The sequence below is a fragment of the Cyclobacterium salsum genome (genome assembly GCF_010119245.1).
Lineage (GTDB): Bacteria > Bacteroidota > Bacteroidia > Cytophagales > Cyclobacteriaceae > Cyclobacterium > Cyclobacterium salsum.
Genome location: NZ_WNKG01000006.1, coordinates 115,344 through 346,029, shown reverse-complemented (window position 1 = coordinate 346,029; position 230,686 = coordinate 115,344). Strand labels below are relative to the sequence as shown.

Genomic DNA, 230,686 nt, shown 5'->3' with positions numbered 1-230,686 from the left:
ATCTGGCCCCCTGCTTCTTTTCAAGATGCACGGCAGCCGTTCAAATATTCTTCTTTTTCATTCCAAAGAAGGAAATCCCGAAAAATTATTCCGGAAAGACCTCCGAGAGGATCAGAATATAACTATTCCAGAGCTGGAAAAACCCCTTTTACTCAACTGGGAACGATTTGTGGCAGTGGAAGGAAATGCTTCCCAGTTCCTTCCTACGCTCGGAAAACTCCCAAGAGCATGGTTGAAGGACCATGGATACTTGGAGGCAGATCTAGAAAGTCGTTTCCAGCTGATGTTGCAGGTGATCGACCTATTGGATAGTCCCCTTTTTTCCATTTTCCAAGAGCAGGATCAGTACCGGTTGACCTTGCTCCCTTGTGAACAGGCACTGGAAACCTCCACAGACCCGATAATCGCTGCCAACCTGTATTACCAGAAAGCGGTAGTCCGGCAGGCATTTGAGCTGCAAAAAAGCAGGCTCTTGCGTTCCCTGGCAGATCAGCAAAGAAAAACCGAAAACTACCTGCAAAAGACACGGGAAAAATTGGCCGCCATGGAGGCTGAGCCCGCCCCCAGTCAAATCGCCGATATTATCATGGCCAACCTGCATCAAATACCTCCTGGTGCTGAAAAGGTAAATTTGTATGATTTCTATGCGGATAAAACGATTGAAATAAATTTAAAACGAGGTCAAAGCCCCCAAAAACAGGCCGAGAATCTGTACCGGAAAAATAAAAATAAGAAAATAGAATTTGAACAGGTTCGCCAAAACCTTCTTGGAAAGGAACGCTTACTAAAAGCAGTGGAATCAGAAAAAGCGGAATTAGAATCCGTTCAGGATTTTCGCAGCTTAAAAAAGTTTATGAAGACCGGGAACCGGACTTCCGAGACTACTAAACCGGAATCCTTGCCCTTCAAAAAGTTTGAACTATTGGGGTTTGAGGTTTGGGTAGGCAAGTCTGCACGCTCTAACGATGAACTGCTACGCAGGTATGCCTGGAAAGAAGACCTCTGGCTACACGCAAAGGACGTGTCAGGATCCCATGTTATCATCAAGAATCAGTCCGGCAAAACACTGCCGGGTCCGGTATTGGAAAAGGCCGCTTCTCTGGCCGCCTACTATTCCAAAAGCAAAAATTCCAGTCTTGCGGCTGTCATGTACACGCCCTGCAAGTATGTTCGGAAAGTCAAGGGCTCTCCTCCGGGTGCAGTAGCGGTCGATCGGGAAAAGGTCCTGATGGTTCGTCCTGAAGGACCCGGGGACCTGTAACTCCTGCAAAAAAAAGAACTGTTTGCGCAGACACAAACAGTTCTCTTAACTTTATACAAGGTAATTTTTACTGGCAAGCCAGCCAACGAATTAATCCACTACATGGATTTTTAACATGTTGGTTCTTCCTTTGGCTTTCAGGGGCATGCTGGCCGTATTGATGATAATGTCTCCTTCGCTCACATGATTTTCCTCTTTTAATTTATCTTCGATATCCTGAAAGGTCGCATCGGTAGAAACACGATTATCATAGTAAAATGCTCTGACTCCCCACACCAGGCTCAGTTGTGTTAAAAGATTCTTGTTACGGGTAAAAACGAATATGTCCGCAGAGGGTCGGTGAGATGAAATTCGGAAGGCTGTAAATCCCGAAGTGGTAATGCCCACAATCGCTTTAGCTTTCACATTCCTGGATAAACGGCTGGCCATCAGCAGCAGGTTGTTACTCAAAAAGCTTTCGGTATCCTCCGGGATTTTATAGAGGTTGTGATAAATATCGGCGTTCACCTCAATATGATCGATAATGCTACTCATGGCCTTTACTGCTGCGACGGGGAATTTGCCGGAGGCGGTCTCGGCTGATAGCATCACGGCATCCGCACCGTCCAGTACGGCCGTGGCAACATCATTGGTCTCGGCACGGGTCGGTCTGGGATTGACGATCATGCTTTCCATCATCTGCGTGGCAATGATGACAGGTTTGCAGGCGATCTTGCATTTTTCAACCATTCTTTTCTGCCAGAGGGGTACAATCTCCATGGGCACCTCCACGCCCAGGTCTCCTCTTGCCACCATGATGGCATCGGTAGCCTGGATAATGGCATCTATATTTTCCAATGCTTCCGGCTTTTCAATTTTTGCAACGATCTTACAGCTTTTACCAGCCTTGGTAATCCGTTCGCGAAGATCGATAATATCATCCGCGGTACGTACAAACGAAAGAGCGATCCAATCCACTTCATTTTCCAGACCGAACTCCAGGTCCTCCAGGTCTTTTTCCGTCAATGAGGGGGCACTGATTTTAGTGCTGGGAAGATTAATTCCCTTTCTGGATTTTAAAATTCCGCCGTGTACTACGGTACAATCCACATTTTTGCCATCGGTCTTCAAAACCACCAGCTCCAGGTTTCCGTCGTCAATAAGAATGCGGTCACCCTGAACCACGTCGTTAGGGAGGTTCTGATAAACGGTGCTAACCAGGGAGGCGTTACCGACTACTGGCTCACTGGTAATAGTCAACTGGTCACCTTGTTTGATGAGTACCCCGTTATTTTCCACTTCTCCTACGCGAATTTTGGGGCCCTGAAGATCCTGCAATATCCCAATATTGAAACTCATTTCTGCATTTACCTCACGGATGGTTTTGACCACATCCGCATGGATGCTGTGATCCCCATGGGAGAAGTTCAACCGAAAGATATCAGCGCCCGCCATGACCAACTCGGTAACGGTTTCCTTGGTATTGCTGGCAGGTCCGATGGTAGCTAATATTTTGGTTTTATTAAAAATAGGTACTCTCATTTCTATATGTATTTAATATGTTAACAGGTTTTCCTTTGATTTTAACTTGTTGATATCAATTTTGACGATACTCTGTATACCGCTGACCCCGGAAAGGCCGTCAATATACGTATTTAAATCCACTTCATAGGTAAAGTCCTGGCAGACTAAAAAGTAATCCATACTCCGAAGTTCGGGCACCAGGTATCTAGAGTGACCGCCGACCGGATACGACTTATTTCTTAGCAATTGAATGTAGCCATGTTCTTTTTCCAATATAAATTGAGAAATAATTAAATCCGGCTGGCGAAGAAATTCCATCTGGTAATCACCGGTTTTTTTTAAATTTAATCCCAATGAACGATTGATCAACCAAGCCATTTTATAGTCCTTTAAAGGGGCTACAAGGCCTAAAAGCTCAAAATCAAACGTGGTTTCAACATGAAGTTTGCTTTTCTTCATTCAGGAAGAATTTAAAAAAACAAAGTTAAAAATTTTATTCCAACTTCTATCCTTGAAGGAAAGTTCTTAATTTAGTTTGTCTTTTTTTTTGACATTAAGGTATTAAATAATTTTCTTTGCGGAGTGTTTAAACTAAACTGATCACAAAATGTCTGAAATTGCACAAAAAGTAAAAGCTATTATCGTTGATAAGTTAGGCGTCGAAGAATCTGAAGTTACTCCGGAAGCGAGCTTTACCAATGACCTTGGAGCCGATTCGTTAGATACTGTAGAGCTTATCATGGAATTCGAAAAAGAATTCAACATTTCCATTCCGGATGACCAGGCTGAGCAGATCGGTACGGTTGGCCAGGCGGTTAGCTACTTGGAAGCTAACGTAAAATAACCCATACTTAAAATCATTTATGAATTTAAGAAGAGTTGTAGTAACAGGTTTAGGTGCCCTTACACCCATTGGCAATACCGTCGACGATTTCTGGAACGGATTGACAACTGGTGTAAGTGGTGCTGCGCCTATTACCCGTTTTGATGCCTCCAAATTCAAAACCCAATTTGCCTGCGAAATAAAAAATCTTGACATCGCGCAATTTATAGACAGAAAAGAAGCCAGAAAAATAGATCCTTACACGCAATACGCCATGATAGCGGTGGAAGAGGCCATGAACGATTCAGGAATAGACCTGGATCGTATCGACCTCACCCGATCAGGCGTGATATGGGGGTCCGGTATCGGAGGCCTGAAAACCTTTCAGGATGAAGTTACGGACTTTGTCAACGGAGATGGAACTCCCCGGTTCAATCCTTTCTTCATACCCAAAATGATTGCCGATATTGCGGCAGGATTTATATCCATAAAATATGGATTTCAGGGCCCCAATTTTGCCACGGTTTCGGCTTGCGCTTCTGCTACCAATGCGTTAATTGATGCTTTTAATTATATTCGACTGGGCAAGGCGGATGTTTTTATTTCTGGTGGCTCCGAATCAGCGGTTACAGAAGCTGGTGTCGGTGGATTCAATGCCCTTAAGGCATTATCTCAACGCAATGATGATCCGGCCACTGCCTCCCGACCCTTTGACAAGGACAGGGACGGTTTTGTGCTGGGAGAAGGTGCCGGGGCACTTATACTGGAAGAATACGAACATGCAAAAGCCCGTGGGGCAAAGATATACGCAGAACTCATCGGTGGTGGTATGACCGGTGATGCCTATCACATTACAGCCCCACACCCCGAAGGACGTGGAGCCGCTAATGTGATGAAATTCGCCCTTGAGGATGCCGGGATCAATGCAGATGCGGTAGATTATATCAATGTACACGGTACTTCTACTCCGCTCGGAGACTTAAGCGAAGTCAAAGCCATTCTAAAGGTATTTGGTGACCATGCCTACAAACTGAACATCAGCAGTACCAAGTCCATGACAGGACACTTGCTGGGGGCAGCCGGTGCGGTAGAAGCCATCGCCTCTATTTTGGCTATGAGAGATAACCTGATACCGCCCACCATCAATCATTTTACCGATGATGAGGAGGTAGATGGGAAATTGAACCTCACTTTCAATGAAGCTCAGGAGAAAGAAGTGACCATCGCCCTGAGCAACACTTTTGGATTTGGCGGGCATAACTGTTCGATCATATTCAAAAAAATTAAGGAATAAATTTGAAATTACTTCGGTTGCTCAGAGTACAAGAGCTAACTTACGATAAGAAAGAAAAAAGGCTTGCTTCCGCTATCAAAAATATAGTGGGTAGCAAGCCTTTAAATTTATCGCTCTACAGGTTGGCCTTCCGGCATGTTTCAGCCTCTAAGGAAATCAAGTCAGGAGTAAAAATAAGTAATGAACGCCTGGAATACCTGGGAGATGCCGTTTTGGGAACCGTAGTTGCCGAGTATCTTTTTCAAAAATTCCCTTATAGAGACGAGGGGTTCCTTACTGAAACCAGATCTCGTATCGTTAACCGCGAATCCTTAAACCAGGTTGGCCAAAAAATAGGACTGCCCAAGATCGTAGAGACGGAAATGGACGGAAAAGTACCCTATTCTTTCAAATCCCTCTATGGGGATACCCTGGAAGCGTTGATCGGAGCGATCTACCTGGACAGGGGGTATTATTTTTGTAGAAAATTTATCTACAAACGATTAATCGCTCCGTTCTTTGATTTGGATAATATCATCACCACCACCATCAATTTCAAAAGTAAAATTATCGAATGGTCTCAGAAAGATAACAAGGAGATCGATTTTGAGTTAAAATCAGTAGAAGGCAGCCAGCGGTTCAAGGAGTTTACCGTAGCACTTAATATTGACGGATCTTCTTTTTCGGAGGGCAAAGGAGCTACCAAGAAAAAAGCCGAGCAGGAAGCCGCAAAAATTGCCTGCGAAAAACTTCAGATCATCCTTTAATCATGCAACCCCTCTAAAAGGGGAGAAAAACCAACCCTATGTCTCAACTACATATAGCCGGTGCCACCCTGAATCAGACGCCATTGGACTGGGAAGGGAATTTTGACAATATTTTGCAGGCCGTCCAAAAGGCAAAAGAACAACAGGTAGCCTTGTTGTGCTTTCCGGAACTCAGCATCACCGGATATGGAAGCGAAGACCTTTTTTTAAGTTACTGGTACCCCAAAAAAGCCCTGTACTACCTACAAAAGATCCTTCCCTTCACCAAAGACATTACGATTTGTCTGGGTTTACCCTGCCGGGTAAAGGGAAAATTATACAATTGCATGGCCGTGGTAGAAGACCAGAAGGTCCTGGGGATGGTGCCCAAACAATTTTTGGCTATTGATGGGGTGCATTACGAGTGCCGGTGGTTTACACCCTGGAAAGCGGGCGAGGTGATCCGCTTCGATTTCTACGATTCAGCGGTTCCATTTGGCGATATGACCTTTGAAAAAAAAGGGGTCCGCTACGGGTTTGAAATATGTGAAGATGCCTGGAGAGGTGACTTACGTCCCGGATTCAGGCTAAAGGACCGAAATGCAGCATTGATTTTTAATCCCAGTGCCAGCCACTTTGCGATGGGCAAAAGTGAGCAACGGGAAATACTGGTAAGAGAAAGTTCCGAAGTGCTGGAAGCAGCTTATTTTTACGTTAATTTGCTTGGCAATGAAAGTGGTAGAATGATTTTCGACGGGGAAATACTCTTCGCAAACCGGGGGGAAATCCTGGTCAAAAATCCGCTGTTGTCTTTTCAAAACTACCAATTGGTACACTTCCATTTCCCTCTTGACCAACCCTTGACCGCGGAAAGCAAGTCCATTGAGCACGACAAAAACGAAGAATTTACGGCAGCTGCCACCCTTGCGCTATTTGATTACCTGCGAAAAAGCCGAAGCAAAGGATTTGTTCTTTCCCTGAGCGGCGGAGCAGATTCCTCCACCATTGCTGTGCTGGTAGCGGAAATGGTAAAAAGGGGAATCAGGGATCTGGGGATTCCCTTATTTCTGGAAAAAATTCACCGTAGCGAAGACATTGATCCCAAGAGTAGTATCAAAGATATAATCGGGAAGATTTTCATTACAGCTTACCAAAGCACCCGCAACTCGTCCACGGACACCTTGCAAAGTGCGAAGACGCTGGCTGGAAGTCTCGGTGCCACTTTTCACCACTGGTCTATTGATGAGGAGGTAGCTGGCTATACCCGAAAAATCGAAACCGCCCTGGGCAGAAACCTGGACTGGTCCGGCGATGATATTGCCTTGCAAAACATACAGGCACGTGCAAGATCTCCCATTATCTGGATGCTGGCAAATATTCATCAGGCTTTGCTCCTAAGCACATCGAACAGAAGCGAAGGGGACGTCGGCTACGCCACGATGGACGGAGATACAAGCGGAGGACTCTCTCCTATTGCTGCCGTGCCCAAAGATTTTATTCTGCAATGGCTGCGTTGGGCTGAAAAAGAACTGGGATACGAGGGACTAAAAGAGGTGAATGCACTTCAACCAACTGCAGAACTACGTCCGTTGGAATCCAGGCAGACGGATGAAGAAGACCTGATGCCCTATCCTGTCATCACAGCCATAGAAAAACTGGCCATTCGGGACAAACGATCTCCGGCTGACATCTACCTGATTTTGAAAGAAGAACTTTCTCTTGAATCGGCCCTATTAAAAACTTACATTAGAAAGTTCTTTGGACTGTGGTCCAGAAACCAATGGAAAAGGGAGCGGCTGGCACCCTCTTTTCACCTGGATGAATTCAATGTCGATCCGAAAACCTGGTACCGTTTTCCCATTTTATCCGGAGGGTATCAGAAGGAATTAGATGAAATGGATAGTTTAGAAGAATAAAGTAAGGCAACAGCGTAAAAAAAATAGAAAAATGATCAATAATGTGTTGTATTACGTGGTTTGGAGTCCAAACCCGGCGGTTTTTTCTGGATTCGACAGGTTGCGTTGGTACAGCCTGCTTTTTGCTCTTGGCTTTATCGTTTCTCAACAAATCATGATTCATTTTTTTAAAAAAGAAGGTCATGATGAACAACTGGTAGACCGGCTCACCATCTATATGGTATTGGCCACCATTTTAGGAGCACGTCTTGGGCATGTGTTGTTTTACGAGCCGGCACGCTACCTCAGTAATCCCATCGACATTCTCAAAGTTTGGGAAGGGGGACTTGCCAGCCATGGAGCCGCTATCGGTATTCTATTTGCGCTGTGGCTTTATGCCAAAAAAACACCCGGACAGTCTTACCTATGGGTAGTTGACCGGATTGTGATCGTCGTAGCACTCACCGGGGCACTCATCCGTGTGGGTAACCTGATGAACTCAGAAATCGGCGGAAAAGCTACTGGAACCGACCAGGGTATTGTTTTTGCACGTGATACCGAGGACATATTAGGCACCATGAACCTGCCGATAGAATCCATAGAAGCCTACAAACCGGAGGACCGGGAGGATGAATTGCAGGGAACCGGCAGGGTTCCCGTAAATTTTGATATACGCATCAGTAAGGGAGGGTTTGATGAAAGTAACTTAGCCTCGGTTTTGGAAAGGGATGTCAAATACGCCCTGACAAGATTCAGCAGCTCCCAAAAATACATGGCTGAAAACCCTGAAACACCCCTAAATATGACCATTACGGATGGAGGCGATCATTACCTGGCGGTGGTCAAAACCTTTGGTATCGCCAAACATCCCACTCAGATTTACGAAGCAGTCACCTATTTCCTGATCTTTATCTTCCTCTTCCTGGGTTGGAAACGGTACAAGTCCGACATCCCTGAAGGCTTATACCTGGGTTTATTCCTGATTTCTGTGTTTGGAATGCGCTTCGTGTGGGAATTTTTCAAAGAAAACCAGGTGGATTTTGAAGACAACCTGACTTACAATATGGGACAGGCATTGAGTATTCCGCTGGTGTTGGCGGGGATTGGATTGGTCATTTACGCCCTTAAAACCAAGAAAATAAATCGGTGATAAAGGAGGGGTTAAGGAACCGGATCGTGTCCTTGCCCTCCCCATGGATGGCACCTGCCAATCCTTTTCAACCCCAACCAGCCCCCTTTCAAGACGCCATGTTTCTGAATGGCCTCTTTCATATACTGGCTACAGGTGGGGTAATACCGGCAAGACCTTGGGAATAAGGGGGATAGTAAATATTGATAAATCAAAATGGGAAAAATGGCAATATTTTTAACTATTTGCTTCACTTATATCGTATTTACTTCTAGTAAGGTAAATATCATCATTTAAGTTCTGCGACCCTAGACAAAAAAACCGGCAATTTTGAAATATATTCCCACGTTTTTCTTTCAAATCCTGCTTTGCTGCTGCTTTAGCTTGAGCAGCCAGTCGCTATGTGCGCAGGAGGAATCCGCAGGGAGTGCCGGGGACCCGTCCAATCCCCCGGATCAGGTAACGGTCAATAATATCTTTGTGGTAGGGAATGAAAAAACCCGGAGGAATATCATTCTGAGGGAAATGGATATCAGAACAGAAATCACCTACGACTGGGAGGAATTTGTCGAACTGCTGCTGGCTGACCAGAAAAAAATATACAACCTGCAACTGTTTACGACGGTCACACTCACCCCCTTATTTGTCGACGACGAACAGGTAGAACTACTGGTGTCGCTAAAAGAACGATGGTACATACTACCCAGCCTCATTTTTAACCTGGCAGATAGAAACTTTTCAGAATGGTGGATCAACCAGGGCAGGGATTTTTCCCGGGTCAATTACGGTATCAAGCTTGATCATAATAATGTCGGAGGCAGGAATGAAAAACTCCGGGTGATCGGACAATTGGGTTTTACGCAGGCCGTCGACCTCAATTACAGCATTCCTTATCTAGACAAAAATCAGCTTCATGGGCTGGCCGCAAAATTCAATTATTATACCAATAAAAACATCCCCATCAAATCGGTGGAAAACAAACAGTTTTTTTACCGAAACCAGGCAGAAGAGGTGCTACGTAAGACGTTCAATGCTTTTCTAACGTATAGCTTCCGGGGCAGCTTTTACAATTTCCATTACCTCACCCTGGGCATCCACAACACCCGGATCCATGAGGATGTATTGGCCGAAAACCCAAACTACTTTACCCATGACGGCGAACGACTGAAATATTTTCAAGCGACTTACCGATACCGACACGACAATCGAGACAATGTGGCTTATGCCACTCAGGGCACCTTACTGGACTTAAGTTTGAGCCAATACGGGCTTTTTTCAGGGGATGACATTAGTGAAACGGAATTTTCCATAGTAGCCAGCAAGTATACGCGCCTGGGTGATAAATTACACTTCGCAACCGGTATTTCCGGATCTGCTTTTTTTAGTCCAAGGCAACCCTACACGCTGGTAAGAGGGATCGGATACAAACCCGATTTTATTCGCGGCTATGAAATCAATGTGATCGAAGGGCAGCAGACCATCGTTCATAAAAACAGCCTTCGCTATGAATTATTAAACATTGCGTTTGACATTTCAGATTTCATGCCTATCGAGGAATTTTCCGTCATTCCCTTCAAATTATACCTAAGTGCCAATTTTGATCAGGGATACGTCAGAGATGCCAACCGAATTCCTGAAAATGCACGTTTGACCAACCAATACCTGGCGGGATATGGTCTGGGCTTAGATCTTATTGGTATCTATGATGCCGTTTTCCGTTTCGAATATTCCGTAAATAATACCGGAACCGGTAATTTTTTCATCAACGTGAAGGCTCCTTTATAAATTACTTTTTTGTTTTTAAAATACATTTTTTTGTATTAAATTCATTTGTCGCTTGGAGTTTTCCCAACTTTTCGAATCATGGAGAAATGGATCTCGACCCTTCTGTTTTTTTCCTTTTTGGGTGTCCTTACCGGGCATTCGCAAAACAGCATGGATCATTTCCCGAAAGGTGCGCTTAGCATGGGCATGGGAAACGCCAGCGTCACCCTCAATGATCCCTGGGCCGTCTTTAACAACATCGGTGCACTGGGAAAGACCAAGCAGGAGCTGCGAGCCATAGCAGGCTATGACCACCGGCTGGGCTTATCAGAACTCACCACCCTTTCCACCGGCCTCCTCATTCCCACCCGTAACCTGGGGAATCTGGGTATCGGTATTTCCAGCTATGGCGGAAAGCTATTTAACCAACAGCAAGTCGGTCTTGGTATCGCCAGGCAGCTCGGTCTGGCAAGCCTCGGAGTCAAAATCAGCTATTTTCAAACCAATATTGAAGGATTTGGGCGCAGTGCCCAGCCAGTCATCGAATTTGGAGGTCTGGCTGAACTGCTTCCGGGCTTATTTTTTGGAGCCCATGCCTACAATATCACGCGGGCGGCTATTAGCAAATCCAGTAAGGACTACCTGCCCACCACTGTAAAAGCAGGAATTTCCTACCGACCCTCGGAAAATCTCCTATTGAATTTCGAGTCTGAAAAAGAATTGCTCACTCCTGCCAGGTTCAAAGCGGGATTAGCCTATGGTTTTGAGCAAAAACTATGGGCCAGAGCAGGTATCAATACCAATCCCAATCACCTGTTTTTCGGTATTGGTTTCATGCCCAGAAGGTTTCAAGTAGATTATGCCATGAGCCGGCATTTTCTTCTGGGCTATACCCACCATTTTTCCCTCAATTACAACCTTTCCGAACCTTGATACCTCGTTTCCTTCTAGTATTTTTGGTGCCGGGCTGTTTCCAAATCCTTTCTGCCCAATCCTTACCTACGAATGATCTGGACGTCGAACGGTTCATTGAAGAACGCTTTGGCTTTCAGGACGAGGACATTCCTTATGAAGACCTCTACGAAAGTCTCCTGCAGGTTCACCTAAACCCCCTGGACCTACAGGTAGTCTCTGCCGAAGAGCTGAGGTCGCTGCATATCCTTTCCCCCTTGCAGGTGGAAACGTTTATGGCCTATCGAAGGGATTTTGGCCCTTTGCTCTCTACATTCGAATTGCAAGCCATTCCCGAATGGGACCTGAAAACGATCGAAAATATCCTGCCCTTTGTGCAATTGAATTCCAGCCAAACGCTTTCAAGCGTTCCCGGTTTCAAACGAATCCGAACAGCGGAAAATGCCTATTTTATTCTTAGGCAACGAAGGGTCTGGCAAACCAGAAAGGGATTTAGCCCGCCGGATACCCTGCCTGATGGCGCACTGAGCAGCCGCTATCTCGGGGATCCCAATGACGTGTACGCCAGGCTGCGATTGCAACAACCGGGTGATTTCAGCCTGGGCCTGACCGCTGATAAAGATGCCGGTGAACCATTCGTCTGGGATGGAGAAACCCGAAGGTATGGAATGGATTTTTTGTCTTTTCATTATTCCCTCTACAACAAAGGAGCTATGAAGATGCTCACCTTGGGCGATTATCAGCTTCAATTCGGCCAGGGACTGGTATTTGGGGCAGGGTTTTCAGTAGGAAAAGGGTCGGAAACCGTGTCTACCGTTCGAAGAAGTTCTCTGGGTCTCCGACCCTATACCTCGGTTTTAGAAACCGGTTTTTTTCGGGGAGGAGCGGTTACCTACCAAACAGGAAACGTTCAATGGACGGGTATGTATTCCCTCGCTCCCAGAAACGCAAGTATCCAGGTTCTTCAGGACAGCCTGGAATCCTCCGATGGCCATTTATCTTCGCTTGTTCTTTCAGGATACCACCGTACAGCAAGTGAAATCCAAAAAAAAGCCCGGGCCAGGGAACAAAATATGGGGACCAACATTCACTACCAGCATCCAACGAATAACCTACAGGCGGGTGCCAATTTTCTTCACACCCGATACAGCCGCCCACTGTTGCCAAGAGCCCGGATATACAATCAGTTCGAATTTCGAGGAATATCCAATACCATTGGCAGCCTTTACCTTTCCTATAATGTTGCCAATCACTACTTTTTTGCCGAGTCCGCCCTTTCCCAAAGCATGGGAAAGGGACAGGTGGTGGGCATCATGAGTAGCTTGAGCCGGCAGGTAGATTTTTCCCTGGTATGGCGAAAATTTGACCGGAATTTTCATTCGTTCTATGGCAATGCATTTTCCGAAGGCTCCCGGCCCATAAACGAAGAGGGCTTCTACCTGGGGCTAAGCTATAAACCCTCCAGAAAAATCACCTGGTCTGCTTATTACGATCACTTTTCCTTTCCCTGGATGCGGTTCCGCATGTATGCACCCTCTTCGGGCAGCGAGTGGCTTAGCCGGTTTACCTACACACCGAATAAGCAATTGGTGTTTTTCTTTCAATGGCGGGAGGAAAGAAAAAGCAGAAACCTATTGTCGGATGAGCAGTCGGATAACCAATATTTACTGGCCGAAGGCAAGCGAAAAAACGTTGTCTGGAACATGAGCTACCAACCCAGTCAATGGTGGCAGGCAAAGACCAGAATCCAACACAGCTCTTATCAAATAAATGGAACCAAAACCAAAGGCTTTGCTATTTTTCAGGATTTAACGGGCAGTGTGGGCAATTGGAAATTCAGTGGAAGGGTTTCGTTATTTGATACAGATGATTTTGAAAACCGGCAATACCTTTTTGAAAAGAATGTGCTTTGGGCCTTTTCGGTACCCAATTTTTATGGACAAGGGATGAGGTGCTATTTGCTGGCACAATACAAAATCAACAATCAATTGACCTGTTGGGCCAGATGGGCAAAAACGACCTACACCAATAGGGAAGGAATCGGTTCAGGCCTGCAGGAAATCCCCGGAAACGAGGTAACAGAGACCACTTTTCAGCTCAGGTACCAGTTTAACCGGTAAAGAATGAGCAACCTTCCTTTACCGGTTAAATTCATCCGTTTTGCTTCTTTAATAGATCTCTGATTTCCTCCAGCAATACCTCGGTTTTGTTTACGGTAGGTGGCGGAGGAGTGGGTGCGGCTTCTTCTTTTCGCTTCAGCTTATTGATCAACTTCACCATCATAAAAACGGCAAGGGCTACCAGCGTAAAATCCACTACAAACTGAATGAAATTACCATACCGAATGCTCACTGCAGCCACTTCCACCCCTGTCGGATCCACGTATGCCTCTTTTAGGACAATCATTAGCTCTTTGAAATTTACCCCTCCCAGCAATAAGCCGATGGGGGGCATAATGATGTCATTCACCAGGGAAGACACTATCTTCCCGAATGCACCGCCCATGATCACTGCCACGGCAAGATCTACTACATTGCCCCTTACGGCAAAATCCTTAAATTCTTTAATCAATCCCATGCTTTTGTTAGTTAGAAATAGTAATTAGTAACTTGAAATAAATCGCAGTTTTTCTCAAAATTGATAGTTATTGGAATGGTTTTTGAAATTAGCAGCGGCAAAATAAAAAATTTTAGATTAAAAATATGGCAAATCAATCTCAATTAAAAGCTCCAAAAGCAAAATTATTACCAAAAACACTCGACTTTCATTCCTATTCCAGAAAAGACGATTATTATTGGATGAACGACCGGGAAAATCCGGAGGTCATCGCCTACCTTGATCAGGAAAATGACTATAAAGAACAATGCCTTGCTTCCGATAAAGCGCTGCAGGAGACCTTATTCGAGGAAATGAAAAGCCGGATAAAGGAAGACGATTCCAGCGTGCCCTATTTTAAAAATGGTTATTACTATTACCAAAGGTACGAAAAGGGGAAGGAGTACCCGATCTATTGCCGGAAAAAGGAACAATTGACCCATGAGGAGCAGGTGATTCTAAATGTGAACGAATTGGCTGAAGGAAAGGAGTACTTCCATGTCAATGCCCTGGCTATTTCTGAAAACGGGAATTTGCTGGCCTTTGCCTCCGATGAAGTGGGTCGCAGGATCTATACCATTCACTTCAAAGACCTGCTCACCGGGGAAATAATAGGTGAATCGATAGGTGCCATCACTGGAAACATGGCCTGGGCAAACGATAATAAAACCCTTTTTTACGCCCAGCAGGATCCAAAAACACTTCGGTCAAACAGGGTTTACAAGCATACATTGGGGCAAAAGCAATCAGATGATGAACTGGTTTTTGAGGAAAAAGACGAAAAATTCACCCTTCAGGTACAAAAATCCAAATCCAGAAAATACCTTTTCATGGCCAGCCAGAGCACCATCTCTTCCGAGTATCGATTTTTAGCTGCCGATAAGCCCACCGAAAAATGGAAGCTCATTCAGAAAAGAGAGAAGGACCTGGAATACGAAGTGGAACACTACGAGGAACATTTTGTAATCCTGACTAATGCAGACGGAGCAACAAACTTTAAATTGGTAAAGGCACCCATCAACCAACCGGACAAAATCCATTGGGAAGAAGTAATTCCTGTGCGGGAAAATGTATTGTTGGAAGAATTCGAAGTATTTAAGCATCATCTGGTGATTTCCAATCGCTTCAATGGCTTAAGCCGGCTGGAGATCCACCGCTGGGATGGGAGCCAAAAGCACACCATCCGAATGCAGGATCCTGCCTACACGGTGTGGCTGGGAAACAACCCGGAATTCTATACCGAGGTCCTACGCTACGGGTACAATTCCCTAACTACCCCGGCCTCCATATTTGACTATCACATGGACAGTCAGGAAAAGACCCTAATGAAGCAACAAGAAGTGGTGGGTGGCCACCATCCGGAAGACTACCAGTCGGAAAGAATTTGGGCAACCGCACCGGACGGACAGGAAATCCCAATTTCCTTGGTTTACAAAAAAGACTTGTTTTCCAAAACGGGGAAAAACCCCTTGCTTTTGTATGTTTATGGTGCTTATGGGTTAAGTACCGATCCCTATTTTAGTTCCAGCAGAATAAGCCTTTTAGACAGGGGGTTTGTATTCGCCATGGCGCATGTGCGGGGCGGGCAGGAAATGGGGCGACATTGGTATGAAGAGGGCAAAATGCTAAAAAAGAAAAATACCTTTTCGGATTTCATTGCCTGCGCTGAACATCTGGTTCTTGAAAAATACACGCATAAAAATAAGCTCTTTGCCATGGGAGGAAGTGCAGGCGGTTTGACCATGGGAGCGGTTATCAACGAACGTCCGGACCTCTTCTTTGGCGTCATTGCGGCGGTTCCCTTCGTGGATGTACTGACCACCATGCTGGACGAAAGCATCCCCTTAACAACCGGGGAGTTTGACGAGTGGGGAAATCCTAAGGACAAGGAGTACTATGAGTACATCCAATCTTATTCTCCTTATGACAACGTAAAAGCACAAGATTACCCGCACCTATTGGTCACCTCAGGGCTGCACGATAGCCAGGTACAGTACTGGGAGCCGACCAAATGGGTGGCTAAATTACGGGCCATGCGAACCAATGACAACTTGCTTCTATTACATACCAATATGGAAGCGGGCCATGGGGGTGCCAGCGGGCGGTTCAGGGCATTAAAAGAATTAGCCATGGAATATGCATTTTTGCTTCGGCTGGCCGAAATAAAGGCATAGCCTAATTATCGCCACTTATTCAAATTTTGCCTAAAAATCGCCTTTGTTATGTAAAAAATCAGGGTCTTTCCCTGAAATTCATTGTAATTTCAACAATATTTACTTAATTTATTGACTATAATTTAATAGGACGACCAAATCAACTGATTTTAACTACCCCCCATGAAGGTAATCCACAACAACCAACAAGGTTTTTACGATGAAATGTTCGAAGAGAATCAGCAACTGAGAGGACATTACGACCGGTTCGGCAAATTCATTCAAAGCACTTCAGCCAAAAAACTCAGTCACCTTCAGTATTCGGCTGACAAAGCACAAATGGCCATGGGTATGACTTTCAATGTCTATCATGACAAAGAAGGCATGGAAAAAATCCTTCACCTGGACATCATTCCCCGCATCATTCCGGGAGATGAGTGGAAGGTATTGGAAGATGGACTCAAGCAGCGAATTGATGCACTGAACCTCTTTCTTCAGGACATTTACAATGAGCAAAAAATATTTAAAGATGAGATCATTCCAAAGGAGCTGATTGTCGGGAGCAAAGACTTTCTCAAGCCTTGCATCGGCCTAACGCCGCCTAAAGGCATCTGGTGTCACATTACCGGTACCGATTTGGTCAGAGATAAGGATGGCGCTTTTTACGTTCTGGAAGACAATTTAAGATGCCCCTCCGGCGTATCCTACATGCTGGAAAGCCGGGAAATCATCAAAAGGGCCTTTCCGGAACTTTTCAATACGCTTGGGGTTCGTCCGGTATCCGACTACAGCACCAAACTCTTGGAAATGCTGCAGTTTCTCTCCGATAAACCGAAACCGGTGATTGGGGTCTTAACACCCGGGGTATACAATTCTGCCTATTTTGAACATTCCTACCTGGCCCAGCAAATGGGCGTAGAATTGGTATCAGGAATGGACCTTTTGGTAGAAAATAAAAAGGTATACATGCAAACCACCAAAGGGCTGCAACAGATTGATGTGCTGTACCGAAGGATTGACGATACCTTTTTGGATCCGCTTGCTTTTAACCCGGATTCGATGCTGGGAATCCCCGGTCTTTTCGATGCCTATAAGGCCGGTAACATTGCCCTGGCCAATGCTCCGGGAACAGGAGTTGCCGATGACAAAGCGGTTTATGCCTACGTTCCTAAAATCATCCGGTATTACCTTGATCAAGAGCCTATTTTAAAAAATGTCCCTACCTACCTCTGCCGGGAAGCGGAAGACCGGGAGTATGTATTGAAAAATATCGCCAACCTGGTCGTCAAAGAAACGAACGCGGCAGGAGGGTATGGCATGTTAATCGGTCCGAAGGCAGATGCTGAAGAGCACGAAAAATTCCGGAAACTAATTCAAAATAACCCGAAAAACTACATTGCACAACCAACGCTTTCCCTTTCAACCGTTCCCTCCATCATAGACAATAAGTCTATCGAAGGCCGGCATGTGGACCTGAGACCGTATGTCTTATACGGTAAAGAAATTGAGGTAATCCCGGGAGCTCTTACCCGCGTAGCCTTGAAGAAAGGGTCACTTGTCGTAAATAGCTCCCAGGGAGGGGGCAGTAAAGATACCTGGGTATTGTACTAACCAAGAAAAACCAATATGTTAAGTAGAGTAGCAAATTCCATTTACTGGCTGGGCAGATACCTTGAGAGGGCGGAAAATTACGCCCGTTTTATAGATGTTAATTTCAACCTGATGTTGGACCTCCCGGGAGACCTGAAGGAGCAATGGGAGCCCCTGGTACTGGCTACGGGAGACAAAGACCTCTACCAGGCAAAAAATCAGGGATACAACATGCAGGAGGTTATTTATTTCCTGGCCTTTGACACCAGCAATTCCAATTCGCTCATTTCATCCGTATCCAAAGCCAGGGAAAACGCCCGAATCGTGCGGGAAAACCTAACCAAAGAAACCTGGGAAAAGCTCAATGAAACCTATCATTTTGTCAAAAAAGCTTCGGAAAGTAAGGTTTGGAAAAACGAAGATCCCCGGCATTTCTTCGAAGCCGTCAAATCCCAGATCCTACTTCTTTACGGTATCGCCGACAGTACCGTTGCCCGCACGGAAGGCTGGTATTTTCGCCAATTGGGACAATACCTGGAACGAGCCGATAAGACTTCCCGTATTCTGGATGTGAAATACCATATTCTACTCCCCTCTCCGAAAGAGGTAGGCTCCCCACTTGACTTTCTTCATTGGATGGCCTTGCTAAAATCGGTGACGGCCTTTAATACCTACCGAAGGCTTTACGGCACCATAGATCCCTCTTGCGTGGTCGAATTTTTGGTCTTGAACAAATACTTTCCCCGATCTGTATTTTTCTGCCTCCGGGAAGCCGAGCAAAGCTTATTTAAAATTTCGGGCACCAATGGATCCGGATTCTCCAATTCGGCGGAAAAATCCATGGGAGAACTGCGGTCTAAACTTGAGTTTGATGATGTCAGCGATATCATCGCTACAGGACTTCACGAATACCTCGAACACCTTCAGGTAAAAATCAATTTTATATCCAATCAGATAAACGATAATTATTTCCAAATAAAAGATAACTTTGTAAGCCAAACTATGGAGCAAGGATGACATTTTGTATTGGAATTAAGACAAAACACGGGATTGTAGGGCTAGCGGATACCAGAATTACCTCAGGCAACGAAACGACTACATCTAAAAAACTATATACCGTCAATCGAAAAAAACACTCGTTCTTTATTATGACATCGGGCCTGCGCTCGGTCCGGGACAAGGCCATCACCTATTTTGGAGAGCTAATCGAAAGAGAAGATGCCTCCTTTGATCGGTTGTACAAAGCGGTCAACGGATTTGCCGACCAGGTAAAAAGAGTGGCTGAAGAAGACATGGATTCATTGGAAAAATCCGGTTTCACTTTCAACCTTTATTCCATCATCGGTGGACAGTTGGAAGAAGACAAAGAGCCCCGGCTTTTTTTATTGTATCCGCAGGGTAACTGGATAGAAATCCGGCAGGGAACCCCTTTTGTCATTATTGGTAATACTGGTTTCGGCAACCCAGTGCTGCGAAGGTCGTTAAAGTATGAAGAGCCGCTTTATTTTGCCTTAAAAAGTGCCTTCCTGGCTTTCGATGCCACTCGAATCAGCGCAAATGACGTAGACTATCCGATAGACACCGTCATACTTGAAAACAATAGTTATCAAATTATTGAAAACCGGTTTGAACAGCACGAATTGCATCATTTATCGGAATTTTGGAATAATTCGTTGAAAGAAGCCATTCATAAATTGCCAGCCGATATCTTAAAAAAAGCGTTCTTTCACGAAGAAATGGAAGAAAGCGAATAGATTTCCCTCCATTTGATGGCCACAGATGCCGGGTTTCCTTTCCCCTAAAATGAAAAACCATGCGTCTAAAAATTGAACACCATACCACTTATGACTACCACCAGCCTGTTGGGCTTAACCCCCATAGTCTTTTTTTGAAGCCGCTTCCGAGAAACTATTTTGAGGTCAGCAAATTTTCACTTCAAATACAGCCCGAACCGGATGGAATGAATGAGCGATACAGTATAGAGGGCAATCCCTATTTCCAGGTTTGGTTTTCAAAAGAATCAAGTAAGCTTAGCATCAGCACCTCTTTTGAATCCACACACAGTCCTTTCAATCCTTTTCTGTTTTTGGTAGACCAGGGTTTTGTTAATAAGCTGGATCGAAATGCAGCGACTCCGTTCCAGTATCCGGAAGACGACATGCCCTTGCTCCAGGCTTATCTTGGGCATAGTAATAACTCCCTACTGAAACAGTATGGTCTGGCGAAACTTACCAGCAAAGATCCCATTCAGTTTCTAACCGAGCTGAATGCCTCCATTCATGCCGATTGGAAGCACATCATCAGAGAGGAAGAAAACCTCTGGCCTGCCACTCAAACCTTTGCTGCCGGAAGGGGTTCCTGCCGGGACCTTTCCTGGATGTTGATCGAAATACTGCGGCATTTGGGGCTGGCCTCCCGGTTTGTCAGTGGCTATGCCTTTAATCCTGAACTGGATGAGGGGCATGAGCTCCACGCCTGGGTCGAAACCTTTTTGCCGGGCGCCGGATGGGTGGGCCTGGACCCCAGCCTGGGCCTGATGACCGATGAACATTACATTCCATTGGCCTGTAGTTTTCTCCCTAAAAACACCCTGCCGGTTCACGGAACCTTTGGAGGCGATCAGCTGCAAGAAGCCAGCCTAACGGCTTCCGTTCACATTCAGCCCCTATAGCCAACAACCGATTCAGTTATTGCCGCTTTTTCTTCAAATAAACAAACCTTTTCACCCGGTTTGCGATTAACTAGGATAGCATAAAAAACCATGACAAAAGTGGGAGGTATCGTTTTTATTTTAATTTTATTAGTTGTTCTATTTTTTTTGAATTGGTACGTGTATCAGGGAGTTAAAACCCTGTTGCCTGAAACGTTCTTTGCAAAAGGAAAAATAGCCTATTGGGTAGTGGCTGGCGGGATCAGCCTGTGGATCGGCCTGACCTTTTTTATCATCCTGCAGGAGGGCAAAATATCCACTACCTCTCAGAAATCGTTAAACTTGTTCCTGACGATAGCTGTTACCCAGCTTTCGATCATTGTATTCTTATTTGGAGAAGATATTTACCGAACGGTGAGTGCGGCCATCTCTTATTTTTCATCCGGATTTTCTTCGGGCCAGGCCGAAAGCCCGGCCGTTTACCCGGACCGGCGAAAGTTCGTCAGCCAAATGGCCTTTGCGGTGGCCGCCATTCCTTTTACGGCTTTCGTGTACGGGATTGTAAAAGGAAAATACGATTTCCGAACCCTCCGGAAGACCATTTATTTCAAAGACCTGCCGGAAGCCTTTGATGGGTTTACCATCACCCAGCTATCCGACATCCATGCGGGCAGCTTTACGGATATGGAGGCGGTAAAAAGAGGAGCTGAACTTGCTGCCTCTCAAAATTCCGATCTATTTGTATTTACAGGAGACCTTGTCAATCACAAGGCAGATGAAATCGAACCCATGCTGGAAGCTTTTTCACGAATCAAAGCTCCCTATGGACAGTATTCTATTTTAGGCAATCATGACTATGGGGATTATTCATCCTGGCCAAGTCCCGAGGCCAAAAAAGCGAATTTCGAGCACCTGAAACAGCAGCACCAAAAGCTGGGCTACGATCTGTTGCTGGATGAAAACAGGGTGATTGAGAAAGATGGCGAGAAAATCCGGCTGATGGGCGTGGAAAACTGGGGCGTGGGCTTTCAATCCAAAGGAGATCTGGAAAAATCCCTGCTGGGTGTGGGGGATGAGGAATTCAAAATTTTACTTTCACACGACCCGTCTCACTGGGACGAACAAGTCAAAAAGCATCCTAAAAAAATACACCTTACCTTAAGTGGTCATACCCATGGCATGCAATTTGGGATAGAGACTCCGCTGTTTCGATGGAGTCCGGCACAGTACCGGTACCCCAACTGGGCGGGTCTGGCTGAATATGCTGGAAATTACCTGTATGTCAACAGGGGATTTGGATTTCATGCCTTTTCGGGCCGGGTAGGCATCTGGCCGGAAATTACGGTGATTGAATTACGGAGAGGCTGAAATAAGGGGCCAACATTTCCAGAAAATTAAGGTGCAGGTTTTTGATTTTTCTGAAAAAGGTAGATAAGGCTGATCTGAGAATGGACGGAAAAAAGGTGTTGGCCTTTGGGGAATTCCGGGGTGCTATTGGGGCGATTTATCAGACAGGTTTAGAGAAATAAAAACATAAAAAAACTCCGGGAATTTCCGGAGTCTATTTATATTTTTAAAAAAATTCAGGTTTATTTTTAAAGGTATCAATGTCAATTACTTCATTTAATAGAAATTTTTGAATTGGATTTCCATTTTTTATAACCACGAAATTTAATCCAAGATAAGGAAGGTCAAATATTTATTCATTTAAAAGGAATATGATTTTTTTTACAAATAGTAGATTAAAATTTCTACGAAAACCTATTCATAGATCTTAAAGTCTAATTCAAGTTCATCACCTTCTACCACTACCCCAATTCCGAAATTACCCGACCAACCTGAATACTTGACACTATATCTAAGTATTTCCTGAGATCCTATTTCCAAAGGGATTTCTAGGCTTGGATTATCCATCGCATTCTTAACAAGCACTTGATCCAATGGATATGTCAGCCCTTTTCCTTTCATTTTGATAAATGCTTCTTTGATGCACCAGAGTCTAAAAAATGCTTCCGATTTCCTTTTTCCTTTTGAACTTCGGATTAGGCTAATTTCTTCATTGCAAAAAAAATGATTTGAGATTAGCTCTGCTTCAATCTCAGCATCTAAAAATTCAATGTCTACTCCCAATTCCGCTTCCCATGAAAAACCATAGAGTACATAATTCTTGGAGTGTGACGTGCTAATAAAGATTTTAGTCCCCTCGTTTTTTACATATGGTTTGCCAAGTTCAGTTTGCTGAATAATTATCTCATTTGGTTTTATAGAAAGATAACTGGATAGTAACCTCCGCAAAATACTTCGCCGCTTTATAAAATGTTTTTGATATTTTTCATGAACGAAGCGAGCAATACGGACTTGTTCTTCTTCAGAAAGATAACTTCCATCTTCATCAGGCAACTGATCCATATTGGCAAGCCATAGATCTACTTTCATTAGCTAACTAGTCTTTCTTTATTCATTTTCCCATCTTTTTAAATTTCGAGCAATAGCCTCATTCATCTGTCCTGTGTATGGTTCCCTCATCAATTTAAGATGTGGTCCCATTATTTCTTCTCTGTCCACAATATTCAGCAGTGGCTCCCACCCGTAGGTATGCTTGAACTCCCTCGGTGTGGTGATTAAAAGCGTATCGCAGTCAATTTTCTTGGGTTGGTACGCTAGAATATATTTCTTCAAAAGTCCTGTATCCTTAATCAAAACAGGTTGATTCTTAGCTTTATTTACCCTTTTTTTGAGTTTATTTACTAATTCAATGGGATTCTTAAGGTAATCCACGTAAGTGAAAAATTTCTTGTATCCACCCTTTCCAAAAGTCCGGGATTTGTCAAAAAACAATGGAGGATCTATCATGATTAACTTAACTTCTGACCCTTCTTCCCTAAGCTGCTTTGCAAGCTCAAATAAAACCACATTACCAATAGAATAAGATAAAATTCTATAAGGTCCAGAAGGCTGAATTATCTTGATCTCGGCCAAACAAAGGCTTGCTATCTCTGCCATGTTTTTGGGCACTGATTCCTTGACTAATTCCGGACTGACAGATAAAATTCCATAAACCGGATATTCAGAAGGCAAATGTCTCGTCAATTGGCTGTAAACCGTTTCATAGTAAAACTCACTATGAATACAAAAAACAGGGGACTTACTACCAATCGTTTGGATAGGAATCACCCGTTTGATAGACCCAACTTTTACTTTAATCCCATTTTTAAAGGTATTGACCTTTTCTGCAATATCTTTTATTGTGTCCGAAATCTGAATTTCTTTGGAGAAATCGTAAGTAGAATTAAGCTCCACCTTTACGCTTTTCCACTCAAAGTCTGAACCTCCATTTTTTTGAAAACTGTCTTTTACTCCAATTAGTTTCTGTTCAAGATTCTTCTCCCAGACTTTAAGAATGGCTAGTTCCAGCGTGTTTTCCGGCCGAGTGTAGGTTTCATGATTCAAAGATTTGACCAAGGACTCTACTGTGGAATAGCGAAGAAATTGAGCAGGAGTGACTTTGATTCCTATGTCTCTGCATCTGGCAATAATCTGTATGCTTTGTAGAGAATTTCCCCCCAATTCGTTAAAGTCCCTATTGACAGGAACTTCATCAACTCCCATCACGTCTGCCCAAATTCCTGCAACCTGTCTTTCAAGGTAGGTAGACGGAACTTTGAACTTCTCAGAAGCAGCTATAGGTTTTGATTTAGCAATCTTTTCCAAAGCCTTCAAATCTACTTTTCCATTGGGAAGGAGCGGGAAATCAGCAAGTCCTACAAGCTGATCTGGAACCATATATTTGGGTAGATTTTGCTGGAGGTATCCCATCAACTCCTCTTCGACCAAAGGTTTCCTGGTTTTATACGCCAGTATGATTTTTTGATCGGGGACTTCAGTTGCTAAAGCTACTGCAGTAACATTTAAAGAGAATCGCTGAGCTAGCTCTTGGATCTCATTCAATTCCACTCTATGCCCCCGTACTTTGACCTGATTATCTATTCTACCCAGAAATTCCATCAAACCATTTTCCTGAATTCTAACCAAATCCCCTGTTAGATAGATCTTACCCCGTTCTTTATGAAAGGGGTTTTTCAAGAATTTTGATTCATTTTCACTTCGAGACAAATAGCCATTTACTACACCTGAACCCGCAATACAAAGTTCACCTGAAATACCTGTGGGGCTCAAATCCTGATTTTCATCCAAGACATAGGCTAAAGTATTAGAAGTGGACAAACCTATCGGTACTCGGTGAAAGGAATCACTAACTCTAAGCTCCTGAACTGTACACCATACTGTCCCTTCAGTTGGACCATATTCATTAAAAAGACGTGCATCTGGGACTTTCTCAAAATGCGCTGCTATTATGTCATTTGGAAATTCTTCACCTGCTAGAATTACTCCTTTTAATCCATTCCAAGATTTATCTTTTCCTTGTAACAAAGCTTGATATAGGGAAGGAAGCATCAAGGCGTGACTAATTTCTTCCCGATCTAGAAGTGTAGACAGTGCGTTGGTATCTAGGGTCTCCTCTTTCTGAGTAATTACCAATTTACCACCCGTACATAGGGTCCAAAATATCCCTGCCACAGAGCTATCAAAAGAAAAAGATGAAAGCAACAAAAATGCAGAGGGTTCATCTTGATAATATGATTTTCTAGCCGCTATTGAGGAATACAAATTTTCGTGGCTCACCAAAACTCCTTTAGGTTTATTGGTGCTTCCAGAAGTAAAAATCAGATAAGCATTATCCCCTTTATTTTTACTTTCGCCTATTTTAAAATCAATTTCTTGATTGTAATCAAGTGAATCTATTTCTATTAAGTCAACAACTTCTCTGATCGGATCTTTCGATTGGATTAGCCGGCCATGTGTAAGAACATATTTTGCTCCGGATTCTTTGAGATACTGCAGAATTCTCTGATCGGGATATTCTGGATCAAGTGGCAAATATGCCCCACCAAATCTCAAAATCGCCAGAATAGAAACCAGAAAATCCACAGATCTTTCTAGGTAAATTCCTAATGGCTGGTTGGGATCCGCATTTTTTTTTCTTAATTCCTGAGCAATAAGCTGACTTCTTTGATTCAGTTCGCTGTAATTGAGACGTTCAGATCCGCAGACTACTGCGGTTTTATTTTTATTCTTAGATAAGTTTTCCAGAATTTGCTTTAAAACCGAGCCCTTTTTTTCAGGATGGAAACCATGACTAAGTCCTGAAGTCAAATATTGTTTCTCTTCTACTGAAATCAAAGAATAGCTTTCTAATGGTAAAGCTGGATTGTCGCAAATTTCACTCAGTAAGGTGGAAAAATGCTGAACAAGTCGCTCTGCAAAAACAGGACTAAACAAATCATCACTGATCTCAATCCCAATATGATATATCCCATTTTTCAATCCAAAATGATGAAGAGTTAGATCAAATTTGGCTACATCCAAATCCAAAACCTCAAAATCTACTGGAAGATTTAAACTATGGAAAGGATTTTCCCCAGCAGAATGCCCAACAAACATTGCCTGAAAGAGTGGATTGTAACTTTCATCCTTGAGTTCCGAAGATGCATTCACCAACTCTTCGTAGCTTTCTTTTTGTGAGGAGATGGCAGAAAGCACCTCATTTTTAACCTCTTGTAGAAACTCAGAGAATGGCTTTTGCCTAAACAATTCTCCTACTATTACTTGTGTATCCACAAAATAACCCACCATGGATTTGAATTCGTCCTTATCCCTATTCAACACAGGAATCCCCACGTTCACATGGTTACTTTTTGCATACCTTCCCAAAAGCAATTGAAAGCACGCAAGAAACAGGTTAAAATCAGTTGTATGATGGGATTTAAGTATTTCACTAACTTTTGGACTTAATTCCTTAGGAAGTGAAAAACGAATTAATTTCCCTTTGTAACTGGGAGTAGCTGGTCTTGGATAGTCCAGCGGAAGTTCAAGAAAAATATGGGAAAAGCTGCTATTTAGAGCATCTTTAGAAGGCTTAAGTGGAAGATTTTTTTGCCAGCTTGTATAATCTACATATTGTAAATCCGATTGGCCTAAATCGTATTCAGCCTTTTTGTCATCCGGTGAAATGGACTTATAAAAATTAGCAAAGTCCTGCCGCAGGATACCCATGGACCAAGCATCGATATTGATATGATGGAAAGTGATGCCTACATGGTATCCACCATTTTCCAACTGACAAATTCCTACCCGGATAAGTGGATCAGTTTCTAGTCTGAAGGATTTACTTGCGAGTTGCTTAAGCCAGATGCGTGCATTGCCTTTACTTAGCACTTCTGTAGAAGCATGAAGGCTATACTTTTCATCTCTCCGAAAAACCATTACTGGCTCTTCTTGAAAGATAATATAATTGCTAGCCAAAATGCGATGCTTTTCGACCAAATAATCCAAGGCTAGGCTGAAACTTTCCTGATCAAAAGATTGATTCTGAAAATCCCAAATCTCAGAATAATTATAAACAGCACTTTCAGGATTCTTTTGATATACAAACCAAAGTCTTTGCTGCGCTACAGAAAGGGGGTAGGTGATAGAAAAAGAAGCTTTTGGAATAGGTTCTCCAAATGTACTTTCTGCTTCTTTCTCTTCATCGCTGAAATTTAGCCACTGATCTAAAATATCATCTGAATTCCCATTCATATTCCTAGGTATTAAAGAATCCCTTGTTCTACTAACCAAGTATGAACTTTCAAGTCATACCCAAAAGCTCTTTCAACAATCCAATACATAGAAATCGAAATCAAAAGTAAGGAGAAACCTACCACTACTAAGTAATAATATTTCCATCTACTAAAGAGAAATAGAATCGGAAAAGTTAATAGAATAATTGTCAATTGGCCGATTTCTACTCCTAAATTAAATCCAACTAAAGAATAAACGAGGTAATCCCCTCCTCTCGATTGTTCAGCTAACACCGAGGCAAAACCAAAACCGTGAAAGAGACCAAAAACCAAGACGATTAGCCATTCTCTCTTATTTAGGAATGGGGCAATATTGTGGTAGGCAGCTAAAGCGATAGAAAAAGCGATGACCGATTCTACCAATCTTGAGGGTAAGTTGACTACTTCTAAAGCCGCTAAACTCAGAGTAACCGAATGTGCCAAAGTAAAAATGGTAATAATTTTTACTACAGTTATTAGTGCAGATTTAAAGCTACTTTCAGGTTTAAAGTCAGTATACCTAACACCTAACCATCTTTTTTTGAGATTAGTAGGTTGATATACAATTACCGAAGGGATTAATAAAGCGATCAAGAATAGAATATGATCCAGACCTATCCAAATATGATATATGCCAGATTTGATCATTGCAATAAAACCTGTTAAAATCGAACCCTCCTCTACATCAAGAGTTTGATTAGGTGAGGAAGGACCGAATATTAAGCTAGGAAGGGACTCGTTTCCCAAAACTCCAGTTTTCCAATTATTCTCAATGTGGAGCAGTGATTCATGTCCTCTGAATTCCCTTACAAAAATCTCATTGTAAACATCAAATTGGGAAGGAACGGAATCAATATTTTCGATCAAAAAATTAAAGAGAAGAAAATCGTTTCCATCTAATTCCAAAAGACCTAATTCTGTAAATGTCAACGCATGTTCACCCTTGTTAGAACTAAATTTAAGGTTGTTTAGGATATAATCGACTACAATTTTTACATTTGGGTCATTTTGATTTGGGACTTCGCCTGGACCATAATTAAAGTCAAAAACTTCATTCATATCACTTTTTCTCAATTCCACCCTACAATCAATTTTTCCCTCGTAGATACTCAGATATATGTAGTTCTGGTTAGGTCGATGTGCTTCTACGGTAAATATACCCGCCACAAAAAAAGTCAAGGCTAAAAAACATTTTTTGATTAATCCAGTTGACTTCATAATTTGGAAGATTAAGTGATACATTTAAGACAAAGAATTGGCAATAATGTTTAGCATTTTTAATTAAATTATGCGTAAGAAAATGAATTGCAATTTAATTTCCAAAATACAAAAATGCGGTATGATAAAATGAGGAAAAATCAAGAAAGTATCATTATCGACAGTCAGGCTGTTAATAAAATCATTACAACCGTCGGGTTGAACAATGTGATGGACGAGCTCATTGCTAATTTAGAATCTGCACTTTCAAGTTTTTCAAAAGACGAAACTGAAGTACCGATTCGATCTGGATTTAACTATAAGAAGCCCTTTTTGGGATTGGTAGAATGGATGCCAATTATGAAAAAAGGAGAAGAAGTGGTCATAAAAGTAGTAGGCTATCACCCAGAAAATCCTGATCTTTTTAAGATTCCAACTATCCTTTCAACTATTTCTTCTTATGATGCCCATACAGGTCACTTAAATTACTTGGTAGATGGTGTATTACTCACGGCACTTCGAACAGGAGCATCTAGTGCAGTAGCAAGTAGAATGATGGCAAAAAAGGACTCAAGGGTTTTGGGGATAATTGGTTGTGGAGCACAGTCTGTTCCACAAATTCATGCTATTTCAAGACTCTTTGACATCCAGGAGATTTTGATTTATGATGTAGATCAATCATCCATGGAAAGTTTGGAAGACCGAATTGCACCTATAAATCTTGGTATCAGTCCAAAAAATTGTAGTATCTCTGATATTTTAAAGCAATCCGATATTCTATGTACAGCCACTTCCATAGAGCCTGAGAAAGGACCTCTTTTTGAAGAGTTTACAACAAAATCGCATCTGCATATCAATGCTGTTGGAGCTGATTTTCCAGGAAAATTTGAACTCCCTATATCGCTTTTAAATCAAGCAAATGTATGTCCTGATTTTCTAGAGCAAGCAGTGGTGGAAGGCGAATGTCAACAATTAATGGCATCGGACATAGGTCCAACTTGGATTGAATTAATACATGATGAGCGATTAAAAAAGAATTATCAGTCCGGATTAAGCGTATTTGATTCCACAGGATGGGCTTTGGAGGATCAAGTGACCGCAAACTTATTTTTTAATTATGCCCAAAAACTCGGTATAGGGACAAAAATGACCATAGAGACATATTCTCCAGATGAAAAAAATCCTTATGGGGTATTTCACCAAATTCCGCACTTAAATCAATAATTCAATTAAATTTTTAAAGCGCTTCAAACAAAATAGGATCATTAAAAGTAACATTTAAGCTGAAATTCACTAAACGATTATTTTAAACTCATCTCAACTTGACTGATATGTCGAAAGATTTACTTGGAACAGCACTTCTATTAGTTGCTTTAGTTATTTCTACTGAAGCACAATCATTAAAGGGTAGAATCTTGGATCAATCCAGTTCGCCCATAATAGGCGCATACATTATTCACAATGAATCTGAGCATCATGCGCACACCAATGAATCAGGTTATTTTGTTTTGGTAGGTGTAAATTCTGGAGATTCACTTCAGATAAGTCATATTGGTTTTGAAACACAAATATTTGTTGTGGATAATTTGTCTAAAGAGGTGACATTCCGATTGAGAGAATCGGCAATTAATCTTGAGGAAGTGGTATTTAGTCAGGAAGTTAACCCCGTAAGCACGCTATCGAGAATTGACCTCAAGACTAATCCTGTAAATACGTCTCAAGATATACTAAGAAAAGTTCCAGGTCTATTTATCGGTCAGCATGCCGGTGGTGGAAAGGCTGAACAGATTTTCCTTCGTGGTTTTGACATCGATCACGGCACAGATATCAATATCACAGTAGATGGAATGCCTGTAAATATGGTTTCACATGCCCATGGACAGGGTTATTCTGATTTGCACTTTTTGATCCCTGAGACAGTAGAGCGCGTAGATTTCAACAAAGGTCCTTACAATGCAGATAAAGGTAATTTTGCAACCGCTGGATATGTAAATTTCCAGACAAAGAGAGGATTGGACAAAAGTACCGTTTCAGTTCAGAGAGGCAGCTTCAATACCACCCGTTCAGTTGGGCTTTTTAATTTGATCAATGATTCGAAAAGCAATGCTTACATCGCTACTGAATATTTAGCCAGTGATGGGCCTTTTGAAGCCAGTCAAAATTTTAACAGGTTAAATTTAATGGGTCGATATGGAATCACTACAGAAGATGGAAGTGATATCTGTATAATCGCATCCCACTTTACAAGTAAATGGGATGCATCAGGTCAGATTCCTGTAAGAGCAGTTGCAAGTGGACAAATCTCTAATTTCGGAGCACTAGATGATACAGAAGGTGGATATACTAGTAGAAGTAACCTTGCGCTAAATCATACCAAGCAAATCAATGACAGGCTTTTTATTAAAAATAATGCCTACTACACAACCTATGATTTCGAATTATATTCAAACTTCACCTTCTTCCTTGAAGATTCTGTAAATGGAGATCAAATCAGACAACGAGAAAATAGAGCAATTTTTGGAACGGAGAGTCAACTAACCTACAATGGAATATTGAGTGAAGGAGAATATGCACTTCAGTTTGGTGTAGGACTCAGAAATGATGATATCCGTGATAATGAGTTGGCAGGAACCAAAAACAGAGATAGCGTTAGATTTGTGACGCAGCGGGGTGATATTACAGAGTCAAACTACTATACTTACATAAATCTTGATCTTTACCTGAAAAAATTAAGAATCAACCCATCTTTGAGATTTGATTATTTCACCTATCTCTACCAAGATCAACTTACCCCTGCCTACGATCCAAATTCCTTGTCAGCTGCCGTAGTAAGTCCTAAATTGAATTTTATTTACACAGCAAATGAAAACACGCAAATCTTCTTGAAATCAGGGATAGGTTTTCACTCAAATGATACACGTTTAGTATTGGAAAGGCCAAATAACGAATCTATTCTTCCAAGAGCATTTGGGGTTGATTTAGGAGGTAATTTCAAAGTTTTGCCAAGGTTACTTATGAATGGAGCACTTTGGTATTTAGGGCTTGAACAAGAGTTTGTGTACGTCGGCGATGCAGGAATCGTGGAAGCTGGCGGAAGAACTGCTCGCCGAGGTGTAGATTTGGGATTACGTTGGCAAGCGAATAACTGGATCTATTTAGATGGAGACTTTACTTATTCTTATGCTAGGAGCATAGATGATGAGGAAGGAAATAATTTTATTCCTTTGGCTCCAAGAATTACTACTACTGGTGGATTAAGTTTTGATAAAAACGGTTTTGCAGGTGCGCTTAGAGCAAGATATCTGCAGGATAGACCCGCAAATGAAGACAATAGCGTTATTGCCGAAGGTTACACAATTATAGATTTAAATGGAAGTTATTCATTTAATGCCTTTAATGTAGGGTTCTTTATCCAAAACTTACTGGATTCAAATTGGAGAGAAGCCCAATTTGATACAGAATCTAGAATTCGTTTGGCCAACGGAAGTCTTGAATCGTCTCCTGTAAGTGAAATACATTTCACGCCTGGAACTCCTTTTAATTTCACAGGTTTTATAAAGTTCACCTTTTAATCAAATGGATTTTAGCTGGACAAAAGAGCAATTACAATTATTCGAGAAAGTCAAAGATTTTTCTCAAGAGAATCTCAATGAGCATGTTTCGAATAATGATCGTAACAATATCTTTCCCGCTAAAGAGTGGAAAAAATGCGCTAATTTTGGTGTACTAGGTTGGCCATTTGACAAACAATACGGTGGAGGGGGGTACGATTCCATCACCACAGTTTTGATGCTGGAGGGGTTGGGATATGGTTGTAAGGATAATGGGCTTCCATTCTCATTGAATTCTCAGCTTTGGAGTACTCAAGTAGCTATCAATGCATTTGGTACAGAAGAACAAAAAAAAAAATATCTTACAAAGTTAATTTCAGGTGCAATTGGAGCGTTCGGAATTACAGAAGAAGGATCAGGTTCTGACACTTATGCTTTAGAAATGACAGCTCAGAAAGTAGCTGGAGGTTATAAACTGAATGGGGAAAAGCATTACATTACGCTTGCTCCCAATTGTGAAATAGCAGTGGTATTTGCTACCACCAATGCCAAATTGGGTAGATGGGGAATTACCGCTTTCATTGTGGACAAGACAATGCAGGGATTTACTACGAGTGACGTTCGTGATAAAGTAGGCATGCGAACCACCCCTATGGGAAATCTTTATTTAAAAGATTGCTTTGTACCTGATGAGAATAGATTGGGTAAAGAAGGCTCTGGTCTAAGTTTATTTAGTTCAGCCATGGAATCAGAAAGAGGATATATTTTTGCCAGTCAAATCGGACGATTAGAAAAGCAACTTGAACTATCGATAGCGTATGCGAATAGTCGAAAATCTTTCGGCCAAAGTATTGGAAAAAATCAGTCTATTTCAAATCGTATCGCCAATATGAGACTTAGACTAGAAACTTCAAAAATGCACTTATATAAGGTCGCTTACCTTGACAAAAATAATTTGCCTCTTATGCAAGAGGCAGCAATGGCTAAATTGTATATCAGTGAAGCCTTTGTAGAGTCTAGCATGGACTTTATTAGAATTTTTGGTGCCAAAGGTGTAGTAACAGAATACGAAATAGAGCGAGATCTTCGTGATGGTTTGGGAGGTTTGATTTATTCAGGAACTTCTGATATTCAGCGGAATATTATTGCAAAATTAGATGGTGTACAATGAATTCCCAAGCTAAAATTTTAAGTGAACTTATACTTTCGGGAGCGATCAAAACTCCAGACAAAATAGCTTTTAAGAGCCTCGATGGCCAAATCACCTACCGTGAACTGGAAGAAAAAAGCAATAGGTTGGCAAATTGGCTTGTAGTGAATCATGTAAAAAAAGGAGATCGAATAGGAATTCTTATCGAAAAAAACATTTACACTGCCTATGCCATCTATGGTATTTTAAAAACTGGAGGCGTATTGGTAGCCTTAGATCCTAATCAAACAAGTGAAAATCTAAATGCTATTATCGCAGATTGTGATATACAAATAATTATCTCCGTTCCCGCCCATCAGCGTTTGTTAAATCAAATAAATCACCAAGAATTAAGAATATTAGGAACTGAACAAGGAATCACGTGGGAAGAGCTATTCGAAGTAGCGGGAGTTTCCAGCTTGGATCTTGACATTCAGCCATCGGATTTCGCTTACATCTTGTATACTTCAGGATCTACAGGGCAACCAAAAGGAATAGTACACACTCATGCCAGTGGATTGGCTTATGCAAGACAATCCGTAGAGTTATATGAAGTTTCAGGTGATGATGTTATAGGGAATGTCGCGTCATTGCACTTCGACCAGAGTACGTTCGGATATTTCTCAGCTATCTATGCAGGATGTACTACATATGTATTTTCAACCAGTGAATTGGTAATGTTGGGGAGTTTTTGCGAAGCTGTAAGATCAAATAGTATTTCCATTCTGTATTCTGTTCCTTCTCTGTTTGTTTCATTGGTTCAAGGTGATTTCGATTTAGATTTTCCATCAGTCAGGTGGATCAAATATGGGGGAGAGTCTTTCCCTGCAGCTAAACTAAATAAGTTAAAATTCAAGGCTCCAAAGGCCTATCTGTCCAATGTCTATGGTCCAGCCGAGGTAAATCAATGCACGTATTTTACAATCACGAAACCAGTAGAATTAGATAAGGAAGTTCCTATCGGGCAAGTCTGGGAAAATACAAATTATCTGATTTTAGATGCTGATAATCAACCAGTAGCTAAAGGAGAGCAAGGTGAATTATTGATTCATTCTACTACCATGATGTCAGGATATTGGAATAATGAAGAGCTGAATTCAAAATCATTCTACAGAAACTTTGAATCTGGAATCGAAGTCACGTACTATAGAACCGGGGATTTTGTCTATCTAAATGAAAATGATGAATTGGTCTTTGTAGGGAGAATGGATCGGCAAGTGAAGATTAGTGGTTATAGAATTGATCTTGGAGCCATTGAGCAGGTACTTTTAAAATGTTTAGAAGTAACTGATGTTGCCGTTTTTACTTCAAAGGCAGGTGATATGAAAGAGCTTTGCGCAGCGATAGTTCCGAAAAATGGTAAATTGGATCGTGATAATTTAAGAAAAAAGCTTTTGAAATTATTACCCAGAACAAGTGTCCCAAAGCATTTCTTTGAGGTACATTCTTTACCTCAATCTACCAATGGAAAAGTCCATTATCAAAAACTTGAAAAACAGTTTTCCACTGAAATATCGTAAGAAAATAAATCATGCTTAGTCAGGATCAAATCAAGTTATATGAACAGCAAGGCTATTTACATATAAGTAATTGGCTGGAAGGTGAGCCCTTGAATCAAGTTATTCGAGCCATCGATAAAATTGAGCAAATGGACGGCCCTGAATTCTTTAGAGAAAAGACATCAGGAAAAATCAGAACTGTTTTTGCTCCGGAAAAATTTGACTCTTCCATCCTTGCCTTACTTGAGAAATCAGACTTGCCTAAATTGGTAGTACAACTTTTAAAAACTGATTTCTACCTTTTTCAATCAAAATTGAACACCAAAAGCAGCCTAGAGTCAGGTGTTTGGAGTTGGCATCAAGATTTCAAGTTCTGGCAAGAAGACGGGATGCTAAAACCAGAAGCCTTAACGGCTGCCATCATGCTGACTGATGTAGAGGTAGCCAACGGGCCCTTATTGGCAATCCCATCTTCCCAGTCTGAAGGAGAAGTGGAATCTTATCTTAATAATCCTGATGGAGTTCATGATGAAAATTTGAAATACATGATTAGTCAAACCACTTTGGCCCAAATGATAAAAAAACATGGGCAGATCATTCCAATTACTGGCAAAGCGGGTGATATAACAATTTTCCACAGCAATCTCCTCCATAGTTCCTACCAAAACATGGGAGTGATTGATAGAAAACTCCTGATGTTTACCTTTAACCCTATCGAAAACATCCGAGAGGTCCCTAATCCTAGGCCTGATTACATGGTCAAAAGAAACCGAACTGTATTAAACCCGAAATGATGGTCGAAGAAATTACAAATTATATTAATGAGGAAATTGATGTCCTTGTCACCCAAGAAGAGGAGTTGCTAAGTAGCGGGTTGATCGATAGCATCACCATTATGAAGCTCATTGCACATTTGGAAGAAACATATGAAATCAAAGTTCCTCCGCAGGATATGGTCATTGAGAACTTTAATACCATTTCCTCCATTATTGAATACATAACGCAGCAACAAAATAAATAAGTTAAGATTGCAGAAAGCTAAAGATTCTATTTCCAGCCTAACTGGAAGTCAACAAAGTATATGGGCCAGTCAGAAAATTGCTCCTAACTCCATTTCAAATTATCTTCCGCATACATTTGAGTTTACCGGTAAAATCGACCCATATAAATTTAGTGAGGCTTTCGATTTACTTGTCAAACAGAACGATTGCCTTAGAACCATTTTTAGAGAAAATGAAGATTCTGAGATAATTCAACTAGTCTTAGCCGAATCAGACTTTATTCTTGAATGTGAAAAAGTGGCTGAACAAAACCTGCAGACGATCATCAATGACCGCGCAAAAACCCCATTGGAACTTAGCAATAGATGCTTCGATTCTATTCTGCTAGAGGTTAGTGAAAATCGTACTATTTGGTATCTGAACATCCATCATATTTTAGCAGATGCCAGCACATTCAAAGTGCTCTTTGAAGAGATGGAAAGGCTTTATTTTGCTGTTTTGAATCAAGAAAAGCTGGAATTTGAAAATAAAGCTAGTTTTGAGGCTTATAGAGAGTTCGAACAAAAAAAACGAGAAAACAAAAATACTGCTTCGACTGATTATTGGAAATCAAAAGGTCTGGTTCCATTTAAAGAATTATCACTTTATGGAAACAAAAAGTCAAACCATCGAACAAAAGCCAAAAGAATTAAAATTCCTATTGGTCAAGAACTAAAGACACTTCTTGAGGAAAAGCTTTCTAAGGAGACTTATCGGTCCTTCAATCAAGATCTAACAAAGTTCACAATTTGGTCAACTATTTTCGCAGCCTTTATTTCAAGAATAACCGGTGAATCTTTAATAAGAATAGGGAGCCCATTTCCAAACAGGAACTTAAGCAAGTTTAAAAATACCGCAGGTTTGTTGATTGAAGTTTTACCAATTGATATTCAGGTTGATTCGGAGGATTCATTTCAATCGCTTTTTGAGAAGGTAAGATTAGAACTATTCGACTTTTTCAAAAATGGTTTTGCTGGTGCCCAAACTACAGAAAATTCCAGAGGTATTCACCTTATTGTAAATTACATATCTCTCTATTTTGGAGATTTTGGAAATATACCTACGAAGACGAAATGGCTATTTCCAGATGAGCTAGATTCAGGACATCAGGTGCGCCTTCAAGCGTTTGATTTCAATAATAAAGATAACTTAGACTATTATTTCGATATAAATGAAGCTTATTTCACTGCTTCACAGGTCGATCTTCTTCCCCTCCATTTTGAGAAACTGGTTCAAGCATTTATCCATAATGACCAATCCAGAATAAATGCAGTAAATCTCATCACCGAAAATGAAAAGCAAGAGTTAATAGCTCATAAAGAGTATATTTCCAGTGATATTCCTTCTTTAACCGAGTTGTTGGAAGCTGTCTTAAAACAGCCCTCAAATGAGACTGCTTTGGTGTTGGGCAACCAATCCCTGAGCTATCTTGAACTTGATAGCTTAGTAAATAAAACCTGCAAGTTACTGCAAAAAAAAGGAGTCAATTCGAAAGATATTGTTGTAATCAACAAGGAGCGATCATTTGAATACATACTTTCAGTTCTTGCCCTTCTAAGATTGGGTGCCACATTCGTTCCTATTCCAATAGATCTGCCGAAAAAACGGATTTTAGGTATTTTAAAAGACTTAGAGCCAAAGTTAATCATTAGTGCTTCCTCGGAGTTTGATTCCAATTACTCGGTCATAGACTTAAAGTTGCATGATCTTCTTTCTCTGGAGGAATCAGATGAAAATTTTAAATTAACTACCGATTCGAATCAAACAGCTTACATTTTATTTACTTCCGGATCCACAGGCGTACCGAAAGGAGTTGAGGTTTCTTTAACTTCTCTAGCTAATTATTTATCAGAAGCAAAAAATTTATACAGCAGAGGTCAGAAAGTAAATATGCCGTTTTTTACTTCTCTCGGATTTGATTTAACCATTACCTCGATTTTTCTGCCATTAATTTCAGGAGGAGCTATTCACATTTATCCTGAAGGAAAAAGCGGTCCGGATGTTTCTGTATTGGAAGTGGTCAAAAATACACAGATAAATACCATTAAACTCACTCCATCTCATGCAAGAATAGTTGAAGAATCATCTCTAAAGAATTCAAATATTAGAACTGTGATTTTTGGGGGTGAAAACCTTGAAGGTAATCTTGCGAAAGCTTTCCAGACTAATCTTATGGAAGGCGTTGAGATCTTTAATGAATATGGACCTACTGAAGCTACAGTAGGTTGTATTGTTCATCAATATGAGCTGGGTGAGAATACTGCATCAGTTCCTATCGGAAAACCGATATCGGGTTGTTATTATTACATTTTAGATGATGGATTAAATCCTGTACCTCAAGGTGTACAGGGCCACTTATATCTGGGTGGAGCGGTGCTAGCCAAAGGCTATTTTAAAAACCCACAGCGTACTGATGAATCTTTTATCTCGAATCCATTTCAAGAAGGTCTTAAGATTTATAAAACAGGAGATTTGGTAAAGTTGAATGCTACCGGTCAACTTGAATATTTCGGAAGAATAGATGAGCAAATTAAACTTAACGGTGTTAGAATTGAATCTGCTGAGTTGGAAATTTTGCTAGGTAATTACCCTGGAATCGAGGAAGCACATATTTTAGTAGCAGACTCAAATGAGGATTTATATGAGGTCCCTGAGTTTCATTGTAAGAACTGTGGAATTCCTTCCAATTACCCTGATGCTGTTTTTAATGAGAAAGGTGTATGTAATCTCTGTGAATCTTTTGAAGAGTATCAACGAAACGTTTCATCCTACTTTAAGTCAATTGATAACCTAAAATCAGAGATATTAGATTTAGGAGAAAATGCAGAAAAGGAATACGATTGCCTAATGCTACTGAGTGGTGGAAAAGACAGCAGTTATGCATTAGCAAAATTAGTGGAACTTGGTCTGAATGTCCTAGCATGGACGCTTGACAATGGATACATTTCAGATAATGCCAAAGCGAATATTAAAAATACAGTAACCAAACTAGGCGTAGACCACATCTATGGAAGAACAGATGCCATGAATGCTATTTTTAGAGATAGTCTTGAAAGGTACCAAAACGTGTGTAACGGTTGTTTTAAAACTGTATATACATTGAGTACTAAGTTAGCACTTGACAAAAATATCCCAGTGATTGTCACTGGACTTTCGCGAGGGCAATTCTTTGAGACAAGGCTTACAGAAGAACTTTTCTTGAAGGATCACTTTGATCCTGTAGACATTGACAAAATCATCCTGGAAACAAGAAAATCATACCATAGAAGCAAGGACGCCGTAAGCGAGTATCTTGATGTTTCGATGTTTGAGACTGATGAAGTTTTTACCAAAGTTTCCTTTGTGGATTTTTACCGTTTCAGTGATGTCAGTCTTTCTGAGATGTATGAATACTTAGAAAATACGATCGGATGGCAAAGGCCAAAGGATACCGGACGAAGTACCAATTGTATCATTAATGACCTTGGAATATTTGTCCACAAACGTAAAAAAGGCTATCATAATTATGCTTTCCCTTACAGTTGGGATGTACGCGTTGGACATAAAAAGCGAGAAGAAACTATAAATGAGTTAAATGATGAGCTAGACACTAGAGATATCAAAAAACTTATGGAAGAAATTGGTATAGTAGACCAAATTCAACCTAAAGAGATAAGAGCCTATTTCAAAGCTTCATTTCAAGTGGATAAAAACGAGTTAGTGGAATATTTGAAATCGTTTCTTCCTACAAATATGATCCCCTCTACTTATATTCAAATAGATAAATTTCCTCTAACAGCTAACGGAAAAGTAGATAAACAAGCACTCCTAAGAAGTCAAACCAAAAGTGCTCCTCAAAAATCCAGAGCACTTGTTAAACCTAAAAATAAGATTGAAGAATTAGTTCATGGTATCTGGTGCAATGTGTTAAAGATGGATGCCATTGATGTAACCGACTCCTTTATTCCGTTGGGAGGAAATTCCCTGTCTGCTATTAGAATAGTTTCACTCTTAAGCAAAAGGCTAAATCTTGACATTGCTATACAAACCTTCTTTGAGGAGGATTCCATTCGAAAGCTTTCAATGGCTATAGAGACAGAGATAAAAAAGAGAATGGGCATAACCTGATAGACGAAATTAAAATTAACCTACATTACATCTAACCTCTCAGTGTCCCATTTTTCTTTTTAATTTTAACAGCCTTAAAAATTGCATCAATTCTCCAGAAGCTTGGGCGGGCACCAGCGATTATGGTGGGCTTAATCATTCTTTGATTTTGGCTGATTCCATACATAAATCAAACTCGTTTGAGCATGAACTGAAAATAAATTTTGTCCTTTTGGGAAATCAGGAGTACTGTTAGGGTGGAGTTGCCACTGGTAGTTCATCCCATTGATTAACTGAAGTTTAGAGCTGAGAAGGAGGTTGTTCCATTGCTTATCAAAGAGGAAACCAACACTAAGATCTATCCAAGGCTGATGTTCTTTTTGTTGACCAAAGGCACGGTAGTAAAAATCCTGATGATTTTCAAGTCTTTCAAAAAGTATCCCCATCTTATTTAATTTTTCAACTAAGGAGACCTCTAGCGTTTGGACGTTGGACCCCGTGCCTATACCTACTCCAAGGGGCTGCCCATAATTTGTAAAGCCCCTTACTTGATAATGTGTATGCCACGAATCTCCTCCACCCAATCCGGCATACCTAATATATCTATTTACAGATTCTTGTTGATGGGTGATTTCCCCTCGAACTTGAATTATTTGATTTTCCTTCGGAACATTAAAAAGTTTTTTAAATCCAAACAAATATGCTCTGGCATGTTCAGGATTGATGATGGCCTCTCTCCAATTGAAATTATGATCTCTCTTTCCGAATTCAAAATAAATCTCAGCTTTTGCCTTTGGAGCTACAAATCTTGCAAACACACTCAACTGTTGATCTCGAGCTTCAGCATCAAAATCTACTGAATTCTGATTATCAAAAACTCTTTCTTTTTGAAATGGATCAAAAATTGGAAAATAATCTCTTAATGAATTACCCCTATCTTCATTATATTGTTGGTAGGTTCTTGTAAAACCTAGAAAAAGAGCTGGAACCCATTTAGGATTATAAGAAATTGTAAGAGCATTCAAGTATCTCCAATCTCCTGTAAATGGTCTAAAAAATCTATTGTTAACATCTTCAAATTGTGTCGGACCTAACCCGGAATTTTCCAATCTTCCCATTATTAATTGACCCTCAAAATTCCCAATAAAGGTTTTAGCGAGTTTTGAAGTATTTAATGTTAAATGGGGAAATCCTTGTGCATTGTTAGAAAAAATTAATGCATTCCACTGACCAGGGCCCCACCATACATTCTGCGTACTGATCCCTGTTTCAAAAGCACCAAGTTGAAAGGTGATTTTCGATTGTCCCCACCAGATATTTCTGTAAGAGCCTTCTCCAAAACGCTCAGGAGCATCATCACGATTCAGAATTCTAAATCTATCAGAAATGATTCTGGGTGTAAATTCATTAGAAAAACCTGGGTAAGGGGAATTGGAGGCTACAACAACCTCTGGATTAAACTGAATATTGATAAACTTATATTTTGCATAAATTCCAAACGAAGCGTACTGTTGTATTCCTCTATTCGGAATCATCCCATAATTTCCCCAACCGTAAGGTCTATTTGAATTTAACTGAGAGGTAAATATCATAGGTAGTACTTTAAAAAATTTATTTGAATCTGAATTATCAAAATAAATTCTAGGACGTAAACTTAGATCGACCGAATCATTAAAAACATTTAATTGATTCCTTCTAACATTCTCTTCGAAAATCGGAAAACCTACCGGCAAAGTTTGACCGTTTGAATTAATGTAAAAGAAAATCAATAAAAAAAATATAATATATAACTTCATGATATATTTAAAAAAATTTATTAAAGGTTAAGTTTAATCTCTATTTTTATTCAATAAGTTTAAATATAAAGTAACCATTTATCTAAAATAAATATTAACTCGTACAAACATATTAATTTTAAACATTAAATCTAAAATCATGTTTATCAACTAATTTAATTTTTTACATAGTATTTAATAAATCCGTTGAGAGCCCAAATGAAAATTAAATAGGTAGAATGAAAAATATTTAACTTCGCAACATCCCTATATATTATCCAAACATATGGGATTAAAGCAAACTTATTTCTAGATACAGATTTTTTCCTGATTCTATATATAGCTAAAGGTTCTTGAATTCCATAGGCAAAATCAATTTTTTTTAGAAAAGCAAGCCAAAGTCCCCAATCTTGTCTCTTATCAATTGCAGGCATATATAATTTACCTATTTTTCTTAAATCAATAAATGCCGTTAGACAAGAAATAGGACATGATTTTAAAAGACTGCTATAATTTATTTTTTGGGGAACAATAAAATCACTTAATTTCGGATTTAAAGATTCATCCCTTCTTTCATAAGATGCGAAAACAAATTGATAATTATTTTCCAAACAGAAATTTAAAGAAGTTTCCAAAAAATTGGGAAACCAAATATCATCTCCATCAAGAAAAGTAATAAAACTTCCTTTTGCAACTCTGATTCCTTTATTTCGAGTTATTCCCGGTCCTAAATTTTCATTGTTCTTTAACAGAATTATTCTTTTATCTAATTTTAAATATTCTTCAATAATCTTAATGGAATTGTCGTTTGAACAATCATCAATTAAAATCATTTCCCAATTTGAAAAAGTTTGTTTCTGAACAGAAATAATTGTTTGCGCAATGAATTTTTCGCAATTATGAACCGGAGTAATAATTGATATTAAATGCTTATTATATTTCATTTATTCTAATGTTGCGATAAAATCTTTCATTTTACCATTTGCAGGAATAATTGATTGATTATAAATAATTTTGAATTTCACATCGTCTTTAAAGTATTTAACTAATTCAAATTTCAATAAAGATTCATATCCCAATTCAGGCTGTTCTATTTTCAAAATGACAAATCCCCTATGGTTTTGAATCGCTTGATAATTCAAAATAATATCCTTTTCCATTGGATATTCCGGACGATACTGACCCCTTTCTTTTTATCTACAATTTGAAATTTGAATCCCTTCCCTTGTAGCTTTTTACAAAACCTGGAACCTATAAAACCTGACCCTCCTATGACTGTTATAATTTTAATATTGATGTTTTTTGATAAATAGTAAGCGGAATTCCAAAGAGATAGCCCTCAACTTCCCGAAATAACTTCCAATTATATTGGATCAAATTTAATTTATTACTAGATACGGAAGAACTGCTCACCCTGTATTGAGCAATAGAGTTGTTTCTTGCAACTGCCGGCCCTGAATTCCTTTCTAGTTAAAAAATTTTAATACGGTAAGCTCTTTTTTTGTTTCCTGCAAATACTCCCATGCCCCGTCAGTGATTAACAATTCCCTATCTCCATAGGTTTGGGAAAGAATCGATGTGATAGTGCTTTCCAAAAACTCTAGGGAGTTATGCGTCGGGGTGATGATTGAAACCATTTTATTCATGCTCAAACTTAAAATTATATCCTCTAAAGAATGCGGAGAGATATGTGGGTATTTTATGTATTTTTTTTACTTTCCTAAACTGAGCCATCAAAAAGACCAAACTCAATCCCAAACCTTGTCGTCCATTGATTCTTCTCATGGCGGCCCCTTTGGTAAAAAAGAAATCTGAATCTATGGTTTTGTTGGAGCTTTCTTTGGGATGGATCACAATCGGCGCAGGATAGGAGTAGAGTTTCAGTCCTTTTCTGAGCGCATCTGCCAAAAATATATTCTCCTCCCCTCCTTTGATCTGGGAACCCAATCCAAATCTTTCGTCAAAAAAGAGCTGATGTTTTTCAATAGATTTCCTTTTAAAGGTTATTTCTATGGAAGAAACCCGCAGGATAGACAATTTGTCATGTAAAAAAATTCTATTTCTATATGATTTATAAGGTCCTTCCTTTGGAGTAATTATTTGAAATGAAATCAGATCAGCATCAGGAAGTGACTCGTATGCCTTGGCAATAGTTGTCTGAAAATCAACGGTGAAATCCACATCATCATCACAGACTACACATACTTCACCCGATGCTTGCTCCAAAGCTCTGTTTCTGCTTTTGGAAAGTCCGGTTTCTTGGAAACTTTTGACAGTAAACTGATCAGATTCGATTTGAATAGAATCTTTTGATTGATTGATCAGCGTCACTTTGAGCTCAGAATTTTTTTTATAAATCTCTTGGAAGTGCTCTATCCGATTGTTCATAGTTGCTACCAAAAGTTCTATTTTCATTTCAGACCGATTTTAAATTTCATTTGGGAAGCAAATATTGGGATCAACAAAAGAACCGCTGGGAGTCGGTGTCTTACCGCTCCGTAGAAATGGAACTCGAAGAAACTGTTGAGCAGAACAAAGGCAATAATGATTAAGAACCAGAGTCTGTATTTGAAAAACAGGTGTTTGAACTTCAGCAAAATGACAAACATAACTGTCAAAACAAAAAGCCCATCGATCAGATAGGCATATTTATTCCAAAAATCCACACTGACAATGATGGGAAGAGGTGACAATAGAAACTGAAAGAATAAGGCAGGAATATCCAAGATCACATCAAACCAATTTGTCCAATTGACAATCGGGTAGGTTGCCCCGGATTCTAAATATTCTTGCCTCTGATAATTTCTGAATGCCGCCAAGCTGATTGGAGAGATGGGGATATTTAAAATTGACCTCAACACGAAGTCCAAGGCAAAGAAGATCGGGAAAAACAGCAGTGCCATTTTCCACAATTTTTTATAATTCCCAGACTTATAAAAGTAAATCACGATAAACACAAACAGATAAAAAATAACCAACTGATATCTAAACATCAGGGTCATCAGAATAGAAATTACCAAGGCAAACTTTGCATTGCTTTTGGACATGGCGTAAATAAAGAGCCCAAAGCTCAGAATCATATATGCCTCTCTCAGTGGAGTTATTGTGAAGATGATCACAGTCGGAAAAAACGTGACAAAGACCATATAAAACTTCAATAATTTTGGATTTAGATCCTTGTAAAGATTGAACCAAGCCCTGATAATAAAAAGAAATCCTATTTGGAAAATCAGAAAGTTGAAGAGAAAAAAGTTAAAGATGGACTTAAAAGACAGCCAATAAATCGGTACAATCAAATACTTGAAGGCGATCTTGAAACCCAAAAATTCCTTATTGACCTCCCCTGTTTTTAGGATAGAATAGAAGAAATCCGTATCAGGGAAATAGGGAATCAGTCTGATTTTGACATCTACAAACATGATCAAGGAATACAACAAAAGCGAAGAAGTATAGAAGATCACAAAGAACTTTTTTTCTTCAGGGAAAAAGTAACTTGCTATAGCAACACAAAGAAATAATATTACAATAAAATGTAATGGAAAGGTAATAAAATCACTCAGTGCAATATCGAGATGATATTTTTTCAAACTGTAAACAGTATTTTAGAAATCACTTTATTTAAGAAAAGGCTGAATTGGGTAAACCTCACCAATCGAAGTTTGACAAAATCCGTATCGGAGATTTTAGGTTTTATAAAGTCATAATCAGCAGCTTCGAAAACAACATTATATCGCCTGATCAGGTATTTATAAAAACCTTTATCCAGAGTAAACAATTCCTGTTGATTATTTTTCTCAATGATATATTTTGCATTTGCAAAAATCACCTTTTTCTTTGCTATATTGATGGTTTTATGGTAATTGGATTTGCGGTAGTAGGTATCATAGAATCGATCTGGAAAAATCAAAACCTTGGATTCTTTTACAGAAAACAATGCTCTAAGATGGAGTTCATAGTCTTGCAATCTTTGTAAATTTTCATCGAAGCCCCCTATTTCGAAAAAATAGGCCTTGGACCACATGCAAGCAATCGTACTCCATAAGATATTGTAATTGGCAAATTGATCCTTCACATAGGAAAGGTCTACGGCCAAATCAGGCTGAGGTGTAGGTTTTACTTCATAATCGGGTATCCCATCGAATTTTAAAGTTCTAAAAATCAAAAGGTCAAAACTTTTCTCCTCAATCCATTTGACTCTGCTCGCAAGGCAATTTTTATCCAAAAGATCATCTGCATCCAGAAAAATCACATACTCAGCAGTAGAAAGAGTGGCTCCATAGTTTCTACAAGCATTTGCCCCCTTTGGCATATTTTCTGGTCTTCGATGGTAGCTGAATTGCTTTGATTTGTCCAACCAAGCATGTGCTATTTTGGAGGAATTGTCAGTACTGCCATCATCGATTATAAAGCATTCCCAGTTGGTGTAGGATTGGTCAAAAACGGACTGAAGCGTTTCGTTCAGATAATCTTCCGAATTGAAAATAGGAATGACTATGCTGATTTTAATACTCATTTATAGGTAATTAGAAATTTGGAATAGGAAGTTGGAAGGAGATCACTTAACAATTTCCTCAAAACAAATAAGGCTTCAGAGAATGATTTTTGAATGAATTTATATTTGATCAATCTGTAGGCTGATTTCACATATTGGTTGGCAGCATAGTCTGACTTTTCCCTTTCAAAAATTTCGCTAAAAGTAAGGTAAGCTTGATTGTACCGCTGCATAAAATTGGTATTGCTATGTACTCCACTTTCGTGAATCCTGTACACCCCCGTTGGCTGATACAAAAAGTATCCTTGCCCCTTCAAGAGCAGGTGATTCACAAGATGAACATCTCTAAAGTGCTTGTACGTCTTAATGATCTCAAAATTTATATGCTCCTTTCGAAACATCAATGTCAGCGTTTTTGCGATCCATTGTTTATACAAATCTGATGATTTAAATCTGAAATCCTTCGAATACTCAAGCTCACTTTCAAGGATTTGATTTTCGGAATTCTTGATTTTGAAATTGCTGCAGACCAAGGATAAATCCGGATTTTTCTCCAACAGATCAACTTGCTTTTGCAATTTGTTTGGATCCGTCCAATAATCGTCTCCTTCACACATTGCAATGTATTTTCCTTGGGCTCTGGGAAAATTATACACAAAATTAATTCCTCTTACTCCCTTTGAATATTGATTTTCCTGCTGAATAATCGGTTTTATCAAACTAGGATATTTTTCACAATAATCTTGAATGATTTCTATAGTCTCGTCAGTTGAAGCGTCATCATGAATTAGGATTTCGTATTCAAAATCGCACTGCTGCATTAAAAACCCGTCCAAACACTGTTTGATATATTTGGAATGATTGTAAGTAATGCAGAAGATTGAAACTATTGTCATATCATATCGATGTAATAATTTTTTCAAAAGCTCCTTTGGATGATTCATCCAGCTCTTTGTTGATCTTTTGATAATATTGCTTCAATTCATTTTTGTTCTTTTTCAACAAATCAATTTTTTCTCTGAGGTTTTGAAGGAAATTGGCATCATCAACTTTGACATTATAGTCCAAAAGATCAAGCTCTTCCATCAATCCACGATGCTTAGGGTGATTTTCCAAAGCTATTACAGGGGTATTGAAACCAATGGGTAAAATCTGGCCATGACCACGCATTGCGATAACGAATTCAGCATATTTATAATATCCTACAGCCTCGTCTGAGTGGTCAAAGGCAAAATAACCAAAATCCCAGACTTCAGTATTTGGAATTCCCTGAATAATATCTTTGGAAATTTGAACATCATCGATTACATGCGGAGCATAAATTATTTTGTAATCCTTCGCTAGCTCTTTTGTAACTTCTCTCATGCTTTGAATGAATTGTTCCTGCTTTTCGATTGATCCAAACCTATTGATAGGCTTATCATTGGCAATTTGAACCAATACAAAAGGCTTGTCAACGAAATTTTTATATTCTGTATTGAGATCAATGTGAAAACCTGGATCAGGAATTACATGTGCTTGAATACCTGTATCTCTAAGCAATCTCTTGGCACTGCCATCATTTCTTACAGAAAAATAAGAGGCATGTTTGAAAGTCTCCTCTAAATGTATCTTCCCTCTTTCAGGTATCCCTCCTTCTTCTTCCCAATAATTGTAACCAACTCCATATACAATAAAAGGGATCTTTATTTCCCTTATCAACTCCTTATCAATCAGCCAAAACCATCCGTTGGGCCAATGTGATCCATGAATTATACCTCCGCCTCCAATTACCAAGAGGTCATATCGTTTGTTTACAACTTCCTTGATATAGTATTCATTGTATTCTCTTCCCTGCAGGTTGGTATTTCCAATAAGATCCACATCCAAATATTCTCTCAACAAATTTTTGACACCAATACCAAGGGCATAATCCCCGATATTATAATTTAAGCAGTAACTGTGTAAAATTTTCACGATTTATTTTATTAAACATTCAACATTGTCCGGTGCAAATACAGGAATCCCAAGTTTATCAAAGACTTCCTTTCTTTCTAAATGAGAATCATCGATAAAAATAGAATTCAATTCTTTCAGGTATTCATATTTTTTATCTCCTGAAGTGATATGAATTATTTCATCAAAAGTTTGAGAAAGCCTCTTTTCTTTAAGTGTAAGATTGATATCCTTTTCGTGTTTGGTAATGAGTACTATTCTTTTACCATCATTGATACATTGATATAAAAATGAAAGAAGTTGCGTATTTATTTTTTCGTCCAAAAGAAGACAATCATCAAAATCACAATATACTGTCTGATATTGAATTGATAATTTATATTTGTTATCTAATGCCCTGTCTAATTCTATTTGATAAGTATTGGCAAACACCTCTACATCAAGGTCAAAAGCATTAAAAACACTGAGTAGCGCAAAGTTTACTCCCCTATTCCTATTGAGAGAGGATGAGCCTCCTAACCTAGCCGCTATTTCAAGCAAGGTTAATTCCCCATCTGAATTTTCTTTTAACTGAACAAACCAAGCTCCGGAAAATTTTATTTTCTTATTAATCAGCTTTACAATATTTGAAATTTCCAGGTCGTATTCCCCGTAAGGTTTCGTATTGACACTAATGCCATTTTGGATTCTTGACCTTTCTCGAACACCAAAGTAGTGAAGAATTCCTTTTCTATCTGTAAAACAATCTACTGTAAATTCCTTTCCCGGGAGATATTCCAAAACCAAACTATCAGGATAATTCAGCAAATGGTTTTTTACTTCAGTGAATGAATTTGCTTTTTTAGTCCCACGGGACCCATAGCCAATATCAGGTTTTAAAAATACGGGAAAACTATTAATCAAGTCAACATCAGGATACAAAGCTGGTACTCTAATGGTATCTTTTAGAATATTATAGGTTCTCAATTTAGACAGACAGACATTGGCTGTCTCTACTGAGGGAGCAATTACCTTACAGCCCAGCTTGTCTTCTATTTGCTTTAGGAAGGATATAACAGTATCCATTGCCGGATAAATCGCATCTATTTTATGATCATTTATGATTTGTTTCAGCTCATCTACAAAGCCTGGTTCATTATAAAATGGCAAACCGGATATATAATTCTCGTAAACAAATTTACCGTGATCATCTACGCTGTTTGCTCCAAACAAAGTAATGTGCCTAGAAAATTTCAGTGAACGATAAATCTCCAAGCCAATTTCGGATCCACAGGGAAAAACTAAGATATTAAAATGCATAAATCCTTAAACTCTGTTATATTCCTTTTTAGAAATTAAATCCAGGATCAAATGCATTTCCACTTTTTTCAAGTTCCAATACAAGGGCAAGCATAAAATCCTTTTGGCAATATCCTCGGCGAGTGGCATCGGTTCATAGGTCACAATATTATTTAAAGTATTTACCGCAGGATAGAAATAGCGTCTTGGATAAATCTTCTGCTTATTGAGTGTAGACTCTACCTCCAATAGTCTTGCTTCGGTATCGAAAATTATTGGAAAATAGGAATAATTGGGTTCTCCTAGTTTAAGTGTTTGAAATTGAAGGAAAGGAAGTTTTTCTAAGGCATTTTTGTAAAAGAAATATTTGTCTTTTCTATCCTGAAGGACTTCATCATAATATTTAAGATTTGCTATTCCCAAGGCTGCATGTACTTCGGTAAGTTTTCCATTGAATCCTTCTTCTACAATATTTTTGGCATCGTTATGCCCAAAAAATCGAATTCGCTTAAGTTTTTCATTCAATTCCGAGCTTGTCGTAATACAACCTCCACCTTCTGCTGTATTGAGAAGTTTTGTTGCATGCAAACTTGTGGCAGCTATATCACCGTATTCCAGCAAACTTTTATTCTTGTAAGTTGAGCCTATGGCATGTGCTGCATCATAGATCACCTTGAGCTGATGTTTCTTGGCAATTTTTTCAATTGCTTCTACATCACAAGGATTACCAAATACATGCACCGGCATAATAGCCACTGTTTTCTCTGTGATTTTCTCCTCGATTTTTAGGGGATCAATACTCAATGTATCAGGTTCAATATCACAAAAAACAGGAACACATCCCTCCCATTGAATTGCACTGAGCGTTGCAACCCAGGTAAAAGGGGTGGTGATGATTTCACCTTTCAACTCAAGCGCCTTGATGGCCATCTGAATAGCGATCGTTCCATTAGAGACTGCAATGAAATTCTCCATACCGAGCTTTTTGGAAATTTCTTTTTCCAATTGCTGAACAAGCGGCCCGTTATGGGTGAGAATTCCTCTATCCCACACGCCTTTTAGGAGATCAACATATTCTTCTAGCGGGGCCAAAGAAGGCTGGGTAACGTAAATAGGGTTATTTTCCATTTGCAATGATTTTGATACTTTCTAATAAACGGGCTTGATCTAAATTTTGCTCATTCTCCTCTTCCATTTTTTCTGAATCGAAGATACAATCATAAAAATAGCTGAGCATATTTGAAAAATGATCATCAGGGCCTAATGTTACCACATTTTTTCCTTCAGCAGTTTCAATCTCAAATTTGGGTTCATACTGAGCCGGAGCGGTAAATAGCCTGTTGGTACTGATCTTCCCTTTGCTAAACCACAATTCCACACCACATTGATAATAATGGTCAAAACCAAAAGCCAAGGATGCAAAAACTCCATTTTCAGGGTGCTCCAAATATGCACCACCCCAAATATCAACTTCTCTCGCAGGCGCTGAATTTAGGGAGGCTGCTTTGACTTGTAGTCCCAAGCCTAGCAAAATCTGGGAAACTTTTGTGGTATAAGCACCAGCATCCAAAAGAGCTCCACCACCAAGATTCTTTTGATAGCGAATATTGTCATCATCAGCAAAGGGTGGGAACCCAAAGACAGCTTTTAGCATGCGCAGTTCTCCCAATTTTCCATTTTTAATCTGATCTTTCAAAAATTTCAATTGGCTATGAAAACGAAACTGAAAATTTTCCAGCAACACTAGCTTATTTTTCTTTGCCAAACCAACCAATTCTTCAACCTCTAAAAGCGAACATGCCAATGACTTTTCAACAAGCACGTGGATACCGGACGCTAATGCCAACTTAGCATATCTATAGTGAAGGGAATTGGGAAGAGGAATATATACAGCATCAATTTTTCCTTTGTCGAGAAGCGCTTCATAAGATCCATGAGCTTCTGCATCAAACTCCCTGGCAAGCTCCTCAGCTTTAGAAAGGTCTCTACTGGCTATTCCCCTGAGTTCATACTGTTCCGGTAGACTTTTTATCGCTGGAATTAAAGACCTTTTGGAAATATTGGCACTGCTTAAAACACCTATTTTGACTTTTTTGATCATTACAGGATTAATATTTGAATGTTAATGCTGCCAATAAGCTTCGTGCTTGAATATTGACATAATTATTGAATTTGATAAACAACTGAAGTTGATTTGCAGTCATCCAGATGAAATTTTCCGGTAAATCCAAAGCAAGCTCCTCACCTGAAAAAACCAACATATTTCGGTTTTGTTCTTTAAAAAATCGTCCACCTTCTTCTGACTGGAGTGTATCAAATACGATCTGCTCTTTGGGGATATTTAGGATATAATCCAAAAAGGGCAAGGAACCGTTTTTTGAATTTCTGTAGTTACCCGTCAGACATTGTACAGTTGGAGCGAATTCAATGATGTCAAAATTCCCACATTCCAATTTTACCTGAACAGCAAAGTGAAGCACACCATCTATTTCTTTGCAGACAAAGGCACATAACCCTTCTTGGGCAGGCTCTACCATCGGCTGTGTCCAACTCATTACTTCTCTATTTTCAATGCTCACTTTGGTAGCGATGATTCTAAAGTATTTGTTCTCTTCGTGGCGGATACAATCTTTTTCGATGATCCAGTTCCTCACTTGATCTAAGGGGATAGTCTCCACCTCTAATTCGTAAAAGCTCTTTCTTTTGGTCACGAAACTGATGATTGAATCAAAACTATGGAGGGCTTTATCTTTCAATAAAGTGGAATTCAAAAGTTTCTTTTCTACAGTTTCCAGTTGGTTCTTGGAATCAAAAAAACTAAACAACTCTATCTCGTCGATTGTATAATTTCCAAACGGTATTCCTGAAATAACCGTTCTGGTATCCATATTGACAAGGTTATCATGGCTCATCAGGACTTTAATTTGGGCAAGCGTGAGCCAGATAAAATTATCTAAAAGCTCGATACCATCCTCCACTTTCAGGATAATATTCCTGTTTCTTTTCCTCAAAAACCTAGCGCCTTGCTCACTTTGAAGTTGATCTAAGATAATCTCCTCTGGTTTGGCATTGATAAAATAATCTAGGTATGCAGGCGATTTTCCTTTGTGTGCCCTGGTGTAATTACTTTTGGTTGCCTGAAGTGTTGGAGAAAGTTGCACAAAATTCACATTGCCAGGCTCAATCTTTGCCTGTACCAAAAAATGAAGAATTCCATTGATTTCTTTTGTCAAAAACCCTAGATAACCTATTTCTGGCTGATTGATGATAGGTTGATCCCAAGATTTGACTCCACCCCAATTCGTTTTAATTCTTATTCCTTCGATAGAAAAGAATTTTCCCGAGTCATGACTTATTTTTAATCCATCATTCTCAAAACTCCAAGCATTTAATTCATCAAAAGGTATTTTTTCAATATTCACATCAACTTTTCTATTTTGATCTTTGATCCACTCCAAGGCCTTTTCAGTTGAAATAAAGGTGTTTTCGAGCGAAAAGGAGCTTTTTAGAAATTTCTGTGAGATACCTTTTAAGTTCTGCATACTGTTCAAGAATTAGATTTTAAGATTTTACTTGAAACAAGTTCTTTGATTTTGACATAGGAGTAGGGTTTGATAGTTTCGGCTGCCCCTATCAAAATTGCCATACCCAATACTAGCTGTAAAGGAAGTAAAGCTATGGCGGGGAAACTCAAATAGCCAATAAAAAAAACCATAAAAGAGATGCACAGATTGAAGATAACCGATGGAACTATATCTAAAATCTGGTCTTTCACAGGGTAATTGATCAATTTCCCACCAAAAGATGCATTTATAAAATAACAGCCAATAGAATAAAAGATCAAATAGACCAACAGCTCTTCGATCCCAATATATATGGCGACCAAAACTCCAGGAATCATCAGTATTTTTTTGATTATTTCCACCCTGAAATACAAGTCAGATCTTCCTTTTACATTCAGGATATTTAAATTCAGCGCATGCACAGGATATAAAAATGCTGAAAAACAGAATAGCTGAACCATAGGAATAATAGGTAACCATTTGACACCAAAAAGTACGGGAACTAAAGATTTCGAGGTAGCGAACAAAAAGAATAACACAAAACTTGAAATGAAAACAGACAACCTGATTAATTTCCTATAATTTTCTTTCAGACTGACATCATTATCTTGAATGTTTGAAAGCAATGGAAAACTTACTCTCTGGATGACCGAGGTAAGGTTTTGCGAAGGAAGATTTTTGAGCATTTCAGCTCGGGTATAAAACCCCAATTTTTCGGCAGAATAATATTTCCCGATGATAAAAAAATACAAGTTATCAAAGGCTCTATTGAGTAAGGTGCTCATCAACAGGTTAGAACCAAAAGAAAATAATTTCCTAAGAGCCGTCACGCTGAAAATTAATTTTGGCTTCCACGAGTTAAATAAAAACAACAAAGAAACCGTTAAGATAGAGTTTATCAGTGTTTTGAAAACCAATGACCAAACCCCGTATCCCAAGTAAGCCAAACTGATGGCTAATGTTCCACTGATAATCTGAGAGGAAACGGATATTTTAGATAACAATTTGAAATTGAGATTTTTTGTTATTACAACTGATTGTACTGAACCGAATGATACAATAATAATATTTATGGATAGGATATTTAATACACTGGATAGCTCTTCAATTTCAAAAAATGACTGGATATACTCTGAAGATGATACAACCAAGACATAGAGGGCGATCGATATTAAAATATTAAAGTAAAAAACAGAATTAAAATCCTTTTCCGTACAATCTTTCTTTTGAATTAGAGCACTGCCAAATCCACCATCCGAAAATATAGGTAAAATAGCTAAAAATACCGCCGTTACCCCAATGATCCCAAAATCCTCCGGCATGAGAAGCCTAGCCAAAATTACTCCAATAATGAAGTTAATAAATGTAATGGCGACATTCTCAAAAAAACTCCAACCAAATGCACTTGTGTTTGATATGCTTTGTTTCAAGACTTCAATTTCTTCAAATAAATTTTGTAATCACTATTCTTAATCTGAGAAGTCCCCTGTGTCCTAGAGAAGCCAGGGAAGGGATATAGATAGGGACTAGTTCACCGTTCTTCAAGGACCGGGCAATTTTTTTGGCTTTCCCTGGCATCCTCCTTCTGTACTTTTTCCTTTGCCGATGTCGGGATGTAAGCCGGACTGACTACGATTAATTTGATACCGAGGGCGCACAGGTTGTGATGAGTCCAATATCCTGAGAATCCCGCTTCATAAGCGCTGAAATAATTTGCACCAAGAAAATTTTTGACAAGAAAATTGTAAAAAGTCTGTGGACAGGAATCCTGAGAGAATGTGACCTAAAATAGATTATCCATCATTACGGTCACTTTCCAGCTTTTGAGTTGGGCATCAATACCAACATAAATATTTTGGCTGGAAAAATCGTTTTTGTTATCTTGTGTTTGCATAAGTTTTGGAGGTTATAGCTTTGTTGTAGAAAACTTAAACTAGTGATTTCCCGAAACTTATGCTATTACTTATGCAAACATATGGCCTTCGAGGTTTTAAAAACCTCAAAGGTCAGACCTTCCATCCACCTTGCTCTTATCCAACACCGACTTCACATCAAAAACCACCTGATTCTCCGATTTCTGAGTTGGCCAGGATTTGAATTCTTGGTGGGCTACGGCGAGAATAATAGCCGCATAATCCTCGAGAACCGGCTTGGCCTCACCGTTGATAACGTAAATACCATATTCATGATTTACTTTTTCAGAATCTCCCCATGGTTCGACAAGCTCAGCATCCGGGTCACAGACAGCTACCTCCTTATCAAAAGACTTTAATTCATTGTAGCTAGCAATTATTTTGTATTTCTAACATCCGGACCATCTTCTCTGGAGGCAAAACCTAGAATACGTACTTTTTAGTCAATCACTTTCAAATCCTTACGCATCCTATAGTTGATAACTTCGGTGGCCAATTTTTTTTTGATTGCCGAGTGGGAAGTTACTACTGATTTGACGGGTTGGGGACTTGATACATTAACGTACTCCTTGTTTACCACAACTACCGCAGAAACTACCCGAGCGCATTCCACTGCTCCCGTACCCCTTTTAAAAATTCGGCACCTAAGACATATCCTACACCGACAATAGCTCCCACTATCAAGAAGATCGCCAGAATTAATGGCCGTTTGGGCCCTGATTTCTCATAGGGAACCGTTACCGGTTCGATGATGGAAAAAATCGGCGTATCCTTGGAAACCTGCAGCTTCGCTTGTTCCAACTGCTTCGCTAGTTCGCTGTAAATGGTAAACGCAAAATTGTATTCGGCCTCCAGGCGCTGCAATTCATTGTTTACCGAAGCAGAGATGATGTTCTGGTTTCTATCCCGAAACCTTGCCAACTCTGCCTGAACTTCCTCAAACTCGGCTTTTTTCACTGCAAACTGTTCCTCGGTAAACGTTAACTGTTCCCGGGCATTTTGGATTTTGTAGGCAATTACTTCTTTTTGCAGCAAGGCCTCCGCATACGAAGCCATCTGGGCTGCCATGACCGGATCCGGCATATCAAAGGCAATGGTAACCAACCCTTCTTTCTCATTTGGTGTGACCGTAAGCTGTCCTTTCAGGATAGAAAACAGCGTTCGCTCCTCTTTGCTGATACGTACCAATCCGCTGGCAGTTTCCGGCCCCTGCCCATCGCTCTCTTTGCCCCTTAGCAGCTGCACTATTTTTCCGGGTAATCCAAGCGTGTAATTCTTCAGCAGGGCCAACGGATGCGGGGAGTGAATCTTGGTATAGTATTCCCGATAAGTAACCTCTTCCCCTGTCCCCGGCAGCGCTATTTTTGCATCGAGTAAGGCTCGCCGGAAGTAAACCGAGGAAACAAACTTTGGATACAATGCCGGTGGAACTTCCGACCCACCCACGATACCCCCCAGGCTGATGCCGGCCAGCGAAGCCAGCCCACCAAGGCTTCCACTCGCTTTGCCGGAATCTGCGGTTTTGAGGATAAATGTTGAGGAGGCAGTAAAGGTTTTTGGCGTAAGAAAGGCAATGGAAAGCCCTAGGATGAAAAAAGCCAGGATAATCCCCAATACCTTTCGGCGATAGGACCATAGGGTCTTTGCAAGGGCCAGGAGATCTGTTTCATCATCTTCCTGATTAGAATTTGTAGGTGCTGTATCTGACATGTTGTTAAGGTGCGTAGTATAGTCGACTGTACCCATTTACCTGAGCGTAAAGGGGTAAGGACGGATTCTGTTACCGCGTAATGTTATTCACCAAGATGGCCAGCGTCGCCAAACTGGATGCCAGGCCAATCCAGCTTTGCACGGACATGGGCTGCCGTTCCGGCTTTTGTGGTACAATGATTTCTGCCCCAGGCTCGATTTTTGGAAAAAAGGAGAAAAACAAAAATCTATTGGTTCGTCTCACATCGCCATTGGCATACACGACATAGGACTTTGATTTTCTGGCATTTTCGCTGAATCCACCTGCTCTTGATACGTAGTTCCTAAAACTTGCCTGGGGGCGGTACCTGGCTGTGGTCGGATAAAGCAATTCCCCACGCATACGGACGGTCTGAAGCTCCTTTGGGATGGATAAGACATCGCCTTCCTTTAGAATCAAGTCCTCGGGCCCTCGTGGATTTCGAAGTATGGCCTCCAGGTCGATACCTACCATTTCTTGGGTCTTGATTTCAATTTCTACCGAATCTCTTTCGACAATCGATTCTATCGTTTGTTTTTTGAAGTCATCGGAAATCAAGTTACTTTCATTGGTTGGCTGATCATCCCCCTTTTCAGTAATTTCCTGGTCAACTCTCTCTAATAAAATCTTTTCAAACTCCGTTTGATCCAAACTGTCTCGTAAAATATTATTCTTAACGGAAACTAAATTTCTTGTTTTTATATCTTTCTCACTTGGAGCATTAAAAAACTCGTTCCTTCTAATTAACGTAGCTCCTTTAATATAAGCAAATTGGTTAAGGCCGCCAGCCCTTTCCAAAAGGTCCGAAATTCTTTCATTTGCGCTAGCGATGGCAAATTCACCCGGAAAGGTGACTTCTCCTTCTACCCTAACCAGTTCTTCTCTCTGGAATCCCGGGCTCCGCCGAACAATTACATGGTCAAACGGCTGCAACTCCAGATCCGAGTTTCCACCATTGATTTTCAGATTTTTATCAATATCAATTCGAATGATCTCTGCAAGCTTCCCAGAACCATCATCTTTCACCCTTCTTGCAATTTCTACCTGGGAGGAGGTTGCCGATTCCTTAAACCCCCCTGACCGAAGCACCAAATCTTCTACGGTCATATTCTCGCCAAATGTAAAGGCTCCCGGTCTATTTACTTCACCGGATATCTTTACAAAATACTCCTCTCTGATATCGTATATACTGGCTATATTGAGTACATCTTCACTTTGCAATGCCACATCTTCGGCTTCCCCATTTACGATGGCTTCAATATCCAATGGCAGGATTTCAAGGGAAAAATCCCGTTGGTTGCGATACAAGGTCGCCCGGTTTAGAAAGGCATCTCCCCTAAGGCCATCCGCCTTTTCAATAAGTTGGGTCACCGTCATGCCCGGCTCCAATGAAAAAGTACCCGGTCGCATCAGGGCACCGGAAATCTGTACCCTATTTGTAAATCGGTCAAGAATTTCACCCACTCTGTAAATATCTCCGTCCTGGGGTACAAAGACTTCAAAATTAGCCACATCCACATCTTCTACCTTCCGTTCCGTAGCGGTGTTGCGGGTAATCGTAATCCGCTCTTTATAGGCATCTCCTCTGAATCCTCCCGCAAATGCGATCAGATCAGCCAACTTTTCACCGGGCTCCATTTCAAAAAGTCCTTCTCTCCGAACCGGACCCATTATTTCTACCCTGTTTCGGACCGGGGGTACAATTATGACGTCGCTGTCCTTGAGCGTTATGCTACTGGTGTTTTTTCCGCTGACCAAAAAATCGTACACATCAATCTCTGTCAAAAGCTTGTTGTCTCTATATACCTGAATATGTCTAAATGAACCGTTCTCATTGGGCCCGCCTGCTACAAATAGGGCGTTAAAAGGGGAAGCAAAGGAGGGCAGCTGGTAGTTTCCCGGCTGATTAAGTTCTCCAACGAGCGCCACGGACACAGTTCTAATATTACCTAATCGCAACTCCATAAAAGTATTGGGATTAGCTCCTCCCAAGCCGGAGTAAATTTGCGTCAAGACTGATTTTATTCTCGCAGTGGCGGCGGCAATCGTCGATCCGCCTACCTGTATAGGCCCTATATTAGGAATCAAAATGTACCCTTCAGGATTCACCCTTAGATCATAGGATTGCTGCGAGGCTCCATACACATCGATCAACAATTGGTCTCCTCCACCGACGGTATAACCGGGAGGGGTGGGGATATTGAGGCTGGGATTAAAATTGAGTTCTTTGTTGTAAAACAGGGTATACCCGAATATCTTTTTTTGTTTGGGCGTTAATTGATAAAAAGGATCCTTTTCCCGAAGCTCTCTAAATAAACTGTCACTTACGATCCCTTCTACCTGCCGGCTCTGGTACCTCTGCTGGTTAGAATTCCCGGTAGATGATATTCCGCCACTTCTTAGTGAAGCTATTCGCTGTTGTAACTTTGATATTTCGCTTAAAGGTAAACCCCGCTCTCTAGCTACCGCAATGAGCTGTTGCTCGTTCATTCCCGAAGCTTCAGCTCGTTTGATCAATTGCTCTATCTGTGCATCCGATAGATCATCAGCCCGAACATTTTGAATGTCTTGAAGCGATTGAGCCATCAAAAACCCATGGATGGAGACGAAAAATAAAACGAATAGAAGTTTTATAAGGCAAAAACGATTGATTTGCATCCTTGACTTTTTTCTTTGGTACACAAGACAGTAATTTATAGACAAAGCTTCGCTTCCTCAGTCACATAATTGCGACAGAGTGAACCGCAAAATCCCTAATTAATTCTTAGATAAATATTCGCACAAAGGTAACGAATCCATTTGGAATAACACAAACAGACCTTTATTTATGAATACAAACGGATAGGCAGGTTGGGGTCTATTTTTTGAGCATAAAAAAAGGAGGAATAATAATCCCCCTACTTTCAATACATTGATTTATACTTTTTTATCGGAGTTACTCCGACTGATTCAGCACCTTATGGCCGCCCTTCATCAAATGGATATCCCGCTTGAATAAGTTCACATCTGACAAGACCATATCCTCTACAAGCATCTTTAGGTCATACTTTGGCTTCCAGTCTAGTTTGGTCATCGCTTTCGTCGGATCCCCAATTAACAAATCCACTTCGGTGGGTCTGAAATAGGCCGGATCAATCTTAACCAGCACGTCGCCCTTTTTTACTTTGAAATGGGAGGTACCCAGTATATCAAAGGCTTTTTCCTTATCGATTTCTACCAAAATCCCCTTCTCATTTATTCCTTCTCCTTCAAATGCCAGCTTAAATCCTACTTCATCAAAAGCCATTTTAATAAAATCCCTTACTTTGGTGGTCACACCAGTAGCGATGACGTAATCTTCCGCTTCATCCTGCTGCAAAATACGCCACATGGCATCCACATAATCTTTGGCATGCCCCCAATCCCTTTTGGCATCCAGGTTCCCCATGTACAGATCATGCTGCAAGCCCAAGGCAATCTTTGCTACCGCCCGCGTAATTTTTCGGGTTACGAAGGTCTCCCCTCGCAGTGGTGATTCGTGATTGAATAAGATTCCATTACAGGCATACATGCCGTAGGCTTCCCGGTAGTTAACCGTGATCCAGTAGCCGTACAACTTGGCTACGGCATAGGGAGATCGCGGATAAAAAGGCGTGGTCTCCGATTGGGGTACTTCCTGAACCAATCCGTAGAGCTCAGAGGTGGAAGCCTGATAGATCTTGGTTGATTTCTCCATCCCCAACAAGCGCACGGCCTCCAATATTCGTAAGGTTCCTACCCCATCTGCATTGGCCGTGTATTCCGGAGTATCAAAACTTACCTTTACATGGCTCATGGCGGCCAGATTGTAAATTTCATCCGGTTTGGTTTCCTGGATGATACGGGTGAGATTCATGGAGTCGGTGAGATCCCCATAGTGTAAAAACAATCGCTTATTGTCGTCATGCGGATCCTGATACAAATGGTCAATCCTATCCGTGTTGAAAAGTGAGGCCCTTCGTTTGATGCCGTGTACAATGTACCCCTTGGACAATAAAAGCTCGGCGAGATAAGCGCCGTCCTGGCCGGTAATTCCTGTAATTAACGCCGTTTTCATAGAGTGTATATTATAATTGCTATTAAAAATAATTGACTAGTTTAATTTGACCTGTTTAATGCGGTCGACATTTTCAAGAAACCAGGTATACGTTTCCTGAATCCCCTGCTCCAGGCCAATGGTAGCCTGCCAGCCTGCTTCTTTCATTTTACTGACATCCATTAACTTCCTGGGCGTTCCGTCCGGCTTGCTACTATCCCAGATGATTTCGCCCTGATGACCGGTGATTTTCTGAATCAATTCGGCAAGCGATTTGATCGTCAGGTCTTTTCCTGTACCCACATTGTACAGATTATCCGTAAACGTGTTTTCCAATGCAAAACACACCGCATCTGCCATGTCATTTACATGTAAAAACTCGCGAAGCGGAGCACCGGTTCCCCATAACGCCACCGGAATATTTCCATTGATCTTAGCCTCGTGGAACTTTCGAATCATTGCCGGTAGCACATGAGAGGTTTCCAGATCAAAATTATCATAGGGTCCGTACAAGTTGGTAGGCATCAGGCTTACGAAATCTTTTCCATACTGCTTTCTAATGGCCTCGCAAGCTTTGACTCCTGCAATTTTTGCCAGGGCATACCATTGATTGGTAGGCTCCAGCGAACCACTTAGTAGGACATCCTCCCGAAGCGGTTGGGGGGCTAGTTTGGGATAAATGCAAGAACTACCCAGAAAAATAAACTTTTCTACGCCATTTTGTAGGGAAGAATCAATCAGGTTATTTTGAATAATGAGATTGTCCATTAAGAATGGATAGGGATAATTGTTATTTGCCATGATGCCTCCTACCCTGGCTGCGGCATCAATGACAATGACCGGACGTTCATGCTTGAAAAATCGCTGGACCTCCAACTGATTTTTTAAGTCAAGTTCCTTGCTGCTAAGGCCTACTAATTGTTGGTAGCCCTTCTTCTCCAGGGCTCTCCAAATGGCTGAGCCTACCATGCCGTTATGTCCTGCGATGTATATTTTGGCTTGTTTATGCATTGGGTACTTAGTTTAATAGTCCGGGATTTTCTTTTTCCAATTTCTCGTACACCTTTTTAACGTCTTGCGCATTGGCCCGGTTCAATACCAAAATGGCATCTGCTGTTTCTACCAATACCAGATCCTGTACCCCTACGAATTCCACGTGTTTCTCTCCCGTTCCCAAAACCAGGTTATTCCCCTTTCTTTCCTTACTATCTTCCGGAAAATAATCAAACAATGCCTCAAATGAACCCATATCTGACCAGTTAAAAGTGGAGGGAACCACCCTGATTTTATCAGACCTTTCCATGACCGCATAATCCACACTAATAGAAGGAATTTCCATGCTTTGTTCTTTAGGTAGAAAGCCCTCCTTTGCCTGACCCAGCGCTTGCTTGGATTTTTCATAAACCTCGGGTTCATGCATTTGGAGCTGGTTGAGATAGGTTTCCGCCGTGAAACAAAACATCCCACTGTTCCACAAAAAATTACCTTTTTCCAAAAATTCCCTGGCAGTGGCCAAATCGGGTTTTTCTCTAAAACTTAACACCTCATTTTCCTGGTGTTCGATGTACCCGAAACCTGTTTCCGGACGGCTTGGCACCAAACCAAAAGTCACCAGAAACCCTTTTTGAGCCAAATTCACCGCCTGGGTCAGTGCGGCTTCGTATCTTTTTTGATCCCCTATCAGATGGTCCGAGGGGGTTACCAGCATGATGGAGTCTGCAGGTAAGGAAAATGCAGCAAATGCAATGGCCGCTGCTGTATTTCGGGGGCTTGCTTCTACCAATTCCTGGAAAGGGATGTTTTTCTCATTTAAAATTTGCCGGGACAGGTGGTAATTATCAACGCCTCCCACTACCATGACCTGATCACAGACGGTCGCATTCCGTAACACCGTTTTTTCAAAAAGAGACTGCTCTTCAAAAATGGGCAAATATTGTTTTGGTTTGCTTTTTCTGGAAAGGGGCCAAAGCCGGCTACCTACTCCCCCAGATAATACCACATTGACGATTTTCATGCGTTAAGTTTTTGCTGTTTCTATCCAACCCAATAGCCAATGACCAGGCTGAATTCTACGAAGTATAATATGAATAAAGTTTACAAAAGGTGTAACGACACCGTTCCTCCATTCGATTCAGAAAAATTGATATTTAAAATAATCACAATTAAAGTAACCACAACTATTAAGTTACATTTAATCCGTTGGTTTCCCAAAAGTAAATAAAAAAAACTCAAATCGGAAAATTTATTTAAAATACATTTTAAACATTTCAAAACACATTTATTTTAATTCAAAATTATTATTGAGTTTTTCGTTAGCATACCTTTGTAAAAATGTACTTCAATAATTTATGGTTGCCCCAATAATTCGGTAATTTCGACTTTTAACCCTCGAATATATGACTGAAAAGTTGCACTGGTACGTCATGTACACGGCTCCCAGAGCGGAGAAAAAGGTAGCACAGCGATTAAAAGAAAAGGAAATTGAAGTTTACTTGCCTATCATTGATGAGGTCCGGCAATGGAGCGATCGAAAAAAAAAGGTGCAAAAGCCACTATTTAACGGCTACCTTTTTGTACATACCAGCAAAGAAAGGCTTTGGGAATCCTTACAAGTGAGCGGTGCGGTAAAATTTATTAATTTTTCCGGTGAACATGCCGTGGTTCAGCAACATGAAATTGATGCCATCCAACGCGTAATAGAAACCGGTGTGGCCGTTGAAGTGGACACCGGAAACATCGAGCAGGGAGAAATGGTCCATATCCTGGGAGGCCCCCTACAGGGGTTAAAGGGTGAATGCATCCAAAAATCCAACCAGGATTATTTTATCATTCGCATTCCAAGTATCAACCAAAGCATGCTCGTGAAGGTGCCTCGCAAATTTCTGGAGGTGATCCGCGAATAATAATACCAAATCCTTAACAATCACCCTTGTTTTTTAATAACTTCGCCAAATTATAGGCCTGTTTCTTTTTATTATCTTAAATAAAGTGCAATGGGCATCTTATCGACACTTAACCAGCTTTCTGATGGAAAAACATACGTATGGCACTGGCCTGATAGGTAACTGCAGCTATATCGCCCACATTGAAAAAAACACCAACATTAGTTGGCTATGTTTGCCCCGGTTTGATAGCGATTTTCTTTTTGGTAGTATGTTGGATAAAGAAAAAGGGGGAGAATTTACCGTATTGCCCCAAAATGGGGGCTTTACCTCTCGCCAGGAATACCTGGAAAATACCAACATTCTGGAGACTTATGTGGAAACTTCTTCCGGAGAGGCCTACAAAATCACTGATTTTGCGCCAAGATTTTTTAATTTTGACCGGTATTTCAAACCTTTAATGCTGGTTAGAAAAATTGAGCCCCTGCACGGGGAACCCAAAATAAAAATCAATTGCCAGCCGGTAGGAAACTACGGGCGACAAAAACTGACCGCCACTCCTGGCAGTAACCACATTCAATTTGGTGGAAGGGATCAACCCGTGAGGCTGACCACCAATTGTTCCATTACCTATATCACGGAAGAACAAGAATTCAGACTTCAAAGAACAGTGTATCTGGTTCTCACCTATGGTTCCCCGCTGGAGGCTCCCATTGAAAGCACCATCGAAAAGTTCCTGAATGCCACTTGCCAGTATTGGAGAAATTGGGTGAAATCCACCAGTATCCCTAATTTTTATCAACGGCTGGTCGTCCGGTCTGCATTGGTGCTAAAAATCCACCAATATGAGGATACCGGAGGGATCATTGCTTCTTCTACTTCCAGCTTGCCCGAATCACCCGGGTCCACCCGAAATTGGGATTACCGATACTGCTGGATGCGGGATGCCTATTATACGCTTAATGTATTCAATCATTTAGGCCATTTTGAAGAATTAGAACGCTATTTTGAGTACATCCAAAACCTGCCAACCGATGATAAAGGCAGGTACCAGCCCCTTTATTCCATCTCCGGCTCGTCCAAGTTACCGGAAATTGTGGCAGACCTGGAAGGGTATATGGGAAACAAACCGGTTCGTTTCGGAAACCAGGCCTACACGCACATCCAAAATGACCTTTACGGGCAGGTGCTGGTTAGCCTTCTACCACTTTATGCTGACAAGCGCTTTATTGAATCTGAGAAAAGCCATTCCAAGCCTTTTATCAATAACCTGTTGCAAAAAATTGAAGAAACCATGGACGAGAAAGATGCCGGACTATGGGAATTCAGAAACTTAAAACAGGAGCATTGTTACACCTTCCTCTTTCATTGGGCAGGGGCCAGTGCAGCCATAAAAATCGCCGACCGGCTTTCGGATGACGAAATGCGGGCCAAGGCAATCGAACTGAAAAACAAGGCCATTAGAAAAATTGAAGCCTGTTACATTCCGGAGCGAAAAGCCTATGCACAGGCTATCGGTACCAAAAACATGGATGCCAGCACCTTGCAGCTAATCACCATGGGGTATTTCGGACAGGATATCGAAAGTGCCAATAACCACCTAAAAGCATTGGAAGAAGATTTATTGGCAAAGGATTACCTGTTTTACCGGTACAAGCATCAGGATGATTTTGGGGAGCCAGAGACTACGTTTTTAATTTGTGCCTTTTGGTACATCGAGGCGCTGGCTTGTGTAAACCGACTGGATGAAGCCATGGAAGGATTTGAAACGTTGAGTAAATACTGCAACCACCTGAAGTTGTTTTCCGAAGACGTGGACCAACACACCGGCAGTCAATGGGGGAATTTTCCGCAGACCTACAGTCACGTGGGCATGCTGAATGCGGCTTACCGGATCGATAAAAAACTTGACAAACCAAATTTCATTGTTTGACGGTTTGCTTATCAAGGGTCGGGTTCCGTGTACTAATTTCTTTGTTTCGGACCACCAGGATCCAGTCCTGTTCCAGTTTTAAGTATCCGTAATCGTAGCAATATCCATAAACATTCCCTTTTTTATTGGTATAGGTATGGGTGCGGTATTTGAAAAGAAAGCCCTTTTCCAATAATTTTTCCCGGGATATCTTGGCCGTGTCCTCCGTGTCAGGTAAGATACCAGCCAAGATATTCCGGTTCTTTTTTAACGCATTATTAATATTACGGATCAAGTTATTACTTCCTGACTTGATTTGATTATTGTAATGGTTTCTACAATAATCATCACAAAACTTCTTATCGACCCGCCCAGCCAATGGCTTTTCGCAACTTAGACATTTTTTTGGATGTATTGGCATAAAAAAGCTTTTTAAAGATGGAATTATGCATAATATATGTATAAAAAGTGATTTAACAAATATTAGTAGTCGTTTTAAAACGTTTACAAACGCTTACAAACGGTTTTAAACGAAAAACACCCGAATAAATTTAGGCCCTGTCTGCAACTTTGTCCTGTTCCAAATCGGAAAATTGTATTAATTCTCACTAAAACTTTACATGTCATGAACGCTATTAAAAACAAAGTCCAACTGATCGGACGACTGGGTGCAAAAGCAGATTTTAAAACCGTAAATGGTAACACGCCCATGGTCCGGTTGAATCTGGCCACCAACGAGTCTTACAAAAACAACAAAGGCGAAAAAATCGAGGAAACCTATTGGCATAACCTGGTCGCCTTTGGAAAAGCGGCGGAGATCATCCACAAGTATACCGATAAGGGCTCTGAGATTTGCATACAGGGAAAACTGGTCAGCAGGTCCTACGAAGACAAAGACGGAATCAAAAAGTACATTACGGAAGTGCAGGTCAATGATGTCCTGCTGATGGGCGAAAAAGTAAAAGCCTAAAGCCAGTAGCTTTTTCAACTTACTTTTTGGTATTCCATTTTTTATGGAACCCGGTGGAGTCTGGGCGGCTCCACCGGTTTCATGCATTTTACTTCGTCTTGAAGGTTGCCATTACACCCTAACCAACTTAAAAAAGGATTCTAAGATAATCAGCGCGGCGCATTTTTTTTTACAAGCTACTCTCCGAAAATGATCCCTACCATTGGGGGTGAATTTCCGCCTTGAAATATCTATCATAAAGGGCTTTTATAGCCTCCATTTCTTCTCTTTCAAATCCAGGTAATCCGGCTGCTGCCACGTTTGACCGAACCTGCTCCAATTTGGAGGCACCGGGAATAACCGTGGACACCGCATCAAACATCAATACCCAGCGGATGGCCAGGGAAGCCAGTGGTGCTTTTTCCCCTAACATTGCCTTCAACTCTTTCACCGCCTGAATCCCTTTTTCCAGGGGAATTCCTGAAAAGGTCTCTCCCTTATCAAAAGCCTCTCCATTTCGATTGAAATGACGGTGGTCCTCCGGATGAAAGAAGGTTTCCTCGGTGATTTTACCCGATAACAAACCACTGGCAAGGGGAACCCTTACGATGACCCCGCACTCATTAATTTTGGCTTGCTCGAAAAAGTGATCAGAAGGCTTTTGTCGGAACATATTAAAAATAATCTGGACCGTAGTTACATTGGAATAGCGCATCGCTTGAAGTGCCTCGTCCACCTTTTCTACACTTACCCCCATATTTCTTATCTTACCCTCTTTTCTAAGGTCTTCAAAAAGGCCAAAAATTTCATCTCTCTGATACACAGGCCCCGGGGGACAATGGAGTTGAATCAGATCGATGGTTTCCACTCCCAAATTTTTTAAACTTGCGTCTACATAGCCTCTCAGGCTTTCCGGGGTATAGCCCTCACTGACGTGGGGCTGTACCTGCCGACCGCATTTGGTGGCCACATACACTTCCTCTGTTCGTTCCCTAAGCACTTTTCCGACGGCAGCTTCACTTGCCCCTGCATCGTATACATCGGCCGTATCAATAAAGTTAACCCCTTGATCAATGGCCTCATGGATGATCCGGTTTGCTGCTTTGGAATCGAACGTGCCTCCCCAGCCGCCTCCAACCTGCCAGGTTCCTAAAGAGACTTCTGAGATCATTAAATTGGTTTTCCCTAATTTTCTGTATTTCATAATTTGCCGGTAACGTTAAAACTCTATCAATTAATCGTTATATTTCTGAACCAATATAAATCCATAGGAAAAGAATGCTCACGAGAAGAAAATTTATGGCAGCGCTTTCAGCGATTGGTCTGGGAGCAGGAATTCCGTTTCAATCCAAATCAAACCCCCAATCCACTATGATCGTACATCAAGTATTTTTCTGGTTGCACCATCCCGAGAAAGACATGCAAGCCGTTTGGGAGGGCTGCAAGAAAATTGCCAGCACCAAAAGTGTGAAAGATTACCAACTCGGAAAACCTGCAGGTACCACCCGCCGAGAGGTGGTGGATCACAGTTTTCACATTTCACTAACCGTCTATTTCGATAATCTGGAAGCACATGACCTATACCAGACGGATCCCATTCACCTGGCCTTTGTAGATGATCACAAAGATAAATGGTCACAGGTGAAAGTCTATGATTTTGAGGTATAATCGGTTTATGCTTTCAGGTCATGGTACCTGAAAGCGCCCCTTTTTTAATTTTCTACCTTTTCTAAGATCAGATTATGGTTGGTATAAATGCATATATCGGCCGCAATATTCAAGCTTTCCCTAACGATTTCCTCCGCGGTTAATTGGGGAGCGTATTTCTTCATTGCTCTGGCCGCTGCCTGTGCGTACATGCTTCCCGATCCAATGGTGGCGATGCCCAGGTCGGGTTCGATCACATCTCCGGTTCCTGAGAGGATAAGAATATCCGTAGCATCCGCTACAATCATCATGGCCTCCAGTTTACTTAGCATCCGGTCGGTTCGCCAGTCTTTCGCCAGCTCCACAGCTGCCCGCTTCATATTGTTACTGTAAGCTCCCAGCTTTTCTTCGAATTTTTCCAGCAAGGTGAAGGCATCTGCCGTAGACCCCGCAAATCCGGTAACTATTTTCCCTCCTTGTAATTTACGGATTTTATTAACACTGCTTTTAGCAATGGTATTCCCCAAAGTAGCTTGCCCGTCGGCTCCGATGGCTACCTGACCTTCATGCCGGATGGCTACTACGGTAGTGGATTTTAGTCGTTCCATTATTCGATTATCTAAAGTGTATGCATTTCGTTTTAAAAACAAAAAGCCCTATTCCTAGGACTTTTTGAACTTGCAATCTTTTCCGGCCTGTCATCAGATAAGCAACCGGACGGGATCTTCCAGGAGGTTCTTTATTGTTTGCAAAAAGGCGGAACCAATGGCACCGTCCACCACCCGATGGTCACAGGACAGGGTAACCTTCATCAGATTGCCCGGTACGATTTCACCATCCTTCACGATGGGTGTCTGCCGGATCCCTCCAATAGCAAGAATACAGGCATCAGGTGGGTTGATAATGGCGGTAAACTCGTCGATTCCAAACATTCCGAGGTTGGATACCGTGAAGGTATTTCCTTCCCAATCCTTCGGTTGCAGCTCTTTGTTCTTTGCCTTCCCGGCGAGTGTTTTGGCTTCCTTAGAAATTTGTGAAAGAGACTTACTATCAGCAAATCGAATAACCGGCACTAACAAGCCCTCATCTACCGCTACCGCCATTCCAATATGGACATGATCATTATACCTGATCTTATCTCCCATCCATGCTGAATTGACATTCGGATGCTGCTTTAAGGATGCCGCGACCGCTTTGATGACCATATCGTTAAAAGAAATTTTTACCGGAGCCACCTCATTCATACTTTTCCTGGCCTCAATGGCTTTATCCATGTTGATTTCCATGGTCAGGTAAAAGTGAGGTGCCGTAAACTTGCTCTCGGCAAGCCTCTTGGCAATCACTTTTCGCATTTGAGATACTTTCTCCTCACGGAAGGATTCCTGACCTATACCAGCAGAAGTACTGCCAGCGGCTGCAGCAGGAGCTTTGGCCGGATCGAAGTTTTCAATATCCTTTTTAATAATCCGTCCACCGTCTCCGGTGCCTTTTACCAACGAAATATCGATGCCCTTTTCTTTCGCCATCTTTTTGGCAAGCGGAGAGGCCTTTATTCTTCCATTGGAGCTGGAACTCCCCGTGTCTGCCGTCTTTTCCGGTTGGGATTCACTTTTCGGTGATGATTTTTCTTCCTCCTTTTCTGCTTTAGGAGCCGCTTTTTCTTCTCCGGCAGGCTTTTCCTTTTGTTGTTTGTGCGCTTTTAATAAGGTTTCGTAATCAGCGTCCTTCTCGCCGATGATGGCAATTACGCCATTCACCTCCACGGAATCCCCTTCCTCTACACCAATGTGAAGCAAAGTACCATCATCATAGGATTCCAACTCCATGGTGGCTTTATCCGTCTCCACTTCGGCAAGCACATCGCCGGATTTCACCTCATCCCCAACTTTCTTTAACCAGCTAGCGATGGTTCCTTCCTGCATGGTATCACTCATTTTGGGCATGGTGATTACCGTAGCATTAATTTCGGATGTATCGATCTTTTCAGCTCCTTTTTTGGAATCGCTTTCACTTTTAGTCGTCTCCTGCTCTTCTTCCGGCTCTTCTTTTGACTCTTTGGACGCCTCTCCATCTCCTCCGGATTTAATCTCTTTGAGGAGTTCGTCTATATTTTCGCCTTTTTCACCCAGTATGGCGATGACCCCATTTACAGGAACAGAATCCTTCTCCTCCACGCCTATGTGAAGTAAAATTCCCTCATCGTAAGATTCCAATTCCATGGTTGCCTTATCTGTCTCCACCTCTGCCAGAATATCACCTGGTTTTATCTCATCCCCCACTTTTTTTAACCATTGTGCGATCACCCCTTCTTCCATGGTGTCACTCATTTTGGGCATTCGTATTATTTCGGCCATAAGTTAAATTATTCGAATTCATGTTTTCAGCAATCCAAAAATAGTTCTTAAAATAGGTTTATCAAATTTAATAATAGTATTTTCACGTAAGAAATGTTAATGGAACGCCCCCAGCTACCGAATGTTTGTCCAGAAAGACTCTAAATACAATCCCCACCAATTTTTAGCCAACGGTCACCTGCAAACCCTAATTCCCGCCCTTTTTAGAAAAAAAATACCTTTACCATTTGAGAGAGAACGGATTAGTACCGAAGACGGTGATTTCCTGGACCTGGATTGGCTCAAACAGGGAAGTTCAGAGGTGGTCGTCATCAGCCATGGTCTGGAAGGAAATAGCCAGCGGCCCTACATGAGCGGCATGGCCGAAAACTTTTTCAACAAAGGGTATGATGTGCTAAACTGGAATTTTAGAGGCTGTAGTGGTTCGGTCAATCGAAAGCTGGTGTTTTATCACTCTGGGGCTAGCCCTGACCTGGAACAAGTGGTGCTTCATGCCGAAAAAAACTACCGATTCCTCTATTTAATCGGCTTTAGTTTGGGGGGTAACCTGACGTTAAAGTACTTGGGAGAAAAGGATTGGCCGGGCCATCAAAAAATAAAAAAAGCAGTGGCCATCTCCGTTCCCCTGGACCTGGATGGCTCTTGCAGGCAGATAGACAAAATCAATAATAAACTATATGCCTTTCATTTTCTTTATTCGTTGAAGCGAAAAATACGGCAAAAAGCAGTGCAATTCCCAGAAATCGTTATGGGAAAATCCCTGCATCGACTACGCACCCTACGAAACTTTGATGATGCTTTCACCGCTCCATTGCACGGTTTTAAGGATGCAGCGGATTATTACAGACAATGTTCTGCGCTTCAATTCCTGCCCGCAATACGCAAGCCAACTTTAGTATTGAATGCACGGAATGATCCTTTTTTGAGTGCTTCTTGTTATCCAGAAGAATGGGAGGCAAATCCGGCTTATATCTGCCTGCAATACCCCCGGCAGGGAGGACATGTAGGCTTCAGTCCGCGAGCAAAAAATGAGCGTTATTGGTCCGAAGTCCGGGCACTTGAGTTTATTCTGCGTGAAAACTATCTTTAAGCAATACAAAATCCCTCAGCTTTTAATCAATCCTTATGTGTGGTAGATATTCTTTAGCCAAAACCAAAATAGATCTGGAAAACAGGTTCGCCGCCGAAATGCTGGAACCTTTTGAACCCAGATACAATATTGCCCCTTCGCAATTAGTGCCCGTAATAACCAGCGATAGCCCCAAGGGGTTTTCTCACTTTTATTGGGGATTGACACCCGCCTTTGCCAAAAACAAACCAGTGGCCACCAAACTCATCAACGCAAGGGCAGAGACCATTACAGAAAAAGTAACGTTCAAATCGGCATTTAAAAAAAATCGTTGCCTGGTGCCTGCAGATGGGTTTTATGAATGGAAAAAAATCGGAAAAAAAACCAAAGTACCTTATCGGTTTGTCCGTCATGGTGAGGAGCTGTTTGCCTTCGCAGGTATTTGGGAAGAATTCGAAACAGAAAAAGGAGATATTGCACACACGTTTTTAATTCTGACAACCGCTCCCAATCAACTCACCTCAGAAATTCATGACCGGATGCCGGTGATTCTAAAAAAAGAACAAGAATCTAAATGGTTGGATCTTCAGACGCCGGAAGAAACCTTGCTGGAGATGCTTCAACCGTACCCCGACTCGGAAATGATGAAATACACGGTTTCGCCTATGGTCAATCAGGTAGCCAACGATACCCCTTATGTGATCCGAAAAACCCTCCCAATGGATCAATTTGGTAATTATACTTTATTCGGATAATGTACACGATAAAAACCCTGGACCTCCACTTTCAGAAAGAAGGTCATACCATTGCCAGTTTTTTGATTTCAGATCAGAATCACCATGTCTTGGTGGAAACAGGGCCCGAAAGCACCTGGCCCCAACTCGTATCTGAGCTTCGGAAACACCAGCTCACCCCAAACGATATCGATGCCGTTTTACTCACGCACATCCATTTTGACCACGCTGGAGCTGCATGGAAACTGGCTGAGGCAGGGGCAAAAATTTACGTACATCCCATCGGCCTTCCCCATTTGGCAAGCCCCGAAAAACTCTGGCAATCCGCCGCTCAAATTTACGGGGAAGCCAATATGGAAAAACTCTGGGGCAGCATGGAACCCATTGAAAAGGAAAAATTGATCCCAACAGCGGACTTTGAGACAATAGGCATTGGAAAGATGGCCTTCACGCCGCTTCACACGCCGGGTCACGCCATCCACCATGTCGCCTGGAAACTGGATCAATGCATTTTTACAGGAGATGTGGCAGGGGTAAAAATTAACGAAGGACCGATAGTCCCTCCCTGCCCACCGCCGGACATTCATCTGGAGGACTGGAAGGCATCCATGGATAAAATTCTGGCACAAAAACCAGATAAATTATACCTGACCCATTATGGGGTGGTAACAAATCCCAGGCTGCATTTTGACCAGCTGAAAGAGGTACTAGACGACTGGGCCGAATGGATAAAAATCCATTTCCAGGCAGGGACTGAAAAGAAATTAATTGAGAGGGAGTTTATGGAACATACAGAGAATCAAATGACTGCTGCCGGGGCAAGCCCAGCGGTGCAGCACCTGTATGAGTTAGCCAATCCGAGTTGGATGTCGGTAAGCGGGCTGCTTCGATACTGGAAGCTTAAAGAAGCGGGTAGGATTTGAATTTTTATTTCAATAGAAGCGATTACTATTCCTAAGTAAATAATGGGTGTTTTGCATTGGAATGCATCTTATAAAATAGTTCGTAATCGATGCCAAAATTGATTTTTAATAATAATTTACCCTACTTGCCAATCAAAAATGCCCCAATAACACCATGAAAAACTCCCTTATAGCCGGGGCCGGCCACTACCTGCCGGAACGAATCGTCACGAACGATGAACTTTCCACTCTTATGAATACCAATGATGCCTGGATCGTGGAGCGTACCGGAATCAAGGAAAGAAGGTGGTTTACCCCTGGAAAAGATACCGTTACCAGCATGGCCAAGCAGGCATCCGAAAAGGCTATCAAAAATGCCGGAGTAAAAACCTCCGAAATTGATTTTATCATTTTCGCTACCATCACCCCCGACTATTTTATTCCCGGCAATGGCGTCTTGCTTCAGCGGGAGTTGGGACTACAAGGAATTGGAGCACTCGATGTCCGAAACGCCTGCTCTGGATTCGTTTACGCGCTCTCCATCGCCGACCAATACATCAAAACCGGTATGTATCAAAACATCCTGGTGGTGGGGGCAGAAATACAGTCCTCAGCCCTGGACAAAAGCGACGAAGGCAGGTCCAGCGCCGTCATATTTGCCGATGGTGCCGGTGCCGTGGTACTCCAGGCAACTGAGGAGCCCGGCCGGGGCATTCTTTCAACCCACCTCCATGCCGATGGGGATTATGCCGAAGAACTATATGTAAAAGATCCCGGCAGCAGTAGAGAAGTCCGGATTTCAGAGGACTTAATCCATTCCGGTTCGTTCAACTTAAAAATGAATGGCAATACCGTGTTCAAACATGCCGTTGTCCGGTTTGATGAGGTAATCCGGGAAGCGCTCGCAGCCCATCAATTGGGTCCGAAAAATCTGGATCTGCTCATTCCTCACCAGGCCAATTTGCGGATCAGCCAGTTTGTTCAGGCCAAGCTCGGCTTGGAAGAGGAGCAGGTATTTAATAACATTATGCATTACGGAAATACGACCGCTGCCACCATACCAGTAGCAATTTCGGAAGCATTAGAACAACAAAGAATTAGCCCGAAGGACCTGGTCTGCCTCGCCGCCTTCGGCAGTGGCTTTTCCTGGGCTTCCGCATTGATCAGGTGGTAAAAAATAGCTTATGAACCCTACCCATACCGAATTACTTTCCATCACCCGGGACCGAACACTTTTCGAGAAAATAAGTGCTGCAAAAAGGCTCATCGTCAGCCTTTTTTCTGACGTTGGCAATCAACTCGCAAGCGTCAACCTTAGGGAAGTGCATGCCACGGAAAAAGGTATAAAAATTAGTAAGGGCAACGAATTGCGGCAGTGTCCCTATCAGGTTTTAGATATTGTCAGAGATTTTGACATGGATAAAGGTCTCAATATCCGAATTTTGCACTGGTGGGGTCGAGGGATGTTTCTGTTCCTGTTTTTTGGTAAAAACCATCCGGCCTTAAAAAACCTCTTTGCCAAAAAGAGAAACTGGGATGAATTTTCGGTTTGCCTGACGGACCGATGGGATTACAGCGAAATCATCGATCATCGAAAAAATAGAAATGTCAATTCGCTAAACCTTGATAATCACCTGCAATTTTTTGATCACCTGCAATTGGTAAAACCCATTCCCCTGGGGGAACCCGAAGCGCTAACCGACACCATTCTGGCAGAGATCATCACCTTACTTTCTCTCATTGAAAGCGCAAAAGAAAAGTAAATCCAACCTCCCCAGAAAATTTATTGAAAGAAAAAAAATAAAATAAACCAAACTTTTTCCAAGCTAAATAAAGTTTTTTAACTATATAATGTAAATTGGAACCAATATTGGGCGCAATCCGTAAGACCATATTAAATTAGTAAACAAACCCATGAAATCGAGCATGACGCAAGCGACCCGCAGAGGGATGATTATCAAACATGCGAGATTCCATTTGACCGTTAAGAAGCAAATTATAGACAAATGAAATACGTAATTGCCGGTCTCCTTACTTTCTTTTTTTTGGATTTTGCTTTTGGACAAGGCCAGGTTGTAAACCTGTACAACAAAGACTCCACCCTCATGGGAAACGGTGTAATGGTAAACAACAAGATGGATGGACTTTGGAAGTTTATCATTCCAAAAACTCAAACACTTCTCCAGCAGGGGACCTTCGATAATGGTGTAAAAGATGGCCAATGGATCAGCTATTATTCCAATCAACAAAAGCGCATTATCGCCGAATATAAAGACAACCGTCTAAATGGTGCTTATCAGGAATTTGATCTCGGAGGAGCTCTGGTAAAAGAAGCCGTATACCAGGACAGTGTGCTAATCGGCCCCTACAAGGAGTACTACGGCAATCAAACCCGATCAGAATATGTCGACCCGAAACAGATAAAAACCGAAGGAAACTACGTAGATGGAAAAAGATCCGGGAATTGGGTTTTTTATTATGAAAATGGTGAAAAGGCAGTAGAAATAGCTTACAGAGAGGGAATCAAAGATGGGAGTTATAAGGAATACTCCCCTTATGATGAGTTAATTGTCGAGGCAAACTACGAAAACGATCAACCTCAGGGTGATTTTAAAAGATACTCCCCGTCTGGAAGGATTCAGGAGGAAGGAAAATACAAGGACGGAAAGAAAGTTGGGGAATGGATCCAGTATTTTCCAGATACCAGAATAGTAGAATCTGAAAAAAACTATGACCAATCCGGAAATAAAACCGGAACCTGGACCTATTATTATGAAAACAGAAGGACCGCCCGGATCGAAAGGTATGAAAACGACATTCCGGTGGGACTTTGGGAAGAGTATTTTCCGGATAAATCAGTTTCCAAAAAAGTGACTTATGACCTGGGAGTACCGGTCGGCGACTATATCGAAAACCATAATAATGGAAGGCCATCGGTAAGAGGACAATATGAAAATGGTTTTCGCACCGGTATTTGGAAAAGTTACTACCCCGAAGGCAAATTGTATTCCATAGGCGCGTATAAAAATGATGTTAAGTCCGGATTATGGAAATACTTCAATAAAATCGGGATATTAATTGCGGAAGGTAACTATCAGCTTGGAAATGAAGCCGGGCAATGGTTTTACTATTATGATGGTGGTCAGCTGAAATCGGTAGGAAGCTATTTACTAGGCAAGGAAGACGGTATGTGGGGGCTTTTTTATGACAACAAACAACTCACACAGGAAGAGTCCTGGGAGTTTGGCCGACTAATGAATGTCACGGAGTACAATTCTTATGATGGCTCCCAAACGCTGGACGCAGGCACCCTTAAAGATGGAAATGGCACCCGTATAACCTATTATATCAATGGGCAGAAAGAGTCCGAGGGGAATTACCAGTCTGGAAAACCAGACGGCACCTGGAAATATTATCATGACAATGGGAGATTGGCCTCCGAAGGTCAAATGGTAGAGGGGCAGAAGGAAGGAGCCTGGAAATACTATACCCGGTCAGGTAACCTGGAGGATATACTAAACTTTAAGGAAGATGAAGTAGTCCCCGAAAACATGCCAGAAGAAAGTGATTTGTTCCAGGATTTTAATTAAATCCAAACAACCAGCTACCAATCCTGTTGTATAGTCAAAAAAAAGATATGTTTGGATTATTCAAAAAGAAAACAGAACTGGAAAAATTACAGGACAGCTACAAAAGCCTATTAGAAAAAGCGCACAAGGCTTCTCATCAAAATCGTAGCCTATCCGATAAATTAATGGCCGAGGCAGAGGAGGTAGCAAAGAAAATTGATATATTGAAAAAATAGCTGTTTTAAATACAGCTTAATATTCTTTAATTACTCATTTTACCAATTTATTTTTTATTTAATATTCAAAATTCGAATTATATTTTTGTTTTTTACCGATTTTGAAACATGGTACACTTATTGTCGTATGTAGGTATACAACCAATTGTTAGGTGCCATGAAAACATACAAATTGAATTCATCCCGGCTAGAGAAAATCTCCTGGTACGCCTTTCTGCCCCTGTTGCTATTTATACTTGGGGTTACTAATGTAAGCCAGGCGGCTCCCGTAGCCGTTTCTTTTCAGGTATTTTATGACGAACTCAGTCCCTATGGAGATTGGGTGGAAGATCCACATTACGGATTTATATGGATTCCTTACGCAGAAAGGAATTTCCAGCCCTACCGTACCAATGGCCATTGGGTGATGTCCACTTATGGCAACACCTGGGTCTCTAACTATGATTGGGGATGGGCACCTTTCCACTACGGCAGGTGGTTTTTCAGCGATTTTTATGGCTGGGCCTGGATCCCGGGCTATGAATGGGGTCCTGCATGGGTCAATTGGAGATCCGGTAGAGGCTATTATGGTTGGTTTCCATTGGGGCCCAGAACGCGATTCTATGCATCCGTCCATTATCCGGTTTATTCACACTGGGTATTCGTGCCTAGAAGAAGGTTACTTAGCAGGAATATCTATCGGTATTACCTTCCCGGAAGAAATGTAAATCTCATATACAATCAAACGACGATCATCAACAATACTTACGTCTATAATAACCACCGCTATGTGGCCGGACCTAGTAGAAGGGAATTGCAGCAGGTGACGAGAAGAAATGTACCTGTATTTGAAGTACGAGAAGAGCGAAGACCCGGTAGATCCGCTATTGCGAATAACAGCGTACGCCTTTATAGGCCTGACGTTCAAACACCACAGGCAAGCAATAGAAGGCAGGTTGCTTCCAGACCAAAGAATTATATACCCTCTAGAGAGTATACTGCCCGCAGCAATCAGCAGGTCAGTTCGGAAAGACGAGTTACGCAACCCAGCAGTACTACTGGAAATAGGGTAAGGTCAGAAGTGCTTCAGAATAACCCTATTCCGGATAGCCGCTCTGCCAATCGTTCCGTAAGACCAACTGGAAGATCGAGTGCGGCATTGGATCAAAGCAGAAGAACCGTTGCCCCAAATCGGTCAATGGACCGAAACAATCAGGTATCGGGGGCCAGTAAGGCAAACAGGAGTGTGCAAACAGCTCCGGAAAGCCGCAATGCGACCATCAATCGCCGAAATAACTCATCGGCTTCCCAAGCGGTGCGGCCCACGCCATCTTCGCCACGGGTGACGAACAGACCTTCCCCCGCCTCAGTGCAGCGACAGGCGAGACCCTCCACACAAAGGATGCAGTCGGGCAGCCCCTCCCAGGGAAGGGTAACTAAATCCACTCCCCGGTCCAATACATCCGTAAGGAGATCGGCTCCGGCCCCGGAAAGTAGGAACGTCAGGCGCAGCACGGCACCTAGTCCTACCAGAAGTTATCAAAATAATAGAAGGAGCGAATCGCCCTCACGGGTAGCACCCCAGACGCAAAGAACCCAACGAAGTGCCCCATCAAGCAGGAGTCAACGTTCCCGGAGGGATAATTGATAATACCTTTTTCAAAACAGAAAAGGCGGTTGGTAACCGCCTTTTCTGTTTCTAACTATTCCCTTCTAGATAGATACTTCCTCAACGGCACCTTTCATCTTCATTAGTCCCGTTTTCGCTACCTCGAGCGGATCTTTTTCCCAGTAAACCGGATTGAACAGCTCCAGAGAAAGTACTTTATCTCCCCCCATCCGCTTCAAGTCCGCAATAATTTCCGGTAGAGGAGCTACTCCGTCTCCTGGATAAACCCTATCTTTGTCTTGCTGCTGCTCTCTGGGTATATTAGCCGGGTAGTCATTCATGTGAAAAACCTCTATGGCATTTCCATGAATCAATTTCAACCCTTCGAAGCCCGAACCTCCACGAAATAAATGGTAGACATCGGGAAGCAGTCGGGTATCCGGGTCGTTGGCCACCGCCGCTACCATTAGCACCTGGCCCAAGTGGTGAAAAGGGGCAAATGCTCCCCAAAATTCCAATTGCGGCATCACTCCTGTCTTTCTTCCCAGGTTCAGCAAGGCCTTGTATTTTTTCCCAGCCATCATCAAATCAACAGGAGCCTCCGCACCAATACCCGGCGCAGCTACTCGGTTACAACCAATTTCAGCCAGCATATTCATCTCCGCTTCCATTTGCTCAAAGCCCTGCTGACTTGTAGCCTCGTCTGTTGCCATCCACGGAGCAAATCCAATTGCATTCTCTACCTTAAGCCCATTATCCTGAATTAGATGCCGAAGCTCCGCCGGAGGATGCCCCTCCGCGAGATATTGCTTTACATCTTCCACCCAAACTTCTATGCCATCGTAACCGGCTTCTCCGGCTAATTCTATGTATTTACGAAGTCCTGGCTTCTGCCCCCGGATGGTGCTGGTATTCAGACAATAACGGAATTTAGCTATTTTAGCTGATTGGGAGAATGAAGTGGATGGAGCTAAAGCCGCTACAGCACCAAGCCCCAACCCTTTTAACAAATTTCTTCTACTGGTTTTCATATGTACTCGATTGGCAATTGGTCTTGAATGGATTGGAAAGCTGCCTTTCAGGCCGTTAAAACTACAAAATATTTCCACCAATTCAGTCTGGGTGGTTCGTCTAAACTCAAAACTTTTTAAATTTAAACGTTTGTCCCCCTACCTTTACAAGGTAAATACCCTCCGATAAGGAGGCTATTTCAATCCGAACCGAACCGGGAACCGGGTTTTCGATGGACACCAGGTCCGTGCAGTCATTGCCGGAAAGGTCTACTATTCGAATTTCACTTTCACAGAACTGCAACCCATCTATCCTGATTTCAGTGGTAGCCGGGTTGGGATAGAGCACTGTCCTCTTTTCCCTCAGACTAAAAAGCTCTGCCGCCCAAATTTCAGAATAGCTTGATTGCCCGTCCCGATCTACCTGATGTAGCCTGAAATACATTCTGCCATCCCCCTGAACCGGAACAAAGTGGCTGTAGTTTACCTGAGTAGTCGCATATCCCACTCCATCCACTTGGTCCAGTACCTGCCATTTCTTTCCATCCATAGAAGATTGGATGTCGTAGTAAGAAGCGTTTATTTCACTTGCCGTTGCCCACTTTAAAGCGACTCCCCTATTTTCTATTACATGACCATAGAAACGAACCCATTTCACCGGCAGGGTTACCTGATTCACTTCGATCGTTACAAGTGCTTCATCACATTGCAAGCCACCATCTCCGCAAATTTCATAGGTAAACTGATCGGTTCCGAAAAATTCCGGGTCGGGCGTGTATTCGATCGCTCCGGTGTCTGAATTGATGGATAGCGTCCCGTTTTGGGGTCCTGCCAATATACTTAGATAGGCGGGATCAAGGATTTCGCCAGGCAAATCATTATCCAAAACAGTTAATACCACCGGTTCTTCCTGATTGGTGAATCCTTCGTCATTATTTGCCGCCACAATATCAAAAACGCCGACTTTGTAAGCTGCGAAAGCGAGGTCACTGCTGCCATTTAAGCGATAGCGCAAACTTTTAACATCCTGGTAGTTTCCCATATTAATGCCAAAGGATTCTAGTTCCGCTACCCATAGTCGGAGATCCCGGGAACTTTTGGTAAAGGCAGCAGAATTACCATCCAGTTCGTAAAAATCAGCTGACCATTGCCCTAAAATATCAATGGTCGTATGATTGATGCTTAACGAATTTCCTACTTGATTTCCATCTTCATCGGTAAGAAAAATTTCATCCAAAGCAGCACTTGGATCAGCAAACTGGGTCACCAGAATATCTGGAATACCATCGCTTATTTGAGTGGGATCAATGATGCCCGAAAAATCAAAAATCACATTGCCAGCGGCTAAATTTGCTACGCCTGTACCGTAATCCAGCCCTTGAAGCCCATCGGTAAGAAAGGCAGAGAGATTGGGAGGTACGGCAAATGGCGGGGGATCTGAAATGCCGCCATCTACCCCATCGTAAAGCTGCGCCAACCCAATATAAGTCCCGGAACTTTTTGGCTGAATATTTCTGACTGGAAAGGCCTGATAAATCTGTTCGGAATGGGGAACACCTTCAGACACCAATCGTCCATCATCCACACCGGTCGAATAGACCGTTCCCTGCCAGGTAAATCCCAACAAATGATGTGAATCATCCGGCTGCACCGGATTAATAGCTCCCACAGCGGAGGTCCAATACCCATCAAAATCAGTATAAATACGGGTCGCTCCCCCGTAGGTTTGGCCGAAATTATCCAGTGGACTTACAAAAATGAACAATAGGAGATACCCAAAACCCTTTATTACTGAAAGATTTCGTTGAATAAATAAATTTATTAACTTGATCACAAAGACCATCGGTACCTTTTTTTATCTTCCCTTCCAACCAATGCATACAAAGAAGTGAATTTCTTATAAAAGAAACTGCTGATAATACCTTTATAGTACAATAATTATTTGAATTAGGATATAAATTTACATAAAAAACAGGCAATATTCATAAATAAATTGTATAAATTACAATCTGATAAAAGAAGGTTTTTAGTGAGTAAATGCATTCAACCAGCAATTCCCAAATGGAAGAACGAGATACAAGAAAGCAAACGGCTCCCAAAAAAGAAAATAAATACCCTTTGACAGGACTTGCCATACTGGTTAGTTTGCTGATGGGAGCATCCATTGTTAGTTTTTGGAAATTCGGGTCCTACCTCAGCCCCGACACGCTAAGTTATTTGCGAATTATCCATGGCTTCCCAAACCTCCTAACCTCTTTATCTCCTTTTTATCCCTTCCTGCTGGATCAGCCCCCCTTATCGTTCCTGCCACTATTTGAAAAAATTCTGATCCTAAATGTGATCGCGATCGGTTTATCCCTTTGGATGATTTATAAAATCGCCTTGCATGCTGGGAAAAAATTCTATTGGGTACTTTTGAGCTTCGGGTTGAGTTTGTTGTCCTGGTGGTCCTTTCGGGTGCTAGGCAGTGCGCATGCAGACAGCGTATTTTACGTGTTTTTGTTGATTTGGCTCTACTGGTTCGTTTGGGGAGATCAGGAAGAAAAATACTATTTTCCAGCGATGGCTATTCTATCGGCATTATTGATCTGGGTGAAACTGAACGCCTTGTTTCTCATTCCTCTTTTGATCATCTGGACGCTTATTTCCCGAAAAAAAGGGTGGCTCCTGGTAGCATTCTCCTGTCTGATATCCTGGGTGGGTTACCAGTGGGCCATACCGGAAAACATTCTACATTTTCATGTAACCCAGCCAGAGGCGAAGGGGATCGGGGCATCTTTGTATCTCTTTTATGAAAACCTCGCCACCTGGATGCAGGTTACCCTGGGATTGTTTATTTCAGACACGCTGAGTCAATACATCCCCAGAGCACTGGCCTTCGCCCTGGGAATCTGTTGGGTAGGCTTTTTAGGGTTATTCCTGGTATTTCACCAGGGAAAAAGAGAAAACAAGCTCTACCCCCTGTTGCTTTTCGGAGGTGTTTATTCCCTGTTTTTTCTTGCCTTCCAGCAATGGACCGGATATAAGGAGGTCAATTCCCGGACCTTATTTCCGTATTTGTTAGTAATTTCCTGGGCTTTATGGATTGTTCTCATCCGGACCGAAAAGAAGCGACTATTGCTCGTACTGGCCCTTCTCATCGCTGGCCATACTTTCACCGGACACTTGCTACTTTGGAAAAGAGACAGCGTTTCCTCCCTGACAGAAGCAAAGTCTTTTCATCACAGTAACCTCAAAGACAAAATTGCCTCCATGCTTCCTCAGGAACATGCGATCATTCGGACGGATTATCCTGAAAAACTCATGCTCTCATTTATGGATCGGGAGGTAATACGCCTGGATCCTGCTTTCCGATTCGTTGATGGAAAAAATGAGCCGATAAGTGCTCCCGAAAGAAAAAAGGAAAAAGAAATGGCCCTGGCCTCTCTTATGGAAGGGAAAGAAGTGTTGGTAATTTTCAAACCGAATTCCTACTGGAAAAACGTTGCTGAAAACGACTCGGTATATGCTCTGGTTGAAAAAGACGTACTCATTTTGGTTGGGAGTACGTTACCGAAGTAAATACATTTTCCCATATCCCTTTTTAAAGGCTCTATCTCCGGCACTTTCCCGTAACTCCATAAACTGACCATTTTTTCGGACCAACACCCGGTAAATGTACACCCCGTTAGCCAACTGATCTCCAAACTCATCTTTTCCATCCCAGGCATAGGAGGAAATATTATTGCCAATGGTCACCGGTCCCAGCTCATCCTGAAAGATTTCCTTGACCACCTTTCCACTAATCGTCATGATCTGAATTTTTATTTCATCCGGAATTTCAGATCCGGTGAGCGTAAATACAAATCGTACACTGCTGCTAAAGGGGTTGGGGTACGGATAAAAATGGGTAATCCGACTTTCATTAATAACTTCAAAGTTTACCTCATAAGGCTCGGACCCGGCTGCATTACCCGATGCATCCGTCGCATTGATACGAAGGGTATACCTCCCATCTTCCAGCGGGCCCGGTTGATACTCAATTTTAAAATCCGAATTCTCGGTGGCTTCAAACCATTTTACCTTCGGATTACTAAAGGGTACCCGTTCAAAATCACAGGTTTCACAGGGTTTACGGATCCACAATTCCATGCCAACCGTATCCTGTTTCAAAGAAATCTTATTTTCATCCTTGACCAATGCGGAAACAATCACCGTTGGGGATACAATGTCCCCGTTCATGATATACCTGCCATCAAAACTAACGTCAAGTACAGGGTTTAAATCGTCCCCCTGAACCGTAAAAAAACCAGGTAAATCCAGCACATTATTTCTGTAAAACTGCTCGGAAAAAATCCTCGGGTTGGCAAATACATTCAAGGAATTTTTGCCCGCTTTGCCTTTGGAGTCAAAAGGTATGGTAAAGGTCGCTGCGGAATCAGCCTTTACGGCAGGAATTTTTTTACTGCCCGTAACAAGGGTGCGTTGATCCTGATTTTGATAGGCATAAGATACGGTAATGGAATCCGGGAAATCGTGTTTCGAAATATTTACAAAATCGAATTCCAGTTCGTCTTCTTCTCCCTCCCGAAGTAGCGATTCCGTTCGCCGATCTTTCAGAACCAACACTCCCTCCGGGACTCCGGTGTAATTCACCTGCCATTTGGACAGTTGCGGCAATTCATTCTCCTCCAGCTCCTCGAGTGCATACCTCAATCGGAGGAAAGGGTAATTTTCAGCATCAAAAACAGATAAATCCACCTCCTTTTCCTGAATATTTGAACGTAAGGACACTTCCCCACCATCCGGAGTAACTCCCACTACGTCCAAACTGCTAAATTCATTGGCTAGGAGAGCATTTTCGTTGATTTCATTGAAAAAACTGACCCAATCAGAAGCCGGCCCAATCCGTGGTGAAAGAATTCTTCCGGAAGGAAAATAACCGGTAATGTCAGTCTCGAAGGTAATCACCTGAGATTCCCGGGGAGAAATTGCTTCGGGATCCGGTACCACCTCAATGGCCTCCCCCGGGGCTATGCCCTTCCGGCCAAATAAAATGTATGGATCACCGGACTGTAAATTACGCAAGGTGGCTTCATTGGCCCCTAATTCTTTTAATTTAAGATAGGCCTCATCCGGCCAGTCCGAAAAAGTTACGTTCCCAACTGAAAAAATAATCACATAATCATCGGCCTTCATGCCATCCACAAAATCCAGCAGCATGGTCTGTCCCTCCCTGACGATATTCGCATTTCGAATACTTTGGATTACCTGAGGAACCCGACCGCAGGACCTTGGATCCAGCACATCTATGGTAACCAAAGGTACTGGCAAGTAGGGTTCTAGCGTTTGGTGGTCAAAAGCCATCAATCCCAGCGAACCATTCGGGCAAAAGCGATTGAAGGTATCCAAAATGTAGGAAACTCCGTTGAGCATAATTTGCGTATTTTCCACGCTATATCCCTCTGTTTCTCTTCCAAACGTAAATACATCTATATTCAATGCCGTTTCCTGAAACTGCCATTCTTTCTCAGACAAATTGAGACGGATACGGTCCAACTGATTTTGGGCAAATTGGGGGAGTTTTCGCTGTGTCCAGCCCTCCGGTCCCTTGTCTATATAGGAAAAACTACTTTCATTCCAGGCATCATTTTCACCCTCTCTTGGGTTTAGAAATCGTGTACGCCAATAAAAGGTAACCGAGTCCTGAAGGGGCAAATCAGAAAATAGGTCTACTTCCCAGCTGGCGAGATTATCGGTAGTAATCCTCACCTCCCTTCTTTTAGGGCTGCTAAAATTTGCAGCCGTATCCAATTGGATGACCATGTTCCGTTCTTCTCTGGCCAGACCCGGCATCTGGGCAATTAACTCCAAAGAGCGTTCGCTAACGATCCCATATTCTAGCGGAAATAAATTAAGCGTCCCACTCAAAGGAACAAAAAATGATACCGAAACCGAATTATTGGCATAGGTCAATTCCTCCAATTGGCGTTCCTTATTCACGGACAGGGTAAATACATTATCCCCGAATGAATTGATCCCCCTGTTAGGAATGGTCAGAAATAGACTATCCTGTCTGAAAACGGGCTTTAAATTCTCGGTTTCCATAACCACCACCGAACCATCCGGCAACCTCCTTTCGATATCCAAGGTCACCGAATCCAGGGATGCCCGCCCCAGATTTCGTACCAGCAGGGATAATTCCAGCGAATCAGAAAGGGAATTCAACGGATCCCCTCCTACACCCTGAAGCTGAACTTCGTCCTGATAGAGGACATAATCCGCTTTTTTTGCAGGAAACATCCGAACCGCAGGATCTCCCAGCATGATTATCTGGTTGGCATGTGACTGGTTCACCTCCGAATCACCGTATCGGGAATAAAGTAATTTTTCCGCCTCTATTTTTACCTTTCCCAAGCTTTGGTGGATCAGTGAAGAATCAGCGAAGGCTTTCGCATAAAAGGACTCGCTATACCTTCTCAAATACACATCAATCCCAATGTCGGCATGGGCGAGAAAATTAGAAGCGCCTCTTTCGGGTGTTACGATCCAGTCTTCGCCAAAAGTGTAAGCGTCCCCATAGGCATTCCCTGCATCACAGCCATTCAATAATAAAACGGGATATTTTCCCTGGTTTCGATACCCCATCTCATTGACGCTTACAAATCCAATGTCAATATCCGTAGTGGAAGGTGCCGCGTGACCAAAAAAGGTTACCAGTCCAACCCCCTCATTGATTTCATCCGAAATATTGATAAGCTCTGTGGTTGAATTGGACCGCTTCCGGACCGTTTCTACCTTTCCCCCAAGGTAAATATCTTCTGCCACTGCTTTAAACCCGTTTAGAAAATTAAAAAACCGCTCCAGTTCAAAGGCGGAGCGTCCCCCACTGAGATGAATGAGGTTTTTTTGCCAGGGTTCGCTGACACCTAGAGCATCCTTTACCTTGACCTTATCCAGATAGGCCGCCACATCGTCCGGGGTCTTTGCTGGAATCCGGCCAATACCAATTTGCTGTTCCAGCGGAGCTTCCGGGTCCAGCCCTACCGCGTACCGATTGTCGGAGTAGGGCAGACCAAAAGCAGGTATCAATTCCTGAAATCCAAAAAGGGAAGGATTATTGCGATAATAATACGTCTCTCCTCCTTGTCTTCGGGTATTGATCATTCCATAGGCTCTTCCTATTAACAGCAAGTATTCGGGATTAAAGCGGCTTTGGTAAACTTTCAAAAAATTACGAATACCTAAGGGCGTTTTTTCTCCATAAGAAAACTGATCGTATAACTCCTGAACGGTAACCGTCAAGGTATCAAAACCACCACCGGCTGGAGTTGCACGATAAGACGCATAAGCACTTACCGGATCACCATAATTGGTGGCAGGCCTCTTGAGAAGCTCGTGGGAGATGATCAGGTAATTGGCATTTTGATCCAAAAAATTCCGGAATCGCACCCGTTGTAAAACATTAGGCTCTATGACCTGCTCCATCCTTTGAACCAAGACTTTCCCCGACCTTCCGCTGACACCCGCTGGAAATTCCAACGTACTCCCCGATTGGGCCAATTCCAGTTTTATTGGGTTGTAAATATCCTCTATTTCAAACGCAACATAACTTTCGTTCACATCGGGTACACTTATCTTTTTTCCACCATCCTCATAGCCAAAGAATTCTTTATCAAAATCTCCCGGGCTTATCGCCGTCTGATAATTTACCCTGGCATAATTGATGGAAATGTTATCCACTGCATTATTTTCTCCCAAAGAAGTAATACGGATAAATACGTTTCCGTCCGGGGAAAAGTCTGAAACGCGCAAATCCTCTTCAATAATCCTACTTTGGAAATCCGAAAAGCTATATTGACCCAATTCCCTCAATGCGTTGACTGAAGGACCTACTTGTACCGACGATAAATGGGGCGTTTCGGATCTGCCCAGCAAGCTTAATTCCATCTTGGGAGTCCCCTGACCCACTACCCTGCCCAGGTCGGTAAACGCTATGGACCTACTCGAACCCCTTGACAGGATTGAAGATGTCCATCCCTGTCCCTGATCATACACTGACAACCTTACCCCAGGAAAATAGATTCTCCCCATCGCATACTGCTCGGAATACTGGATCAATTCGGATTTTTGGTAAGAAGCCGCTTCCTCCATACCGCCATCCATTGAAATCTCGCCCATCCGGCTACCCATTTCTCCGGGAGAAATGGTTAAAAAGTAGGCAGTAGTATCGTTATAGGTGTTGTAATATGGATTTGGAATCCAGTCCGGGTTTTCGTACAATCCTTCATCCAGACTGGCATCATTTCGCCTGCCGACAAATTCCAGGTAATCAACCTGATCAAAGCTTCCATCGGCTTCTCCCTGAATAGTTACCGCCACTTCTTTCCCTCTGTGGAACACCCGGATTTCTCTTGGGTCAATTGACGCTACCGGAATACCCGAAGCAGAAAGCGTGGTATAACTCAATCGGTACACCCCGTCGGTAGCCGTAGGTATTTTATAATAGTCCCGATCATAATCAATCCATTGGTTGACCTGCCCTTGTACCAGAAAGGGAATGGAAATCAAACCTATAATCAAATAGCATTTTCTAATCAACAGCTTAATTGCTTTCCCAACCTCCATAAATCCTAAAATCCTCTTTTAACGGGTTCAACGAAACCTTTACACTAAAAACATGAGAGAAGGGCGTTTCTGAAACACTTCCTATATCGGTGAGCGCATAGTCTATCAATACCTTCTCGCTTACCCGAAATCCCAATCCAAAACCAGGCTGAAGGGAGGTGTATCGCGTGCCATCAAAATTTTCTAATCGTTGGAAATTACCCATCCCGATACGAAAATAGGCTGTTTCCTTGTAAGCCAGCTCCGCTCCAATTTTTGGATCCAGACTAAAAACATCACTTCCATAGAGCGCACGGCGTTTTCCATCAAATGAAAAATTCACATCCAGGACGGTAAGCAACTGCATGTCGGTATTCAGTCTAAAACTCTTTGCCACACTAAAAATCGCCCTGGGCAGGGTAAGTTCAATGCTATTTACCGGTACTTCATTCTGTGTTTGTGCATAAATTTCGCGAACCATCGCTGCATTATGGGACCAGGCGTTAAAGGTGGTGGTAATATCCCTTCCCATCAATCCAAATCTCCAGCCATTAAAAAGATAAATCACCCCGAAATCCAGTCCAAATCCCCAAGCCTTGGCAAATTTCCCAACATTACGGTGGATAATTTTAGTATTGAACCCCATTTTAAACCGATCACTCATGTCTCGGGCATAACTCAGAATCAAGGCATAGTCCGCTGCATTAAAGTACTGGATATTGTTGTAGTTTAATGCGCCATTTGCATCGTACAGGAATCGGGTATCCGGAATGTCATCCACACCGAACCGAACCAGAGACACTGCGATCTGATTGTCTTCCTGAATATTGGTGGTGTACGCGGCGTAGTCGTAGGAGGCTATTCCGGCGAAATATTCGGCATGCATTAGTGAAAATTCGTGTTCGTGGGCCACACCTATCAGCCCTGCCGGATTCCAGTATGCCGCGGTGACATCATTTACCGCCGCCACCTGAGCCCCTGCCATTCCCAGTGCCCGGGCTCCAATGCCTATATTCAAAAATTCATTGGAATACTTGGGTGCTATCCCCTGCGCACTAACAGATCCCCCCAGCACTAAACCGACCATCACATAAAAATATGCCCTGAAAACCATGAGTTTAAATAGTAATTATCCTGCAAAGTAAAAAGAAAAAACGATTCGAAATATGCTGAAATCGAAAAATTCTGCCGGAATTGACTTCCCATGTTCAAAAGTGAACAGTAAATTGTTCGATGAAGGGACGCTTTGTTTATGGGTAAAGCTTTTCTCCCTAAGCGGACATTTATTTATCGAATAGCACTCCCTGATTTTCGACGGGTCAATTCCGCATTTTAACCCTTATTTTAAGCGTCTTACAACAAATTAGCTCCAGTACAGCCACCAGGTACCGGGCAGAATAAGGTTATACATGGTACCTGATAAAAAACTGGTACTATTTTTCTTGGTACACCACTTTAGGAAGCCACTAGCAGAGGGGATTTCCAAAGAATATTTCTACTAATTGATTAATTATGAAAGCTTCAAACACCCAAACACAAATGCGGAAAGGAATTCTGGAGTTTTGTGTCCTACACATCATTGCCAGGGGGGAAGTCTATGCCACTGATTTGATAGAAGAATTGAAAAGTTCTCAACTGATCATCGTGGAGGGCACTTTGTATCCACTCCTAAGCCGAATAAAAAATTCCGGATTGGCTACTTATAAATGGGTAGAGTCCGATGCAGGACCACCAAGAAAGTATTATTCCCTAACTCCTGAGGGGACTGCCTTTTTGACGGAGCTTCAAAAAACCTGGGAAAACCTTGACACTTCGGTCAATCAAATCATTTCAACACCAAAAAACTAATTGTAGCATTCGGGTTATTACCTAATATTTCTTAACCTTAGAAGTAGAAATCATGAAAAAAACGATAAGCATAAATATTAGCGGCATTCTTTTCCACATAGAAGAGGATGGCTATACCTCCTTGAAAAGCTACCTGGATGCAATCAACCAGCATTTTTCCCTTTACGAGGACAATCAGGAAATCATTACGGACATAGAGAACCGCATCGCAGAAATTTTTCTCAGCAATCTAAAAAATAACAAACAGGTCATCACAGCTGAGAATGTTAGCAATTTGATTGAGAAAATGGGGACGATCGCTGATTTTAAAGCAGGCTCCCTGGATTTGGAGGAAGAGAAACCAGCGGATGAGGAAAACGATTTTTATAAATACATTACCCCCCCGGACCAAAAATCCGGTAAAGGCTATAAAAAATTAACCCGCCTGGCCAATTCCAAAATACTGGGTGGGGTTTGTGCAGGGTTTGCAAACTACCTCTCCATTGATCCATTGTGGACACGATTGATTACCATTTTACTACTTTTCAGTGGAGGCTTAAGTTTTCATTCCTTTCCATTTCCTTTCTTCTCAGATGGGTTTGGCCTCCATATGGCACTGGGCTGGTGGACACTGATTGCCTATATTCTTTTATGGGTGATCCTGCCGGTATCCTACGAGAAACCGGAAGACAAAAACATCAAAAAACTGTACCGTAATCCCGACGATCGGGTTTTGGGTGGGGTTGGTAGCGGTTTGGCAGCTTATTTTAATTTGGATGTCATTTGGATGCGCCTGGCTTTTGTGGGATTGATTTTTGCCGGGGGATCAGGATTTGTTCTGTATCTCATCCTCTGGATCATCACCCCGATGGCCAAGTCCATTACGGAAAGGATCGAAATGAAAGGTGGCGCCATCACGTTAAGTAATATTGAAACCACCATCCAGGAAAACCTATCTGCAGAAAACAGAAAGGAAGAATCCACTACCCGGAAGCTTGTCCTGGCACCATTTCGATTCCTCGGAATGATTATCAATGGAATAGGCAAAGCCTTGGGTCCCTTCGGCAGATTTATGTTGGAAGTGGTACGGGTAATTTTTGGACTGATTATTTTCTTTATCGGAATGCTGGTCCTGATCACCCCCTTGGCTTTCTTGGGCATCTATACGGAAATTATCACCAATGAAGGCTGGGGTTATGCATTAGACGGGTTTCCGGTAGATTCCCTGGCTGAGTTGCTTCCGTTCTGGCTTGCTATCGCCGCCTCCATAATCGTACTGATACCCAGTATCGTACTGGTATTACTCGGCATCAGTGTATTGATCAAAAAAAACCTTATAGATGGTCGTTTTGGTTTGGTGATATTTGGAATTTGGGTACTCAGTATTCTGGTCTGTGCCTTTCAGGCACCTAAAATCGTTGGCCAATTCAATTCAGAGGCCGTGCATACCCTGGATCAGACATTGGAAATCCCGGAAGGCAGCATGGTCTTCAAAGGAGAAGAATCGATTCTGGACACGAAAGACTGGGGCCAGGTCCGCCTTCAACTGCGAGGCCATGAAAAGGATGAAATAATTCTGGACCAACGGTTTTTCTCCAAAGGATCCAGCTATGAGGATGCCCTAGAAAATGCTACTTCGGTAAATTATACGTTGCGACAAACCGATTCACTGTTTGTATTTGGAAAAATGCTCACCTTCCCCGACAGGGCGAAATTTCGGATGCAGCAGTTGGAACAAACATTGTATTTACCCTATAACAAGCCCTTTATTATAGACCGGAGCCTACTTCCCATGCTAAAGAATACGTTAAGCAGGGACGGGTATAAATCACGGGATATTTCCGATACCCATTTCTGGGTATTTAACGAGGCCGGGTTGCTATGCCTGAATTGCATCAATGACCACAAGCAATCTCCGGCAGACAGCGTCTCCAGGAGTCAATTTCAGGATCGCTATTTTATGAAATAAATTTAGTATATCCATGGTTTTCCTTACATTGAGGTTGGCAAAAACAAGTTCCTGATATGGATATTAAAGTAAAATTTATGGGAGGAGCCGGTACTGTCACCGGCTCTCGCTTTTTATTGGAAATAGATGGCTTTAACCTTTTGATTGATTGTGGTCTCTTTCAAGGGCTGAAAGAATTACGGTTGCGAAACTGGGAGCCGTTTCCCGTGCACCCACCCAAGGTAGATGCCGTGCTGTTGACCCATGCCCACATTGACCATTCCGGTTACCTTCCCAAATTTATTAAGGAAGGGTTTCAGGGACCTATATACCTGACAGAAGCATCCCTGGAACTGGTAAAAATTCTATTAGTAGATGCCGGAAAATTACAAGAAGAAGAGGCCAAATTTGCAGCTAAAAAAGGGTATTCGAAACATCAAAAACCACTACCTCTCTTCACACAGGAAGATGCTGAAAAAGTGTTTCCGCTGCTACAGCCCATTGATTTCGAACAGGAAGTCAAAATCAACGAGCGAATTACCCTGACTGCCTACAATGCAGGGCATATTTTGGGAGCAGCCATCCTGAAGGTATTAATTAAGGGAGACAATCAAGAGAAAAGACTTATTTTCTCCGGCGATCTGGGCAGGTACCGCGATCCCATCCTCAATCCACCTGACGAAATTCCATTTGGAGATGTGCTGTTTTTGGAATCCACCTACGGTGACCGGTTAAATAACGCTTCCGATGTGGACAAGCGTCTGGGCAAAATCATCCGGGAAACGTACCAAAAAGGAGGCATTTCGCTCATCCCTTCCTTTGCTGTGGGACGGACACAGATGCTTCTGTTTTATTTGCATCGTCTGGAGGAAAAAGGATTGATTCCAGACATTCCCATCTATGTGGATAGCCCGATGGCTATTAATGTTACTGAATTATATAAAAAATTCAGCCATTACCATCACTTAGGGCCCTCGCTGGAAGAAAAAGGTGCCAATCCGTTTTTGCATAAAAATCTACACTATTACCGGGAACAGGAGGCCTCTATGAGCCTGAATCAACTCCGGGGAGATGCAATCATTATATCCGCCAGTGGCATGGCCACCGGCGGCAGAATTCTACATCACCTGTATCACCGGCTACCCAATGAAAACGACAGTGTTATTTTTGTGGGCTTTCAGCCCGAAGGCACCCGCGGACGGAAGTTACTGGATGGAGAAGATACCTGCCGGATATATGGCATCGATGTGCCGGTAAAAGCAGCCATTCATTTTATTGATGGCCTTTCGGCCCATGCGGATCAGGAAGAGCTTGTCAATTGGTGCGAGAATTTTATCTCCAAACCAAAATTCACGTTCCTGGTGCACGGGGAAAAGGAGGCTAGCGAAAAACTGGCCAGAATTTTGAATGACAAGTTTCAATGGAACACCATTTGTCCACATTATTTAGAATCCTTCGAACTATTTACCGGGATTTAGCTAAAATTTCAGCAAATACCTTACTTCATTTTTAACATTAATTAATACCAGGCATTCATGAAATCACTCCTCCACATTTTCCTGCTGAGTTTATTAGTTTCCTTTCTGATTTCCTCGTGTAAATCTTCCCGGAAAGCACCTCAGGCTTCCAAACAGACGGAAGCACAGCCCTCAGAAAAAGAAACTCCCAAAACCCCATCCACTCCTCCCGGCGAGGGAATACAGGGACACGTTTATTGGATAGATGGCAACCAAATGCCCCTAGCCACCGAATCTGAAGATGCCTCCCCTTCAGGGCCAAAAAAACAACCCGTCAAACGGACGATTAGAATTCACGAGCTGACTCATATCAATGAAGCCAGCCTGGGAGATTACCTTTTTGGAGACATCGAAACACCGCTCATTACAGAGATCGAAACGGATGAATCCGGCCATTTCCAGGTGAACCTTCCTCCGGGGAAATACTCATTGTTTACCATTGAGGAAAAGGGCTATTTCGCCAACGTATTCGATTTAGATAGTTTCATCCATCCGGTGACAGTAGAAAAAAACCAATGGGAAAAAACGGAAATTACGATCGATTACCGGGCAAGCTATTAAAACCAACCCACTGACATTCAGTATTTTTTAGACAACAACCATACCTGTATTTCCTTTTTTTTAAACTATTTTTAACTGGCCATGCAACCTTTTTCTAGCGGGATGCATCTGCCTAATTGTAAGCCATCAACCATGTCAGCCAATAATTTACGTAGGGAGGAAGAATTGATCGACGGTTGCCTGAAGGGAAACAGAAAATCCCAACGGCAATTGTACGAGCATTATTCCGGAAGCTTTCTTTCCATTTGCATGCGGTATGTGAAAAATCGGGAATTGGCGCAGGATGTATTGGTGGAAGGATTTATGAAAATATTTGAAAGCCTTTCTCAGTTTAAAGGTGAAGGAAGCTTTGAAGGGTGGATGAAGCGGGTGATCGTCACCCAGGCCTTGCTTACACTTAGAAAAAATAAAAAACTTGCCATGGAGGTTAACCTGGATGAGCCGGATCAGGGTTTCAGCATTGCTCCGGACCTAAACACACTGGAGGTGGAAGATTTATTACAGCTGGTAGCAGCCCTCCCTGTGGGATACCGAACGGTTTTTAACCTATATGCGATCGAAGGATATAGCCACAGGGAAATCTGCGAGATGCTGGACATCTCCGAAAACACCTCCAAATCCCAATTGAGTAGGGCACGGGCCATTCTTCAACAAAAAATTACAACGAATCAGATTAAAACGGTAAAACGAAATGGAAGATAAGAAAAAAAATGTGGATACCGTATTCCGAAATGCCCTGTCCGGACATCAAACGATTCCCGATGAGCAGGTATGGGAGCGCATCTCGGACAGGTTGGATAAAAGGAAAAAACCAATCTTCCTTCTTTGGAGCAGATGGGCTGCCGCGATCCTCTTACTCGTAGGCGTGGCAGGGGTATTCTATGTCATGGACACTTTCAAGGAAAGTGAGCGTCAAACGGTGGCTATTCAGGAACCGTTACCGGAAAAGTCCGCTTCGCCCTCCGGTCAAACAGCTGAGCAACCAGAAACGCCCGAAAAACCAAACAGTCAAACAGAGGCCGTTCCAAAAAAAGAAACCAATGAGGAAAAGGAAATAATCCCCCATCGTCAGGTACATCAGCAAGACCCGGTCGTTTCATCTCCTGCAGAAAACAACCCAAGAGAATTTTCCGAGCCGCTGGCGGTCGCCGCTACCAGAAAGCCGGAAATCATCGATCAACCAACAATCGACCTGAACAAGGAAGAACCTTTCCTTCTGCCGGAAACGCAGACGGAACAGGCTGGTGAGGATTATACCGTTAGGGTAGTCTCAAGAGGCTACGCCCTTCAGCCGGAGAAAGATAAGCTATTGGATGAATTGGAAACTAAAATCGGCGTGTTTTTCACCAGAGTGGATGAGGGTTTTGGTGAATTACAGGATGCAAAGAATACCATATTTGCCTCCCTGACTACTAGAAAAGATCGAAAAAACACAAAATAAAAATGGGAAATATGAAAAAGTACGTGATTGCCATGGTTTTCATGGCCTTGGTTCAGATGGCTTTCGGAAAGCCAATCCATACGGAAGAAAAACCGGTAAATGACAGCATTATTGTCGAATTCGGTAACTCCGGCAAAATGGTCTTTGTGATCGATAATCCGGATGATTTCGAGCGTTTGAAAAAAATGGATATCAATCAGATCATTAGGGAGCTGAATTTACCTGAAACCAAAAATGAGGGCGAGTTGACCGTGGTAGAAATCAGGCAAAAAGGCGGTCAAAAAGAAATCGTAAGCATATATGAGGATGTGGGAGAAACGGAAGTAACGGTAGGCCGGTACAAATTGATCGTCGATGAAACGGGCAGCCGTACGAAAGTCAAAGTGGAAACCATTCCAAAAGAAAAAAAGGATCCTCCCTTTCGTACCTACTTTAATACCGATATTGGCATCAACAGCTACATGGAATCGGGAACGATACCCGGTGCCGGTGCCGCCTACAGTCCCAAAGGCTGGGGCAGCTGGAACGTCGGATTTCACTGGATGGCCAGCCAAAAACTAAGTAAAGGAGCCTTCTGGGATTTCGGGTTGGGGGTAAGTTGGTACAATTTTAAACTGGACAATCCCCGCTACCAGGCCGTAGGATCAGAAGATGGGGTATCCTTTGTCAATCGAACCGATGTGAATGGTTTTAAAAGTAAGATTTCCGCCTCTTATCTCAATGCATTGACCCTTTTCAAATTTGATTTTGGAAAATACAATGACTCAGGAAGAGATGGCCTACGAATCGGAGTTGGCCCCTATGCTGGCTATCGTTTAGGTGGTCGCAGCAAATTTGTCTACCGCGAACTCAATGGGTCCGGAAGGAAAAAGGAAAAAGAACCGGCAGGAAGCTACCTGAATAATTTTCGCTACGGTATTCGGGCTGAGGTAGGGTTTAAAAGCGTCACCTTTTTCACCACCTATGATCTCAATCCTGTGTTTCACCAATCCCTTAGCCCTGATCTGAATCCCATTAGTTTCGGCCTTGTGTTTTAATTTAACCCCATTTAACTATGAAATTCTTATCGAAAACCTGGTTATTATCTTTCCTTTTAGTTGCCTTTGGAAGCCACTTTGCTCAATCTCAGGAATTGATTCAAAAATCCTTTACCGGAATACAAAAATTAGAAATTAGCTCCGGGGCCATCGCTATCGAATACGAAGGAGCAGAAGGAACGAATCAGATCCACCTAGAAGCACTTCTGGGCTCCAATGAAAATACCGACAAAACCCTGGTAATGGTAACCGTGGGCAATACCTTGAAAATTGCCTACAATCCTCCCAGGGGAAGCTGGAGTAATAAAAAATACATCCGGATAAAAGGACCTTCGGCAATCCAATTGGATGTCAATAACGGGTCTGGCTCATTGGCCGTATCTGGCGTTCGTGCCCCGATCACCCGGCTACAAGTGGGGTCCGGGCAGATCCATGGAAAGGAAATTAGCGGCGCAGTTATGGTCAAGGGAAGCTCGGGAAACATTCGCATGGAAAACATCGATGGCCATGTGGATTGCCAGATAACTTCAGGAAATGCCTTCTTAGAACAAATCAATGGAAATGTGGATTTCAAAGCTACCAGCGGCCAATTTAAAGCCTTTTCCGTGAATGGTATTCTAAATGCCCAACTCACCTCAGGTAACATGCGCCTGGACCAAATCGGAGAATTAGGGAAACTGGAAATCACCTCCGGAAACATCAAAGCCGATCGGGCCGGTTTGGGAAGCTACTCCTACTTTCACGGATCATCGGGCAACATACAGATTCACACTCCAAGCAATCTCCAGTCGTATAACTACGAACTTCAGGCCGGAAGTGGAAACATCCGGGTAGCGAATCATTCGCAATCCAAGTCGCTTTCCATCCAAAATGGGAATTTTCCCACTATAAAAGGGAAAATCAGTTCCGGGAACATTGCCATTCTTCCCCTTTAATCTTGTAGGCAGCTAATGGTCTCGTGTAGTTTATTTGACTAGTGCTGCATGGAACTGGTTTCGTTTGGCGGTCGTTAATCCGATGTGGGAAATTGGTTTCAGTTAAATGTCATCGGATATGAGCTGCACCTCGGCATTGGATATACAAGCTTCCTGAATGATTGAGTGCCTGCAATAACGTGCAAAACAGATTTGCCCTTTTCTGCAAATGCTTACGGGCTTTTACTCCTAACAATCTTTCAATTGGTCTGATGGGCAATCCGATAGTTGTACAACCTTTGCCCGAATGATGAGATGGAACACTATATTTACATTGGGATTAGTTAAGATGGCTTTCGTTATATTTCGCAGTTCACAAATAAGGGCTTGAATCTGGAGGGATTTTAAACGTTTAGTATTGACCTTTTGGTTTTTGAGGGACCTCCTTTGTTTAATGAGATATGAAGTGAAAATGTGGATAATTGCGGGACATTTTTATTTTTGGGTAAGGGGGAAAAAGTCTTGTAATAAATGAAGAGCATTAGGTCCTGGATAGTAGTGTTAATAAATTTACTGGTGATTCCGGTGGTGATTATTCTTTCTATTTTCTCCTATCGGGAATTTAAAAATGCGCTGGATGAACGGGTACTACTTCAGCTCACTTCCATCAAAAGCCTGAAAAGAATACAATTAGAGACGTTCCTTAAAAAAGAAATGAAGAATTTCTTTAATGGCAGTGGCGAAATTACTGAAATGAGTAGAGCAGACATTTTGGATAGTATTCCAATTAACGTCAATACTTCATGCCTACAAAGAAAGTTAAATTCAATTAATACGGTAGAAAGTCTAATTGATTTTTCCCCCTGTGCTTCAGATGGGGAGGTTATATTAGCTATGGTAAGAAAAATGGGGGATGAAATCAGGCAGATTAAATGGATAGATACCAATGCCATTCAGGAGATATTGCTGGAACGTACCGGAATGGGTCAAAGTGGGGAAACGTATTTAGTAGGCGATGACTATCGGATGAGATCTGTTTCGAGGTTTTTCCCACTTAAACCTCCCGGCCAAATTGTAGCCAGAACAAGTGGTGCAATACAGGCAATTTCAGGAGTGGACGGATATGGAATTTTTGATGATTATCGGGGCATACCTGTTTACAGTTCCTATGATAAATTAGGTATTCCCGATCTAGATTGGGCGATTTTATCCGAGATTGATGTGAAAGAAGTTACCATTCCGTTGTTAGAAATGAGGAATAAACTTGTTGGAATTTCGATTTTGGTCCTTCTTTTTGCCCTTGCCTTTTCATTCTTCATTTCTATAGTTTTAACGAAGCCTCTTTTGAAAATGAGGCTCTTCCTGAATAACATGACTAGAGGGAATTACGACTTCAAAATAGTCAATACCTATCCTACCATTGAAATAAACGAAATGTTTGTCGCTTTAGAGAAGCTACAAAAATCCATACAGGAGGCGATTCATTTTTCTTCAGAAATTGGGAATATGAATATGAACGCAGAGTACCAGTTGTCTGAAGAAGGTGATCTGCTGGGTAAATCATTGGTCGTCATGCAGGAAAAATTGATGGCCTATGAAATTGCCGCTAAGAAAAGTCGTTCGTTAGCCAAAAAATCGTTGATTGAGGGGCAGGAAAATGAACGGAAGCGATTATCCAAAGAGTTACATGACGGCCTTGGCCCTTTGCTCACCAGTCTAAAACTAATGGTTCAGACTTCCGGTTTATCCTCGCAGGATAAGAAAAAAATCAATACCCTTGTAGATGAGACCATAGATGAAATCCGTAGAATGACGTATAACCTGATGCCCTCCGCTCTGGTAGATTTTGGCGTAGGCAAAGCGCTTTCCAGTTTTATAGATGTTATTAAAAAATCAAGCGGCATTGAAATTATTTATGATGATTCCACTCTTGGAAATGCTGGAAAGCTAAGCCTTGACCTGGACATTTGCCTGTTTAGAGTCTGTCAGGAATTGATCAATAATTCTCTGAAGCACTCTAATGCTAACAAAATCACCATTTCATTGACAGAATTTAGTGATAAAATATCGCTATATTATGTTGATGACGGCATCGGGTTCAATATGGATAGCATAGCACCAGGTTCCGGGCTGAAAAATATTAAGGAAAGAATTGATGTCTTTGACGGATACCTCAAAATTAGAAGCGGAGAAAAAGGCACCGCTGTAGAAGTAGAAATACCTTTCGAAGATGAATAAAATAAAAATTGCCATCGTGGACGACCATCAGCTATTTAGAGATGGTATCCACTCACTCCTATCGAAGCATCAGGAATTTGAGATTGTCATTAGCGCAGAAGACGGCAAAGCTTTTTTGGAAAAACTTAACGAAGGAAATCACCCTGAGATCTTGTTACTTGACCTTACGATGCCGGAAATGAACGGATTTGAGGTACTTGAACGTTTGAAAAAAAAATACCCAAAAATCAAAACGATTGCGATTTCCATGCATGACGACGGCAACTACATTATGCAGGCCACTAGAGGTGGAGCCCATGGCTACCTTCTGAAAAATACAGATGAAGATGAATTACTAAAAGCGATATATACAGTGCTCAGTGGTAACAAATACTTCAACACGGAAATTTCACAGCGAATGATAAACATCATCTCTCTTGAGGGAGTCAGTCCAAAGAAACTATCGCCAAAAGAAATGGAAATCTTAGTGTTGATAGCTAAAGGACATACCACTAAGGAAATTGCACAAAAACTATTCATAAGTACCCGCACAGTAGAAACCCATCGAAACAACATGATGAAGAAACTTGAGGTTAAAAATACCCCTGAATTAATTAATAAGGCAGCTCAATTGAATCTAATCTGACACGATCCCTGGCATCCGTATAAATACGGATACTTTTACTCCGTTTTTATACTCAGAATAATTTACCGATTTTCTTAGAGTATCCATAGCGTACGTTTGGCGTTTATTATACTAAACAGGATAATTAAAAACTAAACGTAAAAAATATGAAAGGTTTAATAATCGCCGTAGCATTTATGACGGTTGTCTCTTTTAGCTATGCACAGGATAGGGGTGACCTTAAGGGACCTGCAGCCAAGAACTACAAGCCTTGGATGAAAAAAGATAAAGCAGAATCCAAGAAGATCTTCACGTTAGCAGGCCCGAAAAAGTTACAGGGACCAGCGGCAAAAAATAATAAGTCCTGGGAAAAAGATCAAATTACCTTCAAGGAAGTAAAACTTCAGGCTACCAAGCCAAAGGTAACAGGGCCAAAGGCAAAAAATGCCAAGCCCTGGAATAAATAAATAAATAAATAATCGTTTTTGATAGAAGCCTTGCTCTTTATACCGGCAAGGCTTTTTTATTTCCCTATTTTGGATGGATACCAGCTTCCTACGGATTATGGAAAAAAGTAGAATATATGGCATCTATACATCTTACAGCATAAAGAGGGATGGAGTTATCAGATTGAGTTTCAGGTTACGATTCTGAAAAAGTCAATTATAGAAAACCAGAACGAATGAAAAGGGCAGGCTGACTTTTTCATCATATTTAAACATCTCTATCACTTGGTTGGTTTTTCTTTTTATGGACAAAATTAAGAAGTATTCCCGACCAGCGATTCCTACGCTGGAATTTACAAAAGGGATGAGCGAAGAAGAAGTGTTTCAAAATGCTGTGATTCGCCCCGTTATCAAAATGTTGCATGACCTTCTATTGGCCTATTTTAAGCACTACTTGGTAACAAAAAAAATTGATTTTAGCCGGTTACCTGAAAGGGAGCAAACGGGCTTTATTGAAAATGCCTTTAATAAGGACACTGCCTTTAGACACGAATCCCGAGGTATGGTCATCGGTCACTTATCTCCAGAAGAATATTTATGTTATTCCACCATGCAGCATGAAATCAATAGGCGGATCAACACAATATTGAAAGAACGAATAAATAGCAACAGGGAAAGCCTAGTTTAACAAAAAGGAATGTTGATATCTCAGAAAAATTTCGGTTTTCATAATGAAAGAGGCGGTAATAACAGCCAAGATGCCCTTATTCTCTCAATGGGTACCAGCAATCCGGACTAGTGCTTTTACTAGAATCACGAATAAACACATCCCTGCCGAAACGGTGTTCAATTCCGTGCTAGTCATCCCGCTTATTGATCGCATATACCAAGTCGCGTTCCCCATTTTTCAACCGCAACGATGTTACGATTCTGTGGGGTGTCGGCTTTCCCAGGGAAATAAACATTAAATTTACCCCATACATAATCGTAAACCCTTGATTATCATATAAAAACAACCCGAAGGCCGTCAGGATACCGACCCAAAATAACTGCCAATACCTTAAAAAGGTGGCAGTTGCGTAACTTTTTACGCGGCTTTCCAGGTCGGCCCCGCTTTTTCTGACTTTGCTGATGCGTTTTTGGAAGGCCACCTTTTGCATCACCAGCAAGACGGTTACCAAACTTAACGTAACGTAATTAAGGAATTCGGGTAGCTCAGGAAGATCCAACGAAAGCGTGCTACTGGTAGCATACAGGTAGGCAAAGGAAAAGAAAGGCAAAGGAACAGCGATTAACAGCAGCACGTTTCGTTCCAATAACCTAAAATCTTTTTTCAGGCTTTTTAGGCGTTCGGTATTCTCTATCATTCGATGTTCACCTTCACTTCAGAATTTGCGGGCTTAGAAGAACAACAAAGAATGAATCCCTCTGCAATCTCTTTTTCGCTCAAGCCGGCATCTTCTATCATGGACACCTCTCCTGAAAGCAATTTACCCCGGCAGGCCGTGCATAGTCCACTTTGGCAGGAATAGGGCATGTCCAGTCCCTCTTCCAAACCTGCTTCCAGGATGGTTTTGCCCGGCTCCACGTCGAAAGCATGTTCTTCCCCTTCCAGAACGATTGTTACCGGCCGGCTCACTAGTTCCACCAACTCTTCATTGGGTTCACTTACTTCCTTTTCCAAGTAAAAACTCTCTGATAAAATGGTTTCCTCTGATGTACCCAGCTCCCGTAAAGTCGTTTTGGCAGTAGCCATCATCCCTTCCGGTCCGCAAACGAAAAATCGGGTTTCCATATCCCTAGACTCGATAAGGTTTGAAAAGAACAATTTTATCGTTTCTTTATCCATCCTGCCGCATGCCCCTCCCCAGGCAGGGCCGGGCTGGGACAATTGATGCCATACACGAAGCCTGCCCGGGTAGGCTTCTTGTAGCTTTTCGATCGCCTCTTTAAAAATAATCATTTCCTCAGAACGACTACAATACAGCAGATGCGTTTCTGAGTGGGGCTCATTCACCAATACGGATTTTAGGATACCCATGATGGGCGTAATACCACTACCTCCGGCTACCATTCCATACAGCCGCTTATTCTGGGAATGGTAATCCGAAACAAAATTACCTAGGGGTTTCATGACCGTTACCCGCTTTCCCGGATGAAAATGCTCGTTGATGTAGTTAGATACCAGTCCACCTTCCAGCCGTTTGACCGTAATACCGGGGAAGGGGTCTACGAATGGCGAGGTGCATAAGCTATAGGAACGTCTCTCCTGCTTTCCATCAATTTCTAAAAGGAGTGTCAGGAACTGCCCCGGTTTGTAGTCTAGAAAAGGCTCCGGCTGCTCGAAATATACCGTCACGGTATCTGGGGTTTCCCGGACGGTTTCCCGTATCCTTAATGTCAAATAATTATCTTCTTTCTTTTCAGATTCCGTTTTATTCTTTTTAAATAAATTAAACCGCATATGTATGTGGGATATAAATTTGAATGGTTTTCGCACTTAAAATTAACGTACCCGCTTTTCTTTACCTAAAACCAGCGGGTATTTTCATTATCCTAACCCGGGCTTTAAGCATATGGTTCTCATCTAACGAGAAAAATTTTTGCCAGGCATAGTCGCACTTTGCATGTATTTTTCGTAATGACATTAAATAACGAAACCAAACTATTATATGACAACCCAATTAATGCACTACATGAGAAAAATGAAATTTAAATGGCAGGGAGTCGCACTGCTTTTCGTCCTTCCGCTTATCTTTTCCTGTATGGATTTGGATAGTGAGTCCATAGGAAATACGCCTAGGGCCTATGTATCCTTCTATAATGGAACCACAGCCGGTCATGAAATAAAGATTGAAGTAGATGAGCGCGTCTATGATCGGAAGCATTTTGACTACGGGCATTTCATTGAATACTGGTACTTTTTCACCGGTGAAAGAAATTTTTCTTTCAAAGACCCGGCTTCGGATCAATCTCTTCTGGATACGGCTGTGACGCTGGAAGTGGAAAAAGCCTACTCTTTCTTTATGGCAGAGGAGGAAGGCGAGTTACAGACGCTTTTTATAGAGGACAGCCTGGGCATTCCGGCAACCGGTAATGCCCTGGTTCGCCTTGTTCATCTTTCCCCGGATAGTCCGGAAGTGAGCATTTACCAAAGAGATGAAGCCGATCCACTATTTCAGGAAAATGAATTCATGGAGATTACAGACTTTATAAATGTAACGCAGGGTGAAACAGACCTCATTATTATGTCAGCGGATGGAAACGAAGAGTGGGCCCGGCTGAACGATGTGTACTTGAGAGAAGGAAGGGTTTATACCCTTGTAATCAGAGGAAAAAACCAAGCTGAAAGCAACTCGGAAGACGGCCTACGGCTACAACTTATCCGCAATTATCCCAATTATTAACTACCCGTTTCAAATGAATTCGAAAAAGCTCCCTGATACAGGGGGCTTTTTTTATGCCAATAATATGAGACAGAACCGCTCCTTTTCAATAAAAGGAATTAATTTTGCACCTTAGTAAACCGACAAAGGATATCCATGGAACTTTCCCCACTTACTGCAATATCTTCGATTGACGGGCGGTATGCCTCAAAAACCAGCCCTTTAAGAGCCTATTTTTCCGAATTTGCCCTGATTCGGTATCGGGTAAAAGTGGAAATCGAATACTTTATCGCCCTATGTGAGTTGCCGTTACCTCAACTGGAAAGTGTAGATAAAAATAAATTCAGTGATATCCGTGAAATCGAAAGGAATTTTGATGAGAAGGATGCTCAAGTAATCAAAAACATCGAAAAAACGACCAATCATGACGTCAAGGCAGTAGAGTATTTCCTGAAAGATCGGTTTCAGTCCCTGGGGCTTGAGCATGTTTCGGAATTTATACATTTTGGCCTTACCTCCCAGGACATTAATAATACCGCCATCCCGATGATGTACAGAGATGGCATCCAAGAGATACTACTCCCTGCACTGGATCAGGTTATTAAACGGTTGATCAACCGATCGGAAGAGTGGGAAGCCGTTCCCATGCTGGCGAAAACCCACGGGCAACCGGCTTCGCCTACCCGGCTTGGTAAAGAATTGGAGGTTTTTGTCATCCGGCTACATGAGCAGCTTGGATTACTTCAGAAAGTCCCCTTTGCTGGAAAGTTTGGGGGAGCCACCGGGAACATGAACGCGCATTTCGTTGCCTACCCGCAGATTGACTGGAAAGAATTTGCCGATGCTTTTGTTAACGGAAAATTAGGATTGAAAAGAAGCTTCCCCACAACTCAAATCGAGCACTACGACCATCTGGCAGCACATATGGATGGGTTGAAACGAATGAATACCATTCTGCTTGATTTTAGCCGGGATATATGGCAGTACGTAGCGATGAATTATTTCAAGCAAAAAATCAAAGCAGGTGAAGTGGGCTCTTCTGCTATGCCTCATAAGGTAAACCCCATTGATTTTGAAAATGCCGAAGGAAATCTGGGAATTGCCAATGCCCTCCTGGAACACCTGGCTGCTAAATTACCTGTCAGCCGCTTGCAACGTGACCTGACCGATAGTACCGTGCTCCGGGTGCTTGGTGTGCCCCTGGCGCACATGCTGATCTCCTATGTTTCCCTGGAAAAAGGAATAGATAAGCTGGAATTGAATCAGTCCGCCATTAACAAAGACCTGGAAGATAACTGGGCGGTGGTCGCCGAAGCCATCCAGACAATTTTAAGAAGAGAAGGGTACCCGAAACCTTACGAAGCACTCAAATCGTTAACGCGCACCAACCAGGCCATTACGAAACAGGCCATAAGTGAATTTATCAATACCCTGGAGGTCTCCCCTGAAATTAAAAATGAATTGAAAACGATCAGTCCGTTCACCTATACCGGGATATGATTCATTCTAAAAAGGAGGGATTTCATCCTGTAAAACTTGACTTTAATTTTTTAAACATGGAATTTTATTTACACGGCAAGAAAAAGGCTATAAGTGCCGCAGTTTAATAAGGATGTTAAGTTGAAATCCAGTAGGCTTTTCAGCGAAAACCGGAGGTTTCTTTCTTAATTACAATGCTAATTGAACCCTTTTGCATTAAATTTGCTTATGTAAATCATAATAAAAATTTTCTTTAAATCGATTAAATTTAGTTCTCCTGTTGGGACCGAAATGTTTACTTTAAAAAGAACTGGATTAAAACTAACCCATTAAAACTAAAAAACTAACCACCATGTCGAATAAAAACGGAATTTTTTCAAATCTAAGTTCGGATTTACCTGCGGGTCTCGTCGTTTTTTTGGTGGCCTTGCCACTGTGTTTAGGGATTGCCCTTTCTTCTGGAGCTCCTTTGTTTTCTGGAGTAATTGCCGGAATCGTTGGCGGAATCGTGGTAGGTGCGCTATCGGGTTCGCATACGGCCGTTTCCGGACCTGCTGCTGGATTGACCGTTATTGTATTGAACGCCATTGAGGATTTGCAGGCATACGAACTTTTTCTTACCGCCCTGGTAATTGCTGGGATCATCCAGCTGGTTCTCGGATTTATCAAAGCAGGAGTGATTGGCTATTATTTCCCTACTTCGGTGATCAAAGGAATGCTTGCCGGCATAGGTATCATATTGATTATAAAACAATTACCTTTTGTTTTCGGTACTAATTCTAGCGAGTTGGTAGAAGACTTCATTCCGCTGGTAAATGATTTTGAAGCTGTCCTCGCCTTGCAATCTCTAATGAGTACACTTGAAATGGGGGCGATTATTATCGCTGTGTTTTCGTTGGCTATTTTGATTTTTTGGGAAAAGCCTATAGTAAAAAACCATCGTTTTTTACAATTTATTCCGGGTCCTTTACTAGCCGTTTTATTAAGTATTGGAATTAATAAGTTTTTCAAATTTGTAATTCCTGATTTGTACATAGGGACAGAAAATAAAGTGACCTTACCCGAAATTACCGGTTTTTCCAGTCTGGGCGATCATTTGTTCTTCCCCGACTTTTCTGGGGTATTTAACCCAGATGTTTGGGTTGTGGCCATAACCATTGCTATTATTGCCAGTTTGGAAACACTATTGAGTCTGGAAGCAGCCGATAAAATTGATCCTCAGAAACGAGTATCGCCTCCAAACCGGGAACTACTCGCCCAGGGAGCTGGAAACATGGTCAACGGACTGGTGGGTGGAATGCCAATCACCGCCGTCATTGTAAGAAGTTCCGCCAATATCAATTCCGGCGGCAAGTCTAAAATGTCGGCCATTTTTCACGGAGTATTGCTACTTCTCAGTGTCTTTTTGATTCCTAACCTATTGAATTTGATCCCCCTGGCGAGTTTGGCAGCTATTTTATTAGTGATTGGGTACAAACTAGCCAAAATTTCCCTTTTCAAGTCCATGTACAAGTTGGGATGGGATCAATTTTTACCTTTTTTGATCACTGTTTTAGGTATCATTTTCTTCGATCTCCTCAAAGGTATCGGAATGGGAATGATCGTCGGTATTGTCTATATCCTGATGAGAAACTATAAAAACTCCCACTTCTTCAAAGATTCCCGACAAGACGACGAGGACATCGTTCACATCATTCTTGCGGAAGAGGTAAGTTTTCTGAATAAAGGCTCCCTTATCAAGACGCTCAAGCATGTAGGGGACAATAAAAGAGTGATTATTGACGGGACAAATTCAAAAATCATCGATTACGATGTGATCGAAGTCATCAGGGACTTCCAAATCAATGCCAAAGAAAGAAACATTACCGTGGAAATCATTAACATTGATAAGGAAAACATGCCCGTTGCCAACTAACTGGGTCAACATTAAAAAAATAGAAAGCCTCTTCTTAATGTCCAAGAAGAGGCTTTTTTTTATTTGATTTTGGTAAGCTTTACATGGCTACTATCCAGAAAGGGAATAACCAGGTGCCAAATTTCCTCTTCAAGCTGCACTTCCAGCTCAATTTGCTGGTCATTTTCAGATAAAACTTTAACCTGATGCTCCCCCACTAAATCGCTTTCCCCCGGAACCAATAGCCAAACCAACGTCTGATTATGGTCCAGACTGCCTTCAAAAAGAGTCGCTGCATTGGCTTCGTATAAGTTGTACTCGGGGCTGTACCATCCTTGTATTTCCGGAGCCTCCTGGCCCTGGATAACGGATACGTCAAAAACAGCGGGGCTAACCAAGGATAGGGATAACGCTCCCTCAGGCAGCATTCCGATTACTTGCTGTTCATTTACCGATGCCTTCACATCGGGATGCCAATGCCATAAAGCCTGTATTTCTCTGCGCCGATCTGTCAGAACCCTGTCTGCTACGATCCAGAAACGACCTCGAACGTACAACAAACTACGAATATGGCGGGCCTCTCCTTCCAAATCATCAAACCGATCAAAAGACTGGGAGGCAAAATCATAGGCGTCGGTAATTGTTACAAATTTTTCACCTAAGGCTTCGGTAGCATGGGTAGGGCCTGATGACTGGCTTTTTCCATCGATCAATAGGACGTTATGGCCCCGACTACTTCGGGCATAGGGTCGGAATTTTTCCGCTACGGCACCCGTGTAGGCAAACCGGCCCGCATCGACCAGGAAATCCTTTCCGAATGCAGCTACCGAAAGATGCAATTTATCGTTGTGCTGGTGTCCGCTTCCCCAAGGGCCCATATCAAAGAATGACCAGTGGTCCAGCGAATCAAATCCGCTTCGGCTGATCAGCTGTCCCGCCCAGGGGAAAAAATACGAGGGTCCATCCGAGGGCCTACTTCCTTCCCTCCCATTACTGGCGATAAATGCCCATTCGGGCTTGTTGAATTTTTCTGCCCCTTCCAGAATCAGGCTCCGGTCACTGCCCCGATCTCCATCATTATTTAAGATCCGGTGTCCATCCGGTCTTACCGCCCGGGCAATGTACCCGTACATGCTTTCAATCGTCTGGGTAAAAAAGGAGGGGAGGGTTCTATCTGCTTCCTCACAAATGGTTTGGAACAGTTCAAAATTATGTAAGGACACATTGTGATAGTGGGAGGCAAGCTCTGTCTGCACGCCATCGGGATAAACCTGGTCCCGCATACTCTCGGTCATGGCTGCTATCGCATAATCCAGCCAGGCATCTGATTCCCGGAATTCAGGAAAGTAAGCAGCAATAGTGGCCAATGCGGATATTTCCATGGTCAACCAGTTGTTTCCTCCATGAAAATTTCGGCTGTAATGTGCATGATCCGGCAAACTACTAAGCATCAACAAACGGGTGGCTGGGGAGAGGTATTCGTTCTGCAACATGCCATAGAAAACCCTGGTCCAGACTTTGGCCCTGGCGGCCACTTCCAACCCACGCCAAATGGACTCCGAACCTTTCTCTGCCGGGTAAGGCATGCTTTTCAAAATAAAATCACGTAAAAATAAGTCCAGGTATTCGGCATATTTTGGATTACCGGTTTCAAAATAAGCGTTCATGACTACCATCAACTGGCTATGCCTGTTGGATAACCAGGCCCACTCCCGGTCGTTGTTGGGGCCTTTGTAATACCAGTCCCGATGACCGTCCGGAAGAATGGGCACCTCACCTTTGACATTTTGAATGGTAAAAACATTTTTCAAAATGGTGTCCGCTTCAGCAATGGTTTTCTCGGTAATCATGGGCACCGGCTTGCGGAAAGATTCAGCCTGGTCGGTGGATTGATAATATTCAAGCAGTTCCTCCGCCGCCACTACCCAATTTCCCCTTTCGCTGGCTTGTTTTACGTTAGCAAGCCCGGAGAGCTCCAGGTCCAGGTGCGCAAAAAGCCCTTGCACCGTCTCAGGATGGGCTTGATAGAGATCTTCCACTGTAATCAGCTCCTTCCAGTTCTTCTGGGCAGAACTAATGCCCACTTGAAAAACAAAAACAATCAGACTCAAACAAATTCTTACAACATAGCGACTCATGATACGGGTTAGTTATTTAGTTATATTGGGTTCCATTTTCAATTAGGACTATTCATTTACCTGAAAAGCAATCTATTCCTCTTCAAACAATTCATTCAATTCGTTCAAAATGGTTTGGGCTTCCTCTTTCTTCAATTCGTACGCATCATCCTCTTTTCGAGGGTTATTTAGGAAATGCTGCCAGTGCTTTTCTGCTTTCTTCAAGGTGCGGGGACTGATCGCAAATTCCTCGTAATCCAGATGTACTTTTGCCAATGCAGATGCTTTAAAGTTGCCGAAGAGAAAAATTCGAAATAAATCGACAAACTTCTCAGTCAAATCAAATTGCTCCAGCAGCGACACGAGTGCGCCATTTTGGCTTGAATTCGAAGGTTTATGGATCACATCCAGGAGGGCATCCAACGACTTATCTCTATCTTCCTCCAACATGCCCAGCGTTTTGGCAGCTAAAAACGCCTCCTCCATATTTCCCTGGTGCAACACACCGACCAACTGACGATGCACTTCGGGGCCGCCCATGCGAGCCAAATGTTCCGCATAGCGAAGGGGCTCTTCTTCCGTCTCATCGAAAAGTTTGGCCATCAAAGCGTTTATTTTTTCTTCTTCCGTTGTATTCATCGTCTCTTTTTCGTCTGCCTTCCGGTCCCAGCCCGGAAATGGTTCCTTTCAAATGTACTTAAAAATAATAGTAGCAAGCAACTATTGGAAAATGAGAACTCCTTCAGGTACCTAAAATCAATCGCTACCATTATTATCCTCCGTTGATTTTCTTCCGGGTAGCCTGCCCGCCTTTTTCAAGGCATCGTGGATTAACCATTCCAATTGACCATTGGTACTTCTAAATTCATCGGATGCCCACTTTTCAACGGCTTTCATCAGCCTTTCATCTATCCTTAGGGCAAAGGGTTTCTTCTGCGCCATAATCTTACGTTCCTACTTTCCATTCTTCCCATGCAGCCATCAATTCTTTTGGCCTGCGTGTGCTTAGTACAAACCGGCTGTCCTTTAGGTAAATCCGCACCGCATTCCCGGAGCTAAATACATAGCGCCATTCGCCATTCCAGCCTCTTCGTATTCCGATGCTCCATCCCAATAATCCGAAGCCCCCAAAGGACCCGAATGATCGGGTAGTAAGCAATTGGATGTCTTTCACCTCCTCCCAGGGATACTTTTTCCAAGTATTTACAAAAGGAGGACTCCTAAAACGGAATCCAGTAGCATCCATTCGTGTCTCCAACCGCATGCTTAAAAACAATACTAACAAGCCCCCGGTCACCAGGAGAACGATCCCAAAACTTATCCAGCCTTGTACGGGCTGCTCAGTGGAAAAACCTCCTGCCAATCCCAACATACCCACAAGGAGCTGCAGCACCAAAACCACTGGGATCAGCCATGTTTTTTTTAAGGGCTGACTTTCCTTGTATACCATCCTTATGGGTTTAGCGTGCCCACATTTACGACTGGACTGGCGTTCTTGTCCGAACAAAGCACCACCATCAGATTACTCACCATGGCTGCTTTTTTCTCATCTTCGAAATCAATGATACCTTTAATTTTCAGGTCTTCCAGGGCCATTTCCACCATCCCAACGGCTCCATCCACAATCATCCTTCTGGCAGCGACAATGGCCGTGGCCTGCTGCCGCTGAAGCATGGCTGAGGCAATTTCCGAAGAATAGGCCAAATGAGAAATCCGGGCCTCAATGACTTTTATCCCTGCATGTTGCAGGCGGTCACTGATCTCGTCTTCCAGGGATTTATTTACATCTTCCACCCCGGAGCGCAGGGTCACCTCCGCATGCTCGTCCTCAAAATTGTCATAGGGATACGTACCGGCCATCTTACGAACAGCCGCATCGGCCTGCAAGTGTACAAAATTTTCATAATCATCTACGTCAAAAGAAGCCTTAAAGGTATCTTCCACCTGCCAAACCACGATGGTGCCTACCATTACCGGGTTACCAATCTTGTCATTTACTTTCAGGGGCTTATTCTCAAAATTCCTGACTCGCAACGAAATTTTCTTTTTGGTCATGAACGGATTCACCCAAAAAAAACCATCTGCCTTCACCGTACCCTTGTAGGATCCGAAAAGCAATAATACCATGGCTTTGTTGGGTTCTACAATAAAAAATCCGGGAAGGACCAGAAAGAAAGCCAGGGCCGCCGGTAGGGCCAAAAGAAAAGCCTTCGCAGAAAAGCCAAAAATGGCCAGTACTAAAATACCGAGGGCCACCAGAAGCATCAGGTAGCCAGAGAGGGGTTTGATCGTTTTTTCCATATTAGTATAGCATTAAAATGATATCATTTCAATATACGAATTGTTTTAATAATTTGTTTAATCAGGCATATTTTTTCTCAAAAATAGCAGTAGATGGCGAAAAGAATCGCACTGCTTCACGAGTGCGTTCTTTTGCCAGGCAGGGCAATAGGTACAAAAAAGTAGGGATAAATTGCCATCTTTCAGGTCTTGATGTATATCCTACATAGCCAAGATCCATACAGATAGGTTCCTACAAGTGCCGATAAAAATGGCAAGGTACACCTATATGATCCATGAAAGACTGTAAAGGAACCTGGGCACGAGAATGATACCGAAGAACTCACGAGCGTCATTCCCCAAATAATAATACCTGCCCTTATCAAAAAATTGGCGATAATTCTAAAAAAAAGGCAAAAGGTAAAATCAATTTTTTTTATATTGTCCGAATATTTTGAACAATCATCCGAAAACAACATTTAAAAACTTCTAAACCCAAACTCAATGAACGAAAACATTAACAAAAGCGCACTCTTTAACGGAAGCTGTTTTGCGCTGATCACCACCGCCTTTACCTTTAGTATCCGGGCGGGGATCTTACCGCAGCTTGGAGACGAATTTGGCCTGAGTGCCGCCCAACTTGGGTTTATCAACTCCATGTGGTTTCTGGGATTCCCCATTTCCATGATCATTGGAGGAATTGTCTACCATTCTTTTGGTGCAAAAAACATTATGCGGGTAGCTTTTGTAGCCCACACGCTGGGTATCTTGCTTACCATTTATGCGGGAGGCTACACCACCCTGCTGATCTCCACACTCTTTATCGGTTTTGGTAACGGTTGTACGGAAGCTGCCTGTAACCCCATGATTGCAGACATGTATTCCGGTGTAAAAATGAACAAAATGCTAAACCGGTTCCACATGTGGTTTCCCGGAGGCATCATGCTGGGTGCCATCATTTCAAATGTGATGACCACCATGAATCTGGGATGGGAGGCACAAATGTGGATTACGATGGTTCCGACCGTGATCTACGCAGCCTTATTTTATGGAAAAGCGTTTCCAAAAGCAAAAGTGGAAGGTGCCACCTCTCTTGGTAATAACTTCAAAGCTTTATTCAGTCCGGTTTTTCTTTTCCTTTTCGTTTGTATGTCCCTCACTGCCATTTCCGAATTTGGTCCGCAACAGTGGGTAAATATTGTATTGGCTAACAGCGGCGCAAATGCCATGATTATTCTGGCACTAACCACCGGAGTAATGGCGGTCGCCCGATTCTTTGCTGGTCCGGTAGTTGAAAAACTAGGTCAAACCGGTGTATTATTGGCAGGTTCTATCCTTGCAGCGATAGGCATCTACCTTTTCAGTATGGTTACCGGTGGAATCGCCTACTTTGTTGCTATCATATTTGCTTTAGGGGTCGCTTACTTCTGGCCAGTGATGGTAGGTGCGGTAGCTCAACGAGTACCCTTAAGTGGTGCTTTAGGGATGTCCATTATTGGAGGAATTGGCATGTTTTCCACAGCCATATGGCAACCAATCATTGGAGGATGGATCGATAGCTCCAGAGAAGAAATGCGGGCCGAAGGATTTTCTGGTGATGAACTGGAACTGATGGCAGGGCAAGCTACCCTTCAAAACATGGCGTTATTCCCTGTCATTTTGATTGTATTATTTACCATTTTCTTCTTCTGGCAAAGGAATATCAAAAAGACAGAAATGGTTAGCCCTGTGTAAGGACAAATTGACCAATCAGGTTATAAAAAGAGCTAGCATCTTCGGAAGCTGGCTCTTTTTTTATTTCAGGTATGTAGGTGTAGCCGGAACCCCTCTATTTTTTTTGTGTTTCAAATACCAAAATATGCTTTTTACTATCCTGCTTGAATTTTAAATCCGTACGATGGCATCAATAAGATTTTTCAGTTAAATTTAGTAACCGATTAATCAGTTGGTAAACAGCCATTTTGTATAATTTAACGCCCATAACGGTGAATAAAACAATCTTTTCTCTATTGGTGTTTTTTCTTGCTTCAGGCAACCTTATGGGGTATTCACCTACCGATCAAAAAGTAAATCCGGATAGTCTGCGTAGCCTACTGGACCGGTCAAATGAATTGGCTTATAGTCAACCTGAACGTTCCTTCCTGTATGCAAAAGAGGCCTACGAAAAAGCGGCAAATAACCCGGCATTACAATCCGAAGCAGCGCAGGTATTGGGATATAGTTATTACGACCAGCGAAAATTGAACCTTGCTGAAACATATTTTCTGGAAGCTTTAAATCGTAGTAAAGCAGGTAACCTGCAGGGATTGAATGAAAAAAACCACCATGCCCTCTACCAACTGTACCGCAGAATGGAAGATTTTGAGAAGGCTCATTTCCATATTGATCAGGCGTTGAAATATGCGAAATCAATTGAAAATCCTGATCGCCTGGCTACTAACCTAAAGGGCTTGGGACAGCTTTACAGAGAAATCGGTCTTGCCGATAAAGGAATCAATGCCCTTCACCAGGCCTTGAAAGTTCTGAAAGGGTCAAAAGGTTCCTTAGATTTCGCCCTTTACATTGATTGTGAAACGAGTCTGGCCCTGGTCTATAAAGATCTGGAAGATTATAAAAGCGCGCTGGAACACCTACATGAAGCGCTTATACTATCGGAAAAACATGCCTTACCCGTGCAGACCCTCTATGCTCATTTAAATCTGGGATTGGTCTTTAAAAAACTGGCAGACCAGGAAGGGGCCGAGGGAGATAGCTTATATAAACAAGCCTCCTATCACAATGACAAGGCATTGGCTCAGGCGAAGTCGCAACAGCGCGAACCGGAGAGGGCCATTATTTTAAATAACATGGCCTTTTTAGCCTTTGAACTCCAGGATTTGGAGCGGGCGGACACCTTACTTGCAAAATCCATTTTAATTAAAGAAAAAATAGATAACCTCAGAAGTCTTGGATACGCTTATTGGCTAAAAGGAAAAATCTTGTCGGCAGACAACCAGTCGCAGGAGGCGTTGAGTACCTACCGGCTCGCCCTGTCCTATGCCCAAAAAGGCAAAGACCTTCCCCTTCAAAGAGACCTAATGATAGACCTGGCGGAAGAATACTTTCGGCTCAACGACCTTTCTTCCTACCGTCATAGTTTGCTACAGAAGGAAAAATTATCGGATAGCCTGATTAACATTGAGAAAATAAAACGTATTGCACGTTCCGAATTTCTTTTCGAACAAGATTCGGTCCTTCTGGCAAATCCCTATTCCAGGCTTTGGGATGTCCAACCCTATCCCGCCATTCATTGGTGGCTGACCGGCCTGGCACTCGGAAGCATGATTTTACTAGTCTATTTTTACCATCGGCTAAGTATCAAAGAAAAATTACTTTCTGCATTTGACAGTCAACTAACTGAAAGCCGGAAAAAACAGGAAAAACTGAAGAAAAAACTGCTCGTCTATGCTGAACACCTGGCCAGTTCCGATCATAAAAACAAGGAGCTAATGGCGCAACTGGAACGGACTTCTTTGGCCAGGACAAGGCAGGAAGCCCTGGAAGCTCTTTCCCGATTTCGGATTTCCAAAAAGGAAGACCTAAGGACCTTTCGTTTGTTGATTGAAACGGTTTTCCCCGGTTATTGGGAGCGGCTAATGGAAGAGCTACCAGACCTGACCGAAAACGAGCAAATGATTGCCTCCTTATTTAAATTGGGCTACACTACCCGGGAAATGGCAACGGTAATGGGGATTTCCTATGACGGCGTGAAAAAGGCTCGTTACCGATTGAAAAAAAAGGTCCCTGCTAAATGGGGAGTTCCAAAAACGGATCCCATTGCTGATACCTAGAAATAAATATAAAAAACTCATTTTTTAACAAGTCAAAAAGTATTTCCCACAAATTGTCCCCTTTTTGTCCACCTATTTATAAGTTAAAAATAAAGAATGATTGGGATATTTCACCCTGATTATCCATTCATTAATTTTTAACCAATTAAACAGAATTCAAAATGGCGGAAGGATTAGTAAACATGTCGGATCAATTTAAAGGCCTGCCGATGCAGGATTTGATTGGAGGCCCGTTAAATGCTGCTGTGTCGGCCAATGTAAAATTAGCCCAGGCGACGGCAGATTTCATCAATACCGTTGGTTTTACCCAGGTTCCGGTGGATAAAAAGCCGGGAGAATTCACCACGGGAGCAGCAAGAATGCTGGATTTTGAATTTGAGCGGCCCGGGATTTATGTTCCGGAGGTTACCGATAAAAATCCTACTCCGGTGCCTCAACGGACCATTGAAGAGGTAAAAATCCGGGTGCCCATGTTGGCGGTGGTTCCTATCCCGAACTTACAGGTAGATACCGTGGACATTACCTTTGACATGGAGGTTAAAAGCTCCACTTCTGAAACCAGTTCGACCGATATGAATGCCTCCGCGGATGTTTCAGCAAAAATTGGTTGGGGACCGGTAAGTGCAACCGTGAAAATTCATGGTTCGGTGGCCACCCATAAAGAAAATACCCGGACCTCTGACAATTCTGCGAAATACCATGTGGAAGTAACTGCGTCCAATCACGGCACACCGGAGGGACTTGCCAGAGTGCTCGACATCATGGCCACGGCTGCCACGCCCCATGATGTGAATGTCGCACCACTTGCAGCTGGCAAAGACCGGGATCCAAAAACCGGTAAAATAAAGGATGCCAGTAAAAAACAAGTGAACCCGGATGGCTCTCATGATAGCCTGACCTGATAGGCAAGCTGCCCAAACAAAATGATCAATAGCAGTACCAAGACCTTGGAGTTAGCAGATGTTACCTATGTCAAACGGGTGAGCATAGGTAACATCAACCCCAATAATCCATTGAACGAAGAACAACAAGAGCGGCAGATGGCCTTACTGAATAAATGCCTGAATGAATACCCGAAAGGAAAGATTATAGGCAAGGACATTTCAGTGGGTGTTTTTCAGGTTGGCGATCATCAAATCACCCTTCAGCGTACTACCTACCATGTAGGATTTTTGAGAAAACCTGTTTGGCTGGAAAATAATTCTTAACCCCATGGCAAAAACAATCAAACTGGACAACCTACTTCAAGCGATCCACCAAGCCGTGCTCGAAGCCCAAATGCTCACCGAGCAACAGCATTTGGAGCAGTTGGATCGATACTTTGAATGGCCGGAAGATGAAGACCGCAAAAATGAAGATATGGCTTCCCATATCCACCGAAACGGCGGAATTGCCAAAACCTGGGCAGTAGAAGTCCCCAACCTCCATCCGGAGGCAGAAAAAGGGAGCACGACGACCATTCAGGTTCCGTTAATGAGCCTCATTCCACCTACAGCCATTAAAATAAAAAATATGGTGGTGGAATTTAAGGTGGCACTGGGCCAATTGGTAGAGGAAAAGAAAAGAAGCCGAAGTTTTTTCAAGAAAAACCAACCCGGAGAAGAAAACCCTAGCCTGGGAATTGATTTGGGTGGTGTTTCCGGAGGCGGATTTTTTGGAAATAAGACACCGCTGGCAAAAATAAAAATTGAATTCGAAGCAGGTGAACCTTCCGAATCGTTTCTCCGAATCAATGATCACCTGATCAAATCCATTATTTGACCGTCGATTCCCACCGAATATGGTTAGCGGAAGGTTTCCTAAAATGAAGTGACATGTACAGAAGAATACTATTCGTTTTGCTCATTGGTTTTTTTCTGATGTTTAGCATGTTGCTGGTGGTGATCTTGAACCTGACTGGCCTATTGGATTTTGGTAAAACCATCCATGAGCACCATATTTACCTCTCCGAGACGGATCCAAACGCAGGAGAAACCCCTTTCGAGCAAATTGATAATAGGCTACCCGCTGGCCCTCTCTACTATGCCGGTCACTCGGCTCCCAAGGAATCGGGGGAAATACACCATCGGGCCCACCATTATGATAGCATGCTCCGGATATTTGACTTATACCAAAAGGATTGGAGTCCAGGACACCAAACACACGGGTATTATGGAATTGACGTATCCCACTGGCAAAATGTGATTGATTGGGAAATGGTAAAAAACGACTCTCTTCCTCATCCGGTCTCCTTTGTTTTAATAAAGGCTACACAAGGGGCCCGGGAAATTGACCCCTTTTTTAATACGAACTGGTCTTCCGCCGAAAAAGAAGGAATTCTCAAAGGAGCCTATCATTTCTACCAATACAAGGATCCCCCATTGGAGCAGGCAGCACATTATATCAGCCAGGTCAATTTATCTCCAGAAGACATTTTGCCAATCGTAGACGTTGAACTGGACTGCACGGCCTGCAGCCGGCCGGAAATTTCTGATAACCTTCTCATCCAAAATCTAAAAACCTACCTGGAAGCGATCGAAAGCCATTACAAAGTAAAACCCATCATTTATACCTATGAGGCGTTTTATCAAACGCATTTAAAGGGGCATTTTGACAACTACCCTTATTGGCTTGCCCGTTTTTCCTCCAAGCCTCCAACTGAATTTAAGGTAGAACCAGATAGTGTTTCACTTCCTGAAATTACCATGTGGCAATTTACTGACGCTGGTAAAATTAAGGGCATTCCTGGTAAAACCGATATGAGTTTTCTACCTGCTGCTTACAGAGCGCACGTTCTGGTCCTGAAATAACCCTGATTGGTCGTTGAATAAAACCACTTACCTATTTGCATGGGTAAGATGAACCTTTTTCACTCCAAATCCGGTTTTGTTTTTTTAACCATCAGTAGCCAACCAAATCGAAAGCGAAAATGATACAGGAATACTTAAGTCATGAATATTGGAACAATACGATACAGGATTACCTCCTTGCATTGGGATTTATTCTGTTGGGAATGGGCATTGTCAAAATCTTCAAAAAGGCCATGCTTCAGCGACTCAAAAAGTTGACTGAAAGGACTGATAATAGCCTGGATGATTTTCTTTTCGACATTATTGAGCGCTATGTTTTGCCTGCCATATACATTTCCATCGTATTTTGGGGGATAAGGACCTTGTCACTTTCCCCATTTCTGGAAAATAGCCTCTCTACAGCTCATAGTATCATTCTTACCTACTACGGTGTCAAAATAATCGCCAATCTAATCATCATGCTTATTCGGTCTTACGTTAAAAGACAGGAAGGTGGTGAAGAAAAAGTAAAGCAAATTGGCGGCATCATCCTGCTTGTCAACGTATTGATTTGGGCCGTTGGTATCTTGTTTTTCTTTGATAATATTGGATGGGACGTTACCACCATTATCACCGGTTTGGGTATCGGTGGTATTGCAGTGGCGCTGGCCGCCCAAAATATCCTCGGAGACCTTTTTAATTATTTTGTGATCTTTTTTGACAGGCCCATTGAAATCGGAGATTTTGTGGTCGTAGACGATAAAAATGGAATCGTAGATAAAATCGGCATTAAAACGACTCGAATTAAAACCCTTTCGGGCGAAGAATTGGTGGTGGCAAACAGTGATCTTACCAGCTCACGAATCCACAATTATAAGAAAATGCAGCGGAGACGGATTTTATTTGGCGTGGGGGTAACTTATGAGACCCCTTTGAAAGCCCTAAAAAAAATACCCGAAATGCTGAAAGAAATTGTGGAAAATCAATCTCCCGTAACGTTTGACAGGGCTCATTTCAAAGCCTTCGGGAATTCTAGTCTGGATTTTGAAGTAGTTTACTACATCGAGGTCGCCGATTACAACAAGTATATGGACATCCAACAGCAAATCAATTTTGCAATTGTAGAGCAGTTTGATGCGATGGGCATTGATATCGCATTTCCTACCCGCACGCTTTATGTCCGAAACGAACCCGACCATCAGTTTAAGATTAAGACCTTTGTACCAAATGATGACGGGACCGAAACCGGCGAAGTGGCCGAGTAAACCTATCGGCCAGCTGCGCTCCGACTCATTCCCGACTAAAAGAGGAGTAATAACGTATCCCCCTATTGCTACAATGAAATCCGGCGGAGTTGACTAACCGCAATAAAGTTATCAGCGCAAGCTATCGGGCTAGCCAATTGGAGCAGGTATCCAGGAGATGCCTAATTCGCGGCGAATAGAACCCTTCTAAGCGAACAAAGGTGATTCGAAAACAGTAAAATTAGATCGGTTCAGAAAAACTAATTTCCCGTGTACTGGATCTTCGTCGCCAAAAAGTTTACGCGCTGTGTCTCCGTACCCAACGCAAACATTCCCAGGCGAAAACCCATTCCCCAGGGAACGAGGTGGGATGCATCAACCGTTTCGCCCAATGGCTGCCAGTCGTCCACGCCTGACTGATACGAAAACGCAATCAGGTACCCCTCCTTTACCTCCATTTTTAAGTTAATCTCTCCGGAGAGGCCCTTTTCAACTTCTTCAAAAACCCGCTTTTCTCCATCCCTCATTTCAAAAACCTGTACACCTACATCACCCGTCCCAATGCCCATACCTGCAATCGGTGCACCGAATCCATTATTTTCGGCACCGACCAGTAATATTCCTCCTACGGCATTCGATTCCTCCAGATCTATCGTGGTTGTCATCGTGTAATCAGTCGCTTTGGTTCCTTGTACCAGAAGGCTGCCCATGCCCTCGTTCTCTTCGGAAGCGTTTAGCAATAATCCCTTTTCACCGGCTGAAAAACGAATATCCTGAGTCACCCGCCATTGCCAAAGCGGATCTAACTTTTCTTTAAATTCATCTTCAAAATCCAGAGAAGCCACCTCCCGGGTATAATCAGCCGTATTATCCAACACAGGCCACTGATCCTCCGTCCAATTAAGTTTCTCCAACACCCCTTCCCTACCCACATACACCGATCCCTGAGCGTTATAGGCATGGTACAGCATAAAATGCGCTCCGTCCTTTTCTACCACCGTGCCATGGCCTGCACATTTCCAGTCCTCATTATCAGTGAGAATAGGGTTGCCACTGTATTTCTCCCAAGGGCCCAATAAATTTTTTGCCCTTGCCACCCCTGTTTGATAGTTACATTGCTTGTCACAACAAGCCCCGGCAGAATACGTGGCAAAAAAATAGTCTCCCTTTTTAAACACACAAATACCCTCCACCAGGTTTTTTTCCCAGGGAGCATCGTTCCGAAATAGCTCGGTGGGATTTCCCAATAAACGCGTTCGCTCTTCATTGATTTCCTGTGCCCACATCGGCGTCGGCATTCCCTGGCTATTACCGTCTTCTTTCCAGAGAAGGTATAGCGTACCCTGTTCATCCCTCACTTCAAAGCCATCGATGGAGCCGAACTCCTGTGCCACCAACGGTCCGTGATCGGTAAAATCCCCTGTAGGCGATTCCGAACTGGCTACGGCCACGCTTAGGCGGTTAGTCATTCTATCTCTAGCCGTGTAATACGCAAACACCCTTCCCTGCTCTCTATCATAAGCCAGCTCTGGTGCCCAAAAGTTATTCCTTGCCCAATCCGGAGCTCCGTTCGGAAAAACATAATTAACCAGTTCCCATTCTATCAGGTCGGAAGACCGGAAAATAGGAAACAATGGTGCCCATTCATTTGAGGTAGCGGAGGCGTAATAATAAGAACCCACCCGAATAACCGTAGGATCCGGTCGATCCCCTGCTAAAACCGGATTGACAATGGCGGGGACTGGTTCCACTTCCAGAACCTCTTGGACTGAAGTACTCCGCCCGCAGGAAAAAAGGAAGATGCCAATAATAATAGCATTAAGAACTGATTTCATATTGATTTTTTTTAGGTTTATTATTGCTCTCCGGAAGGTAGGGGAATAGGGACTCCTGCAGGCACTGCATGTCCCAAATCCGGACTCCCATCGGCCCTCCATGTAAATGGTTGTAGCCGAATATCTCTATCCCATCCGGGAGTGGTTGATTTTTTAGAATGATACAGAATCCAATCCTCCCTTCCATCCGGCGATTTGGCAAAACTACAATGTCCCACTCCCAGCACTTTATTAGTTCCCATGAAAACAGGACCGGATTTTTCCCAATTATCCGGATTTAATGGATCCGAGGTAGCTTCCTTCAGCTGCAACTGTCCCAGGCGATATTCCTTGAGCCAGGACTCTCTGGTCGAATAGATGATAAACGTTTTTCCCTGGTATTGCAAGGCCTGAGGTCCCTCGTTCAAATCCAGTGGCCCTCCCCTTTCCCAGGATTCCTCAGGAGAAGAAAGCTTTACCCGATTGCCACAGATTGTAGCCGGGTCACACATAGTAGCGATATATAGGTGTTGCTTTGTTTTATCGGTATCCCTGTTTTCTTCCCAGCCCGACCAGATTGCATACAGTTGACCTTGAATCACTACCGGGCTCAGGTCGATGGCCCAGATGGCAGATCCCGGATCCGACAGGTCATCTCCTGTATAGAGCATGCCCATGTCTTCATAGGGGCCAAAAGGATCCTCAGTAGCAGATTTCAAAACGCCGGACCGCTGATGTATAAACGGGTTCCCCGGTTCCTTTCCCGCAGCGTAGTAAATATACCAATGACCGTTGAAGTAATGGATTTCCGGGGCCCAGACAGTTGCCTGGTTCCATCCCGTTTCCGGAGCGTCCCATACCTTCACCGGAGTTCCCTGGTCGGTGAGCCTTTCTGATACTGACACCGCAACTCCATCGCCCGTACTCATCGAATAATAGTAGTGTTTACCCTTCTGGTATACCCAGGGGTCCGCCCCATCGCGAATGGGATTGGTGAAGGTGGTTTCCTGTGCCATTGCCAGGTGAAACCCCATGAACCACCAGCAAACAAGAAAAAGCTTCTTTGAAAATAGAAAAATGAATGCTTTATTGGGGTAAGTCATTCTTTTTGGATTGATTTTCTCAGTAAATAAACGATTTAATGCCATAACCTTAGCAATCATGCCGCCTGGTATCAAAATTGTAACGAATCAAAATTCCTGACCGGATGTTTTTCGAACTATTCATTCCCATTTATAAATTTACTTTAAAACTAGAAGGAACAATTGAATAAGCCATGACCCAAACCCGTTTTTTATTATTCCTGCTTTGGTTAGGCATTTTTTTTAAAACGTCCGCAGCCAGCTATTACCTATCATCCTCTACAGGCAAGGATACCCATACACCAGAGGATGCCCAACATCCGGCAACTCCCTGGCAAAGCCTGGAAAGATTAAATCAGTTTATTCCACAATTATCGCCAGGAGATTCTGTTTTATTTAAAAAAGGAGACCTATTTTTCGGAACGCTTCACTTAAAAAAATCCGGAACAAAAGAAAAACCCATCGTTTATAGTCATTATGGAAATGGCTCGCTTCCGATGATTACGGGCTTAACCGAATTAAAGGGATGGAAACGCCATTCACCCGGCATTTATTTTGTGGAATTACCTCCTTCAAGTAGTCAAATCCGGGTGCTAACGATGGATGGAAAGCCTCAAGCCATGGGGCGGTTTCCTAATTCGGATGAAAAAAACAAAGGGTACCTCATACCGGAAAAGATAGCAGGAAAAAATCAACTAAGCCACGAGATATTTCTGGACAATGGCGGCTGGAAGGGAGCAGAACTGGTCCTTAGAAAAAACCACTGGATCATCGATCGGCAGAAAATCAATGCCAGGCAGGGTAATACGATCACTTTTTCATCAGCAACAAGTTATGAACCAAAAAAAGGATACGGTTTTTTTATTCAAAATCACCTCAACACCCTGGACCAATTCGGGGAATGGTACCAAGATCTCGAAAACAACAGGCTTTACGTATGTCTGGAAGAAAATAATCCGGAACGTTATACCATCCAGGTCAGTAGCGTAGACCTACTTATCACCACACTTCCCAATACCCGCCACGTTACTATTGAAGGACTGCACTTAAATGGTGCCAATGAAGTCGGCCTTTTTATTAGGGGAGGCAGCTTTTTTCGATTTTCTAACGGTATTATCGAAAATTCTGGTGAAAATGGCGTGTTGGCCCTGAACATGGATCACTTGAGCATCCTCCAGTCAGAGATCCGGCATTCGTTTAATTCCGGAATCTATTTACGATCGGGGAATTATCAGGCCACCATTGCAGATAACCTCATCGAAAATACGTACATGATGCCAGGAATGGGGCAAAATGGAGATAATAACGGTTTTGCCTTCTTCAGCATTTCGGATGCGGACACCATCGTGCGCAATACCATTCGGAATACTGGATATGTTGGAATCGGCTTTAGAGGAAGTAAAACACTGGTTCAACATAATCTGGTGGATGGTTTTTGCTTGACCAAGGGCGACGGCGGAGGCATCTACTCTTATACCGGAAACTCAAAACCTGGCTACACGGATAGAATAATTAGCGGAAATACCGTTCGAAATGGAAAAGGAGCAAGAGAAGGCACCCCACTTCAAGGATCGGATTTACCTGCTCCCGCGGAGGGGATTTACATAGATGACAATTCCAATAATGTCCGAATAATCGACAATACCATTTACCAGGTTGCTAATAAAGGCATCTACCTTCACAATGCACAAAACATTGAAGTAATCGATAACCTTGTATTCGATGCGGGCTATTTGGTTTTTCTAGCTGACGATGACTTGGGTGAACCACTGGAAAACATAAGAATTTCAAATAATACGCTAATTAAAAAGGAACCGCACCAAATCGCCATGGGAATCCGGTCTGGAACTCCTGAATTTGAAACCATCGGCTATACTGACCAAAATCAATACCTGGATCTCAGCGGCACTGGCATTTCCTTCCACTTGCACAATACGGAGTCAAATGAGGAACGTTACTTTGATTCAGAAAATTGGAAAAAGGTCTCCGGTTGGGAACAAAACGCTCCTAATCAGGATTTAAGACCCCAATTAGAAAAATTTGTAACCAATCGCGATCACCTGCCCGGGAAAACCCTGTCAGTAGCTACTGACAGGGAGCGTATTAGTTGTACTAGGGGTTGTGGCCTTAGTTGGGAAAAGGATGGTAGCTTCTCCGTGACAGGAACTGCGGAGAAATCGGAAGTGAAAGTGAATCTTTCCGGAATGGAAAATAGTGCGTCCTATGCGCTGTCCTTGTCCATTACGAACTCGGAAAATTCGGCGGTAGAAATCTACCTGAGACAAAATGGTCCCGCCTACCGAAAATTAAGTGCCAGTAAGGTACTTATACCAGATAGGATCGTGCGTGATTTTTACCTGGTTTTTGATAGTCCGGATGCGCAGGCAGTTCCCGCATTAATGCTGACCTTTTACCAGGGAAATGAAACCACCCGAATAACCGAATTTTTAATCTCATCTGTGGACCCCGTTCAGAAACTACCAGAGCAGAAAAATTACAAATTACTGACCAACCCCAAAAACAGTGCGGAAGTAATCGCAATAGAGGCTGACTGGCAAGACCTTTCAGGCAAATCTCATACGAATCAACTGACGCTCGCCCCCTTTCAGAGTCTATTTTTAATCCGAAAATAGAACAAGCTACAACTAGTATACGTCCTTAATTCCTGAACTGAGATCCCATACTAATTCCGACCGGTTAGAACTTTTCTGCCCTTCAATCGACGCACAAAATATAATTTGGAGTTTTTTTTTACCCCTCGCCATTTTCACAAATGGTCTTTCCAGACCGTTCTAAGCGTAGATTAAGGTAATCCATTTCGTTTTTAATGAAATTAGTATAATACAATCCACCCCGAGGCCGCCTAATCGTATTCGGATTCAACTTTTTTTAAGGAATCTGGCTCTCATAATGCTTCAAAAATCCTCCCGTCGCCCCGATTCAACAGAAAATCCAGCATTGAAGACCGCCTAAAAATTTTTCACCAAACAAATTTTCGTCCCCTGCCTTTAGCCCTTTCAGTTAGAAAATGCGGTCAGAGCAGCAACTTCTGAAACTCACCGAAAAAAAATGTCTTTTTTTTTAAAATTTTTTACCGGTGCCTTTTTAAGGACTATCGGCAATAAAAATAATTCCAAAAACAATATTGAAATCACATACAGAAATTATCCTATTCCCCTCCCATTACGCCAAATGTATCCTCAGTTATAAAATTTGGTTTTAAATATTTTATATCATTAATTAACAAAAACAGAGGAATATTTAGAATATCATTTTGATATATATAAAATTCAAAAAATTTAATTTCAATAGTCAAAATACTGTTTTAGGAATTTATAATTCAGAAAAGATAGAACAAAATGAATATTCCTTCAAAAAATATCAAGAAGAATAAAAACGGAACAAGTGTCATAAATATAATTTCTGAACTCATGAAAACACGTGTATTTTTAATCGCAATCTTCACTTTTCTGGTGGTCTCAGCATCTTTTGCTACCGATTACCATATTTCCAAAGAAAAGGGAGACGATTCCAGAAGTTTTTCTCAAGCTCAAAACCCTGAGACTCCCTGGAAATCAATCGCAAAACTGAACGCAGTATTTTCTTCCCTTCAACCTGGGGACAAAGTACTCTTCAGAAGAGGAGAGACTTATTTCGGTACCATTGTTATGAGTAATTCCGGTACTTCAAGTAATCCCATCACCATCGGTGACTATGGAAGCGGAGCAAACCCCGTGATCACCGGTTTAGTAGATCTTACCTCTTGGAAATCCATAGGTAATGGTATATATGAGGCCAGTCATTCTCAATTAGAATCCAGGCCTACCACTTTGGTGGTTTTCAATGATAAGGACAGAGAAATGGGTCGGTTTCCCAATTCGGATAGTGACAATAAAGGGTACTTAACTTATGAATCTACCTCATGGAATTCCATTACCGACAAGGAACTGAGTTCCTGGCCTAACTGGACGGGTGCTGAAGTTGTGATCCGAAAAATCTATTGGATCCTGGACCGTCACAAAATTACTTCTCACTCCGGCAATACCATAAAGTACGCCTCAAACAGCGAAACAAGCTACCAGCCTAAGGCTGAATTTGGGTATTTTATCCAAAACCACATCAAAACATTGGATCAACTTGGAGAGTGGTACTACGATATCCAAAACGCTAATCTGAAGGTATTCTTTGGAAACGAATCGCCATCCAGGCATTCGGTAAAAATAGCTGCGCTTGAAAATCTACTAACACAGGTAAAACGGGTAGATCATGTGGTGGTCGAAAACCTACACTTTAAAGGGGCCAATGCCAATGCCATTCACCTCACAACAGGTACTAATGTGACGATCAAAAATTCCAAAGTGGAAATGGTTGGGGAAAATGGCATTTATGGCGAAGGAAATTACAAGCTACGCCTGGAAGGAAACGAGGTTATTGATATTCATAATTCCGGTATTGAATTGAAATCCTGTGACGATGCCGTCATCCGAAATAACCGAATCAACAACATCCAGTTATTTCCCGGCATGGGAAAGTCAGGGGATGGAAATGGATTTGGCATTTTCTCTCCTAACGACAACAACTTGATTGAAGGCAACAGGATCGTCAACTCGGGCTATGTTGGAATCCGCTTTGGAGGAAACAATAGTGTGGTGAAGAACAATTTCATCAATCATTTTAACAAGACCAAAAATGACGGTGGCGGAATCTATGTTTACACTGGCAACAGCAATGAGACGTATTACAATCGAAAAGTCATCGGAAACATCATCCTGAATGGACATGGCGTGGTGGAAGGAACTAATATCCGATCTGCATTAGCCAAACCTCAGTCCGAGGGCATCTACCTGGATGACAATACCAGTGGCGTAGAAGTAGCCTACAATACCATTGCTAATATTTCCAGCAAAGGCATCTACCTGCATAATGCCAGACAAAATCACATTCACCACAATACCATCTACAATAGCACCTACCAATTATTTTTTAGAAACGACTATATGGGTGCGGATATTCGCAACAACACCATTGAAAACAACCTGTTTTTCTCTCAAAATGGAGAGCAGAATAATCTAAACCTGAGCTCCGTGAAAAATGACCTTGGACAAATGGGGTCTTTTTACAATAATGTGTACGCAAGTCCGATGACCGATAATTACCGGATCATCAACAAGTACAACATGGGAACTAGTTATGAGGTAACCAAATTATTGGATCTGGATGGTTGGAAAAGCTTATACGGTAAAGATGCCGGTTCCAAAATTCACCCCGTGTCCATCCCCTCCTACGAAGTAAATGGCGTAATCGGCGAAAACAAATACGATAACGAGGGATTTGACAAGGATGCCGATTACGTTACCGTAAAAAATGGACAAACTTCATGGGTTAGTAATTCCAAATTGGATGGTGGAGCCTTACGTGTAACCGGATCCGGAACTTTTGAAATGAATGTGAGTGTCGGAAAAGTGGTAGAAGGAACTAATTACTTGATTCGTTTTAGCGGAATCGGAAACAAGGATTTTGCAGGCAAAGCTTATTTAAGAGAGAAATTTTCTCCCTGGAGAACAATCAGTGCCGTTAATACCGTGGAATTTTCAACCGAAAGAAACGAATTCGAGATCCTACTGAGTCCGGTAGTAACTTCAAGCGAAACGGTTCTGATGTTCAAATTCGAAAATGTGGGATACGCCGATTTTCAAATGGACAACCTGAGCGTTTACGAGGCTGATCTGAAAGTGACCAACCCTGATGACAAAATATTTTTTGCATACAACGAAGGGTATTCTAAAAAATCGGTCAGTCTATCCGGGGAATATGTTGACATGAATAACAAAAGCTATTCCGGAAGTATCGAGCTGGAGCCATTTCGCTCCATAATATTAATCAAAACGTCAGAGGAAACAATTGCTCAACCTGAACCCATTCAAGTGGCCAGAGTAATCATTCCTGAGTATGGTTCCGGCATGATCGAGGGAGATGATCTTCCCATTACGTTAACTGTAGACCAAGGAAGGGAATTAGAAGTAGAAAAAGTTAACTATTACTTTTGTGAAACATTAATCTCAGAAGAAACAGAGAGCCCCTTAGCTTGTACCTGGGAAAATGTTCCTTTTGGTTCCCACTTTATTTACGCTGAGGCAGTAGATGTTTACGGAAGAACGGTTTTCTCAGACAGTGTCGCCATCGAGGTCAAGAAGGAAAACGTCATGCCCATCATCACCCTGACCCAACCTCTTGAAAATACGGAAATCAACACTGGGGAAAGCATGGTGGTGTCTGGTTCAGCGATAGATCTGGACGGAGAAGTCGCGCGGGTTGACCTTTTGGTGAACGGAAATTCCTTCGCATCCTCCACGGATTCTCCTTTCGAATTTACCTGGACTTCTGTTCAGGAAGGGGCTTTTACACTGGCTTTACAGGCAGTAGATAATGAAAATGGTAAGGGATTGTCGGATGAAGTGGTGGTGACGGTTTCAGCCAAAGAGGTTATAACCGAACCTACTCCTACAGAGGAAGAAACTGCCGAGAACCCCATCAGCGACCTGGAGCCAGCGTTTAGCCTATTCGTAAATCTGGGTACTCAAAAGGAAATAGTATACGGAGGAACTGACTTTGAAGGTGAGCAGGCAGTAACCAGCCACATTTCCGGAAAAACATACACCTATTCCAACACCAAGTTCCAGGAGCCTTTGTTCCAGACTGAAAGAAATGGAGAGGAGTTCGCTCTTGAAATACCAGTCCCAAATGGAACCTATACCGTCAAAACGTTCCATAATGAGTTGTACTTCGGACAGGCAGGCCCCTCTTCCGCAATAGGAAGGAGAGTTTTTGACATACTTCTTGAAGATAAAATGGTCAAAGAAAACCTCGATTTATTTGTTGAAAACAACAACAAACCACTTGTCCTGACTTTTGAGTCCATTGAGGTGACTGATGGCAACCTAAAATTAGGAATGAGTGCTTCTACCAACCGGGCAAGTATCAGTGGTTTGGCCATCTTTTCAGAGAGCAATTCCTCGGTATCGACACCGACCGAATCTGTAGTGCTCGAACCTTTTATGCGGTTAAAAACCGGACACTACAGAAACGTACAGTATGAGGGAGAAGAATTCATAGCCGACTATAACCTGGGCTACTTTAGTGCCTCCTCTACCTATACCAATACGGATGCAAGCTCGGAGCCATTGTTCCAAAAAGAACGGAATGGTGAGGTATTGAATTATAGTATCCCGGTCCCTAACGGAAGCTATACCATCAAAACCTACCACAACGAGTTGAATCATAATCATAGAGGGGCTAAAGCGAAAGCAGGAAACAGAGTCTTTGACATTTTTCTGGAAGACAATTTGGCGAAAGATGATTTTGATATATTCGTTGAAAATAACAACGAGCCTACCATCCTGACTTTTGAAAAGGTACTTGTTAAGGATGGGGTGCTAAATCTGGGTATGGTGGCGAGTGCCAACAGGGCATCCATTTCTGCACTGGCTATTTTTAAGGAAAATAGCGTGACGGTGGAGAAAACCGGAACAGACCACGTGTTCTTTTTGAATACCGGAGGAACGACTGACGAAACGATTAATGGCAACCTCTTTATTGCTGAGGAAAACACAGAAGCCTATTACAATCAGCAGTCTTATCGTTTTGAAAACAGCAACGCATCAGCAACGAAGCTTTTCCAAACAGAACGAAATGCTGAAAACCTGAATTATGCCATACCCGTTCCCAATGGTACGTATACCGTACTTACCATGCATAACGAATTGTGGTTTGGACATGGAGGTCCTTACGCAACGGCCGGAAGAAGGGTGTTTGACCTGGCTTTGGAAGGTGAAATGGTAAAAGAAGGCTTCGATATCTACGTAGAAAACAGAAATGCCCCCACCTTACTGGCCTTTGAAAACATCACGGTGACGGATGGTATTCTGAATTTGGCGTTAACCGCAAAAGAAAACAGGGCCAGTATCTCAGGGATTGCCATCATCGGCGACGGAGCCAAAAACGCCATCGATGGAAGTAACCTCCGCGGCTACAGAGAAATGTTTAGCAGAGGGTATAAAGAAATGTTTGGTCGAGGGTATAAAGAAATGGACCTTTTTCTGGAAAATGCCGAACAAAATGAGATGAAGATTTTCCCTAACCCTGCTAAAGACAAAGCCTCCTTGGTTTTAGGGCAAGAAATTGGCCAGGGAAGGGTTCTTATTCACAACATGAATGGTCAATTAGTTGGCCAGTTCGAACTGGATTGGATCAGAACTTCAGGCGATCAGTATACCATCCCATTGGACAACCTGTCTCAGGGCATGTACCTGATTAGCGTAAGCAACGATCAAACCATCCTCAGTAAACAAAGGCTGATCGTAAATCCTTAAGTTGGAAAAAGTGATTGGTCTTTTAATCCCCTGGATCAAAAATCCAGGGGATTTTTTTATTTTACGGTAATGCTAAATTGGACAGCGGCAGGTACAAAAATTATTGCAAATAAAAAGAGCGAAGCTTGCTGAAAAAATTACCAGCCGGTTAAAATACAGGCAGTTTTTGGATCTCTCAAAAAGGTAATGATTTTATCGTCAATCAAGTGAAGGGGGCCATTATCAAGCTTAGGAATTAGCCTTCTTTCTATAGAGAACCGTTTTAAAGAGACTCGCCATTTGTTGAGCGAAATAATCAATATTATATTTTTCAATGTGTAGGTTTTTGGCCGTTTTTCCCATTTGGGACAGATCCGTTTCAGGGCTAATCATCTGCTTCAGTTTCGACTCCCAACCCAAACTGGTGTTTTCTTTCACCCATAGCCCTATTTTCTCTTCTTCCAGGTCTATGTCAAGAAAGGAATGATGAGTCATCAACACCGGCTTCCCTACGGCTAGGGCATCTAACAACACCGTCAATCCGTAGGTATTTCCTTTGTTTTTTATTTCTTCTTTTAGAGGAATGATGATAAATTCAGCGTTTGCATACGCTTGTAAAAGTTGATCATAAGGTACCCAGGTAGTATCGACAATTACGTTTGGCGGTAAGCGATCGGCATTTGGAATGGTGTTGGGCGTACAATAGATTTTCAAACATAGGGGAATATTTTCAAAGGCCTTGATCAACATATCGTAATCGCGATCTGCTGTGCCCGCACAGACCGCGTAAGGTACATAGTCCGACGTTTTCAATTCTTTCACGTTTTCGTAAAAGGAAAGGTCTGCTCCCCAGCGAACCGGAAAGCACCTATCCTGCATTTCCTCAGAAGTAAACTCCAGGTCCCTTCCGGTTTTTTCCATGAGCTTCGTGGAAAAAAAGGCGAAGGCATCAAACTGCCTGAGACGTTTTATGCCAAATTTATTGAGAAACGCTCCCGTTTTCTTGTAATAAATAAAATTCTGGTGGGCCAGTCCCACCATGGGGGTTTTTACAATTCCAATCATTTTTAGCATGGCCAACAGCCTACTGGTAGACAGGGGGTAGGGCATGTAAATCAGATCATAACGACGGAGCATAAACAAAGCCCTAACCTGTTGGTCCAAAAAAGGTATTTTGATTACCTTACCAATCATATCCAGCCACTTGTATTTTTGGTTTACATGGATGTCTACTTGAAAGTCACCCGATTTTTCGAGTTCAATTTTCCCCATTAGGTAATGGCTGGGATTTATTCCGTTTAAAAAATTTTGGTGGATCTTTTCGAAGGAGTAAGAGTTTATTAAAAGTACTTTAATTTTATTATTCATAATAAAAATAGATTTCTAATACGCTTCCAGTTTTTCAATGTTATTCATAATGTAGTTTGCCGTTGCCTTTTCGGAACACTTTTCCACCCACCACTGCCGGGTTTGCTGATGAATAGCTTCCAATTGGCGTTCATCCTGAAGAAGCTCTTTGGTAATTCTCAAGCCGGTTTCCCAATTTTCGATTTGAATAATAGGCGATTCCTGATAAAAAGGAGTCGGGGGCAGCGGTTCGGAAATAATGATACAGCCAGCTCTCATGGCTTCAAAATGCCGGAAACACTCTGTCATAAAATACCCTTTGGGGCATAAGACAATTTTGGAATCAGCCAACACCTGACCGTATTTTTCAGGAGAAAATCCTGCCTTAAATCCACTATTAAAAATAATAATGGAATCACTGAAAAATTTGCTGAAATCACTTTTCAGCTTGATCAAAAATTTACGGTAATATTCATGGGTAAGCCATTTTTCCGGAGGCAACAAAAATCCCAAACTGGAAAAGGTACGATAAAAATTTATCCGATTCATGTTGAGATTTCCCCTGAAAAAGACATTGTATTTTCTTTCTTTTATTTTCTTATCCGGGAATTCAGGAACACTATTAACGTACCCTAGAGCGAGGGGGAAAACATTACGCGCCTGAAACCGGGTGCCTATGTAGGCCTTAAAAATAGCAAAATACTTGTCGGCGTAAAAACTTGGATCCAAGCCTCCTTCGTCCGAAAAATAAAGCAATATTTTCTTCTTATCAGAGGCTAAATTAGCACTTGGGGGCATACTATCCTTTTTGGAGCCCGGGTTTTTTTTATTTACTCTATGATTGGAGTAGATAAAAAATTCGAATTCCGTGAATCGCTTACCCAAAGCGTCTTTTAATTCTCCAATTATTCTTTCTATAAACAATGATTCATTCAGTTGTTCAAACTTATAATCGGATTTCTCCTCGTAAAAAACGTTTGTCAGTCCAAACAATCTCATAAATTTCCTTTTAAAACTAGTACACCAATATAGGTAATAAAGAAATCAAGGTTATTTCCAGCCAATTTTGTAAGTATCGCAAATCCTCATAACTGCCTTCTCTAACTTATCTGCGAATAGTTCAGAATTGAATTTTTCGCCATAAACCCTCAGTGCCTGCTTGCCCATCTTTTGGGAAATCTCCGTGTCTTTTGCCAGTATATTCACAGCGGCTACCCAACCATCTACATCACCCTTGTCAACAGTAATGCCAAACCCTTCTTTTTCGGCATCTAAATTAATGGAAGGATTTTTAGTTATTATGGTTGGTTTTCCCAGGGCAACCACATCCTGTAGGCTGGTCATTCCCTGGCAGCCTTCCAGCCGCTCCGGGTATTTGAGCGGAATAAGAATAGCTCGCGAATCTTTGTAGTAATTCAACAATTCAAAATAAGGAATAAATTCCGAATTAATGCTCACGTTAGGCGGAATATCCGCCGTATTGGGGAGGCTCTTGGGGGTGCAAAATATTTTTAACGGGTAATCCAGTTTACGAAAAGCCTCAATCAATGTCTCGTAATCCCGGGCCGTATGACCTGCACTGATAAAATAACCCGTTTGAGGCTGTTCGTGGTTATTAATTTTCCCATAAAATTCGGTGTCAGGACCCCATTGAGCAGCATCTATCTTTTTTAGGTTTTCAGGATCCGATATTTTCAAGGTCCTTAAGGTATTTTCCATCAGTTTTTCGCTCAAGAACAGGATACCATCGTACCGAAGCAATATTTTTTTTGTCACCCATCTTACCAAAGAGTAAGGCGAATTCATCCCTAAAAAGGGTTGGTGCACGGTTATCAAAATTGGCTTTCGATAAAGTCCCAAAAATTTCAGGAGTATAAGGAACTTTGTGTTGGACAGGGAATAAGGAGCATACAGAATATCGTAGTCTGCCGCATGCGCCAAGAGCCGTACCTGCTGGTCCAAATGCTTAACACCGATAAAATTTCCCAGTTTATTGAGAATAGGATATTTCTCATGGGTAAAAATAGAAACTGCCACAGACCCCCTTCTTTCGAGCTCCACCTTTCCCCAAACATGATGGCTGCCACTAGTCCCCTTTTTCCACAGATCGTAAGCATTCTCCATGGAATAATTGTTTACCAGCATCAATCTTGGTTTCATTCTATTGTTAAATAAAAAAAATTGCTCCCAAGACATGCTAGCTAGATTTTCGATTAAGTTTCATTCTCTCTTGAAATAGTAACTTTACAAAGGCAATATTGGTTGTTAAATATCTTTTCCACATTCTTCCAGGTTCCTGCATGGTTCTGTAAAACCATTCCAGGCAGATTTCCTGCATCCAGAGTGGTGCTCTTTTTATCTTTCCTGATACTACATCAAAACTTCCCCCCACTCCCATTATAAAGGGTACTTTCATCTCATTTTTGTACTTATTCAGGAAAATTTCTTTTTTAGGAGAACTTATGGCCACAAATAACATATCGGCATGAGAATCTCTTATCTGCCGGGCGATTTCGAGCTCTTCGTCCTTCCCGAAATACCCATTTCTGAAGCCGGCAATTATGTTTTCACCATACTTCTCCTTGTAAATAGCAACTACCTTCGCAACTACCTCTTCCTTGGCTCCCAGAAAAAACACCTTGTATTTTTTCTTATGTGCCAGGGCAACCAGGTTTTCCATGAGGTCGATTCCCGCTACCCTTTCAGGCAAGTATTGATTCAAGAATCTCGCTGCCCAAACGATGGACTGACCATCCGCATTAATAATGTCGCAGTCCACAATCGAATCCCTTAATTCGGGATCCTTCTGAGCATTTACCAATTTGGCAGCATTCACTACCACATGGTGTAAACTTTCTTTCTTCTGAATGCTCTGATCAATCAGTTCAACCGTCTGATCCATAGTAAGGGAGTCGACAGGTACATTACAAATTTGAATTCTTTTTACATTTTCCATAGGTATAACTTAGTGGTTTTTTTAATTGCTGTTTCGTGTACCAAAAAATATTCCATTCTTTTCAGGGGTACCCATGTATTAGTGCCCTGAATTTTCATCTCCTTTTGACAGGTGCTCCCGATACAAGGCGGGTTCGTTTCTGAACAACACCGTAAACGAAAGAAACATCCATGCCTGTGCCCATCGCATATAGGGAATTCTCGACGTAAAATACTTATTTATTTGGTAAAAAAAGTATCCTTTTGGCGACTGCATGTTCTTAATCGTCCATCCCATCACTTTTTCTGCCATGTCTTTGTTTTCTTGAAACACCCCCAACTTATCCAAAGTGATGACTAACTGCGTCGGAGCGTGGATATCTACCGGATAAATACTGTTGTTGTAATATTTAGCGATTCCCTCTTCCGTAAAAAAAGTTTCCAGATAATATCCAAGCCCTTTTTTTAAGTATGCATCAAATTCATGATCTCCCGTATACCTGGCAAAATCCGACAAACATTCCAGATTATACCCAGTATGAAAATTATCTATCCACTGGTGAAAGGGCAGGGTACCGTAACTCCAGGCTCCGTTTTCCTGCTGATAATCACAGGCGAAGATAACCGCTTTTCTCGCTTCCTGATAAAGGTTCTCCTCCTTTGTATACCCATAAACCCGACTTAACAACCTGGCTCCCAATAAGGAAGCGTTGAAAACCACACTCTTATCTAAAGGAGAGTACGAAAAGGAAAAAGTCCCCTTCTCATCATAAGTCCTGTAAAGATCTTTTAAAACAAAATCGCAGGCACTTCTGGCCGCATCAAAATAGGCTTGCTTTTTAGTAAGCTCATAGGCATCTAGCAATGAGCAGGTAACGAAGGTAGTAGCCACTACCGTTGGCGTGTATTTTGGCTGAAAGAAAGCCCTGGCTTGCCAATCAAAATTATACCCCCAGCAACTACCACTCCAGCCCTTACTTTGGGTTTCCAAAATTTTATCTCCAAAAAAATGTATCTTTTCCAACCACTCTCTTTTGGGCTCGATCGAATACAAATTACAATAGGAGGAAAGAAAAAGTCCCAGGGCCTTGGGATTATATTCCTTGGGCACGCCTACCAACGATCTGAGGTTTAGTGGTGCCCGCTTGAAAAATTGGGTCCAGGCAAGTTTTACGATCCTGGACTTGGAAAGGACTGGTATTTTCTGAAATAACCGACTATTCAGGCTATCATAGGGGTCGTATCCTTTAAACGCTTCTTTCTCACAGAAAGCCTCCAATTTTGAAAAAGAATTATAGAACCGCATAGATTCAGTAGACGATATCTTAGCTGATGCCATTTGTCACGCTGTTTTTTTGGTTTTCAATTCATTTTTTATCCTGGAGACGGCCTCCTTTAAGGTGAGAAAAGACAACCTCCCCTTATTGGCCCGAAGAAAGGCTTCAAAGGTTTCGGAATGAATAAATTCTTTAGAGTGTCCAATCAATACAAAGGGATGAAAGTCGTAAGAACCCTTTGCGGCAATGCCTCTGGCATCTTTCAAGTACCTCTGTAATTTGCCTTTGGAGAAAAGACAAAAATCCCAGGTAAGGTGCTCTTTCTCAAGGAAAAATTTGATCTTCCCCAAAACAGAACTTCTTCCCTCTACCTTATCTTTAATCTTATCCAGGTTCGAGCGTTTGTTTTTCAGAGCGATCCGGATCCGTTGGCTATCGTATTTTCTAAATCTTGTCATTGATTGAGAGAAAATCGGTATTTCAATCAGTCCCTCCTCCCCGTCTTCGGGCTTTTCAACCGAAGTTTTCACCATCCAGTAAGGCCTTTCCCGACTCAGGTGACTGAAATCATACCGGTAATATTCGTTGTCAATAAATGCTCCCGGAATGACTGAAGAGTCTGCCACAAACCCTAATTTACGTAATACCTTGACGATCTCCTCCGATGGCGTAATACTAAAGCCTCCCGCCCTGAATATCGTACACTCGTAAGCGGGATCTACTTGCTGAATCAGTTCTTCAATGCCCTTTTTCCCTTTGACCAACAAATCTTCCAGACTAATTGGGAAATTTTCATCCGGCGTTAATGGAACCCGGGTGAGCTTCCAGTACCGATTATCCGGGTACCACTTTCCATTTTTAAAGCTTGCATTTACCCAATGGGGGTGTATGTGCAACTGTATATCATGGCCTTCCAAATACGCTTGCTTCAGCTGATCTTCAATGGCCTTAACGGGATTATTTTTATATCCCATTGCATTACCCGAATGCCATTCTTCTTTCATGCGCAAGTACTCCATTACTTCAAAAAAGATAGTGGTCTTGATCCCATGATGCTTACAAACTTTCAAATATTCATGGGTAGGCTCAATCATGGTATCGAATACACTTCCCGAACCATCGCCATATAATTCATAATCTAGTGTAAGAATCAAAGGGGAAAGGGTATGCTCGTTGTTTTTCATCTTAAAAATCATCTTTAATGTAACCCATAAGCTGGGTGGCTCTTGAATGCCAGGAATTTCTGGAGGCGATCGCTATGCGTTCCCTGACCAGACTGTCTGTATTCTCGTTGTATGCCTGCGCGATCTGGTTTACAAATTCTTGATCATCATTCGCTTTATAAACCGTCCCGGAAGGAAATTCCCAATGCCTCACATTTGGCAAATTGGTTATAACTGCCGGAAGGCCGCTTGCCAGATATTGCCACATTTTGTTCGGCGTTCTTCCGCTGTTGGGATCTTCCAGGTAGTAAGGCGCAATCGCCACATCCATTCGCTCCAACTCTCGACCCAATGGATCTCCGGTCATGACCCCATGTGAAATAACTTTTTCCGAAGGCCGTAGGTAATCCAGAAAATCATCAGCTATGGGACCAATCAGGTGAAGTTCGACATTTTCAATCTTCAAAATGGCGTTCATCAAATCCACCGGTGTCTTTTTCTTATCAATAAAACCAAGCAATACCACTTTCAACCTACCATCGGGTTTTCGTTTACGGATTTCATCGGCTTTACTTTTGGAAAAATCAGGTGCCCCTAAAGGAAGTTCATACGATTTCGGATTTACCAGTCGGAAATCATCCACCAGTTTCTTTGCCGTTGCAATCGTGAAAGTAGCCGTCTTCAACAATCTGTCCTGCGTAAAACGGGTATATGCTTTTACCGCTGCGGGTACCTGCACATTGTTAATATAATCATCACTGGCAAAGTAGATGAATTTCTTAAAATAGCTCCCTATCAGATGTGCCCCAAAATCGGAACAAATCAAAATCACCTCCCGCCCTTCGAAGTGCTTTCTCAGTTTCGGGAACAACCACATCTGGTATCCTTCGTTCACAAACGGCATGCGGTACCTGATCCTACGGCTTACCGGAAAGGATGGCAAAATCAGGTCAAAGTTATCGTTCAACCTTTTAATGGTTAATCCCGGTTTTCCTTTCAAATTTGAGGAGACAAAAGTCACCTTGTGATTTTCTGAAAGAGCCTGTGCCAATTGATGCCTCGACCGGGGCGGGCTATCCCAAACGGTATTGGTATAGATTACAAATTCCATTTTCTTCTACTACTGTTTTTTTTGGGAATAAACTGTTCGCGACATGCCTTCTTTCAACCATTTTTTGACGTGAAAATAAACCGCCTCATTACTGACGGTATAAAACACGGCTCCCTTTCTTTCTACCGAAATATAGTCCGAACAGCCCGTTTCTTTTAAAAATCCACAGGAGGATATGATCGAATTTACCTTATCCGGTTGGTGTAAATAAGTCGCTACTTCCATCATCTTGCCGTAGTAGTTCATCTTTCCTACGAATCGCTTATCCGAATAAATTTCCAATTTATCCTTCAGAAACAAATCTTCACAGGAATGAAAAAAAGAATTGATCTCTACGCCCAAACCCAGGGTTTTGCTTCCTGGCAATTGCCTGGTTTTGTAATAGGGACTCTTTTCATCATACGGATATTCCGAAAGGTGGTGCTCCTCAATCAACCAGTCCCTGTCCTTTCCCCAGGCACTTAAAGCTTTCACGGGATGTGGACTGAGCAGGACACCGTCGGATTCCTTAAAAACCTGAGTCAATACCCCCATATAAGATCGGGAGGTATGTACGTCGAACACATTATCCTCCTGAATCCAGTAATAGGCATGACCGGTAGGATAAAAGGGCATTAACAAATTGCCCGAATTCCCTACCAATTTTTTCAATAACTCAACGGTATCCTGCGGGGAGAAAGCAGCATTCATATTTCCAAAACTAGAATGGACAATGAGGGTATCTCCTTCCTTAACACCTAAACCCTCCGTTAAAATGCGCTCAAATTCCTCCAGCTCCAATGGAGCCCGCTCTTCCCTGGAAAGGGTGAAACTTCTCCTATACCTTCTCCTGGCCTTTCGAAAAAAATTTTTTAATTCGAGAGGGGTCAAATACTTAATGTATTTTAACGCCTTGTCTAGTATTTTTCCCACGATAAAGTAAGACTATGATGAATGCCCCTAACCGATTTAAGCCATTACCTCCTCAAGCGCTATGTTCTGTGGTAAACCCGTAGAAAGGCTATCCAGAATTTTGAACGTTGTCAAGGTAGTCAGGCAAATTGACTCAAACGAAATGGGGCTTCCTTTTCCTTCTTTTACCTGATCCAGAAAACGGTACACTTCCTCTTTATGTCCTTTTCCTGCGGACTTCAATTTGACCTGTTTGTTGTCTTTATGGATACTGCCACTTCTAAAGTCGTGAATAATACCAATTTTACCTCCTCCGAAAACTTCAATGTTTTCCTTCGGAAGCGATTTGTCACCATTCGCGAGGTAGGTTAAATTTCCCACCGAACCATTGCTAAATTTAATACTTATGGCCAGGTTGTCGGCAGAAGTCAATTTATCATTATTTGTATTGATCGCTTCTGCATATACTTTTACAGGAACAGCATCTGTGAAATATTGCATCAGGTCAATAAAATGACACACCTCACCAATTATTCGACCTCCTCCAATCTCAGGTATCTGTGACCAGTGGTCCTTGGGAATAAAGCCAGCATTTACCCGGATGGTTACTACCAGAGGTTCTCCAAGGTTTGTAAATTCCTTTTTTATCTCTTCTGCCACTGGGGCAAACCGGCGGTTGAAGCCGACCATGAGCGACTTATCCGAGCTCTTCTGGGTATGTACGACCTCCTTAAGCTGCTCCATATTCATGGCAAGCGGTTTTTCCACAAATACGTTTTTGCCTGCTTTCAAACCATCAATGACAAAAGAAGCATGAGAAACGTGTGGCGTGGCGATAAATAAGGTGTTGATTTGCCCATTTTCCAAAACATCTTTGGTATTAGAGGAGCAAAAGTTAAACTTAAACTTATCCAACACGCTTTTCGAGGTAATTCCTTTGGAGGTTACCACACCATCCAGGGAAGCCCCCCAGGATTTTGCATTTGGTATCAAATAACTTTGCGCAAAACTGCCTGCCCCGATAAACCCTGTATTGATGGCATTTATGGGCCCCTGATTTACTTCGGTTTTCGACTGAAGTTTATTTACTGAGCTTTTGTACTTAAGCAAGATTCCAATATGGGGTTCTTTTACTTTACCCATGACAATATCGTAGGCCTTTTCTGCCTCATCGATGTCAAACAAATGAGTAATAAGCGGTTTGATGTCAATGGCTCTTTCGGCGATTAAATCAAGAAATGCCTCCATATTTCGCTGTTCCGTCCAGCGCACGTAGGCATAGGGATAATCCTTACCTAACTCTTCGTAGTCCACGTCATACCTACCAGGTCCGTAAGAGCAGGAGATCTTCAGCTCAAGCTCATTTTTATAAAAGAAGGGTTCCCTGGGAATATCCATTTTTACCGCTCCCACTACGATGATTTTTCCTTTTTTACGGGCAATTTCCGTGGATAGTACAATCGGATCGTTGGTTGGAGTAGCAGCCGTAATGATGATTGAATCGAAGCCCCTGCCATTGGTGAAATTTTCACAAGCGGCAATCAAGTTAGAATCGTTTCGGTTAATAGCCTGGTTGGCACCGGATTTTTTTGCCAGTTCTATCAATTGCTCGGACATATCAATCCCAAAAACACCGCAGCCATTGGCTTTCAAAAGCTGTACGGTAATCTGGCCTAATAAGCCCAAGCCGATCACACACACCTTTTCTCCCAGACGTGGCTCAGCCTGTCTTACTCCCTGCAATGCAATAGAACCCAATGTGGTAAAAGCAGCCTCGTCCGAGCTTACGGATTCCGGGATTTTCACCACCAAATTTTGAGGTACAGAAATCACCTCCGAATGAGAAGCATAGTCCGCACCCGCGCAGGCAACCCGATCCCCCGGCTTAAATACCCCATTGCTGTCCATGGATGCGATGACCTTGCCCGAGGTACTATAGCCCAGTGCCTTTAACGAATCCAGTTTGGTCCTTACCTTACTAATGGTAGCAGACAATCCTTCTTTTTGTATATTTTGAATAACCTGAGATACCAAATCCGGCCTTTGTTTTGCCTTTCCGAGTAAATTGGCCTGGGCTACTTTTACGGTACTTCGTTCTGTACCGGCACTAATCAGTGAAAATTCGTTCTCTACCAATACCATGCCCTCTGAAAGTGCGGGGACCGGCACTTCATCCACGTATAGCTGTCCAGTCTTAAAATTTTGAATCACTTGTTTCATTGCCTTAAAAGAATAAATTTAAAATAATACGTTATATGCCTGTAATTGCTTCTATTTTTCTAACAAAGTTCCCCCAGGTATTTTCCTCCATAAAAACTTTTCGATCTGCCTCAATTTCTTTAGCATCGGGGCTATATCCAGCAATCATTCCAGGTAGTTCATCAAATTCCCGGTAAGTTTGCAAAAAAGACCAATGTTTCATATCCCGAAAAGAACCATGGTCTGGTCCGATGACTACTGCCCCCATCCGAATAGCGTCTATCAAAGATCCTGAACTCAGAACGGTTTTAGAATTGTAGGTAAATAAGGTAAACCGGGATTGGGCCACGTAGCCTGCTATTTCTTCCAAACTGAGCAATTCATCCTTAAACACTGCATTATCAGGCAATATAGCAAGAATTTCTTGTTTGTAGTCCTGATTTTTACACCTCCCGACCAAAAGTACTTTAGCAGATTTGAGTTCCTCTGAACTCCTGACAAACCTCAGAAAGCGATCGATCCCTTTATAAGGGAAAATACTTCCCCAAATCAAAAAGTCGTATTCTTTTTCCCCTTCACGGTATCTGCCAAGGCTTTCCGTCACCGGGTGCGGAATAACATACACCTTCTTTTGAAAAGCAGGGTATTCTGATTGAACAAAATCCGCCCCAGCCTGGGAATGGGTAATAATGTAATCCGCATGTACCATCATTCTGTCAATCATGTCCTGGGTAGTCGGATTTTCCCCCTTATGATGCGATCCTTTGTTGTGCAACACCCAAATTATTCTTTTCCCAAACTTTCTCCTAAGCCAGAGAAAAAACCGGAAAAGCAGGGTTTGAACTCCTCCCAGTTTCTTCTCCGGTATCGTTTCGGGCCAGTTGAGAATAAATATTTCTGCTTGAAAGAAAAATAGAAAAAAGTTTAGAATACCCCGGTTGGGATGGGTTGAGTTAACCACCCGGTGATTTTTTGACAAAGCCTCCTGAAAATGCAACATATAGGGATTCGGAGAACCTTTCATTTTATCAATCTTGGGATATAAAAAAATGGCTGCCATGTTTAGGATGGATTTAGGGATATGGCCTTATTAGTAGCCAATGCTGAAAGTTCATTTCTAAACGCCTCTCTTACCTTTAGGGCATCGTGTCTTTGCTCGGCAATTTCAATCGCTTTGGTGGCCACCTTTCTCCTGGTTTCCTGCGAATCAATCAATTCCATCAATGCTGCCTTTAATACCCCCACTTCATTTTTCGTTACCACTTTGGCCCATCTGTAATCTTGTGCATACGTTACCAGTGCGGTATCTTCCGGTGCAAATATAAGAATTGGCGTTCCGGAAATCATGTATTCTGAAGCCTTGGTAGGCATGGAATATTTTATAAATGCCGTAGCAGAAGGCGTGAAATCATAGGGTAAAAACAATAAGTCTGCGCCGGAAAACCGGTCAGGAAGTTCTTCATAGGGAACAAATCCCCTATGGTGAATGCAAGAATACGCATCCGCCCAAGATGGCTTTTTTCCTACCTGCAAGACTAGTTCCAACGGTTTTTCTCCTGATTTATTCAGATCATCCAGGCATTTAGCCATGGTTTCCAGGGAACTTTGTATCCCCAAGCCCATGCGCCCCGCGTATAAAATTTGTATTTTATCTCCAAAATCATAGGCTTTTCGCTGGCTTTTATTCCAAAAAGACAACTCAATGGGATTGTGGAAAGTAGAAAATTTAAACCCATACCTTTCCTGATAGGCTCTGGCCATTGGCTCGCTTATGCTAAAATGGCGGGCACATCGCGCTAGCATTTCCTTGAATTCGCCCCCGATTTTCTGATGCCAATAATTTCCTAGTATCCCTTCACCAGGTAATACCTCTAACCAATCATCCATCATATGAAAAACCATTGGTTTCTTTAGGTATTCCTGGACAAGCCTGCAAAAAATAACTGCCTCCCTACGCTGGGCCTGGGCATAAATTACATCCGGATTGAATTCATCCAACCATATCCGGAGTTCAGGAGAAAGTTGTAATGTAGATGCCCAGTTCAATACCCCTAACCATTTTAGAAAGGGATTGATATATCCTTTTAACAACTTTTCGCGGAGGGCAGACTTCTTTATCGGCTTTACCTTCTTTTCCTGTTTGCTGATTCTCACCTTTCCGGAAGGGTATTTGCGTTTTAACAGGCTCAGAGGAAATCGCCAGATGTGCTCTTTATGCCCCAACTGATAATAGTGATCGCAGGCATCGAGTTGGGTTTGTTCGGTAATTAAGTTTCCCAAACAAGATACTGCCAGTTTATCCTTTGGCCAGCCTTTGAATAAATTGGACAGCGTGATCCCTCCTCCCGAAATAGAGTTAAAAGGTTGGTTTAATATTAAAACTTTAGGAAAATCCTTCATCTGTAAGCCATTAATAAATAAAAATATACTTCATAAACAACTGAAAAGGCTATGTGGACATGGCTTCTTTAATATTTTCATCCGACATTTTTCTCATGTCCCTGGAATACCCAATGCCCACACAGACCCAAAAAAGCATGTGATTCAAATCCGTATTAAAAACATTTAACGGATACAAAGATAAAATCCACAGAACTATCCATATCCCCGCCACCTTTGATAATAAATTATTGGAAAAGAAAAAAGCCTTAAATGCTGCAGGAATGGCCATCAGCAATATGAGACCCAGGTAAATAACGCCTCCTTTTAAGATAATATTCAAATAATCGGTTTCAATCATGTAACGGTAACCGGAAGTATCATTCATGTCAATATTAGGACACCAATACCGACCATTAATTCCCCTTCCTATTACCCAATCCACCGCTTCAAAATCCCTGGCCATGGCCACTTCCACTCCTGTGCGGGTGTCTTCCAGGCCCCTCTCGTTTAATTCGCCAAAATAGGTATATTTATTTTCCTGGTAGAATTTAGGTCCGTAAACTGCCAAAACGCCAATAAAGAGGACTAATACACCACTCATGACCAGTTTATAGTTGGATTTAAAGTAAAAAATAACCATAAAAATTAACATATGGGTAACAGATAAAGCCATGATGGCCCTCCTTGCCTTATAGGTAGCAATTCCGATAATTGCCAATAGGACCACAAAGGCTATCATATTTCTGTATTTACTATGGTAAATATAGGTGAAGAGTAGAAATGATAACGGAACGCCCAGATCCTTGTAGAATCCTTCGAAGGTGAATTTTTGAGCCACATTTTCTTCGTAATGGGCTATCACCAGATCCATAAACATAAGGTTTAACAAAAGGAATGCTATCCCATAGACTACGATGATATCAAAAATCCGAGAGTAAAACTTTAAATTCTTAGGTATTAACAGTAATAGTGGAAAGAAATACTTGATGAAACTGGAAAAAAACAACCGTTTGGTGAATTCGTAGGTGTATTCGTATCCATGCAATAATATAAAAATGGAATACATCAGATAAATCACCAAGGTGATTCTTAAAAAGTAGTTTTTTACAGCAAACTGCACGGTGCTGCCAGCAGAATAGATGATTCCAAAAATGGCCATCGCCTGGATAAGCTGGATCACCTTAATCATACCGGTGGCATGGGTGGCTGTAAAGGCAGACCCAATACCGTAAACGGCCACGCTGGTCCAGAAAATGAGCATTTTCTTGTCCAGGTCCGCCGTAAACTTCCTATACATCACTATTTGACCGGATGAATCCACGCTATTCTCTTATTTATCAGCTAGTTTAGGAGCTATTTTAATGAATTTTTCTACATCAAAAAACAATTCCTCTACTTTCTTTAAAGTCTTTTCGTCCCCATCCCACCACCTGGATTTGAGCAAACCTTGTATCGTCTGCTCATCAAAGCGATATTTCATGATTTTTATCGGGCAACCAACCGCCACCGCGTAAGGCGGGATATCCTTACTGACTACCGCTCCAGCACCAATCACAGCGCCATCGCCTATTGTCACCCCATCCAGAATGGTTACGTTCGCTCCAATAAACACATCATTCCCGATGGTCACTGGAATGATTTCCTGGACTTTGGTTTCTTTGGAATAGGTAAACCCCGCCTGCCCATTGACCGAATAAAATGCTGGCGAAGTAGAGATCCCGTTAATGGGATGAAGTCCCCATCCTGACACCAAATTGGGCCCAATCGAGCAAAATTTGCCGATGGTGGTATTGTAAATTCGAGCATTTAGTGATACATAGGTCCCTTTACCAATAACGGTATTACTAAGCAGGTGGTATTTGTAGACCCTTGCCTGAGGATCTATTTTACAATTAATGAGGTTACTCCCCAATATTTCCCAATGCACTTTTTCATTTTTGGCAGCTGTCTTAACCAAGAAAAAGAAATTTGAAAAAAAATTCACTATGGGCTTGAAAATGTTCATTCGTTCCAAATATTTTTTGCCGTTTTGTTTAGTAGTTTGTGAGTTTGTATCGAAAAAACAACTCCCATCACTCCGAAAATCAGGGTGCTGGTCATGGTGATACCTACCAGGCCAAACCACTTACCCAAAAGGATCGCCAATGGTATATTCAGCAGGGCAGTTGCAGTCACCATATATAGTTGTAGTTTAATCTTGCCAATCCCATTTAGGAAAAACACGTGCATGGTTTGCCAGATGGCTACAACTACGTAAAGACACATAGCAGCCGATAAAGCAAAGGGAACCTCCACAGAATCTCCTACCCAAATATCATACAAAAATGGGGAAGCAAATAAAATGCCTATCGATGCCAAAATAGCTAAAAACCAGATTTTCCTCATTTTGGCAAGGGTGTTTTTTATCCAATCGTATTCTTCCCTCACATAGGCATCTGTAAATGCACTCCACATGGGGGTCACCACGATCCCAAAACCCATGGTGACGATCGCAAATAATTTAAATGCAATATTGAACGGGGTCACTTCTTCCGGTCCGAAAAGCTGGGTAATGATCACATTATTAGTACTGAATAGCACCAGGGCTCCAATTTGAATGACAAAAAATTTAGCTCCTAAAGACATTAAATCCTTTGCCAGACTAAAATCAATCTTGCTGAAAGAAGGGGCATACTTTTTATACTCATGGGTATAAAACCAAACACTTGAACTGATTAATACCAGAACCGGCGTAAAGCTTAATGCAGCTCCCAAATAAATCAGGTTTCCTTCTGTTGTTTTGGTAAGTACAAATATTACGATCAAAGAAAATAAACTGCCTAGAAAATTAAACAATGAGGCTTTGGCTGGCTCTTGGTTGGCGGTAAGCACAGTGGTAATTAATTTCAGTACAAACTGAAGGCAAAAGAAAGTGAATACAATCAAAGAAACGGATCGAAGTTCGTCCCCTAGCTCAGGAGAGGTATTCAAAATAGAAGCCCAATTCAAGAACGGATTAATGCCTAAAAAAATTAACAATACCGCGCCAATAATTATACTTAAAATGGCATAGGTAGTACTTACGTATTTTTTTGCCAGTTCATACTCGCCCTGAGCGATACTTTCGGCAAATTTATTCCGTAACCCATGACCAAAACCGATGTCGAAAAAACCAAACCAAGCCACCATGGAACTTAGGGTAAGCCAAATCCCGTAGCTGGTTGGGTTGACGTAATTTATCGTCAAAGGTACCAAGATCAGACTAATGGCTATACTCCCTCCCTTTATTACAAAGGAAGCAAGTATGTTCTTTTTAGCTTTTACACTTCGCTTATGCCCTTTATTAATCGCCTTGGTGACCGTTAAATAAAGGGATGAAATTTGACTTCTCATATGAAAAAAATTACCCTATCTCCCTACTAAAAATGGTATCAAACCTTTTTGGCCATCTTTTTATATACTGCACGTTTCTTCTTTTTTATATCCCCTTTTTGGTAATAGTCATAGCCATAGCTCAATTTAGTTTTGGCATCGTTGAGGACAATGACAGGGTTTTTTAGTTTTTTCTCCTTTTTATTTTCATTGATAAAAGTGATCGTATCTGACTTGGTATAGTTATACCGCATAATATAGGTTGTAATGTCAGAAAATTTAGACAAAGAAAAGGCGTCGGCTACCTGACCTACCGGAGCAGAGTCGATGATAATCACGTCGTACATCTCCTGAAGCTTGTCAATGAAGTAACCTACTTTAGGCAAAAGCATCAGTTCGGAGGGGTCATCTGGAAGTGTACCGCAACCAATAAGATCAAGGTTTGCGGGTAATTTTTCGCTTTTTACAATCAGGTCAGAAACAGTCAGCGATTCGTTCTGCAAATAGTCCGAAATACCGGTATCACTGGTCATTCCCAGATACTCCAAAAGTAACGGCTTTCGTAAATCAAATTCAAGGACCACTACCTTTTTATCCGCCAAACTCATGCTAACGCCCAGGTTAAGTGAAAAGAACGTTTTGCCTTCACCACTGGAACTAGATGTCACCAGGATTACTTTTTTATCCTTATTTGGCAACGCAAATTGAAGATTGGTACGTATAAGGCGGAACTGCTCCGCTACCGGTGTCCTGACTCCTTTTGAAATGGCAATCGGCACTTTTTCATCGTGGTGGGATACCTCCCCCAAAATCGAAATATTCGTTTTGGAGGTCACGTCTTTCTTAATTTTAATTTGGGTGTTTAATTGGTAATAAATAAAAACCAAGCCCAAAGGCCCGCCAAACCCAAGAAAAAAAGCAAAGCCCAAAATTAACATTTTATTGGGTTTGGTGGGTTTACTACCCGCCATGGCGGGATCGATTATTCGGGAATTACTTACGGTAGTTGCCGCCAAAGACATGGAGGCCTCCTCCCGCTTTTTTACCAAATACTGGTAATGGTCCTGCTTAATCGCTTGCTGTCGGTTTATTTCTAGTAATTTACGTTCAATCTCTGGCACCTTGCCACTTTGGATTTCTACTTCAGTGGTCCTAGCCAGCAAATTATCTCTAGCGATTTCTACACTCGACTTTATATTTCTAATGTTTTCAAGGATGTTTCTCCGCATGGAACTTAGCTGCTGATTCTTTTCCAAAATCAAGGGGCTGCCGGGCTGAATGGTCCTAAGCATTCGTTCCCTGTCCCGCTGTAGTTGATTAAACTGATTAATGTTGTTCATCAACGTCTGATCTTCTATATTCAAAGAACTAGGCACCGCCTGGTAATTATCCTCCTGGCTCATCAGATTTTCGATAGAGGTTAGCACGTCCAGTTGAATGGAATAATCTGCCAATTGCTCCTTACCTTGATTAAATGTTTCGGCGTATTGAAGGGCATCCGAACTCAATTCGGTGATTTTGTTTTCCTTCTTGTACTCTTCTTCCATCGCCTCGATCTCTCGCAATTCATTAGTAACCGAATCCAATTGTTCATTGATGAAGTCTATGGTGTTTCGAGCCGTTTGGTTTTTATTCAGCATGGCCTCCCGGTTATATGCTTTGATCAAGTTGTTCATAACCAGCATCCCTTTTTGAGGTACCGGATCGGTAAAACTTAATCGCAACACACTGGCCAGCTTATTTACGATCATGACGTCCAGTTTTCCACTATACCTGCCCGGAATTGCGTAAGGATTATTAAAATTGATGATGATGGTGCTGGGGTATTCCATCTCCTGAATACGCTCAATGCTCAACTCACCAAATGGGAAAGCTAATTGCTCTCCAAACTGGTGATTGGAAGTTTTTTCCTCTTCATTTTCCAGCCGGAAATTAACCGAATCCAGCACGTGAACCTTAAATTTGGTAAGCAAATCTTTATCAAAAAAAGCGGTCGAATCATACCGGTCCAATTCTACCTGTATGGGCACCTGCGCACCAAAAATTTCCTTATCCCTGAAAAAATTGTCCTTCACATAATAAGAAACATTGAGGTCAAGATCACGAATAGCTTCAACCATTAAGCTTACCGATTTGAGCACTTCTGCCTCGTTCTCCACCGTTTTTACCGATTGGTAGGTTTCCAATTCAGAATACACCGCATTTTGAGAAAAATCAGATCCTTTACTACTATTAATCAATATGGTTGCACCTACAGGATATTCCGGTGTCGCGTATTGAAAATAGGCATAGGCCAACCCGATACAACATACCAGCCCGATCAGATACAAATACCAAAATTTAAGGTACTTCATGATCAGGTACTTATAATCTGTATTTTCCACCTCCTTGGGCTGAAAATCATCCATCAACATATCCGACATTTTCATAATTCTATTATCTTATTCTAGGTAGAAGCGTAGGTTAAACAGCAACGAGACTCCAACGGATACCAATAAACCAAGGATGGCAAACGACCGCTGATTGGTACTTGCCTGCACTGCCTTGATCTTATCTGGTTCAACGTAAACTACATCATTTTGATGCAACATGAAGTACGGCGAGTTTAATATCTCCCGATTATTTAGATTAAGTCTTACAGCCTTTCTCACACCATCTTCATCTCTGATAACCAGTACATTCTCTCTTTTCCCATATTCAGTCATGTCCCCGGCCAATCCTAAGGCTTCCAATATGGTAATTCGGTCTGTTTCCAGGGTAAAGGTGTTTGGATTGGCAACTTCTCCGATAACGGTGATCTTAAAATTCAGATATTGAACGTTTACGATAGGATCTTTGACGTACTCTTCCAAACGCTGTGCCATTTTCTCAATCGCCTCTTCTTTGCTGAGACCTTCCAGTCCCACCATGCCGAGAACCGGAAAATTTACCTGCCCGTTTTTATCCACCAGGTACCCTTCGTTGATAGGAACTGCAGCATTCATCATTCTGCCATCATCGGAAGAGGACATCACACCTGCATTAAACAACAGGTTTGACTCTGCATTCAAACTACTGACGGTGATTTTTAGCAAATCACCTTTCTGAATCTTTGGCTCTGGGAAGTCTACAATCTCCGTAGAAAAATCAGACCCCGATTCGATATCGCTAAAATAGACCAGATTCCTCTTGGCACAACCAAAAATACCAGATAGAAAGAAAATAAAAACCAAGCTGTTTACTAATGTACTTTTTCTCATAAAATCTTAAGACTGTTACGTCGATTTCTACTCACCGACTTAGTTGTTATCGGTGAAAAAGTGAAACAATAATCTTCTAAAACATATTACTAATAAAGACCTCGCAAATTACTTAATTATCAGAAGAATAAGAACTGTGCAGGAATTTTTTCTATTCTACCGGCTTAATTTAATTCGATAGCTTTGCGGATTGTACTATTTCTTACTCCGTTTTCCTTAGAACCAGCACTGCGGGCTACCCTCCCCTACTATCAAACGAAACGAACACCCGGTTTAATACCTCTCGAGGAATCGCCAAATCAAAAACGACACAAACCAAACCAGGAGCAGCCTTCCAGCCAAGGAATCGGCTAGGGTAAGTAATAAGTATTCGACCAGTAAGTATATTTAAAAGACACTGTTATATATTTTTTTGCTGTTTTTTAATTCAATGAATTAGATTGCCGACTAATATGCTTTTTCATTTTTTGACATTAGTGAAAAAGCGGTATGGATCACAATTCGTATATCAAATAGTAAACACCATTTTTTGACATAAAAACTATCTAACCGATAGCGGGAATACAATTCCTGGAAATTTAAAATTTCTCCCCGAAAGCCTTTGCACTGAGCCAGCCCTGTAATACCCGGCTTTACCCGGTGCCGCTGCATGAATCCTCCGATCTCTTTGGCAAATTCCAGGTTCATGGGAACAGCATGAGGCCTGGGCCCTACAATGGACATGTCTCCTAAAAGTACATTGATGATTTGAGGCAATTCATCCAAACTTGATTTACGCAAAAACCTACCCACCCGTGTAATTCTCGAATCATTTTGTGTTGCCTGCCGGGTATCGGCTTCCTTGTTTTTTACCATTGTTCTGAATTTGTAACAATTAAAAACCTTATTCCCCCTTCCATGTCGGAGCTGTTTGAAGAAAACAGGACCTTTGGAGTCTACTTTGATCAATATTCCGATAATGGGAAATAACCAGGAAAGCACAAAAACAGTGGTGAACAATGCCAGCAATAAATCAAAGCTTCTTTTCATTAGCCGTTTATGGAAGCTGTCGTTTTGCCCATAAAGTACCCTGATTTTAGCCTGCTGCTGCTGTTTTACAAAATTTCCCTTTCTCAGGGATTGGCGAAATTTTCGCTCTACTAAAACATTTTCCATCTCTAACAATATTTACTTTCAACACTAAACCTTACCTTTTGTTTAAAAAACATTTTTGTATATCTGAAATACATTTTTACAAATATATACTTCCTTTCTCACCCGTGCAAGCTTTTGAGAATAAATTTAGAATTAAACTTCGTTTTTATGTATTTAAAATTCGTTTTAATAGTTTTAAAAATGGGGAAAAGTAGGGTATTCCTGGTATATCGAATGACAATTGACTAGAGGCTAGTCGGCATCAGAAGAATACAAACCCACTGAAATAGGCAGCAATGGCCTTGGAGCAAGCAAATAAAACCAATCCACAAAAGACAAGAAATGCTAATAGGCCTTCCTATTATTATAAAAAACGGCTGAAATTGTCCAAAAAACAATTTTCAAATCCAAAAACAAGCACCAGTTTTTAATGTAAAAATGATCCAACTTGACTCTGCCGTAAATATCAAAGAAAGTCAACACCTCACCCCGATACCCCTTTACTTGAGCCAATCCAGATATACCCGGTTTTACGGAATGGCGAAACATGTAATTACTAATTTCATTCGAAAAAAAATGATTCATCGGCACCGCATGGGGCCTGGGACCAATGACGGACATGTTTCCTAATAACACATTTATAAACTGAGGTGTCTCATCTAAACTGGTTTTTCTCAGAAACTTTCCCAGCCTGGTTACCCTTTGATCATTTTTGGTCGCCTGCCGGGTATCAGCATCCTGGCTCCGGACCATCGTCCGAAACTTATAACACCAAAACACCTGATTGCCTTTCCCATGTCTTAATTGCTTAAATAAAACAGGCCCTCTAGAATCCATTCTAATTAAAAGTGCAATCAATGGAAACAACCAGGATAAGACGAAAATGACGAATAATGAAGCAAAAACGACATCCAAAAATCTTTTAACCAAAAGCTTTTTCGGATCAGTGAGGTGTATGGTACCGTCTGGACCGATATAACCTGAAAGCCTTCTCGAGAAAAATTCAGGTTCTTTCTCCTTACGTAAAAACTTTTCCATTGTTGAAATCAGTCTACCTTGCTAAAAACTATACCTCATTTTAATGTATTTGAAATACATTTTAACAAATATATTTAGACACGCCCATATAAACAAATAATCGAAGGGATATTGTTAGCACATGCCGGCCGGAATGATGGTAGAAAAAATTCTGTAAAAAATAGGGTATGCACTTAAAAATATGGTTTGTCGCTATAAAACCACCTCGCTCAACAAAATAAACGAAATGAGAAAGCGCTACCCCATTTTATTTTTCCTTGCTGAATTCCTTAACTGTTTGAATAAACAATCGGACCTTGTCCGGTGAGGTATCCGGATAGACACCATGCCCCAGATTAGCAATGTGCCTGCTTCCTTTAAATTGGGTCAACATGTCCTGGGTTTTGGCTACCAATACATCGTCCGGAGCATACAGGACGGCAGGGTCCAGGTTGCCTTGCAGCGTTTTTTCTTTCTTAAAAATAGCCCTTACCTCCCCTATTTCCATGTTCCAATCCAGTCCTACCGTCTCGCATCGAGTAGGTAAAAAGTCTTTTAAGGAAAAGTAGGCCCCTTTTGCAAAAACCGTAACAGGCACCTCAGTGACCGCTTCACAAATTTTATTAATGTAGGGTAATGAAAATTCCCTGTATTGGTCGGGAGGCAAGATACCCGCCCAACTATCAAAAACCTGAACCAGGTTAACTCCGGCTTCCACCTGAGCTTTTAAGTATTTAATGGTGGTTTTGGTAATCAAATCCAATAGCTGATGAGCAAGGCTTGGATTTTGGTACAACATGGCTCGGGCCTTTGAAAAGGTTTTAGACCCGGATCCCTCTACCATATAAGCGAAAAGAGTCCAGGGAGCTCCCGCAAAACCAATTAAAGGAACCCTGCCATTAAGGCCCTTCTTGCTAATCTTAATGGCTTCCAGTACATAATGAAGATGCGTCTTCGGGTCGGCCACCCTGAGCTTTTTTAAATCAGCCGCACTGCCGATGGTTTTGGGAAACCAGGGACCCTTTTTTTCTACCATTTCATAGGGAAGCCCCATCGCCTCCGGCACCACCAAAATATCTGAAAATATAATGGCCGCATCTACTCCAAGTAGGTCCACGGGTTGAATGGTAACTTCAGCAGCCAACTCCGGAGTCTGTGCGAGCTCCACAAATCCACTCACACTGGCTCTTACCGCCCTGTATTCCGGCAGGATCCTGCCCGCTTGCCTCATCAACCACACCGGAGTTCGTTCTACTGCTTCTCCCTTTATAACACGTAAAAGTAGGTCATTCTTAATTTGCATGCAGCAAATATAACCCAAGTTAACCCAAAAAAGAAAACCACCTAAAAATGAAAAAGCTTCCCGATCTATTCGGGAAGCTTTTTCACTGGATCACTGCCATGCGGTACACCTACTTGAGATCCAAAGGTAGGATGTCATTTTCGTCTTTTCCTATCAACTCCATCACGGCATCAAAATCGCTAAAATCCACCCGGGCATTTTCCTCCACAAAAAAACCAGGGAGCAGTACTATTCTAATCCGTTGATTATCCGTCCATTCAGCTTCCAATTCAGTAAGCTCAAAATTGGCCTGCATAAATACATTGAAAAATGTATTGGTGTATTGGTAATTGTATGTCAATGTAGCACCTTCTCCAAAAAAAACCGTTTGTGGCAATAAACGCCACAAGGAATTTTCCTCTACCTGAGCCCATTCAATGAAAATCAACAAGTTATCCCCGGGGGATATTTCCAATTGCGATCCAATGGCAAAATCATTTTCCTCTGAAAAAGTGACTTGCCCCTCGAATACCAGGTTTAATACTTCAATCCCATCTTCTCCATCTTCCCCGTCCACACCGTCAAGACCCGGAGGGCCCTGGGGTCCTTCGGGCCCCTCACATGCAGGCAATGAAACCATCGCCACCATCATTACTACTAAGTATAAAATCTTTTTCATAAAACTTGATTTACCAGATACGTTATATATTGCTTTAAATGAAAGATAAAGGGTAATTTTTGTATATCCAATACCAACTAAAAAAAAGGCAGCCTACCTTTCCTGCAGACTACCTTTTGTTTAACCTGTTTAAAGACAGAAAGTTTAATTCAAATCGATTCTTGGAATAGCTTCTTCATCCACTTTCAGCATATCAAGAACGCCATAATGGTCCGAAAAATCCAGCCTCAGATCAATCCTGTCTGCCGGAACGATTAACACCCTGAATACCTGATCGTCAGTAAAAGCGGCTTCCAATGAGTTTAAATCAAAATCGCCTGACATATAAATCGAATAATCATAAAAGGTGAAATCATAATCATACGTAAAGATTCCGTTTTCATGAAACACCACCTGAGGAATGAGCTTCCAAATGTCATTTCCATCCTGATCTAAATCCGCCAGCCGATAAATCAGCACCTTGTCGGACTCTAAAATATCAAATCCGTATTCTCCTCTCAATCCAAAATTCCCATCCTGAGTAAAACTACCGGCGATTTCGAACACTTCACCGACGATAGTAACTCCATCCAATCCGTCCTGGCCTGGAGGTCCCTCCGGGCCGATTGGCCCTTCACAGCTCCAAAGCAGGGCGGCCGTTGTAATCAATAGTAATTTTCGGGTGATTGTTGAATGATTGCTTCTTTCCATAGTTTCTTCTGGTAAATGATTAAAACAAAAATACCTATCTCTAAAATCGTACCATAATAACCATTTTGCAGCATCCTGGCAATTTTAAAAAACGACCGGCTTTCATTTTCAACTATTTATTCGGCTGAGTGGTAATCAATAGCCACTTCCTATAAATGCCTAAAACATTTTAGTTACGGAGAGGTGCCCAGACTTGTACCCGATCCCTGTCAATAATGATATCAATAAAAACCCCCTCAAGGTTATGTCCGTTGGCACTGGCAAAATCGATTATTCGTCGCTTGGTTTTCTCTGGAGATGGCATTACCCATTGATGCATATCCAGGCTCGCCTTGACTGCTTCTTTGCATTCCACTCTTTTTTGAATCCATTCATCCGGCACTTCTTCTCTTGCTTCAATTCCCACAAAAACATGTAAGGTATCCCGCTTGCCAGCTGGCTCTACAAAATAGATGGTATGAAGGGGGGACTCTTCCCTAAACTGCTCTACTTCCTGAAATACCCGTCCCAGTTGCTCATCTCCGGGAACGCCCCGGAATTCCAGACCTGAGAGAAGGATGGGTTCACAAGAAACCAATGCTAATTTTGTCGTTTTCCCTCCTCCCAAATAAAGGTAACCACCCCCAGCCAGGAGCAAAGAAAACAGCATTAAAAGAAATAGTTTACCCCTCTTACTCATATCCCGAATACATAGCGGACACCGATGGCTCCCTGGACTTTAAGGTGACCAAACCGGTCTAGTAGTTCCATAAATAATCCTAGTTCAGCAAAAACCCCCAGGGGAAGGGTTTCAAAATAATAAGAAGATCCAATAAATCCTTCCGGACCAAAATCCACGTTGGACCTGGACTCCCTGAAATCCGCAGCACCTTCTCCTGCATTCGGAGTGTGATAAAAATAGGTAACCGAAACGCGCCTAAGCTGTGCGCCAGCCCCAAAGTATCCCATCAAGTTTCCTTCTGCAATGTCAAATTCAGCATTTAACGATTTCTCATGGGACATCCTCACCTGGGCTGAAAACGCTCCCGAAACTTGTTGACCATCATACAGCGCTGAACTTACCGGCCGGTTGTTTTCAAAGGACCTTCGGTAATACTGCATCGTATTTGAACTTCCTCGTCCGATAATCAGTTCCGCCGAATAGTTTTGCCGGATTGGCGTTTTAAAAGTAATCCCATAAGGCTCACCCAACCTTAATCCTACTTCATATTCCTGAGCAAATCCTCCGAAACCAAAAAGCATCAACAAAACAACAAACAAGTATTTCATAATTTAATAGCTAATTGTTACTGCACTCCATCTGCCGTTTCAACGATCCAACTTGCCCAAAAGGTACACCTTAATAGCAAACTAATATTTCGGATTATCGATGCCTGGTATCAATCAGGTAATCACCATGGACTTAAGCTGCATCTGGTGAAGTTGTGAATAATACCCGTCCAACTTCAAAAGGTCCTCGTGGCTGCCTTCTTCCTTGATTTCCCCCTTATGCAAGACAATGATTTTATTCGCTTTCTGAATGGTGGAAAGTCGGTGTGCGATAATGATGGAAGTCCTCCCCTTCATCATCTTCTCGATAGCCTGCTGGATAAGTTCTTCTGTCTCGGTATCCACGGATGAGGTTGCCTCGTCCAAAATGATGATCTCCGGGTCGTATACCATGGCCCGGACAAAGGATATTAACTGCCTTTGCCCCACCGATAAGGTTCCTCCTCTCTCTTTCACGTCGTAATCAAGCCCACCAGGGAGCCGCTCAATAAATTTTCGGGCTCCCACCAATTCAGCGGCATGCATCACCTGTTCCCGCGAAATATCGGGATTACCAAGGGTAATGTTTTGCAAAATGGTATCTGAAAAAAGAAATACATCCTGCAAAACCACCCCCACGTGTCTCCTCAAGGTAGAAAGTTCATAAGAAGACACCGGCTCCCCATCAATTTTAATCTTCCCCCTGTTAATATCATAAAACCGACTTATCAGATTGATGATAGACGATTTTCCAGCACCCGTAGCACCCACCAGGGCTACGGTTTCTCCATGCTTCACATCAAAACTAATATCTTTCAAAACCCAATCCTCCCCCTCATATGCAAACCAGACTTTTTCAAAGGCTATTTTTCCGTTGATCTTCTCTGGAGCATACCCGCCTTCGTTCGGGATTTGTTGGTCGTTTTCAAGAATGGAAAAAATACGGGAAGAACTGACTACTCCCATTTGAAGGGTATTAAACCGATCGGCAATCATTCTAATCGGGCGAAAAAACAATTGCAGGTACATGATGAAGGAAATCAATACGCCAACCTGAATCTGCATATCGAAAACACCCGTGGCACCATACCATACCACCAGCCCAATACCAATGGCCTGGATGATTTCTGCTACTGGGTAATATACGGAATAGTACAAAACGGACTTGAGGTGGGCCCGGCGGTGTTCTTTATTGATGGCTTTGAATTTCTCATATTCCCTTTCCTCCCTGTTAAAGACCTGAATAATATTCATACCGGTTATATGCTCCTGCAGGAAGGAATTCAAGTTCGATACGGCGTTTCTAACATCATTAAAAGAAACTTTCACTTTCTCCTTAAAAACGTAGGTAGATATCGTTAAAAGGGGCAGGGTACATAGGCTGACTAAAGTAAGTTGCCAATCCACATAGAACATCACCGCCAGAATGGATACCAGCTGCAGCAAATCGCCGATGATCTCTGCCAACCCCTGGCTAAAGACATCAGAAAGCGACTCCACGTCGGAAATATTCCGCGTTACCAGGCGACCGATTGGGGTCTGGTCAAAATATTTCAACCGCATTTTCAGCAAATGGCGGTAAAGCTTGGTGCGGATATCACGGATAATTACCTGTCCCAACCATCCCGACAAATAGGTGTGACCAAACTGAACCAACGCATGTAACACCAGAAGGCCTACCAAATAATACATCATGGTCAACAGCCCTTCTGCATCCCCCAATGCCACGTAATCATCCACCGCTATCTGAATAAGCAAAGGCCGGGAAGGAGCCAAAACAGCCAATAAGAGGGTCAAAAAGACCAAAAAATAAAACCGTTGTTTGTAAGGGGTGACAAATTGATAGAGCTTTTTCAACACCTTGGTGTCGATAATGTCCCCACTTTTTACATTTTCTTTTTCCAGTCCCAATTGGTCAACGATTTACTTAAAAATTTTTTCCGGATACCTGACTTCACTTAAATACAGGCCACAGGCGGGTGCCGCAACGCCAGCTTGATGCCTGTCCTTGCTTTCGATTATGTCCGAAAGATCTGAAACAGGCAGCTGATTTCTACCAATCTTAACCAAGGTACCCACTATGGCCCTTACCATCCCCCTCAAAAACCGGTTCGCCTGTATATGAAATACCAATCCATGCCCGGTTTGTTCCCAACTGGCATTAATTATTTCACAGTTAAAATTTTTCACATTGGTTTTTATCCTACTAAAACACTGAAAATCTTTATATTTCAGCAATACCTTTGTGGCCTCCTGCATAGAATTCAGCTCCAAATCATAATAACAATGCCAGGCCCTGCCCAATAGGAATGGATCTTTCCGGAAGGCAATATGGTAGGCATAGCTTCTCCATTGGGCATCAAACCGGGCATGGGCCTTTTCCTGCACAGGCAGCAAGTCAAAAATGGCAATGTCCCGGGGCAACACTCCGTTTATTCTTTTCAGAAAATCCATTTTCGATAGTTCAATGTCCAAATCAAAATGGGCAAATTGCTGGTAAGCATGTACTCCTGTATCGGTTCTACCACTACCCATGATTGGTACGGGAATTCGAAACAAAGTAGCTAAAGCCTGCTGAATGCATTCCTGGACAGATGGGGCATTTTTTTGCATTTGCCATCCATGATAGGCAGAACCATCGTAGGCAATTTCAATAAAATACCGATACCTGTTGCTCATTTCAATTGCAAAGATAAAAATATACCCCTATTTCAAAGCGGAATTGGGGTATTCCTTGCGAAAAATCAAATAACCCATTTTCTTTGTCAAAACATTAAAAAATGATCCAACGAATTCAAACCCTTTTCCTTCTGCTGGTGGCCATCGCCATGATTGCTGCGACCCTAACTCCCATTTGGCTACAAGTCAGTCCCATGCAAAACCAGACCATGGAAATGACCGCCTGGCAAACCTCCATCCTGGAATTGCCCCAGGAAAATATCAGTTCGCAGGAAAGCAATATTTATATCGGCATTTTGTGCCTTTTAGCGGCCGCATTGGCAATCTATAGCCTGCTCCAGTATAGGAATCGGAAAAAACAACTGATGCTGAACATGATCAATGCGTTGCTGATGGGGCTAACCCTGGGCCTGACCGTCTTCACCAGCTATAAAGCCAATGAATCCTTTAACCCCACTGTCAGCGGTGCCTTTGTCTTGGGATTTTACTGCATCATCTTCGCTTTAATTATGAATCTGATTGCCAATCGCTTTATCCGAAAAGACGAAATGCTGATCAGATCCGTAGACAGGATTCGCTAAGGGATTCCCCTGCAACGCCTGCCTTCGGCTTCACTAAAACCAAACCGTAACTACGAATGAAAACAGAAACCATTGCCATCCACGGTGGAAACGCAGTCACGGATTCCCTGAAGCCAGTCATCCAACCCATTACACTTTCCTCCACATTCGAACATCAGGAGGAATCCATGCTTTATGGCAGGCTGGAAAACCCCAACCGAAAATCCCTGGAACGCGTTATGGCCGCACTCGAAAAAGGCCTGGATGCCGCTGCTTTCGCTTCCGGTAACGCTGCTGCCAACGCTGTTTTTCAAGCCTTACCGGCCGGGTCTCACATCATCGCCCCCGACGATATGTATCATGGTTTAAAATCCCTGCTAGAGACCGTTTACAAGGACAAACTTAAAATTGACTTTATAAACCTTACCGAGCCAGCACTGGTAGAAAAGGCCATTACTGCCGACACCCGCCTTCTATGGATCGAAAGCCCTTCAAATCCTTTGTTGAAAATTTCGGACATCAATCGCCTTTCCGCTATTGCCCATGCCAAGGGGCTTTCGGTGGTAGTAGACAACACCTTTGCCAGCCCGATTTTCCAACAACCCTTGCTGGAAGGAGCCGATATGGTCATGCATAGCAACACGAAATACATCGGTGGCCATAGTGATATTATAGGAGGGATCTTAATTACGGGAGAAATAAATGACTTCTGGAAAGGGATCAAAACCGTTCAAAAACTTGCAGGAGCAGTACCTTCTCCGTTTGACACCTACTTTCTCACGCGAAGTATCAAAACCTTACCCTATCGCATGCAGGCTCATGCGGCAAATGCCGGAACGATTGCCGGGTTTCTAGCCCAACATCCATCTGTCGAAACGGTATATTATCCCGGGCTGGAAACGCACAACGGACATGCAGTAGCACGGTCTCAGATGAAGGGGTTTGGGGGGATGTTATCGTTTGTAATCAAAGGCAATGCCAGGGCTGCAGATCGATTTATTGAAGAGCTACGCTATTTTACCAATGCTACTAGCCTTGGCGGCGTGGAAAGCCTTATCGAAAGGCGATCCAGGATTCAAGGAGTAAGCGAGGGGATTCCCGAGCAACTCATCCGGATGTCGGTAGGGTTGGAAAATGTGAATGATTTGTTGGAAGACCTGGAAAAAGGCCTGCAAATTTTACAATAGCGACTATTGATTCATTTTTATCAATTCCTGGGTTGATTTTGCCTCATCCCGGTCCTGTTTTGCCGTTCCGTTCTCTTTTGGGGACGTGCTTTTTTTGAATTTTGAAAGCGTTACTTCCATATCCGCACCAGCCTCAATTTCTATTTTTTCGGAGTAAACCACTCCTTTCATTTTTGCCTCTGCAGAGAATCGGGCCAGCCCTTCGATATGCAAATCGCCAAGTACTTCACCCATGACGCAAATCTCGGAACCATGGATGTCTCCCAGCACTTTTCCTGAAACACCTACGATCACTTTCTTTTTAGTAATTACGTTTCCGGTAATATCCCCTTCAATCCGGATATCACTGGTTGCCTCAATATTCCCCTTTATATTCAAACCAGGGGCAAATACTGATGTTGAGCTAGCCATTTCCATTTCTTCCTGAATTTTTCGTTCCTTGGTCCACATAAAATCAACTACTATTAATTCCGCTATAATCTTTTTTTAAGGAGGAGATCGTTAAGATGCAAAAGTTCAGATTACCAAACAAATATACGGAAATGACATGCGAAATTCCTAACGGCCAGGCCGAAATGAAACGACAGGTAGCTTATCCAGCCCACCCATCCCGGTCCAGGCTTCGGTACTGGATTGCTTCGGCCAGGTGCTCAACCTTGATGTCATCGGTACCCGCCAGGTCGGCTATGGTTCTCGAAACTTTCAGAATACGATCATACGCCCTTGCGGACAAGCCCAGCCGCTCCATAGCTGTCTTCAATAAGGTCTTTCCGGCTTGATTTATTTTACAAACCTCCTTTACTGTATGGGAAGGCATCATGGCATTGCAGAAAACCTCAGGACTGTCGGTAAATCGGTTAAGTTGCCGTTCTCTAGCCAGCGAAACCCGCTGTCGGATCGACTTACTCGCCTCTGACTTCCCATCAGAAGTCATCTCCTCAAAGTTAACCGGTGTCACTTCCACGTGAAGGTCTATGCGGTCCAGCAAAGGACCACTCACCCGGTTAAGGTATTTTTGAACCACTCCTGGTCCACACACACATTCTTTGTCCGGATGATTATAATACCCACAGGGGCACGGATTCATACTGGCTACCAGCATAAAATTAGCAGGGAAATCAACCGAAATTTTAGCACGTGAAATGGTCACCCTTCGTTCCTCCAATGGCTGCCGCATTACTTCCAGTACTGTACGTTTAAATTCCGGCAATTCATCCAAAAACAAAACGCCATTATGGGAAAGGGATATTTCTCCTGGTTGGGGGTTTCCCCCTCCTCCCACGAGTGCTACATCGCTTATCGTATGGTGAGGGGAGCGAAAAGGCCGCTGCGCCACCAGGGAAGCTTCCGCACCCAACTTCCCTGCGACGGAATGGATTTTGGTTGTCTCCAGTGCCTCTTGTAAACTTAAGGGAGGCAAAATGGATGGCAATCGTTTCGCTAACATGGTTTTACCGGCACCAGGCGGTCCTATCATGATGACATTGTGCCCGCCCGCAGCCGCTATTTCCATAGCTCTCTTGATATTTTCCTGACCCTGAACGTCGGCAAAGTCAAAGGCATATTCTTCCAAGGAGTTAAAAAATATATTTCGGGTATCGGTTACCAGCGGGGTGATCTCCTGCTTTCCTTCCAGAAAATGAATCGCCTCCTGCAGGGTTTCCACCCCAATGATGTCCAGCTTATTTACAATAGCCGCTTCTTTGGCATTCTCCTTCGGTAATATAAATCCCTTGAAGCCTCGTTTTCTTGCTTCAATGGCGATGGGCAACACCCCTTTTATCGTTCGCAATCTCCCATCCAGGGAAAGCTCTCCCATGATCACGTAGTCCTCCAATGCTGGAAACGCTACCTGTTCGGAAGCTTGTACGATTCCCATGGCAATGGGAAGGTCGTAGGAAGAACCTTCCTTCCGGATATCAGCTGGTGCCAGGTTGATGACCACTTTTTGGCGCGGCATGCGATACCCAAAATACTTCAGGGAGGATTCTACTCGCTGCTGGCTCTCTTTGACGGCACTATCAGGAAGCCCTACCATATAAAAACTGGTGCCCTGGCCTACGTTTACCTCTATGGTGATTAATTTTGCATCTACTCCTGATACTGCACTTCCAAAAGTTTTAGCTACCATATTAAATGTGTGAAATGAAAAAACACAAACTGCCTCATGGTAAAATAGGCCCCACTATTTAAAATTTTCCCTCGGCTTTATAGAAGAAGAATCCTTATCCTCAGGCTGTTCCTCGATTTTCTTATCCATCTGTCCCATTTTTACTCCTCTTTCCAGATCAAAAACCATAGCTTTCAACTCTTTTTTCTCCTGATCCGTTTTTTTAATCTTGCTTTCCAAGCTACTTGAAAGTGCCCAACCTGCGCCCCAGGTAATCAAATAAAGAACCAAACCGGCAAGAAACCAGGAAACCACTTCTCCTGCCTCAGGACTTCCTCCCCACATCCTGTCGTAGGTCAGAAAATAAACCAGGCCAACACCGAAAAACAATGCGGTCAAAAGCTGAAAGATATTATTTACTTTTTTCATAGGAGTTTTTAGGGTTTGTTAACACAATATACTAAACTGACTGCATTTGGGAAAGTTTCTTGTATAATCCATTCATTTCCATTAATTCCTCGTGGCTGCCACGCTCCACGATCTGTCCTCCATCTATCACCAAAATTTCATCGGCATGCTGGATGGTACTCAACCGATGGGCAATAACAAGTGAAGTCCGATTGGCCATTAGTTTTGCCAGTGCTTCCTGGACCAATCGTTCCGATTCGGAATCCAATGCAGAAGTGGCTTCATCCAGGATTAGAATAGCCGGGTTTTTTAAAACAGCCCTGGCAATACTCAGGCGTTGTCGCTGCCCACCAGACAATTTAGTCCCCCTTTCCCCGATATTCGTTTGATAACCCTCCTCCAACTTCATAATAAAATCATGTGCATTGGCAATGGTAGCGGCCTTTTCTACCGTCTCCATAGAGACGCCCTCCATTCCAAAAGCGATGTTTTGGTACACCGAATCATTAAAAAGAATGGATTCCTGGGTAACAATCCCCATATGGTGCCGCAAGTCTGAAATTTTTAGGTATTTGATGTCTTGCCCGTCAATTTTTATTAATCCCTCTGTAGGATCATAAAACCGGGGCAGCAAATCCGCAAGCGTTGACTTTCCACCTCCAGAGGGACCGACCAGCGCAATGGTCTTTCCCTTTTTAAGTTCAAAATTTATCCCCTTCAATACTGGTGTTTCCTGATAGGCAAAACCTACATTCTGAAACACCACGCCCTCCCTAAATTGAGCCAGGGGTAAGGCATCCGGGGCTTCCTGGATTTCTGGTTTTGCATCGACCACATCAAATATCCTTCTTGCTGAGGCTAAACCCCGCTGAATACTGCTGAGTGCCCTCGATATTTCCTTAGCGGGATTTAGCACCTGCGTAAATAAAATAATGTAAGCAATGAACTCACTCGCGCTCAGGCTGGAAGTGTTGGTTAAAACCAAATTACCGCCGTATAAGAGAATCCCCGCCACAACCGTTACTCCCAAAAATTGGCTGATCGGAGAGGCTAGTTCGTATTTTCGGGCCATAGACACGTTCACCCTGGCATAATAATCCGTTTCTGCCTCAAACTTCTGGTGAACAAATTTCCGGGCACCAAAGGCCTTGACCACTCGCATGCCTCCAATGGTTTCGTCCAGAATATTGACGATTCTCCCCAGGGATTCCTGACTCTGCACGGCAGACTTTTTTAATCGTTTGGTCACATAACCAATGATTGCTCCGGAAACCGGAATCAACAGGATGGTAAACAAAGTCAATTGTACGGACATGAAAAATAACACGGCAAAATAAAGAATGACCGTTAAGGGTTCCTTGAATACCACTCTCAGGGACTGGACAATGCTGTTTTCTACTTCCTGAATATCATTGGTCATCTTAGAAATGAGGTCTCCTTTCCTTTCCGTTGAAAAATACCCCAAGTGCATCCTGCTAACCGCAGTGAATATCCGAACGCGCATTCCCTGGATGATATCGGCTCTCACTTTGGCCAAAACCACTCCTGACAGGTAAGCAAAAAGGTTGCTCAGAAATACTGATACGACGATTATTACACAAACATATACCAGGGTGCCGAATTTGCCATAAGCGTTAGCTATCTCCAGAAAAAAATGGTTGAAAAGGTGCATGAAATACTGAATGGAAAAGGAAAATTCCGGCCTTTCACTATACGCCTGTAACGCTTCCGGCCCCACTTGCTCAAAAATAACATCAAAAAGAGGCTTGAGCAGGGTGAAATTCAGCAGCCCGAACACAATGGCCAGCAACGCATACGCCACATATTGAGGGAAATACCGCCTGTAAGGTCGGGCATAGGCAAGTATACGCAGATAAGTTTCCATAAAAGCTTGTTTCAATAAAGGGCGCAATTTACAATTTTTTACCGGGTATAGGACCTACGGTATCTTCTACGCTTCCTAAAAATGTGGATCAAACCGGCTCCTATTCCATCGCAGAGCCAACTGGGAAAATACCGCATCTGAAGCACGTAACGCTGCCCCTGAATCCTGGCGCAAGGTTTGAGACAAATCCAGAAACAAATTGTGACGAAGCATGTAGGAAGCCCTAATGGTATACATGCGGGTATGCGTTTTTTCTCCCTGCCCAATGACATTTCCAAACAGAGAGGTACTATTGTCAAGTCTACTTTTTAAAATATCCCCCCCGTAATTATCCACAGGTGCCGGATCCTTGCCTTGCATTTGGAAGAGAAAAGTTCCGTTTAAACTGAGTCTAGGCAAGGGCCGGTACCTACCCAGTAGGATCAACTCCCTGAAATTGGCTCCCCGTGGATGGGTAAGGGGTATCCGGTAGTTGGTATACGACTGGTAATCAAACTTTTCCTGAAACGTATACGGTCTGGCCTGATTGTACTCCAGCTGCACATCCAGGTTATCAATGCCCGCTACCGATACGTAGTTTAACCCAAGTTGGAATCCATGCTTGTTTCGGCTGGAGCCTTTACCTGAGATGCCAAAAAACTCATTGAAAACAAACTCGTCCAGCACAAATTGCCCATAGAGCTGCCATCCGTTACCCGGATGCCATTTGAAATCCGTGCCGACCATGACCTTATCCGGGGTACCTAACTGATGCTCCACCCAGCGGTAAAAAATCAAGGGATTGAGGTAATTCCAATCCATCTGGTTGGCCATTACCGACTCGAATATACCCAAATTAAATCTCTGACCCAGATTAACTCCCAACCGGTGAAAGGAAAACCATTTTTGGGGGTACCTGCCGTCTGTAGGGAAACCACCGGCGGTTAGGATATCTGCTGTAAGCTGGCCCCAGAGATTAGTGAAATTTACAGGCCCTATTTGAGTATTCAACTTTAAAAACACAAAGGGATTTGAAAAATCTGAAAGCACAAATGACCGGAACCCCTGTCCTATAAAATGGCTGTCATGCCCAAAATGAACCTGAATATGCCGGGTGGCATTGAAATTAAGCTGACCCCGCGCCGAAAAAAAGCTATAGCCATTATCCCCGTACCGTTTCCAAAATCCCTGTTCCGGTATCGCCCCGTGCTGCTGAACGTATCGCTTGATCCAGGAAGGGAAAACCAAATCAGTGGTCGTAAGCAGGGTCTGAAATCCAATTTTTTTGTCAATACTTCCTCTGAGGGTGACCCCTCTGGTATTGCGGAATCGCAGCTCATCCTCCCCTTGCTCTATTCCCCCCTGAAAAAAGATCACCGGATTGATATGAACATCCCAATCCTCATCTTTGTAGGAATAAAAGTCCGCGGGCCGACGGTAAATTTTCCGCCGCTTATTTTGCGTAGAGGAAGTAAGGGTATCTGAGGAATACTCCCAGCTATCCTCCAGCAGGTAAGAAATGGTAAAGGCATCAACTGAGCTTAGGGATCCGGCGGTATTCTGGTATTTTTGCAAAAAGTCCACCACCTCCTTTCTGCGGAAGGGTTTTACTCCCGTGTGGAATTCTTTAGCAAAAAACCCCTGTTTGATTTCCATGCGTTCGATAAGTTGATAATAATCCCGATCGTAGGGCAGCAAGGGACTCTGCGCCTGAGTGGCTGGCAATTGAAAAAATGCGAGGAAAAAACTAAAAAAAAGTACTCTCATAAACGTAATCGTTTGGTTTACTACCTGCTTTCGATGGACAAAATCCTTCAAATCGAGCTCCCTCACAAGCAACTGATTAGCTGAATGGTTCGGTTTTGGCTTAAAATTAAGGAAGTATTTTATATTTGAAAGAGAATGTTTTGGAGAAAATTATAAAAAGGGGTAAATTTGTGCCTCAATTTGAAGAAGAAAAAAATAACAGGCTATACAATGAAAAAAGAAATTCATCCCAATTACAGAGAAGTAGTATTTCTTGATACTTCCAGCGATCATAAATTCATGACCAAATCCACCATCGAGACCGGTGAAACCATCACCTGGGAAGATGGCAACGATTATCCTTTGGTAAAAGTAGAAGTTAGTTCTGCTTCGCATCCATTCTACACCGGCAAGAAAATGTTGCTGGATACAGCCGGCCGGGTGGAGAAATTCAACAGAAGGTACAAGAAAAAATAATTATTTCAGGATATCGCCTGAGAATAAGTCTATCGGAAGCTTTATTCCGGTAGACTTTTTTATTTTTGTGATATGGATCATATCATGTTGTTTGATGACCCCAGAAGCAGGGGCAACCTTTTGCCTTTCACTTTTACCCGACCGGTGGCGGACCTTCGGATTGGGATTTTAAAAATCAGCGAAAAGTGGCAACACCATTTGCAGGCAAAACAGGTAGGGCACTTCACCCAGGATTATTTGCAAACTAAATTCCCTGCTTTGACGGTTCCCTCCCTTTACCTAAACGGAGCCGTTTGTCCCGATGAGGATTTGCTGGCCGCCGTGGTTGAACTTAAAAACAACGAATCCCTCTGGCACCAGGACACCCTATTGGCTACTTACCTGGAAAAACCCGAGCAATTTCAGCCGGATCACCTACCAAATAAGAAAAAAGTGCTTTTTGAGAAAGACGTTCGGGTGATCACCCGGAACTGGCATATTTTTCAATTCAATGGCAGTGAAATTCAGAAAGATTTTGACTTACTGACTAAAAGGCGGGTTTCCTGGGGAACGGACGATCCTCATACGCATCTCTATAACGAGCCCAATATCTTCATTGAAAAAGGAGCAAAGGTCAGGGCATCCGTTCTCAATGCCACCAATGGCCCCATTTATATTGGAAAAAATGCTCACATTATGGAAGGGTGTCTGATCCGGGGGCCTTTCGCCCTAGGTGAGGATGCTACGTTAAGCATGGGAGCCAAAATTCGGGAAAATACGACGGTAGGCCCCAAATGTAAAGTAGGTGGAGAGGTATCCAATGTAGTCTTCATGGGGCATAGCAACAAGGCACACGATGGCTACATGGGCAATAGTGTGGTGGGAGAATGGTGTAATTTCGGTGCCAATACCGTCGTTTCTAACCTGAAAAACAATCACATGCCTGTCAAAGTCTGGGATTACACCAAAGGTGGATTCGCCGACACAGGACTCCAATTTTGTGGGTCCATGATAGCGGACCATGTCAAATTGGGTATTGGCACTACCCTGAACACCGGAACGATCATCGGGGTCGGAGCCAATTTATTTGGGGAGGGATTTCCCAGAAAATTTGTTTCCTCCTTTGCCTGGGGAGGTTCTGCGGGCTTTAGCACATTCAAACTGATGCGGTTTGAAGAGACCGCACAAAAAGCCATGGCCTTTAAAGGAATGGAGTTTAATGAAAGCGAGCGATCCATCCTACAGCGGGTATTTGAACTTACCCGGCCTTACCGCATCTGGGACAAAGAATTTTAACTCAAAAAACCATGCTTTTTTCTTCGATTCCGGGACTTGGAGACACCAAGGCGAAACTCATTAATGCTATTAGAAATGATCACCTGGCCCATGCCTTATTATTTCATGGAAAAGAGGGCAGTGCCAATCTTTCCCTTGCATTGGCACTTGCGACGTATGTCAACTGCAAAGATCCGGGGGAATCCGATGCCTGTGGAAAGTGTCCCTCCTGCCTGAAAATGGAGAAATTGATACACCCGGATGTCAATTTTGCCATTCCTCTTCCCGCTCCCCCCCAAAAAAAAGGGAAGGAAAAGGAGGAAAACGAAGAAAAGAAGGTCGACTTCCTGGCTTCCTGGCGATCCTTTGTTCGTGAAAAAACCTATGGTAATTTTCAGGATTGGAATGCCCATTTGGGAATAAACAAGCCACTGAGTATTTCTAAGAGCACTGCTAAAGAAATTGTAAAAACCCTCTCTTTGAAGTCATTTGAAGGGGGGTATAAAATGATGCTCATTTGGGCTCCTGAAACCATGAATTTATCTTCCGCAAATGCTTTGCTGAAAATTCTTGAGGAACCTCCGGCCAAAACTTTGTTTTTAATGGTCAGTCAACAACATGAAAACCTGCTGACAACCATCCTTTCCCGAACCCAAAAAATTCATGTAAGAAATTTTTCGGATGAGGAAATACAGAATTTCCTGGTAAAATCAAGCTTATCAAACACCGTGGCTGCGCAACAAATTGCTCCGCTGGCAGATGGCAACATGCGCGAGGCACTATTACTCTCCCAAAATGTGGAAGACAAAAATACCCTCCTATTCAGGGATTGGTTACGGGATTGCTATTCGGTGGATATTTCTTCGTTACTACGGTTCTCAGAGCAAGTGAGTGCGTCCGGAAAGGAAGCCCAAAAATCGCTTATTTTGACGGGAGTAAATGTAATCAGAGAATCACTCCTAAACCGCGCCCAGTTACCGGACCTGATGCGAACCAATGATACGGACCGGGAGTTTATTGTGAAATTCAGCAGTACGGTTCTCAATGATGAAAAATTAACTAAAATCTACACCCTATTGAATGAGGCCCATTACCATTTGGAAAGAAATGCCAATTCAAAAATCCTGTTTTTAGACCTGGCATTTTCCCTCGCCAAAATAATCAAGTCTGCTTAAGGTAGAATCCGCTGGGAAAAGTCTGGATTACCTTTGGAAAGGGTTATCTTTGAAGCAATGGAAAAATCAATAATTGGGAGAAAAGAAACGGTCCGGTTACCAGATTGGGAAATCGATAAAATCACTGCCAAGGTAGACACGGGAGCATACAATTGCACGATTTATGCTTCGGCAGTAAAGGAAATTCAGGAGCAGGGGCAAAACCTACTTGAGTTTATATTGCTAGCTCCTGCTGACCCAGGCTACACGGGAAAAACGATTCATACCTCCAAATACAAAGTCAAGAAAGTAAAAAACTCCTTCGGTCAAATGGAAAAGCGGTATCTGGTCCTGACCACCCTTTCCTTGGGAGCCCGAACTTTTTCGGCGGCTTTCACCTTGTCTGACCGGTCTAAAATGAAACATGCGGTATTACTCGGTAGAAAAATACTGAAAGGCAGGTTTTTGGTCGATGTGGAAAAAACATTTTTGGCCGGAGCACCCATTACTAAAGAAAAACAAACATGAAAATAGCAGTACTATCCCGAAACACCCAGTTGTATTCCACCAAAAGGCTGGTCCAGGCCATTCGGGAAGCAGGGCATGAAGCCGTGGTAATCGATCACTCCGCTTGTGACCTGATTATTGAGCAAAATGGGCCCTACATCCTGTACAAAGGTGAAAAGCTTTCCGGAATCGATGCCATCATTCCCCGTATAGGGGCATCCGTCACTTTCTACGGAACAGCTGTGGTCCGGCAGTTTGAATTAATGGGTGTGTTTTCAGCCGTAGAGTCCCAGGCCATTGTACGGAGCCGGGATAAGTTAAGATCCCTGCAGATACTTTCCCGTGAAGGTTTGGGAATGCCCAAAACAGCCTTCACTAATTTTTCCAAGGGGGGCGAAAAACAACTGGTGGAAATGGTGGGCGGTGCGCCCCTTATCATCAAGCTGCTGGAAGGAACCCAGGGCTTGGGAGTGGTTCTGGCCGAGACCAAAAAGGCGGGACAATCTGTCATTGAAGCCTTTCATGGACTTAAGGCCCGGATTATTGTGCAGGAATTCATCAAAGAAGCCAAAGGGGCGGATATACGTGCATTTATAGTGAATAACCGGGTAGTAGGTGCCATGAAACGTCAGGGAGCAGAAGGAGAATTCCGGTCCAACCTGCATCGGGGAGGAAAAGCAGAAGTCATTCGCCTCAGCAAAGCAGAAAGAACCGCCGCATTGAACGCCGCCAAAGCCCTGGGCCTATCCGTGGCCGGTGTGGACATGCTCCAATCAGACAGGGGGCCGTTAATATTGGAAGTCAACAGCTCGCCGGGTCTGGAAGGTATTGAAAAAGCAACTGGTATCGATATCGCGGGAAAAATTATTTCCTTTATCGAAACCTCCGTGGAGAAAAATTCCAGTAAACGAAAAACCGATCGATAATGAAACCCATTCGAATAGGAACGAGGGGTAGCAAGCTGGCCCTTTTTCAAGCACACCATGTGGCTGATTTACTCCGTCAAAAGGGCCTTGCAACAGAAATTGTTATCATTGAAACCAAAGGAGATCAGGTCCTGGACGTGGCCATTTCCAAGATAGGCAGCAAAGGGGTCTTTACCGAAGAACTGGAAAATCAGCTGGCAGAAAACAAAATCGACATCGCGGTCCATAGTGCCAAAGACCTGCCTTCCCGCCTACCGGAAGGGTTTGATATCATCGCTTTCACGGAGAGAGAAAAGGCGAACGACGTGATTATCAGCCACAAAGAATTGCCCGATCTGGACAGCAAAGAACCATTACTGTTAGGCACCTCCTCTACGCGAAGAATCGCCACGCTCCGGTATTACTATCCCCATGTGCGCACCACAGATATACGGGGAAATTTACAAACCCGGATAGCCAAAATGGAGAATGGTGTCTGCGACGGTCTGTTATTGGCCTACGCTGGCGTGCACCGCATGGGGTATGATGCACTTATCCGGTCTGACCTGTCCTTGGATCAATTTATTCCCGCGGTAGGACAAGGATGTATAGGAGTGGAGGCACATCAAAGCCTGGCTCCCCAAACAAAAACGGCCATTCATGAAGCGGTAAATCATACCGCTACCGCCTTTTGCCTACAGGCCGAAAGGAGCTTTTTGCGGGTATTGGAAGGAGGCTGCAGCATTCCCGCCTTTGCCCTGGCGGTCTGGGAAGGATCCACCCTGCATATAAAAGGTGGACTATTACAGCTTGAAGGAAAAGTAAGACTTTACGACTCGTTTCAAGGAAGCGAAAAGGAAGCCGCCTCGATGGGGATTCAATTGGCCGAAAGCATTTTGGCAAAAGGTGGCGATAAATTGTTAAAAGAAATCAAACAGCAACTCCATGAATAAATCCCTATTCATTTTGGCTTATAGCTTGCTTCTGGCTAGTTCCTGTGCGAGTGAAAAGGACTACCTGGTGACCATATCCACCGAATATGGAACCATGTACGCGATCCTTTACGATGAAACACCCGCTCATAAGGAAAATTTCCTTGATCTAGCTCGTTCGGGAAGGTACGATTCCACTCAATTTCATCGGGTAATCAGTGATTTTATGATTCAGGGGGGGGACGTATTCACAGAGGAGGGATTGCCTCCGGATGATTGGTATACCCTACCGGCGGAATTCAACCCTTCACTCATCCATGAAAAAGGGAGTATTGCGGCTGCCCGGCAAGGAGACCGCATGAACCGGGAAAAAAGGTCCAGCGGTTGTCAATTTTACCTGGTGGATGGAAAGGTTTACAGCGAAGAGGAACTGACCACCGACATGCCCAAACTTCAGAAGGCATTCACTCAGTATTTGCAGCTTGATAGTAACGTGGAATTGCGTGAGACCTACCGTCGATTATACCAAAATCAGGAAATTGACAGTTTAAATGCGCTAATGCTTTCAAAAAAAGTAGTGCTGGAACAGTTTTTTAATGTAAATTTGGAGTTAGACAAAAGGAAAAATCAGATAGAAGCTTACACTACCGTTGGTGGCACTCCTCATCTGGATGACGGCTACACGGTCTTTGGGAAAGTAATCAAAGGGCTGGATATAATGGAAAAAATTTCCGGGCAAGAAACAGGTCCCAATGACAAACCGATTACTCCTGTATATATGGATGTGAACGTTGAAATGGTTTCGAAGAAAAAAATTACCAGAGAATATGGATATAAATATCCTGAAGAGTGAAAAACCAAAGGTATTAATCACCGGAGCAAACGGATTATTGGGGCAGAAAATTGTCAAAAAAATCCTGATCGACGGGAAATACGATGCTATCGCCACGGGTAGGGGGCCCTGCCGATTACCGGGTGAATGGGAAGGTTACGACTTTGAACAGATGGACATTACCAATAAAAAAGAGGTAATGGAGGTTTTTAAGATTTATGCTCCTCAGTATGTCATTCATGCCGCTTCCATGACGGACGTAGATCGCTGCGAGGTAAATCGCCACAGTTGTTTTGAACAAAATGTGACGGGCACCCAACATATTATTGAAGGAAGTGAGGCCTGTAAATCCCATTTGATATTTCTTTCTACGGACTTCATTTTTGATGGTAAAAACGGGCCTTATAACGAAGAAGACCAACCGAACCCTCTAAATTACTACGGAAAGACCAAGCTGGAAACTGAAAAACTGGTCCAAAACTATCCTTACAAATGGTCCATTGTCCGGACCAATCTGGTGTATGGCACGGCGCACGACATGAGCCGGTCCAATATTATTTTATGGGTAAAGAAAGGACTTGAACAACATAAAGTATTAGAATTAGTGGACGATCAATTCAGAACGCCTACGCTGGCGGAAGATCTCGCCGAAGGATGCCTGCTAATGGCTGATAAAGGTGCCACAGGTATTTTTAACATATCCGGAGAAGAATTGCTTACCCCCTACGACATGGCGCTGATGACAGCGATGTTTTTTGGTTTGGATCGGGAGGGAATACAAAAAACAGACTCCTCCCATTTCGGACAGGTGGCAGCCAGACCGCTTCGTACCGGTCTGATCATTACCAAAGCGAAAGAAATTCTGGGATTTCAACCCAAAAGTTTTGAAGATGGAATTGGTATTCTGGCAAAACAAATTAAATTAGCCGATTACAAAACCTGATATTCTTTTTCTTTGAACACCTAACACACTTCCAATATTATGCAAAATTCTGGCAATAGCTCCTCCAGAGGACAATGGGGATCTACATTTGGTTTTATAATGGCTGCGGGAGGTTCGGCTGTGGGACTAGGAAACATTTGGCGATTCCCCTATATTACCGGGCAAAACGGAGGTGGAGCATTTGTCTTTGTCTACGTTCTTTGTGTTTTATTGATCGGACTTCCGCTCTTGTTAAATGAAATAGCACTGGGCCGAAAGTCAGGTAAAAATCCGGTGGGTGCCATCAAAGAAACGGGAGGCAACCGTTTTTGGCAGTCAGCAGGTGTACTCTGTGTACTGGTCTGTTTTGCCGTATTAAGTTATTATTCCGTGATCGCTGGCTGGACCATAGGCTATATTTTTACGGAGCTCATTAATGTTCCGGTGGATTTCGAGGATTTTGTCCAGACCCCACTATACGTCATTCCCTTATGCATGGTTTTTATTTTGCTGACCATTTCGGTGGTCTTGGGGGGTATTTCAGGCGGTATCGAAAAGGCGGCTAAATTTTTAATGCCCGTTTTGTTTCTAATCATCCTATTGATCGCAGCTCGCGCCGTCACCCTTCCGGGCGCAGGGGCCGGGATCGAATACTACCTTTCACCAGATTTTACCAAAATTAACGGAAAAGTAATCCTTTCCGCGCTGGGCCAGGCATTTTTCAGCTTATCAGTAGGCTGGGGATTGATGATCACGTTCGGATCTTATTTGCCCAGAGACAGCAATGTCATTCAATCCTCAGCATGGATCGCCGGGATGGACAGCATGGTTGCACTCATGGGAGGGTTGATGATATTTCCAGCCCTATTTGCCCTTTTACCCGGGGTGAGCCCCGATGAAGGGCCGGCCTTGGTTTTCAACGTACTCCCCCGGGTATTTGATCAGATAGAGCCTTTTGGCAATATCATCGGAGGCATGTTTTTCCTCTTATTACTCGTGGCAGCCCTGACCTCCAGCATTTCCATGCTGGAAGTGCCGGTGGCCTACTTTATCGATGAAAGGAACTGGTCACGGAAAAAAGCCACCTGGACCATTGGGATCGCCGCAATGGTATTAAGCATTCCATCCTCTCTGGCGGCTGTAAAAGGAAATTTTTTCAACAACCTGGGCTTTAATTTTTTCGGGAGACAAATAGCCGGTTTCTTTGACCTGATGGACTTCTTTTTTGGGACGTTGGCTATTGTAGTGATCTGTCTGATGCTCAGCCTGTATACCGGATGGATTAAAAATGTAAAAGAATACGCCTCCGAAATAGCACAGGGATCTACCTTCTTTGTTGGTTTTCCCAGAAAAGCCTGGATTTTCTTCATTAGATGGATATGCCCCATTGTGATCCTTCTGGTCCTTATGAACATGATCGGCATCTTTGGAGCACCTGGTGAAGGGGGATAAACCAGAGCAATCGATATAAAAAAATGGTAGCCACAAACCGGGCTACCATTTTTTATTCCATAAATAATAAAAGGTATATACGTGTCAGAAACCTTACCAGGTTCTGGGGTAATCGATGTTTGAAGAATCATCCGAGGATTCGGTAGAGGAGCTTTCCTTAAAGGACGCTCGCTCCGGTTTGGCTATAGGCTTAACCGGCACATCTTTTTTCCTGGCCGTTCTATCATCCAGCATGGAGTACAATTCCTCCCGGCTGACCGAGTTAATTTTACTCGATTTTGAGGATTCTTCAACGGACTTGGCATCTACTACCTGAATACCACTGTTGATTTGAGCTCCTTTGTGGATAAAAATGGAACTGGTCGTAATGTTTCCAGAAACTTTGGCATCGGAGTAGATGGTGGTTTCTCCTTTGATGTAAAGATCCCCCATCACCTCTCCACTGATGCTGATTTCTTCCGCTATGATATCCCCGGTGATGGAAGCCTTTTCTCCGATCACTACTTTTTTATCCGTGCGGATACTTCCTACCAATATGCCATCTGCTCTGATGTCACTTTTGGAAATGATATCCCCTGTAAGCTCAAACCCAAGTGACAATACCGTCACTTTTCCTGCATGAGGTTCTTCATTTTGTTGCTTATTGGATCCGAATTTCATAGGCTCAATAATCTTCTTTTTCTTGTTTAAATGTCGTGAGTATCGTTGAACTATTCCCTAGATCTAGTCCGACCGCTTTGTCTTTCGCACCTCCGCCGATAGCGAGGCTATTGTAACAATAGCCTATGGAAGCCATTTGTTCGGGTGCCTCCGGTACGTGTACATTTAACAAGCCATCGAATTCATCTCGGAATAAATTCACCAACTCAGCGTAATTGGCTCCGCCTCCTGCCAGGTAAAGATCGGCCGATTTTGAAAAATCGCTATCCGAAAAAGCCTTTCTTAATGAGGGAGAAATCACGTCATTGTAATATTGCGTAATAACCTGCTTGCGAAGCTCTCTTAAGTCCAAACGCTTCCTGTTCAGGATAATTGTTCCTTCACTAAAATATTGGTCAATTTGGTGCTCCGTTTTCAAGTCAAGATAGTTATCTTTCTGCAGCTCCCGGGTGATGAGATTGATAGCGTAGCGAAGGCCAAAGGTAGATACACTGGATCGTTGCACCAGTCCCCCTTCGGTACTGAGTATGGCCTCCATGGTCCCGTACCCAAGACTGATCATGAAGAAGTTTTTCGGGGCATCCTGAAACTGCTGCCTCACCGCCATGCTACACCCTACTACCTCGGGAATCACCGCTACCCGGTCTACTTCTACGGCCATTTTCTTTCTACCGCCCCCTCCAAAAGTCTGCGTATCGTATTCTATAATGTGTTCATTTTCCAACAATCGATAGGCGTTTTCCTTAAAGACCTGAAAAGTCGAAAAGGGAAATCCAGTAGTAACCGTAATGGGACTTCCCAGTTTTTGAGAGGCCAGCAAAAGACCTGCTTTTAAAAAGATCCGATAGTCTATTTCATCCGGAGAACTATTGATATTCCGGTGTGGCGAAGTCCCCTCGGAAAGCGCCAGGTCCCCTACCAGGTATCCAATGTTATCGTGATAAATTTTCAGTCCGGAAACCAAGTCCCTGGCCACATTCCTTAGCTCAAGGTTGCTACTTTCTAATACACTGGGGTACTTTAGTACTTCTATCATGGAAATTATTTTTATTCTTTTATCCTTTATAAAACAGTATTCCGTATTTGTTATCGTAAAATATTAAAAACTAGTGCCTAACAGGAATCATCGTCCCAGACTCATTTGCACAATCCAATCGGAAACAGGATGCCTCACAAACTTACTTATTTTTATCAATATTTAAAGAAAGCCAGGGACTAACCTTTTGTTTAAAGACAAATTAAAGGAACCTTGCGGAAATAACAAGCTACTTGTTAAAGTTTATGCCCATTATTTTGCATTTGGTAGAAAATGGCATCCTTTTTTGATTTCTGGTCCTTTTACATAAAGGTATTTTGCAGAAATTAACCGTATCCTTTTGAATTTGTGTAGTTTTGTGGTCAGACTAATACACCCTTATTCATGAGACACTTCATGCAAATTTGTCTTACATGCTTCTTATTATCCGTTGTTTTGGTCAACGCACAGGCACAGGAATTTTCCATCGGCCCAAAATTGGGGATTTCCCAGGGAAATATTTCCGTTAGTGACAATAACTTCTCAAAAGGCAATGAAAAACTAGGTTACCACCTGGGGCTCTTTGCCAGACTCGGAGGAAACCGAATTTTTATCCAGCCTGAAGTTCTCTACACCAATACAGGAGGTGAATTTGAGGACATTCAAACGGGAAATACAGTAACTTATTCGGCTAGTTTTGACCGAATAGACGTGCCATTAATGGGCGGCTTTAAGATCGCCCGATTCTTTCGCGTGCAGGCTGGCCCCGTGGTCACATTTATCCTCGATAGCGAATTGACCGCCGGAAATCCTTCCGTGCCGATTGATTCGGACCCAAACACGGCAACCTTAGGTTACCAGGCAGGAATCGGTCTGGATATCGCCAACATGATCCTTGATTTTAAATACGAGGGAGCCCTGGCAAACCATGTGGATGCGATCGCCGGACTTAATACCGACCAAAGGCAAAACCAACTAATCCTATCCCTGGGCATCCGCTTATTTTAAGTCGGCTCAGGGAACGCTAGTTTTGCCCCACCTGATCCAGAAAATTACGAGGCTTCTGGTTCAGATTTCGAAATTGGCTCGGTGTCATCCCTGTGTGTTTTTTAAACTGCGCAGAAAAATGTTGCATACTGCTATAGCCCAGCTTCCAAGCCACCTCTGATATATTATGGGCCTCATAACTGAGTAACTCCCTGGCCTTTTCTATTTTCAACTCAATGAAATAGTGTTCGATGGTAATTCCTTGCAGACTACTGAAAAGCTGGCTTAACCGGGAATAACCCAGTCCCGTTTCCTGGGAAAGAATTTGGGAAATGGGGGTGTCCAATCCCTCACTTCCCTTTTCCAATAGTTGTAATAAGGTCAATTTGACGGTTTCTACCCAGACGGTTTCCCTGGACTTTGCCAAAGCGAAACCCAAGGAGTTCAGCCGTTTCTCAAAAGCTTCAGCCAGTGGGTTTCCCAGCGGCTCTTTTAAAAGTACCAAGCCTAATTCCACCTTTTCAAAAACAAGGCCCATATCCCGGAGGATTTCTTCCACGGCCATGATGCAACGGGGACAGACCATGTTTTTAACTCGTATCTCTCGCATGCCTGATTAACAAGCACTGCTAAAAATAAATTTCAAAAAGGGTCTTTCTAAATACCGGCACAAAAAAAAGGCTGTCTTGGGACAGCCTCTTTTTCTGTTAGTGGGTAATTCAATTTTTTTATCGGACTGAAAGAAAATTTCCAAATCCGCTGTTGTCTGAAATCTTAATAGAAATATCCTCTAATGAAGTGACGTTTTCAAATTTAAACTTCTTTCCAAAAGTCTCACCCGTTATAGGCGCTTCGAAAACCAATCTTCCCTTATCAAATATCTCCAGCGTTTTTTCAACTCCATTCAAATTTTTCAAAACCAAGGCAAGCGTCTTGTTATCCAATTCGGTTACCTTTGCGAAATAAGTTTTCTCCAGGCTTCTTGGTCCCAGGTTAACTTCAAAATCAGATAGTTTTCCTGATGCGGCATTGAACACCTCGATTTGGTAGTTACCTAGGTCCAATTTATTTAAGTCGTAATTTTTGAAGAAAACATTTTCAGACTCAATGACATCCCGGTAGATAATTCTGCTGGTTTCGTCTTTGATGGCTACTGTTACCTTCCCTTCCGGTATACCATTGTATTTTAATTGAAATCTTTTCTCCCCGATTTTCTCAAGGGTTACAATTGGATTTTCTACCGGTGCTGTAGCAAATACAGCGGTACTAAATGTGAAAGCGAGTAATGTTGCAATAATTAATCTCATGATGTTAAATTTTTAAAGGTTTAGAAACTTTTAAAACCTCTTCCCGGGATCCTCCCGAAAAATTTTTGTTTGAGGCTAATTATTTTGGGTAGGCAATTGATTTACTTACGTAAGTATGACACAAATGTAAACAAGGGGATGTTACGTTGCAAATTATTCAATGATAATATTAAATAATTAACTATTACATAATATTAAGTGGTAAATATTATGTAATCAAAAATCAGAAACAGGAATCTGAATCGTTTCCAAATTCGTTTTACCTTAAAATTTAAAGGTACAACTGACTAAAAAACAAAATAAAATTTTTTTTAGGGTTGTTAACGAACGAATTTTAGAATAAAAAATAGGTAATGTCTGGAAATTGCAACGATTTCAAATTAATTACTTGAATTTCAATCGGTAAAAAATATTGTAATCCCTTTCTATAGTTGGCGCTAAATTATCATTGACATAAACCAACCCATTTTCATCCGCGAAATCCAAGGCTCCATGCACGGGTAGACCATCCAGCACCCCTGCCTGATTCCCTTCCACAACCCATAAATAATAGGGTTTACTAAACGTTTCCATGGCCTCCCTGTAGGCCGGGCTGTCATAATATTGCTCCGAGGAAGCACGGAGCTCGTTTACAATATCTTCGGGAATTCTTGTTTTGAATTCAACCAATAGGTTTTCCCCCACATACCGCAAATCGGTAAAGCCAGGGTAACTACTATACCCATTCACCCCGGATAGCTGCTCGGGTATTTTTTCGGGCCGGTAGCGATGCCTGAGCTGGGTTACATGCCTCAGTTCAGGTACCTCCCCGGAATAATCGTACACAAACAATTGGTTTCCGAAGACGGGAAGCAAGGCCAATTCCTGCTTACCGCGATGAAAGGCAACGATCGGCTGGCTTTGTCCCACCATTTTGTGTGATTTTTTGGGTTCCCATTCATCAGGATAGGTTTCCAGCAACTCCAACACCCCATTATCCACTCCATAAGCAAAAACTGTTTTTACGCGATCATAGTACTCGGCGGTTTGTCTCGCTTCTTCGCCAATAGAATCAGGATTAAACAAATTCTGCTCCTGCCCAATAAGCATCCTGGCTCCATCTTTGGTGAAACCTGTAAATAAGGTACGGTAACTGTACATGGACATGGCATAGATAGCTATGTGAATAGGGTCCAGTATTTTTAATTTGTTTCCGCTCATATCGTATACATGGTACCCATTAAAGAGGCCTTGTGCGACCCATTCCGCTTCATTCAAAAAGCCATAGCCGAAGGCACCATTTGCACCCAGACCATCCGGCCCTTCATTCAATATCTCAAACGTCTTCAAAATTTCCCCGTTCCCAGCTACCAAATACGGTTTTCTACTTTTATTCCCTCGCATGAGAAATTTGTCACCCTCTTCCAGGTAATCATCAATTACCAGAGGTTCCAGCTCATCTACGATAATGCTATCCACCACTTCAAGAAATAGCTTTTGCTGGGGACCACCAGTTTCTGAAGACGTGTTATCATTGCAGGAAAAAAGGCCCGGTATGAACAATAAAAGAATGCTAAGGTATTTCATTTGGCAGCAGGTTAAGAAATGCACCATCAAGTTTAGGATAATTATTTTGTTTTCCACAAGAAAACCGGCAGCGCAAGAAAAACCCCAACCATGCTAAAAACCAGGCCGCCAATGGTACCGATGGCCAGGGAAAACCAAAATATCTCATTCTGCCCTTCTATCACAAAGGGAATCAGCCCGAAACAAGTGGATAAAATCGTCAGCAATATAGGGGTAGCCTTCCCTGCCACGGCTTTCAATACATTACGATTATAGTGTTTCCCCTCCCGGTTATTCAGGTCATTGACGATAAAAATGGCCGCATTGACCGCCAGACCACCCAGCATCACAAATGCCGCATATCCGCCTTGGTCAAAATAAAAATCAAATAGCGAAAAAATCAGAAATAACCCAATAAAGGAGACCGGAATGATAAAGATAATATACAGCGGCTGTTTGAAGTTTTCGAAGAGGATCGAACAGATGACAAAGATGCCAGCGATCAAAACCAACAGCAACCCATACTGCCTTTTGGCCTGATCGTAATTCCAGCTATAAGTCTGTCTGCTTGCCGAATACCCAATAGGCATACCGGCTTTCATTTCATCAAGTACTTCATCCAGGTATTCTCCCCCAAACTTCGCCGATCCCATATACTCAAAGGAAACCAGCCGAATGTATTGGCGGTCTTCTTTATGAAGGGCATTGGTAGTAAATTCTTTTTCTAAGGAACCCACGCCAGATACTTTGACGATTCGGTCTTCGCCGGTAATAAGGCTGCTGTTCTCCAGATCAAAACGGGAAAACCGGGAAGATTGCTTCTCCCTTACCACCATACCGTATCGGTCATCGTCAACTTCCAGGAACAGGGAAGGTTGCTCGTGAAGCGACATGTCCTGAAGCGCATTGACGATCTCGTATTGGTTGGTGCCCGATAGTGCCAGTTGCTGCTGATCGAATTCCAGCACGTACTCTTCGGTTTTCTGCTCTCCCCAGCTAAGCCGTTCATTCGTATTCACTTCCTGGATCCGGCGGTGCGAAAGAAGCTTTGAAGCCAAAATTTCTGCCTGTTTTTCCAGTTCAGTGTAATTATAGCCCCTCAATTCTGCCCGGAAAGAGGGGATGCCCTCTCCACCCGGTCCGGTGTAAAAACCCTGTCCCACCCCATAAATGTTCCATCGAACCCCACTCCAGTCGGTGGATTTCATGGCCAGTTTTCCTTTCAGCCTATAGGGAAGGGCCGACGTTTCATAAGCTTCCTTAAACGTTATTTCTATGCGCGCATTTTGCCCGGAATTGACGGTGGTCACAAATTTATCTATCCCCTCCACGCCTTTCAGGTAGGCTTCAAATTCCCGGATGATAAAATCCATTTGTTCCAGGGTATTGCCAAAGGCCAAATTGGCATTTACATAGAGTCTGGTGCGCTCCGCCTCCCGGTAAGAAGACTTCTCAAAAACCCCACGAACAAACATCCTCATGGATCCACCCAGTGCCTTGTCTACATAGGGTCGCATCGTCTCTTGATAGTACGTGCTCCCAATACTGCTGTTGTACCATTCCTGACCTTCCCATTTTGCAGGCAGGTAAAAAACAGGTAGACCAAATAGAAGGACAAGTCCAACTACAAAGGCTTTTCGGTGGTTTGCCAAAAAAGCGATGGTCCGGGCGTATACCAGCATTCCCCTACCCCGTCTTCTTAGTTGATGCAGGGTCAGTTTGCGACCTTTCCCCGAACTTCCTTTAAAAAGAAGGCTGTACACTGCCGGTGTAAATAGCAGTGCGATAAGCAAGGAAACGCCCAGCATGACGGCGACCACAATGGAGAAGTCACCCAGGTTTTTCCGATCGTCTTCCGGTAGCAGAAATACCATTAGCAATGCAGCAATGGTGGTAAGTGACGCGGCCAGCAAAGCCAAAAACACCCTTCTGTTTTTGTGCTTGTGCAGATGGTCGATCATGATAATCGCATTGTCCACAATCAACCCAAAAGAAATGGTCAGTCCTGCCAGGGAATACAGGTGAATATCCGTACCCAAGGCATAGAGAATGATAGCGGTCAGGCTCACGTTTACCAAAATGCCCAAAAACAAGGTAATTAGGTACCTCAGGTTTCGGTTGATCAAAAATATGAATAAGATCAGAATCAGGATAGAAAGTCCGGAACGCTTGTAAATTTTCTGAAGTTCTTTTTCTAAAAACGAGGTGTCATCAAACTCCAGCCGCACATCAAATCCTTCCGGCAATTGACTTTTTGTGGCAGCGATGGTTTCCCGAATCTTATCCGCCAGCAATACTTTGTTTACCCCATCCCTGCTATTGATGGTCAAACTCACCGAATTGTTACCATTGATTCGATAATATCGTTGAGGAGCGGCCTCTTCTAATGTCAGGATGGCAACGTCCTTTAAATACAATTCCTTCCCGCCCAGCCTACCTATGAGTAAATTTTCCAAATTTGCCAGCGAAACCAGCGAACGATCAATTTCCAAAAACAAGGATTCACCGGAAACATTCATCGCCAGTCCGGGGAAGTTTCTGCCAAAAGAACTGCGTAACTTGTTTTCCAGGGTTGACCTTGAAAGGTTCAGGCTCTGAAGTTTTTGGATATCATAGGTCACGTATAGGTACAGGTCATTCGCCCCCCTTACTTCCATTTCCTCCACTTCCTCAATCTTATTTAATGCCGATACCAGGATATCCTCCGTAATTTTTTTTATTTCGAAGGATGCAAAGGGACCATTGATACTATACGTCAGGATCGGCCGCTTTTCCTGTATGTCTCTTTGGGCAGACTGCGTAATAGTCGGATAGCTAACCTTACTATCCAGTGAGGGATACACCTGTCGTATCAATGCCGACACTTCAAATTTCTTGTATTCCATATCCGTGCGCTTGTCAAAACGCAACTGAATGGAGCCTTGATTGTAATTGGATACGGAAGTCGTTTTCTTTAACTCTGACAACTGAGAAAGCACCCCTTCCAGTGGCGAAGTAGCCAGCTTTTCCACCAATTCCGGAGCGGCACTGCGCACTGAAAACCCAATATTCAACACGGGTTCCTTTTCCCTGGGATTAAGATCCACCGACAACCGGGGAACCAGTGCAAATCCAATGATTGCCATCACAAAAAAAACAATTACCAGTCGGAAAGGTGTCATTGGTTTAGGGTTCTTGGTATCGGGATTTGACTGGCAGTTTCCCAACAGGAAAAAACCAACCCTTTAGCGGGGAAAGGCAAACACAGTCGATTTGAAAGCGAAATAGACATCTGGGGTTCTAATGTTTAATAAAACAAAACCAATCAACACCTATAAAACTAAATAAATAATATAAAAAAACAAAAATGATCCGTTTTTTATGTACTTCAGCGGATCTTTTTTCAGAAGAACCTATTAAAGTGAACTGCGGCCGAAATATAAAAAAAGGCAACTATCTTTTGACGAATAGTTGCCCTTTACTATTAAACCGTTTAATTTACCTTGAATTATTTCGCATAATTTACCGATCGCATTTCCCGGATAACGGTGATTTTTATCTGTCCCGGATATTGCATTTCCTTTTCTATTTTTTGAGAAATTTCAAAGGACAAGCGGCCTGCCGTGGTATCGTCTACATTGTCTGCATCCACGAGCACCCGCAATTCCCTGCCAGCTTGCATGGCAAAACATTTATTGACTCCTTCAAAGCTCAAAGCCAGATCCTCCAGGTCTTTGAGACGTTTGATGTAGCTATCCATAATTTCCCTTCGTGCCCCCGGTCTGGAACCAGATATGGCATCACAGGCCTGTACGATGGGTGAAAGCATGGAGGTCATTTCGATCTCGTCATGGTGAGCACCGATAGCATTGATCACTTCAGGATGCTCTTTGTGTTTTTTTGCCAACTCCATACCCAAAATGGCATGGGGAAGTTCTGCTTCTTCCGGGTATACCTTGCCGATGTCGTGAAGCAAACCGGCTCTTTTCGCGAGCTTGGCGTTGATTCCCATTTCTGCTGCCATGGTGGCGCAGAGTTTGGCCACTTCCCGAGAATGCTGCAGCAGGTTTTGCCCGTAAGAAGATCGAAAACGCATTCTTCCAACCATCTTGATCAATTCGGGATGCAATCCATGTATCCCGAGATCAATACAGGTGCGCTCACCGATCTCGATAATTTCTTCATCGATGTTTTTCTCCGTCTTGGCTACTACTTCTTCTATCCGGGCTGGGTGAATCCTTCCATCCTGTACGAGGCGGTGCAGGGACAATCGCGCCACTTCTCTTCTTACCGGATCAAAGCCGGAAATGATAATGGCTTCAGGGGTATCGTCTACCACGATCTCCACTCCGGTGGCTGCCTCCAGGGCACGGATATTTCTTCCTTCCCTACCAATAATTTTTCCTTTTACATCGTCGCTCTCAATATTGAATACCGACACGCAATTTTCGATGGCGTGTTCGGTAGCCGTTCGCTGAATGGTATCGAGAACGATCTTCTTGGCCTGTTTGGTGGCGCTGAGTTTGGCCTGATCCAATATGTCCTTAATATGAGAAGACGCTTTCGTGGCGGCTTCATCCTTCAGCATCTCTATCAATTGTTCCCGGGCCTCTTCGCGCGTCAGGAGTGCCACTTTCTCCAGGTCAGTAATCCGCTGCTGGGTCACCTTGTCTAATTCATCTTTTCTAATCTGGACCGCATGTAATTGCGCACTTAGGTTTTCTTTTTTGCTATCCAGTTCGGCTTCCTTGCGCTTAAGCTGCTCCATTTCTTTGGAAAGAATCTGTTCCCGCTGCTTCAGCTTGTTTTCATTGGTAATAAGGATGTTTTTCTTTTTCCCTACTTCTTCTTCAAATTCAGACTTGAGCCGAAGGTATTTTTCTTTCGCCTCCAGAATCTTATCTTTCTTCAGCCCCTCTGCCGTAATTTCTGCCTCTCTTAAAACGCTTTTCGCTTTTTCTTTTGCTTCTGCCTCTATCTTCTTGCTATTATTTTTTATAAAAAATCCAGCAAGAAAGGCTCCCAGCAAAATGCCGACGGCTCCTGATAAAATGATGTATAATGAAAATCCCATAGATATAGTTGAGTTTATCTACCGGAAAAAAATACACTGCTGCTGTATTGGGACTTGACGGACTATAGGTTAGAGTAAAGCATCCAGACGTTGATTGACCTGTGATACCACGTTTTTGACCTGCTCGCTTTCATTACTTTGAGTTTCGTTTAGCTCCATGGATTCCACCATGCAATCAAACGACACCATCGCAAGCAGGTCCTGTCGGTCCTCCAGGCCAAACTCTTCCCTGTACTTTTTAATTTTATCGTTAATCAACTTCCCCACCCGCCTGATTCGGGCTTCTTCATCAGCCTTCACCTTCATTGGATATTCTCTATCTCCAATTTTTATTCTAATTGAAAGTGTATCCATATTATTCAGACAGGTAAGTGATAATCTTATCGATTTCTTTTATATAGCTATCAATTCTCCCCTTCAATTCAGCAGACGCTTTATTTTCTACCGGTATGTTTCTTACAATTTTACTAATTTTAATTTGATTTTTAAAATCTTCGAGTGCTTCTTCCTGATCCGACAGTTTCTTTTGATAGGACAAAAGTTGATTTTTGAGGGCAGAATTTTCCTGTTCGAGCAGCCTGACCTTCTGTTCGACCTGTTCTGTCAGCCTTTCCAGCTTCTGAAGCTCCTCAAAATCCTTCATTTTATTTTCTGATCAATGCCCCTGCATTTTTTTCAAAGGCAGCCATTAATTTATTCATGGTCTTATCAATCATTTTATCCGTCAGGGTCTGTTGATCGTCCTGAAGGTAAAAACTCAACGCATAGGCCTTTTGATTGGACTCCACTTTATCTCCTTTGTACACATCAAAAACATTGATTCGCTTCAGCAGCTTTCCTCCCACCTTATTCGCTATCTGCCGAAGTTCCTCAAAACTAACCTGCTGATCAATCACCAATGAAAGATCCCTTCTTACTTCGGGATACCTCGATATCTCCTTGAATTTTTCCTGCGCCTTAGCCATTCGAACCAAGCTGTCCCAATCCAGTTCCGCATAAAACACGGCTTGCTTTACAGATGCCTGCCTTGCTGCCGCTGGGCTCAAAAGTCCGATTTTCCCAATCTCCTGCTGCTTGTTCCTCAATACCAGCCCATAGGTATAGGGTTCCTCTTCAACCATTTCCACGTCTGGCAGCGATATATTTAGCTTGGTTAAAAGTGCTTCTACCACCGCATACAGTTCCGGAAAGCCCACCTCGTTTACCGGATGGATCCAGTTTTCCTTGTTGGAATTTCCGGTTAGAAAAAGGGAAAGTCGCTTCCCTTCCCTATATCCGTTTGCCTTTTTGAAATAAACGGTCCCAAACTCAAATAATTTTAAATCCTTTTGACGCCGGTTGATATTGTGTACCAATACTTCCAATCCCGTGTACAGGAGTGTTTGCCGTAGCACATCCAGATCTTCACTTAGTTTGTTCAGAATCACTACATCTTCTTCAGCGTTTAGGAACCCGCTTGCCATTGAATAAGCAGCGCTAGTCAGAGAATTGGTAATGATTTCATTGTACCCCATGCCCGCAAGGGCTTCCGAAACCCGGTACTGCAGCTTATTCCGGTCTTTTTCCTGATGCTCCGCCAGGTATTCCGACTGGTAATTTTCTTCCAAAGGAATGGAGTCAAACCCGTAGATTCTTAAGATTTCCTCAATGACATCCGCCTCCCGGGTAACATCCACCCGATAAGGGGGCACCAATGCCTGAAACCCCTCCGCTGTCTCCTGCTCCACCCGGATATCCAGTGATTCAAGGATTGTTTTGATTTCGCTCCGGTCGATCACTGCTCCGATTAGCCGGTCTACATGGCGGTATTTTACCGGAATTCGGACATCTGCTACCGGCTCAGGATAGTAGTCCACTATGCCGGAACTGACTTCTCCTCCTGTCAACTCGCATATCAGCATGGCCGCTCTTTGTAATGCAAAAACCGGCATGTTCGGGTCGGTTCCTCGCTCGAATCGAAAGGAAGCGTCTGTCTTTATTCCATGATGCTGCGCACCTTTTCGGATCACATCTGCTCCAAAGCAGGCACTTTCCAAAAACAAAGTGGTGGTGCTATCTGAAACGCCGGAATGCTGCCCTCCGAGAATTCCCGCCATGCAAAGCCCCCCCTCGCTGTCGCAAATCATAAGCTCTTCTCCTGTCAGCATTCTTTCCTTACCGTCCAGGGTGGTGAAAGTCGTCCCTTTTGGCAATTTCCTGACCTGTATTTCGCTTCCATTTATTTTATCAGCATCAAAGCCATGAAGCGGTTGCCCCAGATCGTGCAAGATGAAGTTGGTAATGTCTACGATTACATTTATAGGTTCCAAATCGAGGGCTTTCAAGTAGTCTTGCAACCACTTCGGAGAAGGAGTTGCCTTCACCCCGCTGATCGTAAGTCCTGCATACCGGGGACAATCCTTTTGGTCTTCAACCGTCACCTTAAAAGTGCGATCTTCACGAGCTACGGAAAATCCGGACAGGTCCGGCATATGGAGCTCCTTGCGCAACAATGCTTTCAAGTCCCTGGCTACGCCCAAATGAGAGGCCGCATCTGCCCGGTTGGGGGTAAGCCCGATTTCCAGTACTTTCGACTCGCTGATTTCGAATAGCGGAGCCACCGGACTCCCGTTAGGCAAATCCGTGTCCAACACCAGAATACCCTCGTGGCTGGCCCCCAATCCCAACTCATCCTCTGCACAAATCATCCCTTCGGAAACTTCTCCCCGGATTTTAGCTTTCTTAATTTCAAAGGACCCTCCCTCTTTGGGATAAAGCGTGGTCCCAACGGTAGCGACAGGAACTTTTTGCCCTTTGGCTACATTCGGTGCACCACATACAATGGGCAGCATTCGATCTCCTACATCCACCAGGGTAAGGCTAAGTTTGTCGGCATTCGGGTGTGGTTCACAACTGATTACTTCCCCGACCACAATTCCTTTCAAGCTTCCCTTAACGGATTCATAGCTTGCGATGCCCTCCACCTCCAGGCCAGAGGCTGTCAGTAGATCAGCAATTTCTTCCGGAGATTGGTCAAAAGGTATGTAATCTTTGAGTCTATTGATCGAAATTTTCATTTTTGTAGTTTTGACTAAATGACAAATTTACGATAATTGGCCTCTACTGAAAGGTTATTTATCGTAATTTTTCTCCCCGGCCCGGATCGGTATTTCGAGAATATTTTCCCGGGGAGGAATGGGACAGGCAAAATCAGGATTATAGGCGCAATAGGGATTATAAGCCAGATTAAAGTCTATCGTAATAGAGGATTGCCCATCCTGCCGTAGGTTCAGATAGCGTCCGCCCCCATAGGTCTCATCGGCGGAAGTTTCGTCCGCAAATGCCAGAAAAAAATTCCTTCGATCCATTTCATCTTCTGCCTGTAGCAATAGTAACCTGAGCGGCTCTCCCTTCAGGTCGAAAACGGCAAAGGAATGCCGAATGTACCGTTCCACGCTTCCGTCCGTCATGGGCACCTCCATTATGTTTCTATTGGCCACCGGCTCCATCCTTGCCCGCACCTTATAGTCCGGATCAATGGGATAAAAATCCAGTGAATCCAATTCGTCTTTTTGTTCATCCGTTAGGGGAGACTCCAAATTATACTTGAGATATTTAAATTGGCGTTCTCTCTCTGCCTCAATGGTATTTCGATAAAGTTCCGGATCCTCCGTACCGGTAAATGTATACACCAGGGACGCTGTAATCACCAGGGCTACGATGGCCCAAAATAGGTTTTTCTTATTCATAGGGAATTAAATCATGCCTTCATCTGCAAAGCTAAAATAGCCAACATCCGTGAAAATAATATGATCCAGAACAGGAAGCTCCAGGTTTTTACCGACCAGGCAAAGTTTTTTAGTAAGGCCAATATCTGCCGCAGAGGGCTTAAGATTGCCTGAGGGATGATTATGAACCAAAATCAAGGCATTGGCCAACTGCTCAATTCCAAATTTAAAAATCAATTTTGGATCGGCAATGGTTGCTGAAGTCCCTCCCTGGCTAATTAGCTGTTTTTTAATGACAAAGTTGCTACGATTTAGAAAAAGAACATAAAAATATTCTACCGATTCATCCTGCATCTCCTGGCGCATCAGCCGGTAGACATCTGCGGATGAGGTAATCTTTGCTTTTTTCTGGGGTTCAGCATCTTTTCGCCGTCTCCCCAATTCCAGTGCACTGACGATACTGATAGCCTTAGCTTCCCCGATTCCCTTAAACTTCTTCAGGTCATTGACGGATAGTTTTGCCAATTGGGAAAGATCATGGTCGACACTTTTGAGAATATGCCTGGAAAGGTCTACCGCACTTAGGTGTTGGGTACCCGAACCAATCAAAATGGCAATCAATTCCGCATCCGATAGCTGCGCCTTTCCCCGTAGAAGTAACTTCTCACGAGGACGATCTTCCTCCGCAAGGGCGGAAATACGTATCGACTGGTACTCTTCCATGGTAAAAAATAAGTGGATAAGGGTTGTCCTGTCTGCCTCCTAAATTCATCGCCCTTTCAATCTAAGGAATACTTTTAAAAAAATTAACAAAATAGCACAAAAAAACCCTCCCGGATTCTCAGGAGGGCATTACTTTCTTCAAAAAACGCGCTTTTTAAATAGCGTTTACCAGCTTTGTTAACTTCGACTTTTTGTTGGCCGCATTGTTTCTATGTATGACATTTTTCTTCGCCAGCTTATCCAGCATGGAAGTAACCTGCTTCAACAATTCCTGCGCCTCTGATTTGTCTTCGGTGTTTCTCAATTTTTTGATAAACGTCCGGGTGGTTTTGGCCTGATACCTATTCCTCAATCTTTTGGCTTCATTTGCACGAATTCTCTTTAAAGCCGATTTGTGATTTGCCATATGCTATATGATTAACTTTTAGTCCTAATTCTTTATGGATCGCAAATTTAAGCGTTTAATTTTTAATTGCAAAACTTTTATCTAAATATGGACTCGAAATGGTTGTCTATTTTAGGCGATTTTTTGTAAATTCATTCAGCAATAATCTATCTGATGATGAGAATCGTGTATCTACTCATGGTTTTGCTGGTTTCTTCCACTCAGCTTCAGGCATGGGGGTTTTATGCCCACAAACTGATCAACAGGCAAGCCATTTTTTCGCTACCACCTGAACTGATGGTGTTTTTCAAACCGCACCAGGGATACTTACGGGAAAAGGCAGTAAACCCGGACCGCAGACGGTATGCCGTCAAGGGGGAAGCTGAAAAACATTTCATAGACCTGGATGTGTACGGCGACAGCGCCCTTCAGATCTTACCCCAGTACTGGCCGGAGGCGGTAGCCCTTATAGGAGAAGACAGCCTTCGCCAATCCGGAATCGCTCCCTGGAGTACTTACCTGACATTCTTACAATTGGTCCGGGCTTTTGAGCAAAAAGATACGGAAGTCATTCTTCGCCTGGCAGCGGATTTAGGGCATTACCTGGGCGATATTCACGTTCCGCTCCATACCACCAAAAATTACAACGGACAATTCACGGGCCAATATGGAATTCATGGATTTTGGGAGTCAAGGCTACCGGAACTCTATGCCGAAAGCTACAATTTCTTTGTAGGAAAAGCCGAATATATCTCCGACCCTCAGCAAGTGATCTGGCGCACGATTGCCCAATCGCATGCCGCCCTGGACTCCGTACTGGGTTTTGAGGCATTGCTAAATGATCGATTTCCAGCCGATAAAAAATACAGTTTCGAAGAACGAGGCGGCATCAATACACGGGTATATTCCCGGGATTTCAGCGAGGCCTATCATCGGATGCTGGCTGGCCAGGTGGAGAGGCAAATGCGGCAAACCATCAAACTCATTGCTGATTTTTGGTATTCCGCCTGGATTCTAGCCGGCCAGCCAGACTTTGGAAAGGATGCTCCTTTTATAGAGCAGGACCCTGAGGAAAGCGATAGCATCTTTATTCCGAAGGACCCATCTCTAAAAGTCCGGCAACATGAAACCAGCCTTACGAGTCCACCAAAACGTTTTTGGAAGAATTCAGGTAGGTATGTATACTGCGGGCCAGCCTTTCGAAAGTATTTCGAAAGACGTCCTCGTTTTCCTCCAGCAGCGTGACTCTGAATCCCCTCAAGTCCGAACAAAAGGAACTGACCGGAACCACGCAAATTCTTTCCGCCGCCAGCAAATTGTACACAAATCGTTTGTCATGAGGCATCTCCTTTTCCTGAAGCCAAAGGTCCAGGTACTTTTTAACGCGCTCATCCTGAATGGGTAAATACTGTTGGTGATCCAATACGCCTTCCTCAAAGATGACCGTATTGTAAAAAGCTCCTTTGGTTTTATTAAACTTAATCCCGCTGACTGCTCCCAATACTTCCTCCAAAATACGGCTTCGGGTACCGATGGCGGCGTTGGCCGTTTTCCGGTACTCCTGATAGGCCGGATGGCTCATGATTTTGGGAATGGCAAGCTGAGGAAGGGTAGTAGAACAAACCTCGATCATTTTTGCATTCTCCAAAGTAGTACAAAGCTTGGAAAATTCTTCTGAAGTATGCTGATTATAAAACTCCATCCACCCACAGCGGGACCCGGGCCAGGGAAACTCCTTGGAAATACCTTTCAGGGAAATCCCGGGAAGGTCATCGCCCAGAATCTCGGCCAGGCTGATGGCTTTATATCCGTTATAGGTGATGTTTTGGTAAATTTCATCTGCGATCAGCAACAAATTGAATTCCCGTGCTAATTCCACAAACCGATCCAACACTTCTCTTGGATAGACCATCCCGGTTGGATTGTCGGGGTTTATGATCAGAATACCTACTATCGAAGAGTTGTACTTTACCTTATTATACAAATCCTCCATATCTGGGTACCAATTATTATCCGGGTCCAGGTTATAGGTGAGTGGACGGGTATTGGCATGCGCTGCCTCTGCGGAGCTGTGTGTAGAATAGGCAGGGGATGGACCAATAATTCGGGCCGTTGGAATCAGAAATTGATAGAGCTTTGCGATCCCATCTCCGAGGCCATTAAAAAACAAGATGTCTTCAGGGCCAATCTTAACGCCTCCTTTTTGATTGTTCAGACCCGCCAAAAATGTTCGCGTGGCCATCATTCCTTTGCTATCTGCGTAGCCGTACGAATGATCGTCCTGAACCAAATCCGCGACAATTTCTTTCATCCATTCCGGAATGGTATTGTGTTTCTGAATGGGGTCCCCAATATTCTCCCAAGTGATGGAATACCCCAGATCTTCGATCATCCGTGCTTTTTTAACGATGCCCCTGATCTCGTAATTCAGTTCTCCAGCGCCCGGACGCAATAGCAATTGTCTCATCATAATTTCCCGCAATGGTGCTAAACAGACACAAAGAAACAAAAAAGCAAAACAACCTGTACGGGAAAATAAAAAAAAGAGGGGAAACCGAATGGTTTCTCCCCCTATTTACCTTCCTGAGAATCTTTTCTCGAAGTTTCGTATCAGAATCGAAATTTTGCAAACCTGATAGGCTTTCAAAGCTTGACCTCCCGTTCCCCGGGCAACGGGGAATTTACTTCAGTTTTTTGTATTTGATCCGCTTCGGCATCACATCGCCCAATCGCTTCTTTTTATTTTCTTCATATTCAGAGAAGTTCCCTTCAAACCAATACACGGAACTATCTCCCTCAAATGACAGAATATGGGTACAAATTCTGTCCAAAAACCAACGGTCGTGGGAAATGATGACGGCACAGCCTCCAAAATTTTCCAGGGCTTCTTCCAGGGATCGCAGGGTATTCACGTCCAGGTCATTGGTAGGCTCATCCAAAAGCAGGAGGTTGCCTCCTTTTTTTAGCGTCATGGCGAGGTGCACCCGGTTTCTTTCGCCTCCGGATAGTACCCCTACTTTCTTTTCCTGATCGGCCCCGCCAAAATTAAACCGACTGACGTATGCCCGTCCATTGATTTCCTTATTACCCAGGGGGATAAATTCATTACCATCCGTGATGGTCTCATAAACGGACTTCTTCGGATCCAGATCATCGTGTTCCTGATCCACATAGGCGATCTCTACGGTTTCTCCTATTTCAAAATGACCGGCATCGGGTTTTTCTTTACCGGTAATCATATTGAATAAGGTGGACTTTCCGGCTCCATTGGGGCCAATTACGCCCACGATGCCCCCCTGAGGGAGGGAAAAGGTCAGGTCATCAAACAGGAGTTTCTCGCCAAATGCTTTGGACACCCCTTTTACTTCTATGACCTTGCTGCCCAGCCGCGGACCTGGGGGAATGTAGAGTTCCAGTTTGGATTCTTTCTCCTTGGCATCTTCACCTACCAGTTTATCGTAGGCATTTAGCCTGGCTTTCCCCTTGGACTGTTTGGCCTTGGGTGACATGCGGATCCATTCCAGTTCCCGCTCCAGCGTTTTTTGTCTTTTGGATTCTGTTTTTTCTTCTTTTTTCAGTCTATCCTGCTTTTGTTCCAGCCAACTGGAATAGTTTCCTTTCCAGGGGATCCCTTCTCCCCTGTCCAGTTCCAGTATCCATCCGGCCACATTGTCCAGGAAATACCGGTCGTGGGTTACGGCAATGACGGTACCTTTGTACAGCTTGAGATGCTGCTCCAGCCATAGCACCGATTCCGCATCCAGGTGGTTTGTGGGCTCGTCCAGTAACAGTACATCCGGCTCTTGAAGCAGCAAGCGACACAAGGCAACCCTTCGTTTTTCCCCTCCGGAAAGGTTTTCAACTTTTGCATCTGCGGGAGGAAGCCTTAAGGCATCCATGGCTTTATCCAACATGGTCTCCAGTTCCCATGCGTTGGCTGCATCGATCTTTTCCTGTACTTCGCCTTGCTGTTGGATTAATTTATCCATGGCATCGGGGTCGTCCATGACGGCCGGGTCCATGAATTTTTCGTTTATCGTTTCAAAATCCTTGAGCAGCTGAATCGTATCGGCAACGGCTTCTTCTACAATTTCTTTTACTGTTTTGGTAGGATCCAGTTCAGGCTCCTGCTCCAGCATGCCCACCGAATAGCCGGGTGACCAGACGACTTCCCCCTGAAACTCTGTATCCTCCCCGGCAATAATCCGAAGCAGGGAGCTTTTTCCGGAGCCGTTTAGGCCCAGTACGCCAATTTTGGCCCCATAAAAAAACGAGAGGTAGATCTCTTTCAGTACTTTCTTCTGTGGAGGATATATTTTAGACACCCCTGCCATAGAAAAAATTATTTTTTCGTTACTCATGGTTCTTTTGCGTTTAATTCAATCAACAAAGATGGTAAAAAATCCGCTTTCTTAGGATAAATGAAGCATTATTAATTAATTTGCAGAAATTGGAAAAACCACTTCAGAATTACAACCAACCTTGCTGATCATGACGGAGCATCCCTATGGATATATAAAAGAGGACAAAATTTACTTGAAAGGATTTTTGGGACAAGAAGACCGTGTCATCGGAGAGGTGAAGGAGGATGAGGCTTCCACCATTCGCTATTTCGAAGACCGGTACGAAACCATCAAGCAAAAGGTAGAAAACCTAAAAAAGGACATTGAGGAAAACCAAAATAAAGGGTCGTTCCTAATGAAACTGATCCACCTCAAAAACGCTCTTATGAGCTACGATGGTTTGGGAGATTTTCCAGCCCTAATCCGGGAACTTGAGGAAAAAGAAGCTTACTTGGAAGAGATTATTCAATCCAACCGGCAAAAAAATCTGGAAATAAAAAAAGCACTGATCGAAGAAGCCGACGCCATTAAAAATAGCACGGATTGGAAAGAAGCTTCCGAAGCTTTTAAAGAGTTAAAATTAAAATGGCTCAAAACCGGTCCGGTAGAGAAAGAAGTTCAGGATGAAATAGAGAAAAAATTTCAGGATATACTAGACATTTTTTACGGCAACCGTAAGAACTATTTTGATGGACTCGCGTTACAGGCAGAGCAGAACATTAAGGTTTACGAAAGCTTGCTTGAACAAGCGAGAGAGGCCCATGATCTACCTGACGCGAAAACGGCCTTTGAAATCAGCAAGAAAATTCAGAAACAATGGAAGGCCTCCGGAAGAGTTCCGGCGGCTAAGAGACAGCCCATTTGGGATGAATTTTCCAAGTTAAATAACCGCATCTTTAGCCGCTTTAAGCGTGTGAGTCAGAATACTCCCAGCCTCAGTCCGGGGTTGGTGATAAAGAAAATTGAGAAGTTGGCCACAGAAATGAAAGGACTTTCCAAAGGAAAGATTGATGACACGAAGCTGGCACAAGCAAAACGGCTACAGGCGGAGTGGAAGAAACTCCCACCAAAAAAACCAAGAAACGCACAACAAAGTATTGGCTCCTTCGTATTCTTTTCAGAAATCGTATTCGAGAAGTCTTTTCTGGATAAATTGTGTCATTCCAAGTACCCGGATTTTGATTCGAAAGACCCAGACGAACAAGTCACCATAAAATCCGGGTTACTAAAAGATCTAATTGCAAGGGACCAGCGGGAATTGAACACCGTCAAAGAAAATACGGAAAATTTCAGGACCCAAGAGAGCGATTTTGACCAAATGATGCGACGGAAAATCGCTGCTCATAAACGAAAAGTGGACGTTAAAAACCACATATTAAAAGAACTTACAAACAATTGAATCGTAATCGTTTGTGTTTTAAAAAGAATTTCTATTTTTGCACCCCGTTCAAGGGGACGTTTAAATTTGTGTAGACTATGTATTGGACTTTAGAACTTGCCTCCTATTTGGAAGACGCTCCGTGGCCTGCCACTAAAGATGAGTTAATTGACTTTGCTATCCGGTCAGGAGCCCCCTTAGAGGTGGTAGAAAACCTTCAGGAGCTGGAAGACGATGGCGAACCTTATGAAAACATAGAAGAAATCTGGCCGGACTATCCGACCAAAGATGATTTCTTCTTTAACGAAGACGAATACTAACCTAAAAGCCTTCCTCGGGAAGGCTTTTTCACTTTTTTTGATTCTATTTCTACTTCCCTGCGCCTTTTTCTGCCCTTAAATCCGTAACGTTTTTCTCAACCTGCCCATACCCGTTTTGCTAACCGGCAGTTGGGTGCCGTCTTTTAGGAAGACCAGGAAATTTTCTTTCTGAAAAGGTTCGATTTTACTGATCATGGAAACATTTACTATATGAGATCGGTGAATGCGCGTAAATTCATTTGGATGAAGTACTTTTTCAAAATAGCCCATTGTCCCCAGTTTAAGATATCCTTTTCCTTCGGAAACAACTTTCACATAATCACCCTCCGCTGAAAAAAAATGGATCGTATCCACCGGTAAAATATGTATTCGATTTCCCGTTTTAACTACAACCCTCCTCAAATAATCCCGAACAGGAAGGCCCTCGCTGGCAGCACGGACTTTGGACGGAAACTCGGTCGGGTCCTGAACTTCTCTGGTGACTTTTTCCAGAGCCTGCCTCAATCGTTCTTTTGAAAACGGCTTTAATAAATAATCAATCGCCTGCTGGTCAAATGCCTGAATGGCGTAAGTATCGTATGCGGTAGTGAAAATCACCTTCGGCGGCTCCTCCAGTAGTTCGAGCAACTCAAACCCATTGATTTTCGGCATTTCTATGTCCAGAAACAATAGGTCCGGTTTTAGTTCTGCGATCCCCTTAAACCCTTCAAAGCCATCCTGAAAAGCACCCACTACTTCAAAATCCGTAAAGGATGCCAGGTAATCGGCTAGCAGCTCCCGGGCCAGTGGTTCGTCATCAATAATCACACATCGTATCATATCAGTTAGTCTGAGGAATTTTAATGATCGCACTGAAAATCCCAGCTGAATTCCGAAGCGTCAGCAAATCCTTCCTTCCAAAAATAAGAAATAACCTTCTTTCCAAACTATCTAAACCGAACCCGGTTCCGGAAGCCTTACCTGACTGATTATCAGTTGGGTTCTGCACCGTTACTTCCAGGTATTGCTGTTCTTTCCTTGCCTCAATACGAATCAGGATATCACCCGTCACACCATACAATCCATGCTTCACTGCATTTTCTACCAAGGTCTGGATCAGAAGTGAAGGTAGTTTCAATTCGTCTGCTTCGGCTGGAACTACCAATTCGTAGGTTAGCCGATGGCCAAACCTGATCTTCTCAAGCTCCAGGTATTGGCCGATCACTTTCATTTCCCTGGTTAAGGTTTCCCATTTCTTTGGGTCCTTATTCAGATTTTCCCGGTAAAAATCAGCAAGTCCCTGTACCATTTCCCTGGCTTTTTCGGGCTGCCTGGCCAGCAGCGCATTGATCGAATTCAGGCTGTTAAATAAAAAGTGAGGTTGCATTTGTTGCCGAAGGTAGTGCAACTCTGCATCCGTTGAAAGTTTCTGGCGCAACTCTCCCTGCTGCATCATTTGAAACTCTTTGAGGGAGGTTTTGCCGGATAAGATGATCAATCCCGCTAGATGAAACAACAATAACCCGACGATGACCCTAAAAGGAAGCGATTCTTCAAATAGCCGTAAAAATTCCGGATCTCCCAAAAACTCCCCTTTCCAAAGTAAGCGACAGGCGAACACAAGTGCTATGGTGATTACCAAAGAAAACATCAATGCCGGCCAGGTTCTGAATTTACCGATGGGGTAGTAATAGAGGATCATATTCAAGATAAAAACTCCCAATCCAAAAGCCAGCGTGCTCATAATAGCATCCTGGATCGCCCATTCCCACTGCTGATGCCAGAAAAAGGAACAAGCGAGTATGCTGGCAAAAACCATCAAGAGGAAAGCGATATGATCCAGCGGCTCACCTGTCAGTTTATGGATTTTTAGTTGGTTTTCCATTGCCTGTCAGCCAATCAGTAGGAAGAAATCTCAATCCCTCCGAAAATGACCGACCCTGTAATCACCAACTTCTTTTGAGGATCTGGGCTGGCCTGGTGAAAGTGGCGCTTGTCTTCGACACCCGCGGCCAGGTTACTTACGCCCAGTTGTACGTCCCAATGCGGCGGTACAATGAGCTTAACTCCCCCAAATACAACAGAAACCTTTAAGACGGCCTGATTCTGAATATCTGCATGCATCAAATCAATGTCAGAGCCCCCAAAAACCGTCGTGATCTCCCCCCCTTTAAAATCTTTGGACATAACTTTGCGCTTTAGGCCGCAAAATAAGGCCTCCACATTGAGGTAATCCGAGCTTTCCTTATTAAGCCCATCCGGATCATTTCCTGTCCGGAGCTTTTTCTCCCACTTATCGTAATTTCCCTCCCAGTCTTTCCAATTGATTGCCGGGTTTTTGTTCTTTTTGAAAATAATAAAAAGCCCCAGAAAGATTAGTGCCAGCGGAAACAAGTAAGGACCCAGTTCGTAAGGCAAGTAAAGTTTATCTCTTAGTAGGAAAAACCCTCCAATGATCAATAGCACCACCGATCCGGTATTTTGAAAACCATTTTTATATCCGGAATACAATCCTATCGCAATGAGGATCATCGGCCAGGAAAATACCCAACCGGGAATAAACACGCCAACCTGCTTTAAAAGGAGTAATGCGCCTATGACTAAAATCAGCACTCCCAGTGCATGATTTCCATTTCGTATGTTTTTCATGGTTTGACTCGTTTAATTTTGAAAGCAATTTAACGGACAGATCTAGATACTAACATACCTTTTCTGTCAGCGCTGCCTGAAAATCGATAAACGACCTGAATTTTGGGTTAAATACTCCCTTCCCCTTTGCTTAGCAGGTAATTCGCAAAATCAAGATCCTCAGGACTGGTTAGTTTGATGTTTTCCGGATTTCCCGGTATCAGGCAAACCTCCCAGCCCATGTGCTCATAAACCGTTGCGTCATCGGTAAAAATTTCCTTCTCTCCTCCTGCAAATGCCTCTTTTATTTTGGCCAGTTGAAACGTCTGAGGGGTTTGAACCAATCGAAATTGTCTCCGATCCCGAAATACGGATTGATCAGGGCCCTGTACTTCCCGAATCGAATCCTTTAGCGGAACCACAGCTATTGCACTTCCACTAGTCGCCGCAGTTACAAAACTTTCCCGGATCACCCGCCCATTTACAAACGGCCTTACCCCATCGTGTATGGCTACCAAGCCGGAATCGCCGGGAATACAATCCAACCCGTTTCGAACACTGCCGAACCTACTCTTGCCCCCTTTCACTAATTGATGAGGAATGGCAAAGTCATGCTCCCGGCACAGGTTCTTCCAGTAGGTAAAATCTGCTTCTGGCAAAACCAATAAAAGCCGAATAGCCGGATCATATCCAAAAAATTGATTCAAGGTATGCATCAATACGGGCTTACCGCCAATTACCAGGTACTGTTTGGCAATTTCAGTTCCCATTCGGGTGCCGGATCCTCCGGCTACAATAACAGCATACCTGGTTGCAACACTTTCCATAAATAGGTCTAACTTACCAATAATTTGGAACAAACCAAGGAAGATAATACTTCCCGGTGCCCGTCATAAACGACCGTCATATTCCTGTCATACATTTCTAGAGCGATTACTTCTACTTCCACTCCCAATGCCAGATTTTTGCTGTTCAGGTATTTTAAAAAGGCATCTGAGGTATGGCCCAACGCCTTCAGCACTACTTTTTCACCCGGCTGACAATCGGCCAGCATGCGGTATTCCAGCGTAGCTATATGCCCCTTTTTATTGGGTATGGGAGAACCATGAGGATCCCGCTTCGGATATCCCAACAATTCATCCATCCGGTCAAAAAACAGGGGCGATTGCACGTGTTCCAGTTGCTCTGCAATGTCGTGAACTTCCTCCCAGCCAAAACCCATTTTTTCTACCAGGTACATTTCCGTAAGCCGGTGTTTTCGAATAATCATGGCAGCCATCTGCCGGCCTTTTTCCGTGATCTTCAGTGGTCGGTACTTTTCATATTCCAAAAAGCCCATACCAGCCAATTTTTTCACCATGCTATTGACAGAAGGAAGGCTTACTTCCAATGCCTGCGCAATGCCCGTGGTGTTTACTTCATCGGTGCTGATGGCCTGATTGAAAATTACTTTGAGGTAGTTTTCGATGGATTGGCTATTCATTCGCTAAACTTTACGAACAAAGATAAAAAATAATTGAAATATATTTGTTAGTCTATTCTAACTATTTAAATTTGCCTTAACTAATTACCAATAAACATCGAATACCATTTACTGGATCCATCCCGGACCTGGTATTGGAGCATACTAACTACCTGATTTGGCAAAGCAGGAACTCCTTGCCGGTCTTACCCAATCACAACGCTGTATGTTTGACACAATCATTAGTTATTTAGAAAGTATTTCAGCGGTACAGGCCGCCTTGCTGGCGACGCTATTCACCTGGTTTTTGACAGCCGTAGGTGCCGGGTTCGTCTTTTTTTTCAAACAGATGAACCGTCCGCTACTGGATGCCATGCTTGGCTTCACAGGCGGTGTCATGGTGGCTGCCAGTTTTTGGAGTTTACTGGCTCCAGCTATTAGTATGAGCGAAGGAGAAGGTTTCGCCAGGGTCATGCCCGCTGCGCTGGGATTTGTAGGTGGCTCTCTTTTTATCTTTTTTCTGGACAAGATTTTACCTCACCTCCATGTTAATTTTAAGAAAGCGGAAGGCATCAAAACTCCCTGGCAGAAAACCACCCTACTGGTATTGGCCATCACCTTACACAATATACCTGAGGGCCTGGCGGTAGGGGTGTTGTTTGGCGGAGCTGCATTAGCCGTGCCTGAAGCTACCATCGCAGGCGCCGTGGTATTGGCGCTGGGAATTGGTATTCAAAACCTACCGGAAGGCATTGCAGTGGCCGTACCACTAAGACGTATGGGCATGAGCCGCCGAAAAAGCTTTTTCTACGGCCAGTCTTCCGCGTTGGTAGAACCCATTGCCGGTGTACTGGGAGCGGCGGCAATATCCACGTTCACTCCGATACTTCCCTATGCGCTCGCTTTTGCCGCCGGAGCCATGATATTCGTGGTCATTGAAGAAGTGATCCCTGAAAGCCAGCAAGATGGAAACACCGATTTGGCCACCCTTGGATTTATTGGAGGCTTTACGATTATGATGATACTGGATGTTGCATTGGGATAAGCCAACGGAAAATCACTTCTTTTGATAGACTTCCGGATTTACCGGATAGGGCAATTTTTTTCCTTTCAATCCTGCCAGGGTATTTTCCACTGCACAGCGTGTCATTGCTTCCCGGGTTTCCTGTGTCGCTGAACCTATGTGAGGAAACACAACCGCATTGTCCATATCCAGCAGTGGATTGTCCGGATCCATGGGTTCGGGATTGGTGACATCCAATCCTGCTCCCCACAAAATTCCCTTTTGAAGAGCGGCAGTCAATTCCTCTTCATTGTGTACCGCTCCCCGGGAGGTATTGACAAAGAGGGCGTTGGGTTTCATTTTCTTAAACTGCTCCATTCCAAACATCCCTCTGGTCTCGTCGGTAAGTGCCGTATGCACGGAGACGACATCGCTCTGGGCTAGCAACTCGTCCAGGCTTACCTTTCGGGCACCAAATGCCTGCTCGGCTTCCGGATTGGTGCTCCGGTTGTGATACAGGATTTTCATATTCCAGGATTGGGTACACATCGCTGCCAGCTCGGCTCCGATCCTTCCCAGCCCGACTATTCCGAGTGTTTTGCCGGCCAGATCCATCCCCAGCCCCTCTGTAGGCTGTGATATACCCCATTGGCCCTTTTTAATTTTTTTATGATGATAGAGCGCCCTGCGTGCCACCGTAAGCATGAGCAAAAGGGCCGTTTCTGCTGTGGCTTTGTTTAATACGTTTGGGGTGTTCCCTATAGGTATCCCCTGCCTGGTGGCCGCTGCGATGTCTACGCCATCAAACCCTACCGAATGCAGCGCGACCACTTTCAGATGGCGACACTGATGAAAAAAATCAGCATCCAGGCCTGCCTGTCCGGCACTGATAAAAGCATCGTGACCTTTGCAAAACTGGATGGCCTGTGCTCGGTCTAAAATGGGCCTTTCCTTCCACACGGTGTACTCCACCCCAGCGGCTTCCAACATTTGGAATCCGACGGATGGAATAATTTTATTGATAAATACTTTCATATAATAAAGAATACGACACCCGAAGCCCTACCCGTTGGAATCAAATCGCCAGAGCCTTTCGCTACGGGTGTCGGTTGACTACTTATTTTACGTACCGAAAATCAAATTTCTGGTCAAAATCCTGTAGAAAGCCCATCATCAGGGAAATGACATGCTCGATATCCTTTTTACTTGCTGTCTCCACAGTAGTATGCATGTATTTCAGCGGAAGGGAAATCAATGCAGACGGAACCCCTCCATTGGAATAAGCAAAGGCATCCGTGTCGGTACCGGTACTCCGTGACGAAGCAGAACGTTGAAAGGGAATCTCCCTTCGTCTTGCACTTTCAATAATCAGGTCCAGGAGTTTTTTGTGGACGGCAGCCCCGCAAGTCAGTACCGGTCCATTGCCAGCGGTATAATCCCCACTGGTAATTTTATTATACATCGGGGCCGTGGTATCGTGGCAAACATCGGTAATGATGGCCACGTTGGGTTGGATGCGATCAGCAATCATCTCAGCCCCTCGCAATCCGATTTCTTCCTGCACCGCATTGACCACATAAAGTCCGAACGGTAATGTCACCTTTTCCTCACGAAGCACCCGTGCTACTTCAGCAATCATGTAGCCTCCGATCCGGTTATCCAGTGCCCTTCCCGAATAAAATTTATTATTCAAGTCCGTCAATTCATCTTTGAAGGTTACCACACATCCTACATGGATACCCATTTCCAGAACCTCTTCTTTCGTCCGAGCTCCCACGTCTATAAATATATTATCCATTTTAGGCGTTTCTTCCTTGGCCTTGTCCCTTACATGGATGGCTGGCCAACCAAAAACCCCTGGCACCACCTTATCGTCCGTGTGAATATTTACCCGCATGGAGGGAGCGATCATGTGGTCGGACCCTCCGTTTCGGATGACGTAAATGTACCCTTCGGGCGTAATGTAATTCACAAACCAACTAATTTCATCTGCATGTGCTTCAATGACCACTTTAAATTCAGCCTTTGGATTGATCACCCCCACAACAGTGCCGTAGGCATCTGTGAAATAATCGTCTACAAAAGGCCGGATATAATCCAACCAAATTTGTTGGCCAGGTGCCTCAAAACCAGTTGGAGATGCATTATTGAGGTATTCATAAAGAAATTTTTCGTTTGTCTTCATAGTATATTTTTTCAACAGCAATTGAATGATTGCACTTGCAAGATCCGGAGTTCCGGATAGCAAAGGGATAAAATTACGTATAAGATGGGGTTGAAAAAAACCAGTACCTGAATAATCTGGTTTTAGGAATGAAATATTATTCAGAACGGGCAATCAAATCGGGGACTCAGGGGTTTTGTCGTCACCTGCCCGGCATTCATCGATCCATTCCTCCTCCGGTATTTTTGCATTTGTTTTCTTGATCGGTTGGCAGGAAGGATCGTCATTTACAAGTGGTATCATTATCCCTTATCCGTGGGGAAAGGCTGCCTTGTCCGTTGCTTATCTATTACAGGGGTTAGGCTCTAAAACAAAAAACAGGCTTTCTTTACCATTTTTTTGAATATAAAACACTGGGAGGGAAGGTTTTTAGATAAACTTTATATATTCGCAGAAACTTTTGAAAATCAGGTTCATGAAAAAGAAGGCCGCCGTCATTGACATGGGTACCAATACCTTCCATTTGCTAATGGTGGCGTTGGATGAAAAGGGATTTGAAACCCTTTACAAGGAAAAGGTTCCTGTAAAAATAGGACAGGGAGGAATCAATCAAAACCTCATTCTTCCCGATGCCCAAAAGCGAGCACTTCATACCCTGGATCATTTTAAGCATTTGATCCATGGGGAGCATATTGACCATGTATTTGCCTTTGCTACCAGCGCCGTTCGGAATGCAGAAAATGGCGAAGACTTTGTACAGCAAATCCAACAGCAAACCGGTTTCCACATTCAGGTAATTGACGGTGCCAGGGAAGCCGAATTGATTTACAAAGGGATAAGAATGAGCGGATGCCTGGACGATGCCAATGCCCTGATGATGGACATTGGAGGCGGATCGGTAGAATTTATCATTGGAAACAGGCATAAAATCCACTGGAAAGGGAGTTTTGAGATTGGTGGGCAGCGCATGCTGGACCGCTTTCACCACCAGGACCCCATGTCTCAGGAGGATCGAACCCACCTGGTCGAATACCTTTCAGAACACCTTAAGCCACTCATTGCCGCCCTTAGGCAATTTCAGCCAAAGCAATTGGTGGGTGCCTCTGGTACCTTTGATACCCTTACCGATATATTTCTTGCCTCCAAAGAGGTCGCTAAAGACAGGGCCACCCATAAGCACCTGCTGCCCTTGGAAGCTTTTTATGAGATCTCAGACCGACTGGTCCATCTCAACAAAGAAGAACGCTTACAGATTCCCGGAATGATTCCCATGCGAGTGGACATGATCGTAGTAGCCTCCTGCCTGATTCGCTATATTATTCGTCAACTCGATAGTGGTGACTTGCTTTGCTCCACCTACTCCTTAAAAGAAGGTGCCCTGGCTGAAATAATGGAACGAGTTGATCGTAACTTGGGAGTAACGGTAAACAGCCTGGAATAAAACGAATCAATATTTCTCAGATCCTATTACTTTTTGCATTTTTGCACCCGAAAAGTAACCCCTATTCCTAGCAGGTATGAATTTTAGTTTTGATCATTTAGAAAATTTCACCCAAAGAATCCTACGAAAAATCGGCTGCCCAGAAAAAGATGCGGCTACAGCTGCCCGCGTGCTTTTGGCCGCAGACCTAAGAGGCGTGGATTCTCACGGGGTAGCCCGACTGTCGGGATACGTGCGACTATGGGAAGCCAACCGGATCAATGCCGTTCCTGAGATACGCATCGTCCACGAAACCCCCAGCACGGCGGTAGTAGATGGGGATGGCGGACTGGGATTGGTAGTCGCCCCCTTTGCGATGCAGGTAGCTATTGATAAGGCTAAAACAGCCGGAACCGGCTGGGTCTCCGTCAAGAATTCCAACCATTATGGCATCGCTGGTATTCATGCCATGGAAGCGTTAAAGCATGATATGATTGGCATTTCCCTTACCAATGCCAGCCCATTGGTGAGTCCTACGTTTTCCAAGGAACGGATGCTTGGTACCAACCCCATATCAGTGGCTATCCCGGCAAATGATCAACCTCCTTTCGTTTTGGATATGGCCACCACCACCGCTGCCAACGGGAAACTTGAAATTTTGCAGCGAAAAAAACAGGATGCTCCGCTGGGCTGGATACAGGATCGGAATGGAAATCCTACTACAAGTCCACTTGGGGTCAAAGATGGGGGTGCTTTATTGCCATTGGGTGGCGATCGGGAACATGGCTCCCATAAGGGATATGGGCTGGGATCGGTGGTAGATATTTTCTCCGCTGTGCTCTCCGGGGCCAATTATGGCCCCTGGGTTCCTCCCTTTGTCGCTTTTCTGGAACCACATCCCAATCCCGTAGGAGAAGGATTGGGGCATTTCTTCGGTGCCATGAGCGTCGATGCATTCCGACCTGCAGATGAATTTAAAAAACACATGGATCAATGGATCGGACGCTTTAGGGAAGCGGAACCGGTGAAAGGACAGCAAAGGGTATTGATTCCCGGGGATCCGGAGAGGGAGTTAGAGGCAGAACGCAGGCAACATGGAATTCCACTACTAGATCCTGTCATTGAAGATCTCAAAGCCCTGGGTGACAAACTAGGGGTATCCTGGAAACCAAACGACTAGGCATTTGAAAAGAGGCGCCTTTTTCAAAACCCTGGGACCGGGGATTCTATTTGCGAGCACCGCTATTGGGGTATCGCATTTGGTGCAGAGTACCCGGGCCGGGGCCGAATATGGTTTTGGACTGCTGGTGTTCATACTTGCCGCTAACCTATTTAAATGGCCTTTTTTTGAATTTGGCTCCCGCTACGCCTCCGCTACCGGCCGTTCGTTGATCGATGGGTATCAGTTGCTCCATTCAGCGTACCTTAAGTTGTATTTGGTCATTAATTTGCTTTCCATGTTCTTTGTAAACGCTGCCGTCACTTTTGTGGCCGCAGGCTTTTTACAATTTCTCTTTGGGATTGAATTGCCCGCCGCTTACTATTACCTCCCGTCCCTGGCTTTATTTGCGTTTACCTTTTCCTTTCTGGCGCTGGGTAGATATGCCGTGTTGGATGCAGGGATCAAAGTCATCGGGACCTTTATGTTGCTCAGCACCCTGCTGGCATTTTTTATAGCCCTGTTCAGGGGGCCGGAAGCGCCCTTGGTTTGGCAGCCGTTGCAAACACTGGTCCGTCCGGCAACCCTCCCATTTATAATCGGTCTGATGGGTTGGATGCCTTCTGCCATCGACTCCTCCACCTGGAACAGCCTGTGGACCACCGAAAGAATAAAGCAAAGTGGCTACCAGCCAAGCGTAAACGAAACGGTTTTTGAATTTAACCTGGGCTACTGGATCTCTGCTGGGCTCTCCCTGTGCTTCGTTGTTTTGGGAGCTTTCCTACTCTACGGAACCGATCAAACATTGCCCAACAATAACGTTGGCTTTGCATCGGGAGTGGTACGTCTGTACGCCAGCAATTTAGGGGACTGGACTTTTCCTATCATCGCAGCAGCCGGATTTACCATCATGCTTGGAACCTGTATCGGCGTGATGGACGGCTACGCCCGGTCCACGGTAAGAGCGGTAGCGGTATTGCGAAACAAACCCGAAAGCAGGCAACAATACCTTTTTTGGATCAGTCTGATCGGCTTGGGTGGATTTGGCACCATCCGCTTTTTTATGACCTCCTTTACCGAGCTGATTAACCTGGCCACCACCATCTCCTTTTTGATAGCACCCCTCATTGCCTTTCTTAATTACCGGCTGGTTTTCAGTGAGCAACTGTTAGCAAGTCAACGGCCAGGCCGGGCCATGCAGGTTTTAGCTGTCGTCGGCATTGGCTTCCTTACCTTGTTTTCATTGGGGATGGGGTTTTATTTTTTGTTCTTCTAAGGCATGGGCTAAATTGGGTACCGTAAATTTATCCTGGTTATCCTCAGTGCTGGCAGATCCTCTCCACATTTACTAATGAGCGACAAATACCATTTTCAAGCTACGGTTTGGCTAAGTGAGTTGCGCTGCCCATAAAAAAGCGCTGCCGCCTCCATGATGGTTTCCGACTTTACAGATTTTATAGATTTAATTTACTTCAATTGCCGCTTCAATTTGATCCTCCCGTCATGGGCACAAACTGTACAGGGATACGCTCTTCTTCCCGAAACTGGTCCTGACCGGTTTTTTCCAGTAGGATAAGTCGCTGGGAGATTTTTCCCACCGGTGCAATCAACCTGCCGCCAGGTTTTAATTGCGCTTTTAGTGTTTTTGGAATTTCATCCGCTGCTGCTGTCAGCATGACCGCATCAAAAGGTCCTTTATCAGCCCAACCTTCCTTGCCATCCCCGCAACGGATGGAAACATTATTGATTTCCGCCCGGCTTAAATTTTTCTCGGCAAAGGGTACCAGCCCCTCAATGATTTCCAGGCTATAAACATGAGTGACTAGTTGAGATAAAATGGCTGCATTGTACCCACATCCCGTACCAATTTCCAATAGGACATCATCTTCCTGAAGACCCAGGGCCTGGGCCATATAGGCTACCATGTAGGGTTGGCTGATGGTTTGGTTATTGCCAATCGGTAACGGCCGGTCTTCATAGGCCATACGTTGGTATTTTATAGGAACAAAATCTTTCCGATCCACCTTTGACATGGCTTTGATTACCAGCGGATCATTGATACCTCTTTTCTTCAGTTGGTCATCTACCATTTGCCTCCATGTAGTATTCATACCTATCTATTTTACGGTTACCTCCGATTTAAGTAGGAAAAAGGGCTCTTATTGCTCATGCATGGCTTTCTTTCCTTTCGCCCAATCGTTAAGATTTTGAATGGTCGTCTCCATGTTTTCTTTTATTGCCTCATGGGTAAGAAATGCCTGATGAGCGGTAATCAATACATTTTTGAATCCCAAAAGGCGTATAAACAAATCATCCTGAACGACATCATTACTATGGTCCTCAAAAAACAGGCCTTTTTCATGTTCATAGACATCCATGCCCAAATACCCGATCTTCCCTTCCTTGAGCCCATCTATCAAGGCTTCTGTTTCACAAATGGCTCCCCTCGCCGTATTGATCAGCATCACTCCTTTCTTCATCCAGTTAATTTTTTCCTTATCGATAAGGTGTTTCGTTTCCTTGGTGAGCGGTGCATGGATGGAAATGATGTCCGATCTTTTACAAACCTCTTCAATACTTTCATATTTTACCTGGTATTTATCTATCAATTCCTTATTCTCTTCCAGGTCATAAATCAGAATTTTGCAGCCAAATCCAGATAAAATTTTAACGCTTACTTCTCCGATTTCACCTGCCCCCAGCAAGCCGACCGTTTTGCCATGCATGTCAAAGCCTACGAGGCCATCCAGTTCAAAATCATGATTCCTGACTTTTTGGTTGGCCTGGTTCAGCCTGCGATTGAGTGCCAGCATCAGTGCAACGCTATGTTCGGCCACACTATGTGGAGAATAATGTGGCACATTGGCAACCTTAATATCCAGTGCTTTGGCTTTTTCCAAATCAATATGGTCCATACCCATGGACCGGGTAGCTATAAATTTGACGCCTGACTCATGTAGTTTATCCAAAACCCCGGCGGTGACCTGGTCATTGGCAAAAACAACAATGGCATCACTGCCTTCGGCCAGGGAGACGGACCCTTCCGTGAGTGGTTCCTTATGGAGAAAAAATGAAATACCTCCCTTTTCTCCTTTGGTGTCAAAGTAGGGTTTTTCATAAGGAGATATGCTGTATACGGTAGCTTTCATGTTATTCTAATTTTTCCTGAATCTTACATATTTATACAATTCCCCGGCCACAACGATGGCAGCGGAAGCAATGGTAATCAACAATAGGTCTGCCCAAGGTAAATTTTCAAATCCCATCAGCTCCCTTAAGAAGGGAACTTTTATCACCAACAACTGGAGCAATACCGCTCCCAAGAATGCAAAATTCACCCATCGATTGGTAAATAACCCTATTTCAAAAACGGATAACCGGAGAGACCGCAAGTTGAATACATTGAAAATCTGTGTCATTGAAACGGCAACAAAAGCAGCCGTTCTGGCCATTTGCTCTCCCTCAGAAAGGTAAAATTGAAAAGAGAGGAGGGTCAGCGCCACAATTACCGCTGAAACCAAAAAGAGGAAAGGAACAATATCCCCTTTTAGAATTTTTTCGCTCTTCTTCACCGGGGCTTGTTTCATGATATCCCCATGCCCGGGTTCAGTGGCCAATGCCACATCTACAATCCCTGCTGTGACCAGATTGACGTACAGCACCTGAACAGCCGTTAACAACAAAGGAAAACCCAATGCCATGCTGATGATAAAAGCCAAACCAAAAGCAAAGTTGGTGGTCAAAAGAAAATAACTTGTGATCCGAACATTGTTAAAGACAATCCTACCTTCCCGTATGGCACTTACGATGCTTTTAAAATTGTCATCCTGCAAAACAATCTCCGAAGCATCTCTGGCCACATCGGTACCCCTGATTCCCATGGAGATTCCCACATCTGCACGCTTAAGTGCAGGAGCATCATTGACGCCGTCCCCGGTCATGGCGATCAGCGTATCCTTTGCCTGAAGTCTTTCCGCAATCCTGAGTTTGGTATCGGGGTTCATCCTGGCAAAGACATTTACGTTTTGCAGGTATTCATCAAATTGATCATCCTCCACATCCAATTCCTGGGTCGTCAAAGCAGTATCCTCGGTTTCTTCATCTAAAATCCCCACCTCCCTGGCGATGGCAGCAGCTGTTATTTTATGGTCTCCGGTTACCATGATTACCCGTATCCCTGCTGTCCTGCATTCTTGAATAGACTCCCGAACGCCGTCTCTGGGAGGATCAATGATGCCTGTTATCCCTACCCAGGTCAAATTTTCCACATCGTCTGCCACAATTTCGTTTTTACCTTTGGCTTTTTTATATCCCAAGGCAAGTACCCGCATGGCATCCTTGGCGTATTCATCCATTTTTTCCTGGATTTCCTTTCTCTTATCATCATCCAGTTGTTTGCTGCCATCTGAAGTAAGGTACTCCGCGCTCAATTCCAATAAACGTTCCGGAGCTCCTATTACAAATATTTCCGGGCCATCCTCCGTATCCACCAGGGATGCCCTGAATTTCTTTTCTGAATTAAATGCCAGGTCATCCCGTTTTTTGTATTGATCAAAAGGAGATAAGGATTTGATTTTTGCTTTGGCACCTACTACCAACATGGCCACTTCATTGGGATCTCCTTCTGCCTGCTCAGCTTCATTACATTCCGATCCCTCCTCACTTTCTTTTTCACCTTGACCATCCTGTCGCTGCCTATCCTCCTCTTTTAGTCTGGCATCATTACAATATGCTGCTATGGCAAAGAGTTTTTTTTCAACCGGGCTGTTTTCGAGATCCAAATCTTCGTCATTGACCTTAAAATCTCCCTTTGATTCATAACCCGTACCGGAAACACCTACTTCTTTGCCACTACCGGAAAATAATCGCTTGACGACTAGGATACTTTGGGTCAAGGTTCCGGTCTTGTCGGTAAGGATGGTGGATACGGATCCCATCATTTCTGTAGCTGTAAATTCACGGATGATGACATTTTGTTTGGCCATTCGGTTTGCCCCAATGGCCAGGACAATAGAAATTACGGCTGGCAATCCTTCTGGAATTATGGACACCAGAACCGCTATGGTTACCAGTAAGGTTTCCTGAAATTCATAGTCCCTAAACCAATATCCCAGGGAGAAGACAACAGCGGACGTAATAATGGCAATACCTGCCATTTGTTTGCCCAATAAATTCGTTTTCTTCCGAAAGTTGGAATCCTGCATTTCCATTTGATCCATGGATTGGGCAATTTTACCGATTTCGGTATGGTTTCCGGTGGCGGTGACCACAGCCTTTCCTCTTCCCTTCACAACGTTGGTGCTTTTCCACACCATATTGACCCTATCGCCTATAGGTGCGCCCTCTTCCGCAGGCACTGTTTCTTTATCTATCGGCATGGATTCTCCTGTCAGTGAAGCTTCCGCTGTCCTCAGCTCTTTCACTTCCAGCAACCGGCCATCGGCAGGAACGGTATTCCCCTCCTTTAAAACCATCAGGTCTCCAGGCACCACTTTTTCGGCGGGAATTTTTTCTTCCTGTCCATCCCGGATAACAATGGCGGATTTTTGTTCGAGGCTTTTTATGGCCTGGACGGCCTTCTCCGCTTTATATTCCTGGGTAAAACCCATGATGGCATTAAACAGGATGACTGCTAAAATAATATACACATCAGCCATTTGATCGGCCCAAAATGCAATCCCCGCTGCTATAAAAAGTATGAGGATAAGGAAATCCTTGAATTGTTTGATAAATAAGAGAAACGGATTTATGCCCCCTTTGTCCGGTAATTTATTTTCACCGAATTGGTCCAGGCGCTGCCTTGCTTCTTCGGAAGAAAGTCCCTTCTCCTCCGACTTCAACTTTTTGATAACTTCTTCTTTTTCTAAGCTGTGGTAAGGATAATGTTGGTCAATATCCATTAGTCTGATCTATAAATTTATCTCTCTTTGCAAATCACTTATTCTCAGCATCTAAAATATTTTTTATTCCTTTGGCCACCGCATCTGGATTGAAAGAAATACTATCGATTCCCTTTTCGACCAGAAATTGGGCAAATTCGGGAAAATCACTGGGAGCCTGACCACAAAGTCCAATTTTCTTTCCTTTCTTTTTGGCCTTGTCAATCGCCATACTGATCATTTGTTTTGAGGCATCGTTTTGTTCATCAAACAAATGGCTCACAAGGGAAGAATCCCTGTCAAGTCCAAGGGTAAGCTGGGTAAGGTCATTTGAACCGATTGAAAAGCCGTCAAAGATGGCTGCGTATTCTTCTGCCTGCAATACATTAGCGGGTATTTCACACATCACATAGATTTCCAGACCATTCCATCCCTGCTTTAAACCAAAATCCCCCATAAGATTGATGACTTTCTCTCCTTCTTCCAAGGTTCTGCAAAAGGGGACCATTAACTTTACATTCGTCAAGCCCATATCATCCCTAACCACTTTCATGGCTTCGCACTCCATACCGAATGCCTCTCTGTACGCATCACTGTAGTACCTGGAGGCACCCCTAAACCCCAGCATTGGATTTTCTTCATCCGGCTCGAATTCTTCCCCGCCGATCAGGTTGGCATATTCATTGGATTTAAAATCACTCATTCTAACAATTACCTCCCTGGGAAAAAATGCTGCGGCTATGGTAGCCACTCCTTCAGCCAGTTTATCCACAAAAAATAAGCGTTTTTCGGAATAGGTGCTCGTCAACGCTTCAATTTTCTTTTTTGCTTGCTTGTTTTTGAGTTCGCTAAAATGTAAAAGTGCCAGGGGATGGATTTGTATGCTATTATTTATTACAAATTCCAATCGCATCAGTCCTACCCCCTTTACCGGGTAATTACTATAACTGAAAGCAAGCCCCGGGTCGGCAAGAATCAACATCACCTCCGTACTTGGTTCTGCATATTCCTGAAAATCAATCTCCTCCTCCTCCCATTCAATAAACCCATCATAGACTTTACCGGTATTCCCTTCTGCACTTGAGACCGTTATTTCCTGGCCGTCTTGAATAGTATCCGTGGCATTTTCAGTTCCCACCACTGCCACGGCACCCAGTTCTCTGGCCACAATAGCGGCATGGCTGGTACGGCCCCCACTGTTGGTAACGATGGCAGAAGCTTTTTTCATCACATTGTCCCAATCCGGATTGGTGATGTTGGTTACCAATACATCTCCTTTCTGAAGTTTATTCGATTCATCGGGGGAATCGAGGATCCGACTCACCCCTTTGGTGACTTTTTCTCCTATAGCGGTTCCGGTGCTAAGTACCTTGCCCTCACCTTTTAGCCTGTATTCTTTGATTTTTGTCTTTTCCTTCCCGGAATGGACGGTTTCGGGTCTGGCCTGAACGATAAACAACTCCCCACTTTCACCATCTTTCGCCCATTCAATGTCCATGGCTCTTCCGTAGTGATTTTCGATCTCAAGTGACCAGACAGCCAATTTTGTAACTTCTTCATCCGTAAGGACAAATTTATTCCGGTCTTTTAATGGAGTTTTACGGTTAACCGTCGTACCCTTTTTGCCTTCTTTGGCGTAAACCATGGTTTGTTCTTTGCTACCTAATTTCTTGGAAATGATAGCGCGCATTCCTTTTTTCAATGCCGGTTTAAACACCAGGAATTCATCCGCGTTAACCGCTCCCTGCACCACATTGTCACCCAGGCCCCAACTACCCGTAAGAAAGATCACTTTTTCATATCCTGTGTCGGGCAAAATGGTGAAACCAACACCGGCAGCAGCCTTATCTGCACGAACCATCTTTTGAACTCCTGCAGATAAAGCGACACTAAGATGGTCAAAACCATTATGTTCCCGGTAACGAATGGCCCTTTCTGTGAATAAAGAAGCATAACATTTCTTGCAGGCATCAAGGGTATTTTCCGCTCCCTGAATATTCAGAAATGAATCGTGCTGTCCGGCAAAGGATGCATCCGGAAGATCTTCCGCAGTGGCACTACTTCTCACCGCAACACTGGTCAGGCTTTCTTCCTGTTCTTCGAGTTGATGATATGCTTCCTTGATGCTATTTTTCAAATCTTCTGGAAACTTGGCAGCTAAAATGAAACCCCTAAGTTTTTCTCCTATTGATTTAAGGTTTTTAAAATCTTTTTTATCCAATTTTTCTAATGTGCCAGCTACCTTTTCCCTGAGCCCATTATGGTCCATAAAATGCCAATAGGCATCGGAGGTAGTTGCAAAACCTGATGGAATGCGGATGCCTTTCGGACCCAATTGACTGATCATCTCGCCGAGTGATGCATTTTTACCCCCCACTTCTGCCGTATCCCTGTTCGTCAAATCTTTAAAAAATCGAGTGTAGTTTCCCTTATCATTCATCGTCCTACCTTTAAGATGCCATCATACATTTTATCATAAATAGAAAAGACCCGATGCAGGCTAAATACCTGCATCGGGTCTTTGCCTTTTAACTAATCATTCTTTAAACTTTAATTATTTATCAACACATCCGCACTGAGGTTATTATTATTCCCCGCCGGCGGCGTGTTGTAACCTCTGGCTACGATGGTGTATACCCCACCAGATCGTAAATTTAGATCTGGAATGGATAGGACTTCGGCGCCACCATCCGTTAAATTAACCTGAAAGGACTGTACGCCGCTATCAACCGTAACGAATTCGGTCGCCTCCAGGTACGCATTTCCTTCGACCAGTGTAGTCATTTCATCTTCCATAATCCTGGTCACATTTACTTCAGGAGAATCAGGAGAAAGATGAACAAAACGCACCGAAGCCTCGCCCGAAGAAATGGACACTTCTTCATCTTCTACCAACATTGCCTGCATGTCATCGTACTCATTCACATAAAATAACGAATAAGCCGCTCCCGTTTCAAATGTAAACGTGGTATCCACCACCACATTGGATGCATTTACCGGACTTACACGCATGGTTCGTTCCCCAGCGTAGAAGTTGAGATAATTCGTATAATCTGCATATCTCAAAGGATAATAATTGATACGCCCGTTTTCCATTAGTATATCAAGTGAGGGCGCATCTGGAGAAGCGTGGTACAATCCCACGTAGGAAATCTCCGGAAGCGGTACCACATCGTCATCGTCCACCTCACAACCGGAAATCAAACCGACGAATAGTCCTAGAAAAGCAATCGGTATCAATCTGATTTTTTTCAGCTTTATCACTTTTTTTACTTCCTTAAAGAACATACTACTAACTTAATTTACTATTTAAATTTATTCAATATATGGTATAAATAAAACAATTCCCATGCCAATCCAGGCTATTGGGTTATCAAAGTCGTCAACTTGTGATTTAGATGATTCGGAAACGAACCTGTTGGGTTTTGAGTCTAAAAGCCAGATTAGCCTGTTGAAATCAGAACTATTTTTTTCCTAACTCAGTTATACTTATTAATTAACCAAAATAAAAAACGAAATAATTATGGATATTACGAAGAAGGCAACAGGAGAAATAGAAGATCGTCTTAAAAAAATTGAAGATTTTATTGCTACAAAAGGCATTGGCTCTACTTACCTTAAAAAAGCACAGAAAACGCAGCGAGATGTTAATGTTGCGCTCGTTTTATTTGGAATCATCACGATCTCCGGACTTGCCTTTTGGATGAATGCCAAAAATAAATAACCTATAAGAAATTGAATCGTTGCGCATTTTTCGATAATCAAATCCTGGACTCTACCCGAATTTTTTGATAAAGGATTTGATTATTGATGCGTAGTGGTTAATAAGGCTTACTTTTTAAATTGTTTGATTACCTGTATGATAATCAACGGCATAATGCTGGTCAGGGCAATAAGTCCCCATAGCCTCCCTTCCATTTCCTGAAAGGAAAGAATTTCGCTAACCTGAGGAATGAAAAAGGCCAATGCCAATAAACTTACGCACAATCCAAGTGCCATCCAGATGTACTTATTCCGAGTAACTTGATTGTTAAAGACACTTTCATCTCCTTCTCTCATATTAAAAACGTGTAATAATTGAGCGAAAGCAAGGCTGAAAAAGGCCACGTTATTCGTGATTTCTTCGGGCTGCTCCCATACAAAATGGGCAAAGAAATAAGCTCCCGAGATGCAAAGCGTCAGTATCAAGCCGTACAAGGCAATTTGCAACCAGTTTGCACGGGTCAATAGCGGTTCCTGAGGATCTTTTGGGGGAAGTTTCATCACTCCCGCATTACCTTCACCCACGCCTAATGCCAAAGCCGGAAATACATCCGACAACAGATTGAGAAAAAGCAACTGCAAGGGCAAGAGCGGTAAGGTAAAAAGGCTGAAACTGACCAGGGCGATGATCAGAATTTCACTAAGGTGATAAGACAATTGGTACATGATAAATTTCCGGATATTGCCAAAAATAACGCGCCCCTGCTCTATCGCCTTTACGATGGATCCGAAAGCATCGTCTTTTAGCACCATGTCCGAAACCTCCTGGGCCACCTGGGTGCCTCTTTTGCCCATGGCGATGCCAATATTAGCCTTTTTCAATGCAGGAGCGTCATTGATTCCGTCCCCGGTCATGCCTACTATCTCCCCCTGATTCTGAAAGTATTTTATTAAATGTAGTTTTTGAGAAGGATCCACTCGCGAAAAAATACGGATCGCTGCAAGCTCATTACGTTCAGCTTCTTCCAATTTCTTATTAAGATCTTTCCCGGACATGGTCACCGATTCCTTCTTGTCTTTATCATCAATTAGATGCACCTGCTCCCCCACGTTCCGGGCCGTTCCGGGATGGTCGCCCGTTACCATTACCACCCGGATACCTGCTTCTTTACAGGTGTCCATGGCCTTTGCTACCTCAATTCGGGGCGGATCGATAAATCCAACCAAGCCAATAAAAATCATTTCCTGTAAAAAATCTTCTGCAGCTTTTCCTTCAGGTAACTGGTCTAACTTCTTGTAGCCAAAGGCCAACACCCTCAATCCCTCATCGGCCAGCTCATCGTTTTTTTGATACCAAAAATCTTTATCTTCCTCGGACAAGGATTTCACTTCTCCCCCCATTAAAATCTTTTGGGATCGTTCTATAAGGGCTTGTGCAGCCCCTTTCCCGGCCACATAGTGCGAATCGTCCTCTTTGTAAACCGCTCCCATCACCATGGATTCGGAATCAAACGGATCGTGTAATTCCCTTTCCAACTTCCGCAGTTCTTCAAACCGAGTTGAATCAAATTTTTTGGAAAAATGGAGTAGCGCTATTTCCAGGGGATCACCCTCACCGGCTCCGCTATCCATCTTATCTGACGCTTCCCCATGCCCGTTGTCAGTAATGGTGCCGTCCCCACTACCTTGGGAGGATTCGTTCGAATCATCACTGGATTCAGTATTCTCCGCCAATAAATTGGCATCGTTGGCCAATACGGCCACTTTAAATGCCTGTTGAAAATTCTCATCTTCGTCGGATTCCTCCGAACCACTGAGGTTAACTTGACCACCTTCTGACCAGTCAAAATCCAATCGCTTCTCTTGTGGAAAAACAAAGGTGTTGACAGTAAGTTGGTTTTTTGTAAGCGTGCCGGTTTTGTCTGTAAAAATAAGCGTCGTTTCACCCAACGTTTCTACTGCCTCCAGTTTTTTTACGATCACGTTCTTTTTTGCCAATTTCAGCATTCCCCGAGCCAGGGCTATACTTGCCACGATGGGAAGCCCCTCCGGAATGGCGGCAATGGTCCAGGCAATGGAGGTCTGAACCAGCTCGTAAATTTCCTTTCCAGTTAACCAGCCGACAATCAGAAAAGCCACTGCCAGCCCAATGGTTACATAGATTAGATTTTTCGTCAACCGGTTCAATTTTTGATTAAGCGGGGTGCTGTCTTTTTCTTGATCCCCGACAAGAGCGGAGATATTTCCCAATTCGGTGTGCATTCCGGTACCATAAATAACGACTTTACCGGTTCCGGTGGTGACGGCGGTACCTTTATATAAAATATTATTTCGGTCTGCTACCGGTTTCTCTTCTTTGGCCTTTTCCGGGGTCTTGCTTACAGGTACAGACTCACCCGTAAGAGGAGATTCATCCAGCCCCAGTTCATTGGCCGCAACCAGCCTCCCATCGGCTGGTACAAGATCTCCTGATTCCACCAAAACGATATCTCCGGGGACAATACTTTCTGCATTGATTGATGTTTTTCGTCCATTTCTCAGTACCTGGGCGGTGGTCTTGTCCATATCCTTCAAGGCTTCCATGGACTTTTGTGCCTTAAACTCCATCCAAAAACCAATGAATGTATTGACTAGCAGCACTACCAGAATAGCAATTCCCTCTGCCAAATCACCAAAAATAAAGGCAAGTAATGCCGCGGCTGAGAGTAGGTAAATGACAGGATTATTAATTTGAGAAATGAAAATTTGCCAAATGCTTTCTTTTTCCTGTTCTTCCAAGATGTTTGGCCCAAACTTTTTCCTTCTTGCTTCTACTTCTGTATCCGAAAGCCCGTTTTCAGGGTCTACCTCAAACGCATCCAGTACTTCCTCGACCGTTTGAAGATAGAAATCCTTTTCTTTACTGTCAGATGCTGTAGACTTTGCCATATCCTGTAACTCTTGTTATTTGTTGGTAATCGGTAGATTGAAACTATTCATCAAGGTAAAACTCCCTTACTTCGCCAAGTTTAAACGTATAGCTTTTGCCTTGAACACCTATTTTTACTTCGTTTTTCCATCCGGTTTCGAAGGTTATGGTTAATTTTTTATCGTCCAGTGAAAACGCAATCCAATGACGCCTGTATTGAACCCGCAAAGAAATCTTCTTAAGATGATCCAACATCGGAGGGTCAATCCACAAAGCTTCTTCTCCTACTTCCAGCCCAAGAAAAGCCCTTTGGACCAGGTCCAGGGATCCCGCCATGGCTCCCAGATGAATGCCCTCCGGAGTAGTACCGCCTTGGATATCCTCAAAATCACTGATTAGTACCGTCTCAAAATTATCCCAGGACTGTTGCTGATCGTATTTTAATAAAATCCAGGAAAACACCACCCGACTCAAAGTGGACCCATGGGAGGTCCGCTCTCTGTAATAAGCGATGTTTTTCGAAACCATCTCTTCCGAGTATTCGATTCCAAGCTGGTTAAAAATACGCTGAATTTCTGTTTTCGTAAACAAGTAAAAAAGCATCAACACATCGGCCTGCTTGCTGGCCTTATACCGATTCGGGCTATCTCCTTCATTTTCTAACACTCGATCCAACCGGTGAATATCTTCGTATTTGTTTCGATATTCTTCCCAGGGAAATTCGTCCAGCTTTTCGTACCCCTCGAACTGGGCAATGATACCCTCTTCGATGAAGGGAACGTACATTTTTGTGCTGATATCCTTCCACAATTCCAGGTCTGTCTCCTTGATGTGGAGCTCCTTCATCAGCTCTCTACGCCTGCTTTTCTCAATAATTTCCACGATATGAAGTGCCTTTTGCATGACCCATGCCGCCATTACATTGGTATAGGCATTGTTATTTAGCCCAACCTGATCGGAGTCTGGATAGGAAGTGTGGTATTCGTCCGGGCCCACGACCCCGTGAATTTCATACCGGTCTTCTTCCTTGTTGTAGCTGGTCATACTTTCCCAAAACTGGGCGATGCTTAAAAACATTTCCGCTCCGAAATAGGAGAGAAATTGTTGATCTTCCGTCGTTAGGTAATAGTTCCAAATATTGTATGCAATGGCCGAATTGATATGTCGCTGCAGGTGGGTATTATCAGGTATCCAGTTTCCAGACTGGGGGTTCAAATGTACCACCTGTGTTTCCTCCCTGCCGTTGCTACCACTTTGCCAGGGATACATGGTTCCTTTTTTTCCATCTTCCTTGGCGGCAAACCTGGCTTCCTCAATGCGGTAATACCGGTACATGAGCAAACTCCTGGTTAGGTCCGGAAACCGCAGATTTAAAAAGGGGAAGATATACAGCTCATCCCAAAAGATATGTCCCCGGTACCCCTCTCCGTGAAGTCCTCTGGATGGCACGCCCACATCCATGCCGATGATATTGGTAGATACGGTTTGGAGCAGGTGGAAAATATGCAGACGGAGCAATTGTTGATTTCTATCGCCATTGATAATTCCGATATCGGCTCTATTCCACAACGTCTTTAAGGCCTCCTCATGACGAAAACAAATCTCTTCAAAACGACCCGCTCGTTTAATTGACTTTTTTGCCTCCACCCCGGGTTCACTGATGGCCCGATCCCTGCTGGTATAAATACCCACTACCTTTTCCAAGGTATAGGTTTTCCCTTCCTCCAACTCAACCCGCAACACTTGTTCAATGTACCCTTCCCGCTGATTGGTGGTAATTACTGGGCTCATTTCCCTTTCATCCTGATAAAGGGAAGTTCTGGCCGCCTGGGCCATGCTGATCCTGGATTGCCGGGTACGCACCAATAGAAAAATGGCATTATCAGCGATCTTTTCCGTCTCCCGGGGCTTTAAGTGTCTGCTCTCTAATTCCCGGTATCGAGCCACGTTGTCATTGATCACATTTCCATCCAGCCCGGACCGGAACTCTACGATGCCAGTCCAATTTTCCGGCGTAATTGCCCAATGGATGCCTGCCATATGCTTGTCTCGCATGCTCACGATCCGCTTGCTGGTTACGGCTGTAATCCTTCCTTCTTTATCTTCTACGCGAAACTCACGGATCAAAACCCCACATTTAATATCGAACGTCTGCCGATAGGCCAGTATCTTTTGGCTGTGAAGACTGAGCCAGGAGCCACCTTCCGGTCTGAAACTAAGACACAGCCAGTTTGGGAAGTTGACAAAATCTTCGTTTTCAATTATTTTACCAGATACCTCGGTCCTGGCCCGGTTAAAACCTCCTGCGAGATAGGTCCCCGGGTAATTAAAATCATCACTTCGGCTTTCCTCAGCCGCGCCCCGGGTCGCGAGGTATCCATTGCCTAAGGTGCACAAGGCTTCTCTTAGTTTTTGCTTTTCAGGCTTCCACCCCTCGTAAACGATGCTAAAATTATCCTTCATTTCTGTTTTGTTTTTTTTCGATAACGATCCCCAGCTTTCTTAGCCTTTCAGACTATGGGTTACCCTTATCCCAGTTTCCCAACTCCTCTAGAAACCGATATACCTCTCCGGTATCTTTTAACCGATAATCGGCATAGGTTTTTTGCCCGTGGGACCCCACCAAAATACCGGTGCCGCTTAAGGCTTCAAGCGCGTCTTCATCCGTGATATCGTCTCCAATGAATATGGGGTGGTTTTGGGCCGCTGCTAAATCTAATTCATCAAGCAGCCAATTTAAGGCATGCCCTTTATGCCAATCCAGGTCCGGCTTGAGTTCCAGAATCTTTTTACCCTTCCCGATTTTAAGTCGCTGCTCCCCTACCAGAACTTCCTCCACGGCATTTTCAACGTCTACTACCTGGTCTGCTTTCACCCTTCGGTAATGAACTGCGATGGCATATTTCTTTCTTTCCACCTCGCAGCCATCGATCGTTTCAATCCGCTTTTTCAACTTGCTTTCAACCTCGTCCAAAATGGGTAAAATTTTTTTACCTGGCTCAAATTGCATTTCCAACCCATTTGGACCAGAAATCTCAAAACCATGGCTACCCGCATAAATCAATCCCTGAAGCCCGACCTTTGATTTTAAATCGGCTAACCCCCGTCCACTGATAATAGCAAGGGTGAATTGATCGGACAATTGCTGGATGACCTTCTTGCTGGTTGCGGTTAGTTCAGCCGCGTCAGGGTCCTCCACAATAGGGGTCAGCGTGCCGTCGTAATCAAAAAATAACACTGGTCGCTTCCCGCCGATGTCAGTAACAATATCCTGGAAGCTTTCCAGGGCATGGGGGAGAGTCGCTGTTTCCCGAAGTTTTTTTTGTGTCTCCATTATAGTTTCAATTCCGTAAGTTCATGTACCACTATGTCTGCCCCCGCGTCGCGAAGCACTTCATCCTCACCATTTCTAGCTACCCCAACTACCGCCGAAAAACCACCTTTTTTACCTGCTTGGATCCCGGCAATAGCATCTTCTATAATTAAGGTATGGTCCAAATCAGCATTTAGATTCTCCATGGCCTTAATAAACACGTCCGGTGCCGGTTTGCCTGGAAGCTCCTGCTCCCTGGCAATTTCTCCATCTATCCGGACATCGAACCAATGTAGCATATCGGCCGCTTCCAAAATCCGCCGACAATTTCGACTCGCCGAAATGACGGCTAATTTTATCCCTTTCTTTTTCCATTGCTTTACCATTTCCAATGTGTCCGGAAATACGTCAACCCCCTCTTTCTTCATCAACGCTAAAAAAATATTATTTTTCCGTCTGCCGAGACCAACGATGGATTCCTCTTCGGGGCCGTCTTCGGGAGTACCTTCCGGCAGGGCTAATTGTCGGGATTCAAGAAAGGCGCGAACCCCATCTAGCCTGGAGACCCCATCGATATAGCGTTTATAATCCCTCCCAATATCCAAAGGGGCAAAATGCTTGCCTTGCACCTTTTCCAGGTACTCGTCAAACATCTGTTTCCATGCTTTGGCATGAAGCCGGGCACTGTCTGTGATCACGCCGTCCATGTCCAGAATGATCGCCTGAATAGTGGGTTGTACCTTCTTTGACATGATTTTTACGGGTTGGGTAAGGTTTTGGGCAAAAATAAAATTATTTCAAAATACCATAAAGGACAATCTTTATGAAGATATTCTTCACACAATATCAAAAATTGTCGGAATAAAATCAGGCAACGTCTATTTCTTTGCTTAAATACACATCCTGAATGGTGTTCAGCAATTCCACACCCTTATCCATGGGGCGCTGAAAAGCCTTTCTACCCATAATGAGCCCCATGCCGCCGGCGCGCTTGTTAACGACTGCTGTTTTAACCGCCTCCTGCAGATCATCTTCCCCAGAGGAAGCCCCGCCAGAATTGATAAGGCCAATTCTTCCCATGTAACAATTGGCTACCTGATAGCGACACAAATCGATCGGATGGCTACTGCTCAGCTTATCATACATATCGGGATGGGATTTTCCAAAATTGATACTCGTAAACCCCCCGTTGTGGGTAGGTAGTTTTTGCTTAATAATATCCGCCTGCAAGGTAACGCCCAAATGGTTGGCCTGCCCGGTCAGGTCTGCTGCGGTTTCGTAATTTTTACCGTCTTTTTCAAAACCGCTGTTCCGCGTATAGCACCACAATATGGTAGCCATGCCCAGTTCATGGGCTCTTTCAAAGGCCTCCGATACCTCAATGATTTGTCGGTTAGAGCCCTCAGATCCGAAATAAATGGTGGCTCCCACGGCTGCTGCCCCCAGATTCCAGGCATCCTCAACCGAGCCAAACATGATTTGCTCGTGTTTATTAGGATAAGTCAGCAGTTCATTATGGTTTATTTTAGCAACGAAGGGAATTTTATGGGCGTATTTTCTCGCGATCACCCCTAGCGTACCCATGGTCGTGGCTACACCGTTGCAACCGGCTTCTATAGCAAGCCGGATAATGTTTTCGGGATCAAAATACACCGGGTTCGGAGCGAAGGCACTTCCTGCGGAATGTTCGATACCCTGGTCGACGGGAAGAATGGAGAGGTATCCACTGCCTGCCAATCGTCCATGATTAAAAAGGCCAGCCAAATTCCGCAGCACTTGTGGGCTCCTGTTACTGTTTACAAAAATTTCATCTACAAAATCAGCTGAAGGAAGGTGCAGCAATTTTTTATCAAAGGTCTTGCTCTGGTGAGCTAAATAATATTCCTCATCCTTACCTAGCAATTCTTTTATCCGTTCAAATCCAGTGTTCATTTTTTTAGGGGTATCGTTGTAAAATGGGAGAAGAGTACCGACAGGCCAAAATAGTAACCTGATTTCGTTCTAGTTAACGCACATTTATTATACCAAAGTTGCTAATTGCGCCTTATTCGGTCCAAAAATGAAAAATTACTTGTAAAATCGGGTAAAAGGACCACCAAACAACCGGTCGAAGCAGTTCAGCAACACTTTCGAAGCTATTCTCTTTCCCGGGGGTTTCCGGTGCAGGCAATCTAAACTGTTCTTTTCAAAATAAACCAGTCTTATAGACAACGGGTAAGGGTACTCACTAAGTCCCGGTAAGGGGTTCCGAACCCTACCCAGGTACATCATATATGCTTGTGTGGACTTAAAACTGACAAGTGCCGACCAAAAACTGACAGGCTTGAATAAAAAATACGCAACCGTTCGTCCCGGAGCTGCGCCTTTGAGCCTCCAAACCGGGGCTTTTCGCCAAAAACGAACACCTTTTCGTACCTAAGAAAATAAGGTTCGGGAAAATATCCCGCCTTTTCAGCGCTTGATGCCTTGAAAAATCACCTTTTGTCGAAGCCTCGAAAATGCAATCTTTACTAATACAAAACAAAGCCAGAATTCAAAACACGAAATCGAGCATGACGAGATCGACACACAGAGGGATGATTATCAAGCATGGGAGATTCCATCTGACCGTTGAAAAAAAAATATAAACAGATGAAACTAAGTCCTGAATGGGAATAATATAAAAACCCCGATAAAGCCCTATACCAGTATCGGAACCAACACTAAAATGGATACTTGGACTAGCAAAGAATAACCTGTAAATAACGAAAACCCAAGCGCTGAAGGCGCGAAATACAGCAGCACAGGGTGCAGCCCTTTGACAACAATACGGATAACGGCATCCCTAGCCCTGAATGGGCGAAATATTTTCGCCATACCATCCTACTCGCCTACTCCAATTGCCGAGAAATCCTGCCGGTTCAAATGACACCAGCCTTTTGAATAATCAGCAACCCAGCTAGTGCAACACCTTATCAAACTCCACCTCCTGTGCCGCCAACACAAACACCTTGGTAGGTAAGGCCTTGGTTTTTTCCTTTAGAGCATTGTAATAAACCTCAAAATCACCTTCCAGCTCGGGAACCGCCAAGCCAATTAGCACCAGGTCACTTTCGGCGGATTCTTTATTTAATATCTCCCAAAAATCCCTGCCCTTCGATTCCAATATCCGGTACCCAAAACCGATACGCATGCTTGAAAAAATGGCTTCCAAATTTTTTCGGGCTCCGACAGAGGCCTCCGAGTTGGGGACCACCATTTTAACATTTACCTGGGCCTGCTGCCACTCCCGGCTGTTTTTCAACAAATACGCCAAAATGATCATCAGGCTTCCATTTTTTTTCAGCCCTCCCCACCAGATATCAATCACCTGTTTTTTCCGAAACCCCTTATTATTTTCATCCTGCACGATAATGACGTTTTTCCGGGATTTATAAAAATGCCGTATCATTCTGGAATAAGGCTTTAAATGCGCGTTTTCCCGGGTGTCGCCTAATAGGACCGTGTTGGGGACCAGCTGCCCCAAGCCATACGCATTCACCAATTGGGTGGCCCCTGTGAAGGGATCCGGGGCCCGCAGCACGCGAACCAAGGCCTGTACATTTTTATTGGCCAGAAAGTCCATGATCTGACTTTCGTAGTCTTTGACCTTTTCCTGAGGTACATTCGATTCGGAAAGAATGGTACTGACCGTAAACAGGGAATTACCATTGGTAATATCATTGGTCAATTCGATTAGTCGCCAGCGTTTGGTGGGAGAGCCAGACAAAACCAGGATATTGGGACGCCAGCTTTTGGCATCTACTTCCTTTTCTAATCTTAGCAAGGCATAACGGATGATGGAAGAAAGAATGCCGCTCCCCAGACCTCCCCAGGTTCTCCTTATTTTCCTTCGTTTCAGCCATATAAAAATAATGCCGATCACCAGAAATGCGGCGATGGTAGCGAGAGAATTGATCAAAAACATCACGGCCGCACAGCCCAGGGCTCCCAATAAAGAAAAAAGCCAGTGCACCTTAAATTTGGGTCGAAAGGAAGGGCTTTTCAAAAAGGTTTCCACTCCGGCGGTGACATTCAATACCGCATAGGTAGTTAGGAAAAACATGGTCAAAATCGGAGCGATCAGATTCAGATTGCCAAAATACACGGTCACCAAGGTTATGCCTATCGTAAAGAGGGTAGCTGCCTGTGGTATTTTCTCTTTTCCTACAACCTTAGTAAAGAAACCTGCCCAAGAGGGTAGGATCTTGTCATTTGCCAGTGCCTGCAATACCCGGGGAGCACCCAGTAGGCTTCCGGTAGCGCTGGACAAGGTAGCTCCCCACACCCCCAGAAGAATGGCCCCGCCCCAAACAGCGATCTGCTGCATGATCAGGGGCTCAGCTACCAGGGTAGCGGCATCAACTCTGGAAGCCAGGATAATTGGCAGGATCATGTAAATCACAAAGCCAACACCCACTGCCAGGAAAGTGCCTTTAGGGATGGATTTAGCCGGATCTTTTAGGTCTCCGGACATGTTTACTCCCGTCATTATCCCGGTAACCGCCGGGAAAAATATGGCAAAAACCTGCCAGAAACTCACCGACTGGGAAGCGGGCACACCCCATAATTCGATATGGGAATCTTCCAACGGCCTGCCTAAGGCAAGAGAAAGCAATGAAAGCGCTATCAGCGCTAAAATGATGTATTGAACTTTGATCGTAGCTTTAGTGGAAAACAACGCCAGGAACCCTAAAAGAAGCGTGGTCACCAGACTGATCGATCGGGGTTCCAGCACTGGAAATACTGCCGTCAAACTTTCCGAAAATCCAATGATGTAAAGAGAAACCGAAAAGGCTTGTGCCAAATATAGGGGGATTCCCACGGCCCCACCAATTTCTGCTCCCAAGGATCTGCTGATCAGAAAATAAGCCCCTCCGCCTTTTACAGGAGCATTGGTGGCCACCGCGGCTATGGACAGCGAGGTAAGAAAGGTAATGGAGGTAGATAGGGTTACAATCAGCAGGGTGCCGATTAGCCCCACATTTCCCACCACCCATCCAAACCGGAGGTACATGATGACCCCTAGTATAGTAAGCAAAGAAGGGGTAAAAACCCCTCCAAAAGTACCTAATTTCGAATATTTATTCTTCTTCGTTCCCTTTCCCGCCATTAGTCTCTGCTTATCCAAACAACCCAGTCGTTTTCTGCATCATGGGGAGCCTGCCCAAGACTTACCTTTTCTTTTTCTGCCACTTCTATTGGCTCTCCGGTAGTATACATCTCTCCCATCCTCGGATCATACCAATGAATACGATAGGTTCCCGAAGGCAAAATCACCTGTCCTTTCCCGCCCTCCGGCAAATAAATAACCAACTCCTCTGAATCCAGTGCCAGGCCCCAGCCGGTCGTTTCGGACGGATTCATTGGTTTCAGTTTCTCAAAGGGAAGGTTGTTATTGAGGAAAAAGGATTTGGCCCGATCCATGGTCTTCCAGTACTTTTCATATAGCCGGTAATCTTGAATCGTGAGGTCTTTTCCGCTGCCAAAATAGATTTCAACCCCTGCCCCTCCGGCCATCAAAGCGGCCCAAAGCGCATTTTTTCTCCAGGTATCCAGATCCGGAAATTCGGGATTCGTATAAGGCTCGTCGTAGGTGACTACCCAAGGTTGTCCATGGAGAGCAGATTGCTCCCGCCAGTGCCGGATTCGCTCGTAGCCATAAAAGGAATCTTCAAAATTACCCTGGTAGCTAATGCCGGTATAGGGAGAATCTCCCAACAACCCATCAAAAATAGCGTCGGTATTGGAAGGCCCATTGTGAACGACAATTAATTCATTAGCAGGTAAAAGATCCTCTAAATAGGCAGCAAAGTCCTTTCGTTGCTCCGTACTATTCGCCTTCCCCTCTTCGGTGGACTCTTTGCCCCAGCCACTTTCTTCTCCTATATTCCAGGTAACAGCATTAAGGTAACCAAACCTGGCTGCCATCTCCCGGTAATATACTTTCCGGCTGTCAGCAAAAACGCCCCCTTCCTTGGCCTCAAAATAAGATTGGTTTTCCTGTTCGGAGAGGACGAATTGAGGCATTAGCCCTGATGCCATCATGTGATCGAAGACCTGTTGCCATTGATCCAGTTTGGAAAGGTCATATTCGTAATACGCATCCGGCCCTATCCAGGGATAGGCCTTTTTCCCATCCCCATAGGCATTCATTAAAAGGAAATAATGGGCGTTAATCCCTTGATCTTGAAGGTAATTTACGACACCCAGAATACCTTTCCCCTTTCCTCCCTGCCAGACCGGATCGGTTTCTTCCCAGTCTTTCAGGTGTGCGGGATAGTCTCTATCTGAATCGGTACCATCAAATCCGGAATATTCCAAAAATACCTCCGGAGAATTGGCTCCCATTTTCAGAAAATAATCGCCATTGGTAAACTGTAAAAAATGGCCTCCGGTATACGCAAGTTTCCCTTTGGATAAAAATCCGGGTGCCTTACCATCTGGAGGAGCTACCTGAAATTCCCCGGCATCGCCGTGAAAGGAAGTCTCCCATTCTCCGTGAATAGTGGAAGCAATGGCTGCGCGATCGGCCTGATAAAATCGAGCCTGGTACTGCCAATCTCCGGGAATAAGGGGTAATAAATGTGCTCTCCAGATATTTCCCTCCGTAGCACTGCTTTCTCCTGCCATGCCGTCACCGGCAAAATACCCAGGTACTACAGTGGATTTTCCTGTAGGATCGGTAAATTCCACCTCCAGGCGAAAGTTTAAGAACGTTTGGGCTGCTTCGTTTCCTTGGGGACCTTCCCAGGACAAAGTCAGTTTCTGGTAGGCTACTTGGTCCCCCTCGATAGTAGCTTTCTGAGCATATCCAGGTGATACCAGGGTACTTAAGGCAAATAAAAAAAATAGCTTTCTCATTATGGGCTTGGTTTTGACCTAAAGTTAGTCATTTGGAGGAAAAAAACACAAAAATGTGGCGGATGAACGATTATCGGAACCAGATTTGATTATTATAAACATGACTTTTCTTTATTGCCAGGAAATACCTATTTTAAAATTGGTTTTTGCAGGTTATTTATTAAATTGTTTCATTCATCAACAAAATAAACAATATAACCTATGGAAAAGTATCTTGGAAAATTTGCTCCCCAACTGTATGCTATTTTAAGAATCGTGGCAGGATTTAGTTTTGCCATGCATGGATCCCAAAAACTAATCGGTTGGCCGGGAGGGGATGAACCCAAAGAATTATTCTCCATGATGGGATTTGCCGGTGTGGTGGAATTGGTGGGGGGAATTCTCATCATGATTGGGCTGATTGGTAGTATTGCCGCGTTTATCTCCAGTGGACAGATGGCAGTCGCCTTTTTTATGGCGCATGCCCCCCAGGGATGGAATCCTTTACTTAACGGAGGCGAAAAAGCGGTATTGTATTGCTTCATTTTCCTTTACATCGCCGCTGTGGGATCCGGAATATGGAGTGTAGATGGAGAGAAAAACAAATCGTCCACATAAACCCAAATTGACATGTGTAAAAATCACGGAGTAGCTTATGTAAAACCCGGAGAAGTAGAGGTCCGGGAAATCGACTATCCAAAACTGGCCCTTGGCGACCGCAAATGTCACCATGGGGTCATCCTCAAAATTGTTTCCACCAATATTTGCGGCAGTGACCAGCACATGGTCCGGGGAAGGACCACCGCACCAGAAGGACTGATTCTCGGCCATGAAATCACCGGACTCGTCATCGAAGCAGGTAGAGATGTGGAATTCATCAAAGAAGGTGACCTGGTATCGGTGCCCTTCAACATTGCCTGCGGCCGTTGCCGCAACTGCAAGGAAGGAAAAACGGGCATCTGCCTGAACGTTAATCCCGCCCGACCGGGCGCTGCCTACGGGTACGTGGATATGGGCGGATGGGTAGGCGGCCAATCTGAGTATGTCATGGTGCCTTACGCTGATTTTAACCTGTTGAAGTTCCCTGACAAGGATCAGGCTATGGAAAAAATCAGAGACCTGACCTTGCTCTCCGATATTTTCCCGACGGGTTATCACGGAGCAGTGACTGCTGGCGTTGGCCCCGGATCCATTGTCTACGTAGCAGGCGCGGGGCCGGTAGGACTGGCCTGTGCGGCTTCCTGTCATTTGCTTGGAGCGGCCGTGGTAATTGTAGGCGACATGATTCCCGAACGCCTGGCCCAGGCCAAAAGTTTTGGTTGTGAAACCATTGACCTGAGAAATAAAACCCCGCTACCGGATGCCATTGCCGACATTGTAGGCGT

Annotated in this window: 190 protein-coding genes (2 of these 190 only partly in view); 81 read left to right on the top strand and 109 right to left on the bottom strand. The window is 43.1% G+C overall.

Annotated elements, in window-relative coordinates; translation table 11 throughout:
* Window positions 1-1,261, top strand: partial view of an NFACT RNA binding domain-containing protein gene (locus GJS45_RS12760; RefSeq protein WP_317165104.1) — the 3' portion only. The gene continues 197 nt to the left of window position 1, outside the view; the window shows 1,261 of its 1,458 coding nt (coding positions 198-1,458); its start codon lies off the left edge, out of view; the stop codon is at window positions 1,259-1,261.
* A gap of 90 nt (window positions 1,262-1,351) precedes the next feature.
* Here GJS45_RS12760 and pyk read toward each other — a convergent pair whose 3' ends face one another.
* Entirely contained in the window at window positions 1,352-2,782 is a 1,431-nt protein-coding gene (gene pyk, locus GJS45_RS12755) for a pyruvate kinase (RefSeq protein ID WP_162342225.1), read from the bottom strand.
* 12 nt (window positions 2,783-2,794) lie between these two features.
* A complete protein-coding gene (locus GJS45_RS12750) occupies window positions 2,795-3,223 on the bottom strand; it encodes an IPExxxVDY family protein (RefSeq protein ID WP_162342224.1) in 429 nt (142 codons plus the stop codon).
* Window positions 3,224-3,371: 148 nt separating this feature from the next.
* On the opposite strand from GJS45_RS12750, the gene GJS45_RS12745 reads away from it, so the two are divergent.
* From GJS45_RS12745 to GJS45_RS12725, 5 genes are read left to right on the top strand one after another with little or no spacing between them, the layout of a single operon-like run.
* Window positions 3,372-3,608 (top strand): acyl carrier protein, encoded by a 237-nt coding sequence (locus GJS45_RS12745; RefSeq protein ID WP_010855324.1) that lies wholly within the window; start codon window positions 3,372-3,374, stop codon window positions 3,606-3,608.
* A gap of 19 nt (window positions 3,609-3,627) precedes the next feature.
* The gene (fabF, locus tag GJS45_RS12740; protein ID WP_162342223.1) at window positions 3,628-4,881 is read left to right on the top strand and encodes a beta-ketoacyl-ACP synthase II; all 1,254 of its coding nucleotides are present in this window, start codon (window positions 3,628-3,630) and stop codon (window positions 4,879-4,881) included.
* A gap of 2 nt (window positions 4,882-4,883) precedes the next feature.
* Entirely contained in the window at window positions 4,884-5,627 is a 744-nt protein-coding gene (gene rnc, locus GJS45_RS12735; RefSeq protein WP_162342222.1) for a ribonuclease III, read from the top strand.
* A gap of 38 nt (window positions 5,628-5,665) precedes the next feature.
* A complete protein-coding gene (gene nadE / locus GJS45_RS12730; protein ID WP_162342221.1) occupies window positions 5,666-7,522 on the top strand; it encodes an NAD(+) synthase in 1,857 nt (618 codons plus the stop codon).
* 31 nt (window positions 7,523-7,553) lie between these two features.
* On the top strand, window positions 7,554-8,651 hold the full coding sequence (locus tag GJS45_RS12725; protein WP_162342220.1) for a prolipoprotein diacylglyceryl transferase: 1,098 nt from the start codon (window positions 7,554-7,556) through the stop codon (window positions 8,649-8,651).
* Between the two features lie 11 nt (window positions 8,652-8,662).
* Here the strand turns inward: GJS45_RS12725 and yidD are convergent, their stop codons facing one another.
* Window positions 8,663-8,875, bottom strand: a complete 213-nt coding sequence (yidD, locus tag GJS45_RS12720) for a membrane protein insertion efficiency factor YidD (RefSeq protein WP_394351292.1) — start codon at window positions 8,873-8,875, stop codon at window positions 8,663-8,665.
* Window positions 8,876-8,960: 85 nt separating this feature from the next.
* Here yidD and GJS45_RS12715 point away from each other — a divergent pair, with 85 nt between their 5' ends.
* The 3 genes from GJS45_RS12715 (at window position 8,961) to GJS45_RS12705 (ending at window position 13,426) form a co-directional block, all read left to right on the top strand.
* Window positions 8,961-10,415, top strand: a complete 1,455-nt coding sequence (locus tag GJS45_RS12715; protein WP_394366587.1) for a BamA/TamA family outer membrane protein — start codon at window positions 8,961-8,963, stop codon at window positions 10,413-10,415.
* 78 nt (window positions 10,416-10,493) lie between these two features.
* The gene (locus GJS45_RS12710) at window positions 10,494-11,327 is read left to right on the top strand and encodes a PorV/PorQ family protein (protein WP_202928079.1); all 834 of its coding nucleotides are present in this window, start codon (window positions 10,494-10,496) and stop codon (window positions 11,325-11,327) included.
* On the top strand, window positions 11,324-13,426 hold the full coding sequence (locus GJS45_RS12705) for a helix-hairpin-helix domain-containing protein (protein ID WP_162342219.1): 2,103 nt from the start codon (window positions 11,324-11,326) through the stop codon (window positions 13,424-13,426). Before GJS45_RS12710 ends, GJS45_RS12705 begins: the two co-directional genes overlap by 4 nt.
* A gap of 31 nt (window positions 13,427-13,457) precedes the next feature.
* Here GJS45_RS12705 and mscL read toward each other — a convergent pair whose 3' ends face one another.
* Window positions 13,458-13,883: a large-conductance mechanosensitive channel protein MscL gene (gene mscL, locus GJS45_RS12700; protein ID WP_162342218.1), complete on the bottom strand. Its 426-nt coding sequence runs from the start codon at window positions 13,881-13,883 to the stop codon at window positions 13,458-13,460.
* Between the two features lie 125 nt (window positions 13,884-14,008).
* Between mscL and GJS45_RS12695 the strand changes: the two genes are divergently transcribed.
* The 6 genes from GJS45_RS12695 (at window position 14,009) to GJS45_RS12670 (ending at window position 21,662) form a co-directional block, all read left to right on the top strand.
* Complete coding sequence (locus tag GJS45_RS12695; RefSeq protein ID WP_162342217.1) at window positions 14,009-16,075, top strand: S9 family peptidase; 2,067 nt, start codon at window positions 14,009-14,011, stop codon at window positions 16,073-16,075.
* Between the two features lie 162 nt (window positions 16,076-16,237).
* A complete protein-coding gene (locus tag GJS45_RS12690; RefSeq protein WP_162342216.1) occupies window positions 16,238-17,665 on the top strand; it encodes a circularly permuted type 2 ATP-grasp protein in 1,428 nt (475 codons plus the stop codon).
* Between the two features lie 15 nt (window positions 17,666-17,680).
* Window positions 17,681-18,661: an alpha-E domain-containing protein gene (locus tag GJS45_RS12685; RefSeq protein WP_162342215.1), complete on the top strand. Its 981-nt coding sequence runs from the start codon at window positions 17,681-17,683 to the stop codon at window positions 18,659-18,661.
* On the top strand, window positions 18,658-19,398 hold the full coding sequence (locus tag GJS45_RS12680) for a peptidase (protein WP_162342214.1): 741 nt from the start codon (window positions 18,658-18,660) through the stop codon (window positions 19,396-19,398). The genes GJS45_RS12685 and GJS45_RS12680 overlap by 4 nt, the downstream gene beginning before the upstream one ends.
* A gap of 59 nt (window positions 19,399-19,457) precedes the next feature.
* Entirely contained in the window at window positions 19,458-20,315 is an 858-nt protein-coding gene (locus tag GJS45_RS12675) for a transglutaminase family protein (protein ID WP_162342213.1), read from the top strand.
* A 90-nt stretch (window positions 20,316-20,405) separates the two neighbouring features.
* The gene (locus tag GJS45_RS12670; RefSeq protein ID WP_162342212.1) at window positions 20,406-21,662 is read left to right on the top strand and encodes a metallophosphoesterase; all 1,257 of its coding nucleotides are present in this window, start codon (window positions 20,406-20,408) and stop codon (window positions 21,660-21,662) included.
* A 393-nt stretch (window positions 21,663-22,055) separates the two neighbouring features.
* Here the strand turns inward: GJS45_RS12670 and GJS45_RS12665 are convergent, their stop codons facing one another.
* From GJS45_RS12665 to GJS45_RS12655, 3 genes are read right to left on the bottom strand one after another with little or no spacing between them, the layout of a single operon-like run.
* Window positions 22,056-22,730 carry a 4'-phosphopantetheinyl transferase family protein gene (locus GJS45_RS12665; RefSeq protein WP_162342211.1) on the bottom strand — a complete coding sequence of 225 codons (675 nt, stop codon included), beginning with the start codon at window positions 22,728-22,730 and terminating at the stop codon, window positions 22,056-22,058.
* An 18-nt stretch (window positions 22,731-22,748) separates the two neighbouring features.
* Window positions 22,749-26,933 carry a non-ribosomal peptide synthetase gene (locus tag GJS45_RS12660; protein WP_162342210.1) on the bottom strand — a complete coding sequence of 1,395 codons (4,185 nt, stop codon included), beginning with the start codon at window positions 26,931-26,933 and terminating at the stop codon, window positions 22,749-22,751.
* Between the two features lie 11 nt (window positions 26,934-26,944).
* Window positions 26,945-28,171, bottom strand: a complete 1,227-nt coding sequence (locus tag GJS45_RS12655; protein WP_162342209.1) for a HupE/UreJ family protein — start codon at window positions 28,169-28,171, stop codon at window positions 26,945-26,947.
* A 129-nt stretch (window positions 28,172-28,300) separates the two neighbouring features.
* Between GJS45_RS12655 and GJS45_RS12650 the strand changes: the two genes are divergently transcribed.
* The 7 genes from GJS45_RS12650 (at window position 28,301) to GJS45_RS12620 (ending at window position 39,536) form a co-directional block, all read left to right on the top strand.
* Window positions 28,301-29,374 (top strand): ornithine cyclodeaminase family protein, encoded by a 1,074-nt coding sequence (locus GJS45_RS12650; RefSeq protein WP_162342208.1) that lies wholly within the window; start codon window positions 28,301-28,303, stop codon window positions 29,372-29,374.
* Between the two features lie 107 nt (window positions 29,375-29,481).
* Complete coding sequence (locus GJS45_RS12645) at window positions 29,482-31,722, top strand: TonB-dependent receptor (RefSeq protein ID WP_162342207.1); 2,241 nt, start codon at window positions 29,482-29,484, stop codon at window positions 31,720-31,722.
* A gap of 4 nt (window positions 31,723-31,726) precedes the next feature.
* Window positions 31,727-32,872: an acyl-CoA dehydrogenase family protein gene (locus tag GJS45_RS12640; RefSeq protein WP_162342206.1), complete on the top strand. Its 1,146-nt coding sequence runs from the start codon at window positions 31,727-31,729 to the stop codon at window positions 32,870-32,872.
* Window positions 32,869-34,410, top strand: a complete 1,542-nt coding sequence (locus GJS45_RS12635) for an amino acid adenylation domain-containing protein (RefSeq protein ID WP_162342205.1) — start codon at window positions 32,869-32,871, stop codon at window positions 34,408-34,410. The genes GJS45_RS12640 and GJS45_RS12635 overlap by 4 nt, the downstream gene beginning before the upstream one ends.
* A gap of 11 nt (window positions 34,411-34,421) precedes the next feature.
* Window positions 34,422-35,183: a phytanoyl-CoA dioxygenase family protein gene (locus GJS45_RS12630; protein ID WP_162342204.1), complete on the top strand. Its 762-nt coding sequence runs from the start codon at window positions 34,422-34,424 to the stop codon at window positions 35,181-35,183.
* Complete coding sequence (locus GJS45_RS12625) at window positions 35,180-35,410, top strand: acyl carrier protein (RefSeq protein WP_162342203.1); 231 nt, start codon at window positions 35,180-35,182, stop codon at window positions 35,408-35,410. Before GJS45_RS12630 ends, GJS45_RS12625 begins: the two co-directional genes overlap by 4 nt.
* A gap of 7 nt (window positions 35,411-35,417) precedes the next feature.
* Window positions 35,418-39,536 carry a non-ribosomal peptide synthetase gene (locus GJS45_RS12620; RefSeq protein WP_162342202.1) on the top strand — a complete coding sequence of 1,373 codons (4,119 nt, stop codon included), beginning with the start codon at window positions 35,418-35,420 and terminating at the stop codon, window positions 39,534-39,536.
* A gap of 131 nt (window positions 39,537-39,667) precedes the next feature.
* On the opposite strand, the gene GJS45_RS12615 is transcribed toward GJS45_RS12620, so the two are convergent.
* The 20 genes from GJS45_RS12615 to GJS45_RS12515 all read right to left on the bottom strand — a co-directional run bounded on the left by GJS45_RS12615 (window position 39,668) and on the right by GJS45_RS12515 (window position 62,268).
* On the bottom strand, window positions 39,668-41,311 hold the full coding sequence (locus tag GJS45_RS12615; RefSeq protein ID WP_162342201.1) for a capsule assembly Wzi family protein: 1,644 nt from the start codon (window positions 41,309-41,311) through the stop codon (window positions 39,668-39,670).
* Between the two features lie 155 nt (window positions 41,312-41,466).
* Window positions 41,467-42,234 (bottom strand): glycosyltransferase family 2 protein, encoded by a 768-nt coding sequence (locus GJS45_RS12610; protein ID WP_162342200.1) that lies wholly within the window; start codon window positions 42,232-42,234, stop codon window positions 41,467-41,469.
* A complete protein-coding gene (locus GJS45_RS12605) occupies window positions 42,235-42,450 on the bottom strand; it encodes a hypothetical protein (protein ID WP_162342199.1) in 216 nt (71 codons plus the stop codon).
* A gap of 306 nt (window positions 42,451-42,756) precedes the next feature.
* A complete protein-coding gene (locus GJS45_RS24100) occupies window positions 42,757-42,927 on the bottom strand; it encodes a glycosyltransferase (RefSeq protein ID WP_394366590.1) in 171 nt (56 codons plus the stop codon).
* A 1-nt stretch (window position 42,928) separates the two neighbouring features.
* A complete protein-coding gene (locus GJS45_RS12590) occupies window positions 42,929-43,705 on the bottom strand; it encodes a glycosyltransferase (RefSeq protein WP_162342197.1) in 777 nt (258 codons plus the stop codon).
* Entirely contained in the window at window positions 43,702-44,193 is a 492-nt protein-coding gene (locus tag GJS45_RS12585; protein ID WP_162342196.1) for a hypothetical protein, read from the bottom strand. The genes GJS45_RS12590 and GJS45_RS12585 overlap by 4 nt, the downstream gene beginning before the upstream one ends.
* Window positions 44,194-44,873: 680 nt before the next feature.
* Window positions 44,874-45,803 carry a glycosyltransferase family 2 protein gene (locus tag GJS45_RS12580; RefSeq protein WP_162342195.1) on the bottom strand — a complete coding sequence of 310 codons (930 nt, stop codon included), beginning with the start codon at window positions 45,801-45,803 and terminating at the stop codon, window positions 44,874-44,876.
* Window positions 45,800-46,705 (bottom strand): glycosyltransferase, encoded by a 906-nt coding sequence (locus tag GJS45_RS12575; RefSeq protein WP_202928078.1) that lies wholly within the window; start codon window positions 46,703-46,705, stop codon window positions 45,800-45,802. Before GJS45_RS12575 ends, GJS45_RS12580 begins: the two co-directional genes overlap by 4 nt.
* On the bottom strand, window positions 46,680-47,738 hold the full coding sequence (locus GJS45_RS12570; RefSeq protein WP_162342193.1) for a polysaccharide pyruvyl transferase family protein: 1,059 nt from the start codon (window positions 47,736-47,738) through the stop codon (window positions 46,680-46,682). Before GJS45_RS12570 ends, GJS45_RS12575 begins: the two co-directional genes overlap by 26 nt.
* Before the next feature lie 3 nt (window positions 47,739-47,741).
* Window positions 47,742-49,016 (bottom strand): ATP-grasp domain-containing protein, encoded by a 1,275-nt coding sequence (locus GJS45_RS12565; RefSeq protein ID WP_162342192.1) that lies wholly within the window; start codon window positions 49,014-49,016, stop codon window positions 47,742-47,744.
* 6 nt (window positions 49,017-49,022) lie between these two features.
* Window positions 49,023-50,123, bottom strand: coding sequence for a DegT/DnrJ/EryC1/StrS family aminotransferase (locus tag GJS45_RS12560; protein WP_162342191.1), 1,101 nt, complete (start codon window positions 50,121-50,123; stop codon window positions 49,023-49,025).
* Window positions 50,113-51,096 (bottom strand): Gfo/Idh/MocA family protein, encoded by a 984-nt coding sequence (locus tag GJS45_RS12555; RefSeq protein WP_162342190.1) that lies wholly within the window; start codon window positions 51,094-51,096, stop codon window positions 50,113-50,115. The genes GJS45_RS12560 and GJS45_RS12555 overlap by 11 nt, the downstream gene beginning before the upstream one ends.
* Window positions 51,097-51,103: 7 nt before the next feature.
* Window positions 51,104-52,537 carry an NDP-hexose 2,3-dehydratase family protein gene (locus GJS45_RS12550; protein WP_162342189.1) on the bottom strand — a complete coding sequence of 478 codons (1,434 nt, stop codon included), beginning with the start codon at window positions 52,535-52,537 and terminating at the stop codon, window positions 51,104-51,106.
* Window positions 52,538-52,542: 5 nt separating this feature from the next.
* Window positions 52,543-53,988: a lipopolysaccharide biosynthesis protein gene (locus GJS45_RS12545; RefSeq protein ID WP_162342188.1), complete on the bottom strand. Its 1,446-nt coding sequence runs from the start codon at window positions 53,986-53,988 to the stop codon at window positions 52,543-52,545.
* Between the two features lie 569 nt (window positions 53,989-54,557).
* Window positions 54,558-54,848, bottom strand: coding sequence for a UDP-glucose/GDP-mannose dehydrogenase family protein (locus GJS45_RS12540; protein WP_235954745.1), 291 nt, complete (start codon window positions 54,846-54,848; stop codon window positions 54,558-54,560).
* Between the two features lie 217 nt (window positions 54,849-55,065).
* Complete coding sequence (locus GJS45_RS12535; protein ID WP_162342187.1) at window positions 55,066-56,181, bottom strand: GNVR domain-containing protein; 1,116 nt, start codon at window positions 56,179-56,181, stop codon at window positions 55,066-55,068.
* 70 nt (window positions 56,182-56,251) lie between these two features.
* Window positions 56,252-58,786 (bottom strand): SLBB domain-containing protein, encoded by a 2,535-nt coding sequence (locus GJS45_RS12530; RefSeq protein WP_235954737.1) that lies wholly within the window; start codon window positions 58,784-58,786, stop codon window positions 56,252-56,254.
* A 349-nt stretch (window positions 58,787-59,135) separates the two neighbouring features.
* Window positions 59,136-60,275, bottom strand: a complete 1,140-nt coding sequence (gene gmd, locus GJS45_RS12525; protein ID WP_162342185.1) for a GDP-mannose 4,6-dehydratase — start codon at window positions 60,273-60,275, stop codon at window positions 59,136-59,138.
* A gap of 36 nt (window positions 60,276-60,311) precedes the next feature.
* The gene (locus tag GJS45_RS12520; RefSeq protein ID WP_162342184.1) at window positions 60,312-61,265 is read right to left on the bottom strand and encodes a GDP-L-fucose synthase family protein; all 954 of its coding nucleotides are present in this window, start codon (window positions 61,263-61,265) and stop codon (window positions 60,312-60,314) included.
* A gap of 7 nt (window positions 61,266-61,272) precedes the next feature.
* Window positions 61,273-62,268 carry a mannose-1-phosphate guanylyltransferase gene (locus GJS45_RS12515; RefSeq protein ID WP_162342183.1) on the bottom strand — a complete coding sequence of 332 codons (996 nt, stop codon included), beginning with the start codon at window positions 62,266-62,268 and terminating at the stop codon, window positions 61,273-61,275.
* Window positions 62,269-62,650: 382 nt separating this feature from the next.
* Between GJS45_RS12515 and GJS45_RS12510 the strand changes: the two genes are divergently transcribed.
* On the top strand, window positions 62,651-63,157 hold the full coding sequence (locus GJS45_RS12510; RefSeq protein WP_162342182.1) for a UpxY family transcription antiterminator: 507 nt from the start codon (window positions 62,651-62,653) through the stop codon (window positions 63,155-63,157).
* Window positions 63,158-63,281: 124 nt separating this feature from the next.
* The gene (locus GJS45_RS12505) at window positions 63,282-65,069 is read left to right on the top strand and encodes a glycoside hydrolase family 15 protein (RefSeq protein WP_162342181.1); all 1,788 of its coding nucleotides are present in this window, start codon (window positions 63,282-63,284) and stop codon (window positions 65,067-65,069) included.
* Here GJS45_RS12505 and GJS45_RS24000 read toward each other — a convergent pair.
* On the bottom strand, window positions 65,059-65,298 hold the full coding sequence (locus GJS45_RS24000; RefSeq protein ID WP_317165103.1) for a hypothetical protein: 240 nt from the start codon (window positions 65,296-65,298) through the stop codon (window positions 65,059-65,061). The genes GJS45_RS12505 and GJS45_RS24000 overlap by 11 nt on opposite strands.
* Window positions 65,299-65,673: 375 nt before the next feature.
* On the opposite strand from GJS45_RS24000, the gene GJS45_RS12495 reads away from it, so the two are divergent.
* A complete protein-coding gene (locus GJS45_RS12495) occupies window positions 65,674-66,018 on the top strand; it encodes a single-stranded DNA-binding protein (protein WP_162342180.1) in 345 nt (114 codons plus the stop codon).
* 196 nt (window positions 66,019-66,214) lie between these two features.
* Here GJS45_RS12495 and GJS45_RS12490 read toward each other — a convergent pair whose 3' ends face one another.
* Window positions 66,215-67,201: an aldo/keto reductase gene (locus tag GJS45_RS12490; protein WP_162342179.1), complete on the bottom strand. Its 987-nt coding sequence runs from the start codon at window positions 67,199-67,201 to the stop codon at window positions 66,215-66,217.
* A 74-nt stretch (window positions 67,202-67,275) separates the two neighbouring features.
* Between GJS45_RS12490 and GJS45_RS12485 the strand changes: the two genes are divergently transcribed.
* A complete protein-coding gene (locus GJS45_RS12485; RefSeq protein ID WP_162342178.1) occupies window positions 67,276-67,665 on the top strand; it encodes a Dabb family protein in 390 nt (129 codons plus the stop codon).
* Window positions 67,666-67,709: 44 nt separating this feature from the next.
* On the opposite strand, the gene hslV is transcribed toward GJS45_RS12485, so the two are convergent.
* Together hslV and GJS45_RS12475 are read right to left on the bottom strand one after the other, a co-directional pair.
* Entirely contained in the window at window positions 67,710-68,252 is a 543-nt protein-coding gene (gene hslV, locus GJS45_RS12480) for an ATP-dependent protease subunit HslV (protein WP_162342177.1), read from the bottom strand.
* Between the two features lie 93 nt (window positions 68,253-68,345).
* Complete coding sequence (locus tag GJS45_RS12475; RefSeq protein ID WP_162342176.1) at window positions 68,346-69,998, bottom strand: pyruvate dehydrogenase complex dihydrolipoamide acetyltransferase; 1,653 nt, start codon at window positions 69,996-69,998, stop codon at window positions 68,346-68,348.
* Window positions 69,999-70,119: 121 nt separating this feature from the next.
* Between GJS45_RS12475 and GJS45_RS12470 the strand changes: the two genes are divergently transcribed.
* From GJS45_RS12470 to GJS45_RS12435, 8 genes are all read left to right on the top strand, one after another.
* Window positions 70,120-71,088, top strand: a complete 969-nt coding sequence (locus tag GJS45_RS12470) for a YheT family hydrolase (RefSeq protein ID WP_162342175.1) — start codon at window positions 70,120-70,122, stop codon at window positions 71,086-71,088.
* Window positions 71,089-71,123: 35 nt separating this feature from the next.
* A complete protein-coding gene (locus GJS45_RS12465) occupies window positions 71,124-71,822 on the top strand; it encodes an SOS response-associated peptidase (protein WP_162342174.1) in 699 nt (232 codons plus the stop codon).
* Entirely contained in the window at window positions 71,822-72,724 is a 903-nt protein-coding gene (locus GJS45_RS12460; RefSeq protein ID WP_162342173.1) for an MBL fold metallo-hydrolase, read from the top strand. The genes GJS45_RS12465 and GJS45_RS12460 overlap by 1 nt, the downstream gene beginning before the upstream one ends.
* A gap of 154 nt (window positions 72,725-72,878) precedes the next feature.
* Complete coding sequence (locus GJS45_RS12455) at window positions 72,879-73,877, top strand: 3-oxoacyl-ACP synthase III family protein (RefSeq protein WP_162342172.1); 999 nt, start codon at window positions 72,879-72,881, stop codon at window positions 73,875-73,877.
* Window positions 73,878-73,887: 10 nt separating this feature from the next.
* Window positions 73,888-74,466 carry a hypothetical protein gene (locus GJS45_RS12450; protein ID WP_162342171.1) on the top strand — a complete coding sequence of 193 codons (579 nt, stop codon included), beginning with the start codon at window positions 73,888-73,890 and terminating at the stop codon, window positions 74,464-74,466.
* Between the two features lie 243 nt (window positions 74,467-74,709).
* The gene (locus tag GJS45_RS12445; protein WP_162342170.1) at window positions 74,710-76,293 is read left to right on the top strand and encodes a toxin-antitoxin system YwqK family antitoxin; all 1,584 of its coding nucleotides are present in this window, start codon (window positions 74,710-74,712) and stop codon (window positions 76,291-76,293) included.
* A 47-nt stretch (window positions 76,294-76,340) separates the two neighbouring features.
* A complete protein-coding gene (locus GJS45_RS12440; protein ID WP_162342169.1) occupies window positions 76,341-76,508 on the top strand; it encodes a Lacal_2735 family protein in 168 nt (55 codons plus the stop codon).
* A gap of 157 nt (window positions 76,509-76,665) precedes the next feature.
* A complete protein-coding gene (locus GJS45_RS12435) occupies window positions 76,666-78,135 on the top strand; it encodes a DUF6600 domain-containing protein (RefSeq protein WP_162342168.1) in 1,470 nt (489 codons plus the stop codon).
* A 65-nt stretch (window positions 78,136-78,200) separates the two neighbouring features.
* Here the strand turns inward: GJS45_RS12435 and GJS45_RS12430 are convergent, their stop codons facing one another.
* Complete coding sequence (locus GJS45_RS12430) at window positions 78,201-79,127, bottom strand: sugar phosphate isomerase/epimerase family protein (RefSeq protein WP_162342167.1); 927 nt, start codon at window positions 79,125-79,127, stop codon at window positions 78,201-78,203.
* A 106-nt stretch (window positions 79,128-79,233) separates the two neighbouring features.
* Window positions 79,234-80,949, bottom strand: coding sequence for an Ig-like domain-containing protein (locus GJS45_RS12425; RefSeq protein WP_162342166.1), 1,716 nt, complete (start codon window positions 80,947-80,949; stop codon window positions 79,234-79,236).
* A gap of 218 nt (window positions 80,950-81,167) precedes the next feature.
* Between GJS45_RS12425 and GJS45_RS12420 the strand changes: the two genes are divergently transcribed.
* The gene (locus tag GJS45_RS12420; protein WP_162342165.1) at window positions 81,168-82,667 is read left to right on the top strand and encodes a hypothetical protein; all 1,500 of its coding nucleotides are present in this window, start codon (window positions 81,168-81,170) and stop codon (window positions 82,665-82,667) included.
* Here the strand turns inward: GJS45_RS12420 and porU2 are convergent.
* Together porU2 and GJS45_RS12410 are read right to left on the bottom strand one after the other, a co-directional pair.
* Entirely contained in the window at window positions 82,656-87,668 is a 5,013-nt protein-coding gene (gene porU2, locus GJS45_RS12415) for a putative type IX secretion system sortase PorU2 (protein ID WP_235954736.1), read from the bottom strand. The genes GJS45_RS12420 and porU2 overlap by 12 nt on opposite strands.
* 22 nt (window positions 87,669-87,690) lie before the next feature.
* Complete coding sequence (locus GJS45_RS12410; RefSeq protein WP_162342163.1) at window positions 87,691-88,806, bottom strand: putative type IX sorting system protein PorV2; 1,116 nt, start codon at window positions 88,804-88,806, stop codon at window positions 87,691-87,693.
* Between the two features lie 398 nt (window positions 88,807-89,204).
* Here GJS45_RS12410 and GJS45_RS12405 point away from each other — a divergent pair, with 398 nt between their 5' ends.
* The 12 genes from GJS45_RS12405 (at window position 89,205) to GJS45_RS12350 (ending at window position 100,913) form a co-directional block, all read left to right on the top strand.
* On the top strand, window positions 89,205-89,540 hold the full coding sequence (locus GJS45_RS12405; RefSeq protein WP_162342162.1) for a PadR family transcriptional regulator: 336 nt from the start codon (window positions 89,205-89,207) through the stop codon (window positions 89,538-89,540).
* Window positions 89,541-89,592: 52 nt separating this feature from the next.
* Complete coding sequence (locus tag GJS45_RS12400; protein ID WP_162342161.1) at window positions 89,593-91,488, top strand: PspC domain-containing protein; 1,896 nt, start codon at window positions 89,593-89,595, stop codon at window positions 91,486-91,488.
* 56 nt (window positions 91,489-91,544) lie between these two features.
* A complete protein-coding gene (locus GJS45_RS12395; protein ID WP_162342160.1) occupies window positions 91,545-92,945 on the top strand; it encodes an MBL fold metallo-hydrolase RNA specificity domain-containing protein in 1,401 nt (466 codons plus the stop codon).
* Between the two features lie 57 nt (window positions 92,946-93,002).
* Window positions 93,003-93,545 carry a prealbumin-like fold domain-containing protein gene (locus GJS45_RS12390; RefSeq protein WP_162342159.1) on the top strand — a complete coding sequence of 181 codons (543 nt, stop codon included), beginning with the start codon at window positions 93,003-93,005 and terminating at the stop codon, window positions 93,543-93,545.
* Window positions 93,546-93,677: 132 nt separating this feature from the next.
* Entirely contained in the window at window positions 93,678-94,247 is a 570-nt protein-coding gene (locus GJS45_RS12385; RefSeq protein ID WP_162342158.1) for an RNA polymerase sigma factor, read from the top strand.
* Window positions 94,237-94,986, top strand: coding sequence for a hypothetical protein (locus GJS45_RS12380; RefSeq protein WP_162342157.1), 750 nt, complete (start codon window positions 94,237-94,239; stop codon window positions 94,984-94,986). The genes GJS45_RS12385 and GJS45_RS12380 overlap by 11 nt, the downstream gene beginning before the upstream one ends.
* 11 nt (window positions 94,987-94,997) lie before the next feature.
* Window positions 94,998-96,023, top strand: a complete 1,026-nt coding sequence (locus GJS45_RS12375; protein ID WP_162342156.1) for a hypothetical protein — start codon at window positions 94,998-95,000, stop codon at window positions 96,021-96,023.
* Window positions 96,024-96,040: 17 nt separating this feature from the next.
* A complete protein-coding gene (locus GJS45_RS12370) occupies window positions 96,041-96,958 on the top strand; it encodes a DUF4097 family beta strand repeat-containing protein (protein WP_162342155.1) in 918 nt (305 codons plus the stop codon).
* 510 nt (window positions 96,959-97,468) lie between these two features.
* On the top strand, window positions 97,469-99,175 hold the full coding sequence (locus tag GJS45_RS12365) for a sensor histidine kinase (RefSeq protein WP_162342154.1): 1,707 nt from the start codon (window positions 97,469-97,471) through the stop codon (window positions 99,173-99,175).
* Window positions 99,168-99,800 (top strand): response regulator, encoded by a 633-nt coding sequence (locus GJS45_RS12360; protein ID WP_162342153.1) that lies wholly within the window; start codon window positions 99,168-99,170, stop codon window positions 99,798-99,800. The genes GJS45_RS12365 and GJS45_RS12360 overlap by 8 nt, the downstream gene beginning before the upstream one ends.
* A 146-nt stretch (window positions 99,801-99,946) precedes the next feature.
* Window positions 99,947-100,246, top strand: coding sequence for a hypothetical protein (locus GJS45_RS12355; protein ID WP_162342152.1), 300 nt, complete (start codon window positions 99,947-99,949; stop codon window positions 100,244-100,246).
* Between the two features lie 343 nt (window positions 100,247-100,589).
* Entirely contained in the window at window positions 100,590-100,913 is a 324-nt protein-coding gene (locus GJS45_RS12350) for a glyoxalase (protein ID WP_162342151.1), read from the top strand.
* 169 nt (window positions 100,914-101,082) lie between these two features.
* On the opposite strand, the gene GJS45_RS12345 is transcribed toward GJS45_RS12350, so the two are convergent.
* On the bottom strand, window positions 101,083-101,592 hold the full coding sequence (locus tag GJS45_RS12345) for a hypothetical protein (protein ID WP_235954734.1): 510 nt from the start codon (window positions 101,590-101,592) through the stop codon (window positions 101,083-101,085).
* A complete protein-coding gene (locus GJS45_RS12340) occupies window positions 101,589-102,689 on the bottom strand; it encodes a ferredoxin--NADP reductase (RefSeq protein WP_162342150.1) in 1,101 nt (366 codons plus the stop codon). Before GJS45_RS12340 ends, GJS45_RS12345 begins: the two co-directional genes overlap by 4 nt.
* 208 nt (window positions 102,690-102,897) lie before the next feature.
* Between GJS45_RS12340 and GJS45_RS12335 the strand changes: the two genes are divergently transcribed.
* The 3 genes from GJS45_RS12335 (at window position 102,898) to GJS45_RS12325 (ending at window position 107,005) form a co-directional block, all read left to right on the top strand.
* Entirely contained in the window at window positions 102,898-103,632 is a 735-nt protein-coding gene (locus GJS45_RS12335; protein WP_162342149.1) for a DUF4397 domain-containing protein, read from the top strand.
* A 135-nt stretch (window positions 103,633-103,767) separates the two neighbouring features.
* Complete coding sequence (gene purB / locus GJS45_RS12330; protein WP_162342148.1) at window positions 103,768-105,111, top strand: adenylosuccinate lyase; 1,344 nt, start codon at window positions 103,768-103,770, stop codon at window positions 105,109-105,111.
* Window positions 105,112-105,442: 331 nt separating this feature from the next.
* On the top strand, window positions 105,443-107,005 hold the full coding sequence (locus tag GJS45_RS12325) for a SulP family inorganic anion transporter (protein WP_162342147.1): 1,563 nt from the start codon (window positions 105,443-105,445) through the stop codon (window positions 107,003-107,005).
* Window positions 107,006-107,064: 59 nt separating this feature from the next.
* On the opposite strand, the gene GJS45_RS12320 is transcribed toward GJS45_RS12325, so the two are convergent.
* The 5 genes from GJS45_RS12320 to GJS45_RS12300 form a co-directional block, all read right to left on the bottom strand.
* Entirely contained in the window at window positions 107,065-109,122 is a 2,058-nt protein-coding gene (locus GJS45_RS12320; protein WP_162342146.1) for an alginate lyase family protein, read from the bottom strand.
* Window positions 109,123-109,194: 72 nt separating this feature from the next.
* Window positions 109,195-109,740, bottom strand: a complete 546-nt coding sequence (locus tag GJS45_RS12315; protein ID WP_162342145.1) for a HEAT repeat domain-containing protein — start codon at window positions 109,738-109,740, stop codon at window positions 109,195-109,197.
* A gap of 117 nt (window positions 109,741-109,857) precedes the next feature.
* Window positions 109,858-110,043 carry an Arc family DNA binding domain-containing protein gene (locus GJS45_RS12310; protein ID WP_162342144.1) on the bottom strand — a complete coding sequence of 62 codons (186 nt, stop codon included), beginning with the start codon at window positions 110,041-110,043 and terminating at the stop codon, window positions 109,858-109,860.
* 4 nt (window positions 110,044-110,047) lie between these two features.
* Entirely contained in the window at window positions 110,048-110,551 is a 504-nt protein-coding gene (locus GJS45_RS12305; protein WP_162342143.1) for a hypothetical protein, read from the bottom strand.
* 2 nt (window positions 110,552-110,553) lie between these two features.
* Complete coding sequence (locus GJS45_RS12300; RefSeq protein WP_162342142.1) at window positions 110,554-111,402, bottom strand: SPFH domain-containing protein; 849 nt, start codon at window positions 111,400-111,402, stop codon at window positions 110,554-110,556.
* A 483-nt stretch (window positions 111,403-111,885) separates the two neighbouring features.
* On the opposite strand from GJS45_RS12300, the gene GJS45_RS12295 reads away from it, so the two are divergent.
* The 7 genes from GJS45_RS12295 to GJS45_RS12265 all read left to right on the top strand — a co-directional run bounded on the left by GJS45_RS12295 (window position 111,886) and on the right by GJS45_RS12265 (window position 119,244).
* Window positions 111,886-113,115 carry an MFS transporter gene (locus tag GJS45_RS12295; RefSeq protein WP_162342141.1) on the top strand — a complete coding sequence of 410 codons (1,230 nt, stop codon included), beginning with the start codon at window positions 111,886-111,888 and terminating at the stop codon, window positions 113,113-113,115.
* A gap of 251 nt (window positions 113,116-113,366) precedes the next feature.
* A complete protein-coding gene (locus tag GJS45_RS12290; RefSeq protein WP_162342140.1) occupies window positions 113,367-115,211 on the top strand; it encodes a tetratricopeptide repeat protein in 1,845 nt (614 codons plus the stop codon).
* Between the two features lie 161 nt (window positions 115,212-115,372).
* Entirely contained in the window at window positions 115,373-116,113 is a 741-nt protein-coding gene (locus GJS45_RS12285) for a DUF2589 domain-containing protein (RefSeq protein WP_162342139.1), read from the top strand.
* Window positions 116,114-116,134: 21 nt separating this feature from the next.
* Window positions 116,135-116,419, top strand: a complete 285-nt coding sequence (locus GJS45_RS12280) for a hypothetical protein (protein WP_162342138.1) — start codon at window positions 116,135-116,137, stop codon at window positions 116,417-116,419.
* A gap of 4 nt (window positions 116,420-116,423) precedes the next feature.
* Window positions 116,424-116,972 carry a DUF2589 domain-containing protein gene (locus GJS45_RS12275; protein WP_162342137.1) on the top strand — a complete coding sequence of 183 codons (549 nt, stop codon included), beginning with the start codon at window positions 116,424-116,426 and terminating at the stop codon, window positions 116,970-116,972.
* A 53-nt stretch (window positions 116,973-117,025) separates the two neighbouring features.
* Complete coding sequence (locus tag GJS45_RS12270; RefSeq protein WP_162342136.1) at window positions 117,026-118,000, top strand: glycoside hydrolase family 25 protein; 975 nt, start codon at window positions 117,026-117,028, stop codon at window positions 117,998-118,000.
* 119 nt (window positions 118,001-118,119) lie between these two features.
* Window positions 118,120-119,244: a mechanosensitive ion channel family protein gene (locus GJS45_RS12265; RefSeq protein WP_162342135.1), complete on the top strand. Its 1,125-nt coding sequence runs from the start codon at window positions 118,120-118,122 to the stop codon at window positions 119,242-119,244.
* A gap of 239 nt (window positions 119,245-119,483) precedes the next feature.
* Here GJS45_RS12265 and GJS45_RS12260 read toward each other — a convergent pair whose 3' ends face one another.
* Window positions 119,484-121,058, bottom strand: coding sequence for a family 43 glycosylhydrolase (locus GJS45_RS12260; protein ID WP_162342134.1), 1,575 nt, complete (start codon window positions 121,056-121,058; stop codon window positions 119,484-119,486).
* 20 nt (window positions 121,059-121,078) lie between these two features.
* Window positions 121,079-122,140: a glycoside hydrolase family 43 protein gene (locus GJS45_RS12255; protein WP_235954733.1), complete on the bottom strand. Its 1,062-nt coding sequence runs from the start codon at window positions 122,138-122,140 to the stop codon at window positions 121,079-121,081.
* Window positions 122,141-122,313: 173 nt separating this feature from the next.
* Here GJS45_RS12255 and GJS45_RS12250 point away from each other — a divergent pair, with 173 nt between their 5' ends.
* Both GJS45_RS12250 and GJS45_RS12245 read left to right on the top strand, forming a co-directional pair.
* Entirely contained in the window at window positions 122,314-124,752 is a 2,439-nt protein-coding gene (locus tag GJS45_RS12250; protein ID WP_162342133.1) for a right-handed parallel beta-helix repeat-containing protein, read from the top strand.
* A 798-nt stretch (window positions 124,753-125,550) separates the two neighbouring features.
* Entirely contained in the window at window positions 125,551-130,488 is a 4,938-nt protein-coding gene (locus tag GJS45_RS12245) for a malectin domain-containing carbohydrate-binding protein (protein WP_162342132.1), read from the top strand.
* A 228-nt stretch (window positions 130,489-130,716) separates the two neighbouring features.
* Here GJS45_RS12245 and GJS45_RS12240 read toward each other — a convergent pair whose 3' ends face one another.
* The 25 genes from GJS45_RS12240 to truA form a co-directional block, all read right to left on the bottom strand.
* Window positions 130,717-131,739, bottom strand: coding sequence for a glycosyltransferase (locus tag GJS45_RS12240; RefSeq protein WP_235954732.1), 1,023 nt, complete (start codon window positions 131,737-131,739; stop codon window positions 130,717-130,719).
* A 111-nt stretch (window positions 131,740-131,850) separates the two neighbouring features.
* A complete protein-coding gene (locus GJS45_RS12235) occupies window positions 131,851-132,813 on the bottom strand; it encodes an exostosin family protein (protein ID WP_162342130.1) in 963 nt (320 codons plus the stop codon).
* 51 nt (window positions 132,814-132,864) lie between these two features.
* Complete coding sequence (locus tag GJS45_RS12230; protein ID WP_162342129.1) at window positions 132,865-133,974, bottom strand: glycosyltransferase family protein; 1,110 nt, start codon at window positions 133,972-133,974, stop codon at window positions 132,865-132,867.
* A 37-nt stretch (window positions 133,975-134,011) separates the two neighbouring features.
* Entirely contained in the window at window positions 134,012-134,770 is a 759-nt protein-coding gene (locus GJS45_RS12225; RefSeq protein WP_162342128.1) for a WecB/TagA/CpsF family glycosyltransferase, read from the bottom strand.
* A 78-nt stretch (window positions 134,771-134,848) separates the two neighbouring features.
* The gene (locus GJS45_RS12220; RefSeq protein WP_202928076.1) at window positions 134,849-136,087 is read right to left on the bottom strand and encodes a delta-aminolevulinic acid dehydratase; all 1,239 of its coding nucleotides are present in this window, start codon (window positions 136,085-136,087) and stop codon (window positions 134,849-134,851) included.
* Window positions 136,088-136,090: 3 nt separating this feature from the next.
* Complete coding sequence (locus GJS45_RS12215; RefSeq protein ID WP_162342127.1) at window positions 136,091-137,209, bottom strand: polysaccharide deacetylase family protein; 1,119 nt, start codon at window positions 137,207-137,209, stop codon at window positions 136,091-136,093.
* Between the two features lies 1 nt (window position 137,210).
* Window positions 137,211-138,299, bottom strand: coding sequence for a glycosyltransferase (locus GJS45_RS12210; protein WP_162342126.1), 1,089 nt, complete (start codon window positions 138,297-138,299; stop codon window positions 137,211-137,213).
* 9 nt (window positions 138,300-138,308) lie between these two features.
* A complete protein-coding gene (locus GJS45_RS12205; RefSeq protein WP_162342125.1) occupies window positions 138,309-139,211 on the bottom strand; it encodes an AAC(3) family N-acetyltransferase in 903 nt (300 codons plus the stop codon).
* 36 nt (window positions 139,212-139,247) lie between these two features.
* Window positions 139,248-141,410: a bi-domain-containing oxidoreductase gene (locus GJS45_RS12200; RefSeq protein ID WP_162342124.1), complete on the bottom strand. Its 2,163-nt coding sequence runs from the start codon at window positions 141,408-141,410 to the stop codon at window positions 139,248-139,250.
* Between the two features lie 31 nt (window positions 141,411-141,441).
* A complete protein-coding gene (locus tag GJS45_RS12195; protein ID WP_162342123.1) occupies window positions 141,442-142,449 on the bottom strand; it encodes a glycosyltransferase family protein in 1,008 nt (335 codons plus the stop codon).
* 2 nt (window positions 142,450-142,451) lie between these two features.
* Entirely contained in the window at window positions 142,452-143,789 is a 1,338-nt protein-coding gene (locus GJS45_RS12190) for a glycosyltransferase family protein (RefSeq protein WP_162342122.1), read from the bottom strand.
* 49 nt (window positions 143,790-143,838) lie between these two features.
* Window positions 143,839-145,092, bottom strand: a complete 1,254-nt coding sequence (locus tag GJS45_RS12185; RefSeq protein WP_235954731.1) for a hypothetical protein — start codon at window positions 145,090-145,092, stop codon at window positions 143,839-143,841.
* 9 nt (window positions 145,093-145,101) lie between these two features.
* Window positions 145,102-145,728: a CatB-related O-acetyltransferase gene (locus GJS45_RS12180; RefSeq protein WP_235954730.1), complete on the bottom strand. Its 627-nt coding sequence runs from the start codon at window positions 145,726-145,728 to the stop codon at window positions 145,102-145,104.
* A 44-nt stretch (window positions 145,729-145,772) separates the two neighbouring features.
* Complete coding sequence (locus GJS45_RS12175) at window positions 145,773-147,143, bottom strand: lipopolysaccharide biosynthesis protein (protein WP_162342119.1); 1,371 nt, start codon at window positions 147,141-147,143, stop codon at window positions 145,773-145,775.
* 38 nt (window positions 147,144-147,181) lie between these two features.
* The gene (locus GJS45_RS12170) at window positions 147,182-149,551 is read right to left on the bottom strand and encodes a GumC family protein (RefSeq protein WP_162342118.1); all 2,370 of its coding nucleotides are present in this window, start codon (window positions 149,549-149,551) and stop codon (window positions 147,182-147,184) included.
* Window positions 149,552-149,563: 12 nt separating this feature from the next.
* The gene (locus GJS45_RS12165; protein WP_162342117.1) at window positions 149,564-150,361 is read right to left on the bottom strand and encodes a polysaccharide biosynthesis/export family protein; all 798 of its coding nucleotides are present in this window, start codon (window positions 150,359-150,361) and stop codon (window positions 149,564-149,566) included.
* A gap of 447 nt (window positions 150,362-150,808) precedes the next feature.
* A complete protein-coding gene (locus GJS45_RS12160) occupies window positions 150,809-151,516 on the bottom strand; it encodes a sugar transferase (RefSeq protein WP_162342116.1) in 708 nt (235 codons plus the stop codon).
* 324 nt (window positions 151,517-151,840) lie between these two features.
* Window positions 151,841-152,533, bottom strand: a complete 693-nt coding sequence (locus GJS45_RS12155) for a sugar transferase (RefSeq protein WP_162342115.1) — start codon at window positions 152,531-152,533, stop codon at window positions 151,841-151,843.
* A gap of 247 nt (window positions 152,534-152,780) precedes the next feature.
* Window positions 152,781-153,815 (bottom strand): uroporphyrinogen decarboxylase, encoded by a 1,035-nt coding sequence (hemE, locus tag GJS45_RS12150; RefSeq protein WP_162342114.1) that lies wholly within the window; start codon window positions 153,813-153,815, stop codon window positions 152,781-152,783.
* A gap of 109 nt (window positions 153,816-153,924) precedes the next feature.
* On the bottom strand, window positions 153,925-154,473 hold the full coding sequence (locus tag GJS45_RS12145) for a hypothetical protein (RefSeq protein WP_162342113.1): 549 nt from the start codon (window positions 154,471-154,473) through the stop codon (window positions 153,925-153,927).
* 144 nt (window positions 154,474-154,617) lie between these two features.
* Window positions 154,618-155,163 (bottom strand): hypothetical protein, encoded by a 546-nt coding sequence (locus GJS45_RS12140; RefSeq protein WP_162342112.1) that lies wholly within the window; start codon window positions 155,161-155,163, stop codon window positions 154,618-154,620.
* Between the two features lie 169 nt (window positions 155,164-155,332).
* The gene (locus tag GJS45_RS12135; protein ID WP_162342111.1) at window positions 155,333-155,812 is read right to left on the bottom strand and encodes a hypothetical protein; all 480 of its coding nucleotides are present in this window, start codon (window positions 155,810-155,812) and stop codon (window positions 155,333-155,335) included.
* A gap of 26 nt (window positions 155,813-155,838) precedes the next feature.
* Entirely contained in the window at window positions 155,839-156,432 is a 594-nt protein-coding gene (locus tag GJS45_RS12130) for a hypothetical protein (RefSeq protein ID WP_162342110.1), read from the bottom strand.
* 114 nt (window positions 156,433-156,546) lie between these two features.
* Window positions 156,547-158,322, bottom strand: coding sequence for an ABC transporter ATP-binding protein (locus GJS45_RS12125; RefSeq protein ID WP_162342109.1), 1,776 nt, complete (start codon window positions 158,320-158,322; stop codon window positions 156,547-156,549).
* A gap of 12 nt (window positions 158,323-158,334) precedes the next feature.
* The gene (gene truA, locus GJS45_RS12120) at window positions 158,335-159,090 is read right to left on the bottom strand and encodes a tRNA pseudouridine(38-40) synthase TruA (RefSeq protein ID WP_162342108.1); all 756 of its coding nucleotides are present in this window, start codon (window positions 159,088-159,090) and stop codon (window positions 158,335-158,337) included.
* A 101-nt stretch (window positions 159,091-159,191) separates the two neighbouring features.
* On the opposite strand from truA, the gene GJS45_RS12115 reads away from it, so the two are divergent.
* Both GJS45_RS12115 and GJS45_RS12110 read left to right on the top strand, forming a co-directional pair.
* Window positions 159,192-159,671, top strand: coding sequence for a DUF4293 domain-containing protein (locus GJS45_RS12115; RefSeq protein WP_162342107.1), 480 nt, complete (start codon window positions 159,192-159,194; stop codon window positions 159,669-159,671).
* Between the two features lie 56 nt (window positions 159,672-159,727).
* Window positions 159,728-160,837 carry a trans-sulfuration enzyme family protein gene (locus tag GJS45_RS12110; RefSeq protein ID WP_162342106.1) on the top strand — a complete coding sequence of 370 codons (1,110 nt, stop codon included), beginning with the start codon at window positions 159,728-159,730 and terminating at the stop codon, window positions 160,835-160,837.
* Between the two features lie 3 nt (window positions 160,838-160,840).
* Here the strand turns inward: GJS45_RS12110 and GJS45_RS12105 are convergent, their stop codons facing one another.
* The 5 genes from GJS45_RS12105 to GJS45_RS12085 all read right to left on the bottom strand — a co-directional run bounded on the left by GJS45_RS12105 (window position 160,841) and on the right by GJS45_RS12085 (window position 166,986).
* Window positions 160,841-161,287 (bottom strand): bactofilin family protein, encoded by a 447-nt coding sequence (locus tag GJS45_RS12105; RefSeq protein WP_162342105.1) that lies wholly within the window; start codon window positions 161,285-161,287, stop codon window positions 160,841-160,843.
* A gap of 142 nt (window positions 161,288-161,429) precedes the next feature.
* A complete protein-coding gene (locus GJS45_RS12100; RefSeq protein ID WP_162342104.1) occupies window positions 161,430-162,968 on the bottom strand; it encodes a YifB family Mg chelatase-like AAA ATPase in 1,539 nt (512 codons plus the stop codon).
* 54 nt (window positions 162,969-163,022) lie between these two features.
* Complete coding sequence (locus tag GJS45_RS12095) at window positions 163,023-163,376, bottom strand: hypothetical protein (protein WP_162342103.1); 354 nt, start codon at window positions 163,374-163,376, stop codon at window positions 163,023-163,025.
* Between the two features lie 31 nt (window positions 163,377-163,407).
* Entirely contained in the window at window positions 163,408-165,240 is a 1,833-nt protein-coding gene (locus GJS45_RS12090) for an ABC transporter ATP-binding protein (protein ID WP_162342102.1), read from the bottom strand.
* A gap of 75 nt (window positions 165,241-165,315) precedes the next feature.
* Window positions 165,316-166,986 (bottom strand): hypothetical protein, encoded by a 1,671-nt coding sequence (locus GJS45_RS12085; protein ID WP_162342101.1) that lies wholly within the window; start codon window positions 166,984-166,986, stop codon window positions 165,316-165,318.
* Between the two features lie 210 nt (window positions 166,987-167,196).
* On the opposite strand from GJS45_RS12085, the gene GJS45_RS12080 reads away from it, so the two are divergent.
* From GJS45_RS12080 to GJS45_RS12040, 9 genes are all read left to right on the top strand, one after another.
* Window positions 167,197-167,442, top strand: a complete 246-nt coding sequence (locus tag GJS45_RS12080) for a type B 50S ribosomal protein L31 (protein ID WP_162342100.1) — start codon at window positions 167,197-167,199, stop codon at window positions 167,440-167,442.
* A 72-nt stretch (window positions 167,443-167,514) separates the two neighbouring features.
* Entirely contained in the window at window positions 167,515-168,717 is a 1,203-nt protein-coding gene (locus tag GJS45_RS12075; RefSeq protein ID WP_162342099.1) for a putative sugar nucleotidyl transferase, read from the top strand.
* An 11-nt stretch (window positions 168,718-168,728) separates the two neighbouring features.
* Entirely contained in the window at window positions 168,729-169,871 is a 1,143-nt protein-coding gene (locus GJS45_RS12070) for a DNA polymerase III subunit (protein WP_162342098.1), read from the top strand.
* A gap of 57 nt (window positions 169,872-169,928) precedes the next feature.
* On the top strand, window positions 169,929-170,378 hold the full coding sequence (locus GJS45_RS12065) for an ATP-dependent zinc protease family protein (protein ID WP_162342097.1): 450 nt from the start codon (window positions 169,929-169,931) through the stop codon (window positions 170,376-170,378).
* Window positions 170,375-171,283, top strand: a complete 909-nt coding sequence (gene rimK, locus GJS45_RS12060) for a 30S ribosomal protein S6--L-glutamate ligase (RefSeq protein WP_162342096.1) — start codon at window positions 170,375-170,377, stop codon at window positions 171,281-171,283. Before GJS45_RS12065 ends, rimK begins: the two co-directional genes overlap by 4 nt.
* The gene (hemC, locus tag GJS45_RS12055) at window positions 171,283-172,215 is read left to right on the top strand and encodes a hydroxymethylbilane synthase (protein ID WP_202928075.1); all 933 of its coding nucleotides are present in this window, start codon (window positions 171,283-171,285) and stop codon (window positions 172,213-172,215) included. Before rimK ends, hemC begins: the two co-directional genes overlap by 1 nt.
* Complete coding sequence (locus tag GJS45_RS12050) at window positions 172,208-173,047, top strand: peptidylprolyl isomerase (protein ID WP_162342095.1); 840 nt, start codon at window positions 172,208-172,210, stop codon at window positions 173,045-173,047. Before hemC ends, GJS45_RS12050 begins: the two co-directional genes overlap by 8 nt.
* Window positions 173,022-173,969 carry an SDR family oxidoreductase gene (locus tag GJS45_RS12045; protein ID WP_162342094.1) on the top strand — a complete coding sequence of 316 codons (948 nt, stop codon included), beginning with the start codon at window positions 173,022-173,024 and terminating at the stop codon, window positions 173,967-173,969. Before GJS45_RS12050 ends, GJS45_RS12045 begins: the two co-directional genes overlap by 26 nt.
* Before the next feature lie 39 nt (window positions 173,970-174,008).
* Window positions 174,009-175,400: a sodium-dependent transporter gene (locus tag GJS45_RS12040; RefSeq protein ID WP_162342093.1), complete on the top strand. Its 1,392-nt coding sequence runs from the start codon at window positions 174,009-174,011 to the stop codon at window positions 175,398-175,400.
* 93 nt (window positions 175,401-175,493) lie between these two features.
* Here the strand turns inward: GJS45_RS12040 and GJS45_RS12035 are convergent, their stop codons facing one another.
* On the bottom strand, window positions 175,494-176,060 hold the full coding sequence (locus GJS45_RS12035) for a bactofilin family protein (RefSeq protein ID WP_162342092.1): 567 nt from the start codon (window positions 176,058-176,060) through the stop codon (window positions 175,494-175,496).
* Between the two features lie 4 nt (window positions 176,061-176,064).
* The gene (locus GJS45_RS12030) at window positions 176,065-177,111 is read right to left on the bottom strand and encodes a ParM/StbA family protein (RefSeq protein WP_262887940.1); all 1,047 of its coding nucleotides are present in this window, start codon (window positions 177,109-177,111) and stop codon (window positions 176,065-176,067) included.
* 381 nt (window positions 177,112-177,492) lie between these two features.
* On the opposite strand from GJS45_RS12030, the gene GJS45_RS12025 reads away from it, so the two are divergent.
* The gene (locus tag GJS45_RS12025) at window positions 177,493-178,083 is read left to right on the top strand and encodes a porin family protein (RefSeq protein ID WP_449506090.1); all 591 of its coding nucleotides are present in this window, start codon (window positions 177,493-177,495) and stop codon (window positions 178,081-178,083) included.
* Window positions 178,084-178,099: 16 nt separating this feature from the next.
* Here the strand turns inward: GJS45_RS12025 and GJS45_RS12020 are convergent, their stop codons facing one another.
* The 11 genes from GJS45_RS12020 to rpsT all read right to left on the bottom strand — a co-directional run bounded on the left by GJS45_RS12020 (window position 178,100) and on the right by rpsT (window position 190,803).
* Window positions 178,100-178,672 (bottom strand): helix-turn-helix domain-containing protein, encoded by a 573-nt coding sequence (locus tag GJS45_RS12020; protein ID WP_162342089.1) that lies wholly within the window; start codon window positions 178,670-178,672, stop codon window positions 178,100-178,102.
* Window positions 178,673-178,790: 118 nt separating this feature from the next.
* Window positions 178,791-179,369, bottom strand: coding sequence for a hypothetical protein (locus tag GJS45_RS12015; RefSeq protein WP_162342088.1), 579 nt, complete (start codon window positions 179,367-179,369; stop codon window positions 178,791-178,793).
* A gap of 384 nt (window positions 179,370-179,753) precedes the next feature.
* Window positions 179,754-180,935: a hypothetical protein gene (locus GJS45_RS12010; RefSeq protein ID WP_162342087.1), complete on the bottom strand. Its 1,182-nt coding sequence runs from the start codon at window positions 180,933-180,935 to the stop codon at window positions 179,754-179,756.
* A 41-nt stretch (window positions 180,936-180,976) separates the two neighbouring features.
* Entirely contained in the window at window positions 180,977-184,075 is a 3,099-nt protein-coding gene (locus tag GJS45_RS12005; RefSeq protein ID WP_162342086.1) for an efflux RND transporter permease subunit, read from the bottom strand.
* A gap of 326 nt (window positions 184,076-184,401) precedes the next feature.
* Window positions 184,402-185,967 (bottom strand): ribonuclease Y, encoded by a 1,566-nt coding sequence (gene rny, locus GJS45_RS12000; RefSeq protein ID WP_162342085.1) that lies wholly within the window; start codon window positions 185,965-185,967, stop codon window positions 184,402-184,404.
* Between the two features lie 69 nt (window positions 185,968-186,036).
* Entirely contained in the window at window positions 186,037-186,321 is a 285-nt protein-coding gene (locus tag GJS45_RS11995; protein ID WP_162342084.1) for a cell division protein ZapA, read from the bottom strand.
* A gap of 1 nt (window position 186,322) precedes the next feature.
* Window positions 186,323-186,610, bottom strand: a complete 288-nt coding sequence (locus tag GJS45_RS11990; protein ID WP_162342083.1) for a hypothetical protein — start codon at window positions 186,608-186,610, stop codon at window positions 186,323-186,325.
* Between the two features lies 1 nt (window position 186,611).
* Window positions 186,612-189,023 carry a phenylalanine--tRNA ligase subunit beta gene (gene pheT, locus GJS45_RS11985; protein ID WP_162342082.1) on the bottom strand — a complete coding sequence of 804 codons (2,412 nt, stop codon included), beginning with the start codon at window positions 189,021-189,023 and terminating at the stop codon, window positions 186,612-186,614.
* A 54-nt stretch (window positions 189,024-189,077) separates the two neighbouring features.
* Entirely contained in the window at window positions 189,078-189,695 is a 618-nt protein-coding gene (locus GJS45_RS11980) for a DUF1684 domain-containing protein (RefSeq protein ID WP_162342081.1), read from the bottom strand.
* A gap of 6 nt (window positions 189,696-189,701) precedes the next feature.
* Window positions 189,702-190,397: a RadC family protein gene (gene radC / locus GJS45_RS11975; protein ID WP_162342080.1), complete on the bottom strand. Its 696-nt coding sequence runs from the start codon at window positions 190,395-190,397 to the stop codon at window positions 189,702-189,704.
* Between the two features lie 154 nt (window positions 190,398-190,551).
* On the bottom strand, window positions 190,552-190,803 hold the full coding sequence (gene rpsT, locus GJS45_RS11970; RefSeq protein WP_162342079.1) for a 30S ribosomal protein S20: 252 nt from the start codon (window positions 190,801-190,803) through the stop codon (window positions 190,552-190,554).
* A 153-nt stretch (window positions 190,804-190,956) separates the two neighbouring features.
* Between rpsT and GJS45_RS11965 the strand changes: the two genes are divergently transcribed.
* Window positions 190,957-192,027, top strand: a complete 1,071-nt coding sequence (locus tag GJS45_RS11965; protein ID WP_162342078.1) for a zinc dependent phospholipase C family protein — start codon at window positions 190,957-190,959, stop codon at window positions 192,025-192,027.
* Here GJS45_RS11965 and GJS45_RS11960 read toward each other — a convergent pair.
* Together GJS45_RS11960 and ettA are read right to left on the bottom strand one after the other, a co-directional pair.
* Window positions 191,918-193,249 (bottom strand): pyridoxal phosphate-dependent aminotransferase, encoded by a 1,332-nt coding sequence (locus GJS45_RS11960; RefSeq protein WP_162342308.1) that lies wholly within the window; start codon window positions 193,247-193,249, stop codon window positions 191,918-191,920. The genes GJS45_RS11965 and GJS45_RS11960 overlap by 110 nt on opposite strands.
* 214 nt (window positions 193,250-193,463) lie before the next feature.
* Entirely contained in the window at window positions 193,464-195,143 is a 1,680-nt protein-coding gene (gene ettA, locus GJS45_RS11955) for an energy-dependent translational throttle protein EttA (RefSeq protein ID WP_162342077.1), read from the bottom strand.
* Between the two features lie 130 nt (window positions 195,144-195,273).
* Here ettA and GJS45_RS11950 point away from each other — a divergent pair, with 130 nt between their 5' ends.
* Both GJS45_RS11950 and GJS45_RS11945 read left to right on the top strand, forming a co-directional pair.
* Window positions 195,274-196,524 (top strand): DUF349 domain-containing protein, encoded by a 1,251-nt coding sequence (locus GJS45_RS11950; protein WP_162342076.1) that lies wholly within the window; start codon window positions 195,274-195,276, stop codon window positions 196,522-196,524.
* A 77-nt stretch (window positions 196,525-196,601) separates the two neighbouring features.
* A complete protein-coding gene (locus GJS45_RS11945; protein ID WP_010855875.1) occupies window positions 196,602-196,823 on the top strand; it encodes a DUF2795 domain-containing protein in 222 nt (73 codons plus the stop codon).
* A gap of 75 nt (window positions 196,824-196,898) precedes the next feature.
* On the opposite strand, the gene GJS45_RS11940 is transcribed toward GJS45_RS11945, so the two are convergent.
* The 5 genes from GJS45_RS11940 to GJS45_RS11920 form a co-directional block, all read right to left on the bottom strand.
* The gene (locus GJS45_RS11940; RefSeq protein ID WP_162342075.1) at window positions 196,899-197,642 is read right to left on the bottom strand and encodes a LytR/AlgR family response regulator transcription factor; all 744 of its coding nucleotides are present in this window, start codon (window positions 197,640-197,642) and stop codon (window positions 196,899-196,901) included.
* Window position 197,643: 1 nt separating this feature from the next.
* Window positions 197,644-198,687: a sensor histidine kinase gene (locus tag GJS45_RS11935; RefSeq protein ID WP_162342074.1), complete on the bottom strand. Its 1,044-nt coding sequence runs from the start codon at window positions 198,685-198,687 to the stop codon at window positions 197,644-197,646.
* Window positions 198,688-198,701: 14 nt separating this feature from the next.
* Window positions 198,702-199,451, bottom strand: a complete 750-nt coding sequence (locus GJS45_RS11930) for a LiaF transmembrane domain-containing protein (RefSeq protein ID WP_162342073.1) — start codon at window positions 199,449-199,451, stop codon at window positions 198,702-198,704.
* 107 nt (window positions 199,452-199,558) lie between these two features.
* Window positions 199,559-200,257 carry a 2-C-methyl-D-erythritol 4-phosphate cytidylyltransferase gene (locus GJS45_RS11925; RefSeq protein WP_162342072.1) on the bottom strand — a complete coding sequence of 233 codons (699 nt, stop codon included), beginning with the start codon at window positions 200,255-200,257 and terminating at the stop codon, window positions 199,559-199,561.
* Window positions 200,258-200,265: 8 nt separating this feature from the next.
* Window positions 200,266-200,913 (bottom strand): metal-dependent transcriptional regulator, encoded by a 648-nt coding sequence (locus GJS45_RS11920; protein ID WP_162342071.1) that lies wholly within the window; start codon window positions 200,911-200,913, stop codon window positions 200,266-200,268.
* 205 nt (window positions 200,914-201,118) lie between these two features.
* Here GJS45_RS11920 and GJS45_RS11915 point away from each other — a divergent pair, with 205 nt between their 5' ends.
* A complete protein-coding gene (locus GJS45_RS11915; RefSeq protein ID WP_162342070.1) occupies window positions 201,119-201,937 on the top strand; it encodes a ZIP family metal transporter in 819 nt (272 codons plus the stop codon).
* 12 nt (window positions 201,938-201,949) lie between these two features.
* Here GJS45_RS11915 and GJS45_RS11910 read toward each other — a convergent pair whose 3' ends face one another.
* The 3 genes from GJS45_RS11910 to GJS45_RS23955 all read right to left on the bottom strand — a co-directional run bounded on the left by GJS45_RS11910 (window position 201,950) and on the right by GJS45_RS23955 (window position 204,362).
* Window positions 201,950-202,930, bottom strand: coding sequence for a 2-hydroxyacid dehydrogenase (locus GJS45_RS11910; RefSeq protein WP_162342069.1), 981 nt, complete (start codon window positions 202,928-202,930; stop codon window positions 201,950-201,952).
* 82 nt (window positions 202,931-203,012) lie between these two features.
* Window positions 203,013-204,080 carry a M42 family metallopeptidase gene (locus GJS45_RS11905; RefSeq protein ID WP_162342068.1) on the bottom strand — a complete coding sequence of 356 codons (1,068 nt, stop codon included), beginning with the start codon at window positions 204,078-204,080 and terminating at the stop codon, window positions 203,013-203,015.
* 153 nt (window positions 204,081-204,233) lie between these two features.
* Window positions 204,234-204,362: a hypothetical protein gene (locus tag GJS45_RS23955; RefSeq protein WP_262887939.1), complete on the bottom strand. Its 129-nt coding sequence runs from the start codon at window positions 204,360-204,362 to the stop codon at window positions 204,234-204,236.
* A gap of 172 nt (window positions 204,363-204,534) precedes the next feature.
* On the opposite strand from GJS45_RS23955, the gene GJS45_RS11900 reads away from it, so the two are divergent.
* The 3 genes from GJS45_RS11900 to GJS45_RS11890 all read left to right on the top strand — a co-directional run bounded on the left by GJS45_RS11900 (window position 204,535) and on the right by GJS45_RS11890 (window position 207,914).
* Entirely contained in the window at window positions 204,535-205,500 is a 966-nt protein-coding gene (locus tag GJS45_RS11900; RefSeq protein ID WP_162342067.1) for a Ppx/GppA phosphatase family protein, read from the top strand.
* 76 nt (window positions 205,501-205,576) lie between these two features.
* Window positions 205,577-206,659 (top strand): Ldh family oxidoreductase, encoded by a 1,083-nt coding sequence (locus GJS45_RS11895; RefSeq protein WP_162342066.1) that lies wholly within the window; start codon window positions 205,577-205,579, stop codon window positions 206,657-206,659.
* Window positions 206,660-206,663: 4 nt separating this feature from the next.
* Window positions 206,664-207,914: an NRAMP family divalent metal transporter gene (locus GJS45_RS11890; protein WP_162342065.1), complete on the top strand. Its 1,251-nt coding sequence runs from the start codon at window positions 206,664-206,666 to the stop codon at window positions 207,912-207,914.
* Window positions 207,915-208,122: 208 nt separating this feature from the next.
* On the opposite strand, the gene GJS45_RS11885 is transcribed toward GJS45_RS11890, so the two are convergent.
* The 5 genes from GJS45_RS11885 to GJS45_RS11865 form a co-directional block, all read right to left on the bottom strand.
* Complete coding sequence (locus GJS45_RS11885) at window positions 208,123-208,749, bottom strand: protein-L-isoaspartate(D-aspartate) O-methyltransferase (protein ID WP_162342064.1); 627 nt, start codon at window positions 208,747-208,749, stop codon at window positions 208,123-208,125.
* 48 nt (window positions 208,750-208,797) lie between these two features.
* On the bottom strand, window positions 208,798-209,787 hold the full coding sequence (locus tag GJS45_RS11880; protein ID WP_162342063.1) for a 2-hydroxyacid dehydrogenase: 990 nt from the start codon (window positions 209,785-209,787) through the stop codon (window positions 208,798-208,800).
* A gap of 6 nt (window positions 209,788-209,793) precedes the next feature.
* A complete protein-coding gene (locus GJS45_RS11875; RefSeq protein WP_162342062.1) occupies window positions 209,794-212,538 on the bottom strand; it encodes a cation-translocating P-type ATPase in 2,745 nt (914 codons plus the stop codon).
* 34 nt (window positions 212,539-212,572) lie between these two features.
* Window positions 212,573-214,957 (bottom strand): phosphoenolpyruvate synthase, encoded by a 2,385-nt coding sequence (ppsA, locus tag GJS45_RS11870; RefSeq protein ID WP_162342061.1) that lies wholly within the window; start codon window positions 214,955-214,957, stop codon window positions 212,573-212,575.
* A 110-nt stretch (window positions 214,958-215,067) separates the two neighbouring features.
* On the bottom strand, window positions 215,068-215,805 hold the full coding sequence (locus GJS45_RS11865) for a DUF4397 domain-containing protein (RefSeq protein WP_162342060.1): 738 nt from the start codon (window positions 215,803-215,805) through the stop codon (window positions 215,068-215,070).
* Window positions 215,806-216,040: 235 nt separating this feature from the next.
* On the opposite strand from GJS45_RS11865, the gene GJS45_RS11860 reads away from it, so the two are divergent.
* Window positions 216,041-216,241, top strand: coding sequence for a hypothetical protein (locus tag GJS45_RS11860; RefSeq protein ID WP_162342059.1), 201 nt, complete (start codon window positions 216,041-216,043; stop codon window positions 216,239-216,241).
* A gap of 107 nt (window positions 216,242-216,348) precedes the next feature.
* Here GJS45_RS11860 and GJS45_RS11855 read toward each other — a convergent pair whose 3' ends face one another.
* The 7 genes from GJS45_RS11855 to GJS45_RS11825 all read right to left on the bottom strand — a co-directional run bounded on the left by GJS45_RS11855 (window position 216,349) and on the right by GJS45_RS11825 (window position 229,322).
* Window positions 216,349-219,147 (bottom strand): cation-translocating P-type ATPase, encoded by a 2,799-nt coding sequence (locus tag GJS45_RS11855; RefSeq protein WP_162342058.1) that lies wholly within the window; start codon window positions 219,145-219,147, stop codon window positions 216,349-216,351.
* A gap of 43 nt (window positions 219,148-219,190) precedes the next feature.
* A complete protein-coding gene (locus tag GJS45_RS11850) occupies window positions 219,191-221,590 on the bottom strand; it encodes a glycoside hydrolase family 65 protein (protein WP_162342057.1) in 2,400 nt (799 codons plus the stop codon).
* Between the two features lie 52 nt (window positions 221,591-221,642).
* Window positions 221,643-222,461, bottom strand: a complete 819-nt coding sequence (gene otsB / locus GJS45_RS11845; RefSeq protein WP_162342056.1) for a trehalose-phosphatase — start codon at window positions 222,459-222,461, stop codon at window positions 221,643-221,645.
* A complete protein-coding gene (locus tag GJS45_RS11840; protein ID WP_162342055.1) occupies window positions 222,461-223,192 on the bottom strand; it encodes an HAD family hydrolase in 732 nt (243 codons plus the stop codon). The genes otsB and GJS45_RS11840 overlap by 1 nt, the downstream gene beginning before the upstream one ends.
* A 115-nt stretch (window positions 223,193-223,307) precedes the next feature.
* Window positions 223,308-224,372 carry a class I fructose-bisphosphate aldolase gene (locus tag GJS45_RS11835; RefSeq protein WP_162342054.1) on the bottom strand — a complete coding sequence of 355 codons (1,065 nt, stop codon included), beginning with the start codon at window positions 224,370-224,372 and terminating at the stop codon, window positions 223,308-223,310.
* Between the two features lie 1,006 nt (window positions 224,373-225,378).
* Window positions 225,379-227,589 (bottom strand): APC family permease, encoded by a 2,211-nt coding sequence (locus GJS45_RS11830; protein ID WP_235954729.1) that lies wholly within the window; start codon window positions 227,587-227,589, stop codon window positions 225,379-225,381.
* Window positions 227,571-229,322 (bottom strand): DUF5060 domain-containing protein, encoded by a 1,752-nt coding sequence (locus GJS45_RS11825; protein WP_162342053.1) that lies wholly within the window; start codon window positions 229,320-229,322, stop codon window positions 227,571-227,573. The genes GJS45_RS11830 and GJS45_RS11825 overlap by 19 nt, the downstream gene beginning before the upstream one ends.
* A gap of 201 nt (window positions 229,323-229,523) precedes the next feature.
* On the opposite strand from GJS45_RS11825, the gene GJS45_RS11820 reads away from it, so the two are divergent.
* Together GJS45_RS11820 and fdhA are read left to right on the top strand one after the other, a co-directional pair.
* Complete coding sequence (locus GJS45_RS11820; RefSeq protein ID WP_162342052.1) at window positions 229,524-229,919, top strand: DoxX family protein; 396 nt, start codon at window positions 229,524-229,526, stop codon at window positions 229,917-229,919.
* A 12-nt stretch (window positions 229,920-229,931) separates the two neighbouring features.
* Window positions 229,932-230,686, top strand: partial view of a formaldehyde dehydrogenase, glutathione-independent gene (fdhA, locus tag GJS45_RS11815; protein ID WP_162342051.1) — the 5' portion only. The gene runs 436 nt beyond the window's last position; the window shows 755 of its 1,191 coding nt (coding positions 1-755); the start codon lies at window positions 229,932-229,934; its stop codon lies beyond the right edge, outside the window.

Bases quoted from the DNA above. Each gene is read 5' to 3' on its own strand.
- GJS45_RS23955 (WP_262887939.1), bottom strand. From the start codon at position 204,362: ATGATACCACTTGTAAATGACGATCCTTCCTGCCAACCGATCAAGAAA.
- GJS45_RS12455 (WP_162342172.1), top strand. From the start codon at position 72,879: ATGAAAAACTCCCTTATAGCCGGGGCCGGCCACTACCTGCCGGAACGA.
- GJS45_RS11915 (WP_162342070.1), top strand. From the start codon at position 201,119: ATGTTTGACACAATCATTAGTTATTTAGAAAGTATTTCAGCGGTACAG.
- GJS45_RS11960 (WP_162342308.1), bottom strand. From the start codon at position 193,249: ATGAGACAATTGCTATTGCGTCCGGGCGCTGGAGAACTGAATTACGAG.
- hslV (WP_162342177.1), bottom strand. From the start codon at position 68,252: ATGGAACGACTAAAATCCACTACCGTAGTAGCCATCCGGCATGAAGGT.
- GJS45_RS12645 (WP_162342207.1), top strand. From the start codon at position 29,482: ATGTCGAAAGATTTACTTGGAACAGCACTTCTATTAGTTGCTTTAGTT.
- GJS45_RS12495 (WP_162342180.1), top strand. From the start codon at position 65,674: ATGAACGCTATTAAAAACAAAGTCCAACTGATCGGACGACTGGGTGCA.
- GJS45_RS12470 (WP_162342175.1), top strand. From the start codon at position 70,120: ATGTTTGTCCAGAAAGACTCTAAATACAATCCCCACCAATTTTTAGCC.
- GJS45_RS12355 (WP_162342152.1), top strand. From the start codon at position 99,947: ATGAAAGGTTTAATAATCGCCGTAGCATTTATGACGGTTGTCTCTTTT.
- GJS45_RS12465 (WP_162342174.1), top strand. From the start codon at position 71,124: ATGTGTGGTAGATATTCTTTAGCCAAAACCAAAATAGATCTGGAAAAC.
- GJS45_RS12230 (WP_162342129.1), bottom strand. From the start codon at position 133,974: ATGAAACCAAGATTGATGCTGGTAAACAATTATTCCATGGAGAATGCT.
- ppsA (WP_162342061.1), bottom strand. From the start codon at position 214,957: ATGAATGATAAGGGAAACTACACTCGATTTTTTAAAGATTTGACGAAC.
- GJS45_RS12130 (WP_162342110.1), bottom strand. From the start codon at position 156,432: ATGAAATACTTGTTTGTTGTTTTGTTGATGCTTTTTGGTTTCGGAGGA.
- GJS45_RS12420 (WP_162342165.1), top strand. From the start codon at position 81,168: ATGGAAGAACGAGATACAAGAAAGCAAACGGCTCCCAAAAAAGAAAAT.
- GJS45_RS12560 (WP_162342191.1), bottom strand. From the start codon at position 50,123: ATGGAAAATAACCCTATTTACGTTACCCAGCCTTCTTTGGCCCCGCTA.
- GJS45_RS12335 (WP_162342149.1), top strand. From the start codon at position 102,898: ATGACAACCCAATTAATGCACTACATGAGAAAAATGAAATTTAAATGG.
- mscL (WP_162342218.1), bottom strand. From the start codon at position 13,883: ATGGGATTGATTAAAGAATTTAAGGATTTTGCCGTAAGGGGCAATGTA.
- GJS45_RS12265 (WP_162342135.1), top strand. From the start codon at position 118,120: ATGATACAGGAATACTTAAGTCATGAATATTGGAACAATACGATACAG.
- GJS45_RS11820 (WP_162342052.1), top strand. From the start codon at position 229,524: ATGGAAAAGTATCTTGGAAAATTTGCTCCCCAACTGTATGCTATTTTA.
- GJS45_RS12485 (WP_162342178.1), top strand. From the start codon at position 67,276: ATGCTCACGAGAAGAAAATTTATGGCAGCGCTTTCAGCGATTGGTCTG.
- GJS45_RS12350 (WP_162342151.1), top strand. From the start codon at position 100,590: ATGAGCGAAGAAGAAGTGTTTCAAAATGCTGTGATTCGCCCCGTTATC.
- GJS45_RS12475 (WP_162342176.1), bottom strand. From the start codon at position 69,998: ATGGCCGAAATAATACGAATGCCCAAAATGAGTGACACCATGGAAGAA.
- fabF (WP_162342223.1), top strand. From the start codon at position 3,628: ATGAATTTAAGAAGAGTTGTAGTAACAGGTTTAGGTGCCCTTACACCC.
- GJS45_RS12300 (WP_162342142.1), bottom strand. From the start codon at position 111,402: ATGGAAAAAACGATCAAACCCCTCTCTGGCTACCTGATGCTTCTGGTG.
- GJS45_RS12615 (WP_162342201.1), bottom strand. From the start codon at position 41,311: ATGAAGTTATATATTATATTTTTTTTATTGATTTTCTTTTACATTAAT.
- GJS45_RS12110 (WP_162342106.1), top strand. From the start codon at position 159,728: ATGAAAACAGAAACCATTGCCATCCACGGTGGAAACGCAGTCACGGAT.
- GJS45_RS11940 (WP_162342075.1), bottom strand. From the start codon at position 197,642: ATGATACGATGTGTGATTATTGATGACGAACCACTGGCCCGGGAGCTG.
- rny (WP_162342085.1), bottom strand. From the start codon at position 185,967: ATGGGATTTTCATTATACATCATTTTATCAGGAGCCGTCGGCATTTTG.
- GJS45_RS12460 (WP_162342173.1), top strand. From the start codon at position 71,822: ATGTACACGATAAAAACCCTGGACCTCCACTTTCAGAAAGAAGGTCAT.
- GJS45_RS12390 (WP_162342159.1), top strand. From the start codon at position 93,003: ATGAAATCACTCCTCCACATTTTCCTGCTGAGTTTATTAGTTTCCTTT.
- GJS45_RS12065 (WP_162342097.1), top strand. From the start codon at position 169,929: ATGGAAAAATCAATAATTGGGAGAAAAGAAACGGTCCGGTTACCAGAT.
- GJS45_RS12020 (WP_162342089.1), bottom strand. From the start codon at position 178,672: ATGCGAGAGATACGAGTTAAAAACATGGTCTGTCCCCGTTGCATCATG.
- GJS45_RS12275 (WP_162342137.1), top strand. From the start codon at position 116,424: ATGGCAAAAACAATCAAACTGGACAACCTACTTCAAGCGATCCACCAA.
- GJS45_RS12510 (WP_162342182.1), top strand. From the start codon at position 62,651: ATGACTGAAAAGTTGCACTGGTACGTCATGTACACGGCTCCCAGAGCG.
- otsB (WP_162342056.1), bottom strand. From the start codon at position 222,461: ATGGAGACACAAAAAAAACTTCGGGAAACAGCGACTCTCCCCCATGCC.
- GJS45_RS12555 (WP_162342190.1), bottom strand. From the start codon at position 51,096: ATGATCAAAAAAGTCAAAATAGGTGTTTTAAGCAGTGCCAATATTTCC.
- GJS45_RS12200 (WP_162342124.1), bottom strand. From the start codon at position 141,410: ATGAAACAAGTGATTCAAAATTTTAAGACTGGACAGCTATACGTGGAT.
- GJS45_RS12430 (WP_162342167.1), bottom strand. From the start codon at position 79,127: ATGAAAACCAGTAGAAGAAATTTGTTAAAAGGGTTGGGGCTTGGTGCT.
- GJS45_RS12370 (WP_162342155.1), top strand. From the start codon at position 96,041: ATGAAATTCTTATCGAAAACCTGGTTATTATCTTTCCTTTTAGTTGCC.
- GJS45_RS12155 (WP_162342115.1), bottom strand. From the start codon at position 152,533: ATGGAAAAGTTTTTACGTAAGGAGAAAGAACCTGAATTTTTCTCGAGA.
- GJS45_RS12745 (WP_010855324.1), top strand. From the start codon at position 3,372: ATGTCTGAAATTGCACAAAAAGTAAAAGCTATTATCGTTGATAAGTTA.
- GJS45_RS12535 (WP_162342187.1), bottom strand. From the start codon at position 56,181: ATGTCAGATACAGCACCTACAAATTCTAATCAGGAAGATGATGAAACA.
- GJS45_RS12325 (WP_162342147.1), top strand. From the start codon at position 105,443: ATGTCGAATAAAAACGGAATTTTTTCAAATCTAAGTTCGGATTTACCT.
- GJS45_RS12040 (WP_162342093.1), top strand. From the start codon at position 174,009: ATGCAAAATTCTGGCAATAGCTCCTCCAGAGGACAATGGGGATCTACA.
- GJS45_RS12610 (WP_162342200.1), bottom strand. From the start codon at position 42,234: ATGAAATATAATAAGCATTTAATATCAATTATTACTCCGGTTCATAAT.
- GJS45_RS12640 (WP_162342206.1), top strand. From the start codon at position 31,727: ATGGATTTTAGCTGGACAAAAGAGCAATTACAATTATTCGAGAAAGTC.
- GJS45_RS24100 (WP_394366590.1), bottom strand. From the start codon at position 42,927: ATGGTTTCAATCATCACCCCGACGCATAACTCCCTAGAGTTTTTGGAA.
- GJS45_RS11880 (WP_162342063.1), bottom strand. From the start codon at position 209,787: ATGAAAGCTACCGTATACAGCATATCTCCTTATGAAAAACCCTACTTT.
- GJS45_RS12100 (WP_162342104.1), bottom strand. From the start codon at position 162,968: ATGGTAGCTAAAACTTTTGGAAGTGCAGTATCAGGAGTAGATGCAAAA.
- GJS45_RS12585 (WP_162342196.1), bottom strand. From the start codon at position 44,193: ATGGCACTGCTGTTTTTCCCGATCTTCTTTGCCTTGGACTTCGTGTTG.
- GJS45_RS11925 (WP_162342072.1), bottom strand. From the start codon at position 200,257: ATGGAAAGTGTTGCAACCAGGTATGCTGTTATTGTAGCCGGAGGATCC.
- GJS45_RS12515 (WP_162342183.1), bottom strand. From the start codon at position 62,268: ATGAAAATCGTCAATGTGGTATTATCTGGGGGAGTAGGTAGCCGGCTT.
- GJS45_RS12435 (WP_162342168.1), top strand. From the start codon at position 76,666: ATGAAAACATACAAATTGAATTCATCCCGGCTAGAGAAAATCTCCTGG.
- GJS45_RS12015 (WP_162342088.1), bottom strand. From the start codon at position 179,369: ATGAGATTAATTATTGCAACATTACTCGCTTTCACATTTAGTACCGCT.
- GJS45_RS12710 (WP_202928079.1), top strand. From the start codon at position 10,494: ATGGAGAAATGGATCTCGACCCTTCTGTTTTTTTCCTTTTTGGGTGTC.
- GJS45_RS12450 (WP_162342171.1), top strand. From the start codon at position 73,888: ATGAACCCTACCCATACCGAATTACTTTCCATCACCCGGGACCGAACA.
- GJS45_RS12320 (WP_162342146.1), bottom strand. From the start codon at position 109,122: ATGAGTCGCTATGTTGTAAGAATTTGTTTGAGTCTGATTGTTTTTGTT.
- GJS45_RS12310 (WP_162342144.1), bottom strand. From the start codon at position 110,043: ATGGCGCAGAAGAAACCCTTTGCCCTAAGGATAGATGAAAGGCTGATG.
- GJS45_RS12695 (WP_162342217.1), top strand. From the start codon at position 14,009: ATGGCAAATCAATCTCAATTAAAAGCTCCAAAAGCAAAATTATTACCA.
- GJS45_RS12140 (WP_162342112.1), bottom strand. From the start codon at position 155,163: ATGGAAAGAAGCAATCATTCAACAATCACCCGAAAATTACTATTGATT.
- GJS45_RS12190 (WP_162342122.1), bottom strand. From the start codon at position 143,789: ATGAAGGATTTTCCTAAAGTTTTAATATTAAACCAACCTTTTAACTCT.
- GJS45_RS12305 (WP_162342143.1), bottom strand. From the start codon at position 110,551: ATGGTATACAAGGAAAGTCAGCCCTTAAAAAAAACATGGCTGATCCCA.
- GJS45_RS11990 (WP_162342083.1), bottom strand. From the start codon at position 186,610: ATGAAGGATTTTGAGGAGCTTCAGAAGCTGGAAAGGCTGACAGAACAG.
- GJS45_RS12580 (WP_162342195.1), bottom strand. From the start codon at position 45,803: ATGAGTATTAAAATCAGCATAGTCATTCCTATTTTCAATTCGGAAGAT.
- rimK (WP_162342096.1), top strand. From the start codon at position 170,375: ATGAAAATAGCAGTACTATCCCGAAACACCCAGTTGTATTCCACCAAA.
- GJS45_RS12665 (WP_162342211.1), bottom strand. From the start codon at position 22,730: ATGAAAGTAGATCTATGGCTTGCCAATATGGATCAGTTGCCTGATGAA.
- GJS45_RS12725 (WP_162342220.1), top strand. From the start codon at position 7,554: ATGATCAATAATGTGTTGTATTACGTGGTTTGGAGTCCAAACCCGGCG.
- GJS45_RS11910 (WP_162342069.1), bottom strand. From the start codon at position 202,930: ATGAAAGTATTTATCAATAAAATTATTCCATCCGTCGGATTCCAAATG.
- GJS45_RS12285 (WP_162342139.1), top strand. From the start codon at position 115,373: ATGGCGGAAGGATTAGTAAACATGTCGGATCAATTTAAAGGCCTGCCG.
- GJS45_RS12660 (WP_162342210.1), bottom strand. From the start codon at position 26,933: ATGAATGGGAATTCAGATGATATTTTAGATCAGTGGCTAAATTTCAGC.
- GJS45_RS12750 (WP_162342224.1), bottom strand. From the start codon at position 3,223: ATGAAGAAAAGCAAACTTCATGTTGAAACCACGTTTGATTTTGAGCTT.
- GJS45_RS12315 (WP_162342145.1), bottom strand. From the start codon at position 109,740: ATGAATACAACGGAAGAAGAAAAAATAAACGCTTTGATGGCCAAACTT.
- GJS45_RS12050 (WP_162342095.1), top strand. From the start codon at position 172,208: ATGAATAAATCCCTATTCATTTTGGCTTATAGCTTGCTTCTGGCTAGT.
- GJS45_RS12095 (WP_162342103.1), bottom strand. From the start codon at position 163,376: ATGAAAAAAGTAAATAATATCTTTCAGCTTTTGACCGCATTGTTTTTC.
- GJS45_RS12670 (WP_162342212.1), top strand. From the start codon at position 20,406: ATGACAAAAGTGGGAGGTATCGTTTTTATTTTAATTTTATTAGTTGTT.
- GJS45_RS12260 (WP_162342134.1), bottom strand. From the start codon at position 121,058: ATGAAATCAGTTCTTAATGCTATTATTATTGGCATCTTCCTTTTTTCC.
- GJS45_RS12035 (WP_162342092.1), bottom strand. From the start codon at position 176,060: ATGAAATTCGGATCCAATAAGCAACAAAATGAAGAACCTCATGCAGGA.
- GJS45_RS12630 (WP_162342204.1), top strand. From the start codon at position 34,422: ATGCTTAGTCAGGATCAAATCAAGTTATATGAACAGCAAGGCTATTTA.
- GJS45_RS12530 (WP_235954737.1), bottom strand. From the start codon at position 58,786: ATGGCTCAATCGCTTCAAGACATTCAAAATGTTCGGGCTGATGATCTA.
- GJS45_RS12255 (WP_235954733.1), bottom strand. From the start codon at position 122,140: ATGACTTACCCCAATAAAGCATTCATTTTTCTATTTTCAAAGAAGCTT.
- GJS45_RS11885 (WP_162342064.1), bottom strand. From the start codon at position 208,749: ATGAATACTACATGGAGGCAAATGGTAGATGACCAACTGAAGAAAAGA.
- GJS45_RS11930 (WP_162342073.1), bottom strand. From the start codon at position 199,451: ATGAAAAACATACGAAATGGAAATCATGCACTGGGAGTGCTGATTTTA.
- GJS45_RS12280 (WP_162342138.1), top strand. From the start codon at position 116,135: ATGATCAATAGCAGTACCAAGACCTTGGAGTTAGCAGATGTTACCTAT.
- GJS45_RS12195 (WP_162342123.1), bottom strand. From the start codon at position 142,449: ATGGCAGCCATTTTTTTATATCCCAAGATTGATAAAATGAAAGGTTCT.
- GJS45_RS12440 (WP_162342169.1), top strand. From the start codon at position 76,341: ATGTTTGGATTATTCAAAAAGAAAACAGAACTGGAAAAATTACAGGAC.
- GJS45_RS12105 (WP_162342105.1), bottom strand. From the start codon at position 161,287: ATGTGGACCAAGGAACGAAAAATTCAGGAAGAAATGGAAATGGCTAGC.
- gmd (WP_162342185.1), bottom strand. From the start codon at position 60,275: ATGAAAACGGCGTTAATTACAGGAATTACCGGCCAGGACGGCGCTTAT.
- GJS45_RS11965 (WP_162342078.1), top strand. From the start codon at position 190,957: ATGATGAGAATCGTGTATCTACTCATGGTTTTGCTGGTTTCTTCCACT.
- radC (WP_162342080.1), bottom strand. From the start codon at position 190,397: ATGGAAGAGTACCAGTCGATACGTATTTCCGCCCTTGCGGAGGAAGAT.
- GJS45_RS12245 (WP_162342132.1), top strand. From the start codon at position 125,551: ATGAAAACACGTGTATTTTTAATCGCAATCTTCACTTTTCTGGTGGTC.
- GJS45_RS12010 (WP_162342087.1), bottom strand. From the start codon at position 180,935: ATGAAATACCTTAGCATTCTTTTATTGTTCATACCGGGCCTTTTTTCC.
- GJS45_RS12410 (WP_162342163.1), bottom strand. From the start codon at position 88,806: ATGGTTTTCAGGGCATATTTTTATGTGATGGTCGGTTTAGTGCTGGGG.
- GJS45_RS12005 (WP_162342086.1), bottom strand. From the start codon at position 184,075: ATGACACCTTTCCGACTGGTAATTGTTTTTTTTGTGATGGCAATCATT.
- GJS45_RS11855 (WP_162342058.1), bottom strand. From the start codon at position 219,147: ATGGCAAAGTCTACAGCATCTGACAGTAAAGAAAAGGATTTCTATCTT.
- GJS45_RS12650 (WP_162342208.1), top strand. From the start codon at position 28,301: ATGAGGAAAAATCAAGAAAGTATCATTATCGACAGTCAGGCTGTTAAT.
- hemC (WP_202928075.1), top strand. From the start codon at position 171,283: ATGAAACCCATTCGAATAGGAACGAGGGGTAGCAAGCTGGCCCTTTTT.
- nadE (WP_162342221.1), top strand. From the start codon at position 5,666: ATGTCTCAACTACATATAGCCGGTGCCACCCTGAATCAGACGCCATTG.
- GJS45_RS12365 (WP_162342154.1), top strand. From the start codon at position 97,469: ATGAAGAGCATTAGGTCCTGGATAGTAGTGTTAATAAATTTACTGGTG.
- GJS45_RS12170 (WP_162342118.1), bottom strand. From the start codon at position 149,551: ATGAAAATGTCGGATATGTTGATGGATGATTTTCAGCCCAAGGAGGTG.
- GJS45_RS12165 (WP_162342117.1), bottom strand. From the start codon at position 150,361: ATGAGAAAAAGTACATTAGTAAACAGCTTGGTTTTTATTTTCTTTCTA.
- GJS45_RS11995 (WP_162342084.1), bottom strand. From the start codon at position 186,321: ATGGATACACTTTCAATTAGAATAAAAATTGGAGATAGAGAATATCCA.
- GJS45_RS12520 (WP_162342184.1), bottom strand. From the start codon at position 61,265: ATGCATAAACAAGCCAAAATATACATCGCAGGACATAACGGCATGGTA.
- GJS45_RS12380 (WP_162342157.1), top strand. From the start codon at position 94,237: ATGGAAGATAAGAAAAAAAATGTGGATACCGTATTCCGAAATGCCCTG.
- GJS45_RS12395 (WP_162342160.1), top strand. From the start codon at position 91,545: ATGGATATTAAAGTAAAATTTATGGGAGGAGCCGGTACTGTCACCGGC.
- GJS45_RS12375 (WP_162342156.1), top strand. From the start codon at position 94,998: ATGAAAAAGTACGTGATTGCCATGGTTTTCATGGCCTTGGTTCAGATG.
- GJS45_RS12550 (WP_162342189.1), bottom strand. From the start codon at position 52,537: ATGCAGAACTTAAAAGGTATCTCACAGAAATTTCTAAAAAGCTCCTTT.
- pheT (WP_162342082.1), bottom strand. From the start codon at position 189,023: ATGAAAATTTCGATCAATAGACTCAAAGATTACATACCTTTTGACCAA.
- GJS45_RS12625 (WP_162342203.1), top strand. From the start codon at position 35,180: ATGATGGTCGAAGAAATTACAAATTATATTAATGAGGAAATTGATGTC.
- truA (WP_162342108.1), bottom strand. From the start codon at position 159,090: ATGAGCAACAGGTATCGGTATTTTATTGAAATTGCCTACGATGGTTCT.
- GJS45_RS11920 (WP_162342071.1), bottom strand. From the start codon at position 200,913: ATGAATAGCCAATCCATCGAAAACTACCTCAAAGTAATTTTCAATCAG.
- GJS45_RS12505 (WP_162342181.1), top strand. From the start codon at position 63,282: ATGGAAAAACATACGTATGGCACTGGCCTGATAGGTAACTGCAGCTAT.
- GJS45_RS12590 (WP_162342197.1), bottom strand. From the start codon at position 43,705: ATGAAAATAGAACTTTTGGTAGCAACTATGAACAATCGGATAGAGCAC.
- GJS45_RS12080 (WP_162342100.1), top strand. From the start codon at position 167,197: ATGAAAAAAGAAATTCATCCCAATTACAGAGAAGTAGTATTTCTTGAT.
- GJS45_RS12605 (WP_162342199.1), bottom strand. From the start codon at position 42,450: ATGGAAAAGGATATTATTTTGAATTATCAAGCGATTCAAAACCATAGG.
- rpsT (WP_162342079.1), bottom strand. From the start codon at position 190,803: ATGGCAAATCACAAATCGGCTTTAAAGAGAATTCGTGCAAATGAAGCC.
- GJS45_RS12685 (WP_162342215.1), top strand. From the start codon at position 17,681: ATGTTAAGTAGAGTAGCAAATTCCATTTACTGGCTGGGCAGATACCTT.
- GJS45_RS12220 (WP_202928076.1), bottom strand. From the start codon at position 136,087: ATGGCATCAGCTAAGATATCGTCTACTGAATCTATGCGGTTCTATAAT.
- GJS45_RS12340 (WP_162342150.1), bottom strand. From the start codon at position 102,689: ATGCGGTTTAATTTATTTAAAAAGAATAAAACGGAATCTGAAAAGAAA.
- hemE (WP_162342114.1), bottom strand. From the start codon at position 153,815: ATGCAAATTAAGAATGACCTACTTTTACGTGTTATAAAGGGAGAAGCA.
- GJS45_RS12085 (WP_162342101.1), bottom strand. From the start codon at position 166,986: ATGAGAGTACTTTTTTTTAGTTTTTTCCTCGCATTTTTTCAATTGCCA.
- GJS45_RS12690 (WP_162342216.1), top strand. From the start codon at position 16,238: ATGAAGGTAATCCACAACAACCAACAAGGTTTTTACGATGAAATGTTC.
- GJS45_RS12135 (WP_162342111.1), bottom strand. From the start codon at position 155,812: ATGCTGTTTTCTTTGCTCCTGGCTGGGGGTGGTTACCTTTATTTGGGA.
- GJS45_RS12075 (WP_162342099.1), top strand. From the start codon at position 167,515: ATGGATCATATCATGTTGTTTGATGACCCCAGAAGCAGGGGCAACCTT.
- GJS45_RS12210 (WP_162342126.1), bottom strand. From the start codon at position 138,299: ATGGAATTTGTAATCTATACCAATACCGTTTGGGATAGCCCGCCCCGG.
- GJS45_RS11905 (WP_162342068.1), bottom strand. From the start codon at position 204,080: ATGAAGACAAACGAAAAATTTCTTTATGAATACCTCAATAATGCATCT.
- GJS45_RS11825 (WP_162342053.1), bottom strand. From the start codon at position 229,322: ATGAGAAAGCTATTTTTTTTATTTGCCTTAAGTACCCTGGTATCACCT.
- GJS45_RS11935 (WP_162342074.1), bottom strand. From the start codon at position 198,687: ATGGAAAACCAACTAAAAATCCATAAACTGACAGGTGAGCCGCTGGAT.
- GJS45_RS12160 (WP_162342116.1), bottom strand. From the start codon at position 151,516: ATGGAAAATGTTTTAGTAGAGCGAAAATTTCGCCAATCCCTGAGAAAG.
- GJS45_RS11900 (WP_162342067.1), top strand. From the start codon at position 204,535: ATGAAAAAGAAGGCCGCCGTCATTGACATGGGTACCAATACCTTCCAT.
- GJS45_RS11835 (WP_162342054.1), bottom strand. From the start codon at position 224,372: ATGAACACTGGATTTGAACGGATAAAAGAATTGCTAGGTAAGGATGAG.
- GJS45_RS12115 (WP_162342107.1), top strand. From the start codon at position 159,192: ATGATCCAACGAATTCAAACCCTTTTCCTTCTGCTGGTGGCCATCGCC.
- GJS45_RS12635 (WP_162342205.1), top strand. From the start codon at position 32,869: ATGAATTCCCAAGCTAAAATTTTAAGTGAACTTATACTTTCGGGAGCG.
- GJS45_RS12215 (WP_162342127.1), bottom strand. From the start codon at position 137,209: ATGAAAAACAACGAGCATACCCTTTCCCCTTTGATTCTTACACTAGAT.
- GJS45_RS12425 (WP_162342166.1), bottom strand. From the start codon at position 80,949: ATGGTCTTTGTGATCAAGTTAATAAATTTATTTATTCAACGAAATCTT.
- GJS45_RS11875 (WP_162342062.1), bottom strand. From the start codon at position 212,538: ATGGATATTGACCAACATTATCCTTACCACAGCTTAGAAAAAGAAGAA.
- GJS45_RS11840 (WP_162342055.1), bottom strand. From the start codon at position 223,192: ATGTCAAAGAAGGTACAACCCACTATTCAGGCGATCATTCTGGACATG.
- GJS45_RS12240 (WP_235954732.1), bottom strand. From the start codon at position 131,739: ATGGGGAAAATTGAACTCGAAAAATCGGGTGACTTTCAAGTAGACATC.
- GJS45_RS11945 (WP_010855875.1), top strand. From the start codon at position 196,602: ATGTATTGGACTTTAGAACTTGCCTCCTATTTGGAAGACGCTCCGTGG.
- GJS45_RS12025 (WP_449506090.1), top strand. From the start codon at position 177,493: ATGCAAATTTGTCTTACATGCTTCTTATTATCCGTTGTTTTGGTCAAC.
- GJS45_RS12090 (WP_162342102.1), bottom strand. From the start codon at position 165,240: ATGGAAACTTATCTGCGTATACTTGCCTATGCCCGACCTTACAGGCGG.
- GJS45_RS12345 (WP_235954734.1), bottom strand. From the start codon at position 101,592: ATGATAGAGAATACCGAACGCCTAAAAAGCCTGAAAAAAGATTTTAGG.
- GJS45_RS11850 (WP_162342057.1), bottom strand. From the start codon at position 221,590: ATGAAGGATAATTTTAGCATCGTTTACGAGGGGTGGAAGCCTGAAAAG.
- GJS45_RS12070 (WP_162342098.1), top strand. From the start codon at position 168,729: ATGCTTTTTTCTTCGATTCCGGGACTTGGAGACACCAAGGCGAAACTC.
- GJS45_RS12270 (WP_162342136.1), top strand. From the start codon at position 117,026: ATGTACAGAAGAATACTATTCGTTTTGCTCATTGGTTTTTTTCTGATG.
- GJS45_RS11865 (WP_162342060.1), bottom strand. From the start codon at position 215,805: ATGTTCTTTAAGGAAGTAAAAAAAGTGATAAAGCTGAAAAAAATCAGA.
- GJS45_RS12405 (WP_162342162.1), top strand. From the start codon at position 89,205: ATGAAAGCTTCAAACACCCAAACACAAATGCGGAAAGGAATTCTGGAG.
- GJS45_RS12295 (WP_162342141.1), top strand. From the start codon at position 111,886: ATGAACGAAAACATTAACAAAAGCGCACTCTTTAACGGAAGCTGTTTT.
- GJS45_RS12175 (WP_162342119.1), bottom strand. From the start codon at position 147,143: ATGAGAAGTCAAATTTCATCCCTTTATTTAACGGTCACCAAGGCGATT.
- GJS45_RS12675 (WP_162342213.1), top strand. From the start codon at position 19,458: ATGCGTCTAAAAATTGAACACCATACCACTTATGACTACCACCAGCCT.
- GJS45_RS12360 (WP_162342153.1), top strand. From the start codon at position 99,168: ATGAATAAAATAAAAATTGCCATCGTGGACGACCATCAGCTATTTAGA.
- GJS45_RS11980 (WP_162342081.1), bottom strand. From the start codon at position 189,695: ATGAATAAGAAAAACCTATTTTGGGCCATCGTAGCCCTGGTGATTACA.
- GJS45_RS11895 (WP_162342066.1), top strand. From the start codon at position 205,577: ATGAATTTTAGTTTTGATCATTTAGAAAATTTCACCCAAAGAATCCTA.
- ettA (WP_162342077.1), bottom strand. From the start codon at position 195,143: ATGAGTAACGAAAAAATAATTTTTTCTATGGCAGGGGTGTCTAAAATA.
- GJS45_RS12655 (WP_162342209.1), bottom strand. From the start codon at position 28,171: ATGAAGTCAACTGGATTAATCAAAAAATGTTTTTTAGCCTTGACTTTT.
- purB (WP_162342148.1), top strand. From the start codon at position 103,768: ATGGAACTTTCCCCACTTACTGCAATATCTTCGATTGACGGGCGGTAT.
- pyk (WP_162342225.1), bottom strand. From the start codon at position 2,782: ATGAGAGTACCTATTTTTAATAAAACCAAAATATTAGCTACCATCGGA.
- GJS45_RS12145 (WP_162342113.1), bottom strand. From the start codon at position 154,473: ATGAAAAAGATTTTATACTTAGTAGTAATGATGGTGGCGATGGTTTCA.
- GJS45_RS12235 (WP_162342130.1), bottom strand. From the start codon at position 132,813: ATGAGATTGTTTGGACTGACAAACGTTTTTTACGAGGAGAAATCCGAT.
- GJS45_RS12045 (WP_162342094.1), top strand. From the start codon at position 173,022: ATGGATATAAATATCCTGAAGAGTGAAAAACCAAAGGTATTAATCACC.
- GJS45_RS12445 (WP_162342170.1), top strand. From the start codon at position 74,710: ATGAAATACGTAATTGCCGGTCTCCTTACTTTCTTTTTTTTGGATTTT.
- GJS45_RS11950 (WP_162342076.1), top strand. From the start codon at position 195,274: ATGACGGAGCATCCCTATGGATATATAAAAGAGGACAAAATTTACTTG.
- GJS45_RS12225 (WP_162342128.1), bottom strand. From the start codon at position 134,770: ATGGAAAATGTAAAAAGAATTCAAATTTGTAATGTACCTGTCGACTCC.
- GJS45_RS12565 (WP_162342192.1), bottom strand. From the start codon at position 49,016: ATGCATTTTAATATCTTAGTTTTTCCCTGTGGATCCGAAATTGGCTTG.
- GJS45_RS12400 (WP_162342161.1), top strand. From the start codon at position 89,593: ATGAAAAAAACGATAAGCATAAATATTAGCGGCATTCTTTTCCACATA.
- GJS45_RS12680 (WP_162342214.1), top strand. From the start codon at position 18,658: ATGACATTTTGTATTGGAATTAAGACAAAACACGGGATTGTAGGGCTA.
- GJS45_RS12385 (WP_162342158.1), top strand. From the start codon at position 93,678: ATGTCAGCCAATAATTTACGTAGGGAGGAAGAATTGATCGACGGTTGC.
- GJS45_RS12250 (WP_162342133.1), top strand. From the start codon at position 122,314: ATGACCCAAACCCGTTTTTTATTATTCCTGCTTTGGTTAGGCATTTTT.
- GJS45_RS11860 (WP_162342059.1), top strand. From the start codon at position 216,041: ATGGATATTACGAAGAAGGCAACAGGAGAAATAGAAGATCGTCTTAAA.
- GJS45_RS12490 (WP_162342179.1), bottom strand. From the start codon at position 67,201: ATGAAATACAGAAAATTAGGGAAAACCAATTTAATGATCTCAGAAGTC.